General features: G+C 61.4%; 137 protein-coding genes and 2 pseudogenes (1 of these 139 running past the window's edge). 79 read left to right on the top strand and 60 right to left on the bottom strand.

What is annotated here, in order from left to right:
* Positions 1–389: 389 nt before the first annotated feature.
* Positions 390–1,883 carry a CoA-acylating methylmalonate-semialdehyde dehydrogenase gene (locus ACXX9E_RS09040; RefSeq protein ID WP_128614579.1) on the bottom strand — a complete coding sequence of 498 codons (1,494 nt, stop codon included), beginning with the start codon at positions 1,881–1,883 and terminating at the stop codon, positions 390–392.
* A 144-nt stretch (positions 1,884–2,027) separates the two neighbouring features.
* Complete coding sequence (aptA, locus tag ACXX9E_RS09035) at positions 2,028–3,377, bottom strand: omega-aminotransferase AptA (RefSeq protein ID WP_123471149.1); 1,350 nt, start codon at positions 3,375–3,377, stop codon at positions 2,028–2,030.
* 138 nt (positions 3,378–3,515) lie between these two features.
* Between aptA and ACXX9E_RS09030 the strand changes: the two genes are divergently transcribed.
* From ACXX9E_RS09030 to ACXX9E_RS09000, 7 genes are all read left to right on the top strand, one after another.
* On the top strand, positions 3,516–4,436 hold the full coding sequence (locus tag ACXX9E_RS09030; protein ID WP_123471147.1) for a LysR family transcriptional regulator: 921 nt from the start codon (positions 3,516–3,518) through the stop codon (positions 4,434–4,436).
* A 164-nt stretch (positions 4,437–4,600) separates the two neighbouring features.
* Positions 4,601–5,989 carry a uracil-xanthine permease family protein gene (locus tag ACXX9E_RS09025; protein WP_458555315.1) on the top strand — a complete coding sequence of 463 codons (1,389 nt, stop codon included), beginning with the start codon at positions 4,601–4,603 and terminating at the stop codon, positions 5,987–5,989.
* An 88-nt stretch (positions 5,990–6,077) separates the two neighbouring features.
* A complete protein-coding gene (locus ACXX9E_RS09020) occupies positions 6,078–6,728 on the top strand; it encodes a TetR/AcrR family transcriptional regulator (protein WP_123471143.1) in 651 nt (216 codons plus the stop codon).
* An 8-nt stretch (positions 6,729–6,736) separates the two neighbouring features.
* Positions 6,737–7,318 (top strand): IMPACT family protein, encoded by a 582-nt coding sequence (locus tag ACXX9E_RS09015; protein WP_123471142.1) that lies wholly within the window; start codon positions 6,737–6,739, stop codon positions 7,316–7,318.
* A 541-nt stretch (positions 7,319–7,859) separates the two neighbouring features.
* A complete protein-coding gene (locus tag ACXX9E_RS09010) occupies positions 7,860–9,407 on the top strand; it encodes an ABC transporter ATP-binding protein (protein WP_458555314.1) in 1,548 nt (515 codons plus the stop codon).
* Positions 9,408–9,420: 13 nt separating this feature from the next.
* Positions 9,421–10,527 carry an ABC transporter permease gene (locus tag ACXX9E_RS09005; RefSeq protein WP_458555313.1) on the top strand — a complete coding sequence of 369 codons (1,107 nt, stop codon included), beginning with the start codon at positions 9,421–9,423 and terminating at the stop codon, positions 10,525–10,527.
* The gene (locus tag ACXX9E_RS09000; RefSeq protein ID WP_123471136.1) at positions 10,527–11,453 is read left to right on the top strand and encodes an ABC transporter permease; all 927 of its coding nucleotides are present in this window, start codon (positions 10,527–10,529) and stop codon (positions 11,451–11,453) included. The genes ACXX9E_RS09005 and ACXX9E_RS09000 overlap by 1 nt, the downstream gene beginning before the upstream one ends.
* A 59-nt stretch (positions 11,454–11,512) precedes the next feature.
* Here the strand turns inward: ACXX9E_RS09000 and ACXX9E_RS08995 are convergent, their stop codons facing one another.
* The gene (locus ACXX9E_RS08995) at positions 11,513–11,959 is read right to left on the bottom strand and encodes a hypothetical protein (RefSeq protein WP_128614368.1); all 447 of its coding nucleotides are present in this window, start codon (positions 11,957–11,959) and stop codon (positions 11,513–11,515) included.
* Positions 11,960–12,042: 83 nt separating this feature from the next.
* Here ACXX9E_RS08995 and ACXX9E_RS08990 point away from each other — a divergent pair, with 83 nt between their 5' ends.
* From ACXX9E_RS08990 to ACXX9E_RS08980, 3 genes are all read left to right on the top strand, one after another.
* Positions 12,043–12,393 (top strand): MerR family transcriptional regulator, encoded by a 351-nt coding sequence (locus ACXX9E_RS08990; protein WP_123471134.1) that lies wholly within the window; start codon positions 12,043–12,045, stop codon positions 12,391–12,393.
* 27 nt (positions 12,394–12,420) lie between these two features.
* A complete protein-coding gene (locus tag ACXX9E_RS08985; RefSeq protein WP_252142577.1) occupies positions 12,421–13,116 on the top strand; it encodes an SDR family oxidoreductase in 696 nt (231 codons plus the stop codon).
* Between the two features lie 254 nt (positions 13,117–13,370).
* Positions 13,371–14,729: an 8-oxoguanine deaminase gene (locus ACXX9E_RS08980; protein ID WP_336348243.1), complete on the top strand. Its 1,359-nt coding sequence runs from the start codon at positions 13,371–13,373 to the stop codon at positions 14,727–14,729.
* A 125-nt stretch (positions 14,730–14,854) separates the two neighbouring features.
* On the opposite strand, the gene ACXX9E_RS08975 is transcribed toward ACXX9E_RS08980, so the two are convergent.
* On the bottom strand, positions 14,855–15,946 hold the full coding sequence (locus tag ACXX9E_RS08975) for a calcium:cation antiporter (RefSeq protein ID WP_128614372.1): 1,092 nt from the start codon (positions 15,944–15,946) through the stop codon (positions 14,855–14,857).
* A 284-nt stretch (positions 15,947–16,230) separates the two neighbouring features.
* Here ACXX9E_RS08975 and ACXX9E_RS08970 point away from each other — a divergent pair, with 284 nt between their 5' ends.
* From ACXX9E_RS08970 to ACXX9E_RS08960, 3 genes are all read left to right on the top strand, one after another.
* Positions 16,231–17,304, top strand: coding sequence for a BMP family ABC transporter substrate-binding protein (locus tag ACXX9E_RS08970; protein ID WP_123471126.1), 1,074 nt, complete (start codon positions 16,231–16,233; stop codon positions 17,302–17,304).
* 142 nt (positions 17,305–17,446) lie between these two features.
* On the top strand, positions 17,447–18,412 hold the full coding sequence (locus ACXX9E_RS08965; protein ID WP_267805661.1) for a 2-oxoglutarate and iron-dependent oxygenase domain-containing protein: 966 nt from the start codon (positions 17,447–17,449) through the stop codon (positions 18,410–18,412).
* An 80-nt stretch (positions 18,413–18,492) separates the two neighbouring features.
* Positions 18,493–19,446, top strand: a complete 954-nt coding sequence (locus ACXX9E_RS08960) for an adenosine deaminase (RefSeq protein WP_123471122.1) — start codon at positions 18,493–18,495, stop codon at positions 19,444–19,446.
* 121 nt (positions 19,447–19,567) lie between these two features.
* Here the strand turns inward: ACXX9E_RS08960 and ACXX9E_RS08955 are convergent, their stop codons facing one another.
* From ACXX9E_RS08955 to vimR, 3 genes are all read right to left on the bottom strand, one after another.
* A complete protein-coding gene (locus tag ACXX9E_RS08955; protein WP_340134233.1) occupies positions 19,568–20,950 on the bottom strand; it encodes an MFS transporter in 1,383 nt (460 codons plus the stop codon).
* Between the two features lie 131 nt (positions 20,951–21,081).
* Complete coding sequence (locus ACXX9E_RS08950; RefSeq protein ID WP_123471118.1) at positions 21,082–21,813, bottom strand: ArsR/SmtB family transcription factor; 732 nt, start codon at positions 21,811–21,813, stop codon at positions 21,082–21,084.
* Positions 21,814–22,131: 318 nt separating this feature from the next.
* Positions 22,132–23,061, bottom strand: coding sequence for a transcription regulator VimR (gene vimR / locus ACXX9E_RS08945; protein WP_123471116.1), 930 nt, complete (start codon positions 23,059–23,061; stop codon positions 22,132–22,134).
* Positions 23,062–23,178: 117 nt separating this feature from the next.
* Between vimR and ACXX9E_RS08940 the strand changes: the two genes are divergently transcribed.
* The gene (locus tag ACXX9E_RS08940; RefSeq protein ID WP_123471114.1) at positions 23,179–24,192 is read left to right on the top strand and encodes a zinc-binding alcohol dehydrogenase family protein; all 1,014 of its coding nucleotides are present in this window, start codon (positions 23,179–23,181) and stop codon (positions 24,190–24,192) included.
* A gap of 150 nt (positions 24,193–24,342) precedes the next feature.
* Complete coding sequence (locus tag ACXX9E_RS08935) at positions 24,343–24,516, top strand: hypothetical protein (RefSeq protein ID WP_007914687.1); 174 nt, start codon at positions 24,343–24,345, stop codon at positions 24,514–24,516.
* Between the two features lie 7 nt (positions 24,517–24,523).
* Here ACXX9E_RS08935 and ACXX9E_RS08930 read toward each other — a convergent pair whose 3' ends face one another.
* Together ACXX9E_RS08930 and ACXX9E_RS08925 are read right to left on the bottom strand one after the other, a co-directional pair.
* The gene (locus tag ACXX9E_RS08930) at positions 24,524–25,726 is read right to left on the bottom strand and encodes a multidrug effflux MFS transporter (RefSeq protein WP_123471112.1); all 1,203 of its coding nucleotides are present in this window, start codon (positions 25,724–25,726) and stop codon (positions 24,524–24,526) included.
* A 149-nt stretch (positions 25,727–25,875) separates the two neighbouring features.
* On the bottom strand, positions 25,876–26,073 hold the full coding sequence (locus ACXX9E_RS08925) for a heavy-metal-associated domain-containing protein (protein ID WP_123471110.1): 198 nt from the start codon (positions 26,071–26,073) through the stop codon (positions 25,876–25,878).
* Positions 26,074–26,221: 148 nt separating this feature from the next.
* Between ACXX9E_RS08925 and ACXX9E_RS08920 the strand changes: the two genes are divergently transcribed.
* The 3 genes from ACXX9E_RS08920 (at position 26,222) to cueR (ending at position 29,536) form a co-directional block, all read left to right on the top strand.
* Positions 26,222–26,605, top strand: a complete 384-nt coding sequence (locus ACXX9E_RS08920) for a hypothetical protein (RefSeq protein ID WP_186748585.1) — start codon at positions 26,222–26,224, stop codon at positions 26,603–26,605.
* Between the two features lie 127 nt (positions 26,606–26,732).
* Positions 26,733–29,126 carry a heavy metal translocating P-type ATPase gene (locus tag ACXX9E_RS08915; protein WP_458555312.1) on the top strand — a complete coding sequence of 798 codons (2,394 nt, stop codon included), beginning with the start codon at positions 26,733–26,735 and terminating at the stop codon, positions 29,124–29,126.
* Positions 29,123–29,536: a Cu(I)-responsive transcriptional regulator gene (gene cueR / locus ACXX9E_RS08910; RefSeq protein WP_458555311.1), complete on the top strand. Its 414-nt coding sequence runs from the start codon at positions 29,123–29,125 to the stop codon at positions 29,534–29,536. Before ACXX9E_RS08915 ends, cueR begins: the two co-directional genes overlap by 4 nt.
* Here the strand turns inward: cueR and ACXX9E_RS08905 are convergent.
* Entirely contained in the window at positions 29,490–30,704 is a 1,215-nt protein-coding gene (locus ACXX9E_RS08905; protein WP_458555310.1) for an MFS transporter, read from the bottom strand. The genes cueR and ACXX9E_RS08905 overlap by 47 nt on opposite strands.
* Before the next feature lie 310 nt (positions 30,705–31,014).
* A complete protein-coding gene (locus ACXX9E_RS08900) occupies positions 31,015–31,911 on the bottom strand; it encodes a PA4780 family RIO1-like protein kinase (RefSeq protein ID WP_123471103.1) in 897 nt (298 codons plus the stop codon).
* A 444-nt stretch (positions 31,912–32,355) separates the two neighbouring features.
* Here ACXX9E_RS08900 and ACXX9E_RS08895 point away from each other — a divergent pair.
* Positions 32,356–33,444: pseudogene (locus ACXX9E_RS08895) on the top strand (HAMP domain-containing protein); the annotation flags it as partial.
* A 90-nt stretch (positions 33,445–33,534) separates the two neighbouring features.
* Complete coding sequence (locus ACXX9E_RS08890; protein ID WP_418951573.1) at positions 33,535–34,302, top strand: methyl-accepting chemotaxis protein; 768 nt, start codon at positions 33,535–33,537, stop codon at positions 34,300–34,302.
* A gap of 216 nt (positions 34,303–34,518) precedes the next feature.
* On the opposite strand, the gene ACXX9E_RS08885 is transcribed toward ACXX9E_RS08890, so the two are convergent.
* Entirely contained in the window at positions 34,519–35,796 is a 1,278-nt protein-coding gene (locus ACXX9E_RS08885; protein WP_458555309.1) for an acetyl-CoA C-acetyltransferase, read from the bottom strand.
* 239 nt (positions 35,797–36,035) lie between these two features.
* On the opposite strand from ACXX9E_RS08885, the gene ACXX9E_RS08880 reads away from it, so the two are divergent.
* From ACXX9E_RS08880 to ACXX9E_RS08865, 4 genes are all read left to right on the top strand, one after another.
* Complete coding sequence (locus ACXX9E_RS08880) at positions 36,036–37,388, top strand: 3-oxoacyl-ACP reductase (RefSeq protein ID WP_458555308.1); 1,353 nt, start codon at positions 36,036–36,038, stop codon at positions 37,386–37,388.
* A gap of 2 nt (positions 37,389–37,390) precedes the next feature.
* Entirely contained in the window at positions 37,391–38,245 is an 855-nt protein-coding gene (locus ACXX9E_RS08875) for a MaoC family dehydratase (protein WP_458555307.1), read from the top strand.
* Between the two features lie 478 nt (positions 38,246–38,723).
* Entirely contained in the window at positions 38,724–40,298 is a 1,575-nt protein-coding gene (locus ACXX9E_RS08870) for a collagen-like triple helix repeat-containing protein (RefSeq protein WP_458555306.1), read from the top strand.
* Positions 40,299–40,431: 133 nt separating this feature from the next.
* Positions 40,432–42,102 (top strand): ShlB/FhaC/HecB family hemolysin secretion/activation protein, encoded by a 1,671-nt coding sequence (locus ACXX9E_RS08865; protein ID WP_458555305.1) that lies wholly within the window; start codon positions 40,432–40,434, stop codon positions 42,100–42,102.
* A 107-nt stretch (positions 42,103–42,209) separates the two neighbouring features.
* Here the strand turns inward: ACXX9E_RS08865 and ACXX9E_RS08860 are convergent, their stop codons facing one another.
* Genes ACXX9E_RS08860 through cpaB form a run of 8 tightly spaced genes read right to left on the bottom strand, consistent with a single transcriptional unit; the run spans position 42,210 to position 49,689 of the window.
* A complete protein-coding gene (locus ACXX9E_RS08860; RefSeq protein ID WP_222833734.1) occupies positions 42,210–42,491 on the bottom strand; it encodes a DUF3613 domain-containing protein in 282 nt (93 codons plus the stop codon).
* A gap of 11 nt (positions 42,492–42,502) precedes the next feature.
* A complete protein-coding gene (locus ACXX9E_RS08855; RefSeq protein ID WP_123471087.1) occupies positions 42,503–43,198 on the bottom strand; it encodes a tetratricopeptide repeat protein in 696 nt (231 codons plus the stop codon).
* A gap of 10 nt (positions 43,199–43,208) precedes the next feature.
* The gene (locus tag ACXX9E_RS08850; protein WP_123471086.1) at positions 43,209–44,099 is read right to left on the bottom strand and encodes a type II secretion system F family protein; all 891 of its coding nucleotides are present in this window, start codon (positions 44,097–44,099) and stop codon (positions 43,209–43,211) included.
* Positions 44,096–44,980: a type II secretion system F family protein gene (locus ACXX9E_RS08845; protein WP_128616553.1), complete on the bottom strand. Its 885-nt coding sequence runs from the start codon at positions 44,978–44,980 to the stop codon at positions 44,096–44,098. The genes ACXX9E_RS08850 and ACXX9E_RS08845 overlap by 4 nt, the downstream gene beginning before the upstream one ends.
* Positions 44,981–44,990: 10 nt before the next feature.
* Positions 44,991–46,262, bottom strand: coding sequence for a TadA family conjugal transfer-associated ATPase (locus ACXX9E_RS08840; RefSeq protein ID WP_123471082.1), 1,272 nt, complete (start codon positions 46,260–46,262; stop codon positions 44,991–44,993).
* Positions 46,259–47,449 carry a CpaE/TadZ family protein gene (locus ACXX9E_RS08835; protein WP_123471080.1) on the bottom strand — a complete coding sequence of 397 codons (1,191 nt, stop codon included), beginning with the start codon at positions 47,447–47,449 and terminating at the stop codon, positions 46,259–46,261. Before ACXX9E_RS08835 ends, ACXX9E_RS08840 begins: the two co-directional genes overlap by 4 nt.
* The gene (locus tag ACXX9E_RS08830; protein ID WP_186747431.1) at positions 47,446–48,717 is read right to left on the bottom strand and encodes a type II and III secretion system protein family protein; all 1,272 of its coding nucleotides are present in this window, start codon (positions 48,715–48,717) and stop codon (positions 47,446–47,448) included. The genes ACXX9E_RS08835 and ACXX9E_RS08830 overlap by 4 nt, the downstream gene beginning before the upstream one ends.
* A gap of 21 nt (positions 48,718–48,738) precedes the next feature.
* Positions 48,739–49,689 (bottom strand): Flp pilus assembly protein CpaB, encoded by a 951-nt coding sequence (gene cpaB, locus ACXX9E_RS08825; protein ID WP_458555304.1) that lies wholly within the window; start codon positions 49,687–49,689, stop codon positions 48,739–48,741.
* Positions 49,690–49,861: 172 nt separating this feature from the next.
* Between cpaB and ACXX9E_RS08820 the strand changes: the two genes are divergently transcribed.
* Both ACXX9E_RS08820 and ACXX9E_RS08815 read left to right on the top strand, forming a co-directional pair.
* Complete coding sequence (locus tag ACXX9E_RS08820; RefSeq protein WP_458555303.1) at positions 49,862–50,230, top strand: Flp family type IVb pilin; 369 nt, start codon at positions 49,862–49,864, stop codon at positions 50,228–50,230.
* 59 nt (positions 50,231–50,289) lie between these two features.
* The gene (locus tag ACXX9E_RS08815) at positions 50,290–50,697 is read left to right on the top strand and encodes a response regulator (protein WP_123471074.1); all 408 of its coding nucleotides are present in this window, start codon (positions 50,290–50,292) and stop codon (positions 50,695–50,697) included.
* A gap of 43 nt (positions 50,698–50,740) precedes the next feature.
* On the opposite strand, the gene ACXX9E_RS08810 is transcribed toward ACXX9E_RS08815, so the two are convergent.
* Together ACXX9E_RS08810 and ACXX9E_RS08805 are read right to left on the bottom strand one after the other, a co-directional pair.
* Positions 50,741–51,520: a response regulator transcription factor gene (locus ACXX9E_RS08810; RefSeq protein WP_315985724.1), complete on the bottom strand. Its 780-nt coding sequence runs from the start codon at positions 51,518–51,520 to the stop codon at positions 50,741–50,743.
* A gap of 126 nt (positions 51,521–51,646) precedes the next feature.
* Positions 51,647–52,117: a prepilin peptidase gene (locus ACXX9E_RS08805; protein WP_458555302.1), complete on the bottom strand. Its 471-nt coding sequence runs from the start codon at positions 52,115–52,117 to the stop codon at positions 51,647–51,649.
* Between the two features lie 75 nt (positions 52,118–52,192).
* On the opposite strand from ACXX9E_RS08805, the gene ACXX9E_RS08800 reads away from it, so the two are divergent.
* Together ACXX9E_RS08800 and ACXX9E_RS08795 are read left to right on the top strand one after the other, a co-directional pair.
* Positions 52,193–52,633, top strand: coding sequence for a TadE/TadG family type IV pilus assembly protein (locus tag ACXX9E_RS08800; protein WP_123471071.1), 441 nt, complete (start codon positions 52,193–52,195; stop codon positions 52,631–52,633).
* Complete coding sequence (locus ACXX9E_RS08795) at positions 52,630–55,359, top strand: PAS domain-containing sensor histidine kinase (RefSeq protein WP_458555301.1); 2,730 nt, start codon at positions 52,630–52,632, stop codon at positions 55,357–55,359. Before ACXX9E_RS08800 ends, ACXX9E_RS08795 begins: the two co-directional genes overlap by 4 nt.
* Here the strand turns inward: ACXX9E_RS08795 and ACXX9E_RS08790 are convergent.
* The 5 genes from ACXX9E_RS08790 to ACXX9E_RS08770 all read right to left on the bottom strand — a co-directional run bounded on the left by ACXX9E_RS08790 (position 55,356) and on the right by ACXX9E_RS08770 (position 59,846).
* Positions 55,356–57,344 (bottom strand): pilus assembly protein TadG-related protein, encoded by a 1,989-nt coding sequence (locus ACXX9E_RS08790; protein WP_458555300.1) that lies wholly within the window; start codon positions 57,342–57,344, stop codon positions 55,356–55,358. The two genes, ACXX9E_RS08795 and ACXX9E_RS08790, sit on opposite strands and share 4 nt — an antisense overlap.
* A 214-nt stretch (positions 57,345–57,558) precedes the next feature.
* Complete coding sequence (locus ACXX9E_RS08785; protein ID WP_336347898.1) at positions 57,559–58,116, bottom strand: DUF4136 domain-containing protein; 558 nt, start codon at positions 58,114–58,116, stop codon at positions 57,559–57,561.
* Between the two features lie 51 nt (positions 58,117–58,167).
* Positions 58,168–58,782, bottom strand: a complete 615-nt coding sequence (locus ACXX9E_RS08780; protein ID WP_123471065.1) for a DUF4136 domain-containing protein — start codon at positions 58,780–58,782, stop codon at positions 58,168–58,170.
* Between the two features lie 12 nt (positions 58,783–58,794).
* Positions 58,795–59,544, bottom strand: coding sequence for a methyltransferase (locus tag ACXX9E_RS08775; RefSeq protein ID WP_123471063.1), 750 nt, complete (start codon positions 59,542–59,544; stop codon positions 58,795–58,797).
* Positions 59,544–59,846, bottom strand: a complete 303-nt coding sequence (locus ACXX9E_RS08770; protein WP_123471061.1) for a MazG-like family protein — start codon at positions 59,844–59,846, stop codon at positions 59,544–59,546. The genes ACXX9E_RS08775 and ACXX9E_RS08770 overlap by 1 nt, the downstream gene beginning before the upstream one ends.
* Before the next feature lie 165 nt (positions 59,847–60,011).
* On the opposite strand from ACXX9E_RS08770, the gene ACXX9E_RS08765 reads away from it, so the two are divergent.
* Both ACXX9E_RS08765 and ACXX9E_RS08760 read left to right on the top strand, forming a co-directional pair.
* On the top strand, positions 60,012–60,305 hold the full coding sequence (locus ACXX9E_RS08765) for a hypothetical protein (RefSeq protein WP_115985475.1): 294 nt from the start codon (positions 60,012–60,014) through the stop codon (positions 60,303–60,305).
* A gap of 406 nt (positions 60,306–60,711) precedes the next feature.
* Positions 60,712–62,061 carry an MATE family efflux transporter gene (locus tag ACXX9E_RS08760; protein WP_458555299.1) on the top strand — a complete coding sequence of 450 codons (1,350 nt, stop codon included), beginning with the start codon at positions 60,712–60,714 and terminating at the stop codon, positions 62,059–62,061.
* Here the strand turns inward: ACXX9E_RS08760 and ACXX9E_RS08755 are convergent.
* The 7 genes from ACXX9E_RS08755 to ACXX9E_RS08725 form a co-directional block, all read right to left on the bottom strand.
* Positions 62,055–62,930, bottom strand: coding sequence for an alpha/beta hydrolase (locus tag ACXX9E_RS08755; protein ID WP_458555298.1), 876 nt, complete (start codon positions 62,928–62,930; stop codon positions 62,055–62,057). The two genes, ACXX9E_RS08760 and ACXX9E_RS08755, sit on opposite strands and share 7 nt — an antisense overlap.
* Before the next feature lie 12 nt (positions 62,931–62,942).
* Complete coding sequence (locus ACXX9E_RS08750) at positions 62,943–63,737, bottom strand: DUF4123 domain-containing protein (RefSeq protein ID WP_123471056.1); 795 nt, start codon at positions 63,735–63,737, stop codon at positions 62,943–62,945.
* A complete protein-coding gene (locus tag ACXX9E_RS08745) occupies positions 63,734–65,071 on the bottom strand; it encodes a type VI secretion system Vgr family protein (RefSeq protein WP_458555297.1) in 1,338 nt (445 codons plus the stop codon). Before ACXX9E_RS08745 ends, ACXX9E_RS08750 begins: the two co-directional genes overlap by 4 nt.
* A 233-nt stretch (positions 65,072–65,304) precedes the next feature.
* A complete protein-coding gene (gene speA, locus ACXX9E_RS08740; protein ID WP_003221289.1) occupies positions 65,305–67,218 on the bottom strand; it encodes an arginine decarboxylase in 1,914 nt (637 codons plus the stop codon).
* Between the two features lie 217 nt (positions 67,219–67,435).
* A complete protein-coding gene (locus ACXX9E_RS08735) occupies positions 67,436–67,807 on the bottom strand; it encodes a translation initiation factor Sui1 (RefSeq protein ID WP_041068080.1) in 372 nt (123 codons plus the stop codon).
* A gap of 284 nt (positions 67,808–68,091) precedes the next feature.
* A complete protein-coding gene (locus ACXX9E_RS08730; protein WP_186747456.1) occupies positions 68,092–68,649 on the bottom strand; it encodes an NUDIX hydrolase in 558 nt (185 codons plus the stop codon).
* Between the two features lie 3 nt (positions 68,650–68,652).
* Positions 68,653–69,720, bottom strand: a complete 1,068-nt coding sequence (locus tag ACXX9E_RS08725) for a DUF2333 family protein (RefSeq protein WP_123471051.1) — start codon at positions 69,718–69,720, stop codon at positions 68,653–68,655.
* Between the two features lie 435 nt (positions 69,721–70,155).
* Here ACXX9E_RS08725 and gcbA point away from each other — a divergent pair, with 435 nt between their 5' ends.
* The 13 genes from gcbA (at position 70,156) to tspR (ending at position 87,096) form a co-directional block, all read left to right on the top strand.
* Positions 70,156–71,826, top strand: coding sequence for a diguanylate cyclase GcbA (gcbA, locus tag ACXX9E_RS08720; protein ID WP_123471050.1), 1,671 nt, complete (start codon positions 70,156–70,158; stop codon positions 71,824–71,826).
* Between the two features lie 50 nt (positions 71,827–71,876).
* The gene (locus ACXX9E_RS08715) at positions 71,877–73,823 is read left to right on the top strand and encodes a methyl-accepting chemotaxis protein (protein ID WP_458555296.1); all 1,947 of its coding nucleotides are present in this window, start codon (positions 71,877–71,879) and stop codon (positions 73,821–73,823) included.
* A gap of 241 nt (positions 73,824–74,064) precedes the next feature.
* Complete coding sequence (aroQ, locus tag ACXX9E_RS08710) at positions 74,065–74,517, top strand: type II 3-dehydroquinate dehydratase (RefSeq protein WP_123471047.1); 453 nt, start codon at positions 74,065–74,067, stop codon at positions 74,515–74,517.
* A gap of 48 nt (positions 74,518–74,565) precedes the next feature.
* Positions 74,566–75,030, top strand: a complete 465-nt coding sequence (gene accB / locus ACXX9E_RS08705; RefSeq protein ID WP_103306135.1) for an acetyl-CoA carboxylase biotin carboxyl carrier protein — start codon at positions 74,566–74,568, stop codon at positions 75,028–75,030.
* Between the two features lie 17 nt (positions 75,031–75,047).
* Entirely contained in the window at positions 75,048–76,406 is a 1,359-nt protein-coding gene (gene accC / locus ACXX9E_RS08700; protein ID WP_458555295.1) for an acetyl-CoA carboxylase biotin carboxylase subunit, read from the top strand.
* A 195-nt stretch (positions 76,407–76,601) separates the two neighbouring features.
* Positions 76,602–77,480 (top strand): 50S ribosomal protein L11 methyltransferase, encoded by an 879-nt coding sequence (prmA, locus tag ACXX9E_RS08695; protein ID WP_123471045.1) that lies wholly within the window; start codon positions 76,602–76,604, stop codon positions 77,478–77,480.
* Positions 77,481–77,510: 30 nt separating this feature from the next.
* Positions 77,511–78,797: a DUF3426 domain-containing protein gene (locus ACXX9E_RS08690; protein WP_458555294.1), complete on the top strand. Its 1,287-nt coding sequence runs from the start codon at positions 77,511–77,513 to the stop codon at positions 78,795–78,797.
* A 185-nt stretch (positions 78,798–78,982) separates the two neighbouring features.
* Positions 78,983–79,993 carry a tRNA dihydrouridine synthase DusB gene (gene dusB, locus ACXX9E_RS08685; protein WP_123471041.1) on the top strand — a complete coding sequence of 337 codons (1,011 nt, stop codon included), beginning with the start codon at positions 78,983–78,985 and terminating at the stop codon, positions 79,991–79,993.
* Positions 79,990–80,310 (top strand): DNA-binding transcriptional regulator Fis, encoded by a 321-nt coding sequence (fis, locus tag ACXX9E_RS08680; RefSeq protein WP_002555375.1) that lies wholly within the window; start codon positions 79,990–79,992, stop codon positions 80,308–80,310. Before dusB ends, fis begins: the two co-directional genes overlap by 4 nt.
* Positions 80,311–80,392: 82 nt before the next feature.
* Complete coding sequence (purH, locus tag ACXX9E_RS08675; protein WP_123471039.1) at positions 80,393–82,000, top strand: bifunctional phosphoribosylaminoimidazolecarboxamide formyltransferase/IMP cyclohydrolase; 1,608 nt, start codon at positions 80,393–80,395, stop codon at positions 81,998–82,000.
* Positions 82,001–82,170: 170 nt separating this feature from the next.
* Positions 82,171–83,466, top strand: coding sequence for a phosphoribosylamine--glycine ligase (purD, locus tag ACXX9E_RS08670; protein ID WP_186747464.1), 1,296 nt, complete (start codon positions 82,171–82,173; stop codon positions 83,464–83,466).
* Positions 83,467–83,565: 99 nt separating this feature from the next.
* Positions 83,566–86,340: a hybrid sensor histidine kinase/response regulator gene (locus tag ACXX9E_RS08665; protein ID WP_458555293.1), complete on the top strand. Its 2,775-nt coding sequence runs from the start codon at positions 83,566–83,568 to the stop codon at positions 86,338–86,340.
* 159 nt (positions 86,341–86,499) lie between these two features.
* A complete protein-coding gene (tspR, locus tag ACXX9E_RS08660; RefSeq protein WP_077571434.1) occupies positions 86,500–87,096 on the top strand; it encodes a type III secretion system genes modulator TspR in 597 nt (198 codons plus the stop codon).
* Positions 87,097–87,175: 79 nt separating this feature from the next.
* On the opposite strand, the gene ACXX9E_RS08655 is transcribed toward tspR, so the two are convergent.
* The 6 genes from ACXX9E_RS08655 to cobG form a co-directional block, all read right to left on the bottom strand.
* The gene (locus tag ACXX9E_RS08655; RefSeq protein WP_458555292.1) at positions 87,176–94,243 is read right to left on the bottom strand and encodes a TcdA/TcdB pore-forming domain-containing protein; all 7,068 of its coding nucleotides are present in this window, start codon (positions 94,241–94,243) and stop codon (positions 87,176–87,178) included.
* Between the two features lie 265 nt (positions 94,244–94,508).
* Positions 94,509–101,693 (bottom strand): TcdA/TcdB pore-forming domain-containing protein, encoded by a 7,185-nt coding sequence (locus ACXX9E_RS08650; RefSeq protein ID WP_458555291.1) that lies wholly within the window; start codon positions 101,691–101,693, stop codon positions 94,509–94,511.
* Positions 101,694–101,997: 304 nt separating this feature from the next.
* Positions 101,998–103,698, bottom strand: coding sequence for a precorrin-3B C(17)-methyltransferase (gene cobJ, locus ACXX9E_RS08645; RefSeq protein WP_458555290.1), 1,701 nt, complete (start codon positions 103,696–103,698; stop codon positions 101,998–102,000).
* Entirely contained in the window at positions 103,698–104,432 is a 735-nt protein-coding gene (locus tag ACXX9E_RS08640; RefSeq protein WP_371921307.1) for a precorrin-2 C(20)-methyltransferase, read from the bottom strand. Before ACXX9E_RS08640 ends, cobJ begins: the two co-directional genes overlap by 1 nt.
* On the bottom strand, positions 104,429–105,055 hold the full coding sequence (locus ACXX9E_RS08635) for a precorrin-8X methylmutase (RefSeq protein ID WP_458555289.1): 627 nt from the start codon (positions 105,053–105,055) through the stop codon (positions 104,429–104,431). Before ACXX9E_RS08635 ends, ACXX9E_RS08640 begins: the two co-directional genes overlap by 4 nt.
* Positions 105,048–106,346 (bottom strand): precorrin-3B synthase, encoded by a 1,299-nt coding sequence (gene cobG / locus ACXX9E_RS08630; RefSeq protein WP_458555288.1) that lies wholly within the window; start codon positions 106,344–106,346, stop codon positions 105,048–105,050. Before cobG ends, ACXX9E_RS08635 begins: the two co-directional genes overlap by 8 nt.
* 132 nt (positions 106,347–106,478) lie before the next feature.
* On the opposite strand from cobG, the gene cbiE reads away from it, so the two are divergent.
* From cbiE to ACXX9E_RS08580, 10 genes are all read left to right on the top strand, one after another.
* The gene (gene cbiE, locus ACXX9E_RS08625; protein ID WP_340134276.1) at positions 106,479–107,690 is read left to right on the top strand and encodes a precorrin-6y C5,15-methyltransferase (decarboxylating) subunit CbiE; all 1,212 of its coding nucleotides are present in this window, start codon (positions 106,479–106,481) and stop codon (positions 107,688–107,690) included.
* Positions 107,683–108,780, top strand: coding sequence for a cobalt-precorrin-5B (C(1))-methyltransferase (locus ACXX9E_RS08620; protein WP_222833756.1), 1,098 nt, complete (start codon positions 107,683–107,685; stop codon positions 108,778–108,780). Before cbiE ends, ACXX9E_RS08620 begins: the two co-directional genes overlap by 8 nt.
* Positions 108,777–109,505, top strand: a complete 729-nt coding sequence (locus tag ACXX9E_RS08615) for a cobalt-precorrin-6A reductase (RefSeq protein WP_458555287.1) — start codon at positions 108,777–108,779, stop codon at positions 109,503–109,505. The genes ACXX9E_RS08620 and ACXX9E_RS08615 overlap by 4 nt, the downstream gene beginning before the upstream one ends.
* A 159-nt stretch (positions 109,506–109,664) precedes the next feature.
* The gene (locus ACXX9E_RS08610) at positions 109,665–109,967 is read left to right on the top strand and encodes a type II toxin-antitoxin system RelE/ParE family toxin (RefSeq protein WP_267797317.1); all 303 of its coding nucleotides are present in this window, start codon (positions 109,665–109,667) and stop codon (positions 109,965–109,967) included.
* Positions 109,968–109,970: 3 nt separating this feature from the next.
* Positions 109,971–110,261 carry an addiction module antidote protein gene (locus ACXX9E_RS08605; RefSeq protein WP_003221244.1) on the top strand — a complete coding sequence of 97 codons (291 nt, stop codon included), beginning with the start codon at positions 109,971–109,973 and terminating at the stop codon, positions 110,259–110,261.
* 98 nt (positions 110,262–110,359) lie between these two features.
* Positions 110,360–110,758 carry a DUF2946 domain-containing protein gene (locus ACXX9E_RS08600; RefSeq protein WP_123471018.1) on the top strand — a complete coding sequence of 133 codons (399 nt, stop codon included), beginning with the start codon at positions 110,360–110,362 and terminating at the stop codon, positions 110,756–110,758.
* A 48-nt stretch (positions 110,759–110,806) separates the two neighbouring features.
* Entirely contained in the window at positions 110,807–111,283 is a 477-nt protein-coding gene (locus ACXX9E_RS08595) for a copper chaperone PCu(A)C (protein ID WP_123471016.1), read from the top strand.
* A gap of 21 nt (positions 111,284–111,304) precedes the next feature.
* A complete protein-coding gene (locus ACXX9E_RS08590) occupies positions 111,305–111,757 on the top strand; it encodes a DUF2946 domain-containing protein (protein ID WP_458555286.1) in 453 nt (150 codons plus the stop codon).
* Positions 111,758–111,842: 85 nt separating this feature from the next.
* On the top strand, positions 111,843–113,963 hold the full coding sequence (locus ACXX9E_RS08585) for a TonB-dependent copper receptor (RefSeq protein ID WP_186747491.1): 2,121 nt from the start codon (positions 111,843–111,845) through the stop codon (positions 113,961–113,963).
* 153 nt (positions 113,964–114,116) lie between these two features.
* Positions 114,117–115,490 (top strand): PepSY-associated TM helix domain-containing protein, encoded by a 1,374-nt coding sequence (locus tag ACXX9E_RS08580; RefSeq protein ID WP_186747493.1) that lies wholly within the window; start codon positions 114,117–114,119, stop codon positions 115,488–115,490.
* A gap of 54 nt (positions 115,491–115,544) precedes the next feature.
* On the opposite strand, the gene ACXX9E_RS08575 is transcribed toward ACXX9E_RS08580, so the two are convergent.
* The gene (locus tag ACXX9E_RS08575) at positions 115,545–120,377 is read right to left on the bottom strand and encodes a DUF4329 domain-containing protein (protein WP_458555285.1); all 4,833 of its coding nucleotides are present in this window, start codon (positions 120,375–120,377) and stop codon (positions 115,545–115,547) included.
* Positions 120,378–120,685: 308 nt separating this feature from the next.
* Between ACXX9E_RS08575 and urtA the strand changes: the two genes are divergently transcribed.
* From urtA to ureC, 11 genes are all read left to right on the top strand, one after another.
* On the top strand, positions 120,686–121,951 hold the full coding sequence (urtA, locus tag ACXX9E_RS08570) for an urea ABC transporter substrate-binding protein (protein WP_123471008.1): 1,266 nt from the start codon (positions 120,686–120,688) through the stop codon (positions 121,949–121,951).
* A 465-nt stretch (positions 121,952–122,416) separates the two neighbouring features.
* Positions 122,417–123,919 (top strand): urea ABC transporter permease subunit UrtB, encoded by a 1,503-nt coding sequence (urtB, locus tag ACXX9E_RS08565; RefSeq protein WP_458555284.1) that lies wholly within the window; start codon positions 122,417–122,419, stop codon positions 123,917–123,919.
* The gene (urtC, locus tag ACXX9E_RS08560) at positions 123,919–124,998 is read left to right on the top strand and encodes an urea ABC transporter permease subunit UrtC (RefSeq protein WP_123471004.1); all 1,080 of its coding nucleotides are present in this window, start codon (positions 123,919–123,921) and stop codon (positions 124,996–124,998) included. The genes urtB and urtC overlap by 1 nt, the downstream gene beginning before the upstream one ends.
* Positions 124,995–125,864, top strand: a complete 870-nt coding sequence (urtD, locus tag ACXX9E_RS08555; RefSeq protein ID WP_123471002.1) for an urea ABC transporter ATP-binding protein UrtD — start codon at positions 124,995–124,997, stop codon at positions 125,862–125,864. The genes urtC and urtD overlap by 4 nt, the downstream gene beginning before the upstream one ends.
* Positions 125,865–125,980: 116 nt before the next feature.
* A complete protein-coding gene (gene urtE, locus ACXX9E_RS08550) occupies positions 125,981–126,679 on the top strand; it encodes an urea ABC transporter ATP-binding subunit UrtE (protein WP_128616172.1) in 699 nt (232 codons plus the stop codon).
* 43 nt (positions 126,680–126,722) lie between these two features.
* Positions 126,723–127,562, top strand: a complete 840-nt coding sequence (locus tag ACXX9E_RS08545; protein ID WP_458555283.1) for an urease accessory protein UreD — start codon at positions 126,723–126,725, stop codon at positions 127,560–127,562.
* A 650-nt stretch (positions 127,563–128,212) separates the two neighbouring features.
* On the top strand, positions 128,213–128,515 hold the full coding sequence (gene ureA / locus ACXX9E_RS08540) for an urease subunit gamma (protein ID WP_003221215.1): 303 nt from the start codon (positions 128,213–128,215) through the stop codon (positions 128,513–128,515).
* A gap of 9 nt (positions 128,516–128,524) precedes the next feature.
* Positions 128,525–129,058: a GNAT family N-acetyltransferase gene (locus ACXX9E_RS08535; RefSeq protein WP_123470997.1), complete on the top strand. Its 534-nt coding sequence runs from the start codon at positions 128,525–128,527 to the stop codon at positions 129,056–129,058.
* A 5-nt stretch (positions 129,059–129,063) separates the two neighbouring features.
* Positions 129,064–129,600: a GNAT family N-acetyltransferase gene (locus tag ACXX9E_RS08530; RefSeq protein WP_123470995.1), complete on the top strand. Its 537-nt coding sequence runs from the start codon at positions 129,064–129,066 to the stop codon at positions 129,598–129,600.
* Entirely contained in the window at positions 129,597–129,902 is a 306-nt protein-coding gene (locus ACXX9E_RS08525; RefSeq protein ID WP_123470994.1) for an urease subunit beta, read from the top strand. Before ACXX9E_RS08530 ends, ACXX9E_RS08525 begins: the two co-directional genes overlap by 4 nt.
* A 123-nt stretch (positions 129,903–130,025) precedes the next feature.
* A complete protein-coding gene (ureC, locus tag ACXX9E_RS08520) occupies positions 130,026–131,726 on the top strand; it encodes an urease subunit alpha (RefSeq protein WP_123470992.1) in 1,701 nt (566 codons plus the stop codon).
* A gap of 188 nt (positions 131,727–131,914) precedes the next feature.
* Here ureC and ACXX9E_RS08515 read toward each other — a convergent pair whose 3' ends face one another.
* Together ACXX9E_RS08515 and ACXX9E_RS08510 are read right to left on the bottom strand one after the other, a co-directional pair.
* Complete coding sequence (locus tag ACXX9E_RS08515; protein ID WP_123470991.1) at positions 131,915–132,220, bottom strand: chaperone modulator CbpM; 306 nt, start codon at positions 132,218–132,220, stop codon at positions 131,915–131,917.
* Between the two features lie 22 nt (positions 132,221–132,242).
* Positions 132,243–133,193: a DnaJ C-terminal domain-containing protein gene (locus ACXX9E_RS08510; RefSeq protein ID WP_123470989.1), complete on the bottom strand. Its 951-nt coding sequence runs from the start codon at positions 133,191–133,193 to the stop codon at positions 132,243–132,245.
* A 292-nt stretch (positions 133,194–133,485) separates the two neighbouring features.
* Here ACXX9E_RS08510 and ACXX9E_RS08505 point away from each other — a divergent pair, with 292 nt between their 5' ends.
* Complete coding sequence (locus tag ACXX9E_RS08505) at positions 133,486–134,760, top strand: Hsp70 family protein (RefSeq protein ID WP_123470987.1); 1,275 nt, start codon at positions 133,486–133,488, stop codon at positions 134,758–134,760.
* Positions 134,761–134,914: 154 nt separating this feature from the next.
* Here ACXX9E_RS08505 and ACXX9E_RS08500 read toward each other — a convergent pair whose 3' ends face one another.
* The 3 genes from ACXX9E_RS08500 to ACXX9E_RS08490 form a co-directional block, all read right to left on the bottom strand.
* A complete protein-coding gene (locus ACXX9E_RS08500) occupies positions 134,915–135,928 on the bottom strand; it encodes an AI-2E family transporter (protein WP_186748282.1) in 1,014 nt (337 codons plus the stop codon).
* A 440-nt stretch (positions 135,929–136,368) separates the two neighbouring features.
* A complete protein-coding gene (locus tag ACXX9E_RS08495) occupies positions 136,369–136,674 on the bottom strand; it encodes a PsiF family protein (protein WP_007950613.1) in 306 nt (101 codons plus the stop codon).
* 63 nt (positions 136,675–136,737) lie between these two features.
* Positions 136,738–137,532 carry an AraC family transcriptional regulator gene (locus tag ACXX9E_RS08490; protein ID WP_123470983.1) on the bottom strand — a complete coding sequence of 265 codons (795 nt, stop codon included), beginning with the start codon at positions 137,530–137,532 and terminating at the stop codon, positions 136,738–136,740.
* Positions 137,533–137,628: 96 nt separating this feature from the next.
* Between ACXX9E_RS08490 and ACXX9E_RS08485 the strand changes: the two genes are divergently transcribed.
* Positions 137,629–138,516 carry a DMT family transporter gene (locus ACXX9E_RS08485; RefSeq protein ID WP_458555282.1) on the top strand — a complete coding sequence of 296 codons (888 nt, stop codon included), beginning with the start codon at positions 137,629–137,631 and terminating at the stop codon, positions 138,514–138,516.
* A 121-nt stretch (positions 138,517–138,637) separates the two neighbouring features.
* Here the strand turns inward: ACXX9E_RS08485 and ACXX9E_RS08480 are convergent, their stop codons facing one another.
* The 3 genes from ACXX9E_RS08480 to ACXX9E_RS08470 all read right to left on the bottom strand — a co-directional run bounded on the left by ACXX9E_RS08480 (position 138,638) and on the right by ACXX9E_RS08470 (position 140,552).
* Positions 138,638–139,516 carry an esterase/lipase family protein gene (locus ACXX9E_RS08480; RefSeq protein ID WP_123470979.1) on the bottom strand — a complete coding sequence of 293 codons (879 nt, stop codon included), beginning with the start codon at positions 139,514–139,516 and terminating at the stop codon, positions 138,638–138,640.
* Between the two features lie 91 nt (positions 139,517–139,607).
* On the bottom strand, positions 139,608–139,913 hold the full coding sequence (locus ACXX9E_RS08475) for a DMT family transporter (RefSeq protein ID WP_123470977.1): 306 nt from the start codon (positions 139,911–139,913) through the stop codon (positions 139,608–139,610).
* Positions 139,914–140,552: an FMN-dependent NADH-azoreductase gene (locus ACXX9E_RS08470; RefSeq protein WP_458555281.1), complete on the bottom strand. Its 639-nt coding sequence runs from the start codon at positions 140,550–140,552 to the stop codon at positions 139,914–139,916. It abuts the gene before it with no gap.
* A 109-nt stretch (positions 140,553–140,661) separates the two neighbouring features.
* Here ACXX9E_RS08470 and ACXX9E_RS08465 point away from each other — a divergent pair, with 109 nt between their 5' ends.
* Both ACXX9E_RS08465 and ACXX9E_RS08460 read left to right on the top strand, forming a co-directional pair.
* Positions 140,662–141,621, top strand: coding sequence for a LysR substrate-binding domain-containing protein (locus tag ACXX9E_RS08465; protein WP_259741362.1), 960 nt, complete (start codon positions 140,662–140,664; stop codon positions 141,619–141,621).
* 91 nt (positions 141,622–141,712) lie between these two features.
* Positions 141,713–142,246: a ferritin-like domain-containing protein gene (locus ACXX9E_RS08460; protein ID WP_458555280.1), complete on the top strand. Its 534-nt coding sequence runs from the start codon at positions 141,713–141,715 to the stop codon at positions 142,244–142,246.
* Between the two features lie 92 nt (positions 142,247–142,338).
* Here ACXX9E_RS08460 and ACXX9E_RS08455 read toward each other — a convergent pair whose 3' ends face one another.
* Positions 142,339–144,414 carry an AsmA family protein gene (locus ACXX9E_RS08455; protein WP_458555279.1) on the bottom strand — a complete coding sequence of 692 codons (2,076 nt, stop codon included), beginning with the start codon at positions 144,412–144,414 and terminating at the stop codon, positions 142,339–142,341.
* Between the two features lie 384 nt (positions 144,415–144,798).
* Between ACXX9E_RS08455 and ACXX9E_RS08450 the strand changes: the two genes are divergently transcribed.
* The 7 genes from ACXX9E_RS08450 to ACXX9E_RS08420 all read left to right on the top strand — a co-directional run bounded on the left by ACXX9E_RS08450 (position 144,799) and on the right by ACXX9E_RS08420 (position 150,015).
* The gene (locus tag ACXX9E_RS08450; protein ID WP_128615922.1) at positions 144,799–145,305 is read left to right on the top strand and encodes a hypothetical protein; all 507 of its coding nucleotides are present in this window, start codon (positions 144,799–144,801) and stop codon (positions 145,303–145,305) included.
* 156 nt (positions 145,306–145,461) lie between these two features.
* On the top strand, positions 145,462–146,094 hold the full coding sequence (locus ACXX9E_RS08445) for a TetR family transcriptional regulator (protein ID WP_007966952.1): 633 nt from the start codon (positions 145,462–145,464) through the stop codon (positions 146,092–146,094).
* Between the two features lie 207 nt (positions 146,095–146,301).
* On the top strand, positions 146,302–146,802 hold the full coding sequence (ureE, locus tag ACXX9E_RS08440; protein WP_128615921.1) for an urease accessory protein UreE: 501 nt from the start codon (positions 146,302–146,304) through the stop codon (positions 146,800–146,802).
* Positions 146,799–147,473 carry an urease accessory protein UreF gene (locus ACXX9E_RS08435; RefSeq protein ID WP_222833772.1) on the top strand — a complete coding sequence of 225 codons (675 nt, stop codon included), beginning with the start codon at positions 146,799–146,801 and terminating at the stop codon, positions 147,471–147,473. Before ureE ends, ACXX9E_RS08435 begins: the two co-directional genes overlap by 4 nt.
* Positions 147,474–147,485: 12 nt before the next feature.
* Positions 147,486–148,100: an urease accessory protein UreG gene (ureG, locus tag ACXX9E_RS08430; protein ID WP_267797373.1), complete on the top strand. Its 615-nt coding sequence runs from the start codon at positions 147,486–147,488 to the stop codon at positions 148,098–148,100.
* A 27-nt stretch (positions 148,101–148,127) separates the two neighbouring features.
* On the top strand, positions 148,128–148,700 hold the full coding sequence (locus ACXX9E_RS08425) for a HupE/UreJ family protein (RefSeq protein ID WP_267797375.1): 573 nt from the start codon (positions 148,128–148,130) through the stop codon (positions 148,698–148,700).
* 181 nt (positions 148,701–148,881) lie between these two features.
* Positions 148,882–150,015, top strand: coding sequence for an AGE family epimerase/isomerase (locus ACXX9E_RS08420; RefSeq protein WP_458555278.1), 1,134 nt, complete (start codon positions 148,882–148,884; stop codon positions 150,013–150,015).
* Positions 150,016–150,150: 135 nt separating this feature from the next.
* Here the strand turns inward: ACXX9E_RS08420 and ACXX9E_RS08415 are convergent, their stop codons facing one another.
* The 9 genes and pseudogenes from ACXX9E_RS08415 to amaB all read right to left on the bottom strand — a co-directional run bounded on the left by ACXX9E_RS08415 (position 150,151) and on the right by amaB (position 161,245).
* Positions 150,151–151,056 carry a cation diffusion facilitator family transporter gene (locus ACXX9E_RS08415; protein WP_128615919.1) on the bottom strand — a complete coding sequence of 302 codons (906 nt, stop codon included), beginning with the start codon at positions 151,054–151,056 and terminating at the stop codon, positions 150,151–150,153.
* 175 nt (positions 151,057–151,231) lie between these two features.
* A complete protein-coding gene (locus tag ACXX9E_RS08410; protein ID WP_186748292.1) occupies positions 151,232–151,996 on the bottom strand; it encodes an SDR family oxidoreductase in 765 nt (254 codons plus the stop codon).
* Between the two features lie 840 nt (positions 151,997–152,836).
* Positions 152,837–153,553 carry an ABC transporter ATP-binding protein gene (locus ACXX9E_RS08405; RefSeq protein WP_123470957.1) on the bottom strand — a complete coding sequence of 239 codons (717 nt, stop codon included), beginning with the start codon at positions 153,551–153,553 and terminating at the stop codon, positions 152,837–152,839.
* Complete coding sequence (locus ACXX9E_RS08400) at positions 153,550–154,422, bottom strand: ABC transporter ATP-binding protein (protein WP_128615917.1); 873 nt, start codon at positions 154,420–154,422, stop codon at positions 153,550–153,552. Before ACXX9E_RS08400 ends, ACXX9E_RS08405 begins: the two co-directional genes overlap by 4 nt.
* The gene (gene livM, locus ACXX9E_RS08395; RefSeq protein WP_128615916.1) at positions 154,419–155,720 is read right to left on the bottom strand and encodes a high-affinity branched-chain amino acid ABC transporter permease LivM; all 1,302 of its coding nucleotides are present in this window, start codon (positions 155,718–155,720) and stop codon (positions 154,419–154,421) included. The genes ACXX9E_RS08400 and livM overlap by 4 nt, the downstream gene beginning before the upstream one ends.
* Positions 155,721–155,723: 3 nt before the next feature.
* Complete coding sequence (locus tag ACXX9E_RS08390) at positions 155,724–156,638, bottom strand: ABC transporter permease subunit (RefSeq protein WP_034151619.1); 915 nt, start codon at positions 156,636–156,638, stop codon at positions 155,724–155,726.
* Positions 156,639–156,879: 241 nt separating this feature from the next.
* On the bottom strand, positions 156,880–158,013 hold the full coding sequence (locus tag ACXX9E_RS08385; RefSeq protein WP_123470951.1) for an ABC transporter substrate-binding protein: 1,134 nt from the start codon (positions 158,011–158,013) through the stop codon (positions 156,880–156,882).
* Between the two features lie 368 nt (positions 158,014–158,381).
* Positions 158,382–159,664, bottom strand: a pseudogene (amaA, locus tag ACXX9E_RS08380) (L-pipecolate oxidase).
* Between the two features lie 90 nt (positions 159,665–159,754).
* Positions 159,755–161,245 (bottom strand): L-piperidine-6-carboxylate dehydrogenase, encoded by a 1,491-nt coding sequence (amaB, locus tag ACXX9E_RS08375; RefSeq protein ID WP_458555277.1) that lies wholly within the window; start codon positions 161,243–161,245, stop codon positions 159,755–159,757.
* A gap of 163 nt (positions 161,246–161,408) precedes the next feature.
* Here amaB and ACXX9E_RS08370 point away from each other — a divergent pair, with 163 nt between their 5' ends.
* From ACXX9E_RS08370 to nadE, 3 genes are all read left to right on the top strand, one after another.
* Positions 161,409–162,311 (top strand): LysR family transcriptional regulator, encoded by a 903-nt coding sequence (locus ACXX9E_RS08370; RefSeq protein ID WP_123470947.1) that lies wholly within the window; start codon positions 161,409–161,411, stop codon positions 162,309–162,311.
* A 165-nt stretch (positions 162,312–162,476) separates the two neighbouring features.
* Complete coding sequence (gene pncB / locus ACXX9E_RS08365; protein WP_123470945.1) at positions 162,477–163,700, top strand: nicotinate phosphoribosyltransferase; 1,224 nt, start codon at positions 162,477–162,479, stop codon at positions 163,698–163,700.
* Between the two features lie 4 nt (positions 163,701–163,704).
* On the top strand, positions 163,705–164,532 hold the full coding sequence (gene nadE / locus ACXX9E_RS08360; protein WP_186748300.1) for an NAD(+) synthase: 828 nt from the start codon (positions 163,705–163,707) through the stop codon (positions 164,530–164,532).
* 198 nt (positions 164,533–164,730) lie between these two features.
* Here the strand turns inward: nadE and azu are convergent, their stop codons facing one another.
* Positions 164,731–165,177 (bottom strand): azurin, encoded by a 447-nt coding sequence (azu, locus tag ACXX9E_RS08355; RefSeq protein WP_123470942.1) that lies wholly within the window; start codon positions 165,175–165,177, stop codon positions 164,731–164,733.
* A gap of 339 nt (positions 165,178–165,516) precedes the next feature.
* On the opposite strand from azu, the gene ACXX9E_RS08350 reads away from it, so the two are divergent.
* On the top strand, positions 165,517–165,958 hold the 5' portion of the coding sequence (locus ACXX9E_RS08350; RefSeq protein WP_123470940.1) for a cytokinin riboside 5'-monophosphate phosphoribohydrolase. It continues 146 nt past the right edge of the window; the window shows 442 of its 588 coding nt (coding positions 1–442); it begins with the start codon at positions 165,517–165,519; its stop codon lies beyond the right edge, outside the window.

Below are 165,958 nucleotides of genomic sequence, written 5' to 3'. Positions count from 1 at the left end.
AGTTTTCGAAGATTTCCTCAACAACTTCAACCACTTGCGCTTCCGATCTCTCGTTAGCGGGAGGCGAATTCTACAGCGTTACTCGCTGTTGTCAACACCTCTTTTTCTCCGCTTTCGACCGAGAAGATCGAACCGTTGAAAGCGCCAGATCAACCGGCATTTCCAACTCCTTCCAGGCCTCGATGAACTTAAGCAAGTCGCTGTCGAAAACTGCGTAACTCATTGAATCTCAAGGAGTTTTCCGTTTCGACTGCGCCGGAAGTGGGGCGAATTATAGACTTCCAGAATCTGCCGTCAACACCTAATTTCATAATTTTGTCATATCGGTCAAAAAAGCCCGAAAACACGAAGGCCGACCTTTAAAGGTCGGCCTTCGTCATCCCTTCCAGTTACAAGCTAGGGAACGCGAACTGCGAAGCTTCGTGGCTCGCACGCTGTGGCCAACGCTGGGTGATAGCCTTGCGACGCGTATAGAAGCGCACACCATCCGGACCATAAGCATGCAAGTCGCCGAACAGCGAACGCTTCCAGCCGCCAAAGCTGTGGTAAGCCACCGGCACCGGCAACGGTACGTTGACGCCGACCATGCCGACTTCGATCTCGTCGCAGAACAGACGCGCCGCTTCACCGTCACGGGTGAAAATGCAGGTGCCGTTACCGTATTCGTGATCGTTGATCAGTTGCATCGCCTCTTCCAGGCTGTTTACCCGAACGACGCACAGTACCGGACCGAAGATTTCTTCTTTATAGATGCGCATTTGCGGGGTGACGTTGTCGAACAGGCAGCCACCGAGGAAGAAGCCTTCCTCATGACCGGCCACGCTCAGACCACGACCGTCGACCACCAGGGTCGCGCCCGCGGCTACGCCGTCATCGACATAACCGCTGACTTTGTCGCGCGCTTGACCGGTGACCAGCGGGCCCATGTCCAGACCGCACGAAGTGCCGGCACCGATTTTAAGTGCCTTGATCTGTGGAACCAGTTTCGCCACCAGCGCATCGGCCACCTGGTCGCCCACACACACCGCTACCGAGATCGCCATGCAGCGCTCGCCGCAGGAACCATAGGCCGCGCCCATCAGTGCGCTGACGGCGTTGTCCAGATCGGCATCCGGCATCAGCACCGCGTGGTTCTTCGCGCCGCCGAGAGCCTGAACGCGCTTGCCGCGCTTGGTGCCTTCGGCATAGATGTACTCGGCAATCGGCGTCGAACCGACAAAGCTCAGCGCCTTGACTTCCGGCGCTTCGATCAACGCGTCAACGGCAGTCTTGTCACCATGCACCACGCTCATCACGCCTTTAGGCAGACCGGCTTCCAGCAACAGTTGAGCGATCAGCAGGGTCGAACTTGGATCGCGTTCGGATGGCTTGAGAATGAAACAGTTACCGCAGACGATCGCCAGCGGGTACATCCACAGTGGCACCATCGCCGGGAAGTTGAACGGGGTGATACCGGCAACAATGCCCAATGGCTGAAAGTCCGACCAGGCGTCGATGTTCGGGCCGACGTTGCGGCTGTACTCACCCTTGAGAATTTCCGGGGCGGCGCAGGCGAACTCGACGTTCTCGATACCGCGTTTCAATTCACCGGCAGCGTCTTCCAGGGTCTTGCCATGTTCCTCGCTGATCAATTGCGAGATGCGCGCTTCGTTCTGCTCCAGCAGTTGCTTGAAGCGGAACATCACCTGGGCGCGCTTGGCCGGTGGCGTGTTGCGCCACGCCGGGAACGCAGCCTTGGCGGCATCAATGGCTTTCTGGATGGTTGCCTGGCTGGCCAGTGGCAGCTTGTGGATCGCTTGACCGGTAGACGGGTTGAACACATCAACCGCGCGACCGTTCTCGGTCACCAGTTCGCCATTGATCAAATGCGGGATAACGCTCATCGGGGGACTCCTGAATTTTGTACGCTGGGCGCCCGCCAGGGAGCGCCTTCTATATATAGGTAGCTTTGGGTCGGAACCGAACTGCATTGGCGCGCTTCAGTGCACCTTCGCAAGCAAGCTCGGCTCCTACAGGTCATGCGTAAATCAGTCGAGCTTGTTCAGCACTTCGCCAACCGCGTCGAACAGACGATCGAGGTCTTGCGGCTTGCTGTTGAAGGTTGGGCCGAACTGCAGGGTGTCGCCGCCGAAGCGCACGTAGAACCCGGCTTTCCACAGGGCCATGCCGGCTTCGAACGGACGCACGATGGCGTCGCCATCACGATGGGCAATCTGGATCGCACCGGCCAGGCCATAGTTACGGATGTCGATGACGTTCTTCGAACCTTTCAGGCCGTGCAATGCGTTCTCGAAATGCGGTGCAACCTCGGCCACGCTCTGCACCAGGTTTTCCTTTTGCAGCAGATCGAGTGCCGCCAGGCCAGCGGCGCACGCCACCGGGTGCGCCGAGTAGGTGTAGCCGTGCGGGAATTCGACAGCGTATTCCGGGGTCGGCTGATTCATGAAGGTCTGGTAGATCTCGGAGCTGGCAATCACCGCGCCCATCGGGATCGCGCCGTTGGTCACTTGCTTGGCGATGCACATCAGGTCCGGGGTCACGCCAAAGCTTTCAGCGCCGAACATCGAACCGGTGCGGCCAAAACCGGTAATCACTTCGTCGAACACCAGCAGGATGTTGTGCTGATCGCAGATTTCGCGCAGACGCTTCAGATAACCCTGTGGCGGCACCAATACGCCAGCGGAACCGGCCATTGGCTCTACGAATACCGCCGCGATGTTCGAGGCGTCGTGCAGTTCGATCAACTTCAACAGTTCATCGGCCAGGGCGATACCGCCCTGCTCCGGCATGCCACGGGAGAACGCGTTGCTGGCCAGCAAGGTGTGGGGCAGGTGATCGACGTCCATCATCGCCTGACCGAACAGCTTGCGGTTGCCATTGACGCCGCCGAGGCTGGTGCCGGCGATGTTCACACCGTGGTAACCACGAGCACGGCCGATCATTTTGGTCTTGGTCGCCTGACCTTTCAGGCGCCAGTAGGCACGGACCATTTTCACCGCGGTGTCGGCGCACTCGGAACCGGAGTCGGTGAAGAACACGTGGTTCAGATTGCCCGGGGTCAGGTCAGTGATTTTCTCGGCCAACTGGAACGACAGCGGATGGCCGTACTGGAAGCCCGGCGAGTAATCGAGAGTGCCCAGTTGTTTGGCGACAGCTTCCTGGATTTCCTTGCGGGTATGACCAGCACCGCAGGTCCACAGACCGGACAGCGAATCGTAGATCTTGCGGCCCTTGTCATCGAACAGCCAGCTGCCTTCGGCACCGACGATCAGACGCGGATCGCGCTGGAAGTTGCGGTTGGCGGTGTACGGCATCCAGTGCGCGTCCAGCTTCAGTTGGCTGGCCAGTGGCGACGGCGCGTTTTCAGGCATGTTCATCGGGCAAAACCTCGCAGGGCATAAGCGTCAGGGAGATAGAAAGCGTTGTTGCAGCTAAATTGCCACGGCGATAAAGTCGGTGAAATCCAACTTTTCTAACCTTCAGTTAGATCCCTACTAAACAATGAGCGCAACTTTATGAGCAGCCGTCGCCCCGATCCACTGGCTCAGGTCAGTGACTTTGATATTCGCCTGCTACGGATTTTCCGCAGTGTGGTGGAGTGCGGCGGCTTTTCGGCAGCGGAAACCGTGCTCGGCATCGGCCGCTCGGCGATCAGCCAGCAGATGAGCGATCTGGAGCAGCGCCTTGGCCTGCGTCTATGCCAGCGCGGACGCGCCGGGTTCTCGCTGACCGAAGAAGGGCGTGAGGTTTATCAGTCGGCGCTGCAACTGTTAAGTGCACTGGAAAGTTTCCGCACCGAGGTCAATGGCCTGCATCAGCACCTGCGCGGCGAGTTGATCATCGGCCTGACCGACAACCTCGTCACCCTCCCCCACATGCGCATCACCCACGCTCTGGCGCAATTGAAAGAACGCGGGCCGGACGTGCAGATCCAGATCCGCATGATTGCCCCCAATGAAGTCGAACAAGGCGTGCTCGACGGCCGCCTGCATGTCGGCGTGGTACCCCAGGCCAGTGCGTTGTCGGGGCTGGAGTATCAGCCGTTGTACAGCGAGCGCTCGCTGCTGTACTGCGCGGTGGGTCATCCGTTGTTTTATGTCGATGACAAGCAACTGGAAGACCAGCGCCTTAATGACCAGGACGCGATTGCCCCGACGTTTCGTTTGCCGGCGGAGATTCAGGCGCATTACCAGGCGCTCAACTGCACCGCCAGTGCATCTGACCGTGAGGGTATGGCGTTTCTGATTTTGACCGGGCGTTATATCGGTTATCTGCCGGATCATTACGCCAGCCTGTGGGTTCAACAAGGGCGCTTGCGTGCGCTGAAATCGACGACGCGGTTCTACGACCTGAGCCTCGCATCGGTCACGCGCAAGGGCAGGCGCCCTCATTTGGTGCTGGAAAGCTTTCTCGAGAGCCTGGCGGCAACGCGTTGAAAATATAAACCCAGGATCAACCGCTTCGGCCTCGAACAGCAAAATCAAAGGATCGCAGCCTTCGGCAACTCCTGCATTGGAAGGTGTACAACCATAAAGCTGAGCAAGTGGACAGGTTTTTGCAATGAAGGGTGAACTCGATCCCTGAACAAGAAACCAAAACCATGCAGCCAGAATCTGAACCATCCAGCGAACTGATCTACGGCCTCGACGATCGCCCCAACCCCCTGGCCGCCATTCTTGCCGCGCTACAGCACGTACTCGCCAGTTTCGTCGGCATCATCACCCCGCCACTGGTAATCGGCTCTGCGCTTGGCTTGACCGCGCATCTGCCTTACCTGATCAGCATGGCGCTGATGGTGTCCGGGGTCGGCACTTTTATTCAGGCGCGCCGCCCGTTCGGGATCGGCGCCGGGATGATCTGTTTGCAGGGCACCAGTTTTGCGTTTCTTGGCGCGGTGCTCTCGGCCGGGTTTCTGGTCAAGCAACGCGGCGGCAGCCCGGAAGACATTCTGGCGATGGTTTTCGGCGTGTGCTTTTTCGGCGCCGTGGTGCAGATCGTCCTCAGCCGTTTCATTGGCCAATTGCGCCGGGTCGTGACGCCGCTGGTGACCGGGATTGTCATCACCCTGATCGGCATCAGCCTGATCAAGGTCGGCATCACAGACCTGGGCGGTGGTTTCAATGCACCTGACTTTGGTGCACCGGGCAATCTGGCACTGGGGGTGTTCGTGCTGCTGACGATCATCCTGCTCAACCGCTCGAACACGCCGTGGGTAAGACTCTCGGCGATCATCATCGGTTTGGTGCTGGGCAGTCTGGCCGCGTGGTTCAGTGGGAAACTGGTGCCGCAGCCATTGCCTGACTTGCCACTGGTCAGCCTTCCTACACCATTCAAGTTCGGTTTCAGTTTCGACTGGACGGCTTTCCTGCCCGTCGCGCTGATTTATCTGATCAGCACCATCGAAACCGTCGGCGACCTCACAGCCAACTGCATGCTCGCCCGCCAGCCCATCAGCGGCCCTTCTTATATAAGCCGTTTGCGCGGCGGTGTATTGGGCGACGGCGTGAGTTGCTTGATCGCTGCCACCTTCAGTGCCTTCCCCAATACGACGTTCGCGCAGAACAACGGCGTGATCCAGTTGACCGGCGTGGCCAGCCGCTACGTCGGGCTGTACATCGGCGCGATTCTGTTCTGTCTCGGCCTGTTCCCCATGATCGGCGCGGTGCTGCAACAGATTCCGAAACCGGTGCTCGGCGGCGCAACACTGGTGATGTTCGGTGCGGTTGCGGCGGCCGGCGTGCGCATCCTCGCGCAGTCGCCGCTGGATCGACGCAGCATGTTGATCATTGCCACGTCGTTCGGGGTCGGCCTGGGCATCGCAGCGCAACCGAACCTGCTGCACTTGCTCCCGAAACTGGTACAGAACCTGTTCGACTCGGCGATCACCAGCGGTGGCCTGACGGCAATCAGCCTCTGCCTGTTGCTGCCAGAGTCCAAATCGACGACCAGACAAGTGCCGGCGCCACTGAACAAGATCGAACAGGCGTAACGGTTTTATTGCATCAGGACTTGTCGGATCCCTGTGGGTGCGCTATCAACGCAACTGGTTGCACCCACAGACAAACCCGGAAGTGCCTATGACCTTTGAAGTCCCAGCCCACGGCGGCAAACCCGCCAGCCGCATTCGTCAGAAGAACGAAGAGACCATCCTCAAAGCCGCCGAAGACGAGTTCGCCCGTCACGGGTACAAAGGCACCAGCATGAACACCATTGCCCAGAATGCCGGGTTGCCCAAGGCGAACCTGCATTACTACTTCACCAACAAGTTGGGGTTGTACGTGGCGGTGCTGAGCAACATCATCGAGCTGTGGGACAGCACCTTCAACACCCTCACCGCCGAGGACGACCCGGCCGAAGCGCTGACTCGCTACATTCGCGCGAAGATGGAGTTCTCCCGTCGCCAGCCACAGGCTTCGCGGATTTTCGCGATGGAGGTGATCAGCGGCGGTGAATGCCTGAGCGAATACTTCAACCAGGATTACCGCGCCTGGTTCAACGGTCGGGCCGCGGTGTTTCAGGCGTGGATCGATGCAGGCAAAATGGACCCGGTCGATCCGGTACACCTGATCTTCCTGCTGTGGGGCAGCACGCAGCATTACGCTGACTTCGCCACGCAGATCTGTCGGGTCAGCGGACGCAGCAAGCTGACCAAACAGGACATGGAAGACGCCGGCAACAACCTGATCCGCATCATTCTCAAAGGCTGCGGCCTCACTCCTTCTGTATAAGACGTTTTATGCCTTTCACCCTCAGCGGCTTGTGCGAGTACCGCGAAGAGATTCGCAAAAGCCGCTTTATCACCTTCGCCGCACCGATCAGCAGCCCTGCCGACGCGCAGGCGTTCTTCGAGCAACACAGCGACTTGAACGCTTCGCATAACTGCTGGGCGTGGAAGCTCGGCGACCAGTACCGCAGCAACGACGATGGCGAACCCGGTGGCACCGCCGGGCGGCCGATTCTGGCGGCGATCGAGGCGCAGGATTGCGATCAGGTCGCGGTGCTGGTGATCCGCTGGTACGGCGGCATTCAACTGGGCACTGGCGGATTGGCCCGAGCCTACGGCGGCGGCGCGAACAAGTGCCTGCAAAACGCGGAAAAAACCGAGTTGATCAGCCGCGTGCCGCTGCGCTGTGCCTGCGGCTTTGCCGAGTTGCCTCTGGTGAAGCTGCGGGTGGCGGATCTGGGCGGCCTGGTGGTGGAAGAACACTTCACCGCCAATGGTGTTGAATTGCAGCTGGCGGTGGGTGAGGCGCAGATTCAGTTGCTGCAAACGCAGTTGGCGGATTTGAGTCGCGGGCGGATTCTGCTGCAGCGTTAACAGCACGGCTGCGATCTTTTGGGGCGACCCCGAAATGCCTTATTCCCCAGAGTTGCCCACATCCGCTGTGCACCCAACTGTGGATAACCTGAGCACATACCGCTGTAACCCTTCTGTCACGTGGCTTTGCGCGGTTTGTTCACTTTTCGTTCAATCCTCGCAATGAAACGGAAATTTCACGCAGAAACAATTAGTTAGCCGTGTTTATCGCCATTGGAAGAAAGCACCACCGTGCTTATGCCTCGGCGGGAAGCTTGCGCACAAATACTGTGGAGCAACCTGTGGATAACCCGTTCATGGCTGGCGCAGTCGCAGGTTCTGCATAGCTCCCACGCAATTGTTCGTTTTTTGATCAGTTGCCAGCGGGCAAAACTGGAGCCGGATCAACGGCTTTGCTCTGCATTGGTGCCAGGCAACACTGCGATTTGCCGGCGAATGCTCTACCCAAGGTGCCTTGATGCAGCGGCACCGGCGGTTCCTGACTCAATGGCCAGGAAATTGCTTTATCCACAGGCACAACTCCAAGCCAGTCGAGCCTGTCATGCCTATCGCGCCTCCCCTCCCGCGCCTGCAACTGCGCCATATCAGCAAACGCTACCCCGGTTGTCTGGCCAACGACGCCCTCGATCTCACGATCGCCCCCGGAGAAATCCATGCGCTGCTCGGTGAAAACGGCGCCGGTAAGAGCACGTTGATGAAGATCATTTACGGCGTCACCCAGGCCGACGCCGGCGAGATGCACTGGCACGGTCAACGCGTGACCGTGCGCAACCCGGCGCAAGCGCGGCAACTGGGGATCGGCATGGTGTTCCAGCATTTCTCGTTGTTCGAAACCCTCAGCGTGGCGCAAAACATTGCCCTGGCAATGGGCGCGAAGGCCGGCACGCCGAAACAGCTGGAGCCGAAGATCCGTGAAGTCTCACGGCGCTACGGCATGGCGCTGGAGCCGGAGCGACTTGTCCACAGCCTGTCGATCGGCGAGCGACAACGGGTGGAGATTGTGCGCTGCCTGATGCAAGACATTCGTCTGTTGATCCTCGACGAACCGACCTCGGTGCTGACACCGCAAGAAGCCGACGACCTGTTTGTCACTCTGCGCCGCCTTGCGGCCGAGGGCTGCAGCATTCTGTTTATCAGCCACAAACTCGCGGAAGTGCGCGCCTTGTGCCACAGCGCCACAGTGTTGCGCGGTGGCCGCGTGGCCGGGCATTGCGTACCGGCCGAATGCTCGGATCAACAGTTGGCGCAACTGATGGTGGGCGAGGCGGCAGCGTTGATCGGCGACTACCCGAAAGTCAGTGGCGGCGCGGCGTTTTTACAGGTGGCGGGCTTGAACTGGCACAACCCGGACCCGTTCGGCTGCTCACTCAGCGATATCGACGTGCAAGTGCGCAGCGGTGAAATTGTCGGCATCGCCGGGGTGGCGGGCAATGGGCAGGATGAACTGCTGGCCCTGCTCAGCGGTGAGCACACCCTGCCCCGCGCCGAGGCCGCGACGATTCGGTTTGGCGCACACGCGGTCGCCGATTTACGCCCGGATGCACGACGCAAACTCGGTCTGGCATTCGTCCCCGCCGACCGTCTCGGGCATGGCGCGGTGCCGGAACTGAATCTGGCGGACAACGCCCTGCTGACGGCGTTTCAACAAGGGCTGGTCAGCAACGGCTTGATCGCGCGCGGCAAAGTCGAAGCCCTTGCTCAGCAGATCATTCAGCGTTTCGGCGTGAAAACCCCGGATACACAAACCGCTGCGCGCAGCCTGTCCGGCGGTAATCTGCAGAAATTCATCATCGGCCGGGAAATCCTCCAGCAACCGAAGCTGCTGATTGCCGCGCACCCGACCTGGGGCGTGGATGTCGGCGCGGCCGCGACGATCCACCGTGCGCTGATCGCGTTGCGCGATGCCGGTGCGGCGATTCTGGTGATCTCCGAAGACCTCGACGAACTGTTCCAGATCAGCGACCGCCTCGGTGCATTGTGCGGGGGACGCCTGTCAGCCCTGCACAACACGGCGGACACTTTATTGAGCGATGTCGGCGGCTGGATGGCCGGCCAGTTCGACAATTCCCCTTCATCCGCCACGGCTTAACGGAGTTATTCACATGCTGCTTTCCCTCGAACCCCGTGGCCAGCAATCGCGCCTGATGCTGTGGTGCTCGCCGCTGTTGGCGGCGCTCCTGACACTGGGCTGCGGTTCGCTGCTGTTTATGGCCCTCGGTCATGATCCGCTGCACACCTTGCACACCCTGTTGATTGCACCGGTCAGCGACCTGTATGGCGTCTCCGAATTGCTGGTCAAGGCGTTGCCGATTCTGCTCTGCGCACTCGGGCTGGCCGTGGCTTATCAGGCGCGCATCTGGAACATCGGTGCCGAAGGTCAACTGTTGCTTGGCGCACTCGCCGGCAGTGCGTTGGCGGTGAACATCATCGACATGCAAAGCCGCTGGGCGCTGGTGCTGATCCTGCTCACCGGCACCCTCGCCGGTGCCGCGTGGGCCGGGCTGACGGCGTGGTTGCGCACGCGCTTCAACGCCAATGAAATCCTCACCAGCATCATGCTCAATTACATCGCGCTGAACCTGTTGCTGTTCTGTGTGCACGGGCCGCTGAAGGACCCGGCCGGGTTCAACTTTCCCGAGTCGGCGATGTTCGGTGACGCCAGTCGTCTGCCGTTGCTGATGGAGGATGGCCGTGTACATGCCGGGGTGTATTTCGCCCTGCTCGCGTTGGTCGCGGTGTGGGTGCTGTTGAAGAAAAGCTTTGTCGGCTTCCAGATCAAAGTGCTTGGGCTGGACAAGCGTGCAGCGGGGTTTGTCGGTTTTCGCGAGAAACGGCTGATCTGGCTGGCGCTATTGATCAGCGGCGGTTTGGCCGGGCTGGCCGGAGTCTGCGAAGTGACCGGGCCGATCGGTCAACTGGTGCCACAGGTGTCGCCGGGGTATGGCTACGCGGCGATTACCGTGGCGTTTCTCGGGCGCCTGAATCCAATCGGCATTCTGTTCTCCAGCCTGCTGATGGCGCTGCTGTACATCGGTGGCGAAAATGCGCAGATGACCCTCAACCTGCCGCAAGCGATCACCCAGTTGTTCCAGGGCATGATGCTGTTTTTCCTGCTCGCCTGTGACGTGCTGATTCTCTATCGGCCACGCCTGAAACTGCGCTGGGCACGGCGCACCTCGACCACTGCCGCAACCGCCGGAGCGCTGTGATGGACATTGATCTGCTGAGCAATATTTTCTACGCCATGGTGCGTTGCGGCACCCCCCTGTTGTTGGTGGCGCTGGGTGAACTGATCTGCGAGAAGAGCGGCGTGCTCAACCTCGGCCAGGAAGGGATGATGCTGTTTGGCGCTGTCATCGGTTTTATCGTGGCACTGAACAGCGGCAACCTGTGGTTGGGTGTGTTGCTGGCGATGCTCGCCGGCATGCTCTTGTCGTCGCTGTTTGCCCTGGTGGCGCTGGTGTTCAACGCCAATCAGGTAGCGACCGGCCTGGCCCTGACGATTTTTGGTGTGGGACTGTCGACGTTTGTTGGTGCGGCCTGGGTCGGTAAACCACTGGCCGGCTTCGAGCCGTTGGCGATTCCGTACTTGAGTGAAATTCCGCTGATCGGGCGGATGCTGTTTGCCCAGGATCTGCTGGTGTACCTGTCGTTCGCCCTGTTTGCGCTGGTGGCCTGGGTGCTCATCAAGAGTCGTGTCGGGTTGATCATTCAGGCAGTCGGCGAAAACCCGGATGCCGCCAGTGCAATGGGTTTGCCGGTACTGACCGTGCGCACCCTGGCGGTGCTGTTCGGCGGGGCGATGGCCGGGTTGGCCGGGGCGTATCTGTCGCTGGCATACACGCCGATGTGGGCCGAGAACATGACCGCCGGGCGCGGCTGGATCGCCCTGGCACTGGTCGTGTTTGCCAGTTGGCGGGTGTGGCGCCTGTTGCTCGGGGCTTACCTGTTCGGCCTCGCCAGCATCCTGCACCTGGTGGCGCAGGGGCTGGGGCTGGCGATTCCGTCGAGTCTGCTGGCGATGCTGCCGTATGTGGCGACGATTGTGGTGTTGGTGCTGTTGTCGCGCGATGCGGTGCGGACTCGGTTGTATGCGCCGGTGTCGTTGGGGCAGCCGTGGCAGGCGGGGCATTGATTAGTGTGTGAGCGGGCCTCTTCGCGAGCAGGCCCGCTCCCACATTTTCCGCGCCCGACTCAGGAATGTGAGGTGATACCCATCTCCTGTGGGAGCGAGCCTGCTCGCGAAGACTTACTCACAGGCAGCACCTGAGCAATACCCCACGCCAGTTCAAGGACCAGAAAACCTACCACCAACGAACTGGCGCCGTGGGCCAAGGCATACGCCAGCCACGCGGCGAACAGAAATCGCGTCACCGCGTCATAGCGCCCGTAAATCTGCTGCGGATCACGAATCCGCAGCACCGCCCACATGCACACCACCGAACCGAACAAATTAGCCATCAACCGATGCACAGGTTCGAACGGCGGCAGCTCGCCGGGCAGATCCAGCGCCTGACTCAGCGCCGTCAATAACCCATGCAACACAGCAAAACTCCACGGTGTGACAAACGCCGCCGTCACGATCAAGTCATACCAGGCACTGCCGCGCACCAACTGCCGATACTGCGTTGAAGTCCACATCATCCTTGCTCCGAAAATTCAGGGAGCAACCACGCTAAAGCCTGGAGTATGCTCCAGGGTCAAACACTTTCGAGATCTGCAAGATGCGCATCGGTGAGTTAGCCCAGGCCTGCGATGTCAGTCGTGACACGTTGCGTTTTTACGAAGAGCGCGGATTGATCACGGCACGACGCAGCGCCAACGGTTATCGCGACTATCCGCCGGAGATGGTGCAACTGGTGCTCTACATCAAAACGGCGCAGCGTCTGGGCTTTACCCTCGGCGAGATCGGCAGCAGCGTTGGCGCGTTGTGGCAATCGCCAAACCCCGATACTACTGTCACGCAACTGCTGCAAGACAAGCTCAAGTTGGTCGAAACCCGCATGGCCGAGCTCGGCGAGCTGCGCCACGAATTGCAGCATCGGCTCAGTCAACGCTGTCCATTGAACCCGTGATCTTTCAACTTTCAAGGAACGCCCATCATGTCCGCACTTAATCCTGCCAAGCACGCACTGATCATCGGCGCCTCCCGGGGCCTCGGCCTGGGCCTGGTGAAAACCCTGCTGGCCGACGGTTGGCAAGTCACCGCCACGGTTCGCAATCCTGCGAACGCCGAGGCGCTGAAAGCACTGGGCAACGTGCAGATCGAAAAGCTCGACATGGATGATCAGCAAGCCGTGATCGCCCTGAGCCAACAGCTCAAGGGCGAAACCTTCGACCTGCTGTTCGTCAACGCCGGGGTCAAGGGCCCGGAAGTGCAAACGCCCGGCGGCGCGACACTGGCCGAAGTCGGCCAGTTGTTCTTCACCAACGCGGTGGCGCCGATCAATCTGGCGCAACGCTTCGTCGGGCAGATCCGCGACGGCAGCGGTGTACTGGCGTTCATGAGTTCCGGGCTGGGCAGCGTCACCGTGCCCGACGCGCCGGAACTGGCGCTGTACAAAGCGAGCAAGGCCGCGCTGAACTCGATGACCAACAGTTTCGTCACGCAATTGGGCGAGCAGAAACTCACGGTGCTGTCGCTGCACCCGGGCTGGGTGAAGACCGACATGGGCGGTGAAGGTGCCGACCTTGACGTGGAAACCAGCACGCGTGGGCTGATTGATCAGGTGAATGCGTACACCGGCAAGGGCGGGCATCACTTCATCAACTACAAGGGTGAAACCATTCCCTGGTGAGCAAAGCAAATCCTGTGGGAGCCGGGCTTGCCCGCGATGACGGCGTGTCAGTCTCCGCATGAGGTGGCTGATCCGCCGCCATCGCTGGCAAGCCAGCTCCGACAGGGATGTGAGTTGTCCTGTCGGGTTGGGCTTGCCCGATGCCGCGATTTGTTTGAAACTGCGCGCCTCGTCCTTCGCGGCGACCCTGGATCAGCAGACAGGGCAACACTGAGCTGGCAACCCTGAACCCCACTTTCAGAGGAGCCGGCAACATGCCCGCGACCCGTACCTGGTTAAAAAATCCCCTCGCCATTTTCACGGCCAATGCGCTCGATGCCCGTGGCGGTCTGGTGCTGCAAGACGGCGTGATCGTCGAAGTGCTGGCAGCCGGTCAACAACCGTCCGCGCCGTGCAATGAAGTGTTCGATGCCCGCGAGCATGTGATCCTGCCGGGCCTGATCAACACCCACCATCATTTCTATCAAACCCTGACGCGCGCCTGGGCGCCGGTGGTCAATCAGCCGCTGTTCCCGTGGCTGAAAACCCTGTACCCGGTGTGGGCGCGGCTGACCCCGGAAAAACTCGCCCTCGCGACGAAAGTGGCGTTGGCCGAGCTGTTGCTGTCGGGTTGCACCACCGCCGCCGACCACCACTACCTGTTCCCGGACGGTCTGGAAAACGCCATCGACGTGCAAGTCGAAACCGTGCGTGAACTGGGCATGCGCGCCATGCTTACCCGTGGCTCGATGAGCCTCGGCGAGAAGGACGGCGGCCTGCCACCGCAGCAAACCGTGCAGGAAGGCCAGGTGATTCTCGACGACAGTCAGCGCCTGATTCACGAGTACCACGAGCGTGGCGACGGTGCGCAAATCCAGATCGCTCTGGCGCCGTGCTCGCCGTTCTCGGTAACCCCGGAAATCATGTCGGCCAGCGCCGAACTGGCGAACCAACTCGACGTGCGCCTGCACACGCACCTGGCGGAAACCCTCGACGAAGAAGACTTCTGCCTGCAGCGCTTCGGCCTGCGCACCGTGGATTATCTGGACAGCGTCGGCTGGCTCGGCCCGCGCACCTGGCTGGCCCACGGCATCCACTTCAACCCGGACGAAATCGCCCGCCTCGGCCAGGCCGGCACCGGCATCTGCCATTGCCCGAGCTCGAACATGCGCCTGGCGTCCGGCATCTGCCCGAGTATCGACTTGACCGATGCCGGTGCGCTGTTTGGTCTGGGCGTGGACGGCTCGGCCTCCAACGATGCGTCGAACATGATCCTCGAAGCGCGGCAGGCGCTGTACATCCAGCGTCTGCGCTACGGCGCGGAAAAGATCACCCCGGAACGCGTGCTGGGCTGGGCAACCAAAGGCTCGGCAAGCCTCTTGGGGCGTACCGACATTGGTGAACTGGCGGTGGGCAAGCAAGCGGATCTGGCATTGTTCAAGCTCGATGAGCTGCGTTTCTCCGGCAGCCATGATCCGATCTCGGCACTGTTGTTGTGCGGTGCGGACCGCGCGGATCGGGTGATGATCGGTGGCAAGTGGCGCGTGGTGGATGGTCAGGTCGAAGGGCTGGACCTCAAAGGCCTGATCGCTGATCACAGCCAGGCAGCTCGGCAGTTGATCGCCGGGACCTGATCCCAAGCGGGTTAAATCCTGCAGGGGTGAGCCTGCTCGCATTTGCGGTGTATGAGGTATGAATATCTCGACTGACACTCAGCTATCGCGAGCAGGCTCACTCCTGCAATTGTTTTGTGGTGGGCTTAGAGGCCCAACAGCGACAACATGATGAAGGTCGCAAACAGCACAAAGTGCGTCATGCCTTCGATGGCATTGGTCTCGCCGTCATTCAGGTTGATCGCGCTGACGATCAGCGTGATGAAGATCATCACCGTCTGCACCGGGGTCATCGCCATTTGAAATGGCTGGCCGGTGTACAGCGCCATCGCTTCCATCACCGGCACAGTCAGGATCACCGTCGACAGTGACGCCCCCATCGCAATGTTCACCACCGATTGCATGCGGTTGGCCAACGCCGCACGCAACGCAGTCAAAATCTCCGGCGCCGCCGAAATCGCCGCCACCAGAATCGCCGTGATCACGGGCGGTGCGCCTGTGCCTTCCAGGCCCAGATCGAGGGTCTTGGACATCACTTCGGCCAGCGCGCCGATCACCACCACTCCGAACACCAGAATGCCGATCGACCACGCCAGGCTCAGCGGTTTCTGCGCCTCCTCCACCGGCTCTTTCTTGCGGCGCTTGTCCGGGTAGCTGTAGCTGAAAAAGTAACTGTGCGGGCCGACCTGCATACGCAGGAATAACGCGTAAAGCACCACCATCGCGCCGATGGTGAACGCCGAATAAATCTTCCAGTTGGCCGCCGGAATAAACTCCGGCACCACCATCGAAACGCCCATGGCGGTGAGGATCATCACGCTGTAGCTGCGCGCCGAATCGTCGTTGTACGACTGCTCGCCGTGCTTGAGTCCGCCCATCAACGCGGCGAGGCCGAGGATGCCGTTGATGTCGAGCATCACCGCCGAATAGATCGTGTCGCGCACCAGTGTGGCCGACGCCTCGTTGCTCATCATGATCGCCAGAATCACCACTTCCACCAGCACCGCGGCGAGGGTCAGGATCATCGTGCCGTAGGGGTCGCCGACTTTTTCCGCGAGCAGTTCGGCATGATGGGCGACGCGCATCGAGGCGGCGACGATGAAGGCGATCAATACCAGGCCAGACATCAGCGCGACGATCTGGCCGCTGTGCAGCATCCAGTGTTCCAGCGGGTAGGCGATGCACGCGGCAATCACCGCCAGCAGCAGAAAGCTTTCTTGCTTGAGAATCGTGAGCATGGCGGGCCTTTTTGCCGAGAGGTTCGAATGAGCTACTGACTGCGGCGCGGCGCTAACGTTTCGTTACACCTTAGCGCACCAACTGATAGCGGTACTTTGGCAGGTGCACTTTTATTGGCCTTGCAGGCCCTGTCGCGAGCGGGCTCACGCCTACAGACGAATGCGATCCCTGTAGGCGTGAACCTGCTCGCGATGGCCTTCATACGGTTTCGAGCCGTTTGTTGTCCTTTTGGTCAGCAATTTGCATTGCCCTCGACCACACACAACAAAAGGAGCTCCAATTCATGCAAATACGTCCGCTGCACAAACTGCTGTGCGCCGCCATCGGTCTGGGGATCAGCCTGAGCGCCAGCGCTGCCGATCCGCTGAAGGTCGGTTTCGTCTACATCGGCCCGATCGGCGACCACGGCTGGACGTATCAGCATGAACAGGGGCGCAAGGCCCTCGCCGAAAAACTCGGCGGACAAATCACCACCAACTACGTGGAAAACGTCGCCGAGGGGGCCGACGCCGAGCGGGTGATCCGCAACATGGCCAAGGACAACTACGACCTGATCTTCACCACCTCGTTCGGCTACATGAACCCGACGCTGAAAGTCGCCAAACAGTTTCCCAAGGTGACCTTCGAACACGCCACCGGCTACAAGCAGGACAAGAACCTCGGCACCTACCTCGCGCGTACTTATGAAGGCCGTTATGTCGGTGGCTTCCTCGCGGCGAAGATGACCAAGACCAAGAAGATCGGCTACGTCGCCTCGTTCCCGATTCCCGAAGTGATCCGCGACATCAACGCGATCCAGTTGGCCCTGAACAAGTACAACCCCGGCACCGAAATCAAAGTGGTGTGGGTCAACTCGTGGTTCGACCCGGGCAAGGAAGCCGACGCCGCCAACGCACTGATCGATCAGGGCGTGGACGTGGTGTTTCAGCACACCGACAGCCCGGCGCCGATCCAGGCCGCCGAGCGGCGCGGCGTATACGCCGTGGGCTACGCCTCGGACATGGCGCACTTCGGCCCGAAAGCGGTGCTGACCTCGATCGTCAACGACTGGGCGCCGCACTACATTCAGGCCACGCAAAGCGTGATCGACCACACGTGGAAGTCGCAGGATTATTGGGGTGGACTGAAGGAAGGCACCGTTGAACTGCCGATCAGCGATCTGGTGCCGGCCCCGGTGAAGGCCGAGGCCGAGCAGATCATCGCCGACATCAAGAGCGGTGCATTGCAGCCGTTCACCGGGCCGATCAAGGATCAGGCCGGCGTGGAGAAAATCCCGGCGGGCGTGAGTGCGACCAATGCCGAACTGGCGTCGATGAACTACTACGTTGAAGGGATGAAGGCCGAGATGCCGAAGTAACTTTTACTAACGACACGGCCCCTGTGGGAGCTGGCTTGCCAGCGATGAGGCCATCACATTCGACATCATTGTTGCCTGTCAGACCGCTATCGCTGGCAAGCCAGCTCCCACATTTGAGCTTCAGCGTATTCAAGGATTGCGTATGGATCAGCTTCCGATCATCGACATCAGCCCGCTCTACTCCAACGACGAAAACGCTTGGCCCGCCGTGGCCGGGCACATCGACCAGGCCTGCCGCGAATGGGGCTTCTTCTACATCAAGGGCCATCCGATTTCCACGCAACGCATCGCCGCCCTGCTTGATCACGCGCAGCGCTTTTTCGCACAACCGGCCGAAGAAAAACTCAGGATCGACATCACCCAGACCCGCCATCATCGCGGCTACGGCGCTATCGCCACCGAGCAGCTCGACCCGGACAAACCCAGCGACCTCAAAGAAACCTTCGACATGGGCCTGCACCTGCCGGCCGATCATCCAGACGTGCTCGCGGAAAAACCGCTGCGCGGGCCCAATCGCCATCCGGCGCAAGCAGGCTGGGAAGCCTTGATGGAGCAGCATTACCTCGACATGCAGGCGCTGGCGCAAACCCTGTTGCGGGCGATGACCATTGCGCTGGGCATCGAACGCGATTTCTTCGACTCGCGCTTCAATGAGCCGGTCAGCGTGCTGCGCATGATCCACTACCCGCCGCGCCACACCGCCAGCAGCGCCGAGCAGCAAGGCGCCGGGGCACACACCGATTATGGCTGCATCACCCTGCTCTATCAGGACAGCGCCGGCGGCCTGCAGGTGAAAAACGTCAATGGCGACTGGATTGATGCGCCGCCCATCGAAGGCACCTTCGTGGTCAACCTCGGCGACATGATGGCGCGCTGGAGCAACGACCGTTATCGCTCGACACCGCACCGGGTGATCAGCCCGCTGGGGGTGGATCGCTACTCAATGCCGTTCTTCGCCGAGCCGCACCCGGACACCCGCATCGAATGCCTGCCCGGTTGTCAGGACTCACAACACCCGGCGAAATATCCGACCACCACCTGCGGCGAATTCCTGCTGTCGCGCTTTGCCGACACCTACGCCTATCGTCGCGAGCGGGAAGCGGTCTGATGGATCGCTTGGTCAGGTTTTGCCAATTGTTTCGGCGAGCATCTGTAGAATGCCGTCATTGCACCTGATGAGAAAAGCATATGTACGACTGGCTCAACGCCTTGCCCAAGGCTGAACTGCACCTGCACCTGGAAGGCTCGCTGGAGCCCGAGCTGCTGTTCGCCCTGGCCGAACGTAACAAGATCGCCCTGCCGTGGAGCGACGTCGAAACCCTGCGCAAGGCTTACGCCTTCAACAACCTGCAGGAATTCCTCGACCTGTATTACCAGGGCGCCGACGTGCTGCGCACCTCCCAGGATTTCTACGACCTGACTTGGGCCTACCTGTTGCGCTGCAAGGCGCAGAACGTGATTCACACCGAGCCGTTCTTCGACCCGCAGACCCACACCGACCGGGGCATCCCGTTCGAAGTGGTGCTCAACGGTATCGCCGCAGCGCTGAAGGATGGCGAGCAGCAACTGGGCATCACCAGCGGTTTGATCCTCAGTTTCCTGCGCCACCTGAGCGAAGACGAAGCACAGAAAACCCTCGATCAGGCGCTGCCGTTCCGTGACGCCTTCGTTGCCGTCGGCCTCGACAGTTCCGAGATGGGCCACCCGCCAAGCAAATTCCAGCGGGTGTTCGACCGTGCTCGCCACGAAGGTTTCCTGACCGTCGCCCACGCCGGTGAAGAAGGTCCGCCGGAGTACATCTGGGAAGCGATCGACCTGCTGAAAATCCAGCGCATCGACCATGGCGTGCGCGCCATCGAGGACGAGCGCCTGATGCAGCGGATCATCGACGAGCAGATCCCGCTGACCGTGTGCCCGCTGTCGAACACCAAGCTTTGCGTGTTCGATCACATGTCGCAGCACAACATCCTCGACATGCTCGAGCGTGGGGTGAAGGTCACGGTGAACTCCGATGACCCGGCGTACTTCGGCGGTTATGTCACCGAGAACTTCCATGCGCTGTACGAACACCTGGGCATGACCCAGGATCAGGCCAAGCGCCTGGCGCAAAACAGCCTGGATGCGCGTCTGGTAAAACCGTAAACCTCAGCGCATAACCCTTTGCAGGGGTGAGCCTGCTCGCGATCGCGTCGTGTCAGTCGAAACATCTGTATCTGACACACCGCCATCGCGAGCAGGCTCGCTCCTACAATTGGATTTGTGTTCAGCCTGCGACTTGGGTTTCAGTCAGCTCCTCCAGCGTCTTGCCCCGCGTCTCCATCCCGAACAGCCACACCACCCCCGCCGCGATCGCAAAACACAACGCCCCCAGCGCAAACACCCCGCCCTGCCCGGTTATCGGAAACACCAGCCCGGTCACCAACGGCCCGAGCAATGAGCCGACCCTGCCAATCGCCGAGGCAAACCCCGAGCCGGTCGCCCGCGCCGAGGTTGGATACAACTCGGGCGTGTAGGTGTAGAGCACCGCCCACATGCCGAACAGGAAAAACTGCATCAGCAGCCCCGTACCGATCAGCAGTGCCACGTTGCCGCCGAACACCGCGCTCTGGCCATAGAAAAACGCCATCACCCCACCGCCGAGCAAGGTGACGATGCACACCGGTTTGCGCCCCCAGCGCTCGACCAGCCACGCCGCCATCAGAAACCCGGGAATCCCGCCGAGCGAGATCAGCACCGTGTAATACACCGACTGGGTCACGGCGAAACCCGACTGTTGCAGCAATGCACTGAGCCACGACGTCAGGCCGTAAAAACCCAACAGCGCGAAAAACCACAAGCTCCAGATCATCGTCGTGCGGCGGCGGTATTGCGCCGACCAGATTTGCTTGAGGGCCGAGAAAAAGCTGCCCGGTGGCGTCACCGTCCGCGGCAAACTCACCGGTTCGGGCAACGTGGTGACACCGAGCGATGCGCGCACGCGCTGTTCGATCGCGGCCAAGACCTTGTCTGCCGCCTCATGCCGCCCGGCCTGTTCCAGCCAGCGCGGCGATTCGGGGATAAAGAAACGGATCGCCAGGACAAACACCGCCGGCACCGCCAGCACCAGAAAGATGTCGCGCCAGCCAATCACTGGCAGCAGGAAATACGACAGCACCCCGGCCGCAACAAACCCCAACGGCCAGAAACCATCCATCAGGGCAATGTAGCGTCCGCGTCGTTGCGCCGGAATCAGCTCCGACAACATCGACTGAGCGATGGGAAACTCCATGCCCATGCCGATTCCCAACAGGATGCGGAACAGCGTGAGCATCTCGACGGTTTGCGCCGTCGAGCACAGGTAACTGGCAACGCCCCACAACACGATGCTCCACTGGAACACCGGCTTGCGGCCGAAACGGTCGGCGAGCAGGCCCGACAGCGACGCCCCCAGCACCATGCCGAAAAAACTCGAACTGGCGAGCAGGCCGGCTTGCGCGCTGCTCAGGCCGAATTCGCTTTTGATCGAGCCGAGCAGGAACGTCATCATCGCCAGGTCCATGGAGTCGAAGAAGAACGCCAAAGCAATAATGATGAAAATGATGCGGTGATACCCGCTCAGTGGCAGACGTTCCAGGCGTTCTGCCGCGCTAAAGCGTTGAGTGTCCATATCGTGCTCCCCCATCCGGAAATTCCCCGGATCGAGTGTGCGCGATGGTGATTCAGAGGTCGTACTGAATGCGACCTGCTCGCAGTCGTAGGCGACGCCGGGACGGCCTGACGTCGATCACGAATGCTCTATCACGCCATTTCCAGCTCGGTTTCCCGGGCAAACCGCTGCAATTCACGCTGGCCTGTGGCCGTCAATTGCAGGGCTCTGGAGTCATTGGGCAAGGTCAGCCACCCCGACTGCATGAACAACTGCAGCAGCGCCGCGCCGAGAGAGCCGCCCAGGTGTGGGCGTCGCTCGCTCCAGTCCGGACAGGCGCAGGCCACCTGCACATTGCGGTGTGCCAGTGCCTGGATGAAAACCCCGCGACCGGCCAGCTGTTTCGCGCCCTTGTGGGTGACCACTACGCGTTGCTCAAACTGTTCGATCCAGCCGACGTCGAGCAGTCGCTGATACAGGTCAGCGGCCAGCGTGCCGCCCAGGTGGTCATCGCAAAAGCGTGCGCGCAACAGCGAAGAAGGTGCCGCCTGGGATTTGGCCATCGGTGTGGTGCGTTTGAAAATCTCGGGAATGTCCCGTGGTGCGCTGGCGATGGTGGCGCTGGCCAGCGCTTCGATGGCGGCGCCGACCTCGGGTGCCGAGAGACGGAAAAAGCGTTTGCGACCACGGACTTCGACCTTCAACAGACCGCCAGTGGACAGACGCGCCAGATGCGCGCTCGCCGAGGATGGTGACAACCCTGCCAGCAACGCCAGCTCCTCGGATTGGCGGGCCGAGCCATCCATCAGCGCCCACATCATCGCGCTGCGCTTGGGATCGGCCAGCAGCGTGGCGATCTGGCTGATGCAAGGTGCATGTTCCATGTATTCACTCCCTGTGGAATCGTATCGTCTACTGCTCGGAGACATCTTGACCAAGTAATGGGGCATCGGCCAAGGCGCGCGCATCACCCTGAACCGGGGCAAGGCAGGCCATTGGCTCAGCAGCCTGCGGCACTGATCTCGCCGCGGTGGCGCTGGCAGACATTAAACAGCGCCCGGTCGGCCGGACGGTGTCCGGGCCGGGGTTTGCGTACTGGCTTGAGGCGGACGCTAGTATAAGCGGGATGGGCGCCGCGTCCTGTAACGGGGCCTGCACGGGTGGTGATTGTTCCTGAGAGAAATTTCTCTATTTACCTGCGACTAATGATCAACTCTCGGGAAAGCGGGAAATTGACTACTCAAATCGGCGCATCGACTGGCGAGCATTTCCCTCAGCAGGTTCACCGGCTTACTCAATTGGGCGCGATGGGCGCACAACAAATTCAGCGGAGCGCGCTCGCACAACAACTCCGGCAACAGCACTTTGAGGCGCCCCGCCAGCACGTCGGCGCCCACGTCCAGCCAGGATTTGTAGGCAATGCCCGCCCCCGCCACGGCCCATAAGCGCACCACGTCCGCGTCATCGCTGAAGCGGTCGCCGCTGACCGTCAGGCCGACTTCACGTTTGCCGTCGTGGAAACTCCAATGGTCGTGGACGCGGCTGCCAAGCATGTACAACAGGCAATTGTGCTGGGCCAGTTGTTCGAGCTGGCGCGGTTCACCATACCGCGCCAGATAGGCCGGGGAGGCACAGAGCACGCGGCGGTTATGCGCAGCGATGGGCAAGGCGATCAGGCTGGAGTCTTCCGGTTCGCCATAACGCAAGGCGATGTCCACCGGCTGACGGAACAGGTCGGCGATGCGGTCCCCCAATAACAGGCGTACCGTCAGTTTCGGATGTGCGCGCTGGAAATCATCGAGCCAGGGCAGCAACAGATTGCGCCCGAAATCCGACGGCGCCGACAGCTGCAGAATCCCGCTGACCTGATCCTGCCCGCTGGCCAGCAGACGCCGGCCCTCGTCGAGATTGCTCAGCGCCGCCCGGGCGTATTCGAGAAAGCCCTCGCCCTCTGCCGTCAGGCGCAGGCTGCGCGTCGAACGAGCCAGCAGGCGTGCGCCCAGCTGCTGTTCGATTCGCTTCAACGCCGCACTGGCGACCGCCGCCGACATGTCCATCACCCGCGCCGCCGCCGACAGACTGCCCAGATCCGCCGCGCGAACAAACAACTGCAAGTCATCGAAACGCAGCATCCTCAGCCCCGATTATCAAAAAAACATTGAAAGAGACTGCTGTTTTAGCCGGTTTTATCTTGCAGAGAAATAGCCAATCATCTGTCCCATCGTTGTCCCCACTTCTGGAGTCCCCCCATGAAAGCCATCGCCTACTACGCCTCCCTGCCGATCAGCGACGAAAAAGCCCTGCAAGACATCGAACTGCCAGAACCGGTCGCCGGCCCGCGCGACGTGCTGGTGGAAGTCAAAGCCATTTCGGTCAACCCGGTCGATACCAAAGTGCGGCAGAACGTGGCCCCTGAAAACGGCGCGGCAAAAGTGCTCGGCTGGGACGTGGCCGGTGTGGTCAAGGCCGTCGGCAGCGAAGTGACGCTGTTCAAGGCCGGCGACAAGGTCTTTTATGCCGGTTCCATCGCCCGCGCCGGCGGCAACAGTGAACTGCACGTGGTCGATGAGCGGATCGTCGGCCATATGCCCAAGTCGCTGGGTTTTGCCGAAGCCGCGGCCCTGCCGCTGACGGCGATTACCGCGTGGGAATTGCTGTTCGAGCGCCTGCAGATTCGCGAAGGCAACACCGATGAAGGCCAGAGCCTGCTGATCGTCGGCGCAGCCGGTGGCGTCGGCTCGATCCTGACGCAACTGGCCAGTCAACTGACCGGGCTCAACGTGATCGGCACCGCTTCCCGTGCGCAGACCCGCGACTGGGTCAGCCAGTTGGGCGCCGATCTGGTGATCGATCACAGTCAGCCGCTGAGTGAAGAACTGAAGCGCGCCGGCATTGACAGCGTGACCCACGTCGCCAGCCTGACCCAGACCGATCAACACCTGGATCAACTGGTCGAAGCCCTGGCACCGCAAGGCAAGCTGGCACTGATCGACGATCCGAAATCCCTGGACGTGACCAAGCTCAAGCGCAAGAGCCTGTCGCTGCACTGGGAGTTCATGTACACCCGTTCGCTGTTCGAAACCGCCGACATGATCGAGCAGCACAATTTGCTCAATCGTGTGGCCGAACTGATTGACGCCGGGACATTGAAGACAACCGTGGGCGAGCACTTCGGCACGATCAACGCGGCCAACCTGCGTCGGGCCCATGCGTTGCTGGAAAGTGGCAAGGCCAAGGGGAAAATTGTTTTAGAAAGTTTCTAAAGGCAAAGGATCGCAGCCCTCGGCAGCTCCTGCGGGCTTCGAGGGCTTTTTGCCGTCAGTCTGACAGTTGACCCTTGTCACAATTGCGATCGTATTCAGGTCTACAATCGAAAACTCTGCGATACATCTTTTACGCAAGGGAGGTCAGCAATGAAGATCCTGATAAAAGAAGTGGCAAAGTCTCAATGGCAGGTTCGTCTGGACCAACACGCCGTCACTTTCCGCAGTGAAGCCGAAGCACTGGCCTTTACCCGCACCCTCGAAGCGCGACTCTGCGCCCCCCATCAGATTCCCGACCGCAGCCAACAGCGCGCTGCTGGCTGACGACTGTTCAGGCCTGCGCCTGGGCTTGTGCCAACGCTCGGGCATTCTGCAGACGCCGGGTGAGCATCGCGACGCTCACCACCAGCACACCGCACAGGCTGATGACCATGGACATCGGCACGGCGGTGCCGTCGTGCAGCACGCCCACCAGCGCCGATGCCCCGGCGGCGACACTGAACTGCATGCAACCGAGCAACGCCGACGCGCTGCCGGCACGGCCGCCCTGCCCGTTCATCGCGCAAGCGGCAGCGTTGGGACTGATGCAGCCCAGGCTGGATACACAGATGAACAATGGAATCAGCAATGGCCACAAGGCCGCGGTATGCAAGGTGCTGACGGCCAGCAGCGTCAGCCCGGCCGCCAGATAAACCCAGACCGCGCGCGCCAGCAGGAACGCCGGGCCACGCTTGGCCAATAACCGCGCATTGACCTGTGCGACGAGAATGAAGCCCGCCGCGTTGGTACCGAACAGCCAGCCGAAATGCTCGGCCGGTACGCCATACAGCTTGATGAAGATGAATGGTGAACCGGCGATGTAGGCAAACATCCCGGCAATGGCGATACCGCCGGTCAGCGCGTGGCCGAGGTAAACCGGATCCTTCAGCAGGCGCCCGTATTGGCGCAGGGCACCGGACAACGGTTGGCGCGGCATGTGCGCCGGCATACTTTCCGGCAGGCCAAGAGCGACCGCCAGTCCGGCCAGCGCACTGAACACGGTCAGTGCCAGGAAGATCGACTGCCAGCCCGTGGTGTTGACCAGCAGACCGCCAAGCATCGGCGCCAGAATCGGCGCCAGGCCCATCACCAGCATCAACTGCGAGAAGACTTTTGCCGAACCGACTGCGTCGCATTTGTCGCTGACCACCGCCCGGGCAATCACCATGCCTGCGCAACCGCCCAACGCCTGCACGAAACGCGCACCGATCAGCCAATCCAGATTCGGTGCATAAGCGCAGGCCAGCGAGGCGAGGGTGAACAGCGTCAGGCCCACGAGCAACGGAATCCGTCGGCCGAAGCGATCCGCCACCGGACCGTACGCCAGTTGACCGATCGACAACCCGGCGAAATACGCCGCCAGCGTCATCTGCACGTGTTTCTCGTCGGTGCCGAAGGCCAGCGCCATCGCGGGAAAGGCGGGCAAATAGAAGTCGATGGCCAAAGGACCGAAAGCGGTCAAGGCTCCGAGAATCAGAATGGTACGGAAGTTCATCAGGCACCCAGGTTGGCAAGTCGGCAGCCCGACAGTCTAGCCGCGCGTGGACGCCTTGAACATTCCGATAGCTCGCTAACAATTAAATAACCTGGAAGCCGGGCGCAAATCGGTGGCGAGGGAGCAAGCTCCCTCGCCACTGGGGTCAATCAGGCCAGTTTCACGGCGTAACCTTCCTCGCTGATGACCTCGATCACCTGTTCGGCACTCAGCGAACTTTCCACGCCGACCTCTTTCGCCGCCAGATCGACCCGCACGCTGGCCGCCGGATCCTTGGCCTGCACCGCCCGAGTGATGGCGTTGACACAGTGACCGCAGGACATGCCTTGAACGTTGAACACTTGCATGCGATGACTCCTTTGAGTGAGGTTGCCGGCAGTCTCGAGCTTGCCACGATGGCAAGGTCAAGTTCTGAAAGAAACTGCCGGGCTGGCAATCGGCGCCGCGCTCGGCCAAGCTGCGTACATCAATGACTTCTATTCAGGAGATTCAGCCATGCGCTGGTCAGCTTACAGCCTGTTTGGCTTCCTCAGCCTTTTTGCCGCATTGCCCCAGGCCAACGCGACCGGCGAGGACTACGCCGTTCTGATCATCTCTCGCGAGCGCCTGGAAGTGCCGACCTCCTGCGAGATTGGCGTGTACATCCAGGATCAGTTTGCCGGGCGCTTGCTGCAGGAACAGTCCACCTCGTTCAACCTGCAACATGGCACGTTCTCCATCCGCCTGAAGCTGGAGCCGAGCCAGGTCCCGGGCTGCAAGCCGGGCATGCTGGCACCGCCGGCGCAGGAGATCTCGCTCAAGGCCGGTGACGTGGTCAAGTACCGGATTGCAGCATCCGCCAAAGGCTTGTACCTGCGACCTGCCGCTCTCGAATACTGAGCAAAGGCAGACTGTGGGAGCAAGCTCGCTCCCACAGGTGTTTTGTGACGCGCCAGAGATTGGCGCTTGACCTTGCCCGCATGGCAAGGTTGATCCTTGTAGGCATCTACTACAGGGAGTACGACCGATGTCCGATTCCATCACTTTCGACCTGCCGATTGCCGGCATGACCTGCGCCAGTTGCGCCGGACGGGTCGAGCGGGCGTTGAGCAACGTCAGCGGCGCCAGTGCGGTCAGCGTCAACCTCGCCACCGAACAGGCCCGCGTGCAGGCACCCGGCGGCAGTCTGCCGGCGCTGATGGAGGCGGTGACGCGTGCCGGTTACAGCGTGCCGCAACAGACCCTCGAATTGAGCATCGACGGCATGACCTGCGCTTCCTGCGTCGGTCGCGTCGAGCGTGCCCTGAGCAAGGTCCCGGGGGTGAAAAGCGTCAGCGTCAATCTGGCCAACGAACGCGCCCACCTCGAACTGCTCGGCAAAGTCGACGCGCAAACCCTGCTCGACGCGGTGAGCAAGGCCGGTTATTCGGCCAGCGTCTGGCAAGCCGAACACCCACAAACCGATGACCAACAGCGGCGTCTGCAACATGAGCGCTGGGCGCTGATCTGCGCAATCGCCCTCGCCTTGCCGCTGGTGCTGCCGATGGTGCTGCAACCTTTCGGCATTCACTGGATGCTCCCGGCCTGGGCGCAATTCGCCCTCGCCACCCCGGTGCAATTCATTTTCGGAGCACGGTTTTATGTCGCCGCGTGGAAAGCCGTGCGCGCCGGCGCTGGCAACATGGACTTGCTGGTCGCCCTTGGCACCAGCGCCGGCTATGGCTTGAGCCTGTACGAGTGGGCCACCGCCGCCGGGCGCATGCCACACCTGTATTTCGAAGCGTCAGCGGTGGTGATCGCCCTGGTGCTGCTCGGCAAATACCTCGAAAGCCGCGCCAAGCGCCAGACTGCCAGCGCCATCCGCGCCCTCGAAGCCTTGCGCCCGGAGCAGGCGATGCAAGTGATCGACGGCCGCGAGCAAGACGTCGCCATCAGCGCACTGCGCCTGAACGATCAGGTATTGGTCAAACCTGGCGAACGCTTCCCGGTTGACGGCGAGGTGCTGGAAGGTCAGAGCCACGCGGACGAAGCCTTGATCAGCGGCGAAAGCCTGCCCGTGCCGAAACAACCGGGGGACAAGGTCACCGGTGGCGCGATCAACGGTGAAGGCCGGCTGCTGGTGCGCACCACCGCCCTCGGCGCGGAAAGCGTGCTGGCGCGGATCATCCGTCTGGTCGAAGACGCCCAGGCAGCCAAAGCGCCGATCCAGAAACTGGTGGATAAAGTCAGCCAGGTGTTCGTGCCGACGGTGTTGGTGCTGGCCCTGGCAACGTTGATCGGCTGGTGGCTGTACGGCGCGCCCATGGAAACCGCGTTGATCAACGCCGTCGCCGTGCTGGTGATCGCCTGTCCGTGTGCCCTCGGCCTCGCCACCCCGACAGCGATCATGGCCGGCACCGGTGTAGCGGCGCGGCACGGCATTCTGATCAAGGACGCCGAAGCGCTGGAGCGTGCCCATGAAGTCAGCAGCGTGGTGTTCGACAAGACCGGCACCCTGACTTCCGGCACGCCGCGCATCGCCCATTTCAGTGCCGTCGACGGTGACGAAGACGCCCTGCTGCAAATGGCCGGCGCCCTGCAACGCGGCAGTGAACACCCACTGGCCAAAGCCGTGCTGGACGCGGCTGCCGAGCGTGATCTGAGCGTGCCCGATGTCAGCGACAGCCAATCCCTGACCGGGCGTGGCATCGCCGGCAACCTTGGCGGGCGGCGCCTGGCGCTGGGCAACCGGCGCTTGCTGGAAGAAAGCGGGTTGAGCGCCGGCAGCCTCGCCGAATCGGCCACGGCCTGGGAAGGCGAAGGCAGGACCTTGTCGTGGCTGATTGAACAAAGCCCCGAGCCGCGTGTGCTTGGTTTGTTCGCCTTCGGTGACACGCTCAAGCCCGGCGCACTGGAAGCGGTGCAACGACTGGCCGCTCGCGGTATCCACAGCCACTTGCTGACCGGCGACAACCGCGGCAGCGCTCGCGTGGTCGCCGAGGCGTTGGGCATTGCCAACGTTCACGCCGAAGTACTCCCGGCCGACAAAGCCGCCACGGTCGCCGAACTGAAAAAAACCGGCGTGGTGGCGATGGTCGGCGATGGCATCAACGACGCGCCGGCACTCGCCGCAGCCGACATCGGCATCGCCATGGGCGGCGGCACCGACGTGGCCATGCACGCCGCCGGCATTACCCTGATGCGCGGTGATCCACGACTGGTGCCGGCGGCGCTGGAGATCAGCCGCAAGACCTACGCGAAGATCCGCCAGAACCTGTTCTGGGCCTTCGTCTACAACCTGATCGGCATTCCGCTGGCGGCGTTCGGCTTCCTCAACCCGGTGCTGGCCGGCGCGGCGATGGCGCTGTCGAGCGTCAGCGTGGTGAGCAATGCGCTACTGTTGAAAACCTGGAAACCCAAGGATCTGGAGGAGCACCGATGAACATCGGCCAAGCGGCCCGGCACAGTGGCCTGAGCGCAAAAATGATCCGCTATTACGAGTCGATCAGCCTGCTCAAGGCGGCTCATCGCACCGACAGCGGTTATCGGGTCTACGGCGATGATGACCTGCACACCCTGGCATTCATCAAGCGTTCGCGGGACCTGGGGTTTTCCCTGGAGGAAGTCGGCAAGCTGCTGACCCTGTGGCAGGATCGCCAGCGCGCCAGTGCCGACGTGAAGGCTCTGGCGCGCCAGCACATCGACGAGTTGAATCAGAAGATCCGCGAACTCGGCGAATTGCGCGACACCCTGCAGGATCTGGTCGAGCACTGTAATGGCGACCATCGCCCCGATTGCCCGATCCTCAAGGAACTGGCGTCGGGCTGCTGCGCGCAACCCGCTCGCGCTTGAGTGCGAGGACTTTCACCGTCACTAACGTACCGAGCGGGATGCCGTGGAACAGCAGCACCACGGCACCCGGCGTCCACCAGCCATAGAACGGCGCGGCAATCAGCATGCCGACGCCGAACCCGGTCATTTGCAGCAAGGTCAGGAAGCTGAAGATCGGCAGGCGCAAATGCTCCGGTTCGCGTTGCAGGCGCGACATCAGGCCCACTTCGGAAAAGCCGTCGCCCAACCCTGCCGGCAGGGAAAACAGCAACAGACCGAGAAGGCTGTGCTGCTGGAACATCAGGATGAAGCCGCAGGACATCAGCGCCACGCCGAAGAAAAACCGGCGCTCGAGGTGGCCGTTGTCCGAACCCTTGAGGCGGCTGGCGATGCGCGCGCCCAGCAGTTTGCCGCTGGCCCATACCGCGAGCATCAGGCCCAGCGTGGTACTCGCCGACTCTGGCGTGAGCAGTTTGGAGATGATCGGAAAACCAACGTTGTGTGCGGCACTGCCCAAGGTGTCGGCCATGGTCACGGCGAGCATCGCCGCAATCACCGGCGCGCTGCGCAGGCCCTGCTTGAGGACTGACCATTCGCCGCGTTCGCAGGTTGATTGTTCGCTGACGTCTGAAGCGGCGAAGCGCAACGGCGCACTCAACAGCGCCGCCAGCACATAGGTCAGTGCGTTGAGCGCGAATACCGTTTCAAAACCGAACGCTGCCACCAGCAAACCGGAGACCAGACTGCCGCCGACCATCGCTGCGGATGACGCCGAGGTGATCCAGGCATTGGTTTTCAGCAGCTGCGCCGGCTCAATCAGCCTCGGCAACTGGCTGTTGAGGCCGATGGCGAACATCGAGTTGCCAAAGCCCAGGCCGAATGCGATCACCGGTAACAGCAACGCCTGCTGGCTCACCGGCAGGATCAACAACAGGCCAAGCAGCGCCGCGCGTAGCAGATCGAAGGCAATCAGCGGCACCCGACCATTCCAGCGGCGGTAGAAACGAGTACCGATCAGACTGGCAAAAATCCCCCCGCCTACACGGCTGGCGAGAAAGATCCCGACGCTCATGGCGCTGTTGCTCAGCAGGTAGACGTAAGTCGCCAGCGCAACCATGTTGAGGAAAGCGCCGAAGTCGGAGATCAGCCGGGCGGCGATGATCAGATGGGTGTTGCGGGGGGTGGTCACATTCAGTCCTTGAGTGTGGTTGGCGCGGTGGACAGTAGACTTGAATTTGCGTTGATCCGAAAGAGCCCCTCACCCTAACCCTCTCCCAGAGGGAGAGGGGACTGATTGGGGGATATTTGGGAGGTACACCGACCTGAACGTTTTTCGTTGAATCCATAATCGACTCGTTTTTTCAGGTCGATGTATGACGCAAGACACCTCGGTCGGCCCCCTCTCCCTCTGGGAGAGGGCTGGGGTGAGGGGCTTCTGGGTTCCAAGGCATCTGATTCAAACAAAAAACCCGGCCGAGGCCGGGTTTCTGGTCAAGCGATCACTGCATCCACGGGGGTGGCGGTGGCTCGTCGGACTTGCCTTTCGGCTCGTCGTCCGCTGCACGGATTGCCTGCTTGCGCTCCTCGTCGAGGCGCGCCGCTTCGATCTCGCGCAACACCCCGCCAACGTCGGCCAGGTCTTCCGGATCATCGAACTCACCGGTCAGCACACTGTTCGGGTGCAAGGTGCCAGCTTCGTACAACGCCCACATTTCCTTGGCGTACTTGGTCTTCTTCAACTCCGGGGCAAAGCGGCCGAAGTACGAAGCCATGTTGCCGACATCGCGCTCCAGCATGCTGAAGGCGTGGTTGTTACCGGCAGCGTCGACGGCTTGCGGCAGGTCGATGATCACCGGGCCGGTCGGCGTCAACAGCACGTTGAACTCCGAAAGGTCACCGTGCACCAGACCGGTACACAACATCAGCACGATCTGCGAAATCAGGAACGCGTGATATTCGCGCGCCTGATCCGGCTCCAGCACCACGTCGTTCAGACGCGGCGCGGCATCGCCGAATTCGTCGGCCACCAGTTCCATCAACAGCACGCCGTCGAGGAAGTCGTAGGGTTTGGGCACCCGCACGCCGGCACCGGCCAGACGGAACAGCGCCGCCACTTCGGCGTTCTGCCAGGCATCTTCGGTCTCTTTGCGACCGAACTTGGAGCCCTTCGCCATCGCCCGAGCCTGTCGGCTGTTGCGAACCTTGCGGCCTTCCTGATACTCGGCCGCCTGGCGGAAACTGCGTTTGTTCGCCTCCTTGTAGACCTTTGCGCAACGTAACTGATTGCCGCAGCGCACCACATAAACAGCTGCTTCTTTACCACTCATCAGTGGGCGCAGCACTTCGTCGACCAGACCGTCCTCGATCAGGGGTTCAATGCGTTTTGGAGTCTTCATCAGCTTTTATTGTGGGTCCTTTATTACCAAACACGCGAATGTCACTCGTTATACGGCAATCCTCGCATCACGGGGAGGGGTTGCCGACCTGTGAACCTTGAGAATGCACACACTGTGCCGGATTGAACGGCGCCAACGCTACGCGTACATGACCGTTGCGAATCATAGCCGAGCCCACCGAACTTGTAGGCGCCCGTGTTCAAGGGCATTTGCGACAGAATCTGACAGTTGCCTTCACACCCGTCGCAAGATTTTTCCGCAGTGCCCTCAATTTCCCCGTTTTGCAGCCGAAGTCCTCAATGACAGAGGGATTTGTCCGACAATCGTTCCACAAGAATCAGCGATGTCGCACTCAGGGAAACGGGTGATCCACACCGTTTTCGGCTGCCAATAAACCACAAGTCATCTGCACTGCGTGGGCCTACAAGAAAATCTGGAGCGCGGATGAACATCAAACAGAAATTGACGTGGGCGTTTGCAATCGTCGCCTGCTTGCCGGTGGTGCTGGTCGCGACCCTGGTGGTGATGAACCTGCGCAGCGATGCCCGGGACAGTTTTGTCGACAGTAGCGGTCGCGAGATTCGTCAGGTCAGCAATGCCATGCAGCTGTTTTTTGATGGCATCAGCCAGAACGTCGATTACCTGGCGTCGCAACCGCTGATCAAAAACACCGACGACAGCCTCAAGACCTACATGAGCGCCAACGCCGAATCCATCCCCCAGGGTGAGATGGATAAAAAGGTCTTCGCGTTCCTGCAGGATCTGGGCAACGCTCACCCGGCGTACGCCTATGCCATCGTCGGCACCGCCGCCGGCGGCTACGTGTCGTGGCCGGATGATCCCAAACTCAACAACTACGACCCGCGTCAGCGGCCGTGGTACAAGGCGGCCCAGGCCAAACCGGGCAAACCGTTCCGGACCGCCGCTTACTACTGGGCGCAGGACGATGCGACCTACGTCAGCACCGTGCGCACCATCGACAACAAACTCGGCAGCAACGGCGGCGTGGTCAGCATCGACGTGACGCTCAAGCAGCTCACCGAGATCGTCAAGCAGATCAAGCTGGGCGAAACCGGCTACCTGATGCTCCTGGAAAACAGCGGCACGGTGCTGGTCGACCCGAAACAGCCGGAACACAATTTCAAGCCGCTGGACAGCCTCGGCGAAGGTTATGCGCAGCTGGCCAAGGCCGGCAAAGGCCTGGTCGAAGTCGAGCTTAACGGTGAGCGCTACATGGCCAACGTCTGGCCGTCGGAGCAATTGGGCTGGACCTTCGTCGGCCTGATCAAGCAGAGCGATGTGATGAGCTCGGCCACGCAACTGACCTGGCTGATCGCGATCATCGCCGCCGCGCTCGCCGTGCTGTTCGCCGTGGTCGGCGCCAGTTTTGCCAGCCTGATCGTGCGTCCGATCCGCAGCGTCGCCAGTGGCCTGGAAGGCATCGCGCAGGGCGAAGGCGACCTGACCAAAAACCTCGACATCCGTGGCAACGACGAAACCGCGCAACTGGCCAACTGGTTCAATCAGTTCCTCACCGCAATCCGCAGTCTGATTCAGCACATCGGCGGCGCCGCCGGAAAAATCCTCGCCACCTCGCAGAGCTCGACCCGGGTCTCCAGCGACATGGCCGAAGCGGCCGGACGACAGCGTGAAGCGGTAGACATGGTGTCGACGGCGTTCCACGAAATGGTCGCCACCGCCAACGAAGTCGCCCGCTCGTGCAGTCAGGCGGCGGACTCTGCCGACAGCGGCCAGCGTCAGGCCCGCCAGGGGCAACAGCAGATTGATGCAGCGGTGCACAGCGTCGATCAACTGAGCCAGGAGCTGGAGCAATCGGCACAGTCGATGCAGCAACTGGAGCGCGACAGCAACGATATTCAGTCGATTCTCGGCACCATCCGCTCCATCGCCGAGCAGACCAACCTGCTGGCGCTCAACGCCGCCATCGAAGCCGCCCGCGCCGGTGAACAGGGGCGCGGCTTTGCCGTGGTGGCGGATGAGGTGCGCGCACTGGCCAAACGCACGGCGGACTCGACGGCGGAAATCGACGGCTTGCTCGGCAACCTGGCCAAGCGCACCAGCGAGGTCACGCAACAGATGCACGCCAGCCTGCAAGTCTCGCAGCAGTCAGTGACGCGCATCGGCGAAGCGCGCGAGAGCTTCGGTCAGATCCGTGAGTCGGTCGACGTGATTCGTGACATGAACACGCAAATCGCCACCGCCGCCGAAGAGCAGCATCAGGTGGCTGAAGACATCAATCGGCACATCAGCCAGATTCATGGCGATGCGCAACTGGTGGCGGAACTGGCGAACTCGGCACAGCAGGATTCGCAGAGTCTGGCGGGGCTGTCGAATGAGCTGGACGGGTTGGTACGTCGTTTTCGTACCTGAACCTCGGTCAGCCCCTCTCCCGGAGGGAGAGGGGGCTGACCGAGGTGTCTGGCGTTATACATCGACCTGAAATACCGCGTCGAATTTGGACTGGCAAAATTCTCCAGACTGGGTCGATTCTGGATTCAGCGCTGTTCTCTCACGTCAGCGTAGGTCTGCAATTTCCCGCGATCAGTCCCTCTCCCTCTGGGAGAGGGCTAGGGTGAGGGGCCTTTTCTAGCGTTCGATGATGGCGGTGACGCCCTGCCCGCCCGCCGCGCAGATCGAAATCAGGCCGCGGCCCTTGCCCGCTGCGTCCAGCAACTTGGCCAGGTTGGCCACGATGCGCCCGCCGGTGGCGGCAAACGGATGCCCGGCCGCCAGCGAACTGCCCTTCACATTGAGCCGGCTGCGATTGATCGAGCCCAGCGGCGCGTCGAGGCCCAGACGGGTTTTGCAATATTCGGGATCTTCCCAGGCCTTCAGCGTGCACAGCACCTGCGCCGCGAACGCCTCATGAATTTCGTAATAGTCGAAGTCCTGCAAGGTCAGGCCATTGCGCGCCAGCAAACGCGGCACCGCGTACACCGGAGCCATCAGCAGACCTTCGGCGCCATTGACGAAGTCCACCGCGGCCGCCTCACCGTCACGCAGATAAGCAAGGATCGGCAGCCCGCGCGCGTTCGCCCATTCCTCGCTGCCCAACAGCACCACCGAAGCGCCATCAGTCAGCGGCGTGGAGTTGCCCGCCGTCAACGTGCCCCTGGCGCTTTTCTCGAAGGCTGGCTTCAGCGTGGCAAGTTTTTCCAGGGTCAGGTCCGGGCGCAGATTGTTGTCGCGGGTCAGGCCGAGGAACGGCGTCATCAAATCGTTGTGCCAGCCCTCGCTGTAGGACGCGGCGAGTTTGTGATGGCTTTCGAGGGCCAGTTGATCCTGTTCTTCGCGCGGGATGTTCCAGGTCTGCGCCATCAACTCGCAGTGTTGGCCCATCGACAGCCCGGTACGCGGCTCGCCATTGCGCGGAAACTCCGGAATCAGGTGTTGCGGCCGCAGTTGCAGGAAGGTCTTCAGTTTGTCACCGGTGGTCTTCGCGCGGTTGGCTTGCAAGAGGATTTTGCGCAGGCCTTCGCTGACGCTGATTGGCGCGTCCGAGGTGGTGTCGACGCCGCCGGCAATACCGCAATCAATCTGGCCGAGGGCAATTTTGTTGGCCACCAGCAATGCTGCTTCCAGGCCGGTGCCGCAGGCCTGCTGGATGTCATAGGCCGGTGTGCTCGGGGACAGGCGTGAGCCCAGCACGCATTCGCGGGTCAGGTTCATATCCCGTGACAATTTCAATACTGCGCCCGCCACCACTTCGCCAATGCGCTGGCCGTGCAGGTTGTAGCGTTCGATCAGGCCTTCCAGAGCGGCGGTGAGCATTGCCTGATTGCTGGCGGTGGCGTAAGGCCCGTTCGAGCGGGCAAAGGGAATACGGTTACCGCCGATGATCGCGACGCGGCGCAGCTGACTCATGAATAACTCCTTGTTGAATATCCGGGCTCATAGAGAACCCTGTGGGAGCTGGCTTGCCAGCGGTGGGGCCGGCACCTCCAACCTTTTCAGTGGCTGACACTCCGCTATCGCTGGCAAGCCAGCTCCCACAGGGTCGGTGGTCTACTCTGCTGTTCTAGCGTAGGCCTTATTGCGTGGATCGAACGATTGATTGCCGTGGGTAGTCCACACTTTGAACCCCAACTTTTGGAGAGCGTTCCATGTCTGACCGCTATATCGACTTCGCCAACTCGTCCATCGGCCACCGTTTGGTCGGGGCTTTGGGCCTGCCGTCGCCGGTGCGACTGGAACGCTGGCAGGCCGGGCGCCTGCGGCCGGTGGACGGTGCGCTGCTGCTCGGTGGCGGGCCGCTGGCAGAGCGGGTCAATGCCTTTGCCAACCGCCTGACCGATGCGATCTACAGCTACGGCACCGAACCTTCGATGGCCGCCGCGTGGATTCCCGGCCACGGCCCGAAACTCAAGGCCGTGGTGTTCGACGCCAGCGACCTGCAGCACACCGACCAGCTCAAGCAGTTGCGCGAGTTTTTTCAGCCGCTGATGAAAAATCTCGAGCACAGCGCACATCTGGTGATTCTCGGCCGGGCGCCGGAAACCCTGCGCGATCCCTTTGCGGCCAGCGCGCAACGGGCGCTGGAAGGTTTCTCACGCTCGCTGGCCAAGGAGCTGCGCAGCGGCGGCACCCTGCAACTGATTTATGTCGGCGAAGGCGCCGAAGATCAACTGGAAGGCCCGCTGCGGTTTTTCCTTTCGCCGAAAAGTGCGTTTGTTTCCGGGCAAGTGATTCGGCTGACGGCGTGCACTACGCCAGTGACCGACTGGACCCGCCCCCTGGCCGGGCGCAAGGCGCTGGTCACTGGCGCCGCGCGGGGCATTGGAGCGTCCATCGCCGAAACGCTGGCCCGTGATGGCGCCGAGGTGATTCTGCTCGACGTGCCGCCGGCCAAGACCGATCTTGATGCCCTGGCGGCGCGCCTCGGCGGTCGCAGCATCACCCTCGACATCTGCGCCGAAGACGCTGCCACGCAACTGATCGAACACCTGCCGGACGGCCTCGACATTCTGGTGCATAACGCCGGCATCACCCGTGACAAGACCCTGGCCAACATGACCCCGGAATTCTGGGACGCGGTGCTGGCGGTCAACCTCAACGCCCCGCAAGTGCTGACCAAGGCCCTGCTCGACAACGGCACCTTGCACGACAATGCACGGGTGATTCTGCTGGCCTCGATCAGCGGCATCGCCGGCAACCGCGGGCAGACCAACTATGCCGCGAGCAAGGCCGGGTTGATCGGACTGGCTCAGGCGTGGGCCCCGACATTGCTCGAGCGCGGTATCAGCATCAATGCCGTGGCACCGGGTTTTATCGAAACCCAGATGACCGCGCATATCCCGTTCGGCCTGCGCGAAGCCGGGCGGCGCATGAGTTCACTGGGCCAGGGCGGCTTGCCCCAGGACGTCGCCGAAGCGGTGGCATGGCTGGCGCAACCGGGCACTGGCGCGTTCACCGGCCAGGCGCTGCGGGTCTGCGGCCAAAGTTTTCTGGGGGCGTAGACATGAGCATTGAATGGCACACCCTCGACCGCGAACCGCGCCTGCCCGGCCTGTATGTGCGGGCCGCGACGCGTCGCAAGATCAGCGGCACCCAGTTGCCCGACAGCGGTTTGCGCTGCTGGGTCGATGTCGACGCACAAAAACTGGCGGCCTATCGCAAGGTCTGTGGTTTTGCCGATGACGGCCTGTTGCCGCCGACTTATCCGCATATCCTCGCCTTCGCGTTGCAGATGCAATTGCTCACAGCGAAAGACTTTCCGTTTCCGCTGCTGGGGCTGATTCACCTGAGCAACTGCATCCGCGTAGTGCGGCCGATGGGCGGGATCAGTCGCGCGCAAGTGAGCGTTCGCGTGCTCAACCTGCAACCGCATCCGAAGGGCGCGACGTTTGATGTGCTGACCACTCTGGACGACCAGCTCGGACCGCTGTGGGAAGCCGAAAGCCGCATGCTCTGTCGCGGGGTGAAACTGGCAGGCGAGTCGCCCGAACAGGACTGGGAGCCCGCGCAAACGCTGGTGGAAGTGGCGCACTGGAAAGCCCCGACGGACATCGGCCGGCAGTACGCCAGGGTGTCCGGAGACTACAACCCGATTCATCTGAGCGCCGCGAGTGCCAAGGTATTCGGCTTCCCCACGGCCATCGCCCATGGTTTGTGGAACAAGGCTCGCACGCTGGCAGCGCTGGCCGATCACTTGCCGCGAGCGAATCTGGAAATCACCGTGCACTTTCGCAAACCGGTGCGCTTGCCGAGCGAGGTGACACTGCTGGCGAGCGCGCCTGGGTCCAGCGGTGAATTGCGCCTGGTGGGCGCCGGGGATCTGCAACACATGGTTGGGCAGTGGCAGCCGCTGGCCTGAACAACCGGGAAAATGACCTGCTGCCTGTGGCAAGGGGATTTATCCCCGTTGGGGCGCGCAGCCGCCCCAGCACAAGCACCTGCGGTGAATCTGATACACCCGGTACATCTCATTACGACGGCTGCGCCGCCGAGCGGGGATAAATCCCCTCGCCACAGATGCTCCGTTGCGTGCATTTCACTGGCGGGGCAAGCCTGTAAATTGTGTATATATCACTTAAGTTTTTCTTCCCGCTTTGCTCCCTGCGGCAAAAAACCCGGCCTTGATTTTCAAGGCTTTTTTTTGCCCGCCTATCACCCCGGTATTAGTTCTTAGGCACTGCGCAGCCCCTTATATATAAAGGCGTTAATACCAACTTGAGAATGGCGTGAACTGACCGCGCGATTGAGATTGACACCACGGACGAGGCATTGCCGGCGACAGATCGGCGAGCCATCGAAAACGACGAATGTTGTGACAGGTGCAAGGAATCTCAATCATGAAAACTCAAGGCGTGTGGTGCAAATCGGCAATTACTCTGGCATTGATCCTCTCCCTCGGCCTCGCCGGCTGCAGCAGTGGCGGTGGCGGTCATCACAGCAGCTCGGGCAGCTCATCCTCCGATGGCGCGGCACCAGGAGCGGCTGACGGCGGCACCAGTGGAACCGGTGGTTCAAGTGGCACCGGTGGTACTGCGGGCACTGGCGGCACTGGCGGCACTGGCGGCACGGGCGGAACCGGTGGCACGACCACCCCGACAACACCAACCACGCCGACCGATCCAGGTGGTCCAACCACCCCGACCACGCCGACACCTTCACCACTGGTGACCAGCACCCTGGTCCAGGATGTCGGTAATACCGTCGCCGGCGTCGGCACTGGCGTCGGTCAGGTCGGCGACTCCCTGAGCGCCGTGCCTGTGGTCGGTGGCGTGGTGCAAAGCGCCGCCAAAACAGCAGGCAAGGTGGTCACCACACTGGGTGATGGCGTGGCCAACGGCATCGGCAAGTTAGGCACCGTCGATAACGGTCTGGGTGTCACCGCGTCGTCCGTCGGCGGCGTGGTCGCGGATGTCGGCAGCGGCGTCTCGGACCTGAGTGGCAAGCTCGCCACCGCCACCAACAGCGTTCCCGTGGTGGGCGGCGTGGTGACCAAAGTCGCACCGGTGCTCGACGGTGTTGGCGAGAAAGTCACTATGCTCGGTGACACCCTCAGTGTCGCCACAACCACCGGGCCGCTCGGTTCCGTGACCAAGAGTGTCGGCAACGGGCTGGTGCCGGTGATTGCCATGGTGGAAAGCACCACCGACAAAGTCGGTGATGCAACCGGGCTCGGCGCTCCACTCAACGGCCTGATCAAACAAGTCGGGACTGCAGTTGACGGCGTGGGCGACAAAGTGACCGGCGCCGGCAACGGCAACGCGCTGACCAATACGGTCGGCGGCGCCCTGAGCAACGTCGGCACGGCGGTCGGCAAAGCCGGCGGACTGGTGGACAACGGCACCGCTTCAGGGGGCGTCGGCGGCGGTCTTGGCGGCGGTCTCGGTGGCACCGGCCTGCTGCAAACGGTCGGTGGCGCAGTGGTCAACGTCGGCAGCGGCCTGAACGCCGGCAACACCAACGGCGCGGTCAGTGCCGGTGGTGTCGCGGTAGGCGGACTGGGCAACACCATCGCCTCGCTCAACACCGTGCTCGGCGGTTCCGGTACACCGATCACTGGCACCACTGCACCGCTGGCGGGAGTGGGCAACAGCGTCGGTACGGCACTTAATCCAGTGACCACCGCGGTCACCGGTCTGACCCAAAACGTCGGCGCTGCAACCGGTCTCGGCACTCCGGTCGCCGGTCTCACCGGTCAGGTCGGCGGCGCGGTCAGCAATGTCGGCGCCACCATCGCGGCCACCAACAATCCGGTGACCACGGCAGTCGGCGGTCTGGTCAGCAACGTCGGAGCCACTGTCGGCGCAGTCGGTGGTCTGGTCAACGGCGGCGCCACCACCGGAGGCACGGCAACCGGCGGACTGGGCGGCGTACTGGGCGGCCTGACTGGCACCCTGGGAGGCAACAAACGCTAAATTGCACCTGGCCGATTCGACGGCCTCACCTACAGCGCCTACGCTTGGTTGAGGGCGGAAGACTCCGACGAGTCTTCCGCTTTTTTCTTAGGAAAAAACAGCCCTGTGCTGCGACCTGACCACGGAGTGTCCTATGCGCGTAATGGCATCCCTGCTGTTCCTCAGTCTCAGTTCCGCCGCTTTCGCCGACACCCTGCCCAGTTTTCTCAACAGCAACGAAACCATCCGCAACCTGCCCGTACCGAACCTGCCCGCCGATGCCTATCGGCCGGCCGCCACCCCGGTGCTCGTGCCGGAACCCGGCGCGGCCACTGCGCAGCCGCTGATGCTGGAAACCCGAATCAACCTGAAAACGGTGCAGATTGAAGGCGGTACGATCTACCCGCTCAACGAGTTGGCCGAGATCTACAAACCCCTGATCGGTCACCCGACCAGCCTCGCCGATCTGATCGAAGCCACCCGCAACATCACCCGCCGCTATCAACAGGACGGCTATCTGCTGTCCTACGCGTTTTTGCCCCAACAGAAGTTCGACGACGGCGTGGCGCGGGTGGTGTTAGTTGAGGGTTATGTCCGGGATATCCAGATGCAGGGCGATGTCGGGCGGGTCAAAGGCCTGCTCGACGAACTGGCGGCGAAAATCCAGGCCGAACGGCCGCTGACCCGCAAGACTTTCGAGCGCTACACCACGCTGATGACCCGCATTCCCGGGGTGACGGTACAGGCCCGGGTGCCACCGCCGGGCACCACCGACGGCGCCACCACCCTGGTCGCCCAGGCTAGCCGCAAACCCTTCACCAGCACCCTGAGCACCACCGAAGACAATCGTAATGGCACCCAGGCATTGCTGGGTGTCAGCAGCAACTCACAGACGTCGATGGGTGAGCAACTGACCCTCAGCGGCCTGTTTCCGCCGGGGGACGATCACGAGCATTACTACCGCCTGGACTACAACCAGTTCCTCAACAGTGAAGGCACGCAGTTGAGCCTGTTTGCCTCGCGCTACCGCGCCGACCCGGGTACCAATCTGGTCACCAGCGACGGCTTCGAACTCAAGCCGCACAAGGAAGACGACCGTTACTCGATCGGTGTCAGCCACCCGTTCATCGCGGCATCCAACGAACTGCTCAATGCCGGCGCGCGGCTGTATGCGGTCGATAGCAGCACCCGCTACAACGTGATCGGCTTCCCCCTGAGCATCGAGGAACGGACCGACGTCCGCGCCCTCGCTTTCGAAAGCGACTGGCGCAAGGCCGATGCCCGCCGGTTGCGGATTCTCAGTGGCGGTGTGTATCAGGGCTTCGACAGCATGGGCGCCCATAGCAACAACCCGGCGCTGGACCTGAACTTCCTGCGCCTGCGCCTTTCCGGCGTGCAGAGCGACAAATTCCTCGACAACTGGCAAGGCGTGCTCTCGGCGGCGGGGTACTGGAGCGATGACACCCTGCCCGACAGCGAGCGCGCAGTGTTTGGCGGGCAGAACTTCGGTCGGGGCTACCCGGACGACCAGGCCTCCGGCGACAAAGGCTGGGGCGCGGCGTACGAGGTCAACTACAGCTTCAATCGTGATGGCAACTGGGTGCGCATCCTGCAGCCGTACGTGGTACTGGATCGCGCGAAAACCTGGTTCAACCAACTGGCGGTGCAGAGCAGCGACCTGTCATCGGCGGCCATCGGCCTGCGGTTTGGCGACGCCAAGTACTACAACATCGCGCTGGAGGCCGCGAAAGCGATGTCCGATGAAGCGCTGGACACCCACAACCGGCGAATGAGGTACAGCATCAGCTTCAGCTATCAGTTGTAGGGCAAGCCCTGCGAGTTTGACCGAGTGCCCTCGCTGGCAGGCCGGCTCCCACAGGGGGACTACATCCCCCAGTGAGGCCCGCCCGCTGGCGATCAACCACGCCCGGCCTAAGGTGTCCCGCCCCCAGATCCACTGTCGACCTTGCCACCCTGCTGCTGATCGTAGAACTGCGGAATATCGTGCTGGTAACTTTTCAACCAGCGCTGCATGGCCAGCTCGCGCTCGGTCGGCGTGACGGTTTGCAGGGTCGGCGAAGGCACCTTGTTGCGCGCCTGCAGCTGCAACCAGCCTTCGGTTTCCTGTTGCTCGGCCGAAGCCGGGCCCGCGTCGATGGCATGACTGACCAGGGGCAAGGCCAGCAGACTGAAGCAGACAATCGCAGCTCTCATCGCAGTTCTCCTTATTTGAGCATGGCCGTGACAGCGGCCGGGGCCGGGACTTTTGCCGGCACCTTGAGCTGTTCCGCGCGCCTCTGCGCTTCGCTGAATTGCTCGGGGCTCAGGCCGAGGCGACTGACCAGTTCACCGGCACGGTTCCAGTCATCCTGATACAGCAACAGCGTGACCAGATTCAGCGCGGCCAGTTGATCGCTTTGCTTGAGCTCCATCGCCGTCAGGAATTCGAAGCGCGCGTCTTCAATGCGCAGTTGGTTGAGGTAGACCACGCCGAGGTCATTGCGGATTTTTTCGTCGGTCGGCGCCAACCGTGCGGCACGTTGCAGATGCGCTTGAGCCTGACCGTAATCGGCCTTGGCCGCCGCCAGTTGACCCAGACCGTGCTCGGCCTCGGCCGCCAGGCAACTGCCGAGCAGGCCTCGATAAAGCGGCTCGGCCTCACTGCGGCCGAGCAAGCGGTAAACCCGGGCCTTGCGCAGGCGCACGTCGGCGAGGTTGTCCGGCAGGCTCTGCAGGTTGGCGAGGCTGGCGTGCAGCTTGCCGTCCTTGACCATATCGTCGGCGAGGTTCAGCGACAGTTGTTGCTCGGAACTCAATTGGCCGCAGCTGGCGTTACTGCTCAGCGCCGCCCAAGGGGTCTGCCCGGTATTGGCACAGCCCCCGAGCAACAGAAGACAGGTACCTGCAATCATTGCTTTCATTACGATCCCTCTAGGCTCCCAGGGCCTTGGCCAGGGCGGTGAAGCCCGGGCCGGCCAGGACGATCAATAACGCCGGGAAGAGAAACAGCATCATCACGACGGACATTTTGGCGGACATTTTCGAGATGTATTCCTGCAACCGGGTCAGGCGGCGGTCGTCGAGCAATTGCTTGAGTGACAGCAACGATTTCATCGCGCCGCCGCCCTGATGCAGCAATTGCTGGAGGATCACGCAGGTGTCAGTGAACTCGTCCACCGCCAGCAGTTGCGTGGCCTTGTTCAGTTCTTCACCCAGCTCAAGGCCCGAGTCGACCCGCGCCAGCACCAGGCGCAACTCTTGCGTCAAGACCGGCAGCAACGCCTGGGCCTCGTGGCTCAAGACCCGCAACGCCTGCTCCACGGCCATGCCCGACTCGAAGAGAATGCGCAGCAGCGGCAGGAACGTAGCGATCTCGCTCGCCAGGCGTTTCTGCCGACGCGCCACCGCCATTACCAAAAGGCGCTTGGGCAGCAGGTAGCCAACGCCGAGGGCGAACAATGGCGCGATCCATTGTTTCTCTACAGACGTAAAGAACACCCCTTGCAGCAGCACCACCACCGCGAGCATCAACAGCGGCGCGCCGATCTGGCAGGCAGCGAACAGCGAGCGCTGACGCGCACTGCGCCAGCCCAGGCGGCTGAGCAGGGTCTGGGTTTCATTGTCGAGCTTGACGCTGTGCTGGCCCACTCGGCTCTCGCCAAGCACTTGCAGCAGGTTGCCAAAACGGTTCTCGCGGCTCAGCTCGCCGTCGAGCCGGCGGCTGATCTGGCGGCTGCGCCGACGCTGCTCCAGCAGGTTGGCAATCAGCAGCACTGCGGCACCGAGCAAGCATAAAGCGCTGATCATCAGGGGCGTGGTCATAGGCTGCGCAACATCCGCCAGAGCAACAGACTGCCGATCACCTGCATGCCGAACGCCGAGGCGAGCATGCGCTGCCCGGACGGGTCGTGCCACATGGCAACCAGGTACACCGGATTGGACATCAGGAAATAGCCGGCCATGGCGATCGGCAATAGTCCCAGCACCCACGCGGTGAGGCGGGTTTCGCCGGTCATAGCGCGCAACTGGCGCGAGGCCTGGTCACGTTCGCGGATCATCTTGATCAGGTTTTCCAGCAACTCGCTGGCGTTGCCGCCGTAGCGGTGATTGACCTTGAGGCCGAGGGCGAACAGACGAAACTCATCCTTCTCGTAGAACTCGGCCAGATCCGCCACGGCGTCCGGCAGGCTCACGCCCAACTGCACATTGCGCTGAACCCGGCCCATGGCATTTTTCAGCGGATCTTCACTGGCTTCGATGCCGCCAAGCACGGCATCGGCCAGCGTGCGCCCGGACTTGAGACTGCGCACGGTGTGGTCGAGCAGTTGGGGCAGTTGTTCGATCATCCGCCGCAATCGACGCTGGTAACGCCAACTGACATACAGGCGCAAAACCACCGGCGGCAACGTCAGCAGCACCAGCAAGCCAATCCATCCGGCGATGGCAAAGCCGATCAGTGTCGCAAACGCCCACAACAGCAGCCACACGCCGAGTCGATCCGTCGGACGCCCCAGACCCGCGCGTAGAAATGTCCGGTCCAGACCGGCCCAGCGCGGAACTTCGCCAGCCCGTTGCGGCTGCCCCTGACTCAGCCGGTCGAGCACGCGCTCCGCGCCGCTCTGGCGCCAGCTGTTATAGAACAGGCGCAGCGACAGACCGAGCAACGCCAGGCAAATCACGATCAGCAACAGCGGTTTGAGCATGCCGTGCCCCTCAATGCGAATGCGCCGGCTCGCGGCGCAATTTGTCACCGGCCGGGTTGACCGCTTCGCGCAGAAAGCCGAAACCGGTGCGACGGTCGAGGCGGAACAAGGTGTTGGTGACATAGATGTCGTCGCGCACGCCGACCACTTCCACCACTTCGCTGACGCAGCGGCGACCGTCAGGCATGCGGGTCAACTGAATGATCACGTCGAGGGCTGCGCAGATCATCTGGCGCAACGTACGTTCGGCGATGGAACGCCCGGTGAGCCCCACCAGTGTCTCCAGCCGGAGCAAGGCATCCTGGGCGTTGTTGGCATGTACGGTGCTCATCGAGCCGTCATGGCCGGTGTTCATGGCGGTCAGCACATCGACCACTTCGACCCCGCGAATCTCGCCAAGGATGATCCGGTCAGGGCGCATCCGCAGGGCGTTGCGGATCAGGTCGCTGGGCTTGACCTCACCGTGGCCCTCGGCATTCGGTGGTCGGGTTTCCAGGCGCACGACGTGCGGGTGGCCCAGCTGCAATTCGGCGACGTCTTCGATGGTCACCAGCCGTTCATGGGGATTGATCAACTGGCTGAGAATATTCAGCAGCGTGGTTTTCCCGGTGCCGGTACCGCCGCTGATGAGGATATTGCAGCGCTTGCCGACGGCTTCCTCGATAAAGTCGAAAATCGCCTGATCGATGGTTTGCATCGCCATCAGGTCGGTGCTTTTGAGCATGTCCTTGCGAAACTTACGGATCGACAGGCAGGGGCCGTCGAGGGCAATCGGCGGGATGATGGCGTTGACCCGGCTGCCATCGGGCAGCCGCGCGTCGACCATCGGCGACGACTCGTCGAGGCGACGCCCGAGCGGGGCGAGGATGCGTTGCATCACCCGTTCGACGTGATGCGCATCAATAAACCGCAGATCGCTCAGGTGCAACACGCCGTCGCGTTCGATGAACACCCGGTGCGGGCCATTGACCAGAATCTCGGTCACCGCACTGTCGCGCAGCAGCACTTCCAGCGGGCCGAAACCGGTCAGCTCGTCGACGATTTCTTCAGCCAGCCGCTCCATTTCATAACGCGAAATCGCCAGGTGCAGCCGTGCGATGTAATCGGCCACCTTGTCGATGACAAACTGCGAAAGCACCTGCCGCGAACCTTCCAGCAGGTTTTTCCCGGACTCTTCGATAGCGTCGATGATGTAGCGGTGCAGCACCAGTTTCAGGCCGTCGTGATCGGTGTTGCCGGCGGCTTGGCGCTGCTGCCCGCCGAACAGTTGCTCGCCGTTCATGAGGTGCCTCGCAGGCGGTTGAGCCAGTTGACCTTGGGTTTGACCAGGCCTTCGGAACGTTTGGCCAGACGTTCGCCGAGGGTGCGCAGGCTTTGACTGAGGGCTTCGCGCGGCGCCAGCTCAAACAGGGTGACACCCTGGTTTTTTGCGTTCAGGCGCAGCTCCGGACTGCAAGCGAGCACGGCGATCACTTCCAGGCCAAAGGTCTTGCCGAGGGTGTCGGAGTCGGGCGCGACGTTGCGCAGATAACGGTCGACCAACAAGCGGCCGTGCTCGAGTTTCATGCCTTTTTCGCGCCACAGGTTGAGCACCGCGAGGTTGCGCCGACAATCGAGGACATTCTGGTCGGTGTACCACAACAGCTTGTCGCAATGGCTGACGAAGGTGCGCAGGGCTTCGCTGTCCGGCTGGCCGGTGAGGTTGACCACAATGTGCTGGAAGTGCTGCCGCAAGGCGCTGAGCAGCATGTACAGCTCAGCGGCACTGGTGCGCTCGAGCGGCTCGTCGCCACTGGCGTACGCGAGGATGCGCAGGCCAGCTTCGGCAGTGGTGAAGGCGCTGTCGATCAGGGTCGCGTCAAGGCGCCGCAAGTGGCGCAAGGCATCGCCGAAATGGAACGAGCTCTCCAGCCCCAGCAGTGCCAGACTGTCGCCACGCGGCAGGCCCAGATCGAGTAGCAGGGTTTGCTGGCCGCTCTTCTGCACCACCAGCGCCATGTGGTTGGCGAGCAATGCGCCGTCGGCATTGCTTTGCACGCCGTACAGCACGGTCAGGCCGCCGAGCTGGGCATTCGGCGTCACCGCCGGCAGGCGTTTGCTCAGGCGTCGTACCAGCCCGGCGACCTCGCTGGAACGCGAGCCATAGGCGACGAAATCCCGCGCCCCGGCGCGCATCGCATTAAGCACCAGCTGATTGTCCATGCCATCGCCGAGGGCAACGATGGCGAGCATCGGTTTGGCTTCCAGCACACCTTCGATCAATGCACTCTGCGCCACCAGATGGTCGCGATCGAGACCGACGAAGACCAGGCTGGCGAAGGTCACATCGACCAGCGCCAGCAATTCATCAAGACTGCCGCCACCGGCACTGACCACTTGGCCCAGCGGCGCCAAAGCGCCCTGCAACCATTCAAGGTCGGTGTCGTTGCGGGTGATGGCGAGGAAGGTCTGACTGAGGCTCTGGCTCATTGCGATAGCCCACTGCGTTTGTCGAAGTTGCCGTTTTCCAGGAAGTACAGGCGATACCAGTTCGGATCGTAGTTGCGCAGTTTTTCCCCGGGCAGCGACGGTAATGGCGCATTCGCGGCCAGTGGCTGCACCAGGTGCGGGGTGACGATCATCAGCAGTTCGCGCTCCTGGCGGTTGACCGACGAGTTGCGGAAAAACGCACCGAGCACCGGGATGTCGCCCAGCCCGGGAAACTTGTTCACTTCCGAAGCGTTGTTGGTGCTGATCAGCCCGCTGATGACAAAACTCTCGCCATCGGCCAGCGAGATGCTGGTATCGGTGCGGCGAATAGTGAACGCCGGCACCTTGGTGCCGCCGATGGTCACGCCGTTGTTGTAGTCCAGCTCACTGACCTCCGGAGCGACCTTGAGGGCAATCCGGTCACGACCGATCACGGTCGGGGTCAGTGTCAGGCGAATGCCGAATTCCTTGTACTCGATGGAGTAGCTGTTGCTGTTGGCACTGGGGACCGGAATCGGGATTTCGCCCCCCGCAAGGAAACTTGCACTCTGCCCGCTCAGCGCCACCAGGCTCGGCCGCGCCAGGGTATAAGCGAAGCCGCTGCCCTCCAGCGCGTTGACGATGCCAAGGAATTTACTGCTGCCGCCACCCCAGACAATGTTGAACATATCGTTGGCCAGCGGGATGCTCGGCACCGCGATGCGCGGATCGAGATTGCGCAACGGCACCACGCCCGGCGTGACCGAGGTGTTGGGCACTGTGCCCGGCGCGCCAAACAGGAAGTTGTTCGAGCCCTTGCCGAAAATCTGCGTGCCGGCTTCTTTCAGTTTGGTGCGACTGACTTCGACGAAGCGGATGTCGGTCTGCACTTGCGACGGCAGGGTCGGATCATCGCTGGCCGGCAATGCCACGGCAGTCATCGCTGCACTGGCCTTGCCCTGGACGAACACCATGCTTTGGCGTGGAGCACTGGCGCAGGCGCTCCAGATCATCAGTGTGGTTGCACCGGGAGCGACGCCGGTCAGCAATACCCCTTGATCGCCGGTCACGCGCACGTCGGCGATTTTCGGGTCGCCCACCGCAACCCGGGTGATCGCCACCGGTGATTGCAGCGCCTGCTGCATGCCCTCGCCGACTTCCAGCGCCGCCGGCAACGGGGCCAGTGCCGCGCAATTGCCACTCGCGGCGGCAGCACTGCCGCTGGCGGCAACGCCCAGCAGCGGGGCCAGTAGCAAGCCGATGAACAGGGGCGTAAAACGTCTGCGCATGTAAAGGCGTCCTTGCTCGATTCAGGGGGTGGGTTGTGCGGTTTCGGCACCGCGGATCACTTCCACGGATGCTTTGCGTGGGGTCGGTGCGCCAGCCACTGCCATGGGTTTGGGTGGCGCAGCCAGTGACAGCTGACTGAACTCCAGAAGTTCGCGACGCGGCGTGTCGAGTCGCGTCGCGACATCGTTTTCACCCTTCCAGTATTTCGCCAGTTGCTGTTCATCGGCACTGCGCACGGCCAGGCGCAGCACACCGGCGCCGGACGCCAGCATCAAGCGACTGAGTAACGGCTCCGGCACCGCCAGCACCACACTGCGCGCGGCCATGCGTTGCTGTTCCTGCTTGAGGCGTTCATCGTCGCTGCGTGCCGCACCGGTGGGCTGGCCGTCGTTGGTCAGGCCGGTCTGGCTGCCGACCACCAGCACCCGTACCGCCGGGATCACCAGCTGTGCCGAAGGTTGTGGATTCACTTCGTCCTTGCGCAGAAACAACAGCACGTCCACGTAATCGCCGGGCGCCAGTTGCCCGCCGACGTTGATCACTTCATCGACGGCCACGGCCAGTGCGCGCTCACCGGGACGAATCATCCGCGACAGTTGGCTGCCGGGTTCGAAGCTTTCTTCACTGAGCCAGCTGCCAGCGCTCAACGGCCGCCACGGCGTGCGCCCAATGACTTGATCGACGTTGCCCAGGCTACCGGCCGGTGCGGTGCGCAGCTTCTCCACGGCCACGTCGGCGGCGGTGATTTTCACGAACGGAGCGATGTCGCGCAGCAGCACGACAACCGGTTGGCGGCTCGGGTCCTCCACAGCAGCAGGGGTAGCCGGCGCTGACGCGACAGCTGCGGTCGCGGGCCCCGCGACCGGTTCAGCAATGGCAGGTTGCCGGCTCAACGTGAGTCCCCAATACCCGGCGATGATGGCCCCCAGCAGGAACAATCCGGCCAGACCCAACGTGATGCGACTGTTCATGACGGCTCTCCCTTTCCCGCTGCGCGCTCTTCTTACTGCAATGACCCGTACTTCCAACGAGATAACTTCGCAATCAGGCAGCTATGAACAAGTAACTATTTCGCTATTTGACGGTAGCGCAGGAAGAACAAAACGCCATTACGAAGGCGGAAATATCCAACGAAAGTAGCGGGTGGATACGCCAAAAGTGGTTTTGCATGGTCTAACGGCGCCTTACTACTTTGGAGTTAATCCGTTCTTACAGTTGCTGGGGCGGAAAATGCCGACAATGCTGATGCTGGCACAGGGAAATCATGTTGCGAATGCGCAACACCTGGTGTGCTCAAGGAGAACTCTCATGTCGTATTCCCGGGTAGCCCGCAAAATCAAAGGTCAAATGGCGTTTTTCAAAAGGCTGGCCAAAGACACCGAAGGTGCATCAGCCATCGAATATGCATTGGTCGTGGGTCTGGTGGCGCTGGTGATTGCTGCCTTCGGTAACGGCATCGGCCTTCGCGTCACCGCGATCCTGACTTCGATCCAGACCGCGCTGGGCGGATAACTTGTCAATGCGCCCATTGGGTTCTACCGTCAGAACTCAGTCCATTGCAGGTGTCGCCCATGAACGCTTCCGTACCTTCTCGCCAGCAGTTGCTTCTCGTCGACGATGAAGAGGACGCACTGCTGGAGTTGGCGGAATTGCTGGAAGGCGAAGGCTTCATCTGTCATACCGCGACGTCGGTGAAGCTTGCGCTGCACCATCTGACCCGCCACCCCGATATCGCATTGGTGATCACCGATCTGCGCATGCCGGAAGAAAGCGGCATGTCGCTGATCAAGCGCCTGCGCGAGCACACGTCGCGCCAGCACCTGCCGGTGATTGTCACCTCGGGCCATGCGGACATGGAGGATGTCAGCGACATGCTGCGCCTGCAGGTCCTGGACCTGTTTCGCAAGCCGATCTATCACGTGCGCCTGCTGGAAACCCTGGACAACCTGTTTCCCAAGGTCAGGACCCATCTCGGTTGAGATCAAACGGTTTGACCCCGGCGAATGCCGGGGTCATCAGCGGTCAGTGCGCCGTCACTCGCAGGCGTGATCCCGAAGTGCCTGGCGACAACGCCAGGGCCAACTGGGTGCGGTTATGCATGTGGGTCAGGCGCAACACCTGCGAGACATACAGCTTGACCGTGTTCTCGGTAATCCCCAGCTCACAGGCAATCTGATAGTTGGTCTGGCCTTTGCCGACCAGCCGTGCGACGTCGAGCTGACGCGGTGACAACTGATTGAAGATCGCCGGGATTTCCACCTCGTGCTGCCCGTCCGCCGACGGCTCGGCGCTGCTCGGCACTGGTGCGCGGCGCACCTTGTCGAGGTCCTGATACAGGTCGTCGATCGACTCGGAGAGGTACTGCAGCTTCTCGTTCAGGTGACCCAATTGCAGGGTTTTCTGCCGTTCCTGCAGGGCGGCCTCCTGACGTTGCAAGCCCTCCAGCAACTCGTCCAGATCAATCGGCTTCTGGTAGTAATCGGCGATCCCGGCACGCAAGGCCTTGATCACGTCCTGCTTGTCGGCACGCCCGGTAAGCATGATGGCCTCGAACACCCGGTGTTTGCCCGACAGGCGTTGCAGTTCCTGCACCAGCTGGATGCCGTCCATGTCCGGCATGTGCAGATCGCACAACACCAGGCCGATGGCAGGGTTTTCGACAAATTGCTCGATGGCCTGCCGGCTCGATTGGCAAGGCACGCAACGGTAGCCACTGCTTTCGAGAAACTCGCAGAGCTCCTCGACGATCAGCGGCTGATCGTCGACCACCAGTACCTTCACAACAGACGTAAGCTTGTTCACTTGCAACTCCATGCCCGGGCCAAAAGGCTGACCGTTCCTGTACTCACAGCGTGTGGTTGTATAACCGTTGATTTGAAAGTAGACCCACTTTCCTACTATGTACATAGCAGTAGTGGCAGGTGGCGACTAATGGATCCAAACCAGCGTCAGAGCGGTTCCCGCGAGCACGAACGGTGCAAATGGCAGCTTTTTTGACTTTGATGGCGCCATGTATCGCAGACGTCGCCTAAGTCCTTGACTCATATGCAGCCAGAGTTTTGGCACAAGCAACAGCCAGAGCACACTGGCGAGTGCGGCGCCGATGAACGTACCAAGCAGCAGTTGACCGTCCGTCGCAAGGCCCAAGGCTGTCATTAGTTTCACATCGCCGGCACCCAACCGACGCCATCGGTAACCGGGCAACGTCAACGCCAGCGCGAGCACTGCGGCCCAGCCGCCCTGAACCGCTTCAGCCCCCAGCCAGGTGGTGCCGGTGCTCAGCAGATAGGCCATCGCCAAGGCCCCCACACCCAGCGTGAGCGCATTGGCGATATGCCGCTGGCGGGCATCCTGCGCCGCGCACAGGGTCAGCCAGATCAGTAGGACAATGCTCTGCATGCGGTAAAAAACGTCCGTTTTGGCCGATTGATTCTATGCTGACATTACGTAGTGATTGTCAGGGTAGACGCACTCATGAAAACCAACCTCCCCCGCAAGCAAAAAGGCGCCGTGGCCATCGAGTTCGCCCTAGTGTTCGTGGTGTTCTTCGCGGTGTTTTATGGCCTGGTGAGTTACAGCCTGCCGCTGCTGCTGATGCAGTCGTTCAACGAGTCCACCGCCGAAACGGTGCGCCGCAGCGTGGCGCTGGACCCGGCTACCGCCAACTACCCCACCGCGCTGACCACCCTCGCCCGCACCGAACTGACCCGGCAACTGGGCTGGCTGCCCGGGGCTCTGAACTTCAATGCCGCCACCGACAGCAGCATCACCTATGTCGGCGGATTGCTGACGGTGAGCATCAATTACCCCACCTCCAAGTTGAATCAGGCGCTGCCGTTTCTGGTACTGCCGGGAATCGGTACGGTGCCACGTCTGCCGGCGACGTTACGCGCCTCCTCGAGCCTGCAGTTTTGAGTCCCGGGGACACCTTGTTCGGGCGCCTGCTCAATCGACCGCCGGGAACGCCCGAGGCTACGGATCTGCCGCTCGTGCCGGGCGTCGGCCTGCAGGTGTATCTGGACAGTGAGGGCCACGTCGAACACCTGGGCGGCCCCGTGCGCCATGCCCTGCTGCGGTTGACGGCGCGTTCGGTCACGCACCTGACAGACTACCTGCTGCCCCACAGCGGCCTGGTGGTAGAAGGTCGGCCGCAGGACTGGCAAGGGCAAACACTCGACCTGGATTTTTTCAGCCAGGCCGGGCCGCCCCTGCATCTACGCGGCTGGGTTCAGCCTCAGGGTGATGGCTGGTTGCTGCACTTGCTCGACATCGGTGACCTGCTCGGCGAGCGGCGTCAGGCGCGCAGTCGCGAACAATGCCAGTGGCTCGCGGGGCAGATCCGCGAGCAACTGCGCCTGTGCAGTTTCACGCGTCTGGCGCAGGTGCTGGGCGAACAATTGCAACGCGTCAGTCAGTACTTGCACATCCCGTGTCTGGCGCTGGCGGTACTCGATGATCAGGAACAAGGCTGGCAGATCCATCAGCACTACTGCGCGCCCGGAGCGCCGCAGCTGTGGAGCCCGGCGCAAGGACTGGGGACCGCGCTGGACAGTCTGAACAGTGCGGCCCCGCAAGCCCTGCAGGCCAGCGTACAGCCGCGCCTGAGCAGCGTGTTTGGCCCCAATCCGGGCTTTGCGGTGCCCTACTGTGATGCTCAAGGAGTCGCGGCGTGGCTGCTTTGCGCCGACTACGACGCCGGGCAGCAGGCGTCAGACCTTGGCGATCGTGACTGGCTGGCACTGGCCACCGCCATCGCCGCGCCACTGCTGGAAAGTTTGCGCGAGCACCGCCATCAGCAACAACTGGAACGCCTGGAAGCGCTTCAGGCACTGCTCGGCACCGGATGGTGGGAAGTGTTCGACAGCGCCGAAGTGCAACTGGCCAGGTCGCTGGCCGACAGCCTGGGCCTGCCGGCAACTCGCCTGTCGCTGCAGGACTGGTTCGCCCGGGTGCACCCCGCCGATCGCGATGAACTGCGCAGTCAGCTGCAAGCCTTGCAGGATGAGGGCACACCGCTGGAGTTATGCGTGCGCCTGCAACCCTGCGAACAGGCGCAATTGCTGTGGTATCGGGTGCAGGGCCAAGCGCTGGGCATCGGTGCCGGACGCCGGCTCGTGGGGTTCATGCTCGACATCAGCGACATCAAGAATCAGCAGCAACAGGCCGCCGCCGCCCATGCGCGGCTGGACAACCTGATCGCCAGCTCACCGGCGGTGATTTATGTGCAGCGCTATGTCGAAGGCGCGCTGCAACCGACATTTTTCAGCGCCAGTCTGCAACCGCTGCTGGGCTGGAGTCTGGCCGACTGCAGCGATGGCGCACTGGTCGAACACGTGCATCCTGACGACCGCGCGGTGTATTTCCAGCGCACGCGACAATTGCTGCGCGAGGGCACGGTGAGCACGCGCTATCGGGTCCTCGACCGGCAAGGCCATGCACACTGGTTGCTTGATGAAGCCAAGCTGCTGCGCGACGACCTCGGCTTGCCGGTGGAGGCCGTGGGCCTGTGGCTGGATATCACCGAGGCGACGCTCGCCGCCGAGCAGGTCCGGGCCAGCGAAGAACGCTACCGGATTCTGGTAGAGGATTCGCCGGCGATGATCTGTCGCTACCGTCCGGACCTGACCCTGATCTTCGGCAATCGGCCCCTGGCGACGTATCTGGAGTGCGCGCCGGAGCAGTTGCCCGGGGTCAACCTCGGCAGCTGGATGTCGGACGAACAGCGCGCAGCGTTCACCCAGCGTCTGGCGCAACTGACCCCACAGGTGCCGGTGAGTACGGCCGAAGTCAATCTGCGCCTGCCAGGGCGTGAACATGCGTGGTGGGTCTGGTCGGATCGCGGCGTGTTCGACGAGCAGGGGCGCCTGCTCGAAGTGCAAGCGGTGGGCCGCGACAACACCGAGGTCCGTCGCTCGCAACAGCAACTCACGCAGAGCGCGAAAATGGCCACCCTCGGCGAAATGGCCACCGGTCTGGCGCACGAAATCAATCAACCGCTCAACGTGATGCGCATGGCCATCGTCAACGTGCTCAAACGCCTGGGCAACGGCGATGTGCAGGTCGATTACCTGACCGACAAACTCAACCGCATCGACGCCCAGGTCCAGCGCGCCGCGCGGGTGGTCGATCACATGCGGGTATTCGGACGCCGCTCGGAAATCGAACAACATCCGTTCAACCCCCTCGAGGCCATCGACGGCACCTTGTCGCTGCTCTCGGAGGGCTTGCGCGGCAAAGGCGTGGAGCTGCGGCTCAAGGAATCGGACTTGCAGGTGCAGGTGCGCGGTTATGTCGATCAACTGGAACAGGTGCTGATCAACCTGATGGTCAACGCCCGGGATGCGCTGCTGAGCAAGCGCGAAGCCGATCGCGACTTCCAGCCGTGGATCGCGGTGTCCGCCGAGAGCGACGAGCATGTGGTGCGATTGTGGGTGGAGGACAACGGCGGCGGCATCGACCAACGCCTGCTGGAGCGGATTTTCGAGCCTTTTTTCACCACCAAACCGGTGGGCGTCGGCACCGGCCTGGGGCTGTCGGTGAGCTACGGCATCGTCGAAAACATGGGCGGACGCCTGAGCGTGCGCAATGGCGATGAAGGCGCACGCTTCTGCATTGAACTGCCGCTTGCCGTGGTCGACTAGATCGCCAGCATCGGTTGTCCGGGCGGCTTGCAACTGAGGTTGGCGCCGACGTCGACCTTGTTCAGGGTGATGCCGAGGTTGGCGAGCAAGCCATCAAGAATCGGATCGAGCACCGGACTGAGCAGGTTGTCGATCACCACGCCCAGCGTGTTGTTCACCCCCGCCAGCACATCGGCGGTGGTGGTCAGCAAACCGCCCAACAGGCTGGAACCGGTCGGTTTGTATGCCTGCACCTGAACCCCGGCCAACGTGCCCCGAAGGCTGTCGACCACGCCCTGGGTAGCAAAACTGTAGTACTGCGGCGGGGTTTTGATTTCCGGTGGCTGATTGTAGATGTGCGTGCTTTGGGTGGCGGCCACCGAGGTATCGACCTTCACCCCCAGACCACCGCCGTAGAACGGTTTGCGACTGTTCGGGTCACAGGTCGCCGAGCCGAGCCCCAGCAGCGGAATGGTGCAGGTGACGACACCGACGTCGATCAGCGCCAGCGGCTGCACAGTGATGTCTGCCGAGGACGAAAAGGCATTGGCGGCGTCGATCCTGCCGACCTTGAGCTTGACCAGCGACGAGTTGGTCTGGGTGGTCAGGGTCTTGGTCGCATCGCTGACGCAGGTGTAATCGGTGACATGGCTGTCGGCGGCCGCCACATCCAGTGCGATGTCGATGGTCGAGGTCGGGAGGATTTTCAGGTCGGTACGCTGGCAGGTGCCTCCCAGTGTGCAGAACAACGAGTTCAAGGTGCCGGCGATGTTCAGGTGCAACAGGTTGTTCAGGGTATCGGTCAGCCCGCCCACCAGCGGCGCGCTGACAATCGCATTGGCCAGGCCGGTGACGCCGGTCAGCAATGGCAGGTTCAGCGAAATCACTGTGCGGACTTGCGCGGTTCGCACGTAGATCCGGTTGGCGCCCATCGGGTCGGCCTTGGCCAGCGCCGGGTTACCGAACGCCGACAGTTGCGGCGGCTCGATGACCTTGACCTTGACCGAACCATTGACCAGCCCCGGAATGTTCAGCGGCACGCTCGCCACCAACGCATTCTGACTGTTGGCCAGTTGCACGAAGGCTTCCACCAACTGGAACACTTGAAGATTGGCATTGAGCGCCGAAGACGTGGCGCCGGTCTGCAATTGCAGCAGTTGCCCGAGCACCACCGAGGTATTGCCGACCACCGCTCGCAGCCCGACCAGACCGTCGACGGCCACACTGGCCGTGTTGCCGCCCTGGGTCAGCACGTTGATGGCGGTGTCGATCAGTTGCGTCAGCTGGATGTTCTGGCCGAGCAGTTGCGTGTAATTGCCGGCTTGAACGTTGACGTCCAGTGCCAGCTGATTGAGGTAGCTCAGCACATTGATATTGGTGTCCACCAACCCCTGCCAGCCCGCCACACTCAGGTTGAGATTACCGCCGAGCATCTGCCCGATCAGTGCATTGAGGGCAGCTGACTTGCTGGCGTCGATGGTCAGCGCCGTGGTGCCGAGGGTCAGTTGTGCGATCGGTGGCAACACCGCATAAGTACCGACGGCGGTGGCCGTAAGGCGTGTGGTCGGGGACACCGAACCCGGTGTGAACAGGGCGTAGAGGGCGGCGGCGACGCTGGTTGGCACCACGCGGGTGGCAACCACGCTGATGGCTTGCTTTTGCGCAGCGTTCGCGGTGAACGTCCGCAGGTTGTCCGCTCCGGTCTGCACGGTGCCGCAGGTCACAGTCAGGGTTGTCCCAGAGCCCACCGTGAAGTCGTTGCGCGCAGCGCTCGCGGTGGCGTAAGTGGCAGCCGTTGTGCCCGCCAGGCAATCGCCCTGGCGCGATACCGCTTCCAGGGCCGCCACATCCACCACGCGCTGCAGGCGACGCTGCTCCATGTACAAGCGGCCGCTGTCGACCACCAGCACCATGCACACCAGGGCCAGTCCGAGTGTCAACGCGGCCATCAGACCGATCGCCCCGCGTTGCCGGGTGCGGCCTTTGAAACGAGAACGGGGCGACATGGCGCACTCCTTTGCCGGCCCACTGCCGGGCGCTGCCTCCATGGGTGCAATTGAGTGTAGTAGCCACTACTGGCAACGCGCCATTCCATACACCGCAAAACCCTGTAGGGGTGCGCCTGCTCGCGACAACGGCGGCACATTCAACAACAAAGTGCCAGAGAGTCCACCATCGCGAGCAGGCTCGCACCTACAGGGGAGTTGTTTTTATGCCGTCTTAGCGCGGTGGATAGTTGGCGAGGATCCGCCCGACCGTTTCGCGAATCGCCTTGCTGCGCTCCTGCGGATTCGGCGAGCTGCTGAGCATTTGTTCGTCACTGCCACGCCAGACCAGTTTGCCGTCCTTGCCGTCGAGCAGATCAATCTGGATGGTCGCGACCTTATAAGTGATGTTGCGCGTTTCGTTGTACATCGGCGCGCCCCAGTAACCGTTCCACGGGCCACCCCAACCACCGCCGTAGTTGGTCGTCACTTGCTGCTGACGATCTTCGACGATCAGGTAGGCCTGCACATTCAAATCACCCCTGGCCCCCGCGGCGGCCGGACGCAAGCCACGTTGATCGAGCTGATCGGCAACCGACTGGCGGATACGCTGCTCGGTCAGGTCGCTTTTGATTCGCGGATCATCGGGACGATATTGCAGGGCGGGCTCTTTCCAGCCCCAGCTGCGGTAGGCAGCGAAATCGCGGCTGGCATCAAAATCATGGTTGACCTGGTTGGCGGCGCAGGCGCTGAGCAGCGCGGCAATGGCCAGTAAAGCGAGACGGCGGAACATGGCATTTCTCCGGTGGAAGACATGACCCTGCGAAAAAGGCTGACTTGAAGATTAGCTCGGTGGATACGTCGACATGGCTTTTTCCAACGCCTCGCGAATGGCATCGGTGCGCACGAGCTGGCTGCCCTGGTTGGCGGTTTCGGCACTGGCGCTCCACACCGGTTGACCGGTGCCGGCGTCGAACAGATTGACCTGCACCACCACGACCTGCTCCTGATACGTGCGCACAATCGGTACGGTGTTGTACATGCCGTAGCCGCGGCCATAACGATCGTAGCCGCCGTAGCCACTGCCGTAATAACCATAGTCGTCCTGCACCTGACGCAAACGGGTTTCCAGGCGCAGATTGGCGCTCACCAGCAGATCGGCCGGACGCTTGTCGTGCAACGGGCGCAAGCCGCGCTGATCCAGCGCATTGCTCACTGCTTCGGCCACTTGTGCCGAGTCAGCCCACGCCGTGCCCGGCGGCAGTTGGCCGTTGAGCCAGGCCCAACTGCGGTAGCGCCCGTAATCCCGTGGCGGTGCCGGGTACGCGCTGCGATCAAAGGTGTTGGCCGCTTGCGCCGGCGCCGGGGGCAAGGGCCGCGACTGCGCCACGTAAGGGTTGCTGCCCTGGCAGGCAGCCAATCCCAGACACATCAGCAATAACCCGGATTGAGCTTTCATGTCGCGCTCCGATCAGATCGGCCGGCAGATCCAGTGCAAGTAACGCCCAAGCCCGGCGAAGCTTGGGTGACGACGGTGGGCGAGCTCCATTTCCAGCAAGTCCACCAGTTCGGCGCGGGCCTGGAATTCCACCGGCATGTAGTCGTGGAAAACCCGGATCCCGCTTTGCGTTTCGACCTGCCACAAGCCGGCGAGTTGCGTGGCCAGTTCCCGCGGATCCAGCGGCTGCTGAGGCGTCAGGCTCTGCTTTTCGCCGGCCAGGCTGTTCTTGCGCATTTTCTTGAAATGGCCTTTGAGCAGGTTGCGGTAGATCAAGGCATCGCGGTTGTAGAACGCCAGCGACAACCAGCCGCCGGGCCTGGTCAGTTGATGCAGCACCGGCAGGATCGCATGGGGTTCGGCCAGCCATTCGAGTACGGCGTGGCAGATCACCAGGTCATACGGTTCGGTGAGTTGACCGAGCAGTGCCTGCCACGGTGCCTGGATGAATGTCGCGGTCTGCCCGGCCTCGGCGAAACGCTGGCGGGCGCCTTCGAGCATTGGCTCGGCAGGTTCCGTGAAGGTCACGTCATGCCCGCGTTCGGCCAGCCACAATGACATGTGGCCGAGGCCGCCACCGATATCGAGCACCCGCAGCGGCCGATCCGGCAGCGCTTCAGCGAGGTCGGCCTGCAACACCGCGAGGCGAATCGCGCCTTTGGCGCCGCCGTAGATTTTCTCGGCGAACCGCGTCGCCAACTGATCGAAATGCCGGTCGCTCATCAGCTGAACCGCCGTTCGCTGTCGGCGAGCTTGGCGCGCACCACTTCGTTCATGTCCAGGCCCAGTTCACTGCAGAGCAATAACAAATACAGGACGATATCGCCGACTTCCTGCCCGGCATGCGCCAGTGTGTCCGCCGGCAACTGGCGCGACTGGTCTTCGCTCAGCCACTGGAAAATCTCCACCAGTTCGGACATCTCGACGCTGGCGGCCATGGCGAGGTTTTTCGGGCTGTGAAATGGTCGCCAGTCATTACGGTCGCGAATGGCGTGCAGGCGTTCGGTCAATTCAACAAGGTTCATCGGGCTCTCCTGAAGGCGTATAGCTTCGGGGGGATACGTCCCGAAGGCAAGCGGCGCGCTGCGCTTTTGGTGGGAGCGGGCTTTAGGCAAACCCTCTATAGTTGCAGGGAACTCGGCCACCTCCGCTGCGGCCCAAGGCTCAGCTCTTTTCATCAGGATGCACACATGCAGGTAGAAAGCTTTTTCGAATGGCTCGGCCAGGCACTCGGCTCGATCATCCGCTTCATCGTCGATGGGCTCAGCGGCTTGTTCAACATTCTGAGCAACGCCGGCGGCAATTTCGTCGATGGCCTGGCCAGAACGCTGGGCATGGACACCTCGATCATCAGCATCCTCGCGCTGATTGTCGGCTTGATGCTGTTGTGGTCAGCGATCCGTGCGTTCATGAATGCGTCGATCATTGCCGGGATCATCTGGTTGCTGCTGGGGTTGTGGTTACTGAGCTGGATTATCCATTAACGCCTTCAAAAGCCCCTCACCCTAACCCTCTCCCGGAGGGAGAGGGGACTGACCGGAGTGTTTTCGAGAAGTACACCGACTTGCAATACCGCGTCGAACTCCGGTTTTGAAAACGCCAGAGATCGGCTCCCTCTCCCACCGGGAAAGGGCACTGATCGGAGTGTTTTCGAGAAGTACACCGACTTGCGATACCGCGTCGAACTCCGGTTTTGAAAACGCCAGAGATCGGCCCCCTCTCGCACCGGGAGAGGGGACTGACCGGAGTGTTTTCGAGAAGTACACCGACTTGCAATACCGCGTCGAACTCCGGTTTTGAAAACGCCAGAGATCGGCTCCCTCTCCCTCCGGGAGAGGGCTGGGGTGAGGGTCGCTTCTACCGCTACAATGCAGCTCCCAAGGAGCCCGCATGTCCAACCTGGTTGCCGACTGGCGCGACCGCCCGACTCACCGCAAGGTCTGGGCGCTTGCTGCGCCGATGATTCTTTCCAATATTTCCGTGCCACTGGTGGCGCTGGTCGACAGCACTGTCATCGGTCACTTGCCCCATGCCCATCAATTGGGGGCGGTGGCGGTCGGCGCCAGCCTGTACACCTTTCTGGCCTGGGCCATGGGGTTTCTGCGCATGGGCACCACCGGGTTTGCCGCACAGGCTGCCGGGCGCAGCGATGGCGCGGCGTTGCGGCAGATTCTGTTACAGGGCCTGTTGCTGGCGATGGGCCTGGCGCTGGTGCTCGGCACCCTCGGCGTGCCATTGAGCGAGGTCGCGTTGCACTTCATGCAGCCGTCGGCCGAACTCGATCAACTGACCCGCGACTTCTTTCACACCCGGTTGTTCGGCCTGCCGGCCGCGCTGGCCAGTTATGCGCTGGTCGGCTGGTTCCTCGGCACCCAGAACGCCCGCGCACCACTGGCGATTCTGCTGAGCACCAACCTGATCAACATCGCCCTCAACCTGTGGTTCGTCATTGGCCTGGAATGGGGCGTGGTCGGTTCGGCCCGGGCTTCGGTGATCGCCGAATGGAGCGGCGCCCTGCTCGGCCTGTGGTTGACCCGTGGCGCCTTGCGCGCCTATCCCGGGCACATCGCTTGGGCCGCGTTGAAGCTGTGGCACAGCTGGCGCCCGCTGCTGGCGGTCAATCGCGACATCTTCATCCGCAGCCTGGCCCTGCAATCGGTGTTTTTCATGATCACCGTGCAAGGCGCGCGGCTGGGCGATGCGACCGTCGCCGCCAATGCGCTGCTGCTCAACGGCCTGCTGCTGACCGCCCATGCGCTGGATGGTCTGGCCCATGCGGTCGAAGCCTTGTGCGGCCACGCCATCGGTGCTCGTGATCGCCTCGCGCTGCGCCGTTCGCTGGTGGTGGCCGGTGGCTGGTCACTGATCGCCAGCCTGGGGTTTGCCGCATTGTTTCTGTTGGCCGGGCACTTGTTCATCGAAATGCAGACCAACATCCAGAACGTACGCGACACGGCGTTCATCTACCTGCCGTATCTCGCCGTGCTGCCGTTGATTGCGGTCTGGAGCTACCTGCTCGACGGCCTGTTCATTGGCGCCACCCGCGCGCGGGAAATGCGCAACGGCATGCTGCTGACCGTCGCCCTGCTGTTGCCGTTTGCCTGGGCGTTGCAAGGGCTGGGCAATCACGGGCTGTGGATCTCTTTCCTGCTATTCATGGTCCTGCGCAGCCTGACCCTCGGTGGCATCGCCCTGTGGCTGCGACGTCACGACGGCTGGTTCAGCGGCGGTGTTCACTGAACCGGCGTGTGCTTGACGAATGACACCACCTGGTCGAGCACCGGCGCCAGACGCCGAAGCGGTCGTGACAGGGTTGCCACCAGCGTCACATGACTGGGCCGCGAGTAGTACAGGTCCTGAACCGGCACGCCCGCCTCGCGCAGTTTGCGTGCCAGGCCTGCGGTGTTGCGCGTCGGGTTGACCAGAGTGTCCCGGGTCGCGGCGATCAGCAGCGCCGGGGGTTCGCCCTGCCTGACATGGTTGATCGGTTGCGATTGCGGCGGTGAGTCCGGCCAGAAAAACACCGGGCGCACGTCGGCATTCTTGATTGGCAGAAAATCATAAGGGCCGGCCAGGCCGATCCAGCCGCTGAGGTCTTTCGACGACATGCCCACCGCCCCCAGCAGGCTTGGGTCCAGCGCCAGCATCGCCGCGTTGTAGGCCCCGGAACTGTGGCCCATCAGGTACAGGCGCTGCGGGTTGCCGGAGAACGCGCGAATGTGTGCCCGGGTCCAGGCCACCGCCTGCGCCGAGTCCTCGAGAAACAGCGGATAACGCACTTGCGGGTACAGCCGATAATCCGCCAGCACCGTGACGATTCCCCGCGACGCCAGGGCCTCGCCGACAAAGGCGTAATCCCCGCGATCGCCGCTGTTCCAGCTGCCGCCGTAGAAAAACACCACCACCGGCGCCCCTTCCAGTGGCTGGCGTGGCATGTAAACGTCGAGTTTCTGCCGTGGATCGGCGCCATAGGCAATGCCGGCGGTTCGGTGGAAGGTGTCGTCGGGGGTCAGCGCATTCAGCAGCCTGACCGGTGAACACCCTGTCAGCACCATCAGCAGGAGCCCGCCGAGGACTGTGCCGAACCACTGCCGCGAAGGATTTGCCATGGACGCCTTACCTCACGATTGATCTTTCTGCCAGTACCGCCGCACATGGTCGAGCCGCTCCTGCGCGGTCAGCGCGCGCGGAAAGTCTGGCAGTTCCGCCCGGGGATGCTGCAAGCGTAGCCACAACCAGGCATCCAGCACCGTCCGTTCGCTGAAACCCAGGGCCAGACCTTGCTGAACATGGGAGGCCATGCACACGTAATCGGTTCCCATCGCTTGGCTCCAGCGCCAGATGTGCTGTTCCAGCAGGCACGTCTGCAACCGCTCGCGCTGACGATACGTGAGGCTTTGTTCGATCCCCAAGGGTTCGACCGGCCACTGTGGATTGCGCAATTGCTGCCAGCCTTGACTGCCGATCGCCCGATCGGGCCAGGTGCCGCCGAACCAGCGCAACCGGCGGATCGGCCCCAGCCAGCGACTCAGCTCGGCGGCATCGCAGGCGTCGAAGAAATAGCTCGCGGTCTGGCGGTTGTAATAGCCGAGCAAGGCCCGGTGATTGCGGCCGAACGAAACCGTCAGCATGCGCCGCAGGTGACTCAACAGCAGTTGCTCCGAGGCATCTGAGTCGAGCAGCAGCCCGCGCCAGGTAAACGGATCGTGGTGACACAACGCTGCCAACGCGCTTTGAGCCTGTAAGTCGACCAACACCGGGCCCACGTCGCTGACCGGTTGAAACTCGGTGCCCTCGAATAATTGCCAGCGGCGCACCGCGACGAAGCTCTGGCGCAATACCGCCAGGGCACGGGGCGCGTCGGGACCGTCGAGCAGCAACCACCGCGCAGGTGGCTCAAGCGCCGCGCCGCTCATGGTGCGCCGCTCTGGTCCAGCGAAGCGAGCAACCGACAGCTGCACACCGACGCCGGACAATGCTGGTAACTGCCACCACCGGGCACCAGACACAACAGCAACATCGGTTCCGCCGACTTCAGCCATTGCGCAAACCCGGCACTGGGCAGTTCGTCAGTAAAAACCGGCTCGTCTTCTTCGTTGTCGTCGGCAAGTGCCGGTTCCAGCAATACCCCGCTGATCACGGGCTGATCCGGGTCGCCCTCAAGAAAACTCACCACCACCTCGACACCTTCACGCAGGGTCGCCAGCGAGGTCGCGTTCAGCGACGGTGCGAGCGGCAGCCAGCAATGGCTCGCGGCGGCACCTTCGCCTTGATAGAGCCAGTCGAACTGCACCGCCACCGGTCGCGAATGATCCGGGCGCGGCTCGTCAACCGACACCACCCAGGCCCGTTGCAGACTGTGCATGGGCGGCCTGAGCCGGGCGGTAGCGGCAGGCGCCAGCATTTGCGCGACGCCCGCGATGCGATTGCTGTAGGGCGGTTCAGCGCCAGTATCGGCGCGATGTTCGATCCGGCTCAGCAGCCAGTGCCGGTTGCACTCGGCAAAGGGATGGCCGTGCAGCGACAGCCACTGCCCGCTGCGCAGGGCCGACAGATCCGATTGCCCCTCAGCCGTGCGCAACGCCGGGGCAGTCTCGCCGCCGGCTCGTGTGCCCGCCTGCAGTTGCCAGCGACGTACTGCCGGCGATTTGCCGAGGTGATCGAAGGACGCCGCGCCAGCTCCGGGCAATTGCCCGGGGTCATCGCCGAAGACCAGGCAATGCCCGTCACGCCCATGCTCGAAGTAGTAGTGGATGTGCGCCTGCGCGCACAGACGCTGGACAAATTGCAGATCAGACTCGCGGTACTGAGTGCAAAAGGCGCGTGGCGGATAGTCGCCATGCAGGTCAAACCGGCATTGTGCACCGACAATTCCATGCTCCTTGAGGACCTGCATCAAAATCTGCGGCACCGAACGGCCGCTGAAAATCCGCTGACTGAAACGCAGCGCCAGACAACTCAGCTTCGGCCCCAGCGAAACACGACATAACCGCACCCCCTCGCCGTGCTCGTACTGGACCACACGCAGCAACTGACCATTCAGGCCTGCGCGCAATGGGCCGAACTGCAGGAAGGCGCAGCGGTACAACAGACCGGCAAGGTCCAGGTGCGGGTCAGCGATCAACAGGTCGATGTCAAAGGCAAAGGGCTCGCTGATGCCCTCACTTCCGGTAAAGGCCAGAACTTCGAAGGGGTCGGACAGACCCGCTACATCGAGACGAAAGGACGGCTCGTTGACTGGATCGAACATAGGCGGATCTCTACAGGAGGGGCGGTCGGGGATTCTCGCCGAGAGCCATGGCCGAGTAGAGTGCCGAAGTTCAACTTAGGAAATGACCTACGCGAAAAGCAGACCAGATGACTTTGCTGGCTGAGGTAGCCAGGTTTTTCGCGCGGATTTGGAGAAATGTCCCACCGGATCATCTGAAGTTTCCGCTGTAAGCGGAAAAACTTCAGACAACCCGGTGAGCGGGCAACCTGGCCTCAGGAAGACAGGTAGGAGGAGCGGGTCAGGCCCAGACGCAAGGCATCGAGGAACTGCGTGCGTTCGCTGGCACTGATGCGGGCACTGGCGCACTTGTCGCGGTAGTGAGTCATCAGTTCTTCCGGCGACAAGTGCACGTAACGCAGCATGTCTTCGATGGTGTCGTGGGTTTCGATACCGGCGTGGTACACGCTGCCATCGGCGTTCTGATAGATGTTCACCGAATCGGTGTCACCGAACAGGTTGTGCATGTCGCCGAGGATTTCCTGATAGGCGCCGACCAGGAACACGCCCAGCAGGTAATCTTCACCTTCATTCAAACCGTGTACCGGCAGGCTGGTCTCGATGCTCTGCTCGTCGACGTACTGGTTGATCTTGCCGTCGGAGTCGCACGTCAGGTCCTGCAGGACCGCACGACGCAGCGGCTCTTCATCCAGACGATGCAGCGGGATGATCGGCAGGACCTGGTCGATCGCCCAGGTGTCCGGCAGGCTCTGGAACACCGAGAAGTTGCAGATGTACTTGTCGGCCAGCTTGTCATTGAGTTCGTCGAGCACCTGACGGTGCGAACGCTGACGCGCCTTCAGCGAGTTGTGCAGGCGGCGGCACACGGCGAAGTAGCATTGCTCGGCCAGGGCTTTTTCGGCCAGGGTCAGCTTGCCGTCGGCGTACTGCGACGCCACGTCGCTCATGTAGTGGGTGGCGCGCCAGTAGGTTTCGGTGACCATTTCAATGTCAGTCGGGCCGAGCAGGTCGACCAGCCACTGCACGGTTTCCGGCAGGTTTTCCTTGTTTTCGATCAGCGGGATTTCGTCGTTGTGTTTCTCGACGTCGGTCACCTGCACCACCAGCATCGCGTGGTGCGCGGTCAGCGAGCGGCCGCTTTCGGAGAAGATGTGCGGATGCGGCAGGCTCTGCGCGTCGCAGAATTCCTTGAGCATGCCGACCACGACACCGGCGTAGTCGTCCATGTCGTAGTTGATCGAACTGGCATTGCGCGAGTGGGTACCGTCGTAGTCGACCCCCAGACCGCCGCCGACGTCGATGTGATCGACCGGCAGGCCAAGGTTGCGCAACTCGCCGTAGTAACGGATCGCTTCCTTGAAACCGTGCTGGTAGTCAGCCAGGTTGGCGATCTGCGAGCCCATGTGGAAGTGCAACAGGCGAATGCCCTGATCCAGGCCAGCCGCGCGGAAACGCTCAACCACCGACAGCAGTTGTGCTGCAGACAGACCGAATTTGGATTTCTCGCCACCGGTGTCCGCCCACTTCGACGAGGCCAGCGACGACAGGCGCACGCGCAGGCCGACCTGTGGCTTGACCTTCAGCGAAGCGGCTTCTTCGATCACCAGGCCGACTTCGGATTCTTTCTCGATCACGATGAACACGTTGTGGCCGAGCTTCTGGCCCATCAGCGCCAGACGGATGAACTCGCGGTCCTTGTAACCGTTGCAGACGATGGTGCCGCCCTTCGGCGCCAGTGCCAGCACCGCCAGCAGCTCTGGCTTGGAGCCGGCTTCCAGACCGATGGAAACGTTCTGGGTGGCGATGATGTTCTCGATTACCGCTTCTTGCTGGTTGACCTTGATCGGGTACAGCGCGGTGTACTTGCTCTGGTACTCCAGGCGCTCGATGTTCGAGTCGAAGGCACCGGTCAACTGACGGACGCGGTCTTGCAGGATGTCGGGGAAACGAACCAGCAACGGCAAGGACAAACCGCTCTTGCGCAGTTGATCGACTTGTTCGAACAGGTCGATAGGCGAGCTGCTCGGGCCGTTCGGACGAACTTCGACGCGACCGGCGTCATTGATCGCGAAATACCCGGCCCCCCAATGGCGAATCCCGTAAACACTGCGGCTGTCCGCAACTGTCCATTGGCTGCCATCGTCTTTACGTGTGCGTCGTACGGACATCGAAGTCCCCTATAAAGAAGTCATAGTGCGTCGCCTGATCGCAGGCCGGCGCAGTCTAAAGAATGAAAATGACGATTCGTCAGCGCGGCGGTAGACCGCACTGACCGCGTGTAGTTTAGAAACCGGTATGAACAGGCTCTGTGAAAACCATGGAGACGACGCCGGCGCTGAACATTGCAGAACCGGATCAAGCCGCAGGTGGTTTTCACAGAGGCTGCTAGCCGCCGGACTTCTTCGCCTTGAAACCGTGCTTGATCAACTCGGCCAAGAGTAGCTCGACATGATCGCCCTGGATTTCGATGACCCCGTCCTTCAACGCCCCGCCGGTGCCACAACGTTTCTTCAACGTTGTCGCCAGCTCTTTGAGCGCGTCTTCGGCCAGTGGCACGCCGGTGATGGTGGTCACCGTCTTGCCGCCACGGCCCTTGCTCTCGCGACGCACGCGGGCAATGCCGTCCCCGGCCGGGATCACGGTTTGTTTGCAGATACAGGCGTCCACCGGCTTACTGCATTCCGGGCAATGACGACCTGCGTCGGTGGAAAATACCAGACCGCCCAGGGCGGCGAAGGATGCGGCTTTTTTGGCCACCGGCAATCCTCTTCGGAGGACAAAGACTGATCGCAACCTTGGGCAAGGTTATCGACCGCGAAGCCCCACTCAGGCAGGGGCAGCGCTACTGCATCGGTAAAACGCCAGATGTCGGAGCTGTCGAGTGAAACGAGGCTGCGATCTTTTGATTTCGACGCCAAAACAAAAAATCAAAAGATCGCAGCCTGCGGCAGCTCCTACAAAAAGCAATCGCGGTGCAGCTTGAAAAGGTCGCGCAGTGTAACGGCAAAATTCCCGATTGCTAAGTGCCAATCGGCGCCAATTTATGAGTTCTTTGCGACGTCGCTTTGCTGCGCTTTCAAATAGCGTCGCAAAGCCGCCAGAGAGTCCGGGCAGTAAGGTTTCTGCTCGATTTCGCGCATCACCTGTTCGACCGGAATGAAGCGTGCTTCCAGCACTTCTTCCGGCTGAAGCTTCAGCGGGCCATCCCACACGGCGGAAAATGCCGAACACCAGAGACGGTTGTCGGTGTCCTCGAAGAAGAAATGGTCATGGGCGGTGAGTTCAACCCCGCTCACGCCCAGCTCCTCTTCCAGCTCGCGGGCCGCCGATTCGGCGTAGGTTTCGTCCGCCTGCACCATGCCGCCCGCCGCCACGTCCCAGTAACCGGGATAGATGGCTTTGCTCAACGTGCGACGGTGCACGCAAAGGTCGCCAGCGGAATTGAACAACATGATGTAGGTGCCCCGGCCGATCAGCCCGCGCTGGCGCAAGTCGGCCCGCACCAGGGCGCCGAGCAGGTTGTCCTGTTCGTCGACCCAGGCGATCTGTTCGGCATCCGAGGCGGCGCGATGGGCCGCCTCTTTGGCGTTCTGACTCATGAATCAGCCCTGATTGAGCAATTGACGCAGGTCGATGACGGCAGCGTTGGCCCGGGAAATATAGTTGGCCATGACCAGCGAGTGGTTGGCCAGCACGCCGAAGCCGCTGCCATTGAGAATCATAGGACTCCAGACCGGTTCCTGCGAGGCTTCCAGCTCACGGATGATCTGGCGCACGCTGACCGTGGCGTTCTTCTTCGCCAAAACGTCGGCGAAGTCGACTTCGATCGCACGCAACAGGTGCGACAGGGCCCAGGCCTGACCGCGCGCCTCGTAGAACACGTTGTCGATCTGCATCCACGGAGTCTCGACGACCTCCTCGTCAACCTGCGGCACTTCACCGATGGCCGGGACTTCGGTTTTCAGCGCAGTGTTGAGTTTGACCCGGCCGACGCTGGCCGACAGGCGTTGCGACAGCGACCCCAGGCGGGTGCCGACATCGCCGAGCCAGTTGTTCAGGTTGTCGGCGCGGGCATAGAACAGCGCGTTTTTCTGGGTCGGATCGGACAGGCGAGCCTGATAGCGGCTCAGGGAATTGATACCTTCCTGATACTCCGACTCACTCGACGGCAGGATCCAGCTCTTGTTGTCGAAGTTGAAACGCGGCTCGGCCTTGGCCAGATCGGCATCTTCAGCCGACTGCGACTGCGAACGGGCAAAGTCTTTGCGCAGGGCACGGGTCAGGTCGCGCACCTGCACCAGCACGCCATATTCCCAGCTCGGCGTGTTGTCCATCCACAGGCCTGGCGGGAAGCGGTCGTTGGAAATGTAGCCGCCCGGCTTGTTCAGCAAGGTGCCGGCAACGGTCTTCAGGGTTTCGACGGTGGTGTAGCCGATCACCATCTGCTTGCCTTCTTTCTCGGCCGCTACCTGAGCATTTTGCGCCACAGGAAACAGTGCCGGCTCCTGACTCCAATACCAGCCCAGGCCAATGGTCACCAACAGATAAATGCCGACCAGAGTGGCCAGCGCACGGCTGAACAACAGCCCGCCGACGTAGCTGCGGGTGGCCGACTTGGGCTCGGCGGCACGTTCAGGCGCGCTGCCCGCGCGGTTTTTCCAGTCCAGCATGGCGATATCCTTTCAATTACTTGGGTTCAACAGTTCGACCACAACCATACAACAACGTGCCGGGGCCGGGCACCCGCGAGTATAGATAAGCCGCAAATTGCGTGAGCGGATGTCGCCTCTGTCAGATATAGGGGAATCCCTGAGGGCAGTTCCCCTACCCACACAGCTCAGGACACTGAAAACACCGGCAAGGCACATTCGTCGTGCGGCTGTGCGCCACCCGGAAACGCCGTCCGAATCGCCGCCAACCGCAGAGCAAGCGCCCTGCCGGCAGGGGCCTGAACGACGTGCAGGTCGAAAATAAAACCACTCGGTCAGAAACTGAATGGCGTCCCATTGCAGATTATTGACGTGCGACACTCGTCTAAGGGAAAAGAGGTGCTAGCATAGAGCCACCAGTCGATCTCAGCATGCAGCCTAACTAGTAGTCAGGATATGACCGAGCCAGAAGACCCCAGCCGTGAGCGTCTCAAGCACCACTTTGCCCAGCGGGTAATTCATCAGGCACGTCAGATTCTTGAGATATGGCAGCGCCTGCAACGCAGCGAATGGTCCACCGTCGACCTCGCCGAGCTGAGCGAGGCCAACCTGCGCCTGCTGCGTTTTGCCGAGCGTTTCGAGCAGCCTGAACATACCCAGCTCGCGCACCACATCAGCCAGTCGCTGGAAGCGGTGGATGCCAATCGCGGGCGCCTGAGCAGCGGCCTGATCACCGACCTCAATCGCCTGATGCAGCGTCTGTCGCGCACGGGCCTGCGCCACGGCGATCAACTCGACCAGACCTTTCTGCCGCCGCTGCGCAAACCGATCTACGTGATGCTGCAAGACCACGACCGCGCCGAGCGGCTGGCCAAGCAACTGGAGTTTTTCGGTCTGAGCGCGCAGGCGCTGGACAGTGTTGCGGCGTTTCGCTCTTCGATGGTCGAGCGTTTGCCAGCGGCGATTGTGATGGACGTGGACTTCAGCGGCGCCGGCGTCGGCCTGAAACTCGCCGCCGAAGCTCAGGTCGGTCTGGAGCAACCGCTGCCTTTATTGTTCTTCAGCCTGCACGAAACCGATACGCCGACCCGCCTTGCCGCCGTGCGCGCCGGTGGCCAGGAATTCCTCACTGGCACCCTCGAAGCGTCGAGCCTGCTGGAGAAGATCGAGGTGTTGACCTGCGTCGCCCAGTACGAACCTTATAAGGTGCTGATCATCGACGACTCACGCGCTCAGGCCTTGCACACCGAGCGCCTGCTCAATAGTGCCGGGATCGTCACGCGCACCCTGATCGAACCGATTCAGGCGATGGCCGAACTGGCGGATTTCCAGCCGGATCTGATCATCCTCGACATGTACATGCCGGCCTGCACCGGCACCGAGCTGGCCAAAGTGATTCGTCACAACGATCGCTATGTCAGCGTGCCGATCATTTACCTCTCGGCCGAAGACGATCTGGACAAGCAACTCGACGCCATGAGCGAGGGTGGCGACGACTTCCTGACCAAACCGATCAAGCCGCGACACCTGATCACCACCGTGCGCAACCGCGCCGCCCGCGCCCGCAATCTGAAAGCACGGATGGTCCGCGACAGCCTCACCGGCCTGTACAACCACACGCATATTCTGCAGTTGCTCGAAGACTGCTCGTTCCGCGCCCGCCGCGAGAACAAGCCTTTGAGCTTTGCCATGCTCGACATTGACCACTTCAAACGGGTCAACGACAGCCACGGCCACCCGATGGGCGACCGGGTGATCAAAAGCCTGGCACTGTTCCTCAAGCAGCGGTTACGCAAGACCGACTTCATTGGCCGTTACGGCGGCGAAGAGTTCGCCATCGTAATGCCCGACACCGACATCGAAGCTGCGCACAAAGTGCTCGACGAAATCCGCCAGCGTTTTGCCGAAATCCACTACCCGGCCCAGCCGCAGGATTTGTGGTGCACCTTCAGCGCCGGTGTGGTGGAGATGAGTGATGACTCCGACAGCCTGATGATGGCCAGCCAGGCCGACGAGGCGCTGTACCGCGCCAAGGATGGCGGACGCAATCGGGTGCAGACCGCGCGGGAGTCAAAGCAAAGTGCCACTTTTTCATCGGAATCCACTGATTCGGTCATAACCCTGTAACAGAAACGCAATAAATTCAGGCGCTTACCATTCTGCCGTTGGTAGCCGTCATGCGCCTGAAGTTGCTCACCAATCTCAATACTCTGCTGCTGGTCGCCGTGTGCGTGGCCCTGGGTGCCACGTTATGGTGGTCGCAAAAAGCCCTGGAACGCCCGTATCTGTTGATGGAGCGCTACCTGGGGCTGTCGCAGCAATTTCAGAATGACGTGGCGCGCAACGTCGAGGATTACCTGGCCAGCGGTGATGCCCTGCGCCTGAGCAGCGCCAGTCAGGCCATCGAAGGTTTGCAGAAAGAACTCGGCGAACTGCCGCCGGCGCTGGCCGACACCTTGCGCCCGAGCCTGTCGAGCCTGGAAGAATTCAGCAAAACCGACCTGCTCGCCGCCGGCAAACTGGCCGGTGATCCGCAGGCCCTGCTGTTGCAGGCCGAGCGCGAGTTGAGCGCCAGCCTCGACCAGCTCAACACTTATGCCAACGGCAACGCGACTTATCTGACACCCCTGCTGGCCGCGTCGCAGCACTTGGGCAAACTGTCACTGGCGCGGGACAAACTGGTCAGCAGCGGGCGCAGTGAGCTGGCCGCCGATGTCGAGCGTGAAGTCAGCAACATCCGCACCCAGGCCCAGGCCCTTGATGCCCTGCCCCTGCTGGGCGTGGTCGCCAAAAACGAATCCGGCAGCGATGACTTCGCCGCGATGATGGGTATCGAAAGCACAGAAAAAACCGTCGCCGAAGACGCCGGCGTCGGCCTCAAACGCGAACTCAACAGCCTGCTCGGCCGCTATCCGGCGGAGCTTGCGCGCACCCGCGAGCAGATCCAGAAGCGCACCGACCTGAGCACCGCGACCCACCTGAAAATCGCCGCCGTCCAACAAGCCATTGCCGGGCTGGAGCCAGTGGTACGTGCCCAGCACGGGCAGATCCAGAGCGAAGTGCGCCTGATGCAAGGCGTGATGATCGGCCTGATTCTGCTGATCGCGCTGTTGATCGACACGCTGCAGCGACGCCTTTCGCGCACCCTGACCAACCTCGCCCCGGCCCTGTCGACCTGGGCCGAAGGCGATTTCAGTCGCGACATTCGTCTGGGCAAGACCAACCGCGAACTGCACGACATCGAAGCGTCGCTCAATCGGCTGCGCGCCTATCTGGTGGACCTGGTCGGGACGATTCGCGGCAACGCCGAACAAGTCGCCGGCAGCAGCCGTACCCTCGCCGAACTGAGCAACGACTTGCACAGCGGCGCCGAGCATCAGGCCGGTGACACCGCGCTGATCCGCGACTCCCTCAGTGAGCTCGAAGCGACCATTCAACAAGTCGCTGGCGATGCACGCCAGGCTGCGGATGCCAGCCGCCATGCCGGGATTGCCGTCGAGCACGGCCAGACGGTTATCGGGCAAAGCCTGACCGGATTGCACGCGCTGGTAGGTGAAGTCCAGGGTAACGCGCAGATGATCGAACACCTGGCCGAAGAGTCGGCAACCATCGGCGGTGTGCTGACGGTGATCCGCTCGATTGCCGACCAGACCAACCTGCTGGCGCTGAACGCGGCGATTGAAGCGGCCCGTGCCGGGGAAATGGGTCGCGGGTTTGCCGTGGTGGCCGAGGAGGTCCGTTCGCTGGCGCAGCGTACCGCTGGGGCGACGGCGGAAATTCAAACGCTGATCGCCGGCCTGCAAACCGCCGCCCGACAATCGGTCGAAGGCATGCGCGCGCAGGTCGAACACGCCGAGGCCACGGCCAATCAGGCGCAAGCGGCGGATGGTGCGCTGGATAAAATCGTCGGGGCGATCCAGACCATTTCCGACACCGCGATCCGCATCGCCGATGTCACCGCCCAGCAGAGCGGCGCGGTCAGCGAGATTCGCGATCACAGCGAGCGGATTCATCAGTTGGGTGGGGATAATCTGGTGCGTATCGGCCGCGGGCGTGAGCAGGGTGAGAATCTGTTGGTGTTGGGTGGGCAATTGCATACGGCCGTACAGGCGTTTCGCGTCTGACAAATTGCCTTCGCGAGCAAGCTCGCTCCCACATTGGAATGCATACCCCTGTGGGAGCGAGCTTGCTCGCGAAGGTGTCAGTCCAGACACCACAAGTGACCGAATCAAATCACTTGGTCACATATTTCGCGCAAACATCGGCCATCGTGCTGGCTATTGCATAGAACTGGACAGTCATAAAGTCTTTGCGGCATAGTCGCCGGGTTCTGACGACTGCTCATTCATAACAAGGACAACGCAGATGGCAACCTTACTGGTCCTGCACGGCCCCAACCTGAACCTGCTCGGCACCCGCGAACCCGGCACCTACGGTTCCACGACGCTGGCGCAGATCAATCAGGATCTGGAACGCCGCGCCCGTGAAGCCGGCCATCATCTGCAGTATCTGCAAAGCAATGCCGAGTACGAATTGATCGACCGCATCCACGCCGCACGCGGCGAAGGCGTCGATTTCATTCTGATCAATCCAGCAGCTTTTACACATACAAGTGTTGCATTACGTGACGCGCTGCTGGGAGTGAGCATCCCATTCATCGAAGTGCATTTGTCCAACGTGCACAAACGCGAACCTTTCCGCCATCACTCTTACTTCTCCGATGTAGCGGTGGGAGTGATCTGCGGCCTTGGCGCCAGCGGTTACCGACTGGCCCTGGAGGCTGCGCTAGAACAGCTTGAAACACAGGCAACGGCTTGAACTACAAGCGTTAAACGCCCCTGACCGACCCTTGGGAGTTGATGATTCATGGATATCCGTAAAGTTAAGAAATTGATCGAATTGCTGGAAGAGTCCGGCATCGACGAGCTCGAGATCAAGGAAGGCGAAGAGTCCGTACGCATCAGCCGTCACAGCAAGACCCCGGCTCAGCAGTACTACGCGCCGGCTCCGATGCAAGCACCGGCCGCTGCACCTGCCGCCGCTGCTGCTCCGGTTGCTGCCGCAGCCCCGGCTGCCGCTGCTGCGCCAGCGCTGAACGGCACTGTTGCCCGTTCGCCGATGGTCGGCACCTTCTATCGCAAATCTTCGCCAACCTCGCCGTCCTTCGTTGAAGTCGGCCAGACCGTGAAGAAAGGCGACACCCTGTGCATCGTCGAAGCCATGAAGATGATGAACCACATCGAAGCTGAAACCAGCGGTGTGATCGAATCCATCCTCGTCGAAGACGGCCAGCCGGTTGAGTACGACCAACCGCTGTTCACCATCGTTTGAACTGCGGAGAGCCTTTGATGACTGCGAAGTTGGAAAAAGTTCTGATCGCTAACCGCGGTGAGATCGCCCTGCGGATTCTGCGTGCCTGCAAAGAGATGGGCATCAAGACCGTCGCCGTTTACTCCAAGGCCGACAAAGAGCTGATGCACCTGGGCCTGGCAGACGAATCCGTCTGCATCGGCCCGGCGTCTGCCGCTCAGTCCTACCTGCACATCCCGGCCATCATCGCTGCTGCTGAAGTGACTGGCGCTACCGCCATTCACCCAGGCTACGGTTTCCTCGCGGAAAACGCCGATTTTGCCGAGCAAGTCGAGAACTCCGGCTTCGCCTTCATCGGCCCGAAAGCCGACACCATTCGCCTGATGGGCGACAAGGTATCGGCCAAGCACGCGATGATCGAAGCTGGCGTACCGACCGTTCCAGGTTCCGACGGCCCGCTGCCGGAAGACGAAGAAACGGCATTGCGCATCGGTCGTGAAGTCGGCTACCCGGTGATCATCAAGGCCGCTGGCGGCGGCGGTGGTCGCGGCATGCGCGTGGTGTACAAGGAAGAAGACCTGATCGCCTCGGCGAAACTGACCCGCTCCGAAGCTGGCGCGGCGTTCGGCAACCCAATGGTCTATCTGGAAAAATTCCTCACCAATCCACGTCACGTCGAAGTGCAGGTACTGTCCGACGGCCAGGGCCACGCCATCCATCTGGGCGACCGTGACTGCTCGCTGCAGCGTCGTCACCAGAAGGTTCTCGAAGAAGCGCCGGCACCGGGCATCGACGAGCAGGCGCGCCAGGAAGTACTGGCTCGTTGCGTCAAGGCGTGCATCGACATCGGTTACCGTGGCGCCGGCACCTTCGAGTTCCTCTACGAGAACGGTCGTTTCTACTTCATCGAAATGAACACCCGTGTTCAGGTGGAGCACCCGGTTTCGGAGATGGTCACCGGAATCGACATCGTCAAGGAGATGCTCAGCATCGCCGCTGGCAACAAGCTGTCGTTCACCCAGGATGACGTGGTTATCCGCGGTCACTCGCTGGAGTGCCGGATCAACGCTGAAGACCCGAAAACCTTCATGCCGAGCCCGGGCACGGTCAAGCATTTCCACGCCCCGGGTGGCAACGGCGTTCGCGTCGATTCGCACCTGTACAGTGGCTATGCCGTTCCGCCGAACTACGACTCGCTGATCGGCAAGCTGATCACTTACGGCGCCACCCGCGACGAAGCCATGGCACGCATGCGCAATGCCCTGGACGAAATCGTGGTTGACGGGATCAAGACCAACATCCCGCTGCACCGCGATCTGACCCGCGACGAAGGCTTCTGCAAAGGGGGCGTGAACATTCACTACCTCGAGCACAAGCTGGCTGGCGAGAAGCACTAAGCTTCAGCCCGCACCAGACAAAGCCGCCTTCGGGCGGCTTTGTTGTTTCTGCAGATTACATACCCCCCTGCAGGCTCACGCCGACAAGGGAATGGCGTTTCAAGTCTCTCCCACAAACGGCGCGCGCTCGCGTAAACTTGCGCGCTTCTCGCTGGCCGCTAGGCTGCAATCAATATTTTTTCAAAGGTGCCCGCCATGCCTTGGCTGCAAGTACGCCTCGCCATCAGCCCGGAACAAGCCGAAACCTACGAAGACGCTTTCCTTGAAGTGGGCGCCGTGTCGGTGACCTTCATGGACGCCGAAGATCAGCCGATCTTCGAGCCGGAACTCAACACCACCCCGCTGTGGGCGCACACGCACCTGCTGGCGCTGTTCGAAGGCGGCACCGAGCCTGAACCGGTACTGGCGCACCTGGAACTGCTGACCGGCAGCCCGCTGCCCGAGCACCACAGCGAAGTCATCGAAGACCAGGACTGGGAACGCAGCTGGATGGACGGTTTCCAGCCGATGCGTTTCGGCCAGCGCCTGTGGATCGTGCCGAGCTGGCACGCGGCGCCGGAACCTGACGCGGTCAATCTGCTATTGGACCCGGGCCTGGCGTTCGGCACGGGCACACACCCGACCACCGCGCTGTGCCTGGAATGGCTCGACGGCCAGGACCTGAAAGACTGCAACGTGCTCGACTTCGGTTGCGGTTCGGGAATTCTGGCGATTGCCGCCCTGCTGCTCGGCGCCAAAGAAGCCGTCGGCACCGACATCGACGTACAGGCGCTGGAAGCCTCGCGCGACAACGCCGGGCGCAACAATATTGCCGACGAACTGTTCCCGCTGTACCTGCCGCAAGACCTGCCGCAGGTCAAAGCCGATGTGCTGGTCGCCAACATTCTCGCCGGCCCGCTGGTTTCGCTGGCGCCGCAGCTGTCCGGGCTGGTCAAGTCCGGTGGACGTCTGGCGCTGTCGGGCATCCTCGCCGAACAAGGTGATGAAGTGGCCGCCGCTTATGCACAGGACTTCGATCTCGACCCGATCGCCAATCGCGATGGCTGGGTGCGCATCACCGGCCGTCGGCGCTAATATGTCCGCCTGCATAATCCGGATCGCCGCATGACCGACAGTTTCGTCACCCAGTGCCCGCATTGCCAAACCAGCTTCCGTGTCAGCCATGCTCAATTGAGCGTGGCCCGCGGGGTGGTTCGCTGCGGCTCCTGCCTGCAAGTGTTCAACGCCGCCAAACAGCTGCTTGAGCAACACGCCGGCAAGGACGCGGTGACACCGGTCGCGCCACCCTTGGGCGAACCGGCGCCGAGCCCGGCACCAACGCCTGCGGCAGAACCTCCGTCCGTCGCCGAAACACCCGCACCACGCGCCATCAGCCAAAAGCAATGGAGCGCCTCGGACCTGGACCTCGACAGCCTCGATCTGGACGAAGAACTCGCCCGCCTCGAGCAACGTGAAATCCAGCCGACCACGGAATTCGGTCGCCCACGGGAAGACGCCTTGAGCGCCCGCCGTGACAACCACGAAACCGATGAACCGGTATGGCGCGACAGCCTGCTCAGCGCTCGCGACGACGAGCATTTGCCCGAACATGAGCCCGAGCTCGCTGCCGAACCCGAGATTGTCGAGCCAGAACCACTCAAGCCTGCGCGCACCGAACCTTCGCTGTCGCTGGAACCGGTGGACCTGGACGACGAACCGGCGATCCCGCAACTGCGCCTGCACGATCCGATTGATCCACATGCCCGCCGCGAACGTTTGTCCGCCAGCGACGACAGCGATGAGGACGATCTGCCAGCGGTCGAGCCTTTGCGCAAACAGCGTGAACGCGCCGAACCGGGCGTGCGCGCTGAAGTCCTGCAGGACCTGACCGACGATCCGCTACAACTGGACTGGCAAAAGCGCCGCTCGCCCTGGGGCCGACGCCTGCTCTGGCTGCTGTTGGTGCTGCTGGCGGCCGGCGGCCTTGCCGGCCAATACATTGCCTATCATTTCGATGAGCTGGCGCGGCAGGATCAGTACCGCCCCTGGTTTCAGCAGGTCTGCCCGCAGATTGGCTGCACGGTGCCATCCAAAGTCGACATCGCCAGAATCAAGAGCAGCAACCTGGTGGTGCGCAGCCACCCGGAGTTCAGCGGCGCACTGGTGGTCGATGCGATCATCTATAACCGGGCGACGTTCTCCCAGCCGTTTCCGCTGCTGGAGCTGCGCTTTGCCGACCTCAATGGCCATCTGATAGCCAGTCGTCGCTTCAAACCCGGCGAATACCTCAGTGGCGATCTCGAAGGGCTGGCGGAAATGCCACCACAAACACCGATCCACATCGCGCTGGATATTCTCGACCCAGGCCCGAAAGCGGTGAATTACAGCCTGAGTTTTCACTCCCCGGAGTGAACCGCTTCACCGCTTCTGCATTGACGACGGTTTTCTGACTGCGCCGCGGCCAACCAAACCGCTGGCGATAACAGAATAACTGTTCAGATTTTGTTCAATTCAGCCTTTATCCAGTCATCGAGAGCGGGTATCATGCCAACCCTTTTTCGAACTCTCATGATCCGGCCCCACTTCAGGGAAGTCCTATGTCGGCGGTACGCATCGGCCCATACACATTGCAGAACGGCTTGATTCTCGCCCCGATGGCGGGGGTCACCGACCAGCCCTTTCGTCAGCTGTGCAAGCGTTTGGGCGCAGGGCTTGTAGTCTCGGAAATGGTCACCAGTGACATGAGCCTGTGGAACACCCGCAAGTCGCGCATGCGCATGATCCACGAAGGCGATCCCGAGCCACGCTCGGTACAGATTGCCGGTGGCGACGCGCAGATGCTGGCGGAGGCGGCCCGGGCCAACGTCGAACTGGGCGCACAGATTATTGATATCAACATGGGTTGCCCGGCAAAGAAGGTCTGCAACAAGGCCGCCGGCTCCGCGTTACTGAAAGATGAAGCACTGGTGACCGAGATCCTGCAGGCCGTGGTGGCTGCAGTCGATGTGCCGGTCACCCTGAAGATCCGCACCGGATGGGATCGCGACAACAAGAACGGCTTGACCGTGGCGAAGATCGCCGAGCAGGCCGGGATCACCGCGCTGGCAGTGCATGGCCGCACTCGCGCCGATCTGTATACCGGTGAAGCCGAGTACGACACGATTGCCGCGATCAAGCAGGCCGTGTCGATTCCGGTGTTTGCCAATGGCGACATCGTTTCGCCGGAAAAGGCCCGTTACGTGCTCGACGCGACCGGTGCCGATGGCCTGTTGATAGGCCGTGCCGCCCAGGGGCGGCCATGGATTTTTCGTGAGATCGACCACTTCCTGCGTACCGGTGAGAAATTGCCGGCACCGGAGCTGATCGAAGTGGAACGCATCCTGCTGGAGCATCTGGCCGCACTTCACGCCTTCTATGGGGATGTGATGGGCGTCCGTATTGCCCGCAAGCATGTGGGCTGGTATCTCGCAACCTTGCCGGGCGCCAAGGAGTTTCGCGCCCACTTCAATCGTTTGGATGGTACGGAAACACAATGCGCCAACGTTCGGGAGTTTTTCGCCGAGCGTTACAAGAGCCTGACAGGGGACGAAGAAGGGGTGGCCGCATGACGATGATGACCGAGACTTTAGTGAGTGGAACAACACCCGTGAGCGACAACGTGAATTTGAAACAGCACCTCAATACCCCGAGCGAAGAAGGCCAGACCCTTCGCGGGAGTGTCGAGAAGGCGCTGCACAATTATTTCGCCCACCTTGAGGGCGCGTCCGTCACGGATGTGTACAACCTGGTGCTCTCCGAAGTCGAGGCCCCCCTGCTCGAAAGCGTGATGAACTACGTCAAGGGCAACCAGACCAAGGCCAGTGAGCTGCTCGGACTCAACCGCGGCACGCTGCGCAAGAAACTCAAGCAGTACGATCTGCTGTAAGCATTCAATCAAACCAGAAAGGCGCCCGCGTAAAACCGGTCGCCTTTTTTGCTGACTTCCTTTGCTTTTGATGGAAATTGAGATGACCGACCAGACTACCCGCCTGCCGATCCGCCGCGCCTTGATCAGCGTTTCCGACAAGACCGGGATCCTCGAATTCGCCAGGGAGCTCGAAGCTCTGGGCGTCGAGATCCTCTCCACCGGCGGGACGTTCAAGCTGCTGCGCGACAACGGCGTTGCCGCAGTGGAAGTCGCGGATTACACCGGTTTCGCAGAGATGATGGACGGTCGGGTGAAAACCCTGCACCCGAAAATCCATGGCGGGATCCTCGGTCGTCGCGGGATCGACGACGCGATCATGAACGAGCACGGTATCAAGCCGATCGACCTGGTTGCCGTTAACCTCTACCCGTTCGAAGCCACCATCAACAAACCAGGCTGCGACTTGCCGACCGCGATCGAGAACATCGACATCGGCGGCCCGACCATGGTTCGTTCGGCAGCGAAAAACCATAAAGACGTGGCGATCGTGGTGAATGCCAGCGATTACGCCAATGTTCTGCAAAACCTCAAGGCCGGCGGCCTGACCTACGCGCAGCGTTTCGACCTGATGCTCAAGGCATTCGAACACACCGCCGCCTACGACGGCATGATCGCCAACTACATGGGCACCGTGAATCAGGCTGCCGACGTGCTGAGCACCGAAGGTCGCAGCGAATTCCCGCGCACCTTCAACAGCCAGTTCATCAAGGCTCAGGAAATGCGCTACGGCGAGAACCCGCACCAGAGCGCGGCGTTCTACGTGGAAGCCAAACCTGCCGAAGTCGGCATTGCCACCGCGACCCAACTGCAGGGCAAAGAGCTGTCGTACAACAACGTGGCCGACACCGACGCCGCGCTGGAATGCGTGAAGAGCTTCGTCAAACCGGCCTGCGTGATCGTCAAGCACGCCAACCCGTGCGGCGTGGCCGTGAGCCCGGACGCCGAGGGCGGCATCCGTCAGGCCTACGAACTGGCCTACGCCACCGACACCGAATCAGCCTTCGGCGGCATCATCGCCTTCAACCGTGAGCTGGATGCCGAGACCGCCAAGGCCATCGTCGAGCGTCAGTTCGTGGAAGTGATCATCGCCCCAAGCGTGAGCGAAGAAGCCCGCGCCATCGTCGCGGCCAAAGCCAACGTGCGCCTGCTGGCCTGCGGCGAGTGGTCGGCTGACCGCGCTCCGGCGTGGGACTACAAGCGCGTCAACGGTGGCCTGCTGGTACAGAGCCGCGACATCGGCATGATCGGCGCCGATGACCTGAAGGTCGTGACCAAGCGCGCCCCGACCGAACAGGAAATCAACGACCTGATCTTCGCCTGGAAAGTGGCCAAGTACGTTAAATCCAACGCCATCGTCTACGCCAAGAACCGTCAGACCATCGGCGTCGGCGCCGGCCAGATGAGCCGCGTCAACTCGGCACGTATCGCCGCGATCAAGGCTGAACACGCCGGTCTGCAAGTGGCTGGTTCGGTGATGGCATCGGACGCGTTCTTCCCGTTCCGCGACGGTCTGGACAACGCGGCCAAGGTCGGTATCACGGCGGTGATCCAGCCGGGCGGCTCGATGCGTGATGCTGAAGTGATTGCTGCGGCCGACGAAGCCGGCATCGCCATGGTTTTCACCGGCATGCGCCACTTCCGTCACTGAGTTGCGGCAGCTACAAGCCTCAAGCTGCAAGCTGCAAGAAAAAGCGGACACTCGTCGTTCTTCTTGCAACTGGCAGCCACACTAATTCAAAGCCACAAGTTGCATCTGAGAAGCCCCATGGGCTTTCACTTGCAGCTTGTAGCTTGCAGCTTCTCCGAAGGAGTCTTTCTTTGAACATTTTGATCATTGGCAGCGGTGGCCGTGAACACGCCCTGGCCTGGAAAGTGGCTCAGGATCCGCGTGTGCAGAAGGTTTTTGTCGCGCCGGGCAACGCCGGTACCGCGATTGAAGCCAAGTGCGAAAACGTCGCCATCGACGTACTGGCCCTTGAGCAACTGGCCGACTTCGCCGAGAAAAACGTTTCCCTGACCATCGTTGGTCCGGAAGTGCCACTGGTGGCGGGTGTGGTTGATCTGTTCCGCTCCCGTGGCCTGGACTGCTTCGGTCCGACCGCCGGCGCTGCACAGCTGGAAGGTTCGAAAGCCTTCACCAAGGACTTCCTCGCCCGTCACAAGATCCCGACGGCCGACTACCAGAACTTCACCGAGATCGAGCCGGCCCTGGCCTATCTGCGTGAGAAAGGCGCACCGATCGTGATCAAGGCCGATGGCCTGGCCGCCGGTAAAGGCGTGATCGTTGCCATGACCCTGGCCGAAGCCGAAGACGCCGTGCGTGACATGCTCGCCGGCAACGCGTTCGGCGACGCCGGTTCGCGCGTAGTCATCGAAGAATTCCTCGACGGCGAAGAAGCCTCGTTCATCGTCATGGTCGACGGCAAGAACGTCCTGCCGATGGCCACCAGCCAGGACCACAAACGTGTCGGCGACGGCGACAGCGGCCCGAACACCGGCGGCATGGGTGCCTACTCCCCTGCCCCGGTGGTCACCGCTGACGTGCACCAGCGCGTGATGGATCTGGTGATCTGGCCGACCGTGCGCGGCATGGCGGAGGAAGGCAACGTCTACACCGGTTTCCTGTATGCCGGTCTGATGATCGACAAGGCCGGCAATCCGAAGGTCATCGAGTTCAACTGCCGCTTCGGCGATCCGGAAACCCAACCGGTGATGCTGCGTCTGCAGTCGAGCCTGGTGCTGCTGGTCGAAGCCGCTCTGGCGCAAGCGCTGGACAAGGTTGAAGCACAGTGGGACCCACGTCCGAGCGTCGGCATCGTTCTGGCCGCTGGCGGCTACCCGGGCGACTACGCCAAGGGCGCAGCGATCAACGGTCTGGACACCGCCGCCAGCCTGGAAGGCAAAGTCTTCCATGCCGGCACCGCGCTGAAAGACGGCAACGTGGTAACCGCCGGCGGTCGCGTACTCTGCGCCACCGCCATGGGCGCCAGCGTGAGCGACGCCCAGCAGCAGGCCTACAAACTGGCGGCGGCGATCGACTGGGAAGGTTGCTTCTACCGCAAGGACATTGGCTACCGCGCCATTGCCCGTGAACGTGGCGAAACCCAGGAATAAGCTGCACATCACGCCCGGCGGGGAATGCCGTTCCTTGCCGGGCTGTTCCGCCGTCGCGCATCGTTATATTCTGGCATCAACCTACGAAGGGATTTCGCCGTGCGCTGGCTCAGGATTGCCATAAGCTTCACCGTCACGTTGCTGACCTTGCTCTGCATGCTACCGGCCCAGGCCGCGCAAGGCAGTGGCTGGTCGGTATTGCTCGACGACCAGGGCAATCTGCAACTGAGCGACATTCGCTCGGCTCGCTACACCAATCAATTCAGCCCCATCGAACTGGACCGCCTCACGGCCGCCGAGCCCGATGGCGCACTGTGGCTGCGTTTCAAACTGGCGCCGGGCAAACACGAACAGGTGCTGCGCATCTTTGCCCCGGACCTGTCGCACCTCAATCTCTATGTGCTGGACGGCGACCAGCTGATCGAGCAACGCGACACCGGCACCCGCCAGCCCCAGGCTGAACGGCCATTGCCGAGCAGCGACTTCATGCTGCCGCTGCCCCAGAGCAACAAGCCTCTCGATATCTACCTGCGGATGGTGTCCGACCACCAGTTACGCCCGCATATCACGCTGCAATCAGCCGTGATGAACGCGGCCAACCAGAACCAGACATTGATTTTCGGCCTGTTGTTCGGCTGCCTCGGCATGTTGTTGCTGCACAACCTGGTGCGCTACGCCTATTCCCGTTCGCGCAGCAGCCTGTGGCTGGCCATTTGCGAAGCTCTTCTGGCGCTCAGCCTGTTGTTGCTGCTCAACCTCGCTGGTCCCTGGTTGCCGAACTGGCATGCGATCCAGACCCCGGGCGCCTACCTCGCGCTGTTGCTGACCGCCCCGGCCGGGCTGATGTTCGCCTTGCGCTTCTTCGCCCCGCTCGGTCCGCACCCGCTGAACAAACTGCTGCTCGGCGACATTCTGTTCATCGTGACCTGCAGCCTGTTGCTGTTGTTCGTCAACACCCTGCCGCTGAACATCATCACCTATGCGCTGGTGGCCCTGGCCGGCCTGAGCATGCTGTTCGTGGCGGTCTATCACTGGCAGAAGGGCTATCGTCCGGCACGGCTGTTTGTCGCGGCAATGGTGGTGTTCAACATCGGCACGCTGATCATTCTGCCGGCGCTGCTCGGGTTGACCCTGGTTGCACCGCAAGGCTTGATCATGACGCTGATGGCGTTCATTTGCGTCAGCGGCCTGTTGATGAGCATTGCCTTGGGCGAGCGCCAGCGCAGCATCACCGAAAGCCGTTTCAGCATCAGCCGCGACCTCGCCGCGAGCAATGCCGAGATCAACGCCAAGGCCGAATTCCTCGCCAAGATCAGCCACGAAATCCGCACCCCGATGAACGGCGTACTGGGCATGACCGAGCTGCTGCTGGGCACCCCGCTGTCGGTCAAACAACGCGATTACGTGCAGACCATCCACAGCGCCGGCAACGAACTGCTGACGCTGATCAACGAGATTCTCGACATCTCCAAGCTCGAATCCGGGCAGATCGAACTGGACGACGTGCAGTTCGACCTCAACGCCCTGATCGACGATTGCCTGAGCATCTACCGCGCCAAGGCCGAACAGCAGAACGTCGAGCTGATCAGCTTCATTCAGCCGCAGGTGCCGCGCGTGATCAGCGGTGACCCGACCCGCTTGCGCCAGACACTGCTGAGCCTGCTGGAAAACGCCCTGAAGAAAACCGACGAAGGCGAAGTGCTGATCGTCGTCGCCCTCGACGAGCGCAGTGACAAACCGCGCCTGCGCATCGCCGTGCAGGACAGCGGCCAGCCGATGGAGCCGGAGGAACGCGAAGCGCTGATGCACGCCGAACTGCACAGCAAGCATTTCCTCTCGGCCAACCGCCTGGGCGGCAACCTCGGATTGGTGATCGCACGGCAACTGATCCGCCTGATGCACGGCGAATTCGGCATCAAGAGCGGCGCCAGTCAGGGCAGCACGTTGTGGCTGACCTTGCCGCTCGATCCAGATCGCCTCGAACACCCGACTTCCGATCTCGACAGCCCGTTGCAAGGCGCCCGAGTGCTGGTGGTCGACGACAACGACACCTGCCGCAAAGTGCTGGTGCAGCAATGCAGCGCCTGGGGCCTGAACGTCAGTGCCGTGCCGTCGGGCAAGGAAGCGCTGGCGCTGCTGCGGACCAAGGCGCACCTGCGCGACTATTTCGATGTGGTGCTGCTCGATCAGAACATGCCCGGCATGACCGGCATGCAACTGGCCGCGAAGATCAAGGAAGACCCGAGCCTGAACCACGACATCCTGCTGATCATGCTCACCGGCATCAGCAACGCGCCGAGCAAGATCATCGCGCGCAACTCCGGGATCAAACGCATTCTCGCCAAACCGGTGGCCGGCTATACGCTCAAGACCACGCTCGCCGACGAGTTGAACCAGCGCAACAAGGGCCAGGTGGTGTTCCAGCCGCAAGTGGTGACGCCGTCTACGGCAGCCAAGGTGCCAAGCGATTTCCGCATTCTTGTCGCCGAAGACAACACCATCTCGACCAAAGTGATTCGCGGCATGCTCGGCAAACTCAACCTGCAACCGGACACCGCCAGCAACGGCGAAGAAGCCCTGCAGGCGATGAAAGCCCAACGTTACGATCTGGTGTTGATGGACTGCGAAATGCCGATTCTCGATGGTTTCTCCGCGACCCAGCAACTGCGCGCCTGGGAGGTCAGCAACCAGCGCATCCGCACGCCGATCGTCGCGCTGACGGCGCACATCCTCGCCGAACACAAAGAACGCGCACGTCAGGCCGGCATGGATGGGCACATGTCCAAACCCGTCGAGTTATCGCAGTTGCGCGAGTTGATCGAGCATTGGGTTGCCCAGCGTGATCAGCAGAACCGAACGGCGTCGACCTTCTGAATCGCCCGCTGGCGGGATGCAATCGACGCTCGAGTTCACCCGGTGACCTGGGCGAGACGGACACCACCGCGGCCTGCGCTGCCATGAGCGCCGTCACGCCTCAATTGCTGCTCGACTGATAGACTCCATCCCCACACTCTCCTGCCGCGAGCCGACACCATGCTCCATGTGCTGTTCAGCGTTTACCTGAAGATGCTGGTGCTCTACAGCCCGTTCTTCGTATTGTCCTGTTTCATCAGCCTGACCCGTGGTTATTCGCGCAAGGAACAACGGCGCCTGGCCTGGAAGGTGGCGTTGGCGACGCTGGTCTCCAGCGTGTTGCTGTATCTGTTCGGGCGGGTGATTTTCGATGTGTTCGGCATCACCGTGGATGCTTTTCGCATAGGTGCCGGCAGTGTGCTGTTCATTTCGGCACTGGGCATGGCACAGGGAAAACCGGCGGTGCAGGCCGATAACGTGCAGCAGGACGTGACCATCGTGCCGCTGACCATTCCGTTGACGGTCGGCCCCGGCACCATCGGTGCTTTGTTGGTCATGGGCGTCAGCCAGCCACACTGGGACGACAAACTCACCGCGATCATTAGCATCGCACTGGCCAGCTTCACCGTGGGCGTGGTGCTCTACCTGTCGAACCGCATCGAGCGGATCCTCGGCGATCAGGGTTTGCAGATTGTCAGTCGGCTGATGGGCTTGTTTGTCTGTGCCTTGGCGGCACAGATTATCTTCACCGGTATAAAGGGTTATCTGGTGCCCTGACGGCCGGGATCGCGGATAACGGGTGCACAACAAAACGCCGCGAACGACAGGGTTCGCGGCGTTTTGCTGTCGGACGGCCTTACGCGGCGATCGCCGGTACCGCCGTCAGATCCTGCAGCGTCATGCTCTTCGAACGCCCTTCACCAGCCTGCAAACGTTGTACCCACGTCGATACCGCATGGGAATGCTGGTGATTGAACGCGAGGAAAACCTCGCCGCGCAACGCCTCGTCAGCAGAACAGACATCACGCAAGATCAGGCAATGCTCACTGTCCGGATCAATGATCAGCAGATGTTCCCGGACGATTTCGAAGAGCAGTTTTTCCGGCGCATCGAACTCCCAGATCAACTTGCCAGGCACCGCTGGCACTTCACCCGACGCGTGCCGGCAATCAATGATCAGCGAATCAAGCCTGCGCCAGGCGGCCCGCGATAGCCTGCAGGTCACATGCCCCTGCCCCAGTCGCAGAACCATCAAAGAGACGTCATCGGGAATCAGCGGCAACAGATCATCCACACGGTCCTGCGCCTCAATGGTCACCACCTGAGCGTTGCGCTGGAAGTAGTTGAATCGCCCAAGGCCGTGCATGCCCGGATAGGTCTGCACCGTGCCCGCGGCAGGCTCGTGGAGCAATACCGTGGTTGCCCCCTCGCGGGATGGCTGATGCTGTGTACCGAGCAGAACAACATCCAAAGGCAGCGCTTTGCCGACAACGCGCACCAGCCTGGCACCCTGCACGTCATACCATTGCAGACTGTCCGGACCAGACTCGACGAAAACGAACTCTTCGTGATCGACGTCGTTCAACAAGGTTTGCAGGCGTTCGAGCAGCGGACCGCCCTGCGCAGTGACCCAATGTCGATTGACCCCACTGATGACTTCAGACTCCTGATAGCGAAGGTTCAGCAATACGCCTTCCACCGTAGTGCCCGCTAACCCCGAGCCGTCGACGCGCACCTCGGCAAATCGCCAGTCAGCCCATTCCGGCACAGGTGCAGGCAGAGCGTCGGCGTGCAACAACTGCGCACCTGCGCCAAAAGCCCGCTCAAGATTCTGCGGCTCCATGAGTGGCTGGCTCCAGATCGCTCCGCTCGAGAGGTCAAACACCCAGCACGCCTGGTTATCGGGTGTGACGCCGAGCAAACGTACTTCCTTGTCGCGCCCCATATCGCACAGCAGCAAGCGGTTGTTCACAAACCAGGCCGACAGGTTGCCGTCACCGGCGACGTTGCGTAAACCGACAATCGCAAAACCGTTCGCCGCATAACGTTTGGCGATTGATTCCAGCGCCAGCCACCATTGCGCTCGATCCTGCAGCCATCGCTCATCGAGGCCAGCCAGCAGCACATCGCCTTGCGCGGTCAGATTGAAGAAACGCCCCTCGTCATCGAGTAGCAGATACCCCCCGTCAACAGCCACCACCTGCGTCAGTCCTGCCGGCTCGATCCAGCGTTTCGACCATTGCGCCTGGCCCTGCCTCACGGTTCGCTCCTGCCGGCAAAGCGTCTGGTCTATGCGGTTGTAGATGAAGAACACATCGGCGGCGTCCGTCATCGGCATCAGCATCAAGTCGCCGAGGTGCTTTATCGAGTCTTTCCAGCCGCGGGCATGACGAGGCAGCGGCTGGGGATGAATCAGCAGTCGATCGGCGCTGCGGATCCAGACCATATCGCGCTTGCCCGGATCGAATGCCCAACACACGGAAACATAGGCCGCCGGTTGCCACTCCACCGTAGTCACACCATCTTTTTCGGGATGGGAACGGGCGATCAGGTAATTGCCCAGCACCGAGGGCCAATCGACCAGCGTATCGCTGGCAAACACGGTGGCTTGCAACTCGCGATGCTGACCGTAAGTCACCGAACCGAGCAATAACTGTCCGTCGTGGATCAGGTAACCGAATTCACGCGGGGCATGGGCAGCGCTGACCGTTTGCACAAAATGAATCACGCCGTGGGCATCGACCTGGAATTTGTCGAGCAGACTGTCCCCCTCCAGCAATACACGGAAGCGATGTTTGATCAGTCCGCTGAGCGTATCGACCTGCCAGATGTCGTAGCTGTCCGCCACGTAAAAGTACGCATAACCGTTGACCACCAGCGCCAGCTGCGCCTCATCGGTTTCCCCGGCGCCTTCGTTGCGAATATAGAGAAAGCGCTCTTCGTGCGCGTCATACCACCCGGTGACGTACCGGGGTTGTTGCGGTGACTCGAACGGGATTGGCCACTGATGAATCGGCGTGTAGGGCAGCAGCAAACGATGCTCGTTGGCCAACATCTTGTAGTGCGTCAGCAACGCCTGCTCATCCAGCCCGGCAGGCGCACTCTGTTCGATGATCGCCAGCTGACGCCTGACCTGATCAACCTGGAACAATTGCTGATCGGCTATACGCAAGCGCAGCGTATGTCGACCACGGCCGGACAGCTTCAGGTGCACATTGCCGATGTACAGCTCGCCGAGTTCGACGCGGATATCCGTCACACGCGCCCATCCGGCCTCCAGCACCCAGCTGCATCGGGTGCCGCTCGGCGCTTGCAATTCGATGTCATAACCGCGGCTCAGCGCCAATGTGCATGAAGCGTCGGCTCCGCAAATACGGTAGGACACCTTGCCCTCCCAGATACTTGGCAGCGACGGCGCCACCAGGACCCGTTCGACGGCATCCAGCTGCACCTCGATGACAGTCTGGCGATAGTCGGCATACAACCGATGCAGGATGTATTCGCAAGGAAAGGAATAAAACGAAAAACGAAACAGCCAATTGCCGTTCTTGTTCTTTTTTTCCAGACGTCGCGCCGTATCGAAACCGCGGTCGTCGCGCAGGTTGCCAAATGGCAGGGCCTTGTATTCATAGCCATAGCAAGTCTGCGGCGTACATGGCAAGACGATGGTCTGTTTGGCTGGAGGGGTAAACACGATCTCGCCCGGCAGTTTTAACTGCTGACGGATATCAATCGCCCGGTCGTAGTCGAGGTCGTAGTCCGTCACGCCGATGTGATCACGCAAAGGGTAGAGTTTGGGACTGTCGAGGCGCAGTTTGCCATTGGCCAGATCAATGCTTTTGACCAGCAGCGCAGGCGGCACAGTCCAGGCGCCCAGGCGAGCGTCGAAGTGATAGCCGATCCCGCGATACGCATGTTCCATGTCCGCGAAGAAGTTACCGACGGCCTCCGCATCACGTGCAATGCCGGTAAAGCCCTGGGCGAGCGCAGCGAACCCGACCGCCAGACCGCCGAGGATGACCCCCGCGCCCCCGAGCACCGCCGCAGCGGTTGAGGCGCCGGCCAGTGCCGCTCCGATCCCCCCCGCCGTCAAGGCCAGGCTGGCTGAGTCAAAGGCCAGTTGGGTGCCGAACTGTGCCTTCTCGACCTCATCTTCGGCGGTCGCCAACTGGTAGACATCAAAACCAACGTTGGCCAGCCCCAGCACGGCGCCGACACCTTCATTGGCAGCGTGACCCAGCGCTTCGCTGACCACCGGCCCAACGGTGCGGGCAATGACCTTTTGCTCATTCAGCGCCGTGCGCACCAGGCGAATCAGCCCCACGACATCCACCACGTTGCCATGCACCAACTGTGCATAGTTGACGTAGCCATGCAGACGCACAGCCGTGGTCAGTGTGCGCGCCTCCCCTTCCCGTCCGCGCAATGTGTTCATCAAGGCCTGAAGAGTGAAGCCGGCGTTGAGGGTATGCACACTGCCGGCTTCGGTGGGATCCACCCCATGAGCGGTCCGCTGCGGTTTGCGCGCCAAGGTTGAGAACTGCCCGGACAACCAGGTTTTGATGCGCAACAGACGGTGATCCTCACTGAGCACCTCGACCACCTGCGCAGGATTTGACGGATTGATGAGACTCAGTCGGTATGAGCCTTCAGGCGTCACTTGCAGCGTTTCGAACAACGGCACCAAAGGCGTCGCCCCGGCGTGCAGTTTTTGCAAGGCCGCTGTGGCGGCGGCGATCTCCTGGCCCCACCAATGGCTGTCCAGTCCGAGCAGGCTCGCGCCCAGGTGGGCGTTTTCGATCAGCGATCGGCCGTGCGCGCTATTAAGACGCTGGCGAAGGCTGCCTTCCGGTTGTTCCGGCAACGGTTCATTACTCAACAATGTGCCCGCCGTTATCGCGCCGGACAATGGCCAGGATGAGATCCGCTCGGCGTGCAGCTCTGCCAGATTGAACTGTGGCCGCGTTTCGTCACCGTAAGCTGCGTAATAACCGGCCATCTTCTGACGCACGAAAAAATGCTCGAGCGCTTGCTGGAACTGGATGGCGTCGCTGAACCCGAACAGGCCAAAGTTGGGATCATAGAAGTGATAAGTGGTCACCCCTCCCGCCACGGTTTTAGCCGCGAGCATCGAATGGTTGTCCGAGTTGAGCATCAACATCCGGGGGCCGCTGCGACTCTCCAGAGCGGCGCTGATTTGCGTGAGGTCGGCATGGCCCAGCGGCGTACCGACGTCACTCAGTGCGATACCGCGCAGTTCCTCCACCGCGTGCTTGAAAGCGATCGAATCGTTCTTCCCTGGCTCGATCACCGCCAGAAAAAAGCGTTCGCGTAATTGCCGGAGGGCTGGGCTGCCCTCGGTAAGGGCCGCGCTCATCAGCAACGCCAATGGGTAACACCGCCCGCCAATGGCCTCGCCGCGACCACCGAGCAAGAAATCCTGAGGCACCGCTGCGAAACTGCCGAAGTCGAACGAACCGAGCAGGCGATCGGTTTGCTCGTTGATCTGCATGCGATGTTCAAGTGTGGCGACGTGTTGGATCTGCCCGACCTGCCGCCCCCACTGGCGCTGGGTGTGCGCATCCTTCAAGGCGCTTTTCTTCAGCGCCAGTGCCCCCACGGCGCTGGTTGGCAACAGGTCAGCCGCCAGACCGTTCAGGAACGCCCGATCCTGTCGCTGATACAGATGTCGCTCGATGACCGCGTAACGATTGGAAACCCCCAGATCACGAACCTGGTTGGCGAGGTTGTCCAGCTCCCCCGTGAGCGCCAGGAACGCCTGACCGTGCAGCGAATCGGCTCCAATCAGTGCGCCGAGGGCCAGTCGTTGCAACGGGGTAATCTCGTCAAGACTGAGCTCACCACGGCCCATCCCGACCAGCACTTCATCCAGCCCCAGCGCTTGCGTATTGGCGACACTGAGAAACGGCGGAGGCAGCGCACTGGCTGGCTGTTGCCTGATCAGTTGGCGTTCGGCGTAACTCAACGGCAATGGATGCTCAAAGTTGACAGGGCCATCATGACCAAGGCGCATCGCACTGATAAACGGCTCGCCAAGGGTATCGACCAGGTGCTGCAAGACGTCCGTCAGCAATACGGTGCGGCCTTCGATTTTTGGCCATCCCTGTTCAAACACCAGGGTCGAGCCCTTGAGCAACTGCCCGATATCACCCGCATAACGGGTTTTATATTCACCGCTACTCCAGCGCTGGCGCTCTGTCTTGAGCCATTGCTCAGGATCGGTTTCGTTGTCTTTCCAGGAGTGGTCCTGCTCCTCTTCGGTATCGCGATTGATTGTCCCAAGGGCAGAGATCGGCGTATCCGCGCGAAACACCTGCGCATCCACAGGGGTAAAGTGAGTTCTTTCGTAATCGCCCATGCTGTCGCGCATGGCGCCGGGTCCGGTCAGGTAGATGGTCAGTTCGCTTTGCAGGCGAATGCCGTCACTGAAGTGACAGGCTGCTGCACGGGCCAGATACGCTGCAAAAATTTCCTGCTCTGCGGGCAGTTCGCCCAGAGGGCCATAGAATTTCTCTAACGCCTCATTTGCCAGCTCTGACATACGCTCGCTGTCACTCAACGCAACTCTTCGCTGCACCGCTAAACGGGCCGTGGCATCAATCAAGTCATAGCTCAAGCGCAATCGCTTGATCAGCGATTGCAACATCGCTGCACCGGGGTGAGCCATCAAAAATGCATTGCTCATCGACCCCCCTTCAGCAACAGCCCTCAGCGCAAAAGGTCGGATCAGCCGATCTGCCGGAGGCTGAAACACCTCGCCCATGGCGGGATGGCTTTTGGCGAAGGTTTCGATTGTCGAACGGTGCTCGAGAGGGATCTGTTCCAGATAATGCGTATAGCGCTGACGCAGCGCCTGACGTCCGGGCATCCAGTGCGGATTGTGATCGAGCATCAGTTGCAAGACGCCGGCGCGGGCCGGCGGTTGAAGGCTGCCCATGTCAACACCGGCGAGATGCTTTCGCAGCGGTGGCAGGTTATCCACATCGGCGTAACTGCCACCTTCGCGGTACAGGACCTCGGCACGCACCACATCGGACGCCGCCGCCAGATTGCCGCGCAAACGGGTCTCGCGTTCGTAGATGTCTTGCAATTGCAGCGGTTCTTCGCCGACATCAAGATCGCGCAACTGCAGGTCGGCTCCCGCGAGTGCCTGCACGCTGTCACGATTGCGCTCCCTGAGCAGTTGCAACGTGGCACGGTCCTGACCGTAGGCCTCGACCAACAACGCGATGCGTGCCTCATCAGCCGACTCGCCGCCTTCAACGGCAGCATTGATGTGGGCATACATTTGCTGCTTCAAGACGATCGCGCGCTCTTCGTAGAGAGTGGCCAACGCACTTTCATCAATGACTTTTTCACCAACCTGTGCGAGCGCATCGGCCTTGGCCGCCTCGACAATCAGCTTGTTGGTCTGGTGGGCCAGCAGTGCATCACTGTCATACCAGAGATTGAGTGCATAACCTTGCCCGGCAAGCACCTGGCGCCAGACGTAGAGGTAATCGCGCTGTATGTCACCGACACCACCACCGAGCCAGACAAAGTGCAGCGTTTTCGCAACAGGCGTCGGCGCGGTTTTGAGCAGCGCAGCACTCGACTGAACACGGGACTCGAAGTGTTCGACCTGATGGTAGATATTCGTTAGCCGGTCATTCGTGACAGGCTGTTCCGTACCGCGCTTTACTCGCCCCGGCGCCAGCAGCAGGGCCAGGGTCTGACGCAGCAGGGCCAGCGGTTCAAGTATTCGTGCGGAGTTTTGGGGGTCGACACAAGCGCTGTAAAAACGCAGTACGGCATCACTCAGTTGGTTGTCGGCTTGCAGTTCAAGAGCCTTTTTAAGATCGACCAGATCAAACAGACTGGCAAAATCAAACTCTTTATCCTCGGATGTTTTATTACTCTTCATAAACCGGGTCTCAACGAGATAATTGAGCCAACACGCTAACTACCATCAACTTCAGGCTCAAACCGGATTACATTCAAATATTATCGTGCGTCGCCAATTGCAAGCGCCCATGTCAGCAGACACATGGACATTTATAGACCGTCTGTTACGCACAACCAACAACCCCAACAAACAATAACTATTGCCTGACAACCGATAACTTTAAAAACAAAAGAGCCGCCAATAATCTGTTGGCGGCCCTGCCATTTAAATTTTGATTTATAAATCAGATTATTTCTTTGATCACCGCGCCCAGCGTAACAATGGCTTCATCGCCCTGTGCCCGTGAGTAAGCCTGCAGCCACTGTTCAATGCTCAACGTGCACTGTTTGCCTTCAATGGTGACGGCCAGGGCCATGGGCATTGGCGACTCGCCATCCTGCGGATCGACGCCCCGCACTATCAAGCTGTGGGCATTGTCCGGGTCACTGAGTACCAGATGCCCGGCGACCCGGGACATCAGCAGATGTCCGGCTTCAGGTAAATCCAGAGTCAATAAGTCTGCTCGCGGCATCTCGAGCCCGGAGCTACGCCGTGGATTGACCACAATACAATCGAGGCGCTGCCAGACGGGTTCCGAGAGCCGATAACGGGCGGCCTGCGCGCCGAAAGTCAGAATCAACTTGTCGACCCCATCAGGCAACATTGGCAGCCAATCCGTTACTTCGTCGTTCACTTCAAGCGACAACACGTCACCTTCACGATGGGCGTAACTGCCTGGCAGCCAGAGATCCTCCGCGGATCCGCGACTGAAGATCAACCCGTCCACCGGATCGAAAAGCATCGGCACCGTCTCGTTGAGGGTTCCCAGAAACTGCGGGGACTGCCCATCGGCTCGCCCCGCAATCTCGAAAACGCGATCCAGTGCCGGCACGTAATACTTGTAGCGATCCGGAACACTGCCCAAGGGCAAAAACGCGGCGTGGGGCTGCTCGTGCACCAGCGCTCTCAAGCGAGCCCGCAATGCCTCGGGTGATTCGCTATACACGTACGACCAGGCATTCTCGACACCGACGATGCGCGCGGGCTGATGATCGCGCAGTTGCAGATTCACCCCTTCGCGAGTGCGGCCCACCAAACCTTCGCCATCGGCCGACACCTGGCTGAATGTCCATTGCGGCCAGACTTTTTCCGCGTTTGGCAATGAGTCGGGATGCAGCAGCCGCTGACCGTCACCAAACACCTTGCGCAGTGCATCGAGCGGCATCAGCGGCTGGCGCAGGATTTGCCCTGCGGCAACGTCCAGCAGCCAAACGGCCTGCTCATCCGGAGTCCGCCCCAGCAAGGCGAACTCCTTGCGCTCGCTGCCACGGGCCAGCACAACCTTCTCCCCCATGCACCACACCGCCAGCAACGCATCGCCGGATGCACCGGTCAGGCCTAGGATCGGAAACGGTTCCGATTTATAGGCCTTGGCCAACGCCGGTAGGGCGCTCAGCCAATCAGGATTGCGTTGCAGCCAGTGCTGCCCCAAACCGAAGAACTTCAACACGTGCTCGTCGATTTCGGACTGCCAGTTATTGGCTTTGGCGCTCAAGTCGATCTCGAAAAGCCGGCCATCGGCGCGGGTGGCAATATAACGATCCCCTGCCCGGGTGACCTCGACGATGTCCTTCGCAATGACCTGATTGAAGAAGTAATCGGTTCTGAGTTCGATGCCATGACTGAGCGTCTGAGTGTCTTTACTGTAAAAAATCAGCGCGGCTTCCGGATCCGTTACCTTGGGCATGAGCATGACCATGTCAGGCGCACTGCCGTGTTGCGCGCGAAAGTATCGCTCATGGCCGGTGGCAATCCAGGCGCGCTCCAGCAACACGTCAAAAGAGTAAGCGTGCGCGTGAACAAAGGGAGTGTATGACCAAATGCTGATCGCCGATGCCATGCCTGGCGTTCCGTCCGCGAAAGGGCGAGCCTTTTTCAGACGGTGCCGCAGAAAAGAGATTCTGCTTCCGTCTTCGGGCTTGAGGCTGGAGCCCTCAAGGCCGGGCGACCACATTTTGATATCCAGCAACGTCACCTTCAGTCCGCTGATCTGGAACGTCAGTGTGGTCTCGACCTTGCTCGCGGATGCCTGCTCACGCAACTGCTGCGCGATATGCATACTGCCGTCCGCCTGTTGGGTGAAACTCGTAATCCTGGTGCCCAGGTCAAGGCTGAGCAGACGATAGCGACGCACGACGGTGCCGGTCAGCGCATCGACCTGCCATATCGTCCCGTGATCAGGGTGATAGAACCACGCATGAGTGGCGGTCGCCGCGCCCAACACCAGGCCGCGATTGACCTCGACAGGCAGATTGCGGGCAAACAGCAAGCGCTCCTGCCGCGTGTCGTAATAAGCCGTAGTGAGCACCGGCGAGCGGGCTGGATTGTAGGGCACTTCGAATCCGTTCAGGGTCACATAGCCCTGCGCCAGACGCCTCTCGCCAGCCCGTTTGCGCAGATGAACCAGAACCTTTTGCAGGGTGTTTTGCCCGTCCTGCAGCGTGACCGAAACCAGGCGCAAACGGCGCGCCTGCCAGTCGACCTGGAACAGCTCGCCGTCAGCCAGTTCGATCAAGCCGTCGAAACCTATAACCAGCATACCGTCGACACTCAGTGTGCGAGCATCGTGGCCTGCCGATAAACGCTCGCCCGCCTGCGGTGGCGAAGCGTTGAACACAACGCGTTCGATATTGACCCACGGCGCACGGACCACCCATTTGGCACTGCCTTGAAACCTCACGGCGACCAATCCGGGGGTGAGTTGCAGCTGGTATTGACCGGCGACAGCAACGATTTCGTAGGAGATTTTTGCGTGCCACTCCTTAGGCAGCTCTGGAACCACCAACTGACGAACCTGATCGTCGAGTCGCACGCTGATTTTCGTTGTTTTAAAGATGGGGTGCAGCTTGTAGAGGATGTGCTTGAACGATGGCGTGCTGTGCAGATACACCTGACGGTTGCCTTGCCTGTCATATTCAAGCTTGTCTGCCACTGCGTTGCGCAACTGCGGATATCGGGTATGGATGCCGTTGTTCGAACTGTTAGTCAACACTTCTCCCAGCACCTTCGGCAGCGACGTCAATGCCCACCAGTTCGGCCCGCGTATCTCACTCGCGAGACGTGGCGTCACCCGCTCTCCAGGCAATGGCACATAGTCATAGCCCGAACCTCCCAACTGGTATTCGTAACCGAAGTAACAGATCGGTGTGCACGGCAACACCACGGTATGACGACCACCGGCATTGCCCAGCCTGATCACCTCAGGCAGCTCCAGTGCCTGGCGAATGTCGACGGCCCGGTGCAGCTGTTTCGGGTCATCGTTGTACTGCGGCAACTCGAGCGCACCGCCCTTCCAGGGGTAAAACTTCTGGCTGTCGAATCGCGCTTCATCGGCTTTCAGGTCGAGGCGCGTGATGACCGCCTCGGGCGGGAACTGCAAGACCCCGTGTTCGAGTGTGTAGGCGCCGTGCTGGTAAGCATTGTAGATGGCGCGCAAATGGTTACCGACGGCGGTCGCCTTGTCGCTGATCTGTCCCAGGTTGCTGGCAATGGCCGATACACCGATCCCGACCCCGAGCAGCGGCACAGACAGAATCGCCGCCGCGGCGCCGGCCGTTCCGCCCACAGTCAGCGCGACCACGTCCAGCCCCAGCGCGGCGATATCGAACGTCAGTTGCGCGGACAACCGCGAGCGCTGCTCATGATTCTCGGCCACCGTCAGCCCATAAACATCGAAGCCGATATTGACGATGGAAAAACCGACACCGGCCGCCGTGGCGGTGCGGCCCAGCAACCGTCCGGACAGCGACGACTGGCGCACGGCCAGCGCCTGCTCACTGGCCGCGACCTGACGCACCAGATTGATGATCTGCGCGGTATCGGTCAGCACGCCAAAACCCAACTGCGCATAGCTGACATAAACCTGCACTTGCAGCGCAATCGACAACGCCGGTATCTCGCCACCTGCCGCCTGATATTCGCGCAGGCGCATTTCGTTGATTAACGTCTGAATCACAAAAGCGAAACTCAACCGGCTGCCACCGTCGGCTTCGGCCGGAGCGCTCGCGCTGCCTGCAAAGGTCTTCACCAGACGTTGCAGGTGCTGTTTGACCCGGCTCAGACGCGCATCGCTGGTACTGACCGTGCGGCTGTTTTGCGGTTTTTTGACGTCCACCATCGTCACCGAAAAACCAGCCTCCGGGGTCGCCCGCACCGTCTCCAGCAATGGCAGATAGTCACCGCTCAGTTTGTGTTCATCGCGGATACGCCGGGTGGCTTCATCGAGTTCCTGCGCCCAGTAACGAGCGTCCATTTGCGCCAGGCTGGCTCCCATTCGGGCATTTTCGTTCAGGGAACGGGCACGGCCGAGCGCTTGTTTGGCCCAGACTGACGACGTTTGAGAAGCCGGGTCCTTTGTCTGTAAAAAACTGTCCACACGCAGGCTGGATGAAAGCTGCCGTTCGGCGATCGCGGCGGTGTCCAGCTCGATAACGTTGAAGTGCGCTGCGTCGACATCACCCAAACCGTAAAGCGTGGCCAATGCGTGCTGGCTGTCATTCAGGTAATGCTCCACGCCGCGTTTTAAATCGGCGTGTCCGGCAAAGGTATAGAGCGCAAAGTTAGGGTCATAAAAACGATAGAACGTTTGCTCGCCCACCTGCACTTTGGCGACCAGCAGCGCATGATTACCGGTGTCGAGCAGCAGGACGGTCGGCGCGGTTTTCGCCGCCAGCGTCTGCATCACGCTGTCGAGGCGCTGTAAGCCTCGAGACTTTCCAAAGGCCTTGCCGGACACGTCCTGAAGCTCACCCAATGCGTTCAACAACGCCTGCGACTCAACGTCCTGCGGATGTTGCGCAGCATGACCGACGCGCGCGACCAGTGCACGTTCGGCCGGCTCACCGGCCGCCATGGCTGCGCCCATCAACAGCGCCAGCGGATAGCAGCGTCGCCCCGGGTCACCCGTGCCGAGCATCAACAGATCCTGTGGCACCTGCCTGCTGGAAAGCGCCCCGGCCTGGAAAAACCCTTCGCGCACCCGTGCGCTGCGCTTGAGGATCCGGGTGGTGTATTCACGCTGCGCGGTACGATGGATGTGTCCGATGCGTTCGCCCCATTGCTTCAGTGTCAGCGCGTCATTCATCGCCAGCGCCTTGAGCACGCGTGACGTGTGCGTGCCGTTCGCCACGCCCCGCGCCAGTGCGGCCTCGAAGGCCGGCGACTGGCGCTCGACCAATACCTTTTCAATCGCGTTATAACGGGCGAACAAGCCTTCATCGGAGGTATCCCGGGCAATGCTCATGACGTTCTGCCAGGCGCCGGCGAACCCGCTGGAATCCAGGCTCGTCGCGCCAAACAGGCCACCGAGCATGACGCGCTGCAAAGGACTCAACTGCTCAGCCAACAGAGAGCCGTGGGCCACGTGCGAAAACAGTTCGTTGAGGTTGCTGGTGGGTTCAGCCCCCAGAGAAACGGGAATCTCACCTGCCGGTTGTGTGCGTATTTGCTCACGACTGTCGAAGTCGATGGAAAACGCTATCGGGAAGTTAATGTCACCACTCAACTTGTCTCTCATTGCGCGAGTGAACGGTTCACCGAGGTCATCAATCAGTTGCTGCAGTACCGAGGTCAACAGCACCGGTTTGCCTTCAATGATCGGCCAGCCTTGTTTGAAGGTCAGCGTATGCTGCCTGAGCAACCCGGCCAACTGACCCACGTAACGTGACTTGAGTTTGCCCGTGCGCCATTTCTCCTGCTCGTTCCTGAGCCATTCATGTTCATCGCCATTCACCGTCCAGCCGGAGATCCGTTCCTCTTCAGTGGAAACGTTATAGCCCTCGACCAGTTTCAGGCGACTACGGATCTCATTGATCTGATCGGGTTGCAGATGCTGTTCGATATACCGGGTAAGCCCTGCGGCAGCCGCCCCCGGTCCGGTAAGGGTGATGGTGCCTCGCGCATCGACGCGTATCCCGTCCTGATAATAGGTCCGGATGGCGTCAATCAATTTGGACGCTGAAAAATGAATCTTGGAATCAGGCAACTTGCCCAGCGCCTGCATTTCATTCACGACGTTTTGAATGACGTCCAGCAAACGCCCCTCATCGGCGAAGTCGATACCGGCGACGATTGATCGACGCTCGACTTCCTGCAAGCAGTCATAATTCAGGCGGATCATCTGCATGTAGGCCATGACCATGGCACTGCCTGGATGGGCGATGAAGTGCGCATTCATTTCCCCGGTGACCGCACTTCCATGAGCCGTTCCCAAGCGCATGGCATCTTGCGGTGCCGCGTGCTCCTTCGGTGCAACGAAAATCTCATGGACACCCGGCTTACTGTGCGCGAACGCCGTCAGCGCCGCGTCGGCCGCAGTGGGAATTTCACCGGTTATCTCCAGGTAACGCAGTGGATCGCGCCCCGGCATCAAAGCCTCGTTGTGATCCAGTAGCAGTTTCAGAACCCCGAGTCGCTGGTTGCCGTTAAAGTCACTGATATCGACAGCGCCCAACTTCTCGGCCAGCGGCGGCAAGTAGTCCATGTCGCTGTAGCGACCACCCTCCAGATACTCGGCCTGTAACCGCACGACATCGCTCGCTGCCGCGAAGTTGCCACGCATGGCAATTTCACGCTGGTAGACATCGTGTAAAAAGTGCCCGGCAAACTCTTGGCGAACGTCACGTAACTGCAAGTCCGTTGCGACCATTGCCCGATGCGTTTCCAGGCATTGCTGGCGAAAGTTTTCCAATGTCGCCCGATCCTTGCCGTAGGCGCGCACCATCAAGTCAATGCGCGCCTGGTCGGCGTTACCGCGCCACTGGGGTTGTTCCAGGAACGCGAACATCTGCTGTTTCAGCACCCGCGCGCGATCTTCGATCATTTGTGACAACACAGCGGGTTTGCTCAGCGTGTCGCCTCCCGCCTCCATCGCATCCACTCTGGCAGCGTCGAGAATCACCCGGTTCATTTCAAAGGCCAGCAACGCATCGCTGTCGTACCAGAGGTTGAACCGGTAACCCTGTGGTTCGAGGATCTGGCGCCAGATGTTCATGTAATCACGCTGGTTGACGCCGACTTCACTGCCACCGACCCAGACAAAGTGCATGATTTTCGGCACGGGCCGGCCTTCATCCTTGAGCAGGGTCAGCGTGTCCGCCATGCGCGCGATGGACTTGTTCAGTTGCGATCTGATCTGTTTGACGTCCCCTAACACGGGCGTTGTCTTACGCTTGATCAGTAACTCCAGCAATTCCTTGAAGAGCTTCACCGACAGCAGTCTTTCGTTGTGATCGGTTGTTTGCATAGCCCTGTTGTAATGCTCTGACAACGCCGTGTGTTCAGCGCTACCGGTAAACTCACCAAGTGTTTGTTGCATTTGCGAGTAATCTTCAGCGGAAATGAACTCGCGCAACTTATCGTTAGTTTCCATTATTACCTTCCTTGACTAAATAGAATTACCGGAAGGAAATCTATTCTGCAAAAACGGCACATTCAAACCTCAATAAGCTCAAACAATATCCAGCGAAACAACGAATAACACTTATCCCGCCCGCGCGAATGACCCGGCAATATATTTAACTTTCCATTTAGCCTGCCGCCGCACGCAAAAAGCCGCCAATCAATATGATTGGCGGCTTTCTCATTCAAACTAATTATTCAACTCAAAAGATTAACTGCATGTCACGCCAAGGGAAGTTACTTACAACTTGGCTCGGCGTTTACCGCCACTATTATCAACCAACAGGCTTTTCACCATACCAACGAGGCGTGTAAACCCATGTCTTTCCATCGGCGCGCGCGAACGTGCAAGTGGTCGATGAACCGATCAGCACCATGGTGCGCATGTCCACTTGGTCCGGCGTCAATTCGCCCAGGGTCGTTGTGCGCAACGTCTGCCCCGGACGCCCGATATCGCGCCCCAGCACCACCGGGGTTTGCGGCACGCGATGGCGGGCGACGATCTCCAGTGCGCGTCCCAGCTGCCACGGGCGGGCACGCGAGATCGGATTATAGAAGGCCAGTGCCAGGTCCGCTTCTGCGGCCAGATCCAGACGCTTCTCGATGATCGACCACGGTTTGAGGTTGTCCGACAGCGACATCACGCAAAAGTCATGACCCAGCGGCGCGCCGGCCTGCGCGGCGGTTGCGAGAGACGCTGAAACACCCGGCAGGATTTCCAGATCGACGCTGTGCCAGGCCGGATCGTTCGATTCATGCAGCGCTTCGAGCACCGCCGCCGCCATGGCGAACACCCCCGGATCGCCGGACGACACGACGATCACCGAACGGCCGGCAGCGGCCAGGCGGAAGGCGTGGCGGGCACGTTGCATCTCTTCGCGGTTGTCGGTGCAGTGTTGCACCTGATCGTCGCGAAACGGGCCGGCCATGCGCACGTAGGTTTCATAACCGAGTACGTCGGTGGCGCGGGCCAATTCAGCCTTGACCGCCGGCACCATCAGTTCGGCAGCGCCGGGGCCGAGGCCGATCACCGCCAGACGCCCGCGCGGGCGACCGATGCTCGACACCTGCAACGGCTGCTCGGCAACCGCGATGGCCAAGCCGTTGGCGGTAACCACGGCAGTCCCGGGCACGGCGGCGCGCACAAGGGCTTCGATGTCCGGTTGCGCCGCTACAAAGCGCAGCGGCACACCCAGTTCGAGCGCCGCTTCACGCAGGTTCGCAGAAGCGATTTCGCTATCGGCTGCGACCAGACAGGCCAGCGATTGCAGCGCAACTTTCACCTGCTGCAAGCTGGCGCGTACAGCATTTGCCACATCGTCAACGGCGGCGCTGACCGCCACCGCGACACTGCGCGGATAGATCAACAACTCATCCGCCCTCGCCGCGCGTACGCCGCTGCCAACATGAATGGCACGCTGCGCCTGCGGGTCTTGCGGCAACTGCGCCTGATCCAGCCACGGCGCCGCACCTTCGATGCGCACGCTGTGCCCGGCGAGCAAATCGGAGACGAAACGCTTGCCCGCCTCCAGATCAGCCAACGCGTAGCCACTGGGTGGATTGAGCAGGCAGGTGCCAAACCGCAATTCGCCACTGGTGGTAATGGCCGCCGTCACCTGTAATCCGGCAGCAATGTCACGCGCCATGACGTTCACCCCGCCCAATCCGCCAAGCAGCGGCACGACGGCGCTGCCGTCTTCGGCCACCGCAAGCACGGCAGGTTCGGCGCCCTTTTCCAGCAGCAGCGGCGCCAGTGTGCGGATGACAATCCCGGCGGCGCACAAGGCAATGATCGGCGTGTCCTGTTGATACAACTCGCGCAGGGTCTCGCCGAACGCCTGATACACCAGGTCGGCGCCCTCGACACGGCCAGCCAGGCCATGGATCTGCGCTGCCGGATACACCTGCTGGATGCGCCGGGCGGTGGCCAGGCTGGCCTGACCGAGAATGACAATAGCGGGGGTGGATTGAGTCATCAGCCTTGCCACCGTTCGCCCGGCACAATGATCAGCGAGAAGTACGGCGAGGACATCGGCTCGACCTGATCCATCGGCACGATCTTCTGGTTGGCCATGGTTGCGCGTTCGACGTACAGCGCGCGCTCGGCCAGGCCCAGCTCTTCGAGCACCTGACGTACTTTGGGGAAGTTGCGCCCCAGCTTCATGATCACTGCCGCGTCGGCATCGGCCAGACGTCGCTTCAATTCTTCGTGAGGCAACACGCCGGAAAGCACCGACAGGCTTTGATTGCGATACACCAGCGGCGCACCCAGCACCGAGGCGCCGCCGAGCATCGAGCACACACCCGGCACCACCTGCGCTTCGTAACGCGTGGCCAGCCGGTCATGCAGGTACATGTAGGAGCCGTAGAAGAACGGATCGCCCTCACAGATCACCGCCACGTCACGGCCGGCATCCAGATGCGCCGCGACGGTTTCGGCAGCTTCATCGTAAAAATCGCTGATCACTTGTTCGTAGGACAATGGCGCCGGCAGCGCTTCGGTGGTCACCGGGTACACCAGCGGCAGCAGATTCTGCGCCGCTTGCAGGTGAGCTTCGATGATGCCGAATGCGTTGCCTTTTTTGCCTTTGGCCACGAAGTACGCCACCACCGGCGATTCGCGCAGCAGGCGCAGGGCCTTGACGGTAATCAGCTCCGGATCACCGGGGCCGACGCCCAGGCCAATCAAACGTCCTTTGGCCTGCATCATTCGATCTCCGTGGCGAGGGCATTGACGGCGGCGGCCGCCATGGCGCTGCCACCGAGGCGGCCCTGCATGACCACGAACGGTACGCCACGGCTGTCGGCGGCCAGTGCGGCTTTCGATTCGGCGGCGCCGACGAAGCCCACCGGGAAGCCGAGGATCAGCGCCGGTTTTGGTGCGCCGGCGTCGAGCATTTCCAGCAGATAGAACAGTGCGGTCGGCGCATTGCCGATCACCACCACACTGCCTTCCAGGTGCGGACGCCACAGTTCCAGCGCCGCAGCGGAACGGGTGTTGCCCAGCTCACGGGCCAGCTCCGGCACGCTGTCGTCGCGCAAGGTGCAGATCACTTCGTTGTTGGCCGGCAGGCGCGCGCGGGTCACGCCTTCGGAGACCATCCGCGCATCACAGAGGATCGGCGCACCGGCGGCCAGCGCATCACGCCCGGCCTTGCCGGCACCTTCGGAAAATTGCAGACCGTCGACGGCCTCGACCATGCCGCAGGCGTGGATCACCCGCACCGCGAGTTTTTCCAGATCGGCCGGGATGCGCGCCAGATTGGCCTCGCGGCGAATGATCGCGAAGGAGTTGCGATAGATCTCCTGACCGTCGCGGATGTAATCAAGCATCAAGGGGGCTCCGGGAGCGGGCGTCGAGCAGGGTCGCGGCCGCTTCAATAGTAAGGTTGCGTGCGTGCAGCGTGCCGAAACCCGGCAGCGTTGCATCGCGAAAATAGAGGTCGTAATGACCGGGGCTGACCGCCAGCAAGGTGGCCGGTGCACGGTGCGCGGCGGCGCAGGAGCGCGGACAGCCGGTGAGGTGCACATCCAGTGCTTGCGGCAACAACCTCGCCAGCCGCCGGGCATCCTGCTTGGTGTCGGCCAGTCCTTTGCCGCAGCCGTTGGAGCCGGTGCAGGCAATCAGGTGTGCCAGCGGCTCGCGGGATCGGGTCAGCAGGTTCAGTTGCTCAAACGCCGCCAGGACGGCAGCCGCGTCGGTTGCCTGCACATTCGGTAGCAGCAGACTTTGCCAAGGGGTGAAGCGCAGGCTGCCATCGCCGAACTGGCGGGCCAGGTGTGCGACACCGCGCAGCATCGCTGGATCAAGGCGCCCCAGCGGCGGAACGGCACCGATGTAAACCAGACCCGCGGTGTTTTGCGGATGAACGCCAATGTGCAGATTGTCCGCTGACAGGGGGCGCTGCCAATGGCGGATGGCGGTGATCGGCAGGCGTGATCTCAGTTGTTCGAGAAACGCCAGCAGCGGCAGTTCGTCGAGCAAATGGCGCATACGCGTCTGCTCGGGTCGGGCCAGCTCAAGGAACAACTCCAGCACCGCCACCACCAAGGCATGGCCGTTTTCCAGCGACACGGCAGCGATCGCGCGATCCGTCGGACATCCGGCCAGACCGAACGCCAGCAACGTTTCACCGTCGCGTTCGAACGCCGACAACCACAGGTCATGGGGATGTTCGAGCATCGCCAGCGCTTCGCCGCCGTCCAGTTGCACGGCGAACTTGGCGCTCAACGCATGGAAACGTGGATGGCTTTGCAGCGTGTCGAGAATCTGTCCGGCCAGTGCACGGGTGTCGAGGCGCATCTGCCGGTCGATGCCGGCGGCTGGGCTGAGCATCAGGTTGCGCACATCGTCGCCGGCAGCAGTGCGTGGCCCGAGATCCGCAGCCAGCAGGGTGTCGATCAGTGCCGCGCTCTGCTGACCGATCCCGCGAATCTGCAGATTGGCGCGATTGGTCGCCTCGATCACCCCGCCGGCGAACTGTGCGCCAGCATCGGCCACTGCATCGGCCTGCTCAGCGCTGATCGCACCGCCATTGAGCTTGATCCGGCAGATGCCGCCGTCCAGCGCCTGGACAATGCGCAACAACCCCGGGCAGGCCGAGGGGCGTAAGGCGGTGGACATCGGGCGTTCGTTCAAGGGGCTGACCGGCTGCGTGGGAAAGGCGCTTCGCGGGCGAAGGCGCGGTATTATGCCTGCTTTGTCCGGCGGCATGAAAAGTCTGCCCGTCGGAACGGCGTGTTTAGAGGAATATAGATGTCACCCTGGCTGACGGTTGTGGGAATCGGTGAAGACGGCTTCAAGGGCCTGGGCAAAAATGCCCGGCGTGCCCTGATGGGCGCCTCGCGGATCGTCGGCGGCCAGCGGCAGCTGGATTTGCTCCCGGTGTGCATCCGCGCCGAGCGGCAGTTGTGGCCGAGCCCGTTCGCCCTCGCCCCGGTGCTGGAGCGGCGTGGGGAGGCGATCTGCGTGCTGGCCAGCGGTGACCCGATGTTTTATGGCGTCGGCGCCAGCCTCGCGCGGCAACTGCCGAGCGACGAGATGCTGATTCTGCCGGCGCCGTCCTCCTGCGCACTGGCCGCCGCGCGACTTGGCTGGCCATTGCAGGACGTGGTGACGCTGTCGCTGGTGGCCCGGCCGCTGGCGGCGCTGAATGCGCCGTTGTCCAGTGGCGTGCGGCTGTTGTTGCTGAGCAACGACGGGCAGAGCCCGGCGGCGGTCGCGCAGCTATTGCGCGAGCGCGGTTTCGGCGCGAGCCGGATGTGGGTGCTGGAACATCTGGGCGGCGACGCCGAGCGGCGCATCGCGGGCAACGCCCATGACTGGGCCAACCCGCCGATTGCCGATCTGAACGTGATAGCCATCGAATGCCGCGCCGACGCACACGCCCCGCACCTGTCTCGGCTGGCCGGGCTGCCGGACTCGGCGTTTCAGCACGACGGTCAACTGACCAAACGCGATGTCCGGGCCATCACCCTCGCCCGCCTCGCGCCAATCCCCGGTGAACTGCTGTGGGACGTGGGCGGCGGGTGCGGCTCGATCGGCATCGAATGGATGCGCGCGCACCCGAGTTGCCGCGCCATCGCCATCGAGGCGGATGAGGGCCGGCAGACACTGATCGAACACAACCGCGATGCACTGGGCGTGCCCGGCCTGCAACTGATTCGCGGCAAGGCACCGCATGCCCTCGCCGGGCTGGAGCGTCCGGACGCCGTCTTCATCGGCGGTGGTGTGACCCGCGAAGGCGTGTTCGAGACTTGCTGGGAGCAGCTCAAACCCGGCGGGCGACTGGTCGCCAACGCGGTGACCCTGCAAAGCGAAATCACCCTGATGCACTGGCGGGAACGCCACGGCGGCGAGCTGACGCGCATTCACGTGGCCCAGGCGCAACCGCTTGGCGAGTTCGACACCTGGCGCCAAGCGCTGCCGATCACGCTGCTCGACCTGGTCAAACCCCGCGATGCGTGACGAGACCGGCGAACAACCCGCCCCCCTGCGCAGCGGGCTGACCACCGGCAGCTGCGCCACCGCCACCAGTCTCGCGGCGGCACGCCTGCTGCTGGGCGGCGTCGCGGCGGATGCCGTGCAAATCGTCTTGCCCAAAGGCAAACAGGTGCAGATGCGTCTGGAGTTCTGCCGATTGACCGCCGACGGCGCCGAGGCCGGGACGATCAAGGATGCCGGCGACGATCCCGACGTGACCCACGGTGCGTTGCTCTATACGCAAGTGCGGCTGATGGCGGAACCGGGCATTCGCTTCAATGCCGGCCTGGGGGTCGGCACGGTGACCCGGCCAGGGCTGGTGCTGGCCGTGGGCGAACCGGCCATCAACCCGGTGCCGCGCAAGATGATCAGCGATCACCTGACCCTGCTCGCTGAAGAAACCGGTTATGCCGGCGGTTTCGAGGTCACGGTCAACGTCGAGGGCGGCGAAGCGCTGGCGCTGAAAACCATGAATCCGCGCCTGGGCATTCTCGGTGGCCTGTCGATTCTGGGTACCAGCGGCATCGTCCGGCCGTTCTCCTGCGCGGCGTACATCGCCTCGATCCACCAGGGCATCGACGTCGCCCGGACTAACGGCTATCTGCACATCGCCGCCTGCACCGGCAACGCCAGCGAAGACACCATGCGCCGGGTCTACGACCTGCCGGAAATCGCCCTGATCGAAATGGGCGACTTCGTCGGCGCGGTGCTCAAGCATCTGCGCAAAGTGCCTGTGGATAAACTCAGCCTGTGCGGTGGCTTCGGCAAGATCAGCAAACTGGCAGCGGGGCACATGGATCTGCACTCGCGGCATTCCAGTATCGACCTGCCGCAACTGGCGGAATGGGCGGCGGCGATTGGCGCCGATGAGGCGTTGCAGCAAGGCATTCGTGAGGCCAATACCAGTCAGCAAGCCTTGGCGATGGCCAGTGCGGCGGGGATTGCGCTCGGTGATGAGGTCTGCCGCCATGCGCTGAATTTCGCCCGCAGCGTGGTACCGACGCAGGTGCAGGTCGAGGTGTTTGCGATTGATCGTCAGGGCGGCATTGTCGGCCACGCCGGAGGTTTTGCATGAAGCGGATGCTGTTGCTCGGCGGTGTCACCGAAGCGCTGGCCATCGCCCGCACGCTGGGGCCAGAACACATTTACAGCCTGGCCGGCGTGGGCCGGGTGCCGACCGACTTGGCCTGCCAGGTGCGTGTCGGCGGCTACGGCGGCGCCGAAGGGCTGGCGCAGTTCATTCGCGCGGAAGGCATCGACCTGCTATTCGATGCCACTCACCCCTACGCCGCGCAAATCAGCCATAACGCCGCCCTCGCCGCGCGCCGGGCCGGCATCCCCTGCTGGGCCCTGCGCCGTCCCGCGTGGCAGCCGCAAGCGGGTGACGACTGGCGCGAGGTCAGCGACTGGGCCGAACTGACCGAAGCCCTCAAACCGTTCCGCCGCCCGTTGTTCACCCTCGGCCGCGAGCCACTGCAACACCTCGACGAAATCCCCAGCGAGCAGTTCTGGACCCTGCGCGCCCTCGACGTCTACCCCGGCAACGAACGCTGCGAAGTCATCGGCGCCCGTGGGCCGTTTCTGCTGGAAGACGAGCGTGCGCTGTTCGAGCGCCGGCAAATTGATGTGCTGATCAGCAAGAACAGCGGCAGCACCGCGACCGAGCCGAAGCTGGAAGTGGCGCGGGAGTTGGGAGTGCCGGTGCTGGTGTTGAAGCGGCCGGTGTTGCCGGGGGTTGATCGGGAGTTTCTGACGACGTCTGAAGTCCTTAATGCACTGCTCACGTCAGACTTTTCCTGATTTCAAATTTATCTGCGAATTAACCGGCTTGTTTTGAGGAAGCAGCCGACTGGTCTTCGCTATCCCCTCGCCCAATACTTCGGTTCCTTTAATCCATACAGGCAGACAACCGCAGAAAAGCGGCTTGCCAGACTGTATCCCAAGGAATACGACCCTGACATGATCGAACTTGAACGATCCCGTGTATTTTCCGAATGGCTCGACTCGTTGAAAGACATCATCGGCAAAGGCCGAATCATCTCCAGACTTCGAGCAGCCGAACATGGCAACTTTGGCGATTACGGTTTTGTCGGTGACACCGTTTACGAAATGCGTGTTCACTACGGTCCTGGTTACAGGATGTCCTTCACTCGTCGAGACGACGTGATTTATCTGCTTTTGATCGGGGGCGATAAATCGACACAACGGCGTGATATCAAGCGCGCCGTACAAATGGCACATAGCATCGGTAATGAGGAGTAAGTCATGACCGAAAAATTCACCCGTTTCGACGCCGCCGAATACCTCAAAACTCCCGAGGATATGGCGGCGTATCTGGACGCTTGCTTTGATGATGATGAAGGCGATGGCGTACTCATCCGTGCAGCACTGAATGACATAGCCCGAGCTCAGGGCATGACACAGGTGGCACGTGATGCCGGCCTGGGTCGTGAAAGTCTCTATAAAGCGCTGAGCAGCACTGGTAACCCCGAATTCGCAACTATCATGAAGGTCATGAAGGCTTTGGGTTTGAGATTGCACGCCGTCGCGGTTTGATTGATCTGCGACACCAAACCGCACGACGCCTTTTTACTTATCGGCCCTGATCAGGCTAAATAGCCCGCGCCTGATCGCCCACCCAACGGATCTGTCCCATGAACCGACACCGGCTCGCATTTGCCTGGATCGCCTGCTTCGCAGTGCTGTTCAACATGCTCGCCATGCCGATGACGGGGGCGATGGCGCAGGCGGCCAGTTCACCGGCCGAACAATTGCTGTGGAGCAGTTTCTGCACCGGCAGCGGGACGAAGATGGTGGCGATCGACATCGGTGCTACCGATCAGAAGGCCCCGAACAACGACACTCATTCGAACATGCAGCATTGCTGGTGCTGCTCGGGCTCGGCGCCATTGGTGGCGTTGCCGGGTCATACACCGCAGTTGTATTTCGCCCGCTACGAAAGCAATCGCAGCGTGGCGCCACCCTCGTTGCAAACACCGACACCGCGCCAGCAATGGCCGAGCCTCAACCCCCGCGCCTCGCCTCTGGTTTGATTTGTTCTCGCAATTGACCTGCGTATCAAATCGTTCTGGAGAACTGCCATGTTGAACAAACTCTTCGTCATCGCTGCGCTGTTGCTGCCTGCGTGCTTCGCCCATGCCCACGAATACAAGGCTGGCGAGCTGGAAATCGCTCACCCGTGGTCGCAGGAACTGCCGCCCAATGCGCCAACCGTTGCCGCTTACTTTGTGATCAGCAATCCCGGCAAGACCGACGACCGCCTGCTCAGCGTCGATTCGCCGATCACTGACCAAGCGCAGTTGCATGAACATGTGATGCAGGGCGATCTGATGAAAATGCAGCAGGTGCCCAACGTGGTGATCCCTGCCGGCGGCAAGGTGACGTTCGCGCCGATGGCCTATCACGTGATGCTGCTCAACCCCAAAGACCGCAGCCTGCTCAGCGACGGCAAACGCTTCCCGCTGACCCTGCATTTCGAGAAGGCCGGTAACGTGACCGTCGAGGTTGCCGTGCAGAAGAAGCCAGCGGAAACCAAGACGCACGATCACGCCCAGTAACCGATCCGGCTGACCACGCCCGTGCGCCCGCAAAGCGCCGGGGCGTCCAGCAGGCATCGCCAGAGCCAGACTCTGACCCGCGGTAGCTGGATCGCCCTGTTCGCCATGATGATGATCTTCATCGGCCCGCTGATTTCTCAGTCGATGCCGATGGATCAACACGCCTCGACGTCCATGCCGATGAGCATGGACATGTCGATGAGCATGGACATGCCCGGCATGGATCACGCTGGTCAAGACGCGCAGCCCGGCGCCGAACATTGCCCGCCGCAATCCTCGCACCACGTTCTGTGGGAAAAATGCGGTTATTGCAGCCTGCTGTTCAATTGCCCGGCGCTGACCGGTGGTGGCAGTTTCACCACGTTCAGCATCGCCCACGTCAACACGTTCACCCCGCCCTCCCCGCGCCTGGGTCATGCCCGGCGAACCTTCTTCCCTGGCGCCCGCACCCGCGCCCCGCCCGTCGCCGCGTAAACACCGCACCTTTGATTGCACACGGTTGAAAAGACAGCTCCAGGCTGCCGCCCGTGTCGTTTACGACTGTTTGATGGAAATTGTCATGTCCAGGTTTTCCGCTGTTCCACGTTTGAGCGCAGCTCAGGCGTCCTTCGCGCTGAACGCATCGCGTATTCGTTTCTCGCACGCTACCGCCGTCCTTTGCGGCGTATTGCTGTCCCCGCTGGTGCTGGCCGATGATCACGCCGGTCACAACGAAGAACTCAGTCCAACGGTGATCACCGCCCTCGCCCCGAGCTCGCCGCTGACCATCGTCACCAATCCCAAGGACCCGCGCCAACCGGTGCCGGCCAGTGATGGCGGTGATTACCTGAAAACCATTCCCGGTTTCGCCCTGGTGCGCAATGGCGGCACCAACGGTGATCCGGTGCTGCGCGGCATGTTCGGTTCGCGCCTGAACATTCTCACCAACGGCAGCATGATGCTCGGCGCCTGCCCGGGCCGGATGGACGCGCCCACCTCGTACATCTCGCCGGAAACCTACGACAAACTCACGGTGATCAAAGGCCCGCAAACCGTGCTGTACGGCCCCGGCGCGTCGGCCGGCACCGTCCTTTTCGACCGTGAGCCGGAGAGTTTCGGTGAACTCGGTACGCGAGTGAATGCGAGTATCCTCGCCGGTTCCCACGGCCGCTTCGACAAAGTCGTCGACGCTGCGGCCGGGGGGCCGTTGGGTTACGTGCGGGTGATCGGCAATACCGCGCACTCCGATGACTACCGCGACGGCAACAATGACATCGTCGCCTCGCGCTACGACAAGTGGAACGGTGACATCGCCGTCGGCTGGACCCCGGACGCCGACACCCTGATCGAACTCACCGCCGGCAAGGGCGACGGCGAGGCGCGCTACGCCGGACGCGGCATGGACGGTTCGCAGTTCCTGCGCGAAAGCCTCGGCCTGCGCTTCGAAAAGTCCAACATCACGGATGTGCTGGAAAAACTCGAAGCGCAGGTCTACTACAACTACGCCGACCACGTGATGGACAACTACACCCTGCGCACGCCGTCCGGCACCGGGATGATGGCCGGGCCCATGGCGTCCAACGTCGACCGGCGCACCCTCGGCGCGCGGATCAAGGCGACCTGGCGCTGGGCCGACATCCAGTTGATCACCGGGCTCGACGCACAGACCAACGAACATCGCCAACGCAGCGCGATGGGCATCGACACCTACAAGGACCTGCCGTACACCAAGGACGCCGATTTCCATAACTACGGCGTGTTCAGCGAAATGACCTGGTACGCCGCCGACCGTGATCGCCTGATCACCGGCGTGCGGGTCGACCGCGCTTCGGCCAAGGATTATCGGCAGACCACCGGTTCCGGAATGATGAGCCGGCCGAACCCGACCGCCGACGACACCCGTGCCGACACCCTGCCCAGCGGATTTGTCCGTTACGAGCACGACCTGGCTGACAGCCCGACCACCCTCTACGCCGGTCTCGGCCACGCGCAACGTTTCCCGGATTACTGGGAACTGTTTTCACCGAAGTCCGGCCCGGCCGGTTCGGTGAATGCGTTCGACTCGATCAAACCGGAGAAAACCACCCAGCTCGACTTCGGCGTGAACTACAAAAATGCCGACCTTGAAGCCTGGGCTTCGGGCTACATCGGCGTGGTGCGCGACTACATCCTGTTCGACTACACGCCGACGATGATGGGCATGAGCAGCTCGCGCGCGGAGAACATCGACGCGCGGATCATGGGCGGCGAACTCGGTGCGGCGTACAAGCTCACCGATCACTGGAAAGCCGACGCGACCCTGGCCTACGCCTGGGGCAAAAACAGCAGCGATGGCAAAGCCCTGCCGCAAATGCCGCCGCTGGATGCGCGTTTCGGCCTCACCTACAGCGAAAACAACTGGAGCGCCGGGGCGCTGTGGCGGGTGGTCGCGGCGCAACACCGCATCGACCAGAACAAGGGCAACGTCGTCGGCAAGGACTACGACAAGAGCGGCGGCTTTGGCGTCTTCTCGCTCAACGGCGCCTATCGGATCAACAAAAACTGGAAGGTCAGCAGCGGCGTCGACAACCTGTTCGGCAAGGCTTACGCCGAACACCTGAACCTGGCGGGTAACGCCGGATTCGGCTACCCGGCCAACGACCCGCAAGCGATCAATGAACCGGGGCGCACGCTCTGGACCAAGGTCGACATGAGCTTCTAACAGTCAAATCCCACCCTGTGGGAGCGAGCTTGCTCGCGAAGGGAACGGCACATCCAACATAGATGCAGCCTGATACGACGCCTTCGCGAGCAAGCTCGCTCCCACAAGGGTTGCAGAACAACTAAAAGATCCAAGCCAAGCGGAGCACACGTGATGAAACAGCCCAAACCGAATTTCTACAACCTGGCCTGGCGTTGGCATTTTTACGCCGGTCTCTTCGTCGCCCCGTTCATGGTGATGCTGGCCCTGACCGGCATCATCTATCTGTTCAAACCGCAACTCGATTCACTGATGTACAGCAGCCTGCTCAACGTCCCGGTCGGTCACCACAGCGTGCCCGCCGATGACTTGCTGCAACGGGTGAAAAGCGCCTATCCACAGGGCCAGATCACCCAGTACCTGCCGCCGGCCAACGCCGGGCGCAGCGCGCAGTTCGTGGTCAAGAACGCTGAACACGAACTCAACGTGTTCATCGACCCCTACCATGGCGACATCCTTGGCGAACAGGATGCCAAGCGGAATCTGCAAGCCATCGCCCGTGCCATTCACGGCGAGTTGATGATCGGCACGGTCGGTGATCGCCTGATCGAAATGGCCGCCGGTTGGGGCGTGGTGCTGGTGGTGTCGGGGGTGTTCCTGTGGTGGCCGCGCGGCCAGGCAGCGGGCATTTTGTGGCCACGCCTGAACAGCCGCGGGCGCGTGTTGTGGCGTGATCTGCACGCGGTCACCGGTTTCTGGGGCGCGGCATTGCTGCTGGTGATGCTGCTCAGCGGCATGACCTGGACCGGGTTCTGGGGCAAGCAGTACGCCCAGGTCTGGAACGTGTTCCCCGCCGCCATGTGGAACAACGTGCCGACCTCCGACGTCGAGGCCGGCAGCCTCAACAACGCCGCGCGCCAGACGGTGCCGTGGGCGATGGAAAACACGCCGATGCCGATGTCCGGCGACCACGCCGAGCACATGGCCCACGGCGGCATGCAACACGGCCCCGCTGCGCCGGCCATCAGCCTGCAAGACGTGCAGAACATCGCGATTGAACGCAAGGTCGAGCCGGGCTACAGCATCACCCTGCCGAAGACCGCCACCGGGGTATTCACCATTGCCGTGTTCGCCGATGACCCGCGCAACGACGCCACACTGCACGTCGATCAATACACCGGCAAGGTGCTGGCCGATGTGCGATTCGAACAGTACGGCGCGGTGGCCCGCGCCACGGAAATCGGCGTGATGCTCCACGAAGGCAAGATGTTCGGCACCTTCAACCAGATCGTCGTGCTGCTGATCTGCCTGATGATTCTGCTCAGTGCCGTCAGTGGCGTGGTGATCTGGTGGAAGCGCCGACCACAGGGCAAATTCGGCGTACCACCGCTGCGCCATGACTTGCCGAAATGGAAAACCGGCGTGGTGATCATGCTCGCGCTGGCGGTGGTGTTTCCGTTGGTGGGGGCTTCGCTGGTGGTGGTGTGGTTGCTGGACCGGTTTTTGCTGGCGCGACTCGGTCAGCAAACGGCAGATCTGCCCGGTTGACCCCTTGCACGCGGGTGACACCTGTCACCCGCGTCAAGCGGCCTTGATCGGCGCCTACAACTCATCCCTGCGGCGAACAATGCCAGGGCTGGGCGTTTGCTGACGGCCAATCGGCCAGGTGGCACCCTGTCGCCCGGTCTGGCGCCAGTAGTGGCCGGCGACCAGTACTGACAGTTCGCCCAGCGCCCCAAGCCTGGAAATAAACTCGCCGGGGCTCAGCCGTGTGACCCATCGGCCCTTTTCATACGCCACCTGCCGGGTCGACAGCAACTTCCTCTCGGCGGCTGTATAGACCGGGATGTACTTGAGCAAAACGCCGTGGGGCGTTGAAAAGTAGTAGGTCTGGATCGCGAAACCCTGATCCTTGAGCTGATGGGTATGCGCCTGTAGCTGAGCCGGCGAGGCGAAGTTGGCCTGCACGTGCTCCGAATCGACACCAAGCGAGGTGTTCCCGGACAGGTGCAGTTGATGACTGGCAACCAGGGAAAAGCCCTCAGGGTATCGCGGGGCGGGGTTGCGCCAACCGGTCGACGGATCCGTGGAGGCGCGGAATATCCGTGCCAGCGGGCGGCTTTGACGCGCCGAAACGGCAACCGGTTCGAGCGGGACAAAGCGATTGCTCGTGCTGTGCGCCAGTATCGCCCCTTCGTACCCTCGGTCGATGACCGGTTCGCCGGTTCGACTACCAGCATGGCGGGCGGCATCGTCGGCGTGATGGAACACCGGCCCCAACGCCGGCTCCGGATGGTTGCGCCATCTTTCATCGTCGGCAGTCTCGCCCTCGACAGGTTCTCTTTCCTCGCGAATCCAGCCCAGGCGCGACCAATACTCGCTGGTTTGCAGCACTTCGAGCTTGCCCGCCCGGGCCATTCGACGCACGTAATCGGCAAGCACGAACGTGCCTTTGGCCATGTCACGCTCATCGTTCGCCGCCTGCGCGGGCGAATCGAACGTGTTGGGGCGCAATTCGATCTGCCCGTGCCTGTCGTAGAACTCACCGGGTTCGAAGGCATGCAGTTGCAATCTCAAGAGTGCCCCGTCGGCGCAGGAAATGTAGATGGGTAAATAGCCCTGGGGCGTGTTGGCCCGTCGGCAGGCTTGCAAGACATCGGTCGGTGAAAGAAACACACTGCGCACGTCATTGTGCCGCGCGCCCAACGGCGGAAAGGATGCACGCAGATAAATAGCCTCCAGCCCATGACCGTAGCGTATCCGCCCCTGCTCGAAGACCCGGTCCAGCGCCAGCCGCGAACCCTGCGCCGCAATCGGCAGGCTGGCAATGAACGCATTGCTCTCGGAGCGCAGGATAAAACCGAAGGTCAGCGTATCGCGGCTCACGACCGCCTCATGAACATACGTGGCGGCGGCATCGGCCTGAATGAACAATGGACTGCAGACCGGTGCATGGGTGGCTTTGTGGTAATCGGCAATGGGCAGCAAATCCGCAGCGAAGGGCACCCAGCGAGTGACATGACGGGGCGCGCCCCAAATATCGCTGCCGACCACCACGTGCAAATAACCGGACTCGGCCAGCGAGCCGACCCATTTATTCATCTTCAATGCGCCGCTGCGGATGCGCTGCCTGACGGTCTCGGCATCAAGCGAAGGAGGCACATGGCCGGTGTCGGTCAGGGATAGTGACAGGTCGGCGAGCACGCGGTCCCAAAGGCCTGCCTGATAGCGAATCAACGAACCGTCGGGCGCGAACAGGTATTCGTCCCACGTCCCCGTCATCGTGCGGTTGAATGCCGAGTAGACGGTGTCGACCGACAGCATATTCAGGTAAAGCTGCTTGTCGGGTCCGGAAAAAATCACCGACAGTTCTCGCCGGACTCTCGAGCGGTAACGTGCAACGATGTAGCAGTCTGCCGGAGCCAGTCCGGCGCTGATACTTTCGTACGGGAACACCTCGGTGACATCGAAATTTTCCCGGGACACCTTGATCGGCAGCGTGGCAACGAACAGGCCTTCGGCGGTTTTCAGAATCACTCCGCCATAAGGACCGTCGGCGGAGGCCGGCACTTGCAGACGGGCATGTACCGCCGCATCGTCAGCACTCTGGAACACCGGGCCGAGCCAGCGACGCTCGAGGTTCGCGAAAGGTTTCCAGGCACTGCTGACCCGTCCGACCCGGTCCCAACACAGGCTCGTGCGCAGGACAGACAGTTCACCGCTGCCGGCAACCTCATGGACGAAGTCCACTGGCTGCCACTGACCTGATGCCAGGTCTTGCTTGATGGTTTCAAGTCTCCGGCTGGAGAGATCGTCATGGAACAGCTTGCTCGCGCTGCTTCTTACGTACTTCAACAGGGCACCGTCCTGAGTACTGATATACAACGCGGCGGGCAGACCAGAGGGGCGCACCGGACGACTGGGCGAGTAGTACATCGCCACCGTCAGGTTATCCGGTGAAATGAAATGCCGTGCCAGCCACGCGCTTGTCCCGCTGGCTAGACCGTTCACCTCATGGTGCACGTAAAAGTTGCCGTACAGACTGAAGCCGTCCGGGTAGTGGTAGCCGGGCTCTGAAAGCCCTATGCCAAACAATGTCCCCAGTTGAAACAGATTGTCGCCACGGCCGTTGACGGGCACCCCTTCAGTGGCGACGTACTCCTCCCGTTCGCGATGCTTGAGGATAAATCCGAACAACGCTCGGGTTTCGTCCTGCAAATGCGCAGCACGCGCGGATTGATCCTGCGCCGCCTCATCCGCCGAAGGAAAAACCGCTCCGCAGGCGACCCTGTCAGGGCGTTTCCAGGCAAGCGTCGATGTCGACAGAAATTCGCCACGGGAGAAAATCGGCGATAGGTCCAATGGCCTGTTCGGATGCATGGCGGGGGGAGCCGGCAGTTGATCGGGCAGTGCAGGGGCCGGCGTGGTCGGCACGGATGTTCCTGCCAACGGCACCGCCATCATGGTCCAGTTTGCAGGTACATCACCGCGATATCCCCACAGGGGGTTGTCGAGCAGCACCGTCAACCGGCCGGCCGCTGCTTGCTGGCGGACAAAGTCCTGCGGTCGCAGTTCACCACTGGCAAGTTTCAACGCCAGCGAACCGGGATTTTCACGTGTCCCCAAACGGGCGGCAAGCTCTCGGCCACTGGCGCCCTCGGACAGTTCATACCTGAGCAGACTGCTCGCCGCCCCTGAGACATAAAGCGCAGTTTTGTCGAGCCATGCCTGCCGGACCTCATCGACATTCAACATCTGCAGGCTCAGGGCCGCTTCTTCGTGCGTCCACTTGAAACTGTCAATCACCACCGGTTCGAGCTGCGACAGCGCCCCGTGCGACACATATCGACCGCGCAGCACATGGTCATCGGGAAAAATGGTCTGCCCATGATGGTCCCGCGGATAAAGACCGCCCGAGGCAAGCGTCTCAATGTCACCCGCGAGGGGTTCGGTGACCACGAAGCGCTCGTCGGCGCTGCGCTGAAAGACGTAACCGACAAATGTACGATCACGCCGATTGCCGACTTGTTCGTGTGCATATCGAACGGCATCCTCGGCCGAGAGGAAGTCATCACTCAGACCTGGCCAGGGGAAATTCGCAAAGGGCTGCCATTGCAGATCTACGCGCCCCAGCCGCGGCCACAGCGCACTGCCTCGCAGAACGTCCAGCCGACCACTGATCACCAGGATCGACACGAACTCACGCGGTCGCAGTGTCCCGGCCAGCAACCTCGATTGCAGTCCCGGATCGGTGACGCTGCCATCGGCTTGCTCGATGCTCATTGCGGTTTCGACCGGATCGCCGCTGAAGGTGTACTTCAACATCGCGGCATCACGGGTCTGCAGGTACGACGCCAACGGCCTGTCGGGCGCCGCCAGATGCCGGGCGCGGCCACGACTTGCAATGGCCAGTGCCATTTCCTGCGGTGTGAAGAAGTTCTCGTACAGCCACGCCTGCGCAGGGGATGTGCGCACAGGATCCGGCCGGGAGGCGCAGTAAAAACCCTCGAGCGCATAGCCTGTGGGGAGTTTCAATTTCCCGTCACGGCCCACCGGAAAGATTTTCTGCGGGTCCCATGCGGACAGCCCGGCCGCACGCGCATGGGTCGCGACATACTCTTCGCCAGTGAGTTTTTTCAGTACCAGCCCGGCGGTCTGCGCACCTCTGGATTTCAACGCAGCGAGCACGGCCCGATCGGCGCTGACGCAAACGCGCGTCATCAGCGGCAACTCAGTCACCCTACCCGTGGAAAATCCCTGCCCGCGTTGCCAGTCAGGCGGTACGACGCCCACCGAGTACCCCCAGTCGGCATTCGACACAAGGACTTTCAGCTCACCGAGCATGGCCAGTTTATTGATGATGCTCAACGCGTCACGCGTCCATGGCTCACGGCCCGGCCGCGCGCCTGCTTCATGCCAACGGTAATACTCACGCTCCGCCTCTGAACCACTGGCAGTGTACTTGAGCAATGTCCCGTCAGGCCCGGACAGATAGGCGCTGCGAAACCAGGCCCGGCCGTCGACATCGCCCATAAAGTCGACGTCGGAAAAGAAATTGACGAACAGCCGCAGCCCCATCTCATCCAGCTCTGGATAAGCCTCGCCAACCTCTGCGTGTAACGCGACATGGCTGTGGACGTTTGCGGCAAAACGATAGCCTGCTGGCGGCTGGAGATCGCCGGAGGCATCGAAGTCGATGAGGACGCTCATATCGAAGGTGGTTGCGTCTCCGGGCACAGGTGAACTGGCGACGAACTTTCCATCCGGTCGCAGCAGAATCAAGCTGCCGTATTCCTTTTTCGCCTTTAGCGGAATCCTCGTATGCACCCAGTACGCCGCATCCTCTTGCGTGAGAAATCCCGGACTGAGTGGCGGCAGTCTGGTTCTGCCGGAGGGGGTTGCGGCGCGTTCGGTGCGTCCTGACACATCGTTCATGATAAAGATCCTGCTGAAAGAATTCGGGATGACTGGCGAACGAGTGTGTCGCCTCGCTGCCCGGACCATGCGATGCAGGGTTATCGTTTCAGTGTCCAATTCTGTAGCCGCCCACTGGCCCCAATCTGGCGCATACAAGCGCACCACGGCCTTCAGCGTGTCCGTTGCTGGTGCGCGAGCGGCGTCGCCCAACCGCTCTGCGACGGCATTTTCATGTTGGATCCCGACCGGGCACAGCCCTTGCAAACCTCCCTTCAGTCGTCCGCATCTGCCAACCAGAAAAATTAAATGTTCATGGAGATCGCACAATGAAGCGTCGCAGTTTGATCAAGGCTTTCACACTCTCGGCATCCATTGCCGCGATGGGCATGACCTGGACTGTCCAGGCCGCCGAGACCATCAAGGTCGGGATTCTGCATTCGTTGTCCGGCACCATGGCGATCTCCGAAACCTCACTCAAAGACATGGCGTTGATGACCATCGACGAGATCAACGCCAAGGGCGGCGTCAACGGCAAGATGCTCGAACCGGTGGTGGTCGACCCTGCATCCAACTGGCCGCTGTTCGCCGAAAAGGGCCGGCAGTTGCTGACCCAGGACAAGGTCGCGGTGGTGTTCGGCTGCTGGACCTCGGTGTCGCGCAAGTCGGTATTGCCGGTGTTTGAAGAGCTGAACGGTCTGCTGTTCTACCCGGTGCAATACGAAGGCGAAGAGATGTCGCCGAACGTGTTCTACACCGGCGCCGCGCCCAACCAGCAAGCGATCCCGGCAGTGGAATACCTGATGAGCGAAGAAGGCGGCAGCGCCAAGCGCTTCTTCCTGCTCGGCACCGACTACGTCTACCCGCGCACCACCAACAAGATCCTGCGCTCGTTCCTGCATTCCAAAGGCGTCGCCGACAAGGACATCGAAGAGGTCTACACCCCGTTCGGTCACAGCGACTATCAAACCATCGTCGCCAACATCAAAAAGTTCTCCGCCGGTGGCAAGACTGCGGTCATCTCCACCGTCAACGGCGACTCCAACGTGCCCTTCTACAAAGAACTGGCCAACCAGGGGCTGAAGGCCACCGACGTACCGGTGGTGGCGTTTTCGGTGGGTGAAGAAGAACTGCGCGGCATCGACACCAAGCCACTGGTGGGCAACCTCGCAGCGTGGAACTACTTCGAGTCCGTCGAGAACCCGGTGAACAAGAAGTTCGTCGCGGACTGGAAGGCCTATGCGAAGAAACACAACCTGCCGGGCGCCGACAAAGCGGTGACCAACGACCCGATGGAAGCCACTTACGTCGGCATCCATATGTGGGCGCAGGCGGCGGAGAAAGCCAAGTCCACGGATGTCGACAAGGTCCGCGAAGCGCTGGCCGGCCAGACCTTCGCCGCGCCGTCGGGCTACACCCTGACCATGGACAAGACCAACCACCACCTGCACAAACCGGTGATGATCGGCGAGATCCAGAGCGACGGTCAGTTCAACGTGGTGTGGCAGACCGAAGGGCCGATCCGTGCGCAACCGTGGAGCCCGTTCATTCAGGGCAACGACAAGAAGCCGGATTATGCGGTGAAGAGCAACTGAGTCCGACTTGGGCTTTGAGGTGGGGCGGAGATCCTTTCCCCCTCACCCCAACCCTCCCGAAACGTCGGACCGCCCCCAAGGGGGCGAGGGGGAAAGGGAGCCGATCTTCGCGCTTTTCAAAGCTTGAGTTCGACTCGAATTTGCAGGTCACAGTACATCGCCCAGACACCTCGGTCAGTCCCCTCGATTGCATGAGGGAGAGGGGGAAAGGGAGCTGATCTTCATGCTTTTCAAAGCCTGAGTTCGGCTCGAATTTGCAGGTCGCAGCACATCGTCCAAAACACCTCGGTCAGTCCCCTCAGTTTCAAGAGGGAGAGGGGGAAAGGGAGCCGATCTTCATGCTTTTCGAAGCCTGAGTTCGACTCGAATTTGCAGGTCACAGTACATCGCCCAGACACCTCGGTCAGTCCCCTCTCCCTCCGGGAGAGGGTTAGGGTGAGGGGGCGGTTGAACAGGACACCACTAATGCCCACTGCCATATACCGCTTGTTTCTGATCATCGCACTGCTGTTGCCGATGACTGCCTTTGCCGGCGACGCCGAAGACTTCGTCGCCGCCAACCCCGTGCAACAAGCCAAACTGCTGGAAGCCTGGGCCGCGCAGCCCGAGCCGGCGCGTGTCGAGCTGATCAATGCCCTGCAACAAGGCGAACTGACGATCGACGGCCAGCCAAAAACCCTGCGCCTGAACAACCGCCTGCGAGGTCTGATCGACACCGCGCTGGCCAGCCACCAATTGCTCGCCGCCGACGCCAAAATCCGTCTGGCCGCCGCGCAGCTATTGCAGAAAAGCGCGAAACCCGCGCAGCTGAAATTCCTCGACCAGCAACTGGCCGGCGAAAAAGACCCCGGCGTGCACGATGCCCTGAGCCTGGCCCTGGCCAATCTGCAACTGGTGGATACCGACCCGGCAGTGCGTCTGGCCGCCGTGCGCCTGCTCGGGGAAACCGGCGACCCACTGGCCCGCACCCGCCTCGAAGGCTTGCTCGAACCCGGCGTCGAAAGCGATGGCGGTGTGCGCACGGCCGCCGAAACCAGCCTCGCCCAAGTCAAACGCAAACTGTTGATCGGCGAAGTGTTGGGGCAGGCGTTCAGCGGCATGTCCCTCGGCTCGATCCTGCTGCTCGCCGCGCTCGGTCTGGCGATCACCTTCGGCCTGCTCGGGGTGATCAACATGGCCCATGGCGAGATGCTGATGCTCGGCGCCTACTCGACCTACGTCGTGCAGTTGATGTTCCAGCGCTATGCCCCGCAAGCCATCGAGTTCTATCCGCTGATCGCGCTGCCGGTGGCGTTCTTTGTCACGGCGGCGATCGGCATGGCACTGGAACGCACGGTGATTCGTCACCTCTATGGCCGGCCGCTGGAAACCCTGCTCGCCACCTGGGGCATCAGCCTGATGCTGATCCAGTTGGTGCGCCTGCTGTTCGGCGCGCAGAACGTCGAAGTGGCAAACCCGGCGTGGCTGTCCGGCGGCATTCAAGTGCTGCCGAATCTGGTGCTGCCGTACAACCGCATCGTGATCATCGCCTTCGCCCTGTTCGTGGTGGTACTGACCTGGCTGCTGCTGAACAAAACCCGTCTGGGTCTCAACGTCCGCGCCGTCACCCAGAACCGCAACATGGCCGCCTGCTGCGGTGTGCCAACCGGGCGCGTGGACATGCTCGCCTTCGGACTCGGCTCGGGCATCGCCGGCCTCGGTGGTGTGGCGCTGAGCCAGATCGGCAACGTCGGTCCGGACCTCGGCCAGAGCTACATCATCGACTCGTTCCTGGTGGTGGTGCTCGGCGGTGTCGGGCAACTGGCCGGTAGCGTGCTGGCCGCGTTCGGCCTGGGTATCGCCAACAAGATTCTTGAACCGCAGATCGGTGCGGTGCTCGGCAAAATCCTGATCCTCGCGCTGATCATTCTGTTTATCCAGAAACGTCCGCAAGGCCTCTTCGCACTGAAAGGACGGGTGATCGACTGATGAATCAGCCTCTGTTAGTCACGGCCACACAAAAGGCCGGACCGAAAGTCACGATGGCGGTCGGTGCGGTGATTCTCGCGCTGCTGATCGCCCTGCCGTTGCTGTCGTTGTTGGCGCCGGACAATGCGCTGCACGTCTCGGCCTACACGCTGACGCTGGTCGGCAAAATCCTCTGCTACGCCATCGTCGCCCTGGCGCTGGATCTGGTCTGGGGTTACGCCGGCTTGCTGTCGCTGGGCCATGGCCTGTTCTTCGCCCTCGGCGGTTATGCGATGGGCATGTACCTGATGCGTCAGGCGGCCGGCGATGGCTTGCCGGCGTTCATGACTTTTCTGTCGTGGACAGAACTACCGTGGTACTGGAGCGGCACCAGCAGCTTTGTCTGGTCGATGTGCCTGGTGGTGTTGGCACCGGGTCTGCTGGCGCTGGTGTTCGGCTTCTTTGCCTTCCGTTCGCGGATCAAGGGTGTGTATTTCTCGATCATGACCCAGGCCCTGACCTTCGCCGGCATGCTTCTGTTTTTCCGCAACGAGACCGGGTTTGGCGGCAACAACGGCTTCACCAACTTCCGCACGATCCTCGGTTTCGGCATCACCGAGCCAGGCACCCGCGCGGTGTTGTTTCTGGCCACGGTGCTGTTGCTGGTCGCCAGTCTGTTCATCGGCTGGCGCCTGGCGCAGAGCAAGTTCGGCCGGGTGCTGACCGCGCTGCGCGATGCAGAAAACCGCTTGATGTTCTGCGGCTACGACCCGCGCGGTTTCAAGCTGTTTGTCTGGGTGTTGAGCGCGGTGTTGTGCGGACTGGCCGGTGCGTTGTACGTGCCGCAGGTCGGCATCATCAACCCCAGCGAAATGTCGCCGACCAACTCGATTGAAGCGGCGGTGTGGGTGGCCCTCGGCGGCCGCGGCACGCTGATCGGCCCGCTGCTCGGCGCCGGCGTGGTCAACGGCATGAAGAGCTGGTTCACCGTGGCCTTCCCCGAATACTGGCTGTTCTTCCTCGGCGCGCTGTTCATCGTCGTGACGTTGTACCTGCCCAAAGGCGTGATTGGTCTGCTGAAGAAACGAGGTGAATCATGAGAGTGACAGCCACTGCCGAATTCATGCTGGAACCGGCGTTTTTTCCGGTGGAGCCGAACAAGGACGAGGGCACCAGCCGCGACTCGATCGGCCTCGGCCAACGCGTCGGCCCGGGCCTCGACACCCGGCACGGCACGATCCTGACCCTGGAAGACATCAGCGTCAGCTTCGACGGCTTCCGCGCCCTGAACAATCTCAACCTGTACATCGGCGTCGGTGAGCTGCGTTGCATCATCGGCCCCAACGGCGCGGGCAAGACCACGCTGATGGACGTGATCACCGGCAAGACCCGGCCCAGTCACGGCAAGGCCTGGTTCGGTGAAACCCTGGACCTGACGCAAATGAGCGAAGTGCAGATCGCCCAGGCTGGCATTGGCCGCAAGTTCCAGAAGCCGACGGTGTTTGAAGCCCTCAGCGTGTTTGAAAACCTCGAGCTGGCGCAGAAGACCGACAAGTCGGTGTGGGCCAGTTTGCGTGCGCGGTTGAGCGGCGAGCAGCGTGATCGCATCAGCGAAGTGCTGGAGACCATTCGCCTGACCACCTCGGTCAATCGCCCGGCGGGATTGCTGTCCCACGGCCAGAAGCAGTTCCTGGAGATCGGCATGCTGCTGATGCAGGACCCGCAACTGCTGCTGCTCGACGAACCGGTGGCGGGCATGACCGACGCCGAAACCGAGTTCACCGCCGAGCTGTTCAAATCGCTGGCGGGCAAGCATTCGCTGATGGTGGTTGAACACGACATGGGCTTTGTCGGCTCGATTGCCGACCACGTCACCGTGTTGCACCAGGGCAGCGTGCTGGCTGAAGGCTCGCTTGAGCAGGTGCAGGAAAACGAGCGGGTGATCGAGGTCTACCTGGGCCGATGAATCGGCCAGCTGCAAGCGACAAGCTTCAAGCAGCAAGTAAAAGCAAAGTCATAAACAGTCCTGCTCTTGCTTGCAGCTTGCAGCTCGCGGCTTGAAGCCCAACTAACGGAGTTCCGATGCTACAGGTCCAACAACTTCATCAGTACTACGGCGGTAGCCACATCCTCCGGGGCCTCAGTTTTGATGTGAAGGTCGGCGAAGTCACCTGCCTGCTCGGACGCAACGGCGTGGGCAAGACCACCCTGCTCAAATGCCTGATGGGCCTGTTGCCTGCCAAGGAAGGTGCGGTGAATTGGGAGGGCAAACCGATCACCACGTTCAAGCCGCACCAGCGCGTTCACGCCGGTATTGCTTACGTGCCGCAAGGTCGGGAAATCTTCGGACGGCTGACCGTGGAGGAAAACCTGTTGATGGGGCTGTCACGGTTTCCCGGCAGCGAAGCCAAAGAAGTGCCAAGTTTCATCTACGAACTGTTCCCGGTGCTGCTACAAATGAAGCAGCGTCGCGGCGGTGACTTGTCCGGCGGGCAGCAACAGCAACTGGCAATCGGTCGCGCACTGGCCAGCCGTCCGCGCTTGCTGATCCTCGACGAACCCACCGAAGGCATCCAGCCGTCAGTGATCAAGGAGATCGGCGCGGTGATCAAGACACTCGCAGCCCGTGGCGACATGGCGATTTTGCTGGTCGAGCAATTCTACGATTTCGCCGCCGAGCTGGCCGATCAGTACCTGGTGATGTCCCGGGGCGAGATCGTCCAGCAAGGTCGCGGTGAAAATATGGAGGCCGAGGGTGTACGCGGACTGGTCACGATCTAAGGCAACGTTCTAATCTGTAGCTTCCTAACGATAATCACACACCATGAATTCGACTGTTTCACCTGCCCTGTTTACCCCGAGCTGGCACGCCGAGCTGGAGCTGGCCTACGCCCGCTTCGGCGACTGCACGCGTCCGGTTCAGCGTCGGCACATCGGTCCGCTGCGGGTGCAAAAGCATCTGTACGCCGAAGGTCCTGAAGTCTGCCAACACATCATCGTCCACCCGCCGGGCGGGATTGCCGGCGGCGACCGACTGGACATCAGCGCCCGCGTCGAAGCGCACGCCTGGGCGCAGATCACCAGCCCCGGCGCGGCGAAGTGGTATCGCGCGGGTGGGCCGGCTTATCAGAAGCTCGACTTGCAAGTCGCGGCCGGGGCGACGCTGGAATGGCTGCCGCAGGAAACCATCGTCTACAGCGCCGCGCAGGCTGAGCTGAGCACTTCGATTGAACTGGCAGGCGATGCCCGGCTGTTCTACTGGGATGTGGTGGCGCTGGGTCGCCCGGCCAGCGGCGAACGTTTCGACCGCGGGCATTTTCAGGCGCATCTGGATATTCGCCGTGATGGTCGATTGCTCTGGCACGAGCGCCAGCGCGTTGTTGGCGGTGACGGCTTGCTTGATTCACCGATCGGGCTGGACGGTAATCCGGTGTTTGCGACGTTGTTGGTCACCGGTGAGATTGAGGCTGAATTGCTTGAGCGCTGCCGCTCGCTGGGCCACGAAGTGCGAGGGGATCTGACGCAATTGCCGGGGCTGTTGGTGGCCCGTTGTCTGGCCAGTGAGGCATTGCTCGCCCGCGCCTGGCTCATCGACTTATGGCGTTTGCTGCGGCCGGTGCTTCTGGATCGCGAGGCGGTGTCACCGAGAATATGGAGCACCTGAAAGCCCCCCTCACCCCCCGCCCTCTCCCGGGGGGAGAGGGAGCCTGACCGAGTCGCCTGAAATGAATTTAACTGCCTGAACGAATACTGCTGACTGAACCGGCCATTGAAAACAACCGAGATCAGTCTCCTCTCCCTCGAAAGAGGGAGCCCGACCGAGTCGTTTGAAATGAATTTAACTGCCTGAACGAATACTGCTGACTGAACCGGCCATTGAAAACAACCGAGATCAATCCCCTCTCCCGCGAAAGAGGAAGCCTGACCGAGTCGTTTGAAATGAATTTAACTGCCTGAACGAATACTGCTGACTGAACCGGCCATTGAAAACAACCGAGATCAGTCCCCTCTCCCGCGAAAGAGGAAGCCTGACCGAGTCGTTTGAAATGAATTTAACTGCCTGAACGAATACTGCTGACTGAACCGGCCATTGAAAACAACCGAGATCAGTCCCCTCTCCCTCGAAAGAGGGAGCGTGAGCGAGTCGTTTGAAATGAATTAACTGCCTGAACGAATACTGCTGACTGAACCGGCCATTGAAAACAACCGAGATCAGTCCCCTCTCCCTCGGGAGAGGGCTAGGGTGAGGGGCTGCTCCAACTGGCACCCCGCACCCACAAGAACCTCAAAAATCTGCCCTGATGGAACGACACAATGGACCTGACCCCACGCGAGAAAGACAAGCTGCTGATCTTCACCGCCGGCCTCGTCGCCGAGCGGCGACTAGCCCGCGGCGTGAAACTCAATTACCCGGAGGCCATGGCCTACATCTCCGCCGCGCTGCTCGAAGGCGCGCGTGATGGCCAGACCGTGGCCGAGCTGATGCACTACGGCACCACCCTGCTGAGCCGCGAGCAAGTGATGGAAGGCATCCCGGAAATGATCCCCGAGATCCAGGTCGAAGCGACGTTCCCCGATGGCACCAAACTGGTCACCGTCCACCAACCGATCGTCTGAGGCCGCGCCATGACTTACACGATTCGCGACGCCCTCCACGCCGACCTGCCGGCGATCCGTGACATCTACAACGATGCGGTGCTCAACACCACGGCGATCTGGAACGAGTCGGCGGTCGACCTCGGCAACCGTCAGGCCTGGTTCAGTGCGCGTCAGGCCCAGGCGTATCCGATTCTGGTGATCGTCGGCGGCGACAACGCGGTGCTCGGCTACGCTTCATTCGGTGACTGGCGGCCGTTCGACGGCTTTCGCCATACCGTCGAGCACTCGGTCTATGTGCGCAGCGATCAACGCGGCAATGGCCTTGGCCCGCAATTGATGGGCGCCCTGATCGAACGGGCAAGGGCCTGCGGCAAACATGTCATGGTCGCCGCCATCGAAAGTGGCAACGCCGCCTCCATTCGTCTCCATGAGCGCGCCGGTTTCAGCATCACCGGCCAGATGCCGCAGGTCGGCACCAAGTTCGGTCGCTGGCTCGACCTGACGTTCATGCAACTGACCCTCAACCCCGGCGCGGAGCCGCCTGACGCCAACAAGGAGTGATACCGATGAACGCTGCCCAACTGCGCCGCGTCAACGCTGAAAGTTTTGCGCACTATCGTCAGGGCCTGATCGACCTGCTGCTCGATGCGGTGGGCTATGGCGCCAGCGTCGGCTTCATGGCCGACCTCGATGCCGCCCAGGCCCGCGCCTATTTCGATGAGGTCCAGGACAACGTGAACAAGGGCAGCGTGTTGCTCTGGGTGGTGGTCAAGGACGAACAGGTGCAGGCCAGCGTGCAACTGAGCCTGTGCCAGAAGGCCAACGGTCTCAATCGCGCCGAAGTGCAGAAACTGCTGGTGCGCGAACACGCCCGCCGACGCGGCCTCGGCCAGCAATTGATGAGCGCGCTGGAACTCGAAGCGGCCAAGCACAAGCGCGGCATGCTCTACCTCGACACCGAGGCCGGTTCCCCCGCCGAAGATTTCTACAAGGCCCTGGGTTACAGCCGCGCCGGTGAAATTCCCGACTACGCCTGCGACCCGCACGGCACCTATCGCCCGACCGCCCTCTATTACAAGATCCTGCAAGGAGCCCGGCCATGATTCCCGGCCAGTACCAGATCCAGCCCGGCGACATCGAACTCAACGTCGGCCGCCGCACCCTCAGCCTGAAAGTCGCCAACAGTGGCGACCGGCCGATCCAGGTCGGTTCGCACTATCACTTTTTCGAGACCAACGACGCCCTGACCTTTGACCGCGCCGCCAGCCGTGGCATGCGCCTGAATATCCCGGCCGGCACCGCCGTGCGCTTCGAGCCGGGGCAGAGCCGCGAGGTGGAGCTGGTGGATTACGCCGGGCACCGGCGGGTGTTCGGGTTTGCCGGGCGGGTCATGGGGGATCTCTAAAAAAGCAGCTTCAAGCTGCAAGCCTCAAGCTGCAAGAGAAAGCAGTTTAGTGGCGCCCGCACATTCGCTTTTACTTGAGGCTTGCAGCTTGAAGCTTGCAGCTCAATTCCGAGGAACGAGGAAATGAAGATCTCCCGTCAAGCCTACGCCGACATGTTCGGCCCCACCGTCGGCGACAAGGTGCGCCTGGCCGATACCGAGTTGTGGATCGAAGTCGAAAAGGACTTCACCACCTACGGCGAAGAAGTGAAATTCGGTGGCGGCAAAGTGATCCGCGATGGCCAGGGCCAGAGCCAGTTGCTCGCGGCCGAAGTGGTCGACACCTTGATCACCAACGCGCTGATCATCGACCACTGGGGCATCGTCAAGGCCGACGTCGGCCTCAAGGACGGGCGCATCGCCGCGATCGGCAAGGCCGGCAACCCGGACGTGCAGCCCGACGTGACCATCGCCATCGGCGCCAGCACCGAAGTGATCGCCGGTGAAGGCATGATCCTCACCGCCGGCGGCATCGACACCCATATTCACTTCATCTGCCCGCAGCAGATCGAAGAAGCGCTGATGAGCGGCGTCACCACCATGATCGGCGGCGGCACCGGGCCTGCCACCGGCACCAACGCCACCACCTGCACCTCCGGCCCGTGGCACCTGGCGCGCATGCTCCAGGCCGCCGACGCGTTCCCGATGAACATCGGCCTCACCGGCAAGGGCAACGCCAGCCTGCCGGAGCCGTTGATCGAGCAGGTCAAGGCCGGTGCCATCGGCCTCAAGCTGCACGAAGACTGGGGCACCACCCCGGCGAGCATCGACAATTGCCTGAACGTCGCCGACCAGTACGACGTGCAGGTGGCGATCCACACCGACACCCTCAACGAATCCGGCTTCGTCGAAACCACCCTCGGCGCGTTCAAGGGCCGCACTATCCACACCTACCACACCGAGGGTGCCGGTGGCGGCCATGCGCCGGACATCATCAAGGCCTGCGGTTTCCCGAACGTGCTGCCGAGTTCCACCAACCCGACCCGGCCGTTCACCCGCAACACCATCGACGAACACCTCGACATGCTGATGGTCTGCCATCACCTGGACCCGAGCATCGCCGAAGACGTCGCATTTGCCGAAAGCCGCATCCGCCGCGAGACAATTGCCGCCGAAGACATCCTCCACGACCTCGGCGCGTTCTCGATGATCAGCTCCGACAGCCAGGCCATGGGCCGTGTCGGCGAAGTCATCACGCGCACCTGGCAAACCGCCGACAAGATGAAGAAGCAGCGCGGCCCGCTGCCGCAGGACGGCGCAGGCAACGACAACTTCCGCGCCAAGCGCTACATCGCCAAGTACACCATCAACCCGGCGATCACCCACGGCATCAGCCACGAAGTCGGCTCGGTGGAAGTCGGCAAATGGGCGGATCTGGTGCTCTGGCGGCCGGCATTTTTTGGCGTGAAACCGACGCTGATCCTCAAGGGCGGCGCGATTGCCGCCAGCCTGATGGGCGATGCCAACGCGTCGATCCCGACCCCGCAACCGGTGCACTACCGCCCGATGTTCGCCAGTTACGGCGGTTCGCTGCATGCCACCAGCCTGACCTTTATCAGTCAGGCGGCGCAGGAAGCCGGGTTGCCTGAAGCGTTGGGATTGAAGAAGAAAATCGGCGTGGTCAAAGGCTGCCGTGACGTGCAGAAAACCGACCTGATCCACAACGATTATCTGCCGAACATTGATGTCGACCCGCAGACGTATCAGGTCAAGGCAGACGGTGTGTTGCTCTGGTGTGAACCGGCAGAAACCTTGCCGATGGCACAGCGGTACTTTTTGTTTTGAGCACAAAAAAGGCCCTTCGGGGCCTTTTTCAATGGTGAATCAGAATGACCGTGTAATCGTTCTTCGCTGGCAAGCCAGCTCTCACAGGTTCTGCGTCGAACTGAAATCCCTGTTTCAACCCAAAACCCTGTGGGAGCTGGCTTGCCAGCGATGAGGCCAAATCAACCGACACAAAGTTTTCAGGCTATCTACTCAACCACCAATCGCCCCAAGCGCTGGCGCAACATGCGGTTCTCGGCGCGCAACTCGCGCACTTCTTCCAGCAGATCCAGCGCCAGGGCGACGCCTTCCCACTCCAGTTCCAGTTCGCGGCGCAATTTCGCCGCACGTTTGGCCAAGGCCAGTTCGTAATCGGTGAAGCGCCATTCCCGGGGCTGTGCACCCTGAGGTTCGAGGATGCCGTGTTCGACGATTTCGATCACGTAGGCATCCGACAAATCGGCCGCCTCACAGAATTCTGCCAAGTCCAGTTGAACGATCAGGGGGCTGCTCATGATGGGCTACTCCGTCGTCGAATCAGAAGTTCTCTCGCGGATTGAAGGCGGCTTTCTTCGCCAGTTCCTGCCACAGCGCCTTGACCTCATCGTCCGAGGCTTTCGGCATCACGGCTTTGAGCTGCACGAACAGATAACCGCGCTCACCGGCCTTGTTTTTCAAACCATGACCCTTGGCGCGCATGCGCTGGCCGTTCTGGCTGCCCGCCGGCACCTTGAGGTTGATCTTGCCGGTCAGGGTCGGCACGGCCACTTCAGCGCCCAGCGCCAGTTCCCACGGCGCCAGCGGCAGGGTGATGATCAGGTTTTCGCCTTCGACATCGAATTTCGGGTGCGGCGCAAAGCGAATGGTCAGGTACAGATCGCCATTGGCCCCGCCACCGATCCCCGGTGCACCCTGGCCCTTGAGGCGGATGCGCTCGCCGTCGGTCACGCCCGCCGGGATCTTCACGTTCAGGCTCTTGCTGGTGTTGCTGACGTGCTGGCCGTTGGCGTTGTATTGCGGCACCTGGAAGGTGACCTTCTTCGACTCGTTCGCCAGCGTCTCCTCGAGGAAGATCGGCAGTTCCATTTCCACGTCTTGTCCCCGGCGCCCGGTACTGCGTTGTTGCCGACCTTCGCCGCCACCGAAACCGGGGCCGCGATTGCCGAAGATCGAACTGAAGAAGTCCGAGAAGTCGCCGGTGTCGCCACCGCCGCCGCCAAAGCCGCCACGGCTCTGCCAGCCCGGTGGGCCCTGGAACGGCTGACCATGCTGGCCATAGCGGCGCAGCTCGTCGTATTCGGCGCGCTTGTCGGCGCTTTTCAGCGCTTCATAGGCTTCCGAGGCATCCTTGAACTTGGCCTCGGCGTCTTTTTCCTTGCTGACATCCGGGTGGTATTTGCGCGCCAGCTTGCGATAGGCCGCCTTGATCGCCTTGTCGTCCGCCGTCGGCTCCACGCCGAGTATCTTGTAATAGTCTTTGAAGTCCATCGAAGGAATCACCGTCCGTTATCGATTTCGCGCCGAGCCCAGCATGCGCTCATTCGCGCGTGCCGGGTTGACCGATCTCAAGTTTGTGACCGGGTGGCGCTGCAGAAGTTTATCGGCAGTGGGCGACGGTTCTTGTGACCGCCGGTGTGTCTGCCGGCCCATGCCAGCAAGTTTGGGGCAAAGTCCGGGCTTTCAAGGCAGTTTAGTCGTGAAATAGCAGATGACCGGCCTTCGAATCTGCCGCGCACTGACATACACTGCGCGGCCGTTTTTTAGACCGGAACCGAAAGACATGAAAGACGCCTCTCCAGCCCGTGCCTGCGGCATCGACTTCGGCACGTCCAACTCCACCGTCGGCTGGCTGCGCCCCGGCATGGAAACGATGATCGCGCTGGAAGACGACAAGATCACCCTGCCGTCGGTGGTCTTCTTCAACATCGAGGAACGTCGCCCGGTGTACGGTCGCCTGGCGCTGCACGAGTACCTGGAAGGCTACGAAGGCCGGCTGATGCGCTCGCTCAAGAGCCTGCTGGGCTCCAAGCTGATCAAGCACGACACCAGCGTCCTCGGCACCGCGATGCCGTTCAAGGACCTGCTCGGCCTGTTCATCGGCCAACTGAAGAGCCGCGCCGAAACCGCCGCCGGTCGGGAATTCGAGCAAGTGGTCCTCGGTCGCCCGGTGTTCTTCGTCGATGACGATCCGCTGGCCGACCAGGAAGCCGAAGACACCCTGGTCGAAGTGGCGCGCAAGCTCGGCTTCAAGGACGTGTCGTTTCAGTACGAACCGATCGCTGCGGCCTTCGACTACGAGTCGACCATCGAAAAAGAAGAGCTGGTGCTGATTGTCGACATCGGCGGTGGTACCTCGGACTTCTCGCTGGTGCGCCTGTCGCCCGAACGTCGCGGCATGGACAACCGCCACGATGACATCCTCGCCACCGGCGGCGTGCACATCGGCGGTACCGATTTCGATAAACAGCTGAGCCTGCAAGGTTTGATGCCGCTGTTCGGCTACGGCAGCCGCATGAAGAGCGGCGCCTACATGCCGACCAGCCACCACATGAACCTGGCGACCTGGCACACCATCAACTCGGTCTACTCGCAGAAATCCACCCTGGCGCTGGGCAGCATGCGTTACGACATCGAAGACACCGGCGGTATCGACCGCCTGTTCAAGCTGATCGAACAGCGTGCCGGCCACTGGCTGGCGATGGAAGTCGAAGAAACCAAGATCCAGCTGACCCACACCGACAGCCGCCATGTGCCGCTGGACCGGATCGAGCCCGGCCTGAGCGTTGAGCTGAGCCGCGCCCTGTTCGAATCGTCCATCGACGCACTGCTTGAGCGCGTGCGCGGCAGCGTCACGCAGCTGTTGAACGATGCCAACGTGTCGGTGGGTCAGGTCGATACGGTGTTCTTCACCGGCGGTTCGAGCGGCATTCCGGCGCTGCGCAACAGCGTCTCGGCGATGTTGCCGAACGCACGGCATGTCGAAGGCAACATCTTTGGCAGCATCGGCAGCGGTCTGGCGATTGAGGCGATGAAGCGTTACGGCGCAATGGCCTGATCACAATCGCTGTGGCGAAGAGCATTTGTGGCGAGGGGATTTATCCCCGTTGGGTCGCGAAGCGGCCCCCGACTTTTGAAAGCAGGGGCCTGCTGCGCAGGCCAGCGGGGATAAATCCCCTCGCCACAGATGCATTCGCTACAGATGCCTGGCCTTAGACCATCCCACCCAGCTTCAACTCACTCTTCAGGTACGCGTAATAAATCGGCCCCGCCACCACTCCCGGCAGGCCGAACGCGGCTTCGAACACCAGCATCGCCAGCAGCAACTCCCACGACTTGGCACTGATCTGCCCGCCGACGATGCGCGCGTTGAGGAAGTATTCGAGCTTGTGGATAAAGATCAGATAGCCCAGCGCCGCCACCGCCACCCAGATCGACAGCGACAGACCGACGATGGTGATCAGCGTGTTCGACATCAGGTTGCCGATCACCGGCAACAGGCCGAGCAGGAAGGTCAGGACGATCAGGGTCTTGGTCAGCGGCAGCTTGATGCCGAACATCGGCAGGATCACCGCGAGGAAGATCCCGGTGAAGATCGTGTTGAGCAGGGAAATCTTGATCTGTGCGAAGACGATGTTGCGAAAGGCCTGGACCAGCAGGTGCAGGCGATCGAACAGGGCGGCGGCCAGCGGCTTGCGCTTGGTCACGTCCGGTATCCGCTGCAGGGCGATGATCGCGCCAAGGACCATGCCGATCAGCAGGGTGACAAACATGTGCGCCGCGTCCTTGCCCACCAGTTGCAGTTCGGACAGGTGCTTGCTTGCCCATTGACCGATGGCAACACGGAACTCGGCGGCGCTGGCAGGCAGGTAGGCATCGAGAAACGGCGGCAGTTGCCCACGCGCACGATCGACCACGCCCATGAATTTATCGAGAGAAGCGCCGGGGTTTTCTGCTTCGTGCAGCAGGAAACTGATAGCGCCGGCGAAGATCAGCGCCAGCACACTGACCACCAGCGTGCCCAGCAACGCCACCGCCAACCAGCGCGCGCGCCGGCCTTCGATCAGCCGTTGCAGTTGCGGGGTGAGCATGTTGACCAGCTCATAGACCAGCAGACCGGCCAACAGGCTGGGCAACAAACGCAGCGGCAGCACCAGCAGCAAACCGCCAAAAATAATGATGCAACTGACCCAGAACACAACATGACGCTCAGAAAACGTTGGCATACAGCCTCAAAACGAACGGCGTAAAAGGATTGGCAGTCTGCCAGCGATCCAGAGAGAGCACTAGGGATATGCGGTGCTTCAGGTCCCCTCACCCTAGCCCTCTCCCAAAGGGAGAGGGAACCGATTGGGGGATGCTCTGGATATCTGTGACCTGAAACAGCGACATGGAATCCAAAATCGACCGGTTTCTTTCAAGTCGACGAGTTTCTTGAGATTTGCCCTCACCCTATCCCTCTCCCTCAGGGAGAGGGAACCGATTGGGGGATGCTCTGCGTATCCTGTGACCTGAAACAGCGACATGGAATCCATAATCGACCGGTTTTTTCAGGTCGACGAGTTTCTTGAGACGCTGCGGTCAGTCCCCTCTCCCTCCGGGAGAGGGTTAGGGTGAGGGCAAATCTCAAGCGGACGCGTCGACCCTGACACGCCACAGAAGCGGGTTATTTTTTCTTCAGGCAGTCACTCATGAAGGTCTTGCGCGCATCGCCGGTCAGGGCTTTGGTTTTCGCGTCGGCGTTGCAGGTTTTCATTTTTTCCTGCTGCGGAGTCAGAGCCTTGGCATCGTTGGCCGCCGGCGCAGCCTTGAGGCAGGTGCTCATGAAAGTCTTACGCTCATCGCCCTTGAGGCTCTTGGCGGTCGCATCGGCATTGCAGGTGGTCATTTTGTTCTGCTGCGCGGTGGCGGCGAAACCCTGGGAGCACAGCAGCAGACCGATCATCAACAAAGGGACACGCAACATCTTCATGGAGTTTTCTCCTTGTCGCCGCACCGATGGATGCGGCCTCTGCTGAAGTGTAGCCAAATCTTGTTACACCTTCCCGCCTTCCAGGTGGCTGCGCCGATACTGCTCCGGCGTGCATCCGGCCTGACGGGCAAACATGGCGATGAAGGCCGAGCCACCGCTGTAACCCAGATCGAAGGCGATCTCCTGCACGCTCTTCGAACTTTCCAGCGCCTCGATCGCTGCCAGATAGCGCAGACGCTGGCGCCATTCGCCGAAACTCATCCCCAGCTCACGCACGAACTGCCGGGCCAGCGTGCGCTCGCTGACGTGTACCTGCGCCGCCCAGTGCGCCAGCGGTTGGTTACTGCCCGGATCGGCCTGCAATGCATCGAGAATCGCCAACAACCCGGGATTACTCGCATACGGCAGATAACATTCATGCACCGGCGCCTGTTGCAGTTGATCAACCAGCACCTGGGCCAGTCGCCGGTCGGCTTCGAGTTCGGGGATTTTCACATCGCGGGCGGCGAAGTCCTTGAGAATCGCCTTGAGGATGTCGCTGATTGCCAGCGTGCAGGCCCGTGCCGGCAGTTCGGCGCAGACCTTGGGGTCGAGGCACACCGCACGATAGTTGACTGGTTGGTGGCTGTAGAAACTGTGCTCGACCTGCGGCGGTACCCACACCGCGTACTGCGGCGGCGACATGAAGCGGTTGCCATCGACGTCCATGTGCAGCACGCCGTGCGCCGCGTACTCCAGCGTGCCCCACGGATGCCGGTGCGGCGCGGCGTATTCATGGGCGTTGAAGTCGGCGTATCGGAAGTACACCGCTGACGGCAGTTCGCTGAAATCCAGCAGATCGATGTGTTTACTGTTCATGCTGTCCGGTTGCAGAGGCAGGTTGTCCGGTTCGCAGTATAGGGCTGCATCCAGACAGGGGATAATCACCGTTCATCAACGTTCTGGTTTTAACCCATGCAATACGCGTTTCCCCTGCTGGCGATTTTCATTTGGGCCGGCAACACCGTGATCAACAAACTGGCGGTCGGGGCGATCTTCCCGGCCGAGATCGGTTTCTACCGCTGGCTGCTTGCCGGCCTGCTGTTCACCCCGTTCATGCTCAAAGCGGTCATCGCGCACTGGCCGCAGATCCGCCCGAACCTGGGCAAGATCTTCATCCTTGGCGTGCTCGGCATGGCGGTGTATCAGAGCCTCGCCTACTTCGCCGCGACCCTGACCACGGCGACCAACATGGGCATCATCCTGTCGCTGATGCCGCTGATGTCGCTGGCCATGGCGATCATCAGCCTCGGCCAGCGCCTGACTGCCGGCGCCTTGTTTGGCGCGGTGCTGTCGTTTGCCGGCGTATTGGTGGTGGTCTCGTCAGGCAGCCTTGGCGCTCTGTTGCAACACGGCGTGAACCTGGGTGACGCGATGATGCTGATCGCTACCCTCGCCTATGCGATCTACAGCACCTTGCTGAAAAAATGGCAGCTGCGCCTGCCGCCACTGGTGTTGTTGTACTTGCAGGTGCTGGTGGCGATCGTGGTGCTGTTTCCGCTGTACGCGATGTCACCGAAAACCGGGCTGACCCTGGAGAACATTCCGTTGGTGCTGTATGCGTGCCTGCTGGCGTCGATGCTCGCGCCGCTGGCGTGGATGCAGGCCGTACAGCGTCTGGGGCCGAGCCGGACGACGTTGTTCTTCAACTTGCTGCCGCTGATCACTGCGCTGATTGCAGCGCTGGTCTTGAAGGAACAGCTGGCGATGTATCACCTGGTCGGTGGTCTGCTGACGTTGGGCGGGGTGATTCTTTCCGAGCGCTGGACCACGGTGTTGGGCCGCAAGGTCAGCGTTGCCTGACCCGACGCCATCGCAGGCAAGCCAGCTCCCACAGGGTCGGTGTCGCACACACATGTTGTGAACGCCACGAATCAGTGTGGGAGCTGGCTTGCCAGCGATGAACGATAACGCGGTGTGCCTGCTAAACCCCGGCAGCCTCAAGCCGCGCCGCATGCTCGACGAACAGCCGCACCGGATCCGCGCCCTTGCCCACCAGCCCCAGCGACTGGTTGACGATGTCGAAGTGATCCAGCGGATAGTCATCGCCAATCACCGTGCCCAGATGCGAGCTGTAGCGCCCGACCATCCCGTCACACTGCCCCGGTTCGCGCACGAAGGTTTTCGCGAACAAGCGGCAGCTGCGATTGGTGCCGTCGAACAGGTTGCCGCCGCGGTCGGTCTTGCCCGGCTGCAGCGTGCCCGACCACGAGTAATAGCGCACACCGTTGACCTCTTCCGGCCCGTGTCCGCCCCAGGTGTCAGGCAGGCCTTGTGGATAACGCTGATTGAACAGCGCCACGCCTTCGCTAGTCAGCGATTGGTGCGAAGCGTGGATATCCACCGGCAACTTCGGCCCGCGGTAACCGGTTTCCAGTAACGCCATCAGCCAGCCGACAACGCGCAACAACACCTCAAGGACGCGTCCTCTGGCGCTGTCCGCCGGATAGTGTTTTTGCAGATAGTCGGCCAGTTCCGAACCGTGATTGGGTCCGGCCACCGAGGTCACCGACGCGACCAGATCCGGACGTTTGGCCGCTGCATAGCGTGCGGTCAGCGAACCCTGGCTGTGGCCGAACAGGTTGACCCTGGCCGCGCCGGTCTCGCGCAGGATCTCGTCGATCCGCGCCAGCAATTGCTCGCCGCGCACTTCGGTGGAATTGAGCGGCGACACCTGCACCGCAATGACCGTCGCACCACCACGGCGCAAGGCTTTGATGATTCCGTACCAATACGGATAGAGCACCAGCCGGATAAACCCGAGCATGCCCGGCACCAGCACCAGTGGATAACGCGTCGACATGGGCAAACATCCTTGTGGTCGATGAGTGGATGCAAGGCGTGCAAAACGCCCGCCAAGCATCCTCCCTGATGATGACAACTCAACGACCAGCCTACTTCAGCCCCGCCACCCCCGCCACAATCAGACCTACCGAGAGCAGTTTGACCAGTGTCAGGCTTTCGCCGAGCAACGCGAACCCCAGGAACACCGTGCCCAGCGAGCCAATCGCCGTCCAGACCGGATAGGCAATGCTCACCGGCAATTCACGCATGGCCAGCGTGAGAAAGTAGATCCCGCCGATTGCCGCAATCACGGTGATCAACGACGGCCACAACCGGGTGAAGCCTTCGGCGTACTTCATGCCCATGGCGAAGGTGACTTCGAACCCGGCGGCGATCAGCAGGAACAGCCAGGCCATCTAGAACGCCCCGGCGAGGTCGAACAAGCGCTGCTCGGCCTCCGCCACCGACGCCGCGAAGGTGCGTTCAGCGGATTCTTCACCCTCGGCCGCGACTACGGTGACGTCGTTGATACCGATAAAACCCAGCGCCGTGCGCAGCCATGGATCGGCATGGTTCAACGCCTCCAGCTCACCGCCCGGGCCAAAACCGAAGCCGCCGCGACTGGTGACGATCAGTGCCTTCTTGCCTTGCAACAGTGGCGTGTAGTTGGCAACGCCGTTATCCAGCGTGTGATCGAACGTCAGCCCCAGCCGCACGATCTGATCGACCCAGGCCTTGAGGCCGCTGGGCACGCTGAAGTTGTACATCGGCGTGGAGATCAGCAGCAGATCATGCTCGAACAGCTCGCCGACCAGTTGATCGCTGAGCGCCAGATCGGCCTGCATCGACAACGGCCGTGCTTGCGGCTCCGGGTAGAACGCCGCCGCTATGAACGCCTCGTTGACCGCTGGAATCAAGGCCCGACCGACTTCGCGGCGAGTGACGTGAGCCTGTGGATGACGCGCCTGCCAGGCGCTGAGAAAACCTTCAGCCAGACGCCGCGAATGCGAACGGTCACCGCGCGGACTGGCGTGGATCACAAGAATCTTGCTCATCTGTCTTTCCTCCGGACTAGAATCAAACGGCTTGTGACGTGCAGCTTGAGGCGCGCCACTGCTGTCCTTCAAATGAGCAAAAATCAGTCGGGATGAATTCATTTCATCCGTGGAGTTTTCAATGTTCGCCTCGCTGCCGCTGACCGCCCTGCGCGCTTTCGAATCCGCTTCGCGCCTGTTGAGCTTCAAGGCTGCTGCCGAAGAGCTGTCGGTCACCCCCACAGCGATCTCTCATCAGATCCGCTCGCTGGAAGACTGGCTCGGCGTCGCCCTGTTCGAACGTCTGCCGCGTCAGGTGCGCCTGACCGAAGGCGGCGAGCGCCTGTTTCGCAGCCTGCACGGTGCCTTGCTGGAAGTGGCGCAAAGTGTCGACACCCTGCGCCCGCAACGCAGCGGCAGCAGCCTGACGCTGTCGACCACGGCCGCGTTCGCCGCGCTGTGGCTGGTGCCGCGCCTGGGGCGGTTTTATGCGCAGCATCCGAACATCAACCTGCGCCTCGATACCCATTGCGAGGTGATCGATCTGCATCAGGACGCCAGCGTCGATCTGGTGTTGCGCTACAGCCTCGATGACTATCCGAACCTGTATGGGCAGTGCCTGTTCGACGAGTCGTTCGGCGTTTACGGCTCGCCCGAGCAAGTGGCGCTGGCCGCGCGGCGCACGCCGACGCTGATCAGCGTGCGTTGGCACAACTCGAAGCTGTATGCCCATGGCTGGGAAGCCTGGTGCGCGCGGTCCGGCGAGCACTGGCTGCAGCAGCATCCGGTGAGTCGTGAATACGACGAAGAGCATTACGCCCTGCAAGCGGCGATTGCCGGGCAAGGGTTGGTTCTGGCAAGCAATATTCTGGTGTCGGAGAGTGTCGGCAGCGGGCTGCTGGTGCCGTACAAAGGCGAGATTCAGGTCGATGGCGCCGGGTACAGCGCGTTGTGCGTGCCGGGGCGCGAACGGCATCCACCGGTGCGGGCGTTTTTTACCTGGCTGCATGAGGAAGCGCTGTTGTCCGGGCTGACGCGCAGATCGCAACCGTCGGCAGCGTCTGTAGAGCAGGCGGCAAAAATCTCATAAAACTTTTTGCTTCGCGCAGGACTCACAACTGGGGTAGGCGAGCACGCCTGTAGAGCGTGGCGCCAATCGGATTAGCCTCCAGGAGATCGAAATGAGCGACGACCTGCATCTGTCAGATGTCCAAACCCTGCGCGACCGTGCGCGCCAACACGTCGAGAACGGCGCCGTCACCGAAAGCTACAGCGCCGACCGTGAAGAGGTACTGCGCTTGCTCAACGCATCGCTGGCCACCGAACTGGTCTGTGTATTGCGCTACAAACGCCACTACTTCATGGCCTCCGGGGTGAAAGCCAGCGTGGCCGCCGAAGAGTTTCTCGAACACGCCACCCAGGAAGCCGAACACGCCGACCGCCTGGCCGAACGCATCGTGCAACTGGGCGGCGAGCCTGAGTTCAACCCCGACCAGCTGTCGAAAATGTCCCACGCCCAATACGTGGCCGGCTCCACCCTGAAAGAAATGGTCTACGAGGATCTGGTGGCCGAGCGGATCGCCATCGACAGCTACCGCGAGATCATTCAGTACATCGGCGAGAAAGACCCGACCACCCGGCGCATCCTGGAAGACATCCTCGCGCAGGAAGAAGAACATGCCGATGACATGGCCGATATCCTGAAAGACCTCTAAACCCTATCGCGAGCGGGCCCACGCCTACAGAGGAACGCATTCCCAATGCAGGAATAAGCCTGCTCGCGATGGCGTCGTTGTATACGCTGAAGTTATTGGGTTGGTTTAACGGTGACAGGCGCCTTGCCTGCCTTCATCTGCTCCAACAACGGCGCACACTGATTAGGCTCGCCGCCGCTCGGTGCCACCAGGGCCAACAGCCCCGCCGCCGGCGCCGCAATCACACCCAGCGCCACCATACCCGCCCCACGCAGTATCAACGGCACGGCCTTGACCCCGGCATCCGGCTTGATGAACTTGCCGCGCACATACAAAGGTGAACGCAGGGAAATCAAACGCCAGCCCTTGGACTCCGGGGTCACCGTCAGATCGAGTTGCTCGGTGGCCATGTTGGCTGTGCCGTCGATATAGATGATCGCGTTCTCGGTATCGAAGACAAACAATCGCGTGGTCGCCAGACCCGTCTTGATGTCGAAGTCGGCCGCCGCGCAGTTGATCTTCACTTCCTTGTCGCCAAAGATCTTGCCGACCACATAGTTACCGACGTTCAGCCCCGCCAGTTCCATCAGTTCACGGCTGATTGCGCCGTCGTTGATCAGCATCTTCAGGTTGCCGTTGGCGCCGCCGAGCAACTTCGCCACCGAATTGCCGCGCCCGCTGATATCGGCATCACCGTTGAGCTCACCGAAACTGGTTTTCATCGGCTCGAAGGTGGGGAACAGTTCCTTGAGCTTGAACTTGCGCGCAGTCAGTTTCGCCCGGCCTTCCAGCGGCTCGGTGCGACCGTCGAGGCGGATTTGCGCATTGAGGTTGCCGCCAGCCACGCCGAAGCGCAGCGGTTCGAGGCTGAGTTCGCCGTCGTTGAGTTTCAAATGGGTATAGAGGTCGGTGAACGGCAGTTTCTCGCTGTGGACAATGCGTTTGCCGGTGAACTCGACATCGGCGTCCATCGCGCGCCAGCGATCGGTCTTGAATTCTTCCACCGGCAACACTTTATCGGTCGGCTGCTTGCTCTCGCCGCCCCGGGCCTTTTGCTTGGCGTTGGAGTCGGCGCCAATCAGCGGGGCGAGGTCGGCGAACAGCAATTGATTGGACAGCAACGCACCGCTGAGTTTCGGCCGCGGCTGGCTGGCGACATAAGTCAGGTCGCCGTGGATATCACTGCTGCCGATCTTGCCGTTGAACTGCTCATAGGTGAACGTCGCCCCGGCCACGTCATGCAGTTTGGCGATCAAGTGACCGTCGGTGGAATAGGGTGGTGTGTCGGGCAGGGTCACGCCGGTCAGCGGATACAGGTTACCCAGGCTCGCGCCGGCCAGTTTCAGGCGCAGATCGAGAGCGCCGAGGTTAAGCGGGTCAGTCAGGGTGCCGGCCAGGTCGAGGCTGGTGTCGCCGATCTTTGCCTGCGCCTGCAGCGGGAACGGTTTGCGCGCGTCCTGCAAGGCCAGCAGCCCGCCGATCTTGCCTTGGCCGGTGAGGCTCTGGCCGTGGTACTGGCCTTTGACCTTCAACGCAAACGCATAATCCTGGGGCGCGCCGCCCTTGTCCTGGGCGGTCTTGGCCGCTTTGTCACCGACGATTTCGCTGAATGGAATCGGTTTGCCCAGCGGATCGATCAACACATCGAGGCTGGTCTTGAGGGTCTGATCGTCGAGGGTCACATGGCCCTTGTCGAAACCGATGGCGCCGATGTCGACCACCCAGTTCGACGGCTCGGCATTCGGGTCCTTGGGATCGAACTTGAACACCCAGTTGGCGCGACCGTCCGCCAGCCGCTGCAACTCGGCGTTGGGCTCGGTCAGGTCGATACGCGGAATCACCACGCGCTGTGCGAGCAAGGCCAGCGGCGAGATGCGCAACTCGACCCGCTTGAGGGTCACCATCTGCGGCTTTTTCGACCAGTCCGGATTGCCCAGGCTCAGGTCTTCGGCCACCACGTGCGGCCACGGCACCCACGACCGCCAACTGCCCTCATCGGGCTCGCGCTGCCAGATCACCGCGAGGTTGCCATTGATGGCGAACGGTCGGTGCAGTTCTTCCGAGACTTTGGCGTTGAGCGGCGGTTTGATCCGGTTCCAGTCGAAGAACACGATGATCAACACCAGCACAGCCAGTAGCAGCACGAGAATGGTGAGGGTCCAGCTGAAGATTTTTCCAGTGCGCGTCATGCACAAAGCTCCTGATCACGACCGCACGCAAAGACTGCGGCGTACGGCTGAAACGGCGGGCCAAAGCGGCCCTCATGAAATCTACGACTGGCAAACGGGCCGCAGGTTTAATCGAAAGGCCAATTACCGCGCAAAAAGCCGCGCGAAATCTGACCGATCAGTCGAGCAGCGTTACCGCGCCCGCACTTTTGCGAGGCGCGAGTGAGTCGAAAATACCCACTGCAGTGCAAAAGCGTCGCTCTGAAAGGCCCGATCTAGAGCCTCCCGGCAGAACAATCAATTCTGTTGATTATTACCATTGCGTTTATGAACTTTTATATCGACTTATCGAGAGTAGCATTGCCTCCGTACCCACTTTATCGCCCTCCCAAGGAGCAACCCATCATGAAACGCCAATTACTGTTCAGCCTGACCCTGTCGATGCTAGCCAGCACTGCTTTCGCCCTGCCCGCTGCCGATCAGGCTACCCCGCAAGTGAAATCCAGCCACTCGGTGTTCAGCCAAACCGTAGCGGCTGATGGTTCGGACCGCACGCCACAAGGCCAGACGCTGGCTGAAAACGGTCGCAACCGCCTGGAAGAAAAAGGTCTGGTGCAAGACGGCTCCGATCGCACCCCACAAGGCCAGGCGCTGGCTGAAAACGGCCGTAATCGCCTGGAAGAGAAAGGTCTGGTTCAAGACGGTTCCGATCGCACCCCACAAGGTCAGACCCTGGCTTCCGATGGCAGCGACCGCACCCCACAAGGTCAGACTCTGGCTTCCGATGGCAGCGACCGCACCCCACAAGGTCAGACTCTGGCTGAAGATGGCTTCGACAAAACCCCACTGGGCCAAGCCGTTGCCGAAGGCGGTGGTGACCGTGTGATCGAACGCAACAGCCAATTGAGCTAAGCCCGTGGTGGCCTGGAAAAAAAGCCCGATCAAGCGATTGGGCTTTTGACTTTTCAGTCCCGGTAAAATCCTGCCTGACCTGCCCCTGCGGTTCGACGCCGACAAAGTCGATTTGCTAGAGTGCGACGCTTGTCCTGCCGAAGAACACACCTTGCGATGCTGCCCCGCGCCGAACAGAAACAACAGACCCGCAACGCCCTGATGGACGCTGCCCGCCACCTGATGGAAAGCGGCCGAGGATTCGGCAGCCTGAGCCTGCGCGAAGTGACGAAGACCGCCGGCATTGTACCCACCGGTTTTTACCGGCACTTTGCCGATATGGACGAACTGGGTCTGGTGCTGGTCAGCGAAGTCGGCCAGACCTTCCGCGAAACCATCCGCCTGGTGCGGCACAACGAATTCGTCATGGGCGGCATCATTGATGCGTCGGTGCGGATCTTTCTCGATGTGGTCAGCGCCAATCGCTCGCAATTCCTGTTCCTCGCGCGCGAGCAGTACGGCGGCTCGCTGCCGGTGCGCCAGGCGATCGGGCGTTTGCGCGAAAACATCAGCGCCGACCTCGCCGCCGACCTGACGCTGATGCCCAAGCTGCAGCATCTGGATGCCGCCGGGTTGAGCGTGATCGCCGACCTTATCGTCAAATCGGTGTTCGCCACTTTGCCGGACATCATTGATCCCCCCGCCGAAGCCTTGCCGGAGCATCTGACGCCCCAGGCGAAGATCACCCAGCAACTGCGCTTCATCTTTATCGGGCTCAAGCACTGGCAAGGGCTGGGCAGTACCGAGTAACAACCTCTTCCTTACTGACACTCCTACAAAGGTGCGGCGTCACGGCCTCCATTTGGTGCATGTAAAAACCTTCATGCACCAAAACACCCCAAAACTCCGCAACATCTTGAAACATCCACTACGCTCCGACAGGGATTTCCTACATCCCGTTCGATTGGCAAGGCCCTTGCTCTAGCCTGAGCATTGTCCATAGCTGGAAGTTTTCCGATGCTGGTGATTCACCGCAGAATCGAGTCTCAACCCCTCTGGGCCGCCGAGTTGCACCTGACCTTCGAAGCCCGGAGCAAAAGCCGTTTGCGCTGTTTCAGTGCCGAGGGTGAAGACGTCGGGTTGTTTTTGGAGCGCGGCCAGCCCCCGTTGTTTGATGGTGAGTGCCTGCAGGCCGAAGACGGCCGCATTGTCCGCGTCTGCGCCCGCCCCGAGCAATTGCTGCACGTCACCTGCGCCAATGCCTTTGAACTGACCCGCGCCGCATATCACCTGGGCAACCGCCATGTGGCGCTGCAGGTCGGCGATGGCTGGCTGCGCTTGCTCGACGACTATGTGCTCAAGGCCATGCTTGAACAGCTCGGTGCACAGGTCGAAGCGATCGAAGCGCCGTTCCAGCCAGAGCACGGCGCCTACGGTGGCGGCCATCACCATTCGCGGCACGGCGACGAAGATTTCAACTACGCGCCAAAACTCCATCAGTTCGGCGTACGCCTGTGAACCCGGCCTGGGCGCTGCTGCGCCTGGCCAGTCCGCAATTGCCGATTGGCGGCTACAGCTATTCGCAAGGCCTGGAAATGGCGGTGGAAAACGGTCGCGTCAACAACCCGGACAGCGCCCGGCGCTGGATCAGCGATCAGTTGCTGCTCAACCTCGCACGCTTCGAAGCGCCACTGCTGCTGGCCCACTGTGCGGCAGCGGCGGAGCAAAACTGGGATGAATTAAGGCAGCTGTGCGAATCCCACCGCGCCAGCCGCGAGACCCGCGAGTTGCATCTGGAGAGCCGGCAGATGGGCTATTCGTTGCAGCAACTGCTCAGCGGCTTGCCGGAACTCGACACCGCCGCTCGCGAATTTCTTGATCAGTGTGCTGAACCGCATCTGGCTCTCGGCTGGGCACTGGCGGCGCGTGCCTGGGGCATCAGTGCGCAAGACGCCCTCGCCGCCTGGCTCTGGAGCTGGCTGGAAAACCAGCTCGCGGTGCTGATGAAAACCCTGCCGCTGGGCCAGCAAGCCGCCCAGCGCCTGACCAGCGAACTGCTGCCGCTGCTGCAACAGGCGCAGCAGGACGCCACCCGAATCCATCCCGAACACATCGGCAGCGCCGCGTTCGGTCTGTCCCTGGCGTGCATGGCCCATGAGCGCCAGTACAGCCGTCTGTTCCGTTCCTAGGAGAAACACCACATGAACGCACAACCTCTGCGAGTCGGCATCGGCGGCCCGGTCGGCTCCGGCAAAACCGCGTTGACCCTGGCCCTGTGCCTGGCCCTGCGCGAGCGCTATAACCTCGCGGTCGTCACCAACGATATCTATACCCGCGAAGACGCGGATTTTCTGGTGCGCAACGAAGCACTGGCACCGGAGCGGATCATCGGCGTGGAAACCGGCGGCTGTCCGCACACGGCGATCCGCGAAGACGCTTCGATCAACCTCGAAGCGGTCGACCAACTGAACCGGCGCTTTCCGGGGCTCGACCTGATTCTGGTGGAGTCCGGCGGCGACAACCTGTCGGCGACGTTCAGTCCGGAACTGTCCGACCTGACCATCTATGTGATCGACGTCTCGGCCGGCGACAAGCTGCCGCGCAAGGGTGGGCCCGGTATCTGCAAGTCGGACCTGCTGGTGATCAACAAGATCGACCTGGCGCCGCTGGTGGGCGCGTCGCTGGAGATGATGGACAGCGACACAAAACGCATGCGCAACGGCAAGCCGTTCGTGTTCAGTAACCAGAAAACCGGTCAGGGCCTTGAGCAAATCATCGCCTTCATCGAACGCCAGGGCCTGCTGACCGCAGCCTGATTCACTGCTCAACAAGGAAGCTTATCCATGACACTCAAACGTATTCTTGGCGCTGCGGCGCTGCTGCTGACACCAGCACTGGCCTTCGCTCACCCGGGGCATGGCGACAGCGGTCTGGTCGCCGGCATCAGTCACCCGATTGGCGGCCTCGACCATTTGTTGGCGATGCTGGCTGTCGGTTTGTGGGCCGCGCAGCAGCAGGGCGCTGCGCGCTGGGCGCTGCCGTGCACGTTTGTCGGCACCATGCTGATCGGCGGCATGCTCGGTTTTGAAGGGCTGGAATTGCCAGCGCTGGAAAGCGGAATTGCCGCATCGGTGCTGGCATTGGGTCTGGCAGTGGCCTTGGCGGTGCGGCCGCCGTTGGTCATGGCAGTAGCGGCGACGGCGCTGTTTGCGTTGTTCCATGGCGTGGCGCATGGTCTGGAACTGCCAGACATGAGCAGTCCTTGGACGTATGCGGCGGGTTTCGTTGTGGCGACCGCCGCTTTGCATGCCGTCGGTTATGGCGTGGTTCGCGTGTTGCCGCAGGCAGCGGCGCCGCTGGTGCGGTTGGCGGGTGCGGCTTCGGCGGTGACTGGGGCCTGGTTGCTAGCAGGCTAGTTTTTATTGTCTGAACTGGCCTTTTCGCGAGCAAGCTCGCTCCCACATTGGATTTGTGGCGAACACAAAACCTGTGGGAGCGAGCTTGCTCGCGAAGGCGGCCGATCAGACGCCGCATCGCTGATGTCAGTCTCTCTGCTACCATGTCGCGCAATCGCCCCAGCCGTGACGACGTCCGCCCATGCCCCACGCTTCCCGTTCCGACCTCCTGCCTGAATTGACCGCCCTGTTCAGCGACGTGCACCAGCACTTCGTCAACGTCATCGTGCCGCTCTGGCAAGGTCCGGGCTGGAACGCCGACATGGCGCTGCCTTACGAAGCGCTGGACGCCGCACACCAACCGCTGCCACCGCAACGCTATCGGGCGATGGCCTGCGCACGGCAGCTGTACCTGTTTTCCAGCCTGATCGGGGTTGTGGATAACGCCGAAGTCCGTGCGGCGGCGCTGTTTCGCTCGTTGCAACGGCACTTTCATGATGCCGAGCATGGCGGCTGGTTCTACAGCGTCGATGCCCAGGGCAAACCGCTGGATCAGCGCAAGGATCTCTACACCCACGCTTTTATCCTGTTTGCCTGCGCGCATTACTGGGCAAAATCCGGCGATCCGCTGGTCGAGTCAACGTTGAATGCGGCGCTGGAAATCATCGGCCGGCGCTTCGCCACCGGCGATGGCTTGTACGAAGCCTGCCTGGAACGCGACTGGATTACCCTGCAAACCGGTCCACTGCAAAACCCGCTGATGCACCTGGCCGAAGCGTTCCTCGCCACCCTTGCCGTGCGCGAAGATGCCCAGACGCAGACAGCGTTGCTGGCGTTATGCACAGCCATGCACAAGCAGTTCGTCGATCCGCAATATGGCGTGTTGATGGAGAAGCCGCTCGGGGCTGTGGATAACTGGTATGAGCCGGGGCATCAGTTCGAATGGTATTTCCTGCTCGAATCGTCGCCGTTATTGCGTGGTTCGAAACTGCATGCGGCGCTTGAACGGGCGTTTGCCTTCACCGAGCAATACGGTGTGGTGCAGCCATCCGGCGCAGTACGGGCGATGCTCGATCTGGAAACGGACGGACGCCCGCGAGACTCGACCCAGCGGATCTGGGCGCAAGCAGAATATCTGCGCGCGCTGACCTTGCGTCAGGGCAGTGAAGCGGTGGTGCTGCGCCAGTTACAGGCGTTGCAGCAGCGGTTTCTGCATGCCGGTGGCTGGCATGAGTGCAGGGATGAGTTGGGGGAAGTCAGTCGCAAGGACATGCCATCGACGACCCCTTACCACTTGGCGACTTGCTACGGCGGCCTGGCTGAATATCTTCGCTGACGGATAAATAGCTATCGCGAGCAGGCTCGCTCCCACAGGTGATTGTGCGGCTCACAAATAGTGTGTTCAGCGCAATTCAATGTGGGAGCGAGCCTGCTCCGGGCGGCGATCCGACGAATGGCCGTTATGCGGTCGTTAGGCAATCCACTTCTTGTCCCCGGTAAAGCTGATGGTCAACCACCGCGCCGCATCCGGCTTGCCCAGCTTCGCGGAAATCTCTTCGCGCAACGCATCCAGTTGCCCGACATTGCTCAGCGCATAATCCGCCGGCAACACCACATGAATCTCGATAAACCGCGCCCGCCCGTGCTTCTGCACGTACGACACATAATCGTCGAAACCGTGTTCGGTTTTCGCCGCGTCCATCACCTGGCGCACCTGATCATCCAGCGTGTCCGGGGCAATCCCCAGGACATCTCGCAGGGCCGGGCCAAGAATCTTGAACGCCGGCGGCAACATGGTCAGGGCCAGCACGATCAGGATCAGCGGGTCGACATACACCGCCCACTGCCCATAGCCCTTCGACTTGAGCAGCAGCGCCGCGAGGAAACTGATCAAAAGGCCCACGGACAGCATCGCGTCCACCAGCCAACTGATGTTGTCGAACTGGATCAGGCTGGATTTGAGCTTGCGGTTACGGTGCCGGACGTAGAAAAAGTAGGCGAACTCGACCACGGTAAACACCGCCGCATAAATGATCACCAGTCCTAACTCGATGTCGCGGCCACCGTTGATGATGCCGAACACGCCATTGAGAAACGCATAGATCGCGATCAGCATCAGGAAACTGCCTTCGATCAGCAGCACCATCGGCTCCAGATGCCAGAAACCGAACTGGAAACGGTGGTTGCTTTCCTTGGCGATCAGCTTGGCCGTGATCAGCATCAGGACTTTGATGAAGGTTGCGATCAGCGAGAAAAAACCATCAAACAGGATGGATTGGGAACCTGAAACAAAACCGGTGACGATCCCGGCAATCGCCACAGCCAACATCAGAATGGTCGATTGTTTGAGCAGTGCCTGCTCACCTCGGTTACTCACTTTGACTCCTCGAAAAACCCTGAAAACCGCGGGGTGCGGTTGGGTTGTTGCGAGGGGAGTTTACCTTATCGGGATTTATTGCCTGTGACGGCCCCTTCGCGAGCAAGCTCGCTCCCACATGAGACCGCGATCAAATGTGAAAGCGAGCTTGCTCGCGAATGGCTTCAACGCGGTCTTAGGCCTTATTCCGCTCAATGGCAAAACCCGCCCAAGTCTGGCTCACAGGCATCAGCTCGAGGCTGTTGATGTTGATGTGCGCCGGCGTGTTCATGACCCAGAAGATCGTCTCGGCGATGTCCTGCGGCTGGATCGGCTCGGCGCCAGCGTAGGTCGCGTTGTAGCGCTCCTGGTCACCGGCAAAACGCACCAGCGAGAACTCGCTTTCGCACAGGCCCGGCTCGATGTTGCTGACGCGCACGCCCGTGCCCTGCAGGTCGCAACGCAGGTTCAGCGAGAACTGTTTAACGAACGCCTTGGTCGCGCCATACACATGGCTGCCCGGGTACGGATAGTTGCCGGCGATGGAGCCGAGGTTGACGATACCGGCGCCACGGCCATGCGCGATCAGGCGTGGCAGCAGCAGACGTGTGGCGTACATCAGGCCTTTGACGTTGGTGTCGACCATGGTGTCCCAGTCATCCAGGTCGCACTTCGGCGCCGGGTCAACACCCAGCGCGAGGCCGGCGTTGTTGATCAGGCCGCGCAGCTTGGCGAACGATGGCGGCAGGTTGGCGATCGCCTCTTCCATCGCCTTGCGATCGCGTACATCGAGTACCAGGCCGTGGACTTCAGTCTGCGTGGACAACTCGGCGCACAGGGCGGTCAGGCGTTCTTCACGACGGCCGGTCAGCACCAGTTTCCAGCCGGCCTCGGCAAAACGGCGGGCACAGGCTTCACCAAAACCGGACGTCGCGCCGGTGATAAACAGGGTGTTGGACATCGTGTTCTCCTTGCTTCGGCCGCCGAGGCGGCCCTTGGAATAGAAAATCAGCAGGCAGCATGCCCGCCCGCGCATGCACGGGCAACACCCACAAGCTGTACAAAAAACAACCAAGCCTGCCAACACCATAGCCACCGCGGCCTGCAGCCATGTGCACGCATGTTATCCACAGTCCCTTCCACAGTTTCCGGGGGCAAGTGCAAACGCGCAAAGCCGCGCCACATAAGGCTTTGCGGGGGAAATAGAAAGTTTTTTGCTTGACCCTGAAGTGGCAGTTGTGCCGGACGTGGCATTTTGCACGACCGACCGGTTACACCAGTGATTGCGCGAGGCCAGCAATTACGGCCCTCAGCGCGGTCTTTCCAGAGTTTAATCACAGACTTATCCACAGGCTTGTTCACATGGAACAGCCTGATAGTCGACGCCCAGAAAAAGGTTGACAACGAAGGCGTCAGCTCCTGCAAAAAAGCCTGATCAAAAAACAGCCACCCCCTTGCAGGCCACGTTTTAAAAGGCTTGCAGCCAGATACACCCACCTTATTCACAGCCAGCTCCACAGCAAACGGGGACAAGTCAAAACTGTGGAAAAACAGCCATTTGCAGCGTCTATATGTCGCGCTTTGGCAGCAGGCGGAATTTGTTTTCCACAATTCGCGAATCCGGCACAAATCAACTGTAGGAGTGAGCCTGCTCGCGATAGCGGTGTATCAGCCAGCGGTGATGGCGAATGGGAAACCGCGATCGCGAGCAGGCTCACCCCTACGGGGTTTTGCGGTGGGTTTGAGAGATAAAAAAGCCCCGGGACTTGCGTCGCCGGGGCTGTGCATAACGTGGGAACAATCAGTGCCCGCCCAGATAAGCGTTACGCACCTCCTCATTCACCAGCAGTTCCTTGCCTGTGCCAGTCAGGCGAATCTCGCCGTTGACCATCACATAGGCCCGATCCGACAGCTTCAACGCGTGATTGGCGTTCTGCTCGACCAGGAAGATGGTCATGCCGGTTTTCGCCAGTTCGCGCAGGGTGGCGAAGATCTGTTTCACCACAATCGGCGCTAGGCCCAGGCTCGGTTCGTCGAGCAGCAACAGCTTCGGCCGACTCATCAGCGCGCGGGCGATGGCGAGCATTTGCTGTTCGCCGCCGGACATGGTCATCGCCCGCTGCGTACGCCGTTCCTCGAGCCGCGGGAACAGTTCGAACATGCGCTGCATGTCTTCCTTGGCGTACTTGTCGCCAATCGGGATGGTGCCCATCAGCAGATTCTCCTCGACGGTCATGTCGGGGAACACCCGCCGCCCTTCCGGCGACTGCGCAATGCCGTTGGAGGCGATGTAGTGCGAGGACTTGTGGGTAATGTCGACGCCTTGATAGAGGATCTGCCCGCCCGCCGCCCGTGGCTGGCCGAAGATCGACATCAGCAGGGTCGACTTGCCCGCGCCGTTGGAGCCGATGAGGCTGACGGTCTCGCCTTCGTTGATTTCAAGCGACACGCCTTTGAGGGCCTGGATCGGGCCGTAGAACACGTCCAGGTCCTTGAGTTGGAGGATCGGTTGGGTCATGCCACTTCCTCTTCATCGGCGCCGAGATAGGCGGCAATCACTTTCGGATCATTGCGAATCGCTTCAGGGCCACCTTCGGCGATGACCACGCCGTGGTCCAGCACCACGATGTGGTCGGAGATGCTCATGACCATGCCCATGTCGTGTTCGATCAGCACCACGGTCAGATCGTGCTCGTCGCGCAGCAGCCGGATCATCGCGCTCAGCGCTTCGGTTTCCTGAGGGTTGAGGCCGGCGGCCGGTTCGTCGAGGCAGATGATCTGCGGCCGCGTGCACATGGCCCGGGCGATTTCCAGGCGGCGCTGTTGGCCGTAGGACAGTTCACCGGCGAGACGGTTGGCGCAGTCCACCAGATCGACCACTTCCAGCCAGTAGAACGCGCAATCCAGCGCATCGCTTTCGGCCTTGCGGTAGCCCTTGGTGTTGAGGATACCGGCGAGCATGTTGCGGTTGACCCACATGTGCTGGGCCACCAGCAGGTTTTCCAGCACCGACATTTCCTTGAACAGGCGAATGTTCTGGAAGGTCCGCGCCAGTCCCGCACGGTTCACCAGATGCGTACCGCCGAACATCTTGTAGTAAAGGCGGCTGAGGAACGACTTCGGCGAAACGAAATCGGTCGGTTTGAACGATTCGCCCAGCAACTGGATGACGTTGGTCTGCTTGCCGCGCACGTTGAGTTCGATCTTGCCGCCGGAGGCCTTGTAGAACCCGGTCAGGCAGTTGAACACCGTGGTCTTGCCCGCACCGTTGGGGCCGATCAGGGCGAAGATCGAGTTGCGTTTGACCTTCAGGCTGACATCGCTCAAGGCCTTGATGCCACCGAAATGCATCATCAGTTTTTCCACAGAGAGTACGACTTCACTCATGGCGCAGCCCTCTCATAGTGAATGGCACCTTTGCGTGGAGTGACCCCGGTACGGCTGATGCGGATCAGCCCTCGTGGTCGCCAGATCATCATTAACACCATCAGGATGCCGAACAGCAGCACGCGGTATTCAGCGAAGCCGCGCAGCAGTTCCGGAGCAACCGTGAGCACGAACGCCGCGATCACCACGCCGATGGTCGAGCCCATGCCGCCGAGCACGACGATGGCGAGGATCAGCGCTGATTCGAAGAAGGTGAACGAGGTCGGGTTGACGAAACCCTGGTAAGTGGCGAAGAACACACCAGCGAGGCCGGCCGTCGACGCACCGATGGTGAACGCCGAGAGCTTGACCAGCACGTGGTTGAGGCCCATCGAGCGGCAGGCGATTTCGTCTTCACGCAGGGCTTCCCAGGCGCGGCCCACCGGCATCTTCACCAGCCGATGCTTGATGTACAGCACGGCCAGTACCACCAGGAACAATACCGCGTAGATGAAGTAATACTTCACGTCCGGGTTGTAGGCGATGCCGAAGAACTCATGGAACGGCACCCCGCCATCCTTCGCCCGCTTGCCGAACTCCAGACCGAAGAACGTCGGCAACGGCGCCGGCATACCGTTCGGGCCGCCGGTCAGTGACAGCCAGTTGTTGAGGATCAGGCGAATGATTTCACCGAAGCCCAGCGTCACGATCGCCAGATAGTCGCCATGCAGGCGCAACACCGGGAAACCGAGGATGCAACCGGCCAGGCCGGCAGTGACCGCCGCCAGTGGCAGCACGGTCCAGAACCCCAGCCCGAGGTACTGGTAACCGAGTGCCAGACCGTAGGCGCCGATGGCGTAGAACGCCACGTAACCGAGGTCGAGCAGACCGGCCAGGCCGACCACGATGTTCAGCCCCAGCCCCAACAGCACGTAGATCAACCCGAGGATGACCACGCCCAGCAGGTACGAGTTGGAGACAAACGGCACGATGACCGCTAGCACAATCAGCAGCGGGATGATCCAGCGCAGACTGGATTTGTGGTCGGACGGCAATACATGCACGCCCGAACCGCTGCTCTCGAACCCGTCGAGAATCTTCAGGCCCTTGGGCGTTTGCAGGAACAGACTGAGGGCGAAGCGGCCGAGCATGACGATGCCGATGATCCACGCCACACGGGTCGGCTCGAGGTTGAAGCTGTAGCCGTCGAGTACCACGCCGACAATCGGGCCGAACACGATCAGGGCAATCAGGCCGGCCAGAATCGCCTCAACCAGGCTTTTTTTGATATCAATGCTTTTTTGAGTGGTTGAAGACATCGCTTACACCTTCGACACAAGAGGACGGCCCAACAGGCCCTGCGGCCGGAAGACCAGAACAAGAACGAGCAGCGAGAAGCTGAACACGTCTTTGTAGTCGGAGTTGACCAGGCCGGAGAACAGCGACTCGGAGATGCCGAGAATGATCCCGCCGAGCATCGCGCCAGGCAGCGAACCAATACCGCCCAGCACCGCCGCGGTGAATGCCTTGATGCCGATAATGAAGCCGGCATAGAAGTCGAAAGTGCCGTAGTTCATGGTGATCAGCACGCCGGCCAGCGCCGCCATGGCTGCACCGATGATGAACACATAGGAAATGACCCGGTCGGTGTTGATGCCGAGGATCGACGCCATCTTGCGGTCTTGCTGGGTCGCGCGGCACATGCGGCCGAGCTTGGTGTACTTGATCACGTAGGTCAGCAGACCCATGCCGACGAAGGCGGCCACCAGAATGAAGACTTTGGTGTAGGTCAGTTGCACGAAGCCAGTACCGACTTCAACGCGCCACGCACCGCTCAGCAGGGTCGGCACACCCTGTTGTTTGGCGCCTTGGGCGATCTGTGCATAGTTTTGCAGGATCAGGGAGATACCGATGGCGCTGATCAACGGTGCCAGTCGGGTGGAGTTGCGCAGGGGTTTGTAAGCGACTCGCTCGATGACCCAGCCATACACCGCCGTGATCACGATGGTGAAAATCAGCGTGCCGAGCATCAGCAGCGGGAAGGATTCAATACCGAAGTAAGCCAGCAGAGCCAGACTGATTGCCGCCAGGTAAGCGGAAATCATGTAAACCTCGCCGTGGGCGAAGTTGATCATGCCGATGATGCCGTAGACCATTGTGTAGCCGATGGCGATCAGGCCATAGACCGACCCGAGGGTCAGGCCGTTGACCAGTTGCTGCAGGAAAATACCATCCATAACGCAATCTCACGCAGTGAGAACCTGCACATCGGTGATGTGCGGTTCTTCTAGGAAAAATACAGATTTACGTCGGAGCAATGTCAGAGCGCGAACAGTTCGAACACCACTGGACCTTGTGGGAGCTGGCTTGCCAGCGATAGCGGTAGAACATTCAACACAGTTGTCGACTGTCAGGCCGTCATCGCGGGCAAGCCCGCTCCCATAGGGATTTGCGGAGTTCAAAGGGTCGCGTCAGCCCTTACTTCTGTTTTTCCAGCTGGTGATATTTGCCGTCCTTGTCCCACTGGTAAACCACGTAGTCGGAGACTTTCAGGTCGCCCTTGGAGTCCCAGGTTTTTTCGCCCATCACGGTTTTCACCGGGTTGGCCTTCAGCCACTTGGCAGCGGCTTCGCCGTCGTTTTTCTTCGCGCCGTTGAACGCGGCCGCCAGGGTTTGTACCGAAGCGTAGGCGTACAGGGTGTAGCCCTCAGGTTCGGTACCGGCCTTGCGGAAGGCGTCTACCACGGTCTTGCTGTCTGGCAGCAGGCGTGGGTCGGCGCCAAAGGTCATCAGCACGCCGTCGACGAATTGCGGGCCACCGGCGGTGGTCACCAGTTCGTCGGTCACAATGCCGTCATCGGACATGAACTTGACGTCTTTCAGACCTTGTTCACGCAGTTGGCGAACCAGCGGACCGGCCTCCGGGTGCAGGCCGCCGAAGTAGACGACATCGGCGCCAGCGCCACGGATCTTGGTGACGATGGTGCTGAAGTCTTTTTCGCCACGGGTCAGGCCTTCATACAACACGGGCGTCACGCCGCGTTTGACCAGTTGTGCCTTGGTGGCATCCGCCAGGCCTTGGCCGTAGGTGTCTTTGTCGTGCAGCACGACGACTTTCTTGCCCTTGAGCACGTCGACGATGTAGTCGCCGGCCACAATGCCTTGCTGGTCATCACGCCCGCACATACGGAACATCGCGCTGAGGCCACGCTCGGTGACTTGTGGGTTGGTCGAACCCGGGGTGATCGCGATGATCCCGGCTTCGTCGTAGATTTCCGACGCTGGAATGGTCGAAGAGGAGCAGAAGTGACCGACTACACCGGCGACTTTCTGGTTGGTGAGGTCCTTGGCGACCGTCACGGCCTGCTTCGGTTCGCAGGCGTCATCGCCCTTGACCAGAACGATTTTCTCCCCGTTGACGCCGCCCGCCGCGTTGACCGCGTCCGCCGCGGCCTGTGCACCCTTCATGTACTGCTCGCCAAATGCCGCGTTGGCGCCAGTCATTGGACCCGCTACACCGATTTTCACATCAGCTTGAGCAAACGCAGAAACACCCAGCGCAGTAGCGACTGCGAGGGCCAGAAAGCCTTTCTTGTAAAACGTCTGGGACATGAGGTGGTGCTCCAAGGTTTTTTTTAGTTGGCACTGCGACTTCACTTCACTGATTGCTCTGAGCAAGCGCCGTGCCATCGGTTTTTTATTCTTCAAAAAGTCGCTGCTTTCTTGTTATTTCGACTGTTTCGTTCCCATTTTCATTGGGCGTGCAACCGTCTAAACCGCGGAAGGTGAAACCTTTTAAAATCTCAGGCGCAACCCGCTTGCGCCATCATTGCAACCGCGGCACCAAACGACGTGCAACCAGCCTGTAACAGCCCGCGTCACCGAACTGCACACTGCTGGTGCGGGACTGCTACAACCCGCACCATTACAGGCTAGTCGCTGCATCGAAAAGCGCCGCTTCCGGCAACATATTTCAACACTCAGATAACGATGCGCAGGCACTGGCCCGCGTGATACAGCGAGAACCCGGCCTCGTACAGGCAACTGCGCAGGCCCACACCCGCCAGGGGCTGCATCGGTGCAAAAGGAATCGGCAAGGCTTGAGGATTGCCGTGACACAGGTAATCGGCGAACGCCTTGCCAACCACCGTGCCGGTGGTAACGCCACGCCCGTTGTAACCGGTGACGGCCACCAGTCCCGGTGCCGGCTCGAACAGGCGCATCAGGTGATCGGGGGTGAAGGCGATGCGCCCGGTCCAGGTGCATTCCCATTCCACCGGCTTCAGGTTAGGGAAGTAGTGTTGCTGCACACGATCGGCCCAGGCCTTGAGAAACCACGTGGGTTTCTGATTGCCGTTGCCCAGGCTGCCGAGCAACAACCGTCCGTCCTTGTCGCGGCGGATGCTGCTCAACACTTGCCGGGTATCCCACGAGCCCTGCCCGCCCGGAAGAATGGCTTGCGCCGCGTCTTCGGTCAGTGGCACCGAGGAGACCTGGTAGTAGTAGCCGGGGAAGAAGTTACGTTTGAGTTCAGTCCAGTCGCCTTCGGTGTAGGCGTTGGAGGCGATCACCACTTGCTCGGCGAGCACCGAACCCTGCCCGGTCTGCACCGACCATTGCGGACCCTGGCGTTCAAGGCGGGTGACCGGCGAGTGATCAAACATCTGCCCGCCCAACCCTCTCACAGCGTTGGCCAGACCGGTGACATAGGCCATCGGGTTGAGCGTGCCGGCGCGGCGATCGAGCAATGCGGCGGCAATCTTTTGCGTACCAGTGGCCTGTTCACAGGCCTTGCCGGTGAGCAATTCGACCGGCGCACCACGACGCTTCCATTGCTCTTCGCGACTGCGCAGATCCGCCTCACCCTTGGCGTTGTGCGCCATGTGCAGAGTGCCTTCGCGGCGCAACTGGCAGTCGATGTTGTATTTATCCACCAGGCTGAACACCAGCGCCGGCGCCGCCCCGAGCATACGGTTGAGCTGACTGCCGACCGCCTCGCCGAAACCGGCTTCGATCTCGTCCGGTGGAATCCACATGCCGGCATTGACCAGCCCGACGTTGCGCCCGGAACCGCCGTGCCCGGCGCGATGCGCTTCCAGCACGCAGACGCTTTTACCTTTTTCCAACAGATGCAGCGCCGCCGACAACCCGGTAAACCCGGCACCGATCACGCAGACATCGACCTTTACCTCGCCGCGCAGCGCGGTGTTATCCGGGCGTTGCGGCGTGAGTTTTCCCACAGACATTCTTCGCGTAACGGCATTGCCAAGCTCCTGTCGGAGCAGCTGCAAGCTTTAAGCTACAAGCAGCAAGCCGATCTGCTTGTAGCTTGGGGCTTGAGGCTCGCTGCTGCTTAATCGAATGTAATGCCCTGCGCCAGCGGCAATTCCAGCGAATAGTTCACGGTGTTGGTCTGGCGGCGCATGTACGCGCGCCATGCGTCGGAGCCCGACTCACGACCGCCACCGGTTTCCTTTTCGCCACCAAACGCGCCGCCGATTTCCGCGCCGCTCGGGCCGATGTTGACGTTGGCGATGCCGCAGTCACTGCCGACCGCCGACATGAACCGCTCGGCCTCGCGCACGTCGGTGGTGAAAATGCACGACGACAGGCCTTGTGGCACCGCGTTGTTCAGGCGCAGCGCTTCCTCGAAATCGCTGTAGCCGACCACGTAGAGGATCGGCGCAAAGGTTTCGCTGCAGACCACATCGCTCTGCTCCGGCATTTCAACGATGGCCGGCGACACGTAGTAGGCATTGGGGAATTGCTCTTCGAGCTGACGCTTGCCGCCGAATACCCGGCCACCCTCGCTCAGCGCCTGCTCCAGCGCATCCTGCATGTTTTCGAAGCTGTGCTTGTCGATCAGCGGGCCGATCAGATTGCCTTCCAGCGGATGACCGATGCGCACTTTCGAGTACGCAGCTTTAAGGCGAGTGACGATCTCTTCCTTCACCGACTCATGGGCGATCAACCGACGTAATGTGGTGCAACGCTGGCCGGCAGTGCCGACCGCACTGAACAGAATCGCGCGTACCGCCATGTCGAGATCGGCGCTCGGGCCGAGGATCATTGCGTTGTTGCCGCCCAGTTCGAGGATGCTGCGGGCGAAACGTGCGGCGACTTTCGGCGCCACTTCGCGTCCCATGCGGGTGCTGCCAGTGGCGCTGATCAGCGCGACACGCGGGTCATCGACCAGCGCTTCGCCGGCATCGCGGCCACCGATGATCACTTGGCACAAGTTGGCCGGGGCATCGGTGAAGCTCTTCACCACACGATCAAACAGTGCCTGGCAGGCCAGTGCAGTCAGCGGGGTTTTCTCCGACGGCTTCCACACCACCGGGTTGCCGCAGACCAGCGCCAGCGTGGTGTTCCACGCCCACACCGCGACCGGGAAGTTGAACGCACTGATCACGCCGACCACGCCCAGTGGATGCCAGGTTTCACGCATGTGGTGGCCCGGGCGCTCGGAGGCGATGGTCAAGCCGTACAACTGACGGGACAGGCCGACGGCGAAGTCGCAGATGTCGATCATCTCCTGCACTTCACCCAAACCTTCCTGGGTGATCTTGCCCGCTTCCCACGACACCAGCTCGCCGAGATCGGTCTTGTATTCGCGCAACACTTCGCCGAACTGACGCACCAGCTCGCCACGACGCGGGGCCGGAACCTTGCGCCATTGCTCGAACGCATGATCTGCGCGACTGATGTGCTGCTCGACTTCGGCCGGGCCTTCCCAGTTCACCGCAGCGATGCGGCTGCCGTCGATGGGCGAATGCACCGGCACCTTGCCGTTCTGGTACAGGGCCGGGTTCACACCGAGACGATCAAGCAATGCGGCAACCATGGGTCACTCCTCAAGCAAAAAACTGAATGTGTGCGGACGCTTTTTCGCGACCGGGCAGGCCTTTAGTTGTAGCGTCACAATGGCGAGGCAACAAACGACCTTTACGCGAGATATCATTCCGTTTATTCATGCTGCGCTGAGAAAGACAAGAAAAGGACCACCCATGCTGAATAAACGCCACCTGCCGTCGATCACCGCGTTGCAGTGCTTCGAGGCCGTGACCCGACACTTGAGTTTCACCCGGGCCGCCGAGGAGCTGAACCTGACCCAGAGCGCCGTCAGCAAACAGGTGGCGCAGCTTGAGGAATTGTTGCAGCACTTGTTGTTCCGCCGCGTGCGTCGTCGCTTGCAGATGACCCCGGCCGGGGATTTGTACCTGGTGGAAGTCCGAAAAATCCTCACCCAGGTGGAAATGTCGACGCATTACCTGCGTTCCTACGGCGGCGAGACCGAAGTCCTGCGCGTGTCTACGCCTTCGACCTTCGGCGCCCGCTGGCTGGTGCCGCGCCTCAAAGGCTGGCGCCTGCGCCACCCGTCGATTCACCTCGATCTTTGCAACGAGCAGGAGGCGGATGATTTGCTGCAAGGGCGCAGCGATCTGGCGTTCTACTTCGGCCAGGGTTCACGCCCCGGCACCGAGTGCCTGAAGTTGTTTGGCGAGGAGCTGGTGCCGGTCTGTGCGCCGGGCAGCCTGCCGGACAAACCCTTCACTGACCCGACGCAACTGACCGACCTGGTGCTGCTGCAAAACGCCTCGCGCCCGCAGGCCTGGCACGACTGGTTCGACAGCCAGGGTTACCAGACCGAGCACAGCTACCACGGACCACGCTTCGAAACCTTTTATATGTGCATCCGCGCCGCCCAGGTCGGTTGCGGTGTGGCGTTGTTGCCACGGTTTCTGGTGGAAGAGGAATTGGCCGACGGCAAACTGGTCATTCCCTGGCAGCATGCAATGCCCAGTTCCGACGCTTATTACCTGGCCTATCCGGAGCACGCGGCGGAAGTGCCGAAGGTGCGCGATTTTGTGAAGTGGATGCTCGAACAGATTGATAGCCCGGATGCCTGACTATCAATCGCCTGACACACCTCCAGTGGCGAGGGCGCTTGCTCCCGCTCGCCCCGGTTGACCTCACGCACAGCAGAAATCGCTGGCAATCCCTGCCGCTGATATGCGCCACTAGCACCATTGTTTGATACCGCGCCGGGCGCGGTGCACCTGGAGACCCCGTTTATGAGCGAGAGTGTGTTTGCCGATCGCATCGTGCAGAACCTGCTCGACACCGACTTCTACAAACTGACGATGATGCAGGCGGTGCTGCACAACTACCCCAACGTCGAAGTCGAATGGGAGTTCCGTTGCCGTAACGCCGAGGATCTGCGCCCGTATCTGGCCGAGATCCGCTTTCAGGTCGAGCGTCTGGCCGAATTGAGCCTGAGCGCCGACCAGTTGAGTTTTCTTGAGCGCATCAGCTTCATCAAACCGGATTTCCTGCGTTTTCTCGGGCTGTTCCGCTTCAACCTGCGCTACCTGCACACCGGCATCGAGAACGGCGAGCTGTTCATCCGCCTGCGCGGGCCGTGGTTGCATGTGATCCTCTACGAAGTGCCGTTGCTGGCCATCGTCAGCGAAGTGCGCAACCGCTATCGCTACCGCGACACGGTGCTCGAGCAGGCCCGCGAGCAGCTTTACCGCAAGTTCGACTGGCTCACCGCGAATGCCTCTGCCGATGAACTGGCGCAATTGCAGGTAGCCGATTTCGGTACCCGTCGACGCTTCTCGTACCGCGTGCAGGAAGAAGTGGTGAACGTGCTCAAGCACGATTTCCCCGGGCGCTTCGTCGGCACCAGCAACGTGCACCTGTCCCGCGAGCTGGACATGAAACCGTTGGGCACCATGGCCCACGAATGGATCATGGCCCACCAGCAACTCGGCCCGCGGCTGATCGACAGCCAGATCGCTGCGCTCGATTGCTGGGTCCGCGAGTACCGTGGCTTGCTGGGGATCGCCCTGACCGACTGCATCACCACCGATGCGTTCCTCGGCGATTTCGACCTGTTCTTCGCCAAGCTGTTTGACGGTTTGCGTCATGACTCCGGCGATCCCGTGGCCTGGGGTGAAAAATGCATCGCGCACTACCACAAGCTCGGCATCGACCCGATGAGCAAGACCCTGGTGTTCTCCGACAGCCTGACCCTGCCCAGGTCGCTGGAAATTTTCCGCGCCCTGCACGGCCGGATCAACGTGAGCTTCGGCATCGGCACCAACCTGACCTGTGACATTCCAGGTGTCGAACCGATGAGCATCGTGCTTAAAATGACCGCCTGCAACGGCCAGCCGGTGGCGAAGATCTCCGACGAGCCAGGCAAGACCCACTGTAAAGACCCGAATTTCGTCGCCTATTTGCGACACGTGTTCCAGGTTCCTGCCGATTCCAGTCTATCTAGCAAGGAGTGAATTCATGCAAGCCGTACAGCGTGAGATTGCTGAACAGCTCAAGGTGCAACCGCCGTTCGCTGACTACCAGGCCCTGCAGGCCGAAGTCGCCCGGCGCATTACCTTTATTCAGGATTGCCTGGTCAATTCCGGGCTCAAGACGCTGGTGCTGGGCATCAGCGGCGGTGTCGACTCGCTGACCGCCGGCCTCCTGGCCCAGCGTGCCATGCGTGAACTGCGCGAGCGCACTGGCGACGACAGCTACAAGTTCATCGCCGTGCGCTTGCCGTACGAAACCCAGTTCGACGAACACGACGCCCAGGCCTCGGTGGATTTCATCGCCCCGGACGAGCGCCACACCGTCAACATCGGACCGGCGGTGAAGTCGCTGGCCAGTGAAGTTGCGGCGTTCGAAGGCAAGCACGCGGTGTCGGTGGATTTTGTGCTCGGCAACACCAAGGCGCGGATGCGCATGGTCGCCCAGTACACCATCGCCGGCGCGGCTCACGGTCTGGTGATCGGCACCGACCACGCGGCGGAAGCCGTGATGGGTTTCTTCACCAAGTTCGGTGACGGCGCCTGCGACCTGGCCCCGCTCAGCGGCCTGGTGAAAAACCAGGTCCGGGCGATTGCCCGCAGTTTCGGTGCGCCGGAGTCGTTGGTCGAAAAAGTCCCTACGGCGGACCTTGAGGATCTGTCGCCGGGCAAACCGGACGAAGCCTCCCACGGTGTGACCTATGCCGAGATCGACGCCTTCCTGCATGGCGAGCCGGTGCGTCAGGAAGCGTTCGACATCATCGTCAACACCTACAACAAGACCCATCACAAGCGCGTCATGCCGTTCGCACCCTGATCGGTGATGGGATGAAAAAGCCCGCTGAGGCGTGATCCTCAGCGGGCTTTTCTTTGGCCAGAATATCGGTTGAGGCTGATGGCCTCTTCGCAGGCTAGCCCGCTCTCACAGGATTTCAGGTGTACACAAAAGTTGTGGCAGACATAGAACCTGTGGGAGCGGGCTTGCCCGCGAAGAACGATGGCACGGTGGCCCGGCTTACTTGACCGTAATGGTGCCTTTCATCATCGAGATGTGGCCCGGGAACGAGCAGAAGAAGCCGTATTTTTCAGCGGCATTCAGTTTCGACACGTCGAAAGTCAACGAGTCGGTTTCCTTGGCACCGATGATCTTGGTGTGAGCGATGACGCGCGCGTCGCCGTCTTTCAGGTAGTTCTTGTCGATGCCGGCGGCCAGGCCGTCAGTAGCAATCGGCTGCATGTCCGCTTCTTTGCTGATCACCAGGTTATGGCCCATGACGTTTTTCGGCAGGCTGCCGGAGTGGGTCAGTTCGACGGTGAAAGTCTTGCAGCTCTTGTCGATCACGATTTCCTTGGTGTTGAAGGACATCTGATCGGTGGAGTCAACGGTGGTTTTGCACTCGGCAGCCATCAATTGGCTGCTGGCCAGCGCCAGCAGGGATACCGCAACAACTTTGGAAAACATGGTGAATCTCCAAGGCAGGGTTAACAAAACACGAATGATGGAAAGACTGCCTGAAATCTTCGCAAGTTCCTATGACTTGAGTCAAAAATTGTATACAACTTTCAGGCTATGACACTCATCGAAACAATCTACCGGCCAGATGCAACGGACGCCCCTATGATCGGCCCATCTACTGAGACGGAGTGCCTGTCATGTTCTTTAACGGTCTGTTGTGCAGTTTGCTTGCCGCCTATGCCTGCGGCGCCAGCGGTACTTTTGAATCGCCGGAGCGAGAAGTCTAGCCCTTGGATCAAGGCGTGCCAGCCGTTACCCTGTGACGGATTGACCCAGGAGGAAGGCATGTCTCTCACATCCGTTTGTGTATTTTGCGGTGCCAACGCCGGTACCGATCCGGCTTACACTGAAGCCGCCAAAGCCCTTGGCCGCGCGCTGGCCGAGCGCCAGTTGACCCTGGTCTACGGCGGTGGTGCCGTGGGCTTGATGGGGCTGGTCGCCGATGCCGCACTGGCCGCCGGTGGTGAAGTGATCGGGATCATTCCGCAGAGCCTGATGGACAAGGAAATCGGCCACAAAAGCCTGACACGCCTGGAAGTGGTCGACGGCATGCACGCGCGCAAGGCGCGCATGGCTGAACTCAGCGATGCATTCATCGCCCTGCCCGGCGGCCTCGGCACGCTGGAGGAGCTGTTCGAAGTCTGGACCTGGGGCCAGCTCGGCTACCACGGCAAGCCGCTGGGGCTGCTGGAGGTGAACGGTTTTTACAGCAGACTCACCGCTTTTC

This window comes from Pseudomonas sp. GNP014 (assembly GCF_054344005.1).
The sequence above is the reverse complement of the archived record's forward strand: the minus strand, read 5'-3'. Positions and strand labels throughout refer to the sequence as shown.

Coding starts and splice junctions, on each gene's coding strand:
- ACXX9E_RS08510 (WP_123470989.1), bottom strand. CDS start 133,193: ATGGACTTCAAAGACTATTACAAGATACTCGGCGTGGAGCCGACGGCG.
- cobJ (WP_458555290.1), bottom strand. CDS start 103,698: ATGACTCAATCCACCCCCGCTATTGTCATTCTCGGTCAGGCCAGCCTG.
- ACXX9E_RS08515 (WP_123470991.1), bottom strand. CDS start 132,220: ATGAGCAGCCCCCTGATCGTTCAACTGGACTTGGCAGAATTCTGTGAG.
- ACXX9E_RS08370 (WP_123470947.1), top strand. CDS start 161,409: ATGCTGAATAAACGCCACCTGCCGTCGATCACCGCGTTGCAGTGCTTC.
- ACXX9E_RS08980 (WP_336348243.1), top strand. CDS start 13,371: ATGCCCGCGACCCGTACCTGGTTAAAAAATCCCCTCGCCATTTTCACG.
- ACXX9E_RS08425 (WP_267797375.1), top strand. CDS start 148,128: ATGACACTCAAACGTATTCTTGGCGCTGCGGCGCTGCTGCTGACACCA.
- accC (WP_458555295.1), top strand. CDS start 75,048: ATGACTGCGAAGTTGGAAAAAGTTCTGATCGCTAACCGCGGTGAGATC.
- ACXX9E_RS08480 (WP_123470979.1), bottom strand. CDS start 139,516: ATGTCGACGCGTTATCCACTGGTGCTGGTGCCGGGCATGCTCGGGTTT.
- ACXX9E_RS08640 (WP_371921307.1), bottom strand. CDS start 104,432: ATGATGCAGGCCAAAGGACGTTTGATTGGCCTGGGCGTCGGCCCCGGT.
- ACXX9E_RS08975 (WP_128614372.1), bottom strand. CDS start 15,946: ATGCTCACGATTCTCAAGCAAGAAAGCTTTCTGCTGCTGGCGGTGATT.
- ACXX9E_RS08750 (WP_123471056.1), bottom strand. CDS start 63,737: ATGAGCGGCGCGGCGCTTGAGCCACCTGCGCGGTGGTTGCTGCTCGAC.
- ACXX9E_RS08925 (WP_123471110.1), bottom strand. CDS start 26,073: ATGCAAGTGTTCAACGTTCAAGGCATGTCCTGCGGTCACTGTGTCAAC.
- ACXX9E_RS08490 (WP_123470983.1), bottom strand. CDS start 137,532: ATGAACAGTAAACACATCGATCTGCTGGATTTCAGCGAACTGCCGTCA.
- ACXX9E_RS08600 (WP_123471018.1), top strand. CDS start 110,360: ATGAACCGACACCGGCTCGCATTTGCCTGGATCGCCTGCTTCGCAGTG.
- ACXX9E_RS08900 (WP_123471103.1), bottom strand. CDS start 31,911: ATGAAGACTCCAAAACGCATTGAACCCCTGATCGAGGACGGTCTGGTC.
- ACXX9E_RS08770 (WP_123471061.1), bottom strand. CDS start 59,846: ATGAACCTTGTTGAATTGACCGAACGCCTGCACGCCATTCGCGACCGT.
- cbiE (WP_340134276.1), top strand. CDS start 106,479: ATGTCACCCTGGCTGACGGTTGTGGGAATCGGTGAAGACGGCTTCAAG.
- ACXX9E_RS08890 (WP_418951573.1), top strand. CDS start 33,535: ATGGCCGAAGCGGCCGGACGACAGCGTGAAGCGGTAGACATGGTGTCG.
- ACXX9E_RS08775 (WP_123471063.1), bottom strand. CDS start 59,544: ATGAGCGACCGGCATTTCGATCAGTTGGCGACGCGGTTCGCCGAGAAA.
- ACXX9E_RS09020 (WP_123471143.1), top strand. CDS start 6,078: ATGACCTTTGAAGTCCCAGCCCACGGCGGCAAACCCGCCAGCCGCATT.
- ACXX9E_RS09010 (WP_458555314.1), top strand. CDS start 7,860: ATGCCTATCGCGCCTCCCCTCCCGCGCCTGCAACTGCGCCATATCAGC.
- ACXX9E_RS08880 (WP_458555308.1), top strand. CDS start 36,036: ATGTCTGACCGCTATATCGACTTCGCCAACTCGTCCATCGGCCACCGT.
- ACXX9E_RS08985 (WP_252142577.1), top strand. CDS start 12,421: ATGTCCGCACTTAATCCTGCCAAGCACGCACTGATCATCGGCGCCTCC.
- ACXX9E_RS08445 (WP_007966952.1), top strand. CDS start 145,462: ATGCTGCCCCGCGCCGAACAGAAACAACAGACCCGCAACGCCCTGATG.
- ACXX9E_RS08690 (WP_458555294.1), top strand. CDS start 77,511: ATGACCGACAGTTTCGTCACCCAGTGCCCGCATTGCCAAACCAGCTTC.
- ACXX9E_RS08475 (WP_123470977.1), bottom strand. CDS start 139,913: ATGGCCTGGCTGTTCCTGCTGATCGCCGCCGGGTTCGAAGTCACCTTC.
- ACXX9E_RS08405 (WP_123470957.1), bottom strand. CDS start 153,553: ATGACCCAACCGATCCTCCAACTCAAGGACCTGGACGTGTTCTACGGC.
- cpaB (WP_458555304.1), bottom strand. CDS start 49,689: ATGAACAGTCGCATCACGTTGGGTCTGGCCGGATTGTTCCTGCTGGGG.
- ACXX9E_RS08715 (WP_458555296.1), top strand. CDS start 71,877: ATGCGCCTGAAGTTGCTCACCAATCTCAATACTCTGCTGCTGGTCGCC.
- ACXX9E_RS08615 (WP_458555287.1), top strand. CDS start 108,777: ATGAAGCGGATGCTGTTGCTCGGCGGTGTCACCGAAGCGCTGGCCATC.
- ACXX9E_RS08870 (WP_458555306.1), top strand. CDS start 38,724: ATGAAAACTCAAGGCGTGTGGTGCAAATCGGCAATTACTCTGGCATTG.
- ACXX9E_RS08470 (WP_458555281.1), bottom strand. CDS start 140,552: ATGAGCAAGATTCTTGTGATCCACGCCAGTCCGCGCGGTGACCGTTCG.
- urtA (WP_123471008.1), top strand. CDS start 120,686: ATGAAGCGTCGCAGTTTGATCAAGGCTTTCACACTCTCGGCATCCATT.
- ACXX9E_RS08790 (WP_458555300.1), bottom strand. CDS start 57,344: ATGTCGCCCCGTTCTCGTTTCAAAGGCCGCACCCGGCAACGCGGGGCG.
- purH (WP_123471039.1), top strand. CDS start 80,393: ATGACCGACCAGACTACCCGCCTGCCGATCCGCCGCGCCTTGATCAGC.
- ACXX9E_RS08485 (WP_458555282.1), top strand. CDS start 137,629: ATGCAATACGCGTTTCCCCTGCTGGCGATTTTCATTTGGGCCGGCAAC.
- ACXX9E_RS08605 (WP_003221244.1), top strand. CDS start 109,971: ATGACCGAAAAATTCACCCGTTTCGACGCCGCCGAATACCTCAAAACT.
- nadE (WP_186748300.1), top strand. CDS start 163,705: ATGCAAGCCGTACAGCGTGAGATTGCTGAACAGCTCAAGGTGCAACCG.
- ACXX9E_RS08865 (WP_458555305.1), top strand. CDS start 40,432: ATGCGCGTAATGGCATCCCTGCTGTTCCTCAGTCTCAGTTCCGCCGCT.
- livM (WP_128615916.1), bottom strand. CDS start 155,720: ATGTCTTCAACCACTCAAAAAAGCATTGATATCAAAAAAAGCCTGGTT.
- ACXX9E_RS08595 (WP_123471016.1), top strand. CDS start 110,807: ATGTTGAACAAACTCTTCGTCATCGCTGCGCTGTTGCTGCCTGCGTGC.
- ACXX9E_RS08920 (WP_186748585.1), top strand. CDS start 26,222: ATGCGCTGGTCAGCTTACAGCCTGTTTGGCTTCCTCAGCCTTTTTGCC.
- ACXX9E_RS08730 (WP_186747456.1), bottom strand. CDS start 68,649: ATGAGTCAGAACGCCAAAGAGGCGGCCCATCGCGCCGCCTCGGATGCC.
- ACXX9E_RS08845 (WP_128616553.1), bottom strand. CDS start 44,980: ATGCTCAAACCGCTGTTGCTGATCGTGATTTGCCTGGCGTTGCTCGGT.
- ACXX9E_RS08850 (WP_123471086.1), bottom strand. CDS start 44,099: ATGACCACGCCCCTGATGATCAGCGCTTTATGCTTGCTCGGTGCCGCA.
- ACXX9E_RS08400 (WP_128615917.1), bottom strand. CDS start 154,422: ATGAGTGAAGTCGTACTCTCTGTGGAAAAACTGATGATGCATTTCGGT.
- ACXX9E_RS08935 (WP_007914687.1), top strand. CDS start 24,343: ATGAAGATCCTGATAAAAGAAGTGGCAAAGTCTCAATGGCAGGTTCGT.
- ACXX9E_RS08785 (WP_336347898.1), bottom strand. CDS start 58,116: ATGTTCCGCCGTCTCGCTTTACTGGCCATTGCCGCGCTGCTCAGCGCC.
- ACXX9E_RS08545 (WP_458555283.1), top strand. CDS start 126,723: ATGAATTCGACTGTTTCACCTGCCCTGTTTACCCCGAGCTGGCACGCC.
- ureA (WP_003221215.1), top strand. CDS start 128,213: ATGGACCTGACCCCACGCGAGAAAGACAAGCTGCTGATCTTCACCGCC.
- ACXX9E_RS08575 (WP_458555285.1), bottom strand. CDS start 120,377: ATGAACGATGTGTCAGGACGCACCGAACGCGCCGCAACCCCCTCCGGC.
- urtC (WP_123471004.1), top strand. CDS start 123,919: ATGAATCAGCCTCTGTTAGTCACGGCCACACAAAAGGCCGGACCGAAA.
- ACXX9E_RS08535 (WP_123470997.1), top strand. CDS start 128,525: ATGACTTACACGATTCGCGACGCCCTCCACGCCGACCTGCCGGCGATC.
- ACXX9E_RS08525 (WP_123470994.1), top strand. CDS start 129,597: ATGATTCCCGGCCAGTACCAGATCCAGCCCGGCGACATCGAACTCAAC.
- urtB (WP_458555284.1), top strand. CDS start 122,417: ATGCCCACTGCCATATACCGCTTGTTTCTGATCATCGCACTGCTGTTG.
- ACXX9E_RS08830 (WP_186747431.1), bottom strand. CDS start 48,717: ATGCGCAGACGTTTTACGCCCCTGTTCATCGGCTTGCTACTGGCCCCG.
- ACXX9E_RS09000 (WP_123471136.1), top strand. CDS start 10,527: ATGGACATTGATCTGCTGAGCAATATTTTCTACGCCATGGTGCGTTGC.
- ACXX9E_RS08915 (WP_458555312.1), top strand. CDS start 26,733: ATGTCCGATTCCATCACTTTCGACCTGCCGATTGCCGGCATGACCTGC.
- ACXX9E_RS08970 (WP_123471126.1), top strand. CDS start 16,231: ATGCAAATACGTCCGCTGCACAAACTGCTGTGCGCCGCCATCGGTCTG.
- ACXX9E_RS08760 (WP_458555299.1), top strand. CDS start 60,712: ATGTCCAACCTGGTTGCCGACTGGCGCGACCGCCCGACTCACCGCAAG.
- tspR (WP_077571434.1), top strand. CDS start 86,500: ATGCTCCATGTGCTGTTCAGCGTTTACCTGAAGATGCTGGTGCTCTAC.
- ACXX9E_RS08495 (WP_007950613.1), bottom strand. CDS start 136,674: ATGAAGATGTTGCGTGTCCCTTTGTTGATGATCGGTCTGCTGCTGTGC.
- urtD (WP_123471002.1), top strand. CDS start 124,995: ATGAGAGTGACAGCCACTGCCGAATTCATGCTGGAACCGGCGTTTTTT.
- prmA (WP_123471045.1), top strand. CDS start 76,602: ATGCCTTGGCTGCAAGTACGCCTCGCCATCAGCCCGGAACAAGCCGAA.
- ACXX9E_RS08505 (WP_123470987.1), top strand. CDS start 133,486: ATGAAAGACGCCTCTCCAGCCCGTGCCTGCGGCATCGACTTCGGCACG.
- ACXX9E_RS08930 (WP_123471112.1), bottom strand. CDS start 25,726: ATGAACTTCCGTACCATTCTGATTCTCGGAGCCTTGACCGCTTTCGGT.
- ACXX9E_RS08800 (WP_123471071.1), top strand. CDS start 52,193: ATGAAAACCAACCTCCCCCGCAAGCAAAAAGGCGCCGTGGCCATCGAG.
- ACXX9E_RS08455 (WP_458555279.1), bottom strand. CDS start 144,414: ATGACGCGCACTGGAAAAATCTTCAGCTGGACCCTCACCATTCTCGTG.
- ACXX9E_RS08855 (WP_123471087.1), bottom strand. CDS start 43,198: ATGAAAGCAATGATTGCAGGTACCTGTCTTCTGTTGCTCGGGGGCTGT.
- ACXX9E_RS08950 (WP_123471118.1), bottom strand. CDS start 21,813: ATGGAACATGCACCTTGCATCAGCCAGATCGCCACGCTGCTGGCCGAT.
- ACXX9E_RS08860 (WP_222833734.1), bottom strand. CDS start 42,491: ATGAGAGCTGCGATTGTCTGCTTCAGTCTGCTGGCCTTGCCCCTGGTC.
- ACXX9E_RS08965 (WP_267805661.1), top strand. CDS start 17,447: ATGGATCAGCTTCCGATCATCGACATCAGCCCGCTCTACTCCAACGAC.
- ureC (WP_123470992.1), top strand. CDS start 130,026: ATGAAGATCTCCCGTCAAGCCTACGCCGACATGTTCGGCCCCACCGTC.
- ureG (WP_267797373.1), top strand. CDS start 147,486: ATGAACGCACAACCTCTGCGAGTCGGCATCGGCGGCCCGGTCGGCTCC.
- ACXX9E_RS08610 (WP_267797317.1), top strand. CDS start 109,665: ATGATCGAACTTGAACGATCCCGTGTATTTTCCGAATGGCTCGACTCG.
- ACXX9E_RS08940 (WP_123471114.1), top strand. CDS start 23,179: ATGAAAGCCATCGCCTACTACGCCTCCCTGCCGATCAGCGACGAAAAA.
- ACXX9E_RS08755 (WP_458555298.1), bottom strand. CDS start 62,930: ATGGCAAATCCTTCGCGGCAGTGGTTCGGCACAGTCCTCGGCGGGCTC.
- ACXX9E_RS08580 (WP_186747493.1), top strand. CDS start 114,117: ATGAAACAGCCCAAACCGAATTTCTACAACCTGGCCTGGCGTTGGCAT.
- ACXX9E_RS08620 (WP_222833756.1), top strand. CDS start 107,683: ATGCGTGACGAGACCGGCGAACAACCCGCCCCCCTGCGCAGCGGGCTG.
- ACXX9E_RS08990 (WP_123471134.1), top strand. CDS start 12,043: ATGCGCATCGGTGAGTTAGCCCAGGCCTGCGATGTCAGTCGTGACACG.
- cueR (WP_458555311.1), top strand. CDS start 29,123: ATGAACATCGGCCAAGCGGCCCGGCACAGTGGCCTGAGCGCAAAAATG.
- ureE (WP_128615921.1), top strand. CDS start 146,302: ATGCTGGTGATTCACCGCAGAATCGAGTCTCAACCCCTCTGGGCCGCC.
- aroQ (WP_123471047.1), top strand. CDS start 74,065: ATGGCAACCTTACTGGTCCTGCACGGCCCCAACCTGAACCTGCTCGGC.
- fis (WP_002555375.1), top strand. CDS start 79,990: ATGACGATGATGACCGAGACTTTAGTGAGTGGAACAACACCCGTGAGC.
- ACXX9E_RS08995 (WP_128614368.1), bottom strand. CDS start 11,959: ATGTGGACTTCAACGCAGTATCGGCAGTTGGTGCGCGGCAGTGCCTGG.
- ACXX9E_RS08390 (WP_034151619.1), bottom strand. CDS start 156,638: ATGGATGGTATTTTCCTGCAGCAACTGGTCAACGGCCTGACCCTCGGG.
- ACXX9E_RS08585 (WP_186747491.1), top strand. CDS start 111,843: ATGTCCAGGTTTTCCGCTGTTCCACGTTTGAGCGCAGCTCAGGCGTCC.
- ACXX9E_RS08655 (WP_458555292.1), bottom strand. CDS start 94,243: ATGAAGAGTAATAAAACATCCGAGGATAAAGAGTTTGATTTTGCCAGT.
- ACXX9E_RS08840 (WP_123471082.1), bottom strand. CDS start 46,262: ATGAACGGCGAGCAACTGTTCGGCGGGCAGCAGCGCCAAGCCGCCGGC.
- ACXX9E_RS08410 (WP_186748292.1), bottom strand. CDS start 151,996: ATGTCCAACACCCTGTTTATCACCGGCGCGACGTCCGGTTTTGGTGAA.
- pncB (WP_123470945.1), top strand. CDS start 162,477: ATGAGCGAGAGTGTGTTTGCCGATCGCATCGTGCAGAACCTGCTCGAC.
- ACXX9E_RS09040 (WP_128614579.1), bottom strand. CDS start 1,883: ATGAGCGTTATCCCGCATTTGATCAATGGCGAACTGGTGACCGAGAAC.
- urtE (WP_128616172.1), top strand. CDS start 125,981: ATGCTACAGGTCCAACAACTTCATCAGTACTACGGCGGTAGCCACATC.
- ACXX9E_RS09030 (WP_123471147.1), top strand. CDS start 3,516: ATGAGCAGCCGTCGCCCCGATCCACTGGCTCAGGTCAGTGACTTTGAT.
- ACXX9E_RS08780 (WP_123471065.1), bottom strand. CDS start 58,782: ATGAAAGCTCAATCCGGGTTATTGCTGATGTGTCTGGGATTGGCTGCC.
- ACXX9E_RS08875 (WP_458555307.1), top strand. CDS start 37,391: ATGAGCATTGAATGGCACACCCTCGACCGCGAACCGCGCCTGCCCGGC.
- ACXX9E_RS08765 (WP_115985475.1), top strand. CDS start 60,012: ATGCAGGTAGAAAGCTTTTTCGAATGGCTCGGCCAGGCACTCGGCTCG.
- ACXX9E_RS08460 (WP_458555280.1), top strand. CDS start 141,713: ATGAGCGACGACCTGCATCTGTCAGATGTCCAAACCCTGCGCGACCGT.
- ACXX9E_RS08725 (WP_123471051.1), bottom strand. CDS start 69,720: ATGCTGGACTGGAAAAACCGCGCGGGCAGCGCGCCTGAACGTGCCGCC.
- ACXX9E_RS08530 (WP_123470995.1), top strand. CDS start 129,064: ATGAACGCTGCCCAACTGCGCCGCGTCAACGCTGAAAGTTTTGCGCAC.
- azu (WP_123470942.1), bottom strand. CDS start 165,177: ATGTTTTCCAAAGTTGTTGCGGTATCCCTGCTGGCGCTGGCCAGCAGC.
- aptA (WP_123471149.1), bottom strand. CDS start 3,377: ATGAACATGCCTGAAAACGCGCCGTCGCCACTGGCCAGCCAACTGAAG.
- ACXX9E_RS09025 (WP_458555315.1), top strand. CDS start 4,601: ATGCAGCCAGAATCTGAACCATCCAGCGAACTGATCTACGGCCTCGAC.
- dusB (WP_123471041.1), top strand. CDS start 78,983: ATGTCGGCGGTACGCATCGGCCCATACACATTGCAGAACGGCTTGATT.
- ACXX9E_RS08500 (WP_186748282.1), bottom strand. CDS start 135,928: ATGCCAACGTTTTCTGAGCGTCATGTTGTGTTCTGGGTCAGTTGCATC.
- accB (WP_103306135.1), top strand. CDS start 74,566: ATGGATATCCGTAAAGTTAAGAAATTGATCGAATTGCTGGAAGAGTCC.
- gcbA (WP_123471050.1), top strand. CDS start 70,156: ATGACCGAGCCAGAAGACCCCAGCCGTGAGCGTCTCAAGCACCACTTT.
- ACXX9E_RS09015 (WP_123471142.1), top strand. CDS start 6,737: ATGCCTTTCACCCTCAGCGGCTTGTGCGAGTACCGCGAAGAGATTCGC.
- ACXX9E_RS08385 (WP_123470951.1), bottom strand. CDS start 158,013: ATGTCCCAGACGTTTTACAAGAAAGGCTTTCTGGCCCTCGCAGTCGCT.
- cobG (WP_458555288.1), bottom strand. CDS start 106,346: ATGTCCACCGCCTTACGCCCCTCGGCCTGCCCGGGGTTGTTGCGCATT.
- ACXX9E_RS08450 (WP_128615922.1), top strand. CDS start 144,799: ATGAAACGCCAATTACTGTTCAGCCTGACCCTGTCGATGCTAGCCAGC.
- ACXX9E_RS08805 (WP_458555302.1), bottom strand. CDS start 52,117: ATGCAGAGCATTGTCCTACTGATCTGGCTGACCCTGTGCGCGGCGCAG.
- vimR (WP_123471116.1), bottom strand. CDS start 23,061: ATGCTGCGTTTCGATGACTTGCAGTTGTTTGTTCGCGCGGCGGATCTG.
- ACXX9E_RS09005 (WP_458555313.1), top strand. CDS start 9,421: ATGCTGCTTTCCCTCGAACCCCGTGGCCAGCAATCGCGCCTGATGCTG.
- speA (WP_003221289.1), bottom strand. CDS start 67,218: ATGTCCGTACGACGCACACGTAAAGACGATGGCAGCCAATGGACAGTT.
- ACXX9E_RS08960 (WP_123471122.1), top strand. CDS start 18,493: ATGTACGACTGGCTCAACGCCTTGCCCAAGGCTGAACTGCACCTGCAC.
- ACXX9E_RS08650 (WP_458555291.1), bottom strand. CDS start 101,693: ATGGAAACTAACGATAAGTTGCGCGAGTTCATTTCCGCTGAAGATTAC.
- ACXX9E_RS08835 (WP_123471080.1), bottom strand. CDS start 47,449: ATGAGCCAGAGCCTCAGTCAGACCTTCCTCGCCATCACCCGCAACGAC.
- ACXX9E_RS08955 (WP_340134233.1), bottom strand. CDS start 20,950: ATGGACACTCAACGCTTTAGCGCGGCAGAACGCCTGGAACGTCTGCCA.
- ACXX9E_RS08885 (WP_458555309.1), bottom strand. CDS start 35,796: ATGAGTCAGCTGCGCCGCGTCGCGATCATCGGCGGTAACCGTATTCCC.
- ACXX9E_RS08745 (WP_458555297.1), bottom strand. CDS start 65,071: ATGTTCGATCCAGTCAACGAGCCGTCCTTTCGTCTCGATGTAGCGGGT.
- amaB (WP_458555277.1), bottom strand. CDS start 161,245: ATGGTTGCCGCATTGCTTGATCGTCTCGGTGTGAACCCGGCCCTGTAC.
- ACXX9E_RS08815 (WP_123471074.1), top strand. CDS start 50,290: ATGAACGCTTCCGTACCTTCTCGCCAGCAGTTGCTTCTCGTCGACGAT.
- ACXX9E_RS08635 (WP_458555289.1), bottom strand. CDS start 105,055: ATGCTTGATTACATCCGCGACGGTCAGGAGATCTATCGCAACTCCTTC.
- ACXX9E_RS08420 (WP_458555278.1), top strand. CDS start 148,882: ATGCCCCACGCTTCCCGTTCCGACCTCCTGCCTGAATTGACCGCCCTG.